Source organism: Pseudomonas sp. NPDC087358 (assembly GCF_044900785.1).
In the GTDB taxonomy this organism is placed as follows: Bacteria; Pseudomonadota; Gammaproteobacteria; order Pseudomonadales; family Pseudomonadaceae; genus Aquipseudomonas.
Window position 1 is genome coordinate 30016 of record NZ_JBJDOA010000004.1, and the last position, 217163, is coordinate 247178.

Annotated in this window: 261 protein-coding genes, 3 tRNA genes and 2 pseudogenes (1 of these 266 running past the window's edge); 148 read left to right on the forward strand and 118 right to left on the reverse strand. The window is 59.0% G+C overall.

The window, feature by feature from the left end:
- Both ACI2KS_RS09855 and ACI2KS_RS09860 read right to left on the reverse strand, forming a co-directional pair.
- On the reverse strand, window positions 1-631 hold a 631-nt coding region (locus ACI2KS_RS09855), incomplete at its 3' end, for an ATP-binding cassette domain-containing protein (protein ID WP_404619559.1).
- Between the two features lie 127 nt (window positions 632-758).
- Window positions 759-914 (reverse strand): hypothetical protein, encoded by a 156-nt coding sequence (locus tag ACI2KS_RS09860; protein ID WP_404619561.1) that lies wholly within the window; start codon window positions 912-914, stop codon window positions 759-761.
- A 289-nt stretch (window positions 915-1203) separates the two neighbouring features.
- Between ACI2KS_RS09860 and ACI2KS_RS09865 the strand changes: the two genes are divergently transcribed.
- Entirely contained in the window at window positions 1204-1332 is a 129-nt protein-coding gene (locus ACI2KS_RS09865; RefSeq protein WP_404619563.1) for a hypothetical protein, read from the forward strand.
- A 10-nt stretch (window positions 1333-1342) separates the two neighbouring features.
- Complete coding sequence (locus ACI2KS_RS09870) at window positions 1343-1672, forward strand: hypothetical protein (protein WP_404619565.1); 330 nt, start codon at window positions 1343-1345, stop codon at window positions 1670-1672.
- Here the strand turns inward: ACI2KS_RS09870 and ACI2KS_RS09875 are convergent.
- Window positions 1669-2037, reverse strand: coding sequence for an NUDIX hydrolase (locus tag ACI2KS_RS09875; RefSeq protein ID WP_404619567.1), 369 nt, complete (start codon window positions 2035-2037; stop codon window positions 1669-1671). The two genes, ACI2KS_RS09870 and ACI2KS_RS09875, sit on opposite strands and share 4 nt — an antisense overlap.
- A 906-nt stretch (window positions 2038-2943) precedes the next feature.
- Between ACI2KS_RS09875 and ACI2KS_RS09880 the strand changes: the two genes are divergently transcribed.
- From ACI2KS_RS09880 to ACI2KS_RS09915, 8 genes are all read left to right on the forward strand, one after another.
- Window positions 2944-3792, forward strand: a complete 849-nt coding sequence (locus ACI2KS_RS09880; protein WP_404619569.1) for a transporter substrate-binding domain-containing protein — start codon at window positions 2944-2946, stop codon at window positions 3790-3792.
- Between the two features lie 64 nt (window positions 3793-3856).
- Entirely contained in the window at window positions 3857-4519 is a 663-nt protein-coding gene (locus ACI2KS_RS09885) for an amino acid ABC transporter permease (RefSeq protein WP_404619571.1), read from the forward strand.
- A gap of 10 nt (window positions 4520-4529) precedes the next feature.
- Window positions 4530-5192 carry an amino acid ABC transporter permease gene (locus ACI2KS_RS09890; protein ID WP_404619573.1) on the forward strand — a complete coding sequence of 221 codons (663 nt, stop codon included), beginning with the start codon at window positions 4530-4532 and terminating at the stop codon, window positions 5190-5192.
- Complete coding sequence (locus ACI2KS_RS09895) at window positions 5189-5980, forward strand: amino acid ABC transporter ATP-binding protein (RefSeq protein WP_404619575.1); 792 nt, start codon at window positions 5189-5191, stop codon at window positions 5978-5980. Before ACI2KS_RS09890 ends, ACI2KS_RS09895 begins: the two co-directional genes overlap by 4 nt.
- Before the next feature lie 22 nt (window positions 5981-6002).
- A complete protein-coding gene (locus ACI2KS_RS09900; RefSeq protein WP_404619577.1) occupies window positions 6003-6389 on the forward strand; it encodes a RidA family protein in 387 nt (128 codons plus the stop codon).
- A 150-nt stretch (window positions 6390-6539) separates the two neighbouring features.
- Window positions 6540-7304, forward strand: a complete 765-nt coding sequence (locus tag ACI2KS_RS09905) for an IclR family transcriptional regulator (RefSeq protein ID WP_404619579.1) — start codon at window positions 6540-6542, stop codon at window positions 7302-7304.
- A 59-nt stretch (window positions 7305-7363) separates the two neighbouring features.
- Window positions 7364-8569 carry an amino acid deaminase gene (locus tag ACI2KS_RS09910; protein WP_404619581.1) on the forward strand — a complete coding sequence of 402 codons (1206 nt, stop codon included), beginning with the start codon at window positions 7364-7366 and terminating at the stop codon, window positions 8567-8569.
- A gap of 12 nt (window positions 8570-8581) precedes the next feature.
- Window positions 8582-9523 carry a sugar kinase gene (locus ACI2KS_RS09915; protein ID WP_404619583.1) on the forward strand — a complete coding sequence of 314 codons (942 nt, stop codon included), beginning with the start codon at window positions 8582-8584 and terminating at the stop codon, window positions 9521-9523.
- 116 nt (window positions 9524-9639) lie between these two features.
- Here ACI2KS_RS09915 and ACI2KS_RS09920 read toward each other — a convergent pair whose 3' ends face one another.
- A complete protein-coding gene (locus ACI2KS_RS09920; RefSeq protein WP_404619585.1) occupies window positions 9640-9915 on the reverse strand; it encodes a peptidylprolyl isomerase in 276 nt (91 codons plus the stop codon).
- Window positions 9916-10112: 197 nt separating this feature from the next.
- On the opposite strand from ACI2KS_RS09920, the gene ACI2KS_RS09925 reads away from it, so the two are divergent.
- Window positions 10113-11279 (forward strand): PilT/PilU family type 4a pilus ATPase, encoded by a 1167-nt coding sequence (locus ACI2KS_RS09925; protein ID WP_404619587.1) that lies wholly within the window; start codon window positions 10113-10115, stop codon window positions 11277-11279.
- 139 nt (window positions 11280-11418) lie between these two features.
- On the opposite strand, the gene ACI2KS_RS09930 is transcribed toward ACI2KS_RS09925, so the two are convergent.
- From ACI2KS_RS09930 to ACI2KS_RS09975, 10 genes are all read right to left on the reverse strand, one after another.
- On the reverse strand, window positions 11419-12189 hold the full coding sequence (locus tag ACI2KS_RS09930) for a 3-hydroxybutyrate dehydrogenase (protein WP_404619589.1): 771 nt from the start codon (window positions 12187-12189) through the stop codon (window positions 11419-11421).
- A 10-nt stretch (window positions 12190-12199) separates the two neighbouring features.
- Window positions 12200-13591, reverse strand: a complete 1392-nt coding sequence (locus ACI2KS_RS09935) for a GntP family permease (RefSeq protein WP_404619591.1) — start codon at window positions 13589-13591, stop codon at window positions 12200-12202.
- A 277-nt stretch (window positions 13592-13868) separates the two neighbouring features.
- A complete protein-coding gene (locus ACI2KS_RS09940; protein ID WP_404619593.1) occupies window positions 13869-15287 on the reverse strand; it encodes a sigma-54 interaction domain-containing protein in 1419 nt (472 codons plus the stop codon).
- 60 nt (window positions 15288-15347) lie between these two features.
- Entirely contained in the window at window positions 15348-16931 is a 1584-nt protein-coding gene (locus ACI2KS_RS09945; RefSeq protein ID WP_404619595.1) for an ABC transporter ATP-binding protein, read from the reverse strand.
- A gap of 1 nt (window position 16932) precedes the next feature.
- Window positions 16933-17955: an ABC transporter permease gene (locus ACI2KS_RS09950; protein ID WP_404619597.1), complete on the reverse strand. Its 1023-nt coding sequence runs from the start codon at window positions 17953-17955 to the stop codon at window positions 16933-16935.
- Window positions 17955-19019 (reverse strand): microcin C ABC transporter permease YejB, encoded by a 1065-nt coding sequence (locus tag ACI2KS_RS09955; RefSeq protein ID WP_404619598.1) that lies wholly within the window; start codon window positions 19017-19019, stop codon window positions 17955-17957. Before ACI2KS_RS09955 ends, ACI2KS_RS09950 begins: the two co-directional genes overlap by 1 nt.
- Window positions 19019-20887 (reverse strand): extracellular solute-binding protein, encoded by a 1869-nt coding sequence (locus ACI2KS_RS09960; protein ID WP_404619600.1) that lies wholly within the window; start codon window positions 20885-20887, stop codon window positions 19019-19021. The genes ACI2KS_RS09955 and ACI2KS_RS09960 overlap by 1 nt, the downstream gene beginning before the upstream one ends.
- A gap of 331 nt (window positions 20888-21218) precedes the next feature.
- Window positions 21219-21500: a peptidylprolyl isomerase gene (locus tag ACI2KS_RS09965; RefSeq protein WP_027898593.1), complete on the reverse strand. Its 282-nt coding sequence runs from the start codon at window positions 21498-21500 to the stop codon at window positions 21219-21221.
- Window positions 21501-21605: 105 nt separating this feature from the next.
- The gene (locus tag ACI2KS_RS09970; protein ID WP_404619603.1) at window positions 21606-22490 is read right to left on the reverse strand and encodes a triacylglycerol lipase; all 885 of its coding nucleotides are present in this window, start codon (window positions 22488-22490) and stop codon (window positions 21606-21608) included.
- Between the two features lie 301 nt (window positions 22491-22791).
- Window positions 22792-23877 carry a 3-deoxy-7-phosphoheptulonate synthase gene (locus tag ACI2KS_RS09975; RefSeq protein WP_404619605.1) on the reverse strand — a complete coding sequence of 362 codons (1086 nt, stop codon included), beginning with the start codon at window positions 23875-23877 and terminating at the stop codon, window positions 22792-22794.
- A 797-nt stretch (window positions 23878-24674) separates the two neighbouring features.
- On the opposite strand from ACI2KS_RS09975, the gene ACI2KS_RS09980 reads away from it, so the two are divergent.
- Complete coding sequence (locus ACI2KS_RS09980; RefSeq protein ID WP_404619607.1) at window positions 24675-25127, forward strand: GNAT family N-acetyltransferase; 453 nt, start codon at window positions 24675-24677, stop codon at window positions 25125-25127.
- A gap of 63 nt (window positions 25128-25190) precedes the next feature.
- On the opposite strand, the gene ACI2KS_RS09985 is transcribed toward ACI2KS_RS09980, so the two are convergent.
- Window positions 25191-25433, reverse strand: a complete 243-nt coding sequence (locus tag ACI2KS_RS09985; protein WP_404619609.1) for a DNA-binding protein — start codon at window positions 25431-25433, stop codon at window positions 25191-25193.
- 82 nt (window positions 25434-25515) lie between these two features.
- Between ACI2KS_RS09985 and ACI2KS_RS09990 the strand changes: the two genes are divergently transcribed.
- The 7 genes from ACI2KS_RS09990 to ACI2KS_RS10020 all read left to right on the forward strand — a co-directional run bounded on the left by ACI2KS_RS09990 (window position 25516) and on the right by ACI2KS_RS10020 (window position 30499).
- Window positions 25516-25881, forward strand: a complete 366-nt coding sequence (locus ACI2KS_RS09990; protein ID WP_404619611.1) for a helix-turn-helix domain-containing protein — start codon at window positions 25516-25518, stop codon at window positions 25879-25881.
- A 184-nt stretch (window positions 25882-26065) separates the two neighbouring features.
- On the forward strand, window positions 26066-26710 hold the full coding sequence (uvrY, locus tag ACI2KS_RS09995) for a UvrY/SirA/GacA family response regulator transcription factor (protein WP_274130916.1): 645 nt from the start codon (window positions 26066-26068) through the stop codon (window positions 26708-26710).
- Window position 26711: 1 nt separating this feature from the next.
- Window positions 26712-28535, forward strand: a complete 1824-nt coding sequence (uvrC, locus tag ACI2KS_RS10000; RefSeq protein WP_404620686.1) for an excinuclease ABC subunit UvrC — start codon at window positions 26712-26714, stop codon at window positions 28533-28535.
- Window positions 28536-28567: 32 nt separating this feature from the next.
- On the forward strand, window positions 28568-29128 hold the full coding sequence (gene pgsA, locus ACI2KS_RS10005; protein ID WP_404619614.1) for a CDP-diacylglycerol--glycerol-3-phosphate 3-phosphatidyltransferase: 561 nt from the start codon (window positions 28568-28570) through the stop codon (window positions 29126-29128).
- A gap of 61 nt (window positions 29129-29189) precedes the next feature.
- A tRNA-Gly gene (locus ACI2KS_RS10010) sits at window positions 29190-29265 on the forward strand.
- A gap of 45 nt (window positions 29266-29310) precedes the next feature.
- Window positions 29311-29384: transfer RNA gene (locus ACI2KS_RS10015), tRNA-Cys, on the forward strand.
- A 137-nt stretch (window positions 29385-29521) separates the two neighbouring features.
- Complete coding sequence (locus tag ACI2KS_RS10020; RefSeq protein ID WP_404619616.1) at window positions 29522-30499, forward strand: tyrosine-type recombinase/integrase; 978 nt, start codon at window positions 29522-29524, stop codon at window positions 30497-30499.
- Here ACI2KS_RS10020 and ACI2KS_RS10025 read toward each other — a convergent pair.
- The 8 genes from ACI2KS_RS10025 to ACI2KS_RS10060 all read right to left on the reverse strand — a co-directional run bounded on the left by ACI2KS_RS10025 (window position 30496) and on the right by ACI2KS_RS10060 (window position 33429).
- On the reverse strand, window positions 30496-30741 hold the full coding sequence (locus ACI2KS_RS10025) for a helix-turn-helix transcriptional regulator (protein ID WP_404619618.1): 246 nt from the start codon (window positions 30739-30741) through the stop codon (window positions 30496-30498). The genes ACI2KS_RS10020 and ACI2KS_RS10025 overlap by 4 nt on opposite strands.
- Window positions 30742-30763: 22 nt before the next feature.
- Window positions 30764-31480, reverse strand: a complete 717-nt coding sequence (locus ACI2KS_RS10030; RefSeq protein ID WP_404619619.1) for a metallophosphoesterase — start codon at window positions 31478-31480, stop codon at window positions 30764-30766.
- A gap of 53 nt (window positions 31481-31533) precedes the next feature.
- Entirely contained in the window at window positions 31534-31728 is a 195-nt protein-coding gene (locus ACI2KS_RS10035) for a hypothetical protein (protein WP_404619620.1), read from the reverse strand.
- The gene (locus ACI2KS_RS10040) at window positions 31725-31880 is read right to left on the reverse strand and encodes a hypothetical protein (RefSeq protein WP_404619621.1); all 156 of its coding nucleotides are present in this window, start codon (window positions 31878-31880) and stop codon (window positions 31725-31727) included. The genes ACI2KS_RS10035 and ACI2KS_RS10040 overlap by 4 nt, the downstream gene beginning before the upstream one ends.
- Window positions 31877-32269, reverse strand: a complete 393-nt coding sequence (locus ACI2KS_RS10045; protein ID WP_404619622.1) for a hypothetical protein — start codon at window positions 32267-32269, stop codon at window positions 31877-31879. The genes ACI2KS_RS10040 and ACI2KS_RS10045 overlap by 4 nt, the downstream gene beginning before the upstream one ends.
- 70 nt (window positions 32270-32339) lie before the next feature.
- Window positions 32340-32840, reverse strand: a complete 501-nt coding sequence (locus ACI2KS_RS10050; RefSeq protein WP_404619624.1) for a DUF3850 domain-containing protein — start codon at window positions 32838-32840, stop codon at window positions 32340-32342.
- Complete coding sequence (locus ACI2KS_RS10055) at window positions 32840-33244, reverse strand: hypothetical protein (protein WP_404619626.1); 405 nt, start codon at window positions 33242-33244, stop codon at window positions 32840-32842. The genes ACI2KS_RS10050 and ACI2KS_RS10055 overlap by 1 nt, the downstream gene beginning before the upstream one ends.
- Window positions 33235-33429, reverse strand: a complete 195-nt coding sequence (locus ACI2KS_RS10060; RefSeq protein ID WP_404619628.1) for a hypothetical protein — start codon at window positions 33427-33429, stop codon at window positions 33235-33237. The genes ACI2KS_RS10055 and ACI2KS_RS10060 overlap by 10 nt, the downstream gene beginning before the upstream one ends.
- Before the next feature lie 122 nt (window positions 33430-33551).
- On the opposite strand from ACI2KS_RS10060, the gene ACI2KS_RS10065 reads away from it, so the two are divergent.
- Window positions 33552-33752, forward strand: coding sequence for a hypothetical protein (locus ACI2KS_RS10065; RefSeq protein WP_404619630.1), 201 nt, complete (start codon window positions 33552-33554; stop codon window positions 33750-33752).
- Here the strand turns inward: ACI2KS_RS10065 and ACI2KS_RS10070 are convergent, their stop codons facing one another.
- The gene (locus ACI2KS_RS10070) at window positions 33753-34103 is read right to left on the reverse strand and encodes a hypothetical protein (protein ID WP_404619632.1); all 351 of its coding nucleotides are present in this window, start codon (window positions 34101-34103) and stop codon (window positions 33753-33755) included. It abuts the gene before it with no gap.
- 103 nt (window positions 34104-34206) lie between these two features.
- Between ACI2KS_RS10070 and ACI2KS_RS10075 the strand changes: the two genes are divergently transcribed.
- Window positions 34207-34500 (forward strand): hypothetical protein, encoded by a 294-nt coding sequence (locus ACI2KS_RS10075; RefSeq protein WP_404619634.1) that lies wholly within the window; start codon window positions 34207-34209, stop codon window positions 34498-34500.
- Here the strand turns inward: ACI2KS_RS10075 and ACI2KS_RS10080 are convergent.
- From ACI2KS_RS10080 to ACI2KS_RS10165, 18 genes are all read right to left on the reverse strand, one after another.
- Window positions 34497-34808, reverse strand: a complete 312-nt coding sequence (locus ACI2KS_RS10080; protein ID WP_404619636.1) for a hypothetical protein — start codon at window positions 34806-34808, stop codon at window positions 34497-34499. The genes ACI2KS_RS10075 and ACI2KS_RS10080 overlap by 4 nt on opposite strands.
- Window positions 34808-35095, reverse strand: a complete 288-nt coding sequence (locus tag ACI2KS_RS10085; RefSeq protein ID WP_404619638.1) for a hypothetical protein — start codon at window positions 35093-35095, stop codon at window positions 34808-34810. Before ACI2KS_RS10085 ends, ACI2KS_RS10080 begins: the two co-directional genes overlap by 1 nt.
- 72 nt (window positions 35096-35167) lie before the next feature.
- On the reverse strand, window positions 35168-35851 hold the full coding sequence (locus tag ACI2KS_RS10090) for a hypothetical protein (RefSeq protein ID WP_404619640.1): 684 nt from the start codon (window positions 35849-35851) through the stop codon (window positions 35168-35170).
- A gap of 501 nt (window positions 35852-36352) precedes the next feature.
- Window positions 36353-36832, reverse strand: coding sequence for a single-stranded DNA-binding protein (locus tag ACI2KS_RS10095; RefSeq protein WP_404619642.1), 480 nt, complete (start codon window positions 36830-36832; stop codon window positions 36353-36355).
- Window positions 36829-37461 (reverse strand): lambda exonuclease family protein, encoded by a 633-nt coding sequence (locus ACI2KS_RS10100; protein WP_404619644.1) that lies wholly within the window; start codon window positions 37459-37461, stop codon window positions 36829-36831. The genes ACI2KS_RS10095 and ACI2KS_RS10100 overlap by 4 nt, the downstream gene beginning before the upstream one ends.
- Window positions 37448-38392 carry a recombinase RecT gene (locus tag ACI2KS_RS10105; RefSeq protein WP_404619646.1) on the reverse strand — a complete coding sequence of 315 codons (945 nt, stop codon included), beginning with the start codon at window positions 38390-38392 and terminating at the stop codon, window positions 37448-37450. The genes ACI2KS_RS10100 and ACI2KS_RS10105 overlap by 14 nt, the downstream gene beginning before the upstream one ends.
- 7 nt (window positions 38393-38399) lie before the next feature.
- Window positions 38400-39557: a hypothetical protein gene (locus tag ACI2KS_RS10110; protein ID WP_404619648.1), complete on the reverse strand. Its 1158-nt coding sequence runs from the start codon at window positions 39555-39557 to the stop codon at window positions 38400-38402.
- Window positions 39558-39724: 167 nt separating this feature from the next.
- The gene (locus tag ACI2KS_RS10115; RefSeq protein WP_404619650.1) at window positions 39725-39967 is read right to left on the reverse strand and encodes a hypothetical protein; all 243 of its coding nucleotides are present in this window, start codon (window positions 39965-39967) and stop codon (window positions 39725-39727) included.
- On the reverse strand, window positions 39964-40182 hold the full coding sequence (locus ACI2KS_RS10120) for a hypothetical protein (protein ID WP_404619652.1): 219 nt from the start codon (window positions 40180-40182) through the stop codon (window positions 39964-39966). Before ACI2KS_RS10120 ends, ACI2KS_RS10115 begins: the two co-directional genes overlap by 4 nt.
- Window positions 40179-40715, reverse strand: a complete 537-nt coding sequence (locus ACI2KS_RS10125) for a hypothetical protein (RefSeq protein WP_404619654.1) — start codon at window positions 40713-40715, stop codon at window positions 40179-40181. Before ACI2KS_RS10125 ends, ACI2KS_RS10120 begins: the two co-directional genes overlap by 4 nt.
- A complete protein-coding gene (locus ACI2KS_RS10130; RefSeq protein ID WP_404619656.1) occupies window positions 40712-40903 on the reverse strand; it encodes a hypothetical protein in 192 nt (63 codons plus the stop codon). The genes ACI2KS_RS10125 and ACI2KS_RS10130 overlap by 4 nt, the downstream gene beginning before the upstream one ends.
- Window positions 40900-41331: a hypothetical protein gene (locus ACI2KS_RS10135; protein WP_404619658.1), complete on the reverse strand. Its 432-nt coding sequence runs from the start codon at window positions 41329-41331 to the stop codon at window positions 40900-40902. The genes ACI2KS_RS10130 and ACI2KS_RS10135 overlap by 4 nt, the downstream gene beginning before the upstream one ends.
- A 112-nt stretch (window positions 41332-41443) precedes the next feature.
- On the reverse strand, window positions 41444-41860 hold the full coding sequence (locus ACI2KS_RS10140; protein WP_404619660.1) for a hypothetical protein: 417 nt from the start codon (window positions 41858-41860) through the stop codon (window positions 41444-41446).
- Window positions 41861-41978: 118 nt separating this feature from the next.
- Complete coding sequence (locus tag ACI2KS_RS10145; RefSeq protein ID WP_404619662.1) at window positions 41979-42176, reverse strand: hypothetical protein; 198 nt, start codon at window positions 42174-42176, stop codon at window positions 41979-41981.
- Window positions 42177-42517: 341 nt separating this feature from the next.
- Entirely contained in the window at window positions 42518-42646 is a 129-nt protein-coding gene (locus ACI2KS_RS10150) for a hypothetical protein (protein WP_404619664.1), read from the reverse strand.
- Window positions 42647-42746: 100 nt separating this feature from the next.
- Window positions 42747-42917 carry a DUF3927 family protein gene (locus ACI2KS_RS10155; RefSeq protein WP_404619666.1) on the reverse strand — a complete coding sequence of 57 codons (171 nt, stop codon included), beginning with the start codon at window positions 42915-42917 and terminating at the stop codon, window positions 42747-42749.
- A complete protein-coding gene (locus ACI2KS_RS10160) occupies window positions 42918-43277 on the reverse strand; it encodes a tellurite resistance TerB family protein (protein ID WP_404619668.1) in 360 nt (119 codons plus the stop codon).
- An 814-nt stretch (window positions 43278-44091) separates the two neighbouring features.
- Window positions 44092-44907 carry a helix-turn-helix transcriptional regulator gene (locus tag ACI2KS_RS10165; RefSeq protein ID WP_404619670.1) on the reverse strand — a complete coding sequence of 272 codons (816 nt, stop codon included), beginning with the start codon at window positions 44905-44907 and terminating at the stop codon, window positions 44092-44094.
- Window positions 44908-44979: 72 nt separating this feature from the next.
- Here ACI2KS_RS10165 and ACI2KS_RS10170 point away from each other — a divergent pair, with 72 nt between their 5' ends.
- The 12 genes from ACI2KS_RS10170 (at window position 44980) to ACI2KS_RS10225 (ending at window position 51390) form a co-directional block, all read left to right on the forward strand.
- Window positions 44980-45222, forward strand: coding sequence for a hypothetical protein (locus ACI2KS_RS10170; protein WP_404619672.1), 243 nt, complete (start codon window positions 44980-44982; stop codon window positions 45220-45222).
- A 30-nt stretch (window positions 45223-45252) separates the two neighbouring features.
- Complete coding sequence (locus tag ACI2KS_RS10175; RefSeq protein WP_404619674.1) at window positions 45253-45480, forward strand: plasmid mobilization protein; 228 nt, start codon at window positions 45253-45255, stop codon at window positions 45478-45480.
- Between the two features lie 19 nt (window positions 45481-45499).
- Entirely contained in the window at window positions 45500-45721 is a 222-nt protein-coding gene (locus ACI2KS_RS10180) for a hypothetical protein (RefSeq protein ID WP_404619676.1), read from the forward strand.
- 72 nt (window positions 45722-45793) lie between these two features.
- Window positions 45794-46009 (forward strand): hypothetical protein, encoded by a 216-nt coding sequence (locus tag ACI2KS_RS10185; RefSeq protein ID WP_404619678.1) that lies wholly within the window; start codon window positions 45794-45796, stop codon window positions 46007-46009.
- Entirely contained in the window at window positions 46006-46998 is a 993-nt protein-coding gene (locus tag ACI2KS_RS10190; protein ID WP_404619680.1) for a replication protein, read from the forward strand. Before ACI2KS_RS10185 ends, ACI2KS_RS10190 begins: the two co-directional genes overlap by 4 nt.
- Complete coding sequence (gene dnaB / locus ACI2KS_RS10195) at window positions 46995-48335, forward strand: replicative DNA helicase (protein WP_404619682.1); 1341 nt, start codon at window positions 46995-46997, stop codon at window positions 48333-48335. The genes ACI2KS_RS10190 and dnaB overlap by 4 nt, the downstream gene beginning before the upstream one ends.
- A complete protein-coding gene (locus tag ACI2KS_RS10200; RefSeq protein WP_404619684.1) occupies window positions 48335-48988 on the forward strand; it encodes a hypothetical protein in 654 nt (217 codons plus the stop codon). The genes dnaB and ACI2KS_RS10200 overlap by 1 nt, the downstream gene beginning before the upstream one ends.
- A 10-nt stretch (window positions 48989-48998) precedes the next feature.
- A complete protein-coding gene (locus ACI2KS_RS10205; RefSeq protein ID WP_404619686.1) occupies window positions 48999-49349 on the forward strand; it encodes a hypothetical protein in 351 nt (116 codons plus the stop codon).
- A 106-nt stretch (window positions 49350-49455) separates the two neighbouring features.
- Entirely contained in the window at window positions 49456-49881 is a 426-nt protein-coding gene (locus ACI2KS_RS10210) for a hypothetical protein (protein WP_404619688.1), read from the forward strand.
- Window positions 49874-50314, forward strand: a complete 441-nt coding sequence (locus ACI2KS_RS10215) for a recombination protein NinB (RefSeq protein ID WP_404619690.1) — start codon at window positions 49874-49876, stop codon at window positions 50312-50314. The genes ACI2KS_RS10210 and ACI2KS_RS10215 overlap by 8 nt, the downstream gene beginning before the upstream one ends.
- A 91-nt stretch (window positions 50315-50405) precedes the next feature.
- Window positions 50406-51014 carry a recombination protein NinG gene (locus tag ACI2KS_RS10220; protein ID WP_404619692.1) on the forward strand — a complete coding sequence of 203 codons (609 nt, stop codon included), beginning with the start codon at window positions 50406-50408 and terminating at the stop codon, window positions 51012-51014.
- Window positions 51015-51027: 13 nt separating this feature from the next.
- The gene (locus ACI2KS_RS10225) at window positions 51028-51390 is read left to right on the forward strand and encodes a hypothetical protein (protein WP_404619694.1); all 363 of its coding nucleotides are present in this window, start codon (window positions 51028-51030) and stop codon (window positions 51388-51390) included.
- Here the strand turns inward: ACI2KS_RS10225 and ACI2KS_RS10230 are convergent.
- A complete protein-coding gene (locus tag ACI2KS_RS10230; protein WP_404619696.1) occupies window positions 51387-51653 on the reverse strand; it encodes a hypothetical protein in 267 nt (88 codons plus the stop codon). The two genes, ACI2KS_RS10225 and ACI2KS_RS10230, sit on opposite strands and share 4 nt — an antisense overlap.
- A 161-nt stretch (window positions 51654-51814) precedes the next feature.
- On the opposite strand from ACI2KS_RS10230, the gene ACI2KS_RS10235 reads away from it, so the two are divergent.
- From ACI2KS_RS10235 to ACI2KS_RS10420, 38 genes are all read left to right on the forward strand, one after another.
- Window positions 51815-52141 (forward strand): MFS transporter, encoded by a 327-nt coding sequence (locus tag ACI2KS_RS10235; protein WP_404619698.1) that lies wholly within the window; start codon window positions 51815-51817, stop codon window positions 52139-52141.
- Window positions 52138-52461 (forward strand): hypothetical protein, encoded by a 324-nt coding sequence (locus ACI2KS_RS10240; RefSeq protein ID WP_404619700.1) that lies wholly within the window; start codon window positions 52138-52140, stop codon window positions 52459-52461. The genes ACI2KS_RS10235 and ACI2KS_RS10240 overlap by 4 nt, the downstream gene beginning before the upstream one ends.
- Window positions 52462-52488: 27 nt before the next feature.
- The gene (locus tag ACI2KS_RS10245; protein WP_404619702.1) at window positions 52489-52788 is read left to right on the forward strand and encodes a hypothetical protein; all 300 of its coding nucleotides are present in this window, start codon (window positions 52489-52491) and stop codon (window positions 52786-52788) included.
- Window positions 52789-53229 (forward strand): proteasome subunit beta, encoded by a 441-nt coding sequence (locus ACI2KS_RS10250; protein ID WP_404619704.1) that lies wholly within the window; start codon window positions 52789-52791, stop codon window positions 53227-53229. It begins immediately after the preceding gene.
- Window positions 53226-53846, forward strand: coding sequence for a hypothetical protein (locus ACI2KS_RS10255; RefSeq protein ID WP_404619706.1), 621 nt, complete (start codon window positions 53226-53228; stop codon window positions 53844-53846). The genes ACI2KS_RS10250 and ACI2KS_RS10255 overlap by 4 nt, the downstream gene beginning before the upstream one ends.
- A complete protein-coding gene (locus tag ACI2KS_RS10260; RefSeq protein ID WP_404619708.1) occupies window positions 53846-54043 on the forward strand; it encodes a hypothetical protein in 198 nt (65 codons plus the stop codon). Before ACI2KS_RS10255 ends, ACI2KS_RS10260 begins: the two co-directional genes overlap by 1 nt.
- A gap of 174 nt (window positions 54044-54217) precedes the next feature.
- Window positions 54218-54613, forward strand: coding sequence for a DUF551 domain-containing protein (locus ACI2KS_RS10265; protein ID WP_404619710.1), 396 nt, complete (start codon window positions 54218-54220; stop codon window positions 54611-54613).
- Window positions 54610-54954 (forward strand): DUF551 domain-containing protein, encoded by a 345-nt coding sequence (locus ACI2KS_RS10270; RefSeq protein ID WP_404619712.1) that lies wholly within the window; start codon window positions 54610-54612, stop codon window positions 54952-54954. The genes ACI2KS_RS10265 and ACI2KS_RS10270 overlap by 4 nt, the downstream gene beginning before the upstream one ends.
- A 435-nt stretch (window positions 54955-55389) precedes the next feature.
- Window positions 55390-55770 (forward strand): hypothetical protein, encoded by a 381-nt coding sequence (locus ACI2KS_RS10275; protein ID WP_404619714.1) that lies wholly within the window; start codon window positions 55390-55392, stop codon window positions 55768-55770.
- A 114-nt stretch (window positions 55771-55884) separates the two neighbouring features.
- The gene (locus tag ACI2KS_RS10280; protein ID WP_404619716.1) at window positions 55885-56253 is read left to right on the forward strand and encodes a Gp49 family protein; all 369 of its coding nucleotides are present in this window, start codon (window positions 55885-55887) and stop codon (window positions 56251-56253) included.
- 3 nt (window positions 56254-56256) lie between these two features.
- The gene (locus ACI2KS_RS10285; RefSeq protein ID WP_404619718.1) at window positions 56257-57798 is read left to right on the forward strand and encodes a hypothetical protein; all 1542 of its coding nucleotides are present in this window, start codon (window positions 56257-56259) and stop codon (window positions 57796-57798) included.
- Between the two features lies 1 nt (window position 57799).
- Entirely contained in the window at window positions 57800-59980 is a 2181-nt protein-coding gene (locus ACI2KS_RS10290; RefSeq protein WP_404619720.1) for a genomic island protein, read from the forward strand.
- A complete protein-coding gene (locus ACI2KS_RS10295; RefSeq protein WP_404619722.1) occupies window positions 59977-60141 on the forward strand; it encodes a hypothetical protein in 165 nt (54 codons plus the stop codon). Before ACI2KS_RS10290 ends, ACI2KS_RS10295 begins: the two co-directional genes overlap by 4 nt.
- 23 nt (window positions 60142-60164) lie before the next feature.
- On the forward strand, window positions 60165-61121 hold the full coding sequence (locus tag ACI2KS_RS10300; RefSeq protein ID WP_404619724.1) for a hypothetical protein: 957 nt from the start codon (window positions 60165-60167) through the stop codon (window positions 61119-61121).
- A 240-nt stretch (window positions 61122-61361) separates the two neighbouring features.
- Window positions 61362-62480, forward strand: a complete 1119-nt coding sequence (locus tag ACI2KS_RS10305) for a N4-gp56 family major capsid protein (RefSeq protein ID WP_404619726.1) — start codon at window positions 61362-61364, stop codon at window positions 62478-62480.
- A gap of 9 nt (window positions 62481-62489) precedes the next feature.
- Window positions 62490-62882 carry a hypothetical protein gene (locus ACI2KS_RS10310; protein ID WP_404619728.1) on the forward strand — a complete coding sequence of 131 codons (393 nt, stop codon included), beginning with the start codon at window positions 62490-62492 and terminating at the stop codon, window positions 62880-62882.
- Between the two features lie 54 nt (window positions 62883-62936).
- A complete protein-coding gene (locus tag ACI2KS_RS10315) occupies window positions 62937-63332 on the forward strand; it encodes a hypothetical protein (RefSeq protein WP_404619730.1) in 396 nt (131 codons plus the stop codon).
- A 3-nt stretch (window positions 63333-63335) separates the two neighbouring features.
- Window positions 63336-63986, forward strand: a complete 651-nt coding sequence (locus ACI2KS_RS10320) for a hypothetical protein (protein ID WP_404619732.1) — start codon at window positions 63336-63338, stop codon at window positions 63984-63986.
- Window positions 63986-65182: a hypothetical protein gene (locus ACI2KS_RS10325; RefSeq protein WP_404619734.1), complete on the forward strand. Its 1197-nt coding sequence runs from the start codon at window positions 63986-63988 to the stop codon at window positions 65180-65182. The genes ACI2KS_RS10320 and ACI2KS_RS10325 overlap by 1 nt, the downstream gene beginning before the upstream one ends.
- Window positions 65179-65694 (forward strand): hypothetical protein, encoded by a 516-nt coding sequence (locus ACI2KS_RS10330; RefSeq protein ID WP_404619736.1) that lies wholly within the window; start codon window positions 65179-65181, stop codon window positions 65692-65694. Before ACI2KS_RS10325 ends, ACI2KS_RS10330 begins: the two co-directional genes overlap by 4 nt.
- Before the next feature lie 2 nt (window positions 65695-65696).
- A complete protein-coding gene (locus ACI2KS_RS10335) occupies window positions 65697-66056 on the forward strand; it encodes a hypothetical protein (RefSeq protein WP_404619738.1) in 360 nt (119 codons plus the stop codon).
- Complete coding sequence (locus ACI2KS_RS10340; protein WP_404619740.1) at window positions 66056-66496, forward strand: hypothetical protein; 441 nt, start codon at window positions 66056-66058, stop codon at window positions 66494-66496. Before ACI2KS_RS10335 ends, ACI2KS_RS10340 begins: the two co-directional genes overlap by 1 nt.
- Window positions 66497-66510: 14 nt before the next feature.
- A complete protein-coding gene (locus ACI2KS_RS10345; RefSeq protein ID WP_404619742.1) occupies window positions 66511-68241 on the forward strand; it encodes a hypothetical protein in 1731 nt (576 codons plus the stop codon).
- Window positions 68238-69188 (forward strand): hypothetical protein, encoded by a 951-nt coding sequence (locus ACI2KS_RS10350; protein WP_404619744.1) that lies wholly within the window; start codon window positions 68238-68240, stop codon window positions 69186-69188. The genes ACI2KS_RS10345 and ACI2KS_RS10350 overlap by 4 nt, the downstream gene beginning before the upstream one ends.
- A 56-nt stretch (window positions 69189-69244) precedes the next feature.
- Entirely contained in the window at window positions 69245-71398 is a 2154-nt protein-coding gene (locus ACI2KS_RS10355; RefSeq protein ID WP_404619746.1) for a hypothetical protein, read from the forward strand.
- A 1-nt stretch (window position 71399) separates the two neighbouring features.
- Window positions 71400-72407 (forward strand): hypothetical protein, encoded by a 1008-nt coding sequence (locus ACI2KS_RS10360; RefSeq protein WP_404619748.1) that lies wholly within the window; start codon window positions 71400-71402, stop codon window positions 72405-72407.
- Between the two features lie 758 nt (window positions 72408-73165).
- Window positions 73166-74203, forward strand: coding sequence for a hypothetical protein (locus ACI2KS_RS10365; protein WP_404619750.1), 1038 nt, complete (start codon window positions 73166-73168; stop codon window positions 74201-74203).
- Between the two features lie 2 nt (window positions 74204-74205).
- A complete protein-coding gene (locus ACI2KS_RS10370) occupies window positions 74206-77475 on the forward strand; it encodes a lytic transglycosylase (protein WP_404619752.1) in 3270 nt (1089 codons plus the stop codon).
- A gap of 48 nt (window positions 77476-77523) precedes the next feature.
- A complete protein-coding gene (locus ACI2KS_RS10375) occupies window positions 77524-77748 on the forward strand; it encodes a hypothetical protein (protein ID WP_404619754.1) in 225 nt (74 codons plus the stop codon).
- 102 nt (window positions 77749-77850) lie between these two features.
- The gene (locus tag ACI2KS_RS10380) at window positions 77851-78135 is read left to right on the forward strand and encodes a hypothetical protein (RefSeq protein ID WP_404619756.1); all 285 of its coding nucleotides are present in this window, start codon (window positions 77851-77853) and stop codon (window positions 78133-78135) included.
- Window positions 78136-78238: 103 nt separating this feature from the next.
- Entirely contained in the window at window positions 78239-78844 is a 606-nt protein-coding gene (locus tag ACI2KS_RS10385; RefSeq protein WP_404619758.1) for a hypothetical protein, read from the forward strand.
- Window positions 78841-79305, forward strand: a complete 465-nt coding sequence (locus ACI2KS_RS10390; protein ID WP_404619760.1) for a hypothetical protein — start codon at window positions 78841-78843, stop codon at window positions 79303-79305. Before ACI2KS_RS10385 ends, ACI2KS_RS10390 begins: the two co-directional genes overlap by 4 nt.
- Before the next feature lie 9 nt (window positions 79306-79314).
- Entirely contained in the window at window positions 79315-79830 is a 516-nt protein-coding gene (locus ACI2KS_RS10395; RefSeq protein WP_404619762.1) for a hypothetical protein, read from the forward strand.
- Window positions 79830-83027 (forward strand): hypothetical protein, encoded by a 3198-nt coding sequence (locus ACI2KS_RS10400; protein WP_404619764.1) that lies wholly within the window; start codon window positions 79830-79832, stop codon window positions 83025-83027. Before ACI2KS_RS10395 ends, ACI2KS_RS10400 begins: the two co-directional genes overlap by 1 nt.
- On the forward strand, window positions 83024-83692 hold the full coding sequence (locus tag ACI2KS_RS10405; protein ID WP_404619766.1) for a hypothetical protein: 669 nt from the start codon (window positions 83024-83026) through the stop codon (window positions 83690-83692). Before ACI2KS_RS10400 ends, ACI2KS_RS10405 begins: the two co-directional genes overlap by 4 nt.
- A 106-nt stretch (window positions 83693-83798) precedes the next feature.
- Window positions 83799-84266, forward strand: a complete 468-nt coding sequence (locus ACI2KS_RS10410; protein ID WP_404619767.1) for a hypothetical protein — start codon at window positions 83799-83801, stop codon at window positions 84264-84266.
- 69 nt (window positions 84267-84335) lie between these two features.
- Entirely contained in the window at window positions 84336-84776 is a 441-nt protein-coding gene (locus tag ACI2KS_RS10415) for a lysozyme (protein WP_404619769.1), read from the forward strand.
- Window positions 84773-85279, forward strand: a complete 507-nt coding sequence (locus ACI2KS_RS10420; protein WP_404619771.1) for a DUF2514 family protein — start codon at window positions 84773-84775, stop codon at window positions 85277-85279. Before ACI2KS_RS10415 ends, ACI2KS_RS10420 begins: the two co-directional genes overlap by 4 nt.
- On the opposite strand, the gene ACI2KS_RS10425 is transcribed toward ACI2KS_RS10420, so the two are convergent.
- On the reverse strand, window positions 85280-85996 hold the full coding sequence (locus ACI2KS_RS10425; protein WP_404619773.1) for an SOS response-associated peptidase: 717 nt from the start codon (window positions 85994-85996) through the stop codon (window positions 85280-85282).
- Window positions 85997-86090: 94 nt separating this feature from the next.
- Between ACI2KS_RS10425 and ACI2KS_RS10430 the strand changes: the two genes are divergently transcribed.
- Window positions 86091-86384, forward strand: coding sequence for a hypothetical protein (locus tag ACI2KS_RS10430; protein WP_404619775.1), 294 nt, complete (start codon window positions 86091-86093; stop codon window positions 86382-86384).
- Complete coding sequence (locus tag ACI2KS_RS10435; RefSeq protein WP_404619777.1) at window positions 86377-86655, forward strand: hypothetical protein; 279 nt, start codon at window positions 86377-86379, stop codon at window positions 86653-86655. The genes ACI2KS_RS10430 and ACI2KS_RS10435 overlap by 8 nt, the downstream gene beginning before the upstream one ends.
- A gap of 680 nt (window positions 86656-87335) precedes the next feature.
- Here the strand turns inward: ACI2KS_RS10435 and ACI2KS_RS10440 are convergent.
- Entirely contained in the window at window positions 87336-88313 is a 978-nt protein-coding gene (locus tag ACI2KS_RS10440; RefSeq protein ID WP_404619779.1) for a hypothetical protein, read from the reverse strand.
- A 1379-nt stretch (window positions 88314-89692) separates the two neighbouring features.
- On the opposite strand from ACI2KS_RS10440, the gene ACI2KS_RS10445 reads away from it, so the two are divergent.
- Both ACI2KS_RS10445 and ACI2KS_RS10450 read left to right on the forward strand, forming a co-directional pair.
- Window positions 89693-89779: transfer RNA gene (locus tag ACI2KS_RS10445), tRNA-Leu, on the forward strand.
- A 163-nt stretch (window positions 89780-89942) separates the two neighbouring features.
- Window positions 89943-91169: a tyrosine-type recombinase/integrase gene (locus tag ACI2KS_RS10450; protein WP_404619781.1), complete on the forward strand. Its 1227-nt coding sequence runs from the start codon at window positions 89943-89945 to the stop codon at window positions 91167-91169.
- Here ACI2KS_RS10450 and ACI2KS_RS10455 read toward each other — a convergent pair.
- Both ACI2KS_RS10455 and ACI2KS_RS10460 read right to left on the reverse strand, forming a co-directional pair.
- On the reverse strand, window positions 91166-91369 hold the full coding sequence (locus ACI2KS_RS10455) for a helix-turn-helix transcriptional regulator (RefSeq protein WP_404619783.1): 204 nt from the start codon (window positions 91367-91369) through the stop codon (window positions 91166-91168). The two genes, ACI2KS_RS10450 and ACI2KS_RS10455, sit on opposite strands and share 4 nt — an antisense overlap.
- 30 nt (window positions 91370-91399) lie before the next feature.
- Window positions 91400-91897, reverse strand: a complete 498-nt coding sequence (locus ACI2KS_RS10460) for a class I SAM-dependent methyltransferase (protein ID WP_404619785.1) — start codon at window positions 91895-91897, stop codon at window positions 91400-91402.
- Between ACI2KS_RS10460 and ACI2KS_RS10465 the strand changes: the two genes are divergently transcribed.
- Window positions 91896-92144, forward strand: a complete 249-nt coding sequence (locus ACI2KS_RS10465) for a hypothetical protein (protein WP_404619787.1) — start codon at window positions 91896-91898, stop codon at window positions 92142-92144. The two genes, ACI2KS_RS10460 and ACI2KS_RS10465, sit on opposite strands and share 2 nt — an antisense overlap.
- A 107-nt stretch (window positions 92145-92251) precedes the next feature.
- On the forward strand, window positions 92252-92554 hold the full coding sequence (locus ACI2KS_RS10470) for an excalibur calcium-binding domain-containing protein (protein WP_404619789.1): 303 nt from the start codon (window positions 92252-92254) through the stop codon (window positions 92552-92554).
- 171 nt (window positions 92555-92725) lie between these two features.
- On the opposite strand, the gene ACI2KS_RS10475 is transcribed toward ACI2KS_RS10470, so the two are convergent.
- The 3 genes from ACI2KS_RS10475 to ACI2KS_RS10485 all read right to left on the reverse strand — a co-directional run bounded on the left by ACI2KS_RS10475 (window position 92726) and on the right by ACI2KS_RS10485 (window position 95562).
- On the reverse strand, window positions 92726-92935 hold the full coding sequence (locus tag ACI2KS_RS10475; protein ID WP_404619791.1) for an Arc family DNA-binding protein: 210 nt from the start codon (window positions 92933-92935) through the stop codon (window positions 92726-92728).
- A 98-nt stretch (window positions 92936-93033) separates the two neighbouring features.
- On the reverse strand, window positions 93034-93396 hold the full coding sequence (locus ACI2KS_RS10480) for a hypothetical protein (protein ID WP_404619793.1): 363 nt from the start codon (window positions 93394-93396) through the stop codon (window positions 93034-93036).
- Between the two features lie 60 nt (window positions 93397-93456).
- Window positions 93457-95562, reverse strand: a complete 2106-nt coding sequence (locus ACI2KS_RS10485; protein ID WP_404619795.1) for a DNA cytosine methyltransferase — start codon at window positions 95560-95562, stop codon at window positions 93457-93459.
- Window positions 95563-95609: 47 nt separating this feature from the next.
- Here ACI2KS_RS10485 and ACI2KS_RS10490 point away from each other — a divergent pair, with 47 nt between their 5' ends.
- The 4 genes from ACI2KS_RS10490 (at window position 95610) to ACI2KS_RS10505 (ending at window position 99123) form a co-directional block, all read left to right on the forward strand.
- On the forward strand, window positions 95610-95966 hold the full coding sequence (locus ACI2KS_RS10490; RefSeq protein WP_404619797.1) for a hypothetical protein: 357 nt from the start codon (window positions 95610-95612) through the stop codon (window positions 95964-95966).
- Between the two features lie 830 nt (window positions 95967-96796).
- Window positions 96797-97087, forward strand: a complete 291-nt coding sequence (locus tag ACI2KS_RS10495; RefSeq protein ID WP_404619799.1) for a hypothetical protein — start codon at window positions 96797-96799, stop codon at window positions 97085-97087.
- Window positions 97088-97789: 702 nt separating this feature from the next.
- On the forward strand, window positions 97790-98602 hold the full coding sequence (locus tag ACI2KS_RS10500; protein WP_404619800.1) for a hypothetical protein: 813 nt from the start codon (window positions 97790-97792) through the stop codon (window positions 98600-98602).
- Window positions 98599-99123, forward strand: coding sequence for a hypothetical protein (locus ACI2KS_RS10505; RefSeq protein WP_404619802.1), 525 nt, complete (start codon window positions 98599-98601; stop codon window positions 99121-99123). Before ACI2KS_RS10500 ends, ACI2KS_RS10505 begins: the two co-directional genes overlap by 4 nt.
- 34 nt (window positions 99124-99157) lie before the next feature.
- On the opposite strand, the gene ACI2KS_RS10510 is transcribed toward ACI2KS_RS10505, so the two are convergent.
- From ACI2KS_RS10510 to csrA, 10 genes are all read right to left on the reverse strand, one after another.
- Window positions 99158-99973, reverse strand: coding sequence for a DUF2303 family protein (locus ACI2KS_RS10510; protein ID WP_404619804.1), 816 nt, complete (start codon window positions 99971-99973; stop codon window positions 99158-99160).
- Between the two features lie 49 nt (window positions 99974-100022).
- Complete coding sequence (locus ACI2KS_RS10515; RefSeq protein WP_404619806.1) at window positions 100023-100370, reverse strand: hypothetical protein; 348 nt, start codon at window positions 100368-100370, stop codon at window positions 100023-100025.
- 91 nt (window positions 100371-100461) lie between these two features.
- Window positions 100462-100923: a hypothetical protein gene (locus ACI2KS_RS10520; RefSeq protein WP_404619808.1), complete on the reverse strand. Its 462-nt coding sequence runs from the start codon at window positions 100921-100923 to the stop codon at window positions 100462-100464.
- Window positions 100920-101162, reverse strand: a complete 243-nt coding sequence (locus tag ACI2KS_RS10525) for a hypothetical protein (RefSeq protein ID WP_404619810.1) — start codon at window positions 101160-101162, stop codon at window positions 100920-100922. Before ACI2KS_RS10525 ends, ACI2KS_RS10520 begins: the two co-directional genes overlap by 4 nt.
- Entirely contained in the window at window positions 101159-102811 is a 1653-nt protein-coding gene (locus ACI2KS_RS10530; protein ID WP_404619812.1) for a YqaJ viral recombinase family protein, read from the reverse strand. Before ACI2KS_RS10530 ends, ACI2KS_RS10525 begins: the two co-directional genes overlap by 4 nt.
- The gene (gene recT / locus ACI2KS_RS10535; protein WP_404619814.1) at window positions 102808-103695 is read right to left on the reverse strand and encodes a recombinase RecT; all 888 of its coding nucleotides are present in this window, start codon (window positions 103693-103695) and stop codon (window positions 102808-102810) included. The genes ACI2KS_RS10530 and recT overlap by 4 nt, the downstream gene beginning before the upstream one ends.
- A gap of 157 nt (window positions 103696-103852) precedes the next feature.
- Complete coding sequence (locus ACI2KS_RS10540; RefSeq protein ID WP_404619816.1) at window positions 103853-104056, reverse strand: hypothetical protein; 204 nt, start codon at window positions 104054-104056, stop codon at window positions 103853-103855.
- 9 nt (window positions 104057-104065) lie between these two features.
- Window positions 104066-104281: a hypothetical protein gene (locus ACI2KS_RS10545; protein WP_404619818.1), complete on the reverse strand. Its 216-nt coding sequence runs from the start codon at window positions 104279-104281 to the stop codon at window positions 104066-104068.
- Window positions 104278-104496 carry a hypothetical protein gene (locus ACI2KS_RS10550; protein ID WP_404619820.1) on the reverse strand — a complete coding sequence of 73 codons (219 nt, stop codon included), beginning with the start codon at window positions 104494-104496 and terminating at the stop codon, window positions 104278-104280. Before ACI2KS_RS10550 ends, ACI2KS_RS10545 begins: the two co-directional genes overlap by 4 nt.
- Before the next feature lie 125 nt (window positions 104497-104621).
- A complete protein-coding gene (gene csrA / locus ACI2KS_RS10555) occupies window positions 104622-104816 on the reverse strand; it encodes a carbon storage regulator CsrA (protein WP_404619822.1) in 195 nt (64 codons plus the stop codon).
- On the opposite strand from csrA, the gene ACI2KS_RS10560 reads away from it, so the two are divergent.
- Window positions 104803-104982, forward strand: a complete 180-nt coding sequence (locus ACI2KS_RS10560) for a hypothetical protein (protein WP_404619824.1) — start codon at window positions 104803-104805, stop codon at window positions 104980-104982. The genes csrA and ACI2KS_RS10560 overlap by 14 nt on opposite strands.
- Before the next feature lie 406 nt (window positions 104983-105388).
- Here the strand turns inward: ACI2KS_RS10560 and ACI2KS_RS10565 are convergent, their stop codons facing one another.
- The 3 genes from ACI2KS_RS10565 to ACI2KS_RS10575 all read right to left on the reverse strand — a co-directional run bounded on the left by ACI2KS_RS10565 (window position 105389) and on the right by ACI2KS_RS10575 (window position 107521).
- Window positions 105389-105826, reverse strand: coding sequence for a hypothetical protein (locus tag ACI2KS_RS10565; protein WP_404619826.1), 438 nt, complete (start codon window positions 105824-105826; stop codon window positions 105389-105391).
- Between the two features lies 1 nt (window position 105827).
- A complete protein-coding gene (locus ACI2KS_RS10570) occupies window positions 105828-106079 on the reverse strand; it encodes a hypothetical protein (protein ID WP_404619828.1) in 252 nt (83 codons plus the stop codon).
- A 710-nt stretch (window positions 106080-106789) separates the two neighbouring features.
- Complete coding sequence (locus ACI2KS_RS10575; protein WP_404620688.1) at window positions 106790-107521, reverse strand: helix-turn-helix transcriptional regulator; 732 nt, start codon at window positions 107519-107521, stop codon at window positions 106790-106792.
- Between the two features lie 106 nt (window positions 107522-107627).
- On the opposite strand from ACI2KS_RS10575, the gene ACI2KS_RS10580 reads away from it, so the two are divergent.
- The 9 genes from ACI2KS_RS10580 (at window position 107628) to ACI2KS_RS10620 (ending at window position 113228) form a co-directional block, all read left to right on the forward strand.
- On the forward strand, window positions 107628-107837 hold the full coding sequence (locus tag ACI2KS_RS10580; protein ID WP_404619830.1) for a helix-turn-helix domain-containing protein: 210 nt from the start codon (window positions 107628-107630) through the stop codon (window positions 107835-107837).
- A 274-nt stretch (window positions 107838-108111) separates the two neighbouring features.
- Window positions 108112-108723 carry a hypothetical protein gene (locus ACI2KS_RS10585; RefSeq protein ID WP_404619832.1) on the forward strand — a complete coding sequence of 204 codons (612 nt, stop codon included), beginning with the start codon at window positions 108112-108114 and terminating at the stop codon, window positions 108721-108723.
- A gap of 64 nt (window positions 108724-108787) precedes the next feature.
- Complete coding sequence (locus tag ACI2KS_RS10590; RefSeq protein WP_404619834.1) at window positions 108788-109642, forward strand: replication protein; 855 nt, start codon at window positions 108788-108790, stop codon at window positions 109640-109642.
- Window positions 109623-110447, forward strand: a complete 825-nt coding sequence (locus tag ACI2KS_RS10595; protein WP_404619836.1) for an ATP-binding protein — start codon at window positions 109623-109625, stop codon at window positions 110445-110447. The genes ACI2KS_RS10590 and ACI2KS_RS10595 overlap by 20 nt, the downstream gene beginning before the upstream one ends.
- Window positions 110440-110859, forward strand: a complete 420-nt coding sequence (locus ACI2KS_RS10600) for a recombination protein NinB (protein ID WP_404619838.1) — start codon at window positions 110440-110442, stop codon at window positions 110857-110859. The genes ACI2KS_RS10595 and ACI2KS_RS10600 overlap by 8 nt, the downstream gene beginning before the upstream one ends.
- A gap of 93 nt (window positions 110860-110952) precedes the next feature.
- On the forward strand, window positions 110953-111588 hold the full coding sequence (locus tag ACI2KS_RS10605; RefSeq protein ID WP_404619840.1) for a recombination protein NinG: 636 nt from the start codon (window positions 110953-110955) through the stop codon (window positions 111586-111588).
- Window positions 111585-112130: a hypothetical protein gene (locus tag ACI2KS_RS10610; RefSeq protein WP_404619842.1), complete on the forward strand. Its 546-nt coding sequence runs from the start codon at window positions 111585-111587 to the stop codon at window positions 112128-112130. Before ACI2KS_RS10605 ends, ACI2KS_RS10610 begins: the two co-directional genes overlap by 4 nt.
- A gap of 412 nt (window positions 112131-112542) precedes the next feature.
- Window positions 112543-112872: an MFS transporter gene (locus ACI2KS_RS10615; RefSeq protein ID WP_404619843.1), complete on the forward strand. Its 330-nt coding sequence runs from the start codon at window positions 112543-112545 to the stop codon at window positions 112870-112872.
- A complete protein-coding gene (locus tag ACI2KS_RS10620; RefSeq protein ID WP_404619845.1) occupies window positions 112869-113228 on the forward strand; it encodes a hypothetical protein in 360 nt (119 codons plus the stop codon). The genes ACI2KS_RS10615 and ACI2KS_RS10620 overlap by 4 nt, the downstream gene beginning before the upstream one ends.
- Window positions 113229-113405: 177 nt before the next feature.
- On the opposite strand, the gene ACI2KS_RS10625 is transcribed toward ACI2KS_RS10620, so the two are convergent.
- Window positions 113406-113969, reverse strand: coding sequence for a hypothetical protein (locus ACI2KS_RS10625; protein WP_404619846.1), 564 nt, complete (start codon window positions 113967-113969; stop codon window positions 113406-113408).
- Window positions 113970-114087: 118 nt separating this feature from the next.
- Here ACI2KS_RS10625 and ACI2KS_RS10630 point away from each other — a divergent pair, with 118 nt between their 5' ends.
- Genes ACI2KS_RS10630 through ACI2KS_RS10650 form a run of 5 tightly spaced genes read left to right on the forward strand, consistent with a single transcriptional unit; the run spans window position 114088 to window position 118970 of the window.
- Entirely contained in the window at window positions 114088-114711 is a 624-nt protein-coding gene (locus ACI2KS_RS10630; protein ID WP_404619848.1) for a putative metallopeptidase, read from the forward strand.
- Window positions 114712-114742: 31 nt separating this feature from the next.
- Complete coding sequence (locus ACI2KS_RS10635; protein ID WP_404619850.1) at window positions 114743-115219, forward strand: DUF2280 domain-containing protein; 477 nt, start codon at window positions 114743-114745, stop codon at window positions 115217-115219.
- Window positions 115191-116492 (forward strand): terminase large subunit domain-containing protein, encoded by a 1302-nt coding sequence (locus tag ACI2KS_RS10640; RefSeq protein ID WP_404619852.1) that lies wholly within the window; start codon window positions 115191-115193, stop codon window positions 116490-116492. Before ACI2KS_RS10635 ends, ACI2KS_RS10640 begins: the two co-directional genes overlap by 29 nt.
- Window positions 116489-117877, forward strand: coding sequence for a DUF4055 domain-containing protein (locus ACI2KS_RS10645; RefSeq protein WP_404619854.1), 1389 nt, complete (start codon window positions 116489-116491; stop codon window positions 117875-117877). Before ACI2KS_RS10640 ends, ACI2KS_RS10645 begins: the two co-directional genes overlap by 4 nt.
- Window positions 117878-117881: 4 nt before the next feature.
- On the forward strand, window positions 117882-118970 hold the full coding sequence (locus tag ACI2KS_RS10650) for a minor capsid protein (protein ID WP_404619856.1): 1089 nt from the start codon (window positions 117882-117884) through the stop codon (window positions 118968-118970).
- A 15-nt stretch (window positions 118971-118985) separates the two neighbouring features.
- Here the strand turns inward: ACI2KS_RS10650 and ACI2KS_RS10655 are convergent, their stop codons facing one another.
- Window positions 118986-119561 (reverse strand): hypothetical protein, encoded by a 576-nt coding sequence (locus tag ACI2KS_RS10655; protein WP_404619858.1) that lies wholly within the window; start codon window positions 119559-119561, stop codon window positions 118986-118988.
- Window positions 119562-119728: 167 nt separating this feature from the next.
- On the opposite strand from ACI2KS_RS10655, the gene ACI2KS_RS10660 reads away from it, so the two are divergent.
- The 15 genes and pseudogenes from ACI2KS_RS10660 to ACI2KS_RS10730 all read left to right on the forward strand — a co-directional run bounded on the left by ACI2KS_RS10660 (window position 119729) and on the right by ACI2KS_RS10730 (window position 131059).
- Window positions 119729-120457, forward strand: coding sequence for a hypothetical protein (locus tag ACI2KS_RS10660; RefSeq protein ID WP_404619860.1), 729 nt, complete (start codon window positions 119729-119731; stop codon window positions 120455-120457).
- 12 nt (window positions 120458-120469) lie between these two features.
- Window positions 120470-121429, forward strand: a pseudogene (locus ACI2KS_RS10665) (major capsid protein); the annotation flags it as partial.
- A gap of 119 nt (window positions 121430-121548) precedes the next feature.
- On the forward strand, window positions 121549-121854 hold the full coding sequence (locus ACI2KS_RS10670) for a hypothetical protein (protein ID WP_404619862.1): 306 nt from the start codon (window positions 121549-121551) through the stop codon (window positions 121852-121854).
- Between the two features lie 16 nt (window positions 121855-121870).
- Entirely contained in the window at window positions 121871-122371 is a 501-nt protein-coding gene (locus tag ACI2KS_RS10675; protein WP_404619864.1) for a DnaT-like ssDNA-binding protein, read from the forward strand.
- Between the two features lie 3 nt (window positions 122372-122374).
- Window positions 122375-122746 (forward strand): hypothetical protein, encoded by a 372-nt coding sequence (locus ACI2KS_RS10680; protein ID WP_404619866.1) that lies wholly within the window; start codon window positions 122375-122377, stop codon window positions 122744-122746.
- Window positions 122743-123399 (forward strand): hypothetical protein, encoded by a 657-nt coding sequence (locus ACI2KS_RS10685; RefSeq protein ID WP_404619868.1) that lies wholly within the window; start codon window positions 122743-122745, stop codon window positions 123397-123399. Before ACI2KS_RS10680 ends, ACI2KS_RS10685 begins: the two co-directional genes overlap by 4 nt.
- Window positions 123396-123806, forward strand: coding sequence for a phage tail terminator-like protein (locus ACI2KS_RS10690; RefSeq protein ID WP_404619870.1), 411 nt, complete (start codon window positions 123396-123398; stop codon window positions 123804-123806). Before ACI2KS_RS10685 ends, ACI2KS_RS10690 begins: the two co-directional genes overlap by 4 nt.
- 67 nt (window positions 123807-123873) lie before the next feature.
- Window positions 123874-124524, forward strand: a complete 651-nt coding sequence (locus ACI2KS_RS10695; protein ID WP_404619872.1) for a phage tail protein — start codon at window positions 123874-123876, stop codon at window positions 124522-124524.
- Window positions 124525-124527: 3 nt separating this feature from the next.
- On the forward strand, window positions 124528-124920 hold the full coding sequence (locus ACI2KS_RS10700) for a phage tail assembly chaperone (protein ID WP_404619874.1): 393 nt from the start codon (window positions 124528-124530) through the stop codon (window positions 124918-124920).
- Between the two features lie 17 nt (window positions 124921-124937).
- Window positions 124938-125231, forward strand: a complete 294-nt coding sequence (locus ACI2KS_RS10705; RefSeq protein WP_404619876.1) for a DUF1799 domain-containing protein — start codon at window positions 124938-124940, stop codon at window positions 125229-125231.
- 10 nt (window positions 125232-125241) lie between these two features.
- On the forward strand, window positions 125242-128400 hold the full coding sequence (locus ACI2KS_RS10710; RefSeq protein WP_404619878.1) for a phage tail tape measure protein: 3159 nt from the start codon (window positions 125242-125244) through the stop codon (window positions 128398-128400).
- Window position 128401: 1 nt separating this feature from the next.
- A complete protein-coding gene (locus tag ACI2KS_RS10715) occupies window positions 128402-128740 on the forward strand; it encodes a phage tail protein (RefSeq protein ID WP_404619880.1) in 339 nt (112 codons plus the stop codon).
- 9 nt (window positions 128741-128749) lie between these two features.
- Complete coding sequence (locus ACI2KS_RS10720) at window positions 128750-129499, forward strand: phage minor tail protein L (RefSeq protein ID WP_404619882.1); 750 nt, start codon at window positions 128750-128752, stop codon at window positions 129497-129499.
- A 2-nt stretch (window positions 129500-129501) separates the two neighbouring features.
- Window positions 129502-130287 carry a C40 family peptidase gene (locus ACI2KS_RS10725; RefSeq protein WP_404619884.1) on the forward strand — a complete coding sequence of 262 codons (786 nt, stop codon included), beginning with the start codon at window positions 129502-129504 and terminating at the stop codon, window positions 130285-130287.
- 151 nt (window positions 130288-130438) lie between these two features.
- Entirely contained in the window at window positions 130439-131059 is a 621-nt protein-coding gene (locus tag ACI2KS_RS10730; protein WP_404619886.1) for a DUF6338 family protein, read from the forward strand.
- A gap of 451 nt (window positions 131060-131510) precedes the next feature.
- Here the strand turns inward: ACI2KS_RS10730 and ACI2KS_RS10735 are convergent, their stop codons facing one another.
- The gene (locus ACI2KS_RS10735; protein ID WP_404619888.1) at window positions 131511-131810 is read right to left on the reverse strand and encodes a HigA family addiction module antitoxin; all 300 of its coding nucleotides are present in this window, start codon (window positions 131808-131810) and stop codon (window positions 131511-131513) included.
- An 8-nt stretch (window positions 131811-131818) separates the two neighbouring features.
- Complete coding sequence (locus ACI2KS_RS10740) at window positions 131819-132097, reverse strand: type II toxin-antitoxin system RelE/ParE family toxin (protein ID WP_404619890.1); 279 nt, start codon at window positions 132095-132097, stop codon at window positions 131819-131821.
- 238 nt (window positions 132098-132335) lie between these two features.
- Between ACI2KS_RS10740 and ACI2KS_RS10745 the strand changes: the two genes are divergently transcribed.
- Window positions 132336-132758 carry a hypothetical protein gene (locus ACI2KS_RS10745; RefSeq protein ID WP_404619891.1) on the forward strand — a complete coding sequence of 141 codons (423 nt, stop codon included), beginning with the start codon at window positions 132336-132338 and terminating at the stop codon, window positions 132756-132758.
- A 115-nt stretch (window positions 132759-132873) separates the two neighbouring features.
- Complete coding sequence (locus ACI2KS_RS10750; RefSeq protein WP_404619893.1) at window positions 132874-133494, forward strand: tail assembly protein; 621 nt, start codon at window positions 132874-132876, stop codon at window positions 133492-133494.
- Window positions 133495-133504: 10 nt separating this feature from the next.
- Here ACI2KS_RS10750 and ACI2KS_RS10755 read toward each other — a convergent pair whose 3' ends face one another.
- Window positions 133505-133960, reverse strand: coding sequence for a hypothetical protein (locus ACI2KS_RS10755; protein ID WP_404619895.1), 456 nt, complete (start codon window positions 133958-133960; stop codon window positions 133505-133507).
- A 109-nt stretch (window positions 133961-134069) separates the two neighbouring features.
- On the opposite strand from ACI2KS_RS10755, the gene ACI2KS_RS10760 reads away from it, so the two are divergent.
- The 8 genes from ACI2KS_RS10760 to ACI2KS_RS10795 all read left to right on the forward strand — a co-directional run bounded on the left by ACI2KS_RS10760 (window position 134070) and on the right by ACI2KS_RS10795 (window position 141238).
- Entirely contained in the window at window positions 134070-137336 is a 3267-nt protein-coding gene (locus tag ACI2KS_RS10760; protein WP_404619897.1) for a host specificity protein J, read from the forward strand.
- A 63-nt stretch (window positions 137337-137399) separates the two neighbouring features.
- The gene (locus ACI2KS_RS10765) at window positions 137400-138047 is read left to right on the forward strand and encodes a hypothetical protein (protein WP_404619899.1); all 648 of its coding nucleotides are present in this window, start codon (window positions 137400-137402) and stop codon (window positions 138045-138047) included.
- Window positions 138048-138049: 2 nt separating this feature from the next.
- The gene (locus ACI2KS_RS10770; protein ID WP_404619901.1) at window positions 138050-138658 is read left to right on the forward strand and encodes a tail fiber assembly protein; all 609 of its coding nucleotides are present in this window, start codon (window positions 138050-138052) and stop codon (window positions 138656-138658) included.
- Window positions 138659-138709: 51 nt separating this feature from the next.
- Window positions 138710-138964 (forward strand): hypothetical protein, encoded by a 255-nt coding sequence (locus ACI2KS_RS10775; protein WP_404619903.1) that lies wholly within the window; start codon window positions 138710-138712, stop codon window positions 138962-138964.
- Window positions 138964-139830 (forward strand): hypothetical protein, encoded by an 867-nt coding sequence (locus ACI2KS_RS10780; protein WP_404619905.1) that lies wholly within the window; start codon window positions 138964-138966, stop codon window positions 139828-139830. Before ACI2KS_RS10775 ends, ACI2KS_RS10780 begins: the two co-directional genes overlap by 1 nt.
- A 54-nt stretch (window positions 139831-139884) precedes the next feature.
- Complete coding sequence (locus tag ACI2KS_RS10785) at window positions 139885-140523, forward strand: hypothetical protein (protein ID WP_404619907.1); 639 nt, start codon at window positions 139885-139887, stop codon at window positions 140521-140523.
- Window positions 140520-140873 (forward strand): hypothetical protein, encoded by a 354-nt coding sequence (locus ACI2KS_RS10790; RefSeq protein WP_404619909.1) that lies wholly within the window; start codon window positions 140520-140522, stop codon window positions 140871-140873. The genes ACI2KS_RS10785 and ACI2KS_RS10790 overlap by 4 nt, the downstream gene beginning before the upstream one ends.
- Window positions 140870-141238, forward strand: coding sequence for a phage tail protein (locus ACI2KS_RS10795; protein WP_404619911.1), 369 nt, complete (start codon window positions 140870-140872; stop codon window positions 141236-141238). Before ACI2KS_RS10790 ends, ACI2KS_RS10795 begins: the two co-directional genes overlap by 4 nt.
- 790 nt (window positions 141239-142028) lie before the next feature.
- Here the strand turns inward: ACI2KS_RS10795 and ACI2KS_RS10800 are convergent.
- Window positions 142029-142352 (reverse strand): YceK/YidQ family lipoprotein, encoded by a 324-nt coding sequence (locus ACI2KS_RS10800; protein ID WP_404619913.1) that lies wholly within the window; start codon window positions 142350-142352, stop codon window positions 142029-142031.
- A gap of 88 nt (window positions 142353-142440) precedes the next feature.
- On the opposite strand from ACI2KS_RS10800, the gene ACI2KS_RS10805 reads away from it, so the two are divergent.
- From ACI2KS_RS10805 to ACI2KS_RS10835, 7 genes are all read left to right on the forward strand, one after another.
- Window positions 142441-142935 (forward strand): lysozyme, encoded by a 495-nt coding sequence (locus tag ACI2KS_RS10805; RefSeq protein WP_404619915.1) that lies wholly within the window; start codon window positions 142441-142443, stop codon window positions 142933-142935.
- A complete protein-coding gene (locus tag ACI2KS_RS10810) occupies window positions 142932-143444 on the forward strand; it encodes a lysis protein (RefSeq protein WP_404619917.1) in 513 nt (170 codons plus the stop codon). Before ACI2KS_RS10805 ends, ACI2KS_RS10810 begins: the two co-directional genes overlap by 4 nt.
- A gap of 196 nt (window positions 143445-143640) precedes the next feature.
- Window positions 143641-144438, forward strand: coding sequence for a DNA adenine methylase (locus ACI2KS_RS10815; RefSeq protein WP_404619919.1), 798 nt, complete (start codon window positions 143641-143643; stop codon window positions 144436-144438).
- Between the two features lie 593 nt (window positions 144439-145031).
- Complete coding sequence (locus tag ACI2KS_RS10820; protein ID WP_404619921.1) at window positions 145032-146273, forward strand: hypothetical protein; 1242 nt, start codon at window positions 145032-145034, stop codon at window positions 146271-146273.
- 753 nt (window positions 146274-147026) lie between these two features.
- The gene (locus tag ACI2KS_RS10825) at window positions 147027-147515 is read left to right on the forward strand and encodes an Arm DNA-binding domain-containing protein (RefSeq protein ID WP_404620690.1); all 489 of its coding nucleotides are present in this window, start codon (window positions 147027-147029) and stop codon (window positions 147513-147515) included.
- 36 nt (window positions 147516-147551) lie between these two features.
- On the forward strand, window positions 147552-148223 hold the full coding sequence (locus tag ACI2KS_RS10830) for a hypothetical protein (protein ID WP_404619923.1): 672 nt from the start codon (window positions 147552-147554) through the stop codon (window positions 148221-148223).
- Entirely contained in the window at window positions 148216-148941 is a 726-nt protein-coding gene (locus ACI2KS_RS10835; RefSeq protein ID WP_404619925.1) for a hypothetical protein, read from the forward strand. Before ACI2KS_RS10830 ends, ACI2KS_RS10835 begins: the two co-directional genes overlap by 8 nt.
- On the opposite strand, the gene ACI2KS_RS10840 is transcribed toward ACI2KS_RS10835, so the two are convergent.
- The 3 genes from ACI2KS_RS10840 to ACI2KS_RS10850 form a co-directional block, all read right to left on the reverse strand.
- On the reverse strand, window positions 148938-149144 hold the full coding sequence (locus ACI2KS_RS10840; protein WP_404619927.1) for a helix-turn-helix transcriptional regulator: 207 nt from the start codon (window positions 149142-149144) through the stop codon (window positions 148938-148940). The genes ACI2KS_RS10835 and ACI2KS_RS10840 overlap by 4 nt on opposite strands.
- On the reverse strand, window positions 149141-150109 hold the full coding sequence (locus ACI2KS_RS10845; protein WP_404619929.1) for a phosphoadenosine phosphosulfate reductase family protein: 969 nt from the start codon (window positions 150107-150109) through the stop codon (window positions 149141-149143). Before ACI2KS_RS10845 ends, ACI2KS_RS10840 begins: the two co-directional genes overlap by 4 nt.
- Before the next feature lie 148 nt (window positions 150110-150257).
- Window positions 150258-150857: a hypothetical protein gene (locus tag ACI2KS_RS10850; RefSeq protein ID WP_404619931.1), complete on the reverse strand. Its 600-nt coding sequence runs from the start codon at window positions 150855-150857 to the stop codon at window positions 150258-150260.
- Here ACI2KS_RS10850 and ACI2KS_RS10855 point away from each other — a divergent pair.
- Together ACI2KS_RS10855 and ACI2KS_RS10860 are read left to right on the forward strand one after the other, a co-directional pair.
- Complete coding sequence (locus tag ACI2KS_RS10855) at window positions 150846-151079, forward strand: DUF2514 family protein (RefSeq protein ID WP_404619933.1); 234 nt, start codon at window positions 150846-150848, stop codon at window positions 151077-151079. The two genes, ACI2KS_RS10850 and ACI2KS_RS10855, sit on opposite strands and share 12 nt — an antisense overlap.
- A 52-nt stretch (window positions 151080-151131) precedes the next feature.
- Window positions 151132-151941: a hypothetical protein gene (locus tag ACI2KS_RS10860; RefSeq protein WP_404619935.1), complete on the forward strand. Its 810-nt coding sequence runs from the start codon at window positions 151132-151134 to the stop codon at window positions 151939-151941.
- Between the two features lie 317 nt (window positions 151942-152258).
- Here ACI2KS_RS10860 and ACI2KS_RS10865 read toward each other — a convergent pair whose 3' ends face one another.
- Window positions 152259-153017: a hypothetical protein gene (locus ACI2KS_RS10865; protein WP_404619937.1), complete on the reverse strand. Its 759-nt coding sequence runs from the start codon at window positions 153015-153017 to the stop codon at window positions 152259-152261.
- A 397-nt stretch (window positions 153018-153414) separates the two neighbouring features.
- A complete protein-coding gene (locus tag ACI2KS_RS10870; protein ID WP_404619939.1) occupies window positions 153415-153765 on the reverse strand; it encodes a hypothetical protein in 351 nt (116 codons plus the stop codon).
- Window positions 153766-154280: 515 nt separating this feature from the next.
- On the opposite strand from ACI2KS_RS10870, the gene ACI2KS_RS10875 reads away from it, so the two are divergent.
- Window positions 154281-155024 (forward strand): MauE/DoxX family redox-associated membrane protein, encoded by a 744-nt coding sequence (locus tag ACI2KS_RS10875; protein WP_404619941.1) that lies wholly within the window; start codon window positions 154281-154283, stop codon window positions 155022-155024.
- 258 nt (window positions 155025-155282) lie between these two features.
- Here the strand turns inward: ACI2KS_RS10875 and ACI2KS_RS10880 are convergent, their stop codons facing one another.
- Window positions 155283-156047 carry an AraC family transcriptional regulator gene (locus ACI2KS_RS10880; RefSeq protein WP_404619943.1) on the reverse strand — a complete coding sequence of 255 codons (765 nt, stop codon included), beginning with the start codon at window positions 156045-156047 and terminating at the stop codon, window positions 155283-155285.
- A 121-nt stretch (window positions 156048-156168) separates the two neighbouring features.
- Between ACI2KS_RS10880 and ACI2KS_RS10885 the strand changes: the two genes are divergently transcribed.
- Entirely contained in the window at window positions 156169-156975 is an 807-nt protein-coding gene (locus ACI2KS_RS10885; protein ID WP_404619945.1) for a sulfite exporter TauE/SafE family protein, read from the forward strand.
- 21 nt (window positions 156976-156996) lie between these two features.
- Here ACI2KS_RS10885 and ACI2KS_RS10890 read toward each other — a convergent pair whose 3' ends face one another.
- Window positions 156997-158037 carry an EamA family transporter gene (locus ACI2KS_RS10890; RefSeq protein ID WP_404619947.1) on the reverse strand — a complete coding sequence of 347 codons (1041 nt, stop codon included), beginning with the start codon at window positions 158035-158037 and terminating at the stop codon, window positions 156997-156999.
- A gap of 110 nt (window positions 158038-158147) precedes the next feature.
- Here ACI2KS_RS10890 and ACI2KS_RS10895 point away from each other — a divergent pair, with 110 nt between their 5' ends.
- Both ACI2KS_RS10895 and ACI2KS_RS10900 read left to right on the forward strand, forming a co-directional pair.
- Window positions 158148-158393: a hypothetical protein gene (locus ACI2KS_RS10895; protein WP_404620725.1), complete on the forward strand. Its 246-nt coding sequence runs from the start codon at window positions 158148-158150 to the stop codon at window positions 158391-158393.
- Window positions 158323-158508 (forward strand): HNH endonuclease, encoded by a 186-nt coding sequence (locus ACI2KS_RS10900; protein ID WP_404620692.1) that lies wholly within the window; start codon window positions 158323-158325, stop codon window positions 158506-158508. Before ACI2KS_RS10895 ends, ACI2KS_RS10900 begins: the two co-directional genes overlap by 71 nt.
- Here ACI2KS_RS10900 and ACI2KS_RS10905 read toward each other — a convergent pair.
- Window positions 158491-159009 carry a hypothetical protein gene (locus tag ACI2KS_RS10905; protein WP_404619949.1) on the reverse strand — a complete coding sequence of 173 codons (519 nt, stop codon included), beginning with the start codon at window positions 159007-159009 and terminating at the stop codon, window positions 158491-158493. The two genes, ACI2KS_RS10900 and ACI2KS_RS10905, sit on opposite strands and share 18 nt — an antisense overlap.
- A gap of 722 nt (window positions 159010-159731) precedes the next feature.
- Window positions 159732-159968 carry a hypothetical protein gene (locus tag ACI2KS_RS10910; RefSeq protein ID WP_404619951.1) on the reverse strand — a complete coding sequence of 79 codons (237 nt, stop codon included), beginning with the start codon at window positions 159966-159968 and terminating at the stop codon, window positions 159732-159734.
- Window positions 159969-160629: 661 nt separating this feature from the next.
- Between ACI2KS_RS10910 and ACI2KS_RS10915 the strand changes: the two genes are divergently transcribed.
- Window positions 160630-161586, forward strand: a complete 957-nt coding sequence (locus ACI2KS_RS10915; RefSeq protein ID WP_404619953.1) for a DUF4214 domain-containing protein — start codon at window positions 160630-160632, stop codon at window positions 161584-161586.
- A gap of 148 nt (window positions 161587-161734) precedes the next feature.
- Here ACI2KS_RS10915 and ACI2KS_RS10920 read toward each other — a convergent pair whose 3' ends face one another.
- The 3 genes from ACI2KS_RS10920 to ACI2KS_RS10930 form a co-directional block, all read right to left on the reverse strand.
- Complete coding sequence (locus ACI2KS_RS10920; protein WP_404619955.1) at window positions 161735-162055, reverse strand: YceK/YidQ family lipoprotein; 321 nt, start codon at window positions 162053-162055, stop codon at window positions 161735-161737.
- Window positions 162056-162355: 300 nt separating this feature from the next.
- Window positions 162356-162598 (reverse strand): hypothetical protein, encoded by a 243-nt coding sequence (locus ACI2KS_RS10925; protein WP_404619957.1) that lies wholly within the window; start codon window positions 162596-162598, stop codon window positions 162356-162358.
- Window positions 162599-162778: 180 nt separating this feature from the next.
- Window positions 162779-163474 carry an SOS response-associated peptidase family protein gene (locus ACI2KS_RS10930; protein ID WP_404620694.1) on the reverse strand — a complete coding sequence of 232 codons (696 nt, stop codon included), beginning with the start codon at window positions 163472-163474 and terminating at the stop codon, window positions 162779-162781.
- A 99-nt stretch (window positions 163475-163573) separates the two neighbouring features.
- On the opposite strand from ACI2KS_RS10930, the gene ACI2KS_RS10935 reads away from it, so the two are divergent.
- The 3 genes from ACI2KS_RS10935 to ACI2KS_RS10945 all read left to right on the forward strand — a co-directional run bounded on the left by ACI2KS_RS10935 (window position 163574) and on the right by ACI2KS_RS10945 (window position 165532).
- On the forward strand, window positions 163574-164005 hold the full coding sequence (locus ACI2KS_RS10935) for a LexA family protein (RefSeq protein WP_404619959.1): 432 nt from the start codon (window positions 163574-163576) through the stop codon (window positions 164003-164005).
- Window positions 163992-165272 (forward strand): translesion error-prone DNA polymerase V subunit UmuC, encoded by a 1281-nt coding sequence (gene umuC / locus ACI2KS_RS10940; RefSeq protein WP_404619961.1) that lies wholly within the window; start codon window positions 163992-163994, stop codon window positions 165270-165272. The genes ACI2KS_RS10935 and umuC overlap by 14 nt, the downstream gene beginning before the upstream one ends.
- Before the next feature lie 134 nt (window positions 165273-165406).
- Window positions 165407-165532: a hypothetical protein gene (locus ACI2KS_RS10945; protein ID WP_404619963.1), complete on the forward strand. Its 126-nt coding sequence runs from the start codon at window positions 165407-165409 to the stop codon at window positions 165530-165532.
- A gap of 51 nt (window positions 165533-165583) precedes the next feature.
- Here ACI2KS_RS10945 and ACI2KS_RS10950 read toward each other — a convergent pair whose 3' ends face one another.
- From ACI2KS_RS10950 to ACI2KS_RS10980, 7 genes are all read right to left on the reverse strand, one after another.
- Entirely contained in the window at window positions 165584-168268 is a 2685-nt protein-coding gene (locus ACI2KS_RS10950) for an excinuclease ABC subunit A (protein WP_404619965.1), read from the reverse strand.
- Window positions 168269-168305: 37 nt separating this feature from the next.
- The gene (locus ACI2KS_RS10955) at window positions 168306-168479 is read right to left on the reverse strand and encodes a hypothetical protein (RefSeq protein ID WP_404619967.1); all 174 of its coding nucleotides are present in this window, start codon (window positions 168477-168479) and stop codon (window positions 168306-168308) included.
- Window positions 168476-169534 (reverse strand): DNA topoisomerase IB, encoded by a 1059-nt coding sequence (locus ACI2KS_RS10960; RefSeq protein WP_404619969.1) that lies wholly within the window; start codon window positions 169532-169534, stop codon window positions 168476-168478. The genes ACI2KS_RS10955 and ACI2KS_RS10960 overlap by 4 nt, the downstream gene beginning before the upstream one ends.
- A gap of 85 nt (window positions 169535-169619) precedes the next feature.
- Window positions 169620-170708, reverse strand: a complete 1089-nt coding sequence (modC, locus tag ACI2KS_RS10965) for a molybdenum ABC transporter ATP-binding protein (RefSeq protein ID WP_404619970.1) — start codon at window positions 170706-170708, stop codon at window positions 169620-169622.
- A gap of 2 nt (window positions 170709-170710) precedes the next feature.
- Entirely contained in the window at window positions 170711-171391 is a 681-nt protein-coding gene (modB, locus tag ACI2KS_RS10970) for a molybdate ABC transporter permease subunit (RefSeq protein ID WP_404619972.1), read from the reverse strand.
- Entirely contained in the window at window positions 171392-172159 is a 768-nt protein-coding gene (modA, locus tag ACI2KS_RS10975) for a molybdate ABC transporter substrate-binding protein (RefSeq protein WP_404619974.1), read from the reverse strand.
- Between the two features lie 130 nt (window positions 172160-172289).
- Window positions 172290-173372: an NAD(P)H-dependent flavin oxidoreductase gene (locus tag ACI2KS_RS10980; protein WP_404619976.1), complete on the reverse strand. Its 1083-nt coding sequence runs from the start codon at window positions 173370-173372 to the stop codon at window positions 172290-172292.
- A gap of 140 nt (window positions 173373-173512) precedes the next feature.
- On the opposite strand from ACI2KS_RS10980, the gene ACI2KS_RS10985 reads away from it, so the two are divergent.
- Both ACI2KS_RS10985 and ACI2KS_RS10990 read left to right on the forward strand, forming a co-directional pair.
- Window positions 173513-174151, forward strand: a complete 639-nt coding sequence (locus tag ACI2KS_RS10985; protein ID WP_404619978.1) for a TetR/AcrR family transcriptional regulator — start codon at window positions 173513-173515, stop codon at window positions 174149-174151.
- Window positions 174152-174198: 47 nt separating this feature from the next.
- Complete coding sequence (locus ACI2KS_RS10990) at window positions 174199-175182, forward strand: MDR family oxidoreductase (protein WP_404619980.1); 984 nt, start codon at window positions 174199-174201, stop codon at window positions 175180-175182.
- Here the strand turns inward: ACI2KS_RS10990 and ACI2KS_RS10995 are convergent.
- The 8 genes from ACI2KS_RS10995 to ACI2KS_RS11030 all read right to left on the reverse strand — a co-directional run bounded on the left by ACI2KS_RS10995 (window position 175179) and on the right by ACI2KS_RS11030 (window position 180597).
- Window positions 175179-175646, reverse strand: a complete 468-nt coding sequence (locus tag ACI2KS_RS10995; RefSeq protein WP_404619982.1) for an RES family NAD+ phosphorylase — start codon at window positions 175644-175646, stop codon at window positions 175179-175181. The two genes, ACI2KS_RS10990 and ACI2KS_RS10995, sit on opposite strands and share 4 nt — an antisense overlap.
- Window positions 175646-176095: an antitoxin Xre/MbcA/ParS toxin-binding domain-containing protein gene (locus ACI2KS_RS11000; RefSeq protein ID WP_404619984.1), complete on the reverse strand. Its 450-nt coding sequence runs from the start codon at window positions 176093-176095 to the stop codon at window positions 175646-175648. The genes ACI2KS_RS10995 and ACI2KS_RS11000 overlap by 1 nt, the downstream gene beginning before the upstream one ends.
- Window positions 176096-176144: 49 nt before the next feature.
- On the reverse strand, window positions 176145-177266 hold the full coding sequence (gene ada / locus ACI2KS_RS11005) for a bifunctional DNA-binding transcriptional regulator/O6-methylguanine-DNA methyltransferase Ada (protein WP_404619986.1): 1122 nt from the start codon (window positions 177264-177266) through the stop codon (window positions 176145-176147).
- An 84-nt stretch (window positions 177267-177350) separates the two neighbouring features.
- On the reverse strand, window positions 177351-178223 hold the full coding sequence (gene copD, locus ACI2KS_RS11010) for a copper homeostasis membrane protein CopD (protein ID WP_404619988.1): 873 nt from the start codon (window positions 178221-178223) through the stop codon (window positions 177351-177353).
- A gap of 4 nt (window positions 178224-178227) precedes the next feature.
- Window positions 178228-178614, reverse strand: coding sequence for a copper homeostasis periplasmic binding protein CopC (copC, locus tag ACI2KS_RS11015; protein WP_404619990.1), 387 nt, complete (start codon window positions 178612-178614; stop codon window positions 178228-178230).
- 139 nt (window positions 178615-178753) lie between these two features.
- Complete coding sequence (locus tag ACI2KS_RS11020; RefSeq protein WP_404619992.1) at window positions 178754-179539, reverse strand: anti-sigma factor family protein; 786 nt, start codon at window positions 179537-179539, stop codon at window positions 178754-178756.
- Complete coding sequence (locus ACI2KS_RS11025) at window positions 179536-180033, reverse strand: RNA polymerase sigma factor (protein ID WP_404619994.1); 498 nt, start codon at window positions 180031-180033, stop codon at window positions 179536-179538. The genes ACI2KS_RS11020 and ACI2KS_RS11025 overlap by 4 nt, the downstream gene beginning before the upstream one ends.
- Window positions 180034-180105: 72 nt before the next feature.
- Window positions 180106-180597: a tetratricopeptide repeat protein gene (locus ACI2KS_RS11030; protein WP_404620696.1), complete on the reverse strand. Its 492-nt coding sequence runs from the start codon at window positions 180595-180597 to the stop codon at window positions 180106-180108.
- Window positions 180598-180976: 379 nt separating this feature from the next.
- Here ACI2KS_RS11030 and ACI2KS_RS11035 point away from each other — a divergent pair.
- Window positions 180977-182149: pseudogene (locus ACI2KS_RS11035) on the forward strand (pyridoxal phosphate-dependent aminotransferase); the annotation flags it as partial.
- 82 nt (window positions 182150-182231) lie between these two features.
- Here the strand turns inward: ACI2KS_RS11035 and ACI2KS_RS11040 are convergent.
- Window positions 182232-182855 (reverse strand): TetR family transcriptional regulator C-terminal domain-containing protein, encoded by a 624-nt coding sequence (locus ACI2KS_RS11040; protein WP_404619996.1) that lies wholly within the window; start codon window positions 182853-182855, stop codon window positions 182232-182234.
- A gap of 664 nt (window positions 182856-183519) precedes the next feature.
- Between ACI2KS_RS11040 and ACI2KS_RS11045 the strand changes: the two genes are divergently transcribed.
- Window positions 183520-184848 (forward strand): OprD family porin, encoded by a 1329-nt coding sequence (locus ACI2KS_RS11045; RefSeq protein WP_404619998.1) that lies wholly within the window; start codon window positions 183520-183522, stop codon window positions 184846-184848.
- A gap of 100 nt (window positions 184849-184948) precedes the next feature.
- Here ACI2KS_RS11045 and ACI2KS_RS11050 read toward each other — a convergent pair whose 3' ends face one another.
- The 3 genes from ACI2KS_RS11050 to gcl form a co-directional block, all read right to left on the reverse strand.
- Window positions 184949-185851 (reverse strand): 2-hydroxy-3-oxopropionate reductase, encoded by a 903-nt coding sequence (locus ACI2KS_RS11050; RefSeq protein ID WP_404620000.1) that lies wholly within the window; start codon window positions 185849-185851, stop codon window positions 184949-184951.
- 153 nt (window positions 185852-186004) lie between these two features.
- A complete protein-coding gene (gene hyi / locus ACI2KS_RS11055; protein WP_404620002.1) occupies window positions 186005-186787 on the reverse strand; it encodes a hydroxypyruvate isomerase in 783 nt (260 codons plus the stop codon).
- Window positions 186788-186813: 26 nt separating this feature from the next.
- Window positions 186814-188589, reverse strand: coding sequence for a glyoxylate carboligase (gene gcl, locus ACI2KS_RS11060; protein WP_404620004.1), 1776 nt, complete (start codon window positions 188587-188589; stop codon window positions 186814-186816).
- A 129-nt stretch (window positions 188590-188718) separates the two neighbouring features.
- On the opposite strand from gcl, the gene ACI2KS_RS11065 reads away from it, so the two are divergent.
- Window positions 188719-189627: a LysR family transcriptional regulator gene (locus tag ACI2KS_RS11065; protein ID WP_404620006.1), complete on the forward strand. Its 909-nt coding sequence runs from the start codon at window positions 188719-188721 to the stop codon at window positions 189625-189627.
- Between the two features lie 160 nt (window positions 189628-189787).
- Here ACI2KS_RS11065 and ACI2KS_RS11070 read toward each other — a convergent pair whose 3' ends face one another.
- The 3 genes from ACI2KS_RS11070 to ACI2KS_RS11080 form a co-directional block, all read right to left on the reverse strand.
- Window positions 189788-190555 carry a 2-keto-4-pentenoate hydratase gene (locus ACI2KS_RS11070; protein WP_404620008.1) on the reverse strand — a complete coding sequence of 256 codons (768 nt, stop codon included), beginning with the start codon at window positions 190553-190555 and terminating at the stop codon, window positions 189788-189790.
- Window positions 190556-190640: 85 nt separating this feature from the next.
- Entirely contained in the window at window positions 190641-191951 is a 1311-nt protein-coding gene (locus ACI2KS_RS11075; RefSeq protein WP_404620010.1) for an MFS transporter, read from the reverse strand.
- Between the two features lie 120 nt (window positions 191952-192071).
- Complete coding sequence (locus tag ACI2KS_RS11080; protein ID WP_404620012.1) at window positions 192072-193277, reverse strand: pyridoxal-phosphate-dependent aminotransferase family protein; 1206 nt, start codon at window positions 193275-193277, stop codon at window positions 192072-192074.
- Between the two features lie 157 nt (window positions 193278-193434).
- Between ACI2KS_RS11080 and ACI2KS_RS11085 the strand changes: the two genes are divergently transcribed.
- Window positions 193435-194160: a GntR family transcriptional regulator gene (locus ACI2KS_RS11085; RefSeq protein WP_404620014.1), complete on the forward strand. Its 726-nt coding sequence runs from the start codon at window positions 193435-193437 to the stop codon at window positions 194158-194160.
- Window positions 194161-194208: 48 nt separating this feature from the next.
- Here ACI2KS_RS11085 and ACI2KS_RS11090 read toward each other — a convergent pair whose 3' ends face one another.
- A complete protein-coding gene (locus ACI2KS_RS11090) occupies window positions 194209-194481 on the reverse strand; it encodes a DUF2790 domain-containing protein (protein WP_404620016.1) in 273 nt (90 codons plus the stop codon).
- Window positions 194482-194664: 183 nt separating this feature from the next.
- On the reverse strand, window positions 194665-195351 hold the full coding sequence (locus tag ACI2KS_RS11095) for a histidine phosphatase family protein (RefSeq protein ID WP_404620018.1): 687 nt from the start codon (window positions 195349-195351) through the stop codon (window positions 194665-194667).
- A 299-nt stretch (window positions 195352-195650) separates the two neighbouring features.
- Here ACI2KS_RS11095 and ACI2KS_RS11100 point away from each other — a divergent pair, with 299 nt between their 5' ends.
- Entirely contained in the window at window positions 195651-196868 is a 1218-nt protein-coding gene (locus ACI2KS_RS11100; RefSeq protein ID WP_404620020.1) for an MFS transporter, read from the forward strand.
- Between the two features lie 6 nt (window positions 196869-196874).
- Here the strand turns inward: ACI2KS_RS11100 and ACI2KS_RS11105 are convergent, their stop codons facing one another.
- The 4 genes from ACI2KS_RS11105 to ACI2KS_RS11120 form a co-directional block, all read right to left on the reverse strand.
- The gene (locus ACI2KS_RS11105; protein ID WP_404620022.1) at window positions 196875-197945 is read right to left on the reverse strand and encodes an ABC transporter ATP-binding protein; all 1071 of its coding nucleotides are present in this window, start codon (window positions 197943-197945) and stop codon (window positions 196875-196877) included.
- On the reverse strand, window positions 197942-199456 hold the full coding sequence (locus ACI2KS_RS11110) for an ABC transporter permease (RefSeq protein ID WP_404620698.1): 1515 nt from the start codon (window positions 199454-199456) through the stop codon (window positions 197942-197944). Before ACI2KS_RS11110 ends, ACI2KS_RS11105 begins: the two co-directional genes overlap by 4 nt.
- Before the next feature lie 98 nt (window positions 199457-199554).
- Window positions 199555-200562, reverse strand: coding sequence for an iron ABC transporter substrate-binding protein (locus ACI2KS_RS11115; RefSeq protein WP_404620024.1), 1008 nt, complete (start codon window positions 200560-200562; stop codon window positions 199555-199557).
- A 363-nt stretch (window positions 200563-200925) separates the two neighbouring features.
- Entirely contained in the window at window positions 200926-202848 is a 1923-nt protein-coding gene (locus ACI2KS_RS11120; RefSeq protein ID WP_404620026.1) for an LTA synthase family protein, read from the reverse strand.
- Between the two features lie 470 nt (window positions 202849-203318).
- Between ACI2KS_RS11120 and ACI2KS_RS11125 the strand changes: the two genes are divergently transcribed.
- Window positions 203319-204608, forward strand: coding sequence for a sensor histidine kinase (locus tag ACI2KS_RS11125; RefSeq protein ID WP_404620028.1), 1290 nt, complete (start codon window positions 203319-203321; stop codon window positions 204606-204608).
- Here the strand turns inward: ACI2KS_RS11125 and ACI2KS_RS11130 are convergent.
- Both ACI2KS_RS11130 and ACI2KS_RS11135 read right to left on the reverse strand, forming a co-directional pair.
- Window positions 204568-205398 carry a phosphatase PAP2 family protein gene (locus ACI2KS_RS11130; protein WP_404620030.1) on the reverse strand — a complete coding sequence of 277 codons (831 nt, stop codon included), beginning with the start codon at window positions 205396-205398 and terminating at the stop codon, window positions 204568-204570. The genes ACI2KS_RS11125 and ACI2KS_RS11130 overlap by 41 nt on opposite strands.
- A 47-nt stretch (window positions 205399-205445) precedes the next feature.
- The gene (locus ACI2KS_RS11135; protein WP_404620032.1) at window positions 205446-206129 is read right to left on the reverse strand and encodes a histidine phosphatase family protein; all 684 of its coding nucleotides are present in this window, start codon (window positions 206127-206129) and stop codon (window positions 205446-205448) included.
- Window positions 206130-206544: 415 nt separating this feature from the next.
- Between ACI2KS_RS11135 and ACI2KS_RS11140 the strand changes: the two genes are divergently transcribed.
- The gene (locus ACI2KS_RS11140; protein ID WP_404620034.1) at window positions 206545-208008 is read left to right on the forward strand and encodes an ArnT family glycosyltransferase; all 1464 of its coding nucleotides are present in this window, start codon (window positions 206545-206547) and stop codon (window positions 208006-208008) included.
- Between the two features lie 123 nt (window positions 208009-208131).
- Window positions 208132-209667 (forward strand): ArnT family glycosyltransferase, encoded by a 1536-nt coding sequence (locus ACI2KS_RS11145; protein ID WP_404620700.1) that lies wholly within the window; start codon window positions 208132-208134, stop codon window positions 209665-209667.
- A gap of 651 nt (window positions 209668-210318) precedes the next feature.
- Here ACI2KS_RS11145 and ACI2KS_RS11150 read toward each other — a convergent pair.
- The 7 genes in view from ACI2KS_RS11150 to arnC are tightly spaced (at most 26 nt apart) and all read right to left on the reverse strand, a layout consistent with a single transcriptional unit that may run on beyond the window.
- Window positions 210319-211707: a UDP-glucose dehydrogenase family protein gene (locus ACI2KS_RS11150; RefSeq protein ID WP_404620036.1), complete on the reverse strand. Its 1389-nt coding sequence runs from the start codon at window positions 211705-211707 to the stop codon at window positions 210319-210321.
- On the reverse strand, window positions 211685-212098 hold the full coding sequence (gene arnF / locus ACI2KS_RS11155) for a 4-amino-4-deoxy-L-arabinose-phosphoundecaprenol flippase subunit ArnF (protein WP_404620702.1): 414 nt from the start codon (window positions 212096-212098) through the stop codon (window positions 211685-211687). Before arnF ends, ACI2KS_RS11150 begins: the two co-directional genes overlap by 23 nt.
- A 26-nt stretch (window positions 212099-212124) precedes the next feature.
- Window positions 212125-212469, reverse strand: coding sequence for a 4-amino-4-deoxy-L-arabinose-phosphoundecaprenol flippase subunit ArnE (gene arnE / locus ACI2KS_RS11160; protein WP_404620038.1), 345 nt, complete (start codon window positions 212467-212469; stop codon window positions 212125-212127).
- Complete coding sequence (gene arnT / locus ACI2KS_RS11165) at window positions 212466-214112, reverse strand: lipid IV(A) 4-amino-4-deoxy-L-arabinosyltransferase (protein ID WP_404620040.1); 1647 nt, start codon at window positions 214110-214112, stop codon at window positions 212466-212468. Before arnT ends, arnE begins: the two co-directional genes overlap by 4 nt.
- A complete protein-coding gene (gene arnD / locus ACI2KS_RS11170; protein WP_404620042.1) occupies window positions 214109-214993 on the reverse strand; it encodes a 4-deoxy-4-formamido-L-arabinose-phosphoundecaprenol deformylase in 885 nt (294 codons plus the stop codon). Before arnD ends, arnT begins: the two co-directional genes overlap by 4 nt.
- Complete coding sequence (gene arnA / locus ACI2KS_RS11175; RefSeq protein WP_404620044.1) at window positions 214993-216984, reverse strand: bifunctional UDP-4-amino-4-deoxy-L-arabinose formyltransferase/UDP-glucuronic acid oxidase ArnA; 1992 nt, start codon at window positions 216982-216984, stop codon at window positions 214993-214995. Before arnA ends, arnD begins: the two co-directional genes overlap by 1 nt.
- Window positions 216981-217163 carry the 3' end of an undecaprenyl-phosphate 4-deoxy-4-formamido-L-arabinose transferase gene (gene arnC, locus ACI2KS_RS11180; protein ID WP_404620046.1) on the reverse strand. The gene runs 828 nt beyond the window's last position, so the window shows 183 of its 1011 coding nt (coding positions 829-1011); its start codon lies beyond the right edge, outside the window; its stop codon occupies window positions 216981-216983. The genes arnA and arnC overlap by 4 nt, the downstream gene beginning before the upstream one ends.

Consider the following 217163-nt stretch of genomic DNA (forward strand, 5'->3'; position numbering starts at 1 on the left):
CGTGAGAGATGATGATCATCAGGCTGTTGCGCTGGGTCAGGATGTTTTCCAGCCAGCGGATGGTGTTGATGTCCAGGTGGTTGGTCGGTTCGTCGAGCAACAGCACTTCCGGATCGGAAAACAGGGCCTGGGCCAGCAGCACGCGCAGTTTCCAGCCTGGCGATACCTCGCTCATCGGGCCGAAGTGCTGTTCCAGGGGGATGCCCAGACCCAGCAGCAGTTCACCGGCACGGGATTCGGCGGTGTAGCCGTCCATTTCGGCGAACTCGGTTTCCAGCTCGGCCACGGCCATGCCGTCTTCTTCGGTCATTTCCGGCAGCGAGTAGATGCGGTCGCGCTCGGCCTTGACCTTCCACAGCTCTTCGTGACCCATGATCACGGTGTCGATGACAGTGAATTCTTCGTAGGCGAACTGATCCTGGCGCAGCTTGCCCAGGCGCACGTTCGGCTCGAGCATGACCTGACCGCCAGAAGGCTCCAGGTCGCCGCCGAGGATCTTCATGAAGGTCGACTTGCCACAGCCGTTGGCGCCGATGAGGCCGTAGCGATTGCCGTTGTTGAATTTGACCGAAACGTTCTCGAACAGCGGTTTGGCGCCGAACTGCATGGTGATGTTTGCTGTGGAAATCAATTACTTATCCTGCTTGAATTACAAGGTTGTATGAGGTGGTCGCCTTCATCCTCGGGCCATTTCGGGCCGATTCAAACTCGAATCGACAGCTGCTCCGCCGCCTTCCGGTTGAGGCAGAGCTGGGGCATCAGGCATAGGTGAAAAGCAGTATCTCGACGCCATCTTCAGGCGGGTTGGCACTGAACGCCAGGTTCGTTCCAATCCACAGGTGCATGGTCGCGTAGGTGCAGTGCGTGTCGTGTTGGCGGCGCTGGCAGATCTCCAGTGCGCTCATTGCAGACATGAAAGGCGCGATTGTAACACTGGTCGGCTTGATCCACATCCCGACGTTGGTCTGCGCGAACACATCAATGCGATCAAGCCTTGCTGTGGACCCAATGGTTCGATGTAGGAAACGTCTGGAATTGACGTCCCGCCATTGCGAAGAGACAACAGCCGTTCCAGACTTCCTGGCAACTGATCGGCCCACTGAGGCCCTCGCTCATTCACCATGGACGGATCCGCCAATGCCAGTTCAACGCACACGTCACTCGACTTCGCGGCCACTCATTTCTCGCTTGATGGACGTTCGAATGATCGTCCTCACCGCCGGCTCTGCCTCATTCGCCAACATGGTCAGTCCGGGGCTGGGCAGCTCGGCGGTAGGCGCAGTACTGGGGGCCGCTTTCGCGCTGCATGCCCTGCGGTCGCGCGATACCTGAGGCCTGCAACATGAGCGCAGGCCAGTTTGAATACTCGTTTTTCACCAGCGTACTGCTGATCGCGCTTTATCTGGGCAGTGCCGCTTTTTACCGTCAAACGCCCGATCTGACCCACGCGATGATCATCGCCACTTCCTGCTCCAGCGCAGTGGCGGCGGTTCTCGTTGGTGTCATGACGTATACAGCGGCGGCAGAGCAACTGGGCGTGTTGCGCGAGCACAAGGCCGGAGTCGCAACAGGAACACTGGCGTTGATATGGGTGTCGGTCAGTGCCGCGTTCAAAAGCCTGATGCATCCACGTCGCTGTGCGCTGGCGCAGAACCGCTCGACAACCGGCTAGGGGATCGCATCGTTCAAAAACGCCTTCACGATCGATTTGGCCGCCGGATTTACCTTGAGTGCATTGAGTTCCTTGGCCGTGAACCACTTGCAGTCTGCGATTTCATTCTTCGCCACCGGCGTCACGATAAAGGTGACGGACACTTCAAAGACATGGTGAAGCACTTCGCCGCCTTCGAAGCGTGTGATGTAGGCCAGCTCTTCAAGAATCAGCCCGGTTTCTTCGCGAAGCTCGCGGGCGGCTGCTTGCGCCGGAGACTCGTTGGCCTCGACCTTGCCACCGGGCAACGTCCACCGCGCCTTGGGCTTGCGCACATACAAGATCTGATTTTCTCGCCGACAAATCACTGTGGCTCGTTCTTTCATTGGGTGTTCCTCCACCGTACAACTCGTGTGATGCGTTGTTTGGTCGCATCGTCACGCGATCGTCACAAAAGCTTCATAAAAGGCTTTGAAGCATTTACGGTGCCAATGTTCCCTGTTTCGGCCACCTCGGCCGACGTTCCTTCAAGCGTGGCAACCTCCGGCCTTGGTGAGCAAGCGCCAAGGTGCCCACCTGTCACTGTTTATTAGGGTCTGCCTTTTTCGGGGTGGGAGGCTGATGAGTGCTTTTGTGCTTCACGGGATGCTTGGCTGGCGGCTGAGCGTCCTTGGCTTTCTCGCTGCCAGGGGGCGCAGGGTTGACCGGTTTTTTGTCGTAGCCCTGAGCGTCACCCCCGTTCCCTCCTGCAGGCGAGGCGGGATTGATCCCCGGTGGCAAGGAGGAGCCGCCTGACTGATCGGCGGCGATGGATGCGGCGCAGCCAAACATCAGCATTGCGGCAAATAGGGGATTCACAAGCTTTGGTGTGCGCATGGCGGTCTCCGGGTGGGAAAGACGCTTTTGTCTGCATTTTGGGCATTGGCGTGGGTGCCAATGTGCCGTCAAGGTGACGAGCGGTCGTTAGTCACCAGCGTGCAGCCTCAGGCGATGGCCTCAGGTCTGAGGCTTTGCACCTGTGCGCCGCGTCTAAGGGCGGGTCTGCGCACTAATGGCGCGTTGCGCACAGCAGTGGGGCCTCTATACCCAGTGCTTGTGGCAAAGCGTAGCGGGTTCCCATGCCCAGCCAAACGCAACGCCGCCGCCATAAGATCTACCTAGCTGATATCCCGAGCTTTTTTGGCGCTTTTTTTCGCGATGCGTTGTGTGGCACACTTTCTGCTGTTCATTCCGTTGTTACATACTCGGTTCCGGTATAGCGGAATAAACTAATTCTTGGCGGAGTTCATCACATGCATCGCGGACCTTCATTTTTGAAAGCTTGTGCGTTTGTTCTGGCGGCAACAGCCACCTTGGCGACCTCGGTTCAAGCGGCCGACAGCAAGCTCGACAGCGTGCTGCAGCGCGGCCATCTGGTGGTCGGCACCGGCAGCACCAACGCCCCTTGGCACTTCCAGGGAGCCGACGGCAAATTGCAGGGTTTCGATATCGACATCGGACGCATCGTCGCCAAGGGCTTGTTCAATGACCCGACCAAGGTCGAATTCGTGGTGCAGTCGTCCGATGCGCGAATTCCCAATCTGCTCACCGACAAGGTGGACATGAGCTGCCAGTTCATCACTGTCACCGCCAGCCGCGCCCAGCAGGTCGCCTTCACCCTGCCGTATTACCGCGAAGGCGTGGCGCTGCTGCTACCGGCCAACAGCAAGTACAAGGAAATCGATGACCTGAAGGCCGCCGGTGACGGCGTTACCGTTGCCGTGCTGCAGAACGTCTACGCCGAGGAACTGGTGCATCAGGCGCTGCCCAAGGCCAAGGTCGACCAGTACGACAGCGTTGACCTGATGTATCAGGCCATCAACTCCGGGCGCGCTGACACGGCGGCCACCGACCAGTCCTCGGTCAAGTACCTGATGGTGCAGAACCCGGGTCGTTATCGCTCGCCAGCCTTTGCCTGGAGCCCGCAAACCTACGCTTGCGCCGTCAAGCGTGGCGATCAGGACTGGCTGAACTTCGTCAACACCGCGCTGCATGAAGCCATGACCGGTGTCGAATTCCCGGCGTACGCAGAATCGTTCAAAAAATGGTTCGGTGTGGATCTGCCTACTCCGGCCATTGGTTTCCCGATGGAATACAAATAACGCCAACCGCAATTGATGGGGCGGGGAAGGCCGTGGTGTCTTCCCGTCCCAGGTGCTGCTGACCATGAACTATCAGTTGAACTTTGCAGCGGTCTGGCGGGACTTCCCCAGCCTGCTGGCGGGATTGGGGCTGGGCCTTGAACTGGCGTTGATCTCCATTGCCATCGGTTGCGTGATCGGCCTGATGGCGGCGTTTGCAATGCTGTCCCGCTACCGCGCACTGCGTGTGGTGGCCTCGGTTTATGTCACGGTGGTGCGCAATACACCGATTCTGGTATTGATCCTGCTGATCTATTTCGCCTTGCCGAGCCTGGGCATTCGTCTGGACAAGATTCCCTCGTTTATCGTCACGCTGTCGCTGTATGCCGGGGCGTACCTGACCGAGGTGTTTCGCGCAGGTCTTTTGAGCATTCACAAGGGCCAGCGTGAAGCGGGGTTGGCGATCGGTCTGGGCGAGTGGCAGGTTCGCGCTTACATCGTGGTGCCGGTGATGCTGCGCAATGTGTTGCCGGCGTTGTCGAACAATTTCATTTCGCTGTTCAAGGATACCTCGCTGGCAGCGGCCATCGCGGTGCCGGAACTGACCTACTACGCGCGCAAGATCAACGTCGAAAGCTACCGGGTGATCGAAACCTGGCTGGTGACCACGGCGCTGTATGTCGCGGCCTGTTATCTCATCGCCATGCTGCTGCGCTATCTCGAGCAGCGTTTGGCGATTCGCCGCTAGGAGGCTGGACATGTACGAACAACCTACCTGGTTGCATGAATTGTGGATTGCCCGTGAAGCGCTCTGGTCAGGCTTCATGACCAGTGTGCAATGTGCCGGCCTTGCGATTGTGCTGGGCACCGTGATTGGCGTTTTTGCCGGGTTGAACCTGACCTACGGCAAGCTCTGGGCGCGCCTGCCGTTTCGCTGCTACGTCGACCTGATTCGCGGCACGCCGGTGTTCGTTCTGGTATTGGCCTGCTTTTACATGGCGCCGGCCATGGGCTGGCAGATCAGCGCGTTTCAAGCCGGTGCCCTGGGCCTGACGCTGTTCTGCGGCTCCCACGTCGCGGAGATCGTGCGGGGTGCATTGCAGGCCATCCCCCGGGGGCAACTGGAAGCCGGCAAGGCCATAGGCCTGACATTCAGTCAATCGCTGAGCTATGTGCTGCTGCCGCAGGCGTTGCGCCAGATCCTGCCCACCTGGGTCAACTCGTCCACCGAGATCGTCAAGGCATCGACCCTGCTTTCGGTGATTGGCGTTGCCGAATTGCTGCTCAGCACCCAGCAGGTGATCGCGCGCAACTTCATGACCCTGCAGTTTTACCTGTTCGCCGGATTTCTCTTCTTCGTCATCAACTACGCCATCGAGCTTCTTGGGCGGCAAATCGAAAAACGGGTGGCCTTGCCATGACACAGACTCAAACCGCGACCGCCGCTCCGGCGTTGCTGAGCATCGAAGGGCTGCACAAGTCCTACGGCCCTGTGGAAGTTCTCAAGGGTGTGGACCTGAAGATGAACAAGGGCAACGTGGTGACCCTGATCGGCTCCAGTGGCTCTGGCAAGACCACGCTGCTGCGGTGCGTCAACCTGCTCGAAGAGTTTCAGGGCGGGCATATCCGCCTTGAAGGCCAGGACATCGGCTACAGCGATGTCAGCGGCAAGCGCGTACGCCACCCGGAGAAGCTCATCGCCCAGCACCGGGCGATGACCGGCATGGCATTCCAGCAGTTCAACCTGTTTCCGCATCTGACGGCGTTGCAGAACGTGACCCTCGGTTTGCTCAAGGTTAAAAAGCTGCCCAAGGATCAGGCCGTCGCCCTGGCGGAAAAATGGCTTGAGCGTGTCGGTCTGCTTGAACGGCGCAACCATTACCCCGGTCAACTCTCCGGTGGGCAACAGCAACGGGTGGCGATTGCCCGTGCCATTGCCATGAACCCCAGCCTGATGCTGTTCGATGAGGTGACATCGGCACTGGACCCGGAACTGGTCGGTGAAGTGCTCAGCGTGATCAAGGGCCTGGCCGAGGAGGGCATGACCATGCTCCTGGTCACCCACGAAATGCGCTTCGCCTATGAGGTGTCCGATCAGATCGTCTTCATGAATCAGGGGCGCATCGAAGAGCAGGGCCCGCCCAAGGAGCTGTTCGAGCAACCCAAATCGGCGCGCCTGACAGAATTCCTCAAAAACATTCGTTTCTAACGCTCAATCAAAGGAGATTTTCATGAGCATTATTCGTTACGGCGCGGGTAGCACCGCAGGTGGCGGCCAGCCACGTCCTTTCGCACGCGCTGTAGAAGCTGACGGTTGGCTGCATGTTTCCGGTCAGGTGCCGGCGGAAAATGGCGAGATCATCAACGGCGGTATCGTCGAGCAGACCCACAAGACCATGCAGAATCTGGTCGCCATCCTCACCGAAGCCGGTTATGGCCTTGAAGATGTCGTCCGTGTCGGGGTCTGGCTGGAAGACCCACGGGATTTCTGGAGTTTCAACAAGGTCTTCGGCGAGTACTTCAAGCCCGAGCACGCCCCGGCCCGCGCCTGTGTGCAGGCGAACATGATGGTCGACTGCAAGGTCGAGATCGACTGCATCGCGTACAAGAAGAAGTGAAGCAGCGGCAAGTTTCAAGCGCCAGGCCGCAAGCTTGATCGCGTTGTCGCGGCACTTGCAGCGTGAAGCTTGCAGCTGGAAACTGGCGCCTGTTTTTTCAAGGCTAAAGGTGCGTTATGCACCCGCGCCGCTTAGCTTGGAACTGCTTCTATGACCGAAGACACCATCAAACGCCGGGCCCGTGGTCTGGACCGTGCGTTCGATATTCTCGATTTCCTCAAGGAAAAGGGCACGCCGCTGCGCCCGAATGAAATCGCCAGTGGCATCGGCAGCCCGAAATCGACGGTCTATGAGTTGGTCGGCTCTTTGCTGGAGCGGCGCATCCTCGAAACCGTGGGCAAGGACGGCCACGTCTATCTGGGCCGGCAGCTGTACTTTCTCGGGCAAGCGCATTTGCGTCATTTCGATTTCACCCGTGAGGCCGAAGTCAGTCTGTGCGAGATCGTCGAGCGGACCCGCGAGACGGCGCAGATGTGTCTGCTCAACGGCCGCAAGTACACCGTGGCGCTGATGAAGGAAGGCGCCCGGCATTTCCGGATTTCCTCGGACATCGGTGAAGATGCCCCCATCCCCTGGACCGCCTCCGGTCGCTTGCTGCTCGGGCACCTGAGTGATCAGGAAATCATCGATCTGATCGATCACGACGACTTCATCCTCCCCGATGGTCAGCGCTTGCCGCTTGAGACCTTCCTTGCCGAGATTCGCAAGGCCCACGATGAAGGCTTTTTCTCGTTCAACAGCATCGCCGATACGTTCACCCACTGCTTTGCCGCGCCGGTCAAGGACAGGCAAGGCATCTGCATCGCGACGTTGTGCATCGTCGCTCCGCGCGCCGACGCCATCACTCACTTCGACGACTACCGACGCGTGCTGATCGACAGCGCCAACGGCCTGGCCCGTCGGGTCAACGATTAACCGGGTAGCGATCCATCGCTTCGTTACCCCGACAAGAACAAGCAATCCGGAGAACAGACATGAGCATTGCCGCAGTAGAAAAGGGCGCCACCCAACCAGGCGACCAGCTGGTACTGGATGTCAGCCTGCCAGCGCTGGTGATCCATAACTCAGCGCTGGAGCACAACCTGCGCTGGATGCAGAAATTCGTCAGCGACAGCGGTGCGGAGCTTGCGCCCCACGGCAAGACCAGCATGGTCCCGGCATTGTTTCAGCGGCAGTTGCAGCACGGCGCCTGGGGCATGACCCTGGCCACCGCTGTACAGACCCGTGCCGCCTATGTGCACGGCGCTCGCAGGGTGTTGATGGCCAACCAGCTGGTGGGCACGCCGAACATGGCGATCATTGCCCAAATGCTCAGCGACTCGATGTTCGACTTCCACTGCATGGTCGACCACCCGGATAACGTCAAGGCGCTGGGTGAGTTCTTTGCCGGCGAAGGGCTGCACCTCAACGTCATGATCGAGTATGGCGTGGTCGGCGGCCGTTGCGGTTGCCGCAGCGAAGAGCAGGTCATGGCCTTGGCCGATGCGATTGCCGCGCAGCCGGCGCTGAAGCTGACTGGCATCGAAGGCTACGAAGGCGTGATTCATGGCGACCAGGCGGTAAGTGGCATTCGTCAGTTCGCCGCATCTCTGGTGCGTCTGGCGGTGACCTTGCAGGACAAGGGCGCGTTTGCGCTGGATCGTCCGATCGTGACTGCCTCTGGCTCCGCCTGGTATGACCTGATCGCTGAAGAGTTCGACAAGCAACAAGTGCGCGAGCGCTTTTTGAGCGTGCTGCGCCCCGGCAGCTATGTGGTTCATGACCATGGCATCTACAAGCAGGCGCAGTGCTGTGTGCTGGAGCGTCGCCATGACCTGACCGAAGGCCTGCAACCGGCGCTCGAGGTCTGGGCTCATGTGCAATCGATGCCCGAGCCTGGCTTTGCGGTGATCGCGCTGGGCAAGCGTGATGTGGCGTTCGATGCCGGTATGCCCAATCCGATCAAACGCTACAAGGCCGGTGTGTTGCCAGCCCTGGGCGAGGATGTGAGCGCCTGCAAGGTGACCGCGGTCATGGATCAGCACGCATTCATGACGGTGGCCCCGGGTTGCGAGCTGCAGGTGGGTGACATCGTTTCGTTCGGCACCTCACACCCTTGCCTGACGTTCGACAAATGGCGCACGGGGTGTCTGGTCAATGACGACCTGAGCGTCATCGAATCCTTCGACACCTGTTTCTGACGGGAGCCTGCGATGAGCGAGCTTGTGAGTCACAGCCATCCACGGGTTGCCCTGATCGGCGAATGCATGATCGAGTTGCAGCAGCACGCCAACGGTACGCTCAAGCAGAGCTTCGGCGGCGATACGCTGAACACCGCGGTGTACCTGTCGCGCCTGCTGGGTTCGGCGGCGCAGGTGGACTATGTCACGGCGCTGGGGGATGACAGTTTCAGCGATGCCATGTGCGCGCTGTGGTCGGAGGAAGGCATTGGCCTGAGCCGGGTGCAGCGGCTGCCCGGGCGTTTGCCGGGGCTGTACTGCATCCAGACCGATGCCAACGGTGAGCGTCGTTTCCTGTACTGGCGCAATGAGGCGGCCGTGCGTGAGTGCTTCACCACGCCCGCCGCTGAGCCGGTCCTGGCGGCGCTGCCTGAATACGACGTGCTGTATTTCAGCGGCATCACTTTGGCCGTCTTGGGTGAAGTGGGCCGCGCGCGGCTGTTGTCGACCCTCGGTGATGCTCGGGACCGGGGCGCGCGCGTGGTGTTCGACAACAACTATCGGCCGCGCCTGTGGCGCAGCGTGGATCAGGCACGCCAGGCGTATCGGACGATAATGCACGAAGTCGATGTTGCATTATTGACCGAGGAAGACGAGCAGGCGCTGTTCGGTTATGCCGACAGCGAGCAGATCATGACGGCCTACCGAGACCTTGGCCTGGCCGAGGTGGTGATCAAGCGCGGGGCGCAGAGTTGTCTGGTGCGCGCAGGGGATCAGTGCCACGAAGTTGCGGCCCATCCGGTGCACAAGGTCATCGATACCACGGCGGCGGGGGACTCGTTCAGTGCAGCGTATCTGGCCCAGCGCCTGCGTGGCGCAAGCTCGCAGCAAGCGGCTGATGCCGGGCACCGCCTGGCCAGTCTGGTGATCCAGCATCCGGGAGCGGTGATCCCGCGCAGTGCGATGCCAAGCTGAGGGGGCACTGATTTGTGGCAGTCCGGCTTGCCGGCGGCGGTGGAGCACTGACGGCCACTGCCGCCGGCAAGCCGGACTGCTACAGGATGTATGGGGCCCGTTCTGGGACAGGCAGGTCAATCCCGGTAAAACACCTGCACCAGGTGGTAGCCGAACTTGCTTTTGACCGGCCCGTGCACGGTCCGCAACGGCTTCTTGAAGATGATCTGGTCAATTGCGCCAACCATCTGGCCTGGCCGTACTTCGCCCAGATCGCCGCCGCGCTTGCCGGACGGACAGGTGGAGTATTTCTTTGCCAGCACGTCGAACGCCTCACCTTTGGCGATACGTTGCCTGAGCTGTTCGGCCTCATCCAGAGTCTTGACCAGAATGTGACGGGCTTGGGCTTTCATGAACACGGCACCTCGATAAAAAAGCCGCGCATTATGCCCTTGCGGCGTTAATTCAGGTAATTTCCTTCACCTTGATCGGACAAACGTCGAGCTGCTTGCCTTGTGGCGAACGTTGGTACGGGTCGATGGTCGCAGCTACAGGCTATATCAGTAGCGTCGATCTGCAGTCTTCTTAAACCTAATGTGCGGTGTGACTTATGGATTTTCCGGCGTTGTTGAAGGTTCTTGCCACCCAGGACGGATCGGATCTCTATCTCTCCACAGGCGCACCGCCCTGCGCCAAGTTCAACGGGGTGCTCAAGCCGTTGGGTACCGAAGCCTTCAAGCCCGGCGACGTGGCATTGATCGCCGACGGCATCATGGACACCGAACAGCGTCAGGATTTCGAGCGCGAGCTTGAGATGAACCTGGCTTTTTCCCTGTCGGGTATCGGCCGATTCCGGATCAACATCTTCAAGCAGCGCAACGAGGTGTCCATCGTTGCGCGCAACATCAAGCTCGACATCCCCAAGTTTGAAGACCTGCACCTGCCCAAGGTCCTGCTCGACGTGGTGATGGAAAAGCACGGTCTGGTGCTGTTCGTCGGCGCCACCGGCTCAGGCAAGTCGACCTCGCTGGCGGCGCTGATCGACCATCGAAATCGCCATGCCAGCGGGCACATCATCACCATCGAAGATCCGGTGGAGTTCATCCACAAACACAAGAAGTCGATCATCAACCAGCGTGAAGTCGGGGTCGACACCCGCAGTTTCCATGCTGCGCTCAAAAACACCCTGCGTCAGGCGCCGGACGTGATTCTGATCGGCGAGATCCGCGACCGGGAAACCATGGAGCATGCATTGGCATTCGCCGACACCGGGCACCTGGCGATCTCTACCCTGCATGCGAACAATGCCAACCAGGCGCTGGATCGCATCATTAACTTTTTTCCTGAGGAGCGGCGCGCGCAGTTGCTCCACGACCTGGGCAACAACCTCAAGGCGTTCGTCTCCCAGCGTCTGGTCAAGACCCGGGACGGCAAGCGTCGTGCGGCGGTTGAGGTGATGCTCGGCACGCCGACCATTCGCGATTTGATTCACCGCAACGAGCTGACCGAGCTCAAGGGCATCATGGAGAAGTCCACCAACCTGGGGATGCAGACCTTCGATAACGCCCTCTATGACCTGGCCGTCGAAGGTGCGATCACTGAAGACGAAGCGTTGAAAAACGCTGACTCGGCGAACAACGTGCGTCTGCGTCTGAAACTGCATTCCGAAAGCGGGGTGGCGGCAATCAGCACCGCACCCCAGGCGCCCCAGCCTGCCGCGCAGGTGGACGTGAAGGACTGGGGCCTGGTCGACGAGCGGGACGAGCCGGGGGCTTGAGGCCAGAAAAACCGCCCTGCCTTGCACATTGTGGGGGCCGGCTCGCTGCCGAATGCGTCGGATCAGGCACATCGATGGTGACCGATCCCCGGCATTCGCCAGCAAGCCGGCTCCGACAAGGATGGCGGCGCGCGTAGGGTTATCGCGCCAACCACCCACCATCGATATTCCACGCCGCACCACGGACCTGAGCGCCGGCTTCGCTGCACAGGAACAACGTCAACTCGCCCAGCTGCGATGGCGTGACGAACTCCAGTGAAGGCTGTTTTTCCGCCAGCAGATCATGCTTGGCCTGTTCGATATCTCCGGTTTGCGCGCCACGATCATCGATCTGCTTTTGCACCAGCGGGGTCAGCACCCAACCCGGGCAAATCGCGTTGCAGGTCACGTTGCTGGTGGCGGTTTCCAGCCCAACCACTTTGGTCAGGCCGATCACCCCATGCTTGGCTGCGACATAAGCCGCCTTGCCGGTCGAACCAACGAGGCCATGCACCGAGGCGATGTTGACGATCCGGCCCCAGCCCTTGGCGCGCATGCCCGGCAGGCACAGGCGGGTGCTGTGAAACACCGAAGACAGATTAATGGCAATGATCTTGTCCCAGCTTTCAACCGGGAAGTCCTCGACGGCGTCCACATGCTGAATCCCCGCGTTGTTGACCAGGATGTCGACCCCGCCGAATTCGCGCTCGGCGTAGGCGATCATCTCAGCGATCTGCGCCACATCGCTGACGTCCGCCGGATGATGCCCCACCTTGCCGCCGAACTGCTTGACCTGCTCGATCACAGCCGATGCGTCGCCAAAGCCATTAAGCACCAGGTTGGCACCGGCCTTGGCCAGGGTGAGCGCGATGCCCAGGCCGATACCACTGGTGGAGCCGGTGACCAATGCGGTTTTGCCTTGCAGACTCATGTTCGATTCCTCATACGATGCCGGTTGCATAGAAAGTGCTGATCACCACGAACACCGCCAGGGTCTTGATGATGGTGATACCGAAAATATCCTTGTAAGCCTCGCGGTGGGTCAGACCCGTGACCGCCAGCAGCGTAATCACGGCGCCGTTGTGCGGCAGGGTGTCCATGCCGCCGCTGGCCATGGCCGCCACCCGATGCAGCACCTCCAATGGAATATTGGCGGCGTGGGCGGCGGCGATGAAACTGTCGGACATCGCCGCCAGGGCGATGCTCATGCCGCCTGAGGCTGAGCCGGTGATGCCCGCGAGCAGGGTGACCGTGATCGCTTCGTTGACCAGTGGATTGGGGATGCTCTTGAGCCCGTCCGCCAGCACCAGAAAGCCTGGCAGCGAAGCGATCACAGCACCAAAGCCGTATTCCGAAGCCGTGTTCATGGCCGCCAGCAAGGCGCCGCTGACTGCACCTTTACTGCCTTCTGCCAGCTGTGACCTGACTGCGCTGAAGGCGAACACCAGCACGAAGACGATGCCTACCAGCAGCGCCGCCTCGACCGCCCAGATGGCGGTGATCTTGGAGATTTCGGTCTGCACCGGCGTGGCCATGCCCGGCAGCGCCAGCGTATGAGTCTTGCCATACCACTGTGGAATCCACTGGGTGAACAGCAGGTTCATCACCCCCACCAGCAACAACGGCGCCAGAGCGACCCAGGGATTGGGCAGTCGAATATCGGCCGGTGTTTGCGGTTCATTTCGCAACTCGGTGCCATAGCCCTCACCGGCGCGTTGCGCCTTGTTACGCTGGCGCTGCAAAAACAGCATGCCGGCGCAGAACACGAATGCCGTGCCGATCAACCCCAGCCATGGCGCCGCCCAGGCGGTGGTGTTGAAGAAAGTCGAGGGGATGATGTTCTGGATCTGCGGCGTGCCGGGCAGGGCGTCCATGGTGAACGAAAATGCACCCAACGCGATGGTGGCCGGGATCAGGCGTTTCGGGATATTGCTCTGGCGAAACATTTCGGCGGCAAACGGGTACACCGCGAACACCACCACAAACAGTGAGACGCCGCCGTAAGTGAGCAGGGCGCAGACCAGTACGATCACCAGCATCGCCTGGCGCGTGCCCAGCAAGCGGATCGCTGCGGCGACGATCGAACGGGAGAATCCGGACAGTTCGATAAGTTTGCCGAACACGGCGCCCAGCAGAAAAACCGGAAAGTAGAGTTTGACGAAGCCGACCATCTTGTCCATGAACACGCCGGTAAAGGCGGGAGCCACGGCGGACGGATCGGTCAGTAGCACCGCGCCCAAAGCGGCGATGGGCGCGAAGAGGATAACGCTATAACCGCGGTAGGCAGCGAGCATCAGCAGCGCGAGGGCGGCCAAGGCGATGATCACACTCATTGAGTGTCTCCTGTTTGTTTTTGTTATGGACGCGGTCGGGCCGCTTACAGGAGGTATAGCCAGTTTCGTGCCATTACGCTAACTGATTGATTTAAAACTATTTTTGTCTTGGTTTGATTGCTAGCCGGCTTTTTCCGTCTCTGTTTGCAGACAGAAAAGGCAGATTGGACAGAATTGCCCAGGCCGTCGGCAGTGATTCGAGTGGTCCCAGCCCGCTGCCTATGGGGTTTTCAACGAGTAAAACTGCTCTGTCCCTGTTTCGAGACGCAGAGTCTCTTTAATGAGACTCGACGATCCCCAGCGCCGCCATCTTCTTGTACAGCGTCGACCGACCCAACCCCAGCTGTCGCGCCGCAAGGATCACGTTGCCTTGGCATTGCGCCAGTTTGGTCTGGATCAGATCACGGTCAAACCTTAGTCGCGCTGCGCTGTAGGTCTCATCGGAGACGGACTCCATCAGCCGGTGGCTGCCAATGCCTTCAATCGGTACCAGGGTGCCGATCGCCGTGCGAATCTCACGAGCGCCCAGGTGCATCGTGTCGCTCAGCAATGCGGCGCGCTCCAGGACATTGCGCAACTCGCGAATATTGCCTGGCCAGGCATGCTGCCTGAGCATCATCATGGCGTCCGGTTCGAGCTCGTGCTGGCTGCGCAATTCCTCGAGAATCGCCTCACTCAGGGCTTCCAGATCGTCCAGGCGCTCACGCAACGGTGGAACTTCGATGGGCAGCACGCTCAACCGGTAATACAGGTCGGCACGAAAGTCCCCACGCTTGATCGCCGCCTCCAGATCGGTGGAAGTCGCGGCGATCAGGCGCACGTCGCTCTTGATCATCTCGTTGGAGCCGACCGGCTCGTACTCTTTTTCCTGCAACACCCTCAGCAGTTTGCTCTGCAGGGGCATAGGCATGTCGCCGATTTCATCGAGAAACAGGGTGCCGCCTTCGGCCAGGTACAGTTTGCCCTGTCGGCCTCGACGGTCGGCGCCGGTGAATGCACCTGGCGCGGTGCCGAAGAACTCCGCTTCAAGCAGGTTTTCAGGGATCGCCGCACTGTTGACGCTGACAAACGCTCTGTGCGCGCGGGGCGAGGTGTTGTGAATGGCATGGGCCAGCAACTCCTTGCCGGTACCGGTCTCGCCCAGCAGCAGCACCGGTGAATCGGTACTGGCGCTGCGTCGGGCGCGGCGTTTGACTTCAAGGCTCGCGGCACTGGTGCCGATGAAATGCGCAAAACTGTATTTGGCCTGTCGCGCGCGCAACAAGGAGCGGGTAGAGGCCAGCTCCTGCTGCATGCTCAGGTAGCGTTTGAGCAGAGGCGACAAGGCATGCAGCTCATCGAACAGGGCGAAGCCGATCGCGCCTATGACCCCGCCGCTGTCGTCATGAATCGGCAAGCGCATGACGACCAGCGGATCCTTGGCGGTGTCCATCATGTCCAGCAGGATGGGTTGGCCATTGCTCGCCACCTGCCGCAGCAGGCTGCCGGGAATCACTTTCTCACAGGGTTGGCCCACCGCCCGACTGGCATCCTCCAGACCGAAGCGCCTGGCGTAGCGCTCATTGATCCAGACGATTCGCGCTTCCTTGTCCACGATCACAGTACCTTCACTGGACTGCTCGATGATTTCGAACAACGAGCGAATCGCTAAGCGCCGCACGCGTCGGTAATCCTTGAGGCTGTCACTGTCTTTCATGCACTGTTCCGTAGTTCCCGTCCCCGGCACCTGGCCGCACAGACTGCTGGTGGTTGCTGTTCAGTTGAAACCCGGGTGTGCCGCAGCCAGCAGTTCCCTGGTGTAGGGATGCTGAGGTGCATCGAACACGTCGTGGCTGGCGCCTCGCTCGACAACCTTGCCGTCCTTGACCACGATCAGGTCGTGGGCGAGCGCCCGTACAACCGCCAGATCGTGACTGATGAAGAGATACGTCAGGCCATGCTTTTCCTGCAACTGACGCAACAGCGCGACGACCTGTTTCTGCACGGTGCGATCCAGTGCCGAAGTGGGTTCGTCGAGCAAAATCAGGGCAGGTTTGAGCACAAGGGCGCGTGCAATGGCGATACGCTGCCGTTGCCCGCCAGAAAACTCATGGGGATACCGATGTCGGCTCGACGGATCGATGCCGACTTCCTCCAATACACGAATCACTTCGGCCTCACAGCAGAGCTTGTCCAGATCGCTGTGTACTTCCAGGCCCTCGCTGATGATCTGCGCCACCGACATACGCGGGCTGAGGCTGCCATAAGGGTCCTGAAACACCACCTGCATCTGCTTGCGCCACGGACGCATCTGCTTCTGATTCAGGCTGTCCAGCGCGTGACCCTTGAAGCGAATACTGCCACGTGATTCCAGCAAGCGCAGAATTGCCTGACCAAGTGTCGATTTTCCCGAGCCCGACTCGCCGACGATGCCGAGCGTTTTGCCGCGCTCGATGCTCAGGCTGATGTCGTCGACGGCCTTGAGGTACTCGTGATGGCGGTTGAAAATGCCGCCGCCCAGAGAGAACCAGACCTGCAGGTTCTCCACTTCCAGCACTTTCTCCCGGGTGTCGCGCGGCAACGGCTCACCGGCAGGTTCGGCGTCCAGCAACAGCTGGCTGTAGGGATGCTGCGGGTTTTTGAACAGGGTCTGGCAGTTGGATTGCTCGACGATTTCCCCCGCACGCATCACGCAGACTTTCTGCGCGATGCTGTGCACCAGGTTCAAATCATGGCTGATCAGTAAAAGTGACATGTTAAGACGTTGTTGCAACTCCTTGAGCAGCAACAGGATTTTTCTCTGGACCGTGACATCCAGCGCGGTCGTGGGTTCGTCTGCGATCAGCAGTTCTGGCTCGCAGGCGAGCGCCATGGCGATCATCACCCGCTGCCGTTGGCCACCTGACAACTCATGAGGATAGGCCTTCAGGCGCTTTTTCGGATGCTGAATGCCCACCAGTTCCAGTAGTTCGACGATGCGCGCCTGTGCCGCCTTGCCGCTCAGGCCCTTGTGCAGCAGCAGGGTTTCGCCGATCTGCTTGGACACTGTGTGCAGGGGGTTGAGCGAGGTCATCGGCTCCTGGAAGATCATCGCGATCTGGTTGCCGCGAATCTCTCGCATGAGCCTGCCGTCCGCGCCGAGCAGTTCCTGCCCGCGATAGCGAATACTGCCGGTGCTGAGCGTGCCGGCTTGCGGCAGCAATTGCAGGATCGAATGCGCCGTCACCGACTTGCCAGAGCCCGACTCGCCCACCAGCGCCAGGCATTGCCCCGCAGGGATGTCCAGGCTCAGATGCCGGACGACAGTATTTCCATTAAAAGATACCGACAAGTCTCGGATTTCAATCAGATTTTCAGACATGTCAGGACCTCGGGTCGAAGGCATCGCGCAGCGCCTCGCCAATAAACACCAGCAACGACAATATCAGCGCCAGGGTGAAGAATGCGGTGAAGCCCAGCCACGGAGCCTGCAGGTTTTGTTTGCCCTGACCGATCAGCTCGCCCAGCGACGCGCTGCCGGCCGGCATGCCAAAGCCCAGGAAGTCCAGTGCGGTGAGTGTCGAAATGGCGCCGGTGAGGATGAACGGCAGGTAGCTCAAGGTCGCGTTCATGGCGTTGGGCAGGATGTGCCGCAGGATCACCTTTCGATCGTCCAGCCCCAATGCGCGGGCGGCCTTGACGTATTCCAGGTTGCGCCCGCGCAGGAACTCGGCGCGTACCACGTCCACCAGCGCGAGCCAGGAGAACAGCGCCATGATTCCCAGTAGCCACCAGAAATTGGGCTCAACGAAACCGGACAGAATTATCAGCAGATAGAGCACCGGCAGCCCCGACCAGACCTCCAGCAGCCTTTGTCCGATCAGGTCCACCCAGCCGCCGTAATAGCCTTGCAACGCGCCTGCGGCAATGCCGATCAAAGCGCTGATGACGGTCAGCGCCAGGGCAAACAGGATGGACACCCGGGAGCCAAAGATCACTCTGGCCAGGACGTCACGAGCCTGATCATCGGTGCCCAGCCAGTTGATCGCCGAGGGCGGGCTGGGGGCGGGTTTGTTCAGGTCATAATTAGGGGTGTCATCGCTGAAAGGGATGGGGGCAAACAGCATCCAACCCTCACCCTTGCTGATCAATTGACGCACGTAGTCGCTGCGGTAGTCGGGCTGGAACGGTAGTTGACCTCCGAATTCCTGCTCGGTGTAGCGCTTGAAGGCGGGAAAATACAGCTCGTGCTGGTAACTGAGCACCAGGGGTTTGTCGTTGGCGATCAGCTCGCCACACAGGCTGATGACGAACAGGCCGCAAAACAGCCACAGCGACCACCAGCCACGGCGATTGTTGCGAAAGCGCTCGAAGCGTCGGCGAGCTACCGGAGACAATCTGCGCATCAGGCATTCCTCGCGCTGAAGTCGATTCGGGGGTCGACCCAGGTGTAGCAGATGTCCCCGACCAGTTTTATCAGCAGCCCGAACAGCGTGAAGATGAACAGCGAGCCGAAAACCACGGGGTAATCACGGGACACAGCGGCCTCGTAACTCATGCGTCCCAGGCCGTCGAGGGAAAAAATCACCTCGATCATCAGCGATCCGGCGAAGAAAACGCTGATAAACGCCTGGGGAATACCGGCCACCACCAGCAACATCGCATTGCGGAACACGTGGCCGTAGAGCACCCGACGCTCGCTCAGGCCTTTGGCACGGGCGGTGACCACGTATTGGCGGGTCACTTCGTTGAGAAACGAGTTCTTGGTAAGAATGGTCAGCGTTGCGAAGCCGCCGATCACCAGCGATACGACCGGCAGTACCAAGTGCCAGAAGTAGTCGGCGATCTTGCCGAGCGTGCTCAACTGGTCGAAGTTTTCCGAGACCAGGCCACGCACCGGGAACCAGCTCAGCGAGGTGCCGCCGGCGAACAGCACCACCAGCAGCATGGCGAACAGGAACGCCGGCATGGCGTAGCCGATGATGATGGCCGTGCTGCTCCAGATATCGAAGTGGCTGCCGTGCTTGACCGCCTTGCGAATGCCCAGCGGGATCGACACCAGGTAGGTGATCAGCGTTGCCCATAGCCCCAGCGAAATGGACACCGGCATTTTCTGCAGGATCAGGTCAGTGACCTTGGCGCCGCGGAAGAAGCTGTTGCCGAAGTCAAGGCGGGCGTAGTTCTTGAGCATCAGCCACAGGCGTTCGTGCAGCGGTTTATCGAAGCCGTACTGGTGTTCGATCTCCTTGATCAGCTTGGGGTCAAGGCCGCGGCTGGCCCGCGACTGGCCAACGTTCATGGTTTCGGTATGACCGGCACCGATGCTGCCGCCCGCCACGCCTTGCAGCTTGGCAATGGCCTGTTCCACCGGGCCGCCTGGCGCGGCCTGCACGATGAAGAAGTTCACCAGCAGGATGCACAACAGGGTCGGGATGATCAGCAGCAGGCGTCTGAACAGATAGCCGAGCATTACTTGACCTCCGAAGGAATGGCCGAAGCGCCCCGTTGCTGGGCGAATTGTTCGTTGGTCAGGGCTTGTGGACTGATCTCCCACCAGGTGTCGATGGCTTCGCTGTTACTGGCCTGCACCTTGGGAATGCCGAAACGGTTCCACCAGACGGTCGAGGACCCTGGCGGGTAATAGTTGGGGATCCAGTAAAAGCCCCACTGCAGCACGCGATCAAGTGCGTGGGCATAGTCGATCATGGCGGGCTTGTTGTCGGCCTTGGCCAGCCCGTTGATCAACGTATCGATGGCCGGGTCGCGCAGCACCATATAGTTGCTGGAGCCCGGATCGGTCGCCACTGTGGAGCCGAAATTGTTGTAAAGCTCCATGCCGGGGGAGGTCGATACGCCATAGCCGGTCACAATCATGTCGTAATCGCGGGCCATGACCCGGTTCAGGTACTGGGCAGAGTCGATGCGGCGGATTTCAAAGTCGATGCCGATCTGTGCCAGGTTGCGCTTGTAGGGCAGCAGGATCTTTTCGAATCCGCTCTGGCCGTTGAGGAAGGTGAAGCTCAAAGGCTCCCCTGCAGCATTGACCAGCTTGTCCTCTTTAGGCATCCAGCCTGCTTCTTCCAGCAGCGCCAGGGCCTGCAACTGTTTATCACGAATGAATCCGCTGCCATCGGTCCTGGGCGTTTGAAACACCGTGGTGAACACCTCTGGCGGCACCTGGCCACGCAAGGGTTCAAGCAATTTGAGCTCGGACGCGGTGGGCAGCTGGGTGGCTGCCAGGTCGCTGTTGGAGAAATAGCTGTTCTGACGCACATAGACGTTGCGCATCATCTGTTTGTTGGTCCACTCGAAATCCCAGAGCATGGCCAGCGCCTGACGCACCCGGCGGTCCTGAAACTTCGGCCGGTCCAGATTGAAGACGAAACCCTGGGAGCTTTGCACCGAACCCTTGGCCAGGTGCGCGCGCTGCAGACGGCCTTCGCTCAAAGCCGGGCTGTCGTAGCCAATCGAGTAGCCGGTGGCCGAATACTCGCGGTTGTAGTCATAACCGCCACCGCGCAACACCTGCCGGGCAACATCGGTGTCGCCAAAATACTCGACGCTGAAGTGATCGAAGTTGTACATCCCGCGATTGACCGGCAGCTGGTTCGCCCACCAGTCGGGGTCGCGCTCGAAGGTCACGCTGCGGCCTGGATCAACCTTGCCGATGCGGTATGGGCCACTGCCGACCGGAATTTCGAAACCGCCGCCGTTGGCGAAGTCCCGGTCTTTCCACCAGTGTTCCGGGAACACCGGCAAGGTCGCCAGATCCAGAGGCAATGTACGGCTTTCATTGCTCTTGAAGTCAAAGCGTATCTGCGTCGGCGACTCGACCCGTACGTCCTTCACGTCGCCGAACTCGGTACGGTAGGACAGGCTGCCCTGAGTCATCAAAAGGTTGTAGGTGTAGCGCACATCGTCTGCGGTGATGGGCGTGCCATCGGAGAACCGTGCCTTGGGGTTGAGATAAAAACGCAGCGACATGCCGTCGGCGGCGCGCTCCATTTTCTCGGCAATCAGGCCATAGACGGTGTAGGGCTCATCCAGCGACTTGACCGCCAGCGGCGAATACAGCAGACCATTGACCTGAGAAACGCCCGTGCCTTTGTCCAGGTAGGGCATGATGTGGTCGAACTGACCGATTTCCTGCGCAGACCGCCGCATGCTGCCGCCTTTTGGGGCATCGGGGTTCACGTAGTCGAAATGCTGGAAATCTGCCGGGTAGCGGGGCGCTTCACCGTAAACGGTCAATGCGTGTTGAGGTGCGGCGGACAGGGACTGAAAACCAGAAACCAGGACCAGTGTTGCAACCATCAGCGATGAAAAAACAAAACGCATTACACGAATCCTGACTGACGTTGGAGCGCAACACCAGGGTTGAAGGTCTTGAACAGGCGATTGCCGCCTGTCGTGAGGGCTGTGTTCTTATTCGTTACCTCCGGTGGCAAGGTACCGCAATGAAGCGATCTTTGTAACCGCGTACTACCTGCGGTCGACGATTCACTACAGTGCTGGCCATGCTGCCCGTGACGCAAGCGTGGGGACGCCGGCTAATCTGACAAATCAAAGCAATTTCTTTGCCGAACTCAATACCGCGATGGTTTCCTGCGCACTAAATACAAACGGCCCGCTTATCAGGCGGGCCGTTCGTTGCAGTCGCTGGGCTGGATCAGTCCTGACGACTGGTCACTTCCAGCAAGTGATAGCCGAACTGGGTTTTCACCGGGCCCTGCACCACGTTGACCGGTGCGCTGAACACCACGGTGTCGAATTCCTTGACCATCTGGCCTGGACCAAAAGAACCCAGGTCGCCACCTTGACGGCTTGATGGGCAGCTGGAGTTGGACTTGGCTACTTCGGCAAAATCAGCGCCGCCCTCGATCTGAGCCTTGAGTTCGTTGCATTTCTCTTCGCTGGAAACAAGGATGTGGCGGGCAGTGGCTTTGGCCATTTTTGATACTCCTGTGAAAAAAAAGAAAAGAGCCTACCGGATTAGGGGGCGGTTTTCTCCAGAAAGTTCTGGCACATCGGGCCAGCGGGGTTGTGCTGCCGACAGCTACAGCCCTTTGCTGAACAACAAGGCCGCATGATCAACATAAAGTCTCACCGGATCGATGTTTTTGGGCGCGACTCCGGCGGTCTGATTGATTGCATCGACATGATCCATCGGGTAGTCGGAACGGATGACCCTGCCCAAGTGCGAGCTGTAGCGTCCTACGAGCCCATCGTTGAAGACAGTTTCTCTTTCGAACAATCGCGCAAAGCCGCGCAGCGCCAGGTGCAGTGGGTCCAGGGCGTTTCGTCCCTGGCTTGGCAGCGAGCCGCTGATGCAGCCGCTCCAGGAATAGTAGTGCACGCCTTCGACGCGTTCCGCCCCCTCGCCACCCCATTCATCCGGTAGACCTTGCGGGTAGTGGCGATTGAATTGCGCGACGCCAGCGGTGGTCAACGCATCCAGCGCCAGCATCGGGTTTTGAGGCAATGGTCGGTTGCCTGCCAACAGTGCAAGAAAATGGCCAAAGCTGGCCACGATTGCTGAAGCCAGCCGTTCCGGCAGGCTGCCCGGAGTGAACGCACGGCGCACCCTGTCAGCCATCTCCGAGCCGTGGTTCGGACCATTGACCGACGTCACCGACGCGACGCTGTCGGGGCGCACTGCTGCAGCATAACGGCAGGTCAGCGCGCCTTGGCTGTGGCCGATCAGATGGACTTTCAGGTAGCCGGTGCGTTTGAGGAAGCGGTCGATCTGCTCAAGGAGTTGCTCGCCGCGGGTTTCGTTGTCATGAACACCTGACAACGCAGGGACATGCACGCGACATCCGGCTTTTTCCAGGGGCGGTACGATGCCATGAAACATGTCGAATTGACCGATGCGATCAAAACCGAACAGGCCATGGACCAGCAGAATCGGGTATTTGGTAGTGACTTGCGGGTAGTTCATGATCGACATCGCTCGCTTGACAGAGGCAAGCGAGGTTAATGCCCAGACTCGGGCCGCAGGATAGGGGGCGGTGGCCCCCTGCGCAGCGGCCATACGCTGTGTCGATGACACGGGTAAAGCGCGAAGTCCTTGCCTGCAAGGCCCCGAGGGGTATGGCAGGACGCGCTGGCGACAGGTCCGAAGGATGCTAGCGGGATTTCCTACCGGCTGAATCCATGGTTCCAAATGCCGGCGCTGCCACTGGCGACAGGTGCATGGGAAGCAAGCTGCGAGTCGCTCACCAGCTTCCCATGTGCAAATGTTACCTGTAGCGCAGCTTGTTCACCGCCTCGCGCAGCAAGTGCTCGGTGCCATCCCAGCCCAGGCAGCCGTCGGTTATTGACACGCCGTACTGCAGCGAGTCGCTCAGCGGTTGACGGCCTTCGAACAGGTGGCTTTCGAGCATCATGCCGATCAGGGTGTGGTCCCCTGCCAGCCGCTGCTGTAGGACATCGTTGAACACCTGTGGCTGACGCAGCGGATCCTTGCCGCTGTTGGCGTGGCTGCAATCAACCATGATGCGAGCGGCGATGCGGTTTTTGTCCAGGCTGGCGTTGACCCGGTCCACGCTCTGGGCGTCGTGGTTGGGGCCGCTGTGACCGCCGCGCAACACTATGTGAGTATCCGGATTGCCCTGGGTTTCGATAATCGCAGGGTGGCCATGCCGGTCAATGCCGAAGTGTCGATGAGGGTGAGCGGCTGAGCGGATCGCATCGCAGGCCACGGAAATTCCGCCATCGGTAGCGTTCTTGAAGCCGACCGGCATCTGCAGCCCGCTGGCCATTTCGCGGTGAATCTGCGATTCGGTGGTGCGTGCGCCGATCGCCACCCAGCTCAATAAATCGTCGAAGTAACCTGCAGCCATCGGTTGCAGCAGTTCCGTGGCGATCGGCAAGCCAAGACCGATCATCTCGCGCATCAAGTGACGCGACAGTGTCAGGCCGGCAACCATGTCGTCGCTGCCATCCAGATGCGGGTCGTAAGCCAGCCCTTTCCAGCCCACGGTCGTACGGGGCTTCTCCACATAGGCGCGCATCACCAGCAGCATCTGATCGCTGACTTCAGTGGCCAGACTGGCCAGACGCTCGGCGTATTCAAGCGCGGATTGGGGGTCATGGATGGAGCAGGGGCCAACCACCACCAGCAGGCGCGAGTCCTCACCATTAAGAATGGCGCGCACCGATTGGCGATGGGCAGAAATTTGCGCGGTCAGGGCCGCGTCCAACGGCAGCTGATTCTTCAGCGCCAGGGTGCTGGGCAGGCGTTGTGGATCGGGAAGGCTGTCAATCAAGGTCACAGGGCTGGACGGCAGGGCAGACAGATTTCTTGCAGCTTGAGGCGAGTTCATGACAATGGCTTCCTGGTCGGCGGGCGTTTGTCCCGCGCGAACCTACTGGGGTGTTCGACAATTGGCCGTATCGGCCGGGTGTTTGCACTTGCCACCTGTCAGTGACCGATCGGAGGCGGCTGGCTGTCCCGAACGGAGGGTGCTAAATCGCCATGCGCAGTCGCTGTCGTTACGGTAATAAGTGCTGTAGTTCATGTCGTGATCCTCAATTCGAAGCGTCGGTTGAATTTTACAAAGGCCAAAAAAACGAAACCCCCGATCGGGAAGCCGACCGGGGGTAGAGTTATCTCTGGTTGGCGTCCCGTGAGTGGTGGGCGCCGTTTGGGTATCAGGCGCGCCAGTGGCTAAACCAATACCCATAAAAATAAGAAGCAGGTGAGCAGACCGCTGTTGCCTTCCAGGCAGCCAGATCCACTACCGGACGCAGGGCGTCGGCGGGGCGCTGAAGCTGTGAAAGAACGCAAGCGAGCATGGGTCTGTCTCCGTGGAATGACGGCGAGCTTACTTCAGGCCTGCGCCGTCTTTCAATTGGAAATTTCAATGAGGTCAATTGACGCTGGTAGCTAATGAATCGTCGGGCCGGCACGCGGGGCCCGCTGGCCAATATTTCGTATGTCAGTAGAATGTGGCGCCGACGATGCGGATGCGCTGTGGTGCACATGGCGCCAGCGCGAGGCTCAGAACGTCTGCCACGACGGTTGGCGTTGGTCGACGGCTCGAAGGTAGGGCGGACAGTCGCGATCAGTCGCCGTGCCCTGCGCAGACATTAACGTTCAGGGACCGAGGGGTACGCCAATATGAAGGGCACCGACAAAGCGCTTTGCCTGTGTCCGGCCACCGCTGAAGACCTGGCTTTTGCCCGCGAACTGACCCGCGTCAACATGCGCTGTTACTACACCCGCTATGGTTTGATCTGGCAGCCGGAGGCATTCGATGCGCAATGGCCGGTGCGTGAAAGTTATCTGGTGCGCAAAGGAGGCCTGAGCATCGGATTTCTCGGATTCACCGTTGAACAAAACTACCTTTACCTGCGCGATGTCCAGCTGGTGGAGGCTTATCGCGGTGAAGGGGTAGGGGGCTGGGTCATGGCCTACCTGAGTCAGATGGCCAGGGACAGAGGCTACAGCAGCATCCGCCTCAAGGTTTTCAAGAACAATCCGGCGACCGGGTTGTATCGCAAGCTTGGCTACCGGCAAGTGGGGGAAGATGCCGCGCTGACCTGGATGGAGTTGACGGTCCAGCCGTCATGAAACCTGCCTTCATTACCCAAGGGTAGAGCGCAGGCTTGAGCAGAGGTCCTGTAACAATGGCGCCTATTGAGCTGGCTCCGCCGCCCTGTCGTTTTCACCCGCAGGTTCATCCGGTATGACGCCAACCTTCATGCCAAGCAGCACGGCGACCTTGTGCGACTCGCCGCGGCGTCCCTTTTTCCGGCCGGAAAGCAGTTGGTAGGTTGTCGCCGGATCAACGCTGTTTTCCCGGGCAAACTCTTGAACAGATTTACCTTGTTGCTCCAGCCAGGCCCTGGCTTGTGCTGCGGTGCGGATTCCGGGCATAGTTCAAAACCGTTCAAGTCTGTACAAATTTATCTCGATTCTACCATTCGTAAGAATGGGGTCAACAAGGTTATGCATTCAAATGAGTGGAATTGGTGCCCGGCTTAGGGAAGAACGTGAGCGCTTGGGGCTTTCGCAGCGAGCGTTTGGAGAAATTGGTGGCGTGGAGCCCAATGCACAAGGCAAATACGAAAGCGGTGACCGTACACCCAAAGCGGACTATCTGGCAGCCGTCGCCGCTAAAGGTGTCGATGTCCTTTACGTACTGACCGGCGCCCGCACGCCGTCCCCGATTGAAAATCTCAGCCAGGTCGAAGAGTGGGTTTTGGGCAGTTATCGTTCGCTTGTAAAGGAAGATCAGGACGCCATTTTTCGGCTGACGACAACACTGGCTGAATACAAAGCGACCTACTCGGTCGAAAAAAAAGCGACGTCGAACCAGGACTGAGACCCTCCCCGCACTGCAAGCGTGTGTTTGAAGATTTTTGTAAGTATGGTGTTCGATGGTGATAGCGTGTCGGCACCGTTGGAACAAGGCACGGCCGCTGGAACGCTGTTTCGGGTTAGGTCCTGCTCTTTCTTTTTTGCTAAGGTGACGACTATCGTCATAAATTGTTTCGTGAGGTGTCTGCTTGATTAGGGTGCTGGTTGTCGATGACCATGATCTGGTTCGGACAGGTATCACGCGCATGCTCGCCGACATCGACGGTTTGCAGGTAGTGGGGCAGGCCGACTCCGGTGAAGAGTCGTTGAAGAAAGCCCGTGAGCTCAAGCCCGACGTGGTCTTGATGGATGTGAAGATGCCCGGCATCGGCGGTCTGGAAGCCACCCGCAAAATGCTGCGCAGCCATCCTGAGATAAAGGTCGTGGCAGTCACGGTCTGCGAGGAAGATCCATTTCCGACCCGGTTGCTGCAGGCCGGCGCCGCAGGCTACATGACCAAGGGTGCCGGGTTGACCGAAATGGTGCAGGCCATTCGCCTGGTGTTCGCCGGGCAGCGCTATATCAGCCCGCAGATCGCCCAACAACTCGCGCTCAAATCTTTTCAGCCGCAGACCAGCAATTCGCCATTCGACTTGCTGTCCGAGCGCGAGATCCAGATTGCCCTGATGATCGTCGGTTGTCAGAAGGTACAGACCATCTCCGACAAGCTGTGTCTGTCTCCCAAGACCGTAAACACTTACCGTTACCGTATCTTCGAGAAGCTTTCGATCGGCAGCGACGTCGAGCTTGCGCTGCTGGCCGTACGTCACGGCATGGTCGATGCCAGCGCCTGAAATGACCCAGCCGTTTGATCCCAGCGCATTTCTTGCTACCTGCAGTGGCCGCCCCGGCGTGTATCGCATGTTCGATATCGAGGGTCGGCTGCTCTACGTGGGCAAAGCCAAAAACCTGAAAAAGCGCCTCGCCAGCTATTTCCGCAAAACCGGCCATGCACCCAAGACCGGGGCATTGGTCGCGCGCATTTCGCAAGTCGAAACCACCATCACCGCCAACGAAACCGAAGCCCTGCTGCTGGAGCAGACGCTGATCAAGGAATCGCGGCCGCCGTACAACATTCTGCTTCGCGATGACAAATCCTACCCCTACGTGCACCTTTCGGACGGCGAATTTCCCCGCCTGAGCATTCACCGCGGCGCGAAAAAAGCCAAGGGGCGGTACTTCGGCCCTTATCCAAGCGCCGGGGCGATCCGTGAAAGCCTGAGCATCCTGCAAAAGACGTTTCACGTGCGCCAGTGTGAGGACAGCTTCTACAAAAACCGCACGCGGCCTTGCCTGCAATATCAGATCAAGCGTTGCAAGGCGCCTTGCGTCAGCTTTGTCGAGCCGCAGGTCTATGCCGATGACGTGCGTCACTCAGTGATGTTCCTTGAGGGGCGCAGCAATGCGCTGACCGATGAGTTGAACGCATTGATGGAAAAGGCCGCCATGGACCTGAACTTCGAGCACGCCGCTGAATTACGGGACCAGATCGGCCTGCTGCGCCGGGTACAAGATCAGCAGAGCATGGACGGCGGCACCGGTAACGTTGATGTGGTCGCAGCTTTCGTCAACCCGGGCGGCGCCTGCGTGCACTTGATCAGCGTGCGTGACGGTCGGGTACTGGGCAGCAAGAACTTCTTCCCTCAGGTGGGGATCGAGGAGGAGGTCGGTGAGGTGATGTCGGCGTTCCTCGCCCAGTACTTTTTGGGCGGTGGTGAGCGCGAGTTGCCCAGCGAAGTCATCGTCAACGTCGTCAATGAGGATTTCCCGGCACTGATTGACGCCATCGAGGCTTCCCGTGGCCGGGAAATCACTATCAGCCATCGAGTACGAGGTACGCGGGCGCGCTGGCAGCAACTGGCAGTGACCAACGCCGAGCAGGCCCTTGGCGCACGCCTGGCCAATCGGCAACACGTTGCAGCGCGTTTCGAGGCACTGGCCGAGGTGCTGAAAATGGACGAGCCGCCGCAGCGCCTGGAGTGCTACGACATCAGTCACTCCAGCGGTGAGGCCACCGTGGCGTCATGCGTGGTGTTCGGGCCAGAGGGGCCGATCAAATCAGACTACCGTCGCTACAACATCGAAGGCGTGACGGCGGGCGACGACTATGCGGCGATGCACCAGGCATTGACCCGACGCTTCAGCAAGATCAAAGACGGTGAGGGCAAGCTTCCGGATATTCTCCTGGTGGATGGTGGCAAAGGGCAGCTGAACATGGCGCGCGATGTCATGAATGAGCTCGCTGTACCGGATCTGATTCTGCTGGGCGTGGCCAAGGGCACCACCCGCAAGGCGGGCTTCGAGACCTTGTACCTCAATGACGCTGCGCATGAATTCACGCTGCGTGGCGACTCGCCGGCGCTGCATTTGATCCAGCAGATCCGCGACGAAGCGCACCGTTTTGCAATCACCGGGCACCGCGCGCGTCGAGGCAAGACGCGGCGAACATCGACCCTCGAAGGCGTGGCTGGCGTAGGCCCGACCCGGCGCCGGGACTTGCTCAAGCACTTCGGCGGTTTGCAGGAATTGTCCCGAGCCAGCATCGAAGAAATCGCCAAGGCACCTGGAATCAGTAAAAAGCTCGCAGAGTCGATTTATGCCAGCCTGCACAGCGAGTAGAATGCCCGTTCACCTCGTAGCCAGTTGTGCCGATGAATATCCCTAATCTGATCACCGTATTACGTGTCCTGCTGATTCCGATCTTCATTCTGTTGTTTTACCTGCCTTATTACTGGAGCTACATGGCGGCCAGTTCCGTCTTTGCACTGGCGGCTGCCACGGACTGGCTGGACGGCTACCTCGCTCGCCGGCTGGAGCAGAGCACGCCTTTCGGGGCGTTTCTCGATCCGGTGGCGGACAAGCTCATGGTGGCTGTTGCGCTGGTGCTGTTGGTCCAGGCCCACGCCAATTTCTGGCTGACGTTGCCGGCCGCGGTCATCATTGGTCGTGAAATCGTGATCTCGGCGCTGCGCGAATGGATGGCCGAACTGGGCGCTCGCGCGCAAGTTGCCGTGTCCAATCTGGGTAAATGGAAGACCGCAGCGCAGATGCTGGCGCTGGTGATCCTGCTCGCCAACCCGCCAGCCTTCACCTTCTGGGTGGTACTCGGTTACGTGTTGCTGATGATCGCCGCCGGGCTGACGCTTTGGTCGATGGTGCAATACCTGCGAGCCGCCTGGCCGCATCTGCGCACCACCACGGAAGAAAAATAAGTTTTTTTAAATCAAAGGGTTGACGGGGTCATTTGAATCTATAGAATGGCGCCCACACCAAGCGGGAATAGCTCAGTTGGTAGAGCACGACCTTGCCAAGGTCGGGGTCGCGAGTTCGAGTCTCGTTTCCCGCTCCAGTTTGTACGCGTTTAGTGCCAGTTGTCAGGGTGCTGGACGTTTGGGGCCGAGTAGCAAAATGGTTATGCCGCGGATTGCAAATCCGCTTACGCCGGTTCGATTCCGACCTCGGCCTCCACCTCTGAAAGCCCCGTAGACTCAGGTCTGCGGGTTTTTTTTTGTGTGCCGCGGATTTGTGTTTCCGGGACAATTGGGACAAATCTGGGACACTGAGTAAATTTGCGTGTCCCACGCCGTCCGTGCAAAATCCGCAGCATGGCCACTATCGAACAGCGCCCGAACGGGACATGGCGGACAAAGATCCGCAAAAAAGGTTACCCCTCACTTTCTGCCTCGTTCGACACGAAGGCCGAAGCACAGCGCTGGGCGTCAGAAATCGAAGGCGACATGTCGCGCAAGCGTTTCGTTGACACCCGAGAGGCGGATCGTACCACTGTTGCCGAGGCACTGAAGCGTTACGAGCGCGAGGTCTCCGTCAACAAGAAGGGCGCGGCCCAGGAGAAGACGAGGATCAAAACTTGGTCCGATAGCAAATACGGCTCGAAATCGATGGCCGAGCTGAAATCTTCCGACCTGGCCGAGTATCGAGACGCACGCCTAAAGGAAGGCATCTCGACCAACACCGTCCGCCTGGCCCTGGCGCTGATCAGTCATCTATATACAGTGGCCATCAAGGACTGGGGTATTGAAGGCCTGACCAACCCCGTGACCAAGCTCAGAATGCCGAAGGGCAGCCGTGAACGTGATCGACGCCCGACCAGTGCTGAGCTCAAGGGGATCATCAAAGCTGCCGCCGGAATCCATAATGAGATGCCGGCGATCATCGAGATTGCAGTCGAGACGGCGATGCGCCGCGGCGAACTGATCCAGCTGCGTAGGGAGCATATAAGAGGAAAGCACGCGCTGCTGGAGGACACAAAGAACGGTTCACGCCGGCTGGTGCCGCTATCCATTCGCGCGCGGGAGCTGCTTGAATCGCTTCCGGCCAGAATCGACGGCGCCGTATTCTCGCTGGCACCCCATTCGGTTACTCAGTATTTCGTGCGGTCTTGCAAAGAGGCCAAGGTGACCGACCTGCATTTCCACGATCTGCGACATGAAGGCACGTCGCGGTTGTTTGAAAAAGGGCTCTCAATGATGGAGGTTGCGAGTATTACCGGGCACAAGACGATGAGTATGCTCAAGCGATACACACATCTATGCCCGGACTCACTGGCTGATAAACTGGGCTAGCCAGTCCTTGCCAGGGTCGGCGGCGCTTGACGCTTCCGCCCTGGGCGCGCCGGCGCATGTCGGCCTTCCTCGCACTCCTGCAGAAACCTGCGCACCGTCGACAACCTCCAGCAGATCCGACTGCCCTGTTTGAAGTAGGGAGGCAGCCAGTACGCTCCAGCCTGCCGAGCGCTGCGAATTGATGATTCCGTCCGACCAAGCAGCTTGGCCAGTTCCGGGATATGAATGATTTCCGGTTCCATATTGGCTACCTCCGTCCGGGGTCTATGCGGGTTTGAGTGGTTGCAGGGTGGCGAGATCCAGCAGCGTGAAGTGGCCGCTGCCATCCCTGAGCCAGCCGCCGGTGTCGATGTGGTGAACGTTGCCCAGCGTGACCGGGCGCTCGATTGGCGTATGCCCCACGACGACGGCGCGCACATCGGGGATTGGCCGGCAGTCCTGCTGCTCGTATCGTGAGCGCGACCACATGCAGGTGTTCTGCGTCAGCTTCAGCCGTTTGTTGCTTCCCGGCGCTTCCAGCTCGGCCTTCATCTGGGCCCAGGTATCGAAGACGCAATCGGCATGGACGATGCCCACGATGCCGCCGGCTGTTTCAACCTCGATGGCGATCGGCAGGTCCTGGAACATCACCTGGTAGTTCTGCTGCTCCGTCAGCGGCAGGCCAACGAACCAGACTCCACCGTTTTGCATCCAGTTGCCGATGTCGCAGGTATCGAAGCGGGCCACGTAATCGTCATGGTTGCCGCGTACCGGATGGAACCACGGCTTGTTCAGCCACTCGATGACGTCTTCGCACTCTGGCCCGCGGTCGACCAGATCGCCAACGCTGAAAAGCCGGTCAGCTGCAGGGTCAAAGCCGATGGTATCCAGCGCCGCCTGAAGCCGGCTGAAGTGACCATGGATGTCGCCGACGGCAATATCGCGCCCGGCCGTGTTCGCGGAGAAACGCTTCACGCGCGTCACCTCTATTGTTTCGAGCATTATGGCTCCCGCCCGCCGTACACCGGCAGGCTGATGGATAGATGGGGAAGGGGTTACGGGTACTTGCGCTTGATCCGGTCGGCGATGCCTTCCAGCTTTTCGGCCATGTAGCCCATGTCGTTGTTGTCGAGCCGGGAGACGACGGCCGATCGCTGAACGTTGCGTCCGGCGATTATCCAGGCGGCCAGCAGGATCAGCGCTGCTTCAAGATGCCGCCGAATGAAGCCGGTGCGCCGCACGAACCTCATGCCGCCTCCTTGGCGCGCTGCCACCAACGCCATGCACTCGCCATCTTCAACAGCCGGTAGCTGCCATTGATCATGCGTTGATCGGCGCACCACTCTACGGTGTGGCCTTCGTCCTCGGCGTAGGCCTGTTCGAATTGGTCTCGGGAGCTCATGGCATCGATCTCCACTTAAAGCCCACTGGCTCAGGCGGGAAAAACAAGTGCCGCATGTTCGCGACGTTCACGATGTCAGCATCGGCCGGGTAGACCTCGAGCGCATCCTTGTCGCCACGGCCGCACTCGCGCTTCAACTGCATGAGCTCGTCCCACGTGACTTGGTCTGCCCAGCTGTCGCCGTTGTGAAGCGCCCGGCACACGCTCATGCGCTGGTACTCGCGGGGTTCGACGTAGATCTGAACGAGGAAACCGCGCGACCGCCACACCTCGATCAGATCCGGCGGGCCAAAGTTCGGCCATTGCTCCCGCGGTACATGGTGAAGGGTTGACGGCTGCTTGGCGTTTTCCCTGGCGAGGATTCGCCGCTGGTTGCGATCTGGCTTCATGGGCATAGCTCCGCCTCGCCGCATACGCAGCAGGCAATAGGGATAGGGTGGGGCCGAACGGGCGGCGGGGTTACTGCGCGGGGTTCAATAGTTCAGTTCGTCGCAGGCAAACGGTGGGGAATCCGTATTCACTGCAGGCGCAGTGCTCGCCGCATGGCGCAGTGTGACGCTCGCTTCGCAGGAGGCCGTGCTTTACCGCGATGTCCTGTATATCTCCGCCGTCGTATGAAACTCCATCGTAGGCAGCGGTGATAATTTCCTTGGCAAATTCCCGCAGGCCCGGTGGCTCCTCCACCACTGCGCGGACATCCTCGGCAGGGGCGTATGAAAGAATGCAGAGATGCTCTGGCAGGCCGTAATCCTTCTGGATGTGAGTGATGCGCTTGCGCAGCTCTCGGCCTGACCATGGGTTGCCGAAGCCAGCGCGCAGCTCTCGGAGCCAGACCAGATCACCTACAGAGAAATTGCGGTCATCACAGCGGCGAACTTCACAGGTTTTCACGCCCGAGAGCAAATCCTCGAACGGCTGACGATGAACTTTCAGTTCATGCGCGGTTTCGTATTGAGCCATCACTCACCACCCTTCGCGGTTGGCGCGGATTGGTACATGTCAGCTACTTCAGGCCAATCAACGCCCAGGTCTTTCAAGCACTCCCGCGCCTTGGTCAGCTCGGATTGCAGATCGTCAACCCGCTGATCCGCGACGTTAAGGCGCTGCTGGAGTGCGGCTTTCTCGGCCTGGATGCGGCTTACTGCGGCGTCGTGCACATCCGCCATAACCACCCAAGGGCCATGCGGCGTGTAATCGATCTTGTTGCCATCCTCGGACAGCATTTTCACGACTCGGTAGCGGTGCACCATTCGGGCAGGGCCAGCGGCCGGAATAGTTACGGCACGCTCTTCGCACGTCACGCAGATATCGCCCAGTGACAGGCAGATCACGCATTCCTTGTTCAATTCCTGTGTCATTTCCATTCCTCCCGCTCACCGTCCGCCCGCATGGCGTCGATGGCGTGTTGGTGAATTTCCCGCGCTATGCTCAGCGCAGCTTTAGGTGACAGATGAACCCGCGAGAATCGATGAAGGCTGATGCGATGACTGCCGTCAGTGCCAACGAAGACTGTCGCTTTGATGATGGGAGCCGGGTGCGATTCGGGCATGGCGATATCCCTGTAAGCCGAAGAGGTTACTTTCGAAGATGTAACCGGTAGAGGTTACTTTTGGGGTCGTGATTCAAATTGCGAAATGGCCTAAAATCTCCTGCTCACAAGGAGGAAGAGACATGGGCACGGAAAGGGAAATGGCGCTTGCGATAGCGCTCAAGGCCGTCATGGAAACGGCCAAACAACGAGGCGTTGATGTCGACGCACTGACTGAGGCAGCAGCAGAAAGCCTGATCGATAATCCGGCCTACGGAAGCTGGTACGTGTCGGAAGCGATCTTGGAGATTGAGAGGGCGGTTGATGCGCTGGTGGTGGAGTGATCAATCGTGAATGTGCTCGCGATGCCCGGTGTTCCTGTAGTGCAAGTCTTGGATGGCGAGTTGCTGGTCTACTGTAAACATCGGGTTGCACGTAGTGCAGTGGCCGGCGACCGTTATGGCCTGGAAAGACAGCGATATCGAGCTGTAATCTCTAGCGCACGACGGACACTTGATGGCATCGGCTCCGCAGCACAGATTTGCATTTTCTTCTTCGTCATGGACGGCCTTGCAGGCGGGGCATTCGTACAGTTCGCTTATCGCCGGCCGGCAGCAATTCTGCGCCTCGTCCTCATCGTCGTGGATCTCCCGGCATTCCATGCAGCGGTAAAGCGTTCTGACTTTCAGCATCATGATCTTCTCCGATGCGCGTGCCACCCTCCGAAAGTTCGGTGGCGAATAGGTTGGTGGTGGGCTATACGTGGTGACCGGCATAGGGCCGGGTCAAGGAGTAGTAATGGAGCGTCATCGCGGTTTCTTTCAGTTTTTTGAGCAGTATCCTGGTGCAGAGCGTAAGGATCACGCTCATAGCAACGGATACACGTCGACCATAGCTATCGGGCTGTTTTCCGGCCAGGTGGACGCTGCATTCATTGGTGTTTACAAACCTGACGATAGCCTTCGAAGCGAGGAAAACCTTCCGCTCGACATTCTTGAGGAGAGCTTCGGTCGGAACCTGAATTACGGTCTTTTGCTGTCCGAGCTCACTCAAATGGCGGTCGCTAAAGCTGGAGCGCCAATCAGGAGCTAGCCATCCTGGCCTATCCGTAAAGCTTCACGCTGATAAGCCAGCTCCAGTTTCCGCGCCACAACTGGCGACACTGTTATTTCGTGGCGCGGGACGGCGAGAAGCGGCAGGGCCCGATCAGGCCCTAACCCATGCAGATGGTGAATCATCAGGGTCAGCGCTTCACCCATCTCTTCAATTTCCGCCCAGGCCATCAGCTCAGTAAGTGCCTGTTTCGTGCCGGCGCGAACTCGGAACCGCAGCTCTTCCTCCCCGGCCTTGCGTCTCCTCTCCGTCATCCGCTCGTCGCGCTGCTGTTGAGTCATAGCCATCAACGCTTCCTCCGCCTCTTTGAAATGCCTCGGCCATGAGCTGTCCAGCCTGCGCCGCGTATCTCATTGCCCATCTCGGCGATCATTGCATCTACCTGCTCATTCACCAGCGGCACCAGGTCAAACATCAGTGCGCTTGGCACCGTCATGCTGCGGATGGTCTTTTCGCCGTCTGGCATCAGAAACCACAGGCTGACGTCCCAGCGCACAGGCTTTGATGGACGCGTGCCTTTTGGCAATGTGTGGCCGCCATTTGGGCCGATGGTGTGAATCACTGACATGGTCATCGCTGAGCCCGCTTGGTGGGAGGTGATGCTGCAGGTTGCGCTTGCGCTGCTGCGGGGCCTTGATGACCCGCCTCACCGGACGTGCTTCGGATAGGTTACGTCATAGGCTTTGATGATTCGCAGCAGCTTTTGCTGGCTCATCCCGATCCGCTTGGCGCAGGTGGAACGTGGGAGGCCGAGATCGCGAAACGCCTCAATGCGCGGAATCAGCTTGCGGTCCTCTTCCTCGTTGACTGCGCCAGGCAACTCGATGGTGTGATCGTTGGCTACCCGATGCAGGCGGTCAGCGCTGAAACCGAATTCACGCATGACGTCCTGCTGCGTGGCGCCCTCGGTGAATCGGCGCTTGATGTCCGGAACCAGCAAAGCCTCTGCGGCACGCTTCTGATTCAGCGGCGACACAGGCTTGATGGGTACGAAAACGATGCCGTACTCCTTGGCGATATGTCCCAGGCGCTTGACGCTGATCCCCATGCCCGCCGATGCGCGCTTCAGTCCGAGGCCTACATAGGCCCTCAACTGCTCCACTGTGCGCCGCTCAGCAATCAACACCTCCCGCACCTTGCGATCATTCTCGCTGGCGCTGGATTTGTAGCCGTAGGCGATCGTTTCATTGTTGAAGGGAAGGGCAACGCTGCGGGTGACGCTCAGTTCGTGAACGACCCCGCCGCGGCGTTCGTAATCCGCCATCAGGGCGGCCAGTTCGGCTGATTTGCTGCGGTTGTGCTGAATGCTGCTGAGCTCAAGGCTGATCATTGTCAGGCTCCTATGCCGAGGCGCTTTGTCGTGAGTCATGCTCACGATGCAACTGAGCGTGGCAGGCTGAACAAAGCCAGACCACGCATAGCGGCTCGTTGTAATGGGTGTGATGGCCCTGAATGTGCTCGGTGCTGAAGCATCCAGGCGAAGTGCAGCAAGGGGATTTCCAGATCTTCCGGCGCTTCACAGCGTTATCTACGATGATGTGCGCTTGCCGTTTATCAGCGTTACGCTCGATATAGGCCCGCTTCGCTATAGATGATCGAACCCGGCCGTTAGATGTGGATGCGTATACGTCGCGCGCCTCTATCCGATGGGGTAGTGATGCTCGTTTCCGATCATATGATCGGTAGTAATCGCGGTTGTTGCTGTAATTGGCGCGAACCCTTTCCGTAACGCAGGCCTTGCAGACTGCGCGTCTAGGATAGAAATCATCTTCGGGTTTATGAGCGCCACACTGCTTACAGTGCTTCATTGGCACCTCACTTCATCGTGGGGTCAGAATGGGATATCGGAGTCGAAGTCATCAGGCGGCGCGGCCTGCTGGTTCTGCTGAGGCGCTGATTGCGCCTGGCGTGGAGCGGGCTGTCTTGCAGCCGATGCCTGGGGGTGGCCTTGCCGCTGCTGTCCGTCCTGCGGCTTGCCGCCGAGCAACTGCATGGTGCCCTGCATGTCCACGACGATTTCCGTGGTGTACCGCTTGATGCCGTCCTTCTCCCACTCGCGGGTTTGCAGCTTGCCCTCGATGTAGACCTGCGAGCCTTTGCGAAGCCACTCGCCAGCGATCTCGGCGACCTTGCCGAACAGCGAGACGCGGTGCCATTCGGTCTTTTCAACCTTCTGGTTCGTCTGCTTATCCATCCATTGCTCGCTTGTGGCCAGGCTCAGGTTGGTGACCGCGTTACCGTTGGGCATGTAGCGGACTTCCGGGTCTTGGCCGCAGGTCCCGACCAGAATTACTTTGTTTACGCCTCTCATGCTGCCTTTACCTCCATCCGCTGACGCATTTCCTGCTCAAGCTCATCGAGCTCTTCAAGGAACGCTTTGATCTCTGTCTCCATCTCGCGAACGCGCTTGAAATCGCACTCGTAGCGGTGACAGATGTATTGAAGTGACTCGGGCAGCCGGTCGTCGTAGCTGACGAAATCTGCCCATTGGCGCCCGGTGCAGGCCATCTGGGCCAGCATTTGCCACTCGTACTGAGGGTCATGCTTGCCAGACTGCATGGTCGCAATGTGGGTCGCGGTGTTCGGACATTTGATTTCCAGCACGCCGTCATCGCCGACTAGACCGTCAGGGGATGCGCCGAAGCGGGGGATGACTGGGTGCATCACAAGGCCAGACTCGACGATCATCACGCCCTTGTCCGACTCGTAGGCCATGCCAGCGAATGGTTCCAGTTCAACACCGCGCTGTACGGCCGCATTGCGAGATAGGTCTGCGCCGCCTTGCTGGCCGGTCAGGCGCTCGCACAACAACTCCATCATGTAGTTCTTGCGGGTGGCTGATGGCGCGCCGCCGCGACCGCTGGACATCACATCTTTCACACGGCTGGCCGTCACACAGCCAAGCCTTGCGGCGAACCACTCTGCGCTACGCTGCTCCATCTAACACCTCCTCGGCCTCGCCTTCGATTGGCGCGGCTTCCGCTTTAAGGGTTTCGCTGCGCTTGGTCACTTCCGCCTTGAAGCGGGCATGACCTGCTGCGTCTTTGGCCTGCTTCATAGCTGCAGTGCCCTGGTGGTAAACCTCGGCGAGCGCATCCAGGCTACCGGCCTTCATCGCCATTTCGATCCAGCTGTTCACCAGCTCAGGATCAGTCGGCGCCGCACCAGGCATTCCAGCCAGACCTTCGCCGCCATCGGTGTTCAGGTGGTGAATGGCCTGTTCCAGTCGGTCCGTCTTTGGCCAGTATTTGTAGCCGCGCTTCACGACAGTCTTCTTTGCCATCTCGCCGGGGTCGGTGACCCAGGGGCAGGACTTCTGCTTGCTGATCCAGGCCTTCCAAGCGCTCGACCGGTCGCGAATGGCGTTTACGTCGTCGATGCTCATCGTCTCAGTGAGGTAGTCACCATCGGCCGTTTTGACGACAACGTAGACGCCGATGGCCTCGCCGCGATCCTTGGCGAACGGGTTGTATGAGTGGGATGGGGGCTTGTCGAAGCCGTTCAGCGTGAACGAGTCGGCCGCGTAGACCAGTTCAGCCTGAGCCCAGCGAATAGCGCCGGTTGCCATGGCCAGATCCATCAACCCGATGTAACTGATGTCCAGACAGATCTTGCCGTCCCGCGGGACGAGATAGGCCTGCTTCTTCGCCGGGTTCAAGCTGATGCCGATGGCGGCGATATTGGTAATCGCGTTGACTACCGACTGCCTGTTCTGCAGCGCGATCTTGGTGGCGTACTCGCCTGAGGTGATTACCTGGATGGCGAACTCGGCCTCGCGCTCGAAGTTGAGTGATCGATCAGTAAGGACATTGGCGAACTGATTGCGCGCGCCGTAAATGTCCTGAGTGATTGTGGTGACTGCTTGGTTCATGTCGACCTCAATATTCGATTTTGACGGCAGGAATGAAGTTGCTGGCGATCAGCTTCACGGCCAGGCGGGCGCAGTCCTCGGTCATCCCGTGCTGCATGAATGCCTCTTTCGCCGCTTTGTAGATCGCACCCTTGTGGGCTTTATCAGCTTCACGAGCTGCTGCCAGGCGCTGCTGCTCCCTCGCTGCAGCCTCGGCCCGCGCTACCTCTGCCAGCCGTGCCTGCTCAACTGCTGCGGCCTGGCGCTGTTCGGCGGCGATGCGGTCTTGCTCTGCACGCTGCTCAGCGGCGATCCGATTTGCTTCGGCCTGTTCAGCGGCGCGTGCTGCCTGTTCGGCCTGGAGCTTCAACTGCAGAGCCTGATTAGCGGCCGCTGCCTCGGCATCGCGGGCTTTCTGATCCGCCTCGCGCTGCGCCTGGGCCGCCTGATCAATCAGCGCCTGTTCGCGGCGGGCTGCTGCATCGCGCTCTGCCTGAGCTGCGGCGGCTGCTTCCTGCTGCGCTTTCTCTACAGCGGCGCGGGCAATGGCTGCTTCGTGATCAGCCTTGGCCCGGGCTGCTGATTCTTCGCGCAGGCGCTCCAGTTCGGCCTGTTCCGCTTCGCGCTTCTGATGCTCATCGAAGGAAATCTTGAGTTTTGCCAGGGATTGGGCCTTGGTGCGATGCGCTTCGGCCTCAAACTCCTCAAACTTCTCGTCGACGATGATCTTCTCTTCAAGCTCGCGGAAGAGCAGGGCGAACGGCTGAGGCTGTCCGCCGATCAGGCCGAGTCCACAATCTTCGATATGGCGAATCATCGAGTTGTGAAATTCGATCCGTGCATCTTCTTTGGCCTGCCATTCGTTCAGCGGCCTGCGCACCTCCTCCTGCCACGCATCCAGCGTGTCCCTGACCCGCTTGCGCTCGGCGTCGATCTTCTTCGGGATCTCCTTCAGGTCAGCTACCAGCTTCTTGCCGACGTCATCCAGAGCCGTCTTAGACCGGGCGACCTTGTAAGCCATAGAGGCGATTGCCTCACGGCCCTTGCGGGTGCTGATGTCCGGCGTGAAGCCGTCGATCTCGGTGCGGATCTTTTGCAGCCAAGGCTCAAGGCCCTTTTCGGTGCTGTATACCGTCATTGCCGTTTCGGCCGGCGGAATGGCTGCGAGTTGGGTTTCTGCGGACATGACTGTCTCCCGCGCCATCCGTGTGCCGGGGCGCTGCGATTGAATGGGGTGGGGTTATTGCGAGACGCGATCGGCCAGCGAAAGCGCGAGCATCATGATGGTGAACGCTGCGAGGACCGGGAACGACCCGCGCCAGAAGACGAGTCGGCGACGGCGTTGGGTGGCGGTCATGGCGAGCACATAGACAGGCTGCTGTAGCAGTAAAAGCGTCGCTCAGTGCCGTCGTCGTAATTGACCTCGCCAGTGGCACCGCAGCCGCATGTCGCGGTTTCCAATTCTTCTTCCTCAGCTTCTGCTTCCTGCTGGCAGTTGGTGCCGCCGCAGTGTGGGCATTCGGTGCCGGCCAGGTTGCCGAAAGGCCCGACCCAGCGAATCCCGAACTTATTGCAGTTGCCGCAAATCATGGTCATGTCCGCACCTCGTAACTCAGCGTCCACTCACCGCACAGGCAAGCCCGGCGGCTCCACGCTTCAGGGTTCGAGATATGAGCCCGCTCGGCCTCGCGCATGGCGTCCCACATGGTCAGCCCCTTGAACACCATCAGCACCCGGTCAGCGGGCACTGCCATATGCTCGGGTAGCTCGGCTATTTGTTCGTCGATCAGGGAGGGGTAAAGAGGGGTCATGGCTGCACCTCCTTACGGTAGCCGTTGTCATGCAAGTACTCGGCGAGCTTTTTATGCTTATCGCCGGTCTCGCGGTCTTGGTAGCCCGCCAATTCGTCGGCTAGACCCATGATTTGCGCGTTTCGCGCATCCGCCGCAACCTGCTCTGCGGTGCGGATTGGGCGGAAACATTCTGCTATTGCCTGATCTGCTTGGGGTGCAAATGAAGTGCTCATGAAAATCGCTACTGGACTTTTCAACCCCTCAGACCAGTTAGCAACAATTTCCACTTTCTGCCATTCAGGCTCTGGCATGCTCGGGAAACGGCAGAATGCACACACCGTCCCAACTGGCGGCAAGCCTTCACCGGTCCAGGTAGTTGCTGGATCTATATAGAAGGGGTGCTCAGTTAAAGGTCTCAAATCCCCCATCTTCCAATCAACATGGCGCCAGAACCCTTCGAAAAACCACCAGCACCCCTTTTCGTACTTGCGGAAGCCTTTTTCACCACACCCCGCTTCAATGAACTGGGTGCCTTCAGGAATCTTGCTCATGCCGCCTCCTTGCGCTGCTCACATATCCTGCGAAGGCGAGCGCTGTAGTAGTGAAAGTCTTCGATGTCGATCAGGCATGCACTCATAGCCCGGATGATCTGGTTTTCAACGATCTGCTCGTAGAAGAGCGGCACAGATGGCCGCTCAAGATCGTCGAGTGATGTGCCGAGCAGGGCGTGGATACTCAAAACCCGACCTCCTCTGATTGGCGCTGCCACTCGGCGTTAAGCTCGACGGCTCGTGCTGCGTGTGGCAGTAGAAGATTGACCGCGATGTCCTTGAGGGCCGATTTGGAACCCATCAGGTACTGGGCCTGGTCTCGACCATCGAAGCGGTGGCCCCAGACAAGATTGGCGATACAGAGGCGGGCGAACGCATCGCGATTGTCTTGCCCGTCGATCTGGCGCGATGTCAGATGCTCCTGAACCGCCGTCACGAACTCATCGACCGTGACCTGGCCCTTGTCCGACTTCTTGTAGCCCCAGGTGACCGTCTCGCCATCCATCAGGCGCTGGGCGTTCTGTTCGATCCACTCGGTGATGGCCGGGTTTTCGTCCAGATCCACCGGGAGGCGGTTGTCATACTCGAACTGTGCAAGCTGTAGTGCTGCGTTCATGATCGCCTCCTTAGGCGCTGAGGTTGACCGCATTGGTCGGGTGTCAGGCGCGGGTGACCAAACCCAACCAACGAGACTGGCCTGGCACCCGCCGATGCGGTCATGGGATGGGTTAGTCGGTGTAGGCGATGTATTTGAAGTGGCCGTCCTTGAATCGCTCGAAGCGACCGCCGAACGATCCTCGCACCTCTTTCTCTACCTCAGCCTGAGTCATATGGAGCGGGTACACGCCTTCCTTGATCATCGTGAAGTGGGTGTGCGGGACGTGGCGCCAGTCGACCTTGGTCGGGTCTAGGGGGCGAGGCTCAGGCATTTGCCAAGGCTTGCCTTCGTACTTGATCTGCTCGGGCGGCGGATCTTCAGATTCTTCCCATCCGCAAGCAGGGCAAAACCCGCGCGGAGAGGTGCAGGCACCGCATGGTGGGTTGATGTGACAGCTACAGTTCTCGACCTTGTGCGAGGTTAAAACGCCCTCGCAACCTTCGCGACCGCAGGTATCGCCATCGCAATATCCGGGCTCCGTGTTCATGCTCAATCTCCTTGCTGATTAACCAAACACACACGACTGCTTCATCGAGAACGCGTTAGCGCCGATGGGCAGCGGGGATGGAGCAGTTGGGTGTGTTCGGGAGGGTGTAAGAGGGGTGTTACGCGACGTCAGGTTCAGCCTTTTCGTAGGATTCGCCGCAAAACATGCAGAACTTCGCGAGCATGTTCACAGATTCTTTCTTCGGCTTGAGCACGCCAGCTTTGGTGGGTTTCTGGTAGCTAACCTCGGCGCGCATGAATTGCTGAGACTTTGCCGTGCCGCTGCCGCACATCAGCGCGTAACCATCCAGGCTCACACGCAGGTCCGTACAACCCTCATCCAGACCAGCCTGAACACTTTCCTTTATCGACGCTTCAAGCGTCTTTCGGCAATCGCACATCGCAATCTCCTATTGCTCGCTCACTGGGAAGGCAGTGGCTACCTGTTGAAGCTGCATTGGAATGTCGGTCCTGACCAAGATGCCTAACTACGTCCGCCCGTTCGCATACAAACAGTTGGCCTGGATCAGCTTTTTTCATGGGGCGCCGACATTCCGATATAGCCTCTTTCGAGGTGAAAGCCCGAGAACACCCGAGCTTTCCAATTCCTATCTCTCAAAGTCAGGGGTTTTGGGCGGGACATTGATCACCAGAATGATCATGCCCCGATGGATGTTCGCCAGCGTTCACGAATGAAGCGCTGTGGATCGGTGGGCAGGCCGCTTTCAGGAGGCGGTTCTGGCCGCGCATGGCTGAGCTCTGCGCCGATCAGGATGAGAAGGAGCATGTGTGTCTCCGGTTTGAATTAAGTGATGCAGGTGGGCGGTTATAGGCCGCAGTTTCGTCCGCATCCGTCAGCCAACTCATCGAATTGGCTGAGGCGATGCTTACTTTCTCTTGATGAGCGGCCAGATCAGCAACAGGATCAGCACCGCAAGAAACCCATCGGCACACATGCTGATGATTCGAGAAACCGAGTCGATCAGCGCGACGCCGATGAGTAGGGCCAGAATAAGAAACGCCCGGAGGCGATTTCCCATTGCCTTGATCCAGGCCATTTACAGGTGGTCTTTCAGGTTGAGGCCGAGCAGCTTCGCCGAGCGTTCCAGCGCCTTGAGTTCGCTGTCTTCGATTTCGCCATCTGCTTCGGCAACCGTCAGCATCACGTTCAGTACGGTGAGCGCTTCGGCTGGGCTGTGGGCCAGATCACCCAGTTCTTTCTCGGCGTTCTGACGCAGGATGCGGGCACCAGACTTGAAGTCCGTCTTGGCGCGGTCGATGGTATTGGACAGCTCAGCGCCGAAGCCCTGGAGCGCCGGGTTGTTGCTGAGGATGGTTTCGATCTTGCTTAGCTCGCTTTCTTCCAGCTCGCCGTCAGCAGCAGCTACGTAGATAGCGCCGTATACGACAGCTTCCATCAGATCGCGGTTTGCCAATTTGGCGACTGCAGCGCGAGCTTGGCCTGATTTCTTTCCGAACATTTTCCCGAACATGGTGTTGCCCCTTTGGTTGATTTCCCTGATACCCCTGTTTCCAAGGGCATCGAGGAAATCTGATGTTTCCGGGTTCCGTTACCTGCCACGGTTTCCTTGGCTGCCTTTCGGCTATCTCCACCACGCGCGTCGCCCGATTCATATCATTGGCCGCTGCCACTACTGGTGGCCCGACTGGCTTGCGTGGTTTCGCGTGTCCTCATGTGAGACACGGCAGGTTCCAGAGCCTGCATGGACGACGGTTTAGCTTGTCCTCACCCAGGTGATGGCCTGGGTACGTCGTGGAGTGCGTCAGATTGTGAAAGAGCGGCAGACCCGTTTGAGGCCCTCCCGATTCGCCGTGGCGTCTCGATGGGTGAAATTTAGCGCGCTGCTAAACGCGAGTCAACAGCTATTTGCTAAATAGTTTGCAGAAATTTAGCAGAGGGATAAAACTCAGGCATGGCTGGTCTCAGCCTGTAAGGAAAGAAATCTCGCGCTAAATAGAGAAAACGACCGGAGGCAGCGATGGCAGGCGTAAAAGTGAGGGGAGGGGTTGAGGCGAAATGGCCTGAGGACCAGGTCAAGGCGACCGTATCGAGCGCAGGAGAGCTTGCAGCCCTGGCTGTACGGTTATTAGTGGAGGAGGTTGGGACGGATGCTGCGAGGCAGCTGATACGCGATGAGCTTGGCGCTTATCGGTCGGATTACAAGGGCGCCGGAGTGGACCAGCGCACTGCATTGAAGTAGGTAGAGGAAGTTAAAGCGTTCTGCCGCGACCGCGCGTGTGCCTGATCGTGGACCACCAGAAGACAAAGCCTATGATCCGGATCGTATCCGCAGACTCATCTGCCGAATAGATTTCGTCCGGATGCTCCTCTGAATTCTCAGACCGCAACCGCAGTCCGCCACCGGGTTGTCGGTAGAGATATTTTACCCGGAGCATGCCGCTGTGCTCGATGGCATAAATCTCCCCGTCGATGATGTTGGTTGTGCCTTTATCAATCCCGACAGTAGCTCCGTCGAGGATCAAGCGAGACATGCTATTGCCCGTAACCGTGGCAGCCATTGCGTTTGCTGGCTCTACACCGGCATCGCGCAGGGTGGATCGCGAAAGTCGAATGCATCGCCCAGGGACCGCCTGGACAGATGTGGTTCCGCTTCCAGCAGAAATTTCGACCTCTTTGTACAAGGGCACTTCGACCTCCTCCCTTTCGAGTGGCGTCTCTCCATCCCACGGGGAAATTTCCCCGAGCAGCTGCAGATCGCTCTCCCGTGCTATCGGCAAACGCACGACATTATTTAGCGGGCCGTTATCCCCTTGTTCGTGCACCTGGTCAAGCCACCCGTGCGGAAGCAGTTCGGCAGACTCCACTCGTCGCGCCATCACGTCCCCGACGCTGCGGGTCGCGTTCTCAGAGAGCATCTGACTCAGATAGGAAGGCGATGTGCCCCAGAGCTCGGCGCACACAGCCTTCGACCGGCCCTTCAGCAGGGCAGTCATGTTTGTTCGGCGAATCGACTTTATATCCATGCCGCCAAGATTACAGCCCGGCGCTAACTTTGAAATATACAAGTAGCTAAACTCCTGCTTGCTATAACTTTAGCAGTGCGCTAACTTTCTCCCGTATTCACAGGAGAATTCCCTATGTCCACCCAAGTACGCGAGTGGCTGAACAGCCATACAGAAGAGGAGCGCGCTGCTCTGGCGGCTTCGGCTGGCACGTCTGTCGGTTACCTCTACCAGCTTTCCGGAGGCCACCGTAAGGCCTCCGTCGAACTGTCTGCCCGCCTGAACAAGGCCAGCAAAGGTGTGCTCACCCTCGAAGGTCTGCGCCCCGATTTGCACGAATTGCTTTCCCAATCCAAGCGCCGCAGCAAGGCCGCGTAAACCATTTCATCAGCCACGAAGGAGAAACACATGTACGAGTTCGATACCCACAAACGCAGCGAGGTAAGCAAGGTTCGCTACCGCCCAGATGAGATGTGCCAGCTACGCCGAGAAGCCGCGTTAGCCGGTATGCAGCTCGCCACCTACATCAGAAAGCTTTCCATGCTTGGCCGAGAGCTCGGCGCAGCAGATGTCATCCGCCAAATGAACGGCCTCGACGATCTCTCGCAGGAACAGGAACAGCATAAAACGGCCTGAAGGCCCTTTGGAGGGTCAAGTGCTCGAAAACTACTTCGACTGCCTAGATGTAAGGGCTCAAGAAGAGGTTAGGCAGCTTGCCGAAGATCTCGGATGGAGCCTTGAAAAGGCAGCAGTGGAATACCTGAAGACGTCGAAATCTCTCGCCGTCGTCAGCAGCGTTGAACGAATGAATCGAAAAGCTCCGGTCCTCGAAATGTTCCCCGGAGGTTCCCCTAAAAAGGGACTCGATAGTGGCTAAACCCGAATTTTAGACAAAAAAAAGCCGGGGTAGTGACCCGGCTCTCTTAACGACTTATATGCGGGAAGAATAATGAACGAATTAGCCCCACCAAGCAATAGCTCATCGAATGCAGCGCCACGAAACGTTAACTCGCAAATCGTGGCGCGTGAAGTCGCAGCGCACCAAGAAGCCGCAATGCTCGCCGCGCGAATGATCAAGTTCCAGTACTCCACCGAGGCGAAGAACCGTTTCCGTCGTGAGTGCGTGACCAACCTCAAAGCATCGTTGTCGAGGAAGCACGCATGAGCAATGTCATCCCACTGAAATCAACCGGGGGATTTACCCGGATGGACAACAAGCTCATCGAAGCCCTGATGGTCGTAGACCTGCCAGGCCGTGAGCTGAAGGTGGCCCTGTATGTTGCCAGGGCCACTGTAGGCTTCCATGTGCCCGAAGCTCGCATTCAGGCTACAGAGATATCAAAAGCCACCAATATTCACCCTGACGTTGCCTCCAAGGCCATCAGTCACCTGCTTAAGCGTCGAATCCTCTATCGGGTAGGCGGAGCACGTGGCGACATTGGTATTAGTGAGCCCGCCGAATGGATTTACTACGACACCAAAAAAGAATGTCCGAATCAGACCATATCGTCCGACTCGGACCGCACTGGCTGTGTCGTCAGCATTGCGAGACAGACCAAATCCGACGACTCCCTTCTTTATACAAAGAAAGAACCCCTATTAACTCTTCCTACGGAAGAGATTAATGCCCCCCGGGGGGCTGAGCACACCCCGATTGAAGCCTCACCGCTGGTTTCGTTCGATGGTGAAGATTTCAAAGTCGACACCACCCTGATTAACAAATGGTCAGTAGCCTATGCGCCGATCGATGTGGAATCCGAAATCAAACGTGCCGCCGCTTGGGCCAGTGCAAACCGACCTAAGAAAGACTGGCGCCGGTTCCTGGTGAAGTGGCTGGGCAACCAGCTCAAGCGCAATCCGCAAGGCACGTCCGAAGTAGGCGTTCCGGTTGACCAGATCATCGCTCTGTATCACCGGATATGCCCGAACCTCGCGCCGGTCACCGTGGCAAGCGACAGGGTTCTGCGCAGCATGATCGCTGAACGCTGGAACGAATCCACGGCGCACCAGAGCGGGCAAGGTTTCTGGCTTGGGTTCTTCCAAAAAGCAAATAACCGCAGCCAGGTGTTCTTCCGTGGCGCCAATGTCACCCCACGACTCGAAGCCCTCGTCAGTCGCGCTGTCTTCCGTGAAGTCTCGGAGGCGGCGCAATGATCGAACTTCAAAGCCTGGAAGCAGAGCACGGCCTGATCGGCGCGATGCTTCGCCAGCCTCACCTGATCGACGTGCTGTCCGATGACCTATCGCCTGATGCCTTCGCATGGGAGGACAACAGCGAGCTGTATCGGCTGATTCTCGAACTGCACGCTGACGGCACTCCTGTTGACGTGATTACCTTGGGAGATCGCCGCACAGAGCTTTCCACCGGAACACGGGTATTCACCTACGCCGCCGAGATTCAGGCCAATACACCTAGCGTTGCCAACGCTAAGCAATACGCTCAGATCATCCGCGACAGGGCGATCTGCCGCCTGATGTCGTCCGCCGCCGAGCGCATCAACGATCTGGCCTACGAGCAGTCGAGCATCGAGGACAAGATATCGCAGGCTCAGTCGATCGTTCTGGGCCTGGACGCCGCCGGCAGCGATGGCGAATGCCAGATGGTCGGCGACATCCTGGTCGGTCATGTGGAAATCCTGCAGGAGCGTCTGGATCGTTTCGAGAAGGGCATCGTGATGGATGGCCTAGCGAGTGGTTTGCCCGACCTGGACAAATACACGCAGGGCATGAAGCCTGGTCAGATGATTGTGATTGCCGGTAGGCCCGCAATGGGCAAGACCACGCTCGCCATGAATATCGCGGCGGACGTCGCAATCAACCAGAAAAAACCGGTTGTGGTCATCAGTCTGGAGATGAGCAAGACCCAGCTCATGGATCGCCTGATAGCCGCCGTCGGTGGTATCCCGCTGCCATCCCTGAAAACTGGTGAAGTCTCTGCCGACCACGGGCAGGCGTTGGCAGCCGCAACTTTCCGCCTGCGTGATGCACCGATCGCGGTGTCGGACGTCCCTGTGATGACCATGTCCCGCATCCGTTCCATCTCCCGCCGCCAATCGCATCGCATGGGTGGGCTTGGACTCGTGGTCATCGACTACCTGGGGCTGGTTGAGGGTGATGGAAAGGGGCGCACCGAAGACGTTACTGCCATGTCACGCCAGATCAAGCTGCTAGCCCGCGAACTGGATTGCCCAGTGATCATCCTGTCCCAGCTCAATCGCAGCTGCGAGGGCCGGCCAGACAAGCGCCCGGTACTCAGCGACCTGCGCGAATCCGGCGCCATTGAACAAGACGCCGACGTCGTGATGTTCGTCTATCGCGAAGAGGTGTACCACCCGAACACTCAGGACATGGGTATCGCAGAAATCCTCATTCGCAAGAACCGCGACGGGGAGATCGGCATGGTGCCAGCCGCTTTTCAGGGTAACCGGTCGCGCTTCATGCCGCTGGCCAACCACACCCGGGAAGATAACGTCGTGAAGGTGAACTTCTGATGAGAGAGCGCAGACAGGTTTACCACCACCAGGGCTACCGGCTCCGATCTTACACAGAGTTGCTTTGGGCGCGCGTGCTGGAGGCCGCTGACATTTTCTACCTATACGAGCCCGACCTTGTACGGGTCGATGACGGGTTTTATCTGCCCGATTTCTGGCTTCCCAACGTCGGAATTTACGTCGAAGTGAAGGGCAAGCGCCCCACGGAAGAAGAGATCCAGAAGGCCGACGCGGTGATGACTCGGACCGGACGCGAGGTGGTCTTCCTATACGGAAAGCCTGAAAGCGACAAGTCGGGCCTTTTCAACTGCGGTATGCAGGTGCGAGGAGCGGGTGGATGGACCGACTCTATTTCCCCCTTCGACTTGCACGACCTTGTCCGGCAAATGCTCGGCACCGCCGCTTGGGCCCGGATCCACGTTGCCGTTCAGCAAGACGACATGGATTGGGTGCGCCCCATCGGCCACATCCTGGAAGAGTTTTTCCTTACCACAGCAGATCGACCTGACATGGAGAAAGTGCTCCGCGAAACACACGCCGAAACCAATCGTGTGCGGCTTGCGGAGCATCGTGAAGTTTCAGTCTGCGAGCAAGGCCTGAAGTGGTACCTCGACCGCCATGAATTCCGCAAATCTCAGAGAGGTGCCGCATGAGCAAGCGCACATGGAAGGTAATAGTGCCCGGCCGGGCGACATTTCAGATGGTTTCCCTCGAGGACGGCCCACTCAATCGAGAACAGGCAAAGCGCGCAGCTCGCTTGATCTGGCCGACCGCGGAGGTGGCGTGATGAGTATTTTCGGCTGGTGGAAAAACCCTCAGACGCTAAATCAAAACATCGCTAAAGGCCTGGTCGCCGGGATCCTTATCGGTTCCGTGGTTTTCGTAGTTATCACCATCGCCTTCGACCGCCTCATCGAAAAAATCCCCTCTGAAGTTTGCCGAGAATCGAACGTTTTTGGCTCCTCGGCCTGGGTTGCATGTGTCGACAAGCTGATTCTGGAGCGCAAGCCATGACCAACACCATCTGGATAGCAATAGCTCTAGTCGTCCTTGTCTCCATGTCGGGTATGGGTGGGAAGGTGCATGTTAGTAAGCCGGCGGATATGGGGGTGATCTTCAAATGACTGACATTCAAAAATTGAAGTCGTTGGCTGAAGACTTTGGAGATGCAGAAAAGCATTGGGGGAGCCGCGATAAAGCGGAGCGTGAGCTTGCTCAGGCATGCACCCCTGCCACAGTGCTGGAGCTGATCGCGAAGATTGAGCGGATGATGGCTACTCAGAAAGCCCTGCTTGTAGAACGTGCGGCACACATCCGCCAGCGCGACCACCTCAAGGCCGAGAACGAATCACTCCGCCAGCAGCTGGCAATCCCCAGCGACGTACTGGCTGATGCCGAGGCGCTGCGTAGGGATGCTGAACGTCTGAGTAGGGCTACCTCTTTCGTGCAAGGACTGTGCGATGCCGCGGGCGAACAGCCAAGTGTGGCGACAGGGTATCTACACGACATCCTGTCAGTCATGAGCAAGGAGGCCAGCCATGACTGACCTCATGCTCCGCAATGAATCAGACCGCGGCCGTCTGCTCAGCTACATCGAGCACCTTGACCTGACCAAGCCCCGCAAGCTGACCATCGTCGAAGTCCGCAGCAAGCGCAGTGACGCCCAGAACAAGATGCTGTGGATGTGGAACGGCCTTATCCAGGCTCACCTCCGTGATTCGTTCGGCCAGATCGCCAGCTCGGAAGAGTGGCACGAGATCCTGGTGTCTCGGCTCTGGCCCGCCGAAGTGCATCCTGTCCAGTTGCCGGATGGCACTCGGTACCGGGTTGGCCGGGCCAAAACCCGCAGCTTCACCATCGCGCAGATGACGACCTATCTGGAGTTGCTGGACGCCTATTGCGCCGAGCACCTGCAGTTGTTGCTGCCACATCCAGACGATCTGATGAACGCCATATACGGCGAGAGGAGGGCAGCATGAAGACCATTCGGGCCCTCATCAGCGCCTTGGCGACCATGCTCGAGCACGGCTACCACTCCGAGCCCCTTTCGGTGCAGTTCGGAGGTGGGCTGTGATCGGGCAGGCAGTGAAGAAGTCGCCGCCGGCGCGCAAACAAAAGCGCTGCAGCAATTCGGCGTGCGGGGCGCAGTTTGTCCCGCAGCGCCTGGGCCAGAAGGTATGCGGCTACCAGTGCGGCCTTGCCATCGCTCCAGCCAATCAGGAGAAGGTGCGCAAGGCGCTGGATCAGATCGAGCGGAAGGAGATCAAGGTTCGCAAGGAGAAGCTGAAGAGCCGCGGCGATCATCTCCGGGAAGCCCAGCAGGCGTTCAACGAGTTCGTCCGGTGGCGCGATCATCTGGCGGGCCAGCGATGCATCTCCAGCGGCAAACCGCTGGACTGGTCCGGCAACGCGGTAGATGCAGGTCATTACCGCAGCGTCGGCTCGGCACCCCATCTCAGATTCGACGAGCGCAACTGCCACGCGCAGAGCAAGCAGGACAACCGGTTTCTGTCGGGCAATGCCGTGGATTATCGGATCGGCCTGATCGCGCGCATCGGCCAGGCTGCCGTCGATGAGCTGGAGGCGGACCAGTCGGTGAAGAAATACACCGTGGATGATTTGAAAGAGATAAAAGCGCACTACCGGGCCAAAACCCGCGAGCTGAAGCAGTCCGCCTAAGGGAGTATCAGCCATGCCAGAACAGCTGTCGTTCGAGTTGCCATCACAGCCGGTTCGTCCTCGTCTTCGGCTTGTGCCGAAGCTGCAGGCCGAATTAGGCCCTCAGCCTCTGCAGCTGTGTATCGACTTCACGGCACCTGTTCTGGCACTGGTTACCCGTATCCCGCGCAAGCCGATACGCAGCACGACGTGTGCAGGCGCAACGGTCATCACAAGGGATGGCATCAGTCTTCCGGCCGCTGAATGGGCTGCACGATTGGGATTGAAGTGGCAGACAGTGAAAATGCGAAGGATGAGAGGGGCTAATTGGACCGAGGCGCTGGCTCCAGAGCTGAAGCGCAGCACCTTCATGTCAGGTTGGAAGATGCACGGTTAACGGAAGACTCGAAGAACGGTATCGCCGTCACCTTTCTCGGCGGCGCGCCACTTCAGTTCGTCCAACAACGCCTGGATGCGGGTGATTTTCTCAGAGTCCAGGTCACCGCCCAGCACCGCAGTTTCGGAATTGCCGGACAGGCCGATAACCAGAAGCGCGTCGAAATCCCCATTGTCCTGGGCATCGGCAGTCAGGCCCATCACCTCAGTGATTGCCATGTAAGTGGAGTCTGGAGTCGAGCCGATGAATTGTTTCGCAGTCATGTGAAGTGCCCCGGTTGAATGAGCATTCAGTCCATGTGACTGACGGTATGCGCGCAAGTCTTGCCCAAGAAATCCAGTCACATACGCTGATGGCAAGACGCAATCAGCCTAAGGGCCGGACATGACCAATGAAATCAGCAGTAAGACGGCGGAGGTGAGGAATGGAGTACCTGTCCCGCGTCATTGACAAGGTAGACGTCCTTATCGCCGGGCTCATAGGTTCCATTATCGCAAGTTGGTGGCACAAGGGTGATTTGGAGAACTGGAAGGGTTGGGCTGTGTTCCTTTTGAGCGGCGTAGCATGCGCATTTTATTTGACCGGCATGGTTTGCAATCACTTGGATATTGCCGATCCCGGAAATGTGGCAGGCGTCGGATTTCTCCTTGGTGCGTTCGGCGGATCTCTGATGATCGCTGTCTACAGAGCCATCAAGGCGGCCGACATCTGGGCGCTGATTCGCTCCAAGTTCGGAGGAGGCAATCCGTGACCACGCAGAATTTCAGCACATTGTTCATCTCAGCAATCGTCGTTTGGGCGATCTGGTCTGTGTTCAGTCGAAGGGTGAGGGATGGAGTGGTAGGGAAGGTGATCTACGCAGCCATCGCCCTGTCTGGTTACGCCATTGTCACCCGCGCAGAAACGCTCTACATCACCCCTACCGTTGCAGGAGTTACGTTCCATGCATCACTGGCATTCGCAGGTATGAGGCACATATTCATGGTCACCTGGTGGCCGCAGGTAAAGCGCTGGATGTGCAAGAAACTCAACTGCGAGCACTGCATCCAGTCGACCGATAGACACAACTGATAAACATCAAGCACGGGAGCAGTGCGCATGACCTTTATCATCAAAAGACCGCCAGTTCAGCCAACCTTCAGTGCACATCAGTTCGACGGGGTGAGCGCAGAAGCCTTTGTCCGCTCCTTGCATGCAGGGGCTTCTTGTACCATCAGGAACACTGGTTACGGCCTGCTTAAGCATGAGGTCAGCATAGAACTGGACGGCCAGTCTGTTCGGGTCGAGCAAGGTCAGTGGGTCGTTTACGGCGAGGGCCGGGAGCCGCGGTTGCTGAATGACGAGGAATTCCGGGCAGAGTTCGTTCCAGCCAATGCTTCAGTTGCAGCGGGTGAGTGAATGACCACCATCGCCTACAAAGACGGCGTGATCGCCTATGACTCCCGCCAGACACGGAACGGATCGATCGTTTCGGACGCCTGCTCTAAATGCGAGGTCGTGGATGGCGCCATGTTCTTCCTGTCGGGCGCTGTCTGCGATGAAAAGGCGTTGATCGCTGCCTACTTCGGCACGCCCTCCAAAGATCCAGTGGAATCCTCAGGCTTCGTGGTACACAACGGCAAGTTGATGCTGGTCGGTCACGATGACAAGACCGGTGTATGGCGGATGGATCTGGACCGCTCAAACCCTGACGCCATTAGCAGCGGCGCACCATATGCACTGGCCGCGATGGATATGGGGGCAAGCGCAGAGGAGGTCGTAAGAGCTGCCATGAAGCGTGACATCTACACGGGCGGCGAGGTTCATGTGCTGATGCTTGGTGAAGGTGTACCGCAATGACCGACAAGGCCGCTCCAGACTGGGAGCTGATCGAGAGTCTGTACCGTGCCGGTGTTCTCTCTGTACGCGAGATCGCCTCCTCACAGGGAATCACTCATGGGGCTATCAACAAGCGCGCAAAGCGTGACGGATGGGTCCGCGACCTAAAGGCCAAGATCAAAGCAAAGGCCGATGCGCTGGTATCCAAAGCAACGGTATCCACCCTGGTATCCACAGAAAGACTGGCTACCGAAAAAGGCGTGGTTGACGGAAATGCTCAGGTCGTTGCCGATATCCGCATGGCCCACCGCAAGGACATTGGGCGCAATCGAACTCTCGCGCTGAAGATGCTCGAAGAGTTGGAGGCCATGACCGATAACCGCGAACTGTTCGCCCAGCTTCGCGATATCATCGACAGCGTGGATGGCGACGAGGACGGTAAGTCGGATGCGTACGAGAAGATGCAGCAGGCATTCCGTGGCGCGCTGTCGCTGCCCGGCCGCGTGAAGATGAGCAAGGAGTTGAGCGAGACGTTGCGAGTGCTGATCGCGCTCGAGCGCCAGGCCTATGGTATCGACGAAGGCTCAAGCGAAGAATCCTACGAAGACCGCCTGGCGCGGCTGATGGAGGGGAAGTGATGAATGTCTTCCTGCAGCTTCTCGGAATTAACAGTGTAATCATCGGCGCGCTCATGCTGGTCGTAGGATTGCTGTCGACTCTCGACGGCTACGGCGATATGACCGCAACCGGTTATTGGCTACTGGTGGCCGGGATGGGCGAAGCGACTGCATTGGGTCTCGCCATGTATTCATCTGCCAAGGTACCGCAGGTTTGAACCCGCGCCACGAAGCGTCTACTCAGCCAATCGTGGTGCGCAAAAAGAGTTGGACCGTCACGACGCCACGTCACGCACCGTTTCCAATGATCATGCCGGTTGATGTGGATAGTGACGCGGCGCTGGCGTTTGCGCGTACAATTTGGCCATTGGCGACAGTTGAGTGAGGTCTGTATGAAAACCACATGTACGCATGGTCTTGCACAGCAAATTCATGACCGTCTCAATACTCCTGACGGGCAGCGCGAAGAGATCGGGCCCAGAGAAATCGGGATGTTTCTCAAGCAGTGCAGTTACGAGCAGATCGTTGAATACGTAGAGGATGACGACAGGCTCCAGGTTGCGTTGTCCCGCCTGTTTGACTTCGGTGATCGCGAGTTATGGAAGGATGCGAGGTTCGGCCCGCCAAAGCCGCACACCGATGTCCTCGTATATTGCAATGGCGAGCAGAGCATATCCTCCCAAAACGGCGATGGCCTGTTCTACAGTGATGAAGGCGAGATACTGATGGTGACGCACTGGCAGCCGCTGCCGAAACCGCCACAAAGCATTGATGGTGAGCAATCATGAATCGCGACAATCAAGACTTTATGCGCAACAAGACAGATGCTGCCCGCAAGCTATGGGAGTCGCTTGAGCTGCACAAGTACGAAGGTGCGGATTTTCCGGGGAGAGCCATGGTGCCAAATAGCAAATGGATAGAATGCGAGAGCATCATGCCCTCTGAAGGTGAGACGGTACTCATTGTCATATCGGACCGTGCTGGGCGCCGCACATCTGCCGCCAGGCTCATAGCGATTGGAGGTCAGAATGCGTGCACCTATTTCAGGGAGATCGATGACGACACCCAGGTTTACGGAGAAGTGACGCATTGGCAACCATTGCCAGACCCTCCGGAGGCGCGCACATGATGTGCCAGCGATCGACGGTATTAGGCGGACAGCTTGGAGAGACAGGCGCTACACTTTAGAACCGTTCCGTCTTTATCGAAAAGACCATCTGGCAGATAGTCGGCGTGCACGCCATCTGGATGCGACGAAAGCAGATCCGGGCTGACAAAGGGCAGATTCCGCTTGCTGGTGGTCTTTTCGATGCAGATGAATCTCGTAGATGGACCCGAGGCCGACTGATGTGCGTGCGGTACAGGCGACAACCTTATGGTGTCTCGCGCAGATAGCGAGGCGGACATGGCCTACTACACCGCCAAACAGGCTGATCACCTGCAAGGCGCCGGATCAGGGTAACCGGCAGCCCGCCTTAAGCCAGCGGGCTTTTTATTGGTTGCAGATCATGCCCAGTCACAGACTCTGGTCACGTCATTCGACAATCACATCAGGGGGCATGACATGAGCAAATACGAGATCACAGACGAGCAAGGTGGTATCTACAGTAGCGACGAACCATTACCGCCGCTGGAAACGCTGGAGGCATGGTCAGCCGCCTACCATGAGCGAGAGCCTGGCCGTAAGCAGTTACCTGACTCGTTGTTAGATGGCACTGACACAAGTGAGCCAGCAAAGATTTTCGGGGACGAGTATCAGCGCATCGGATCTTCCTCATACAAAAATCATCCATTCGTCAACTATATGCGCGACGACGGCAAGCAACTTCACGATGGCGAGATGATTGACTGCATGACGGCATCGTTTGTGCGCGACCCGCAATTCGATGATCAGTTAAGTGAGGACCTTTACGAAGCAGCAAGGAAGCTTGGTCTGGTCAAATAAGCCAATCGGCAAGCAAAGCCCGCCACGCTGCGGGCTTTTTCACGCCTGTTGCACAACAAATCCAGTCACATAGCGTAGCCCCTGTCATTTCGATAATCGAGATAGGGGCAGGGCATGAGCGATTCGGCGATTGAGAAAGAGATTCAGGAAAAGGGGCTGACCGCACCTCGCGTCACTCCTACCGATCTGCAAGCGAACATCTCGACGGTTTACTACTTCACCGCCGGTGATGGCGTGCACGGCGTGGCGGTTTCTGAAGGCCAAAGCCAGTCCAACTACAGCTCAGGTCTCGACCTGCTGACGTTCTGCGTGATCGTGCTCAGAAACGGTTTCACCGTAACGGGCGAATCTGCCTGTGCCAGTCCGGAGAACTTCAACGCCGAATTGGGACAAAAGATCGCTCGCCAGAACGCCGAGCAGAAAATCTGGCCTCTGATGGGTTATGCACTGAAGCAGCAACTCGCTGATCAGGCAGCCCAGTAGCCCATGTCAGCCGACGCCATGCTCTCTCAGCTCATCACCGACGATGAGCTGTACTGTGCGCGCAATCTGAAGATTCGCACGAAAGCCGGGGAAATCCTGCCCTTCGTGTGGAACGACGCGCAGCGGGTATTGCATGCACGCATCGAGGAGCAGCGGGCGGAACATGGCTGGGTCCGCGTGATCGTGCTCAAGGGTCGGCAGCAGGGCATTAGCACCTATGTCGCGGCACGCTTCTATAAGCGCACGTGCATGGGCTTCGGTAAGCGCACGATGATCCTTACGCACCTGGACGCTGCCACGCAGAACCTTTTCGGCATGGCCAAGACGTTCTTCGAGCTGAGCGACGACACGCTGCGCCCAGCGATCAAGGCCAACTCAGGCACCGAACTGTCATTCGCCAAGCTGCGCAGCGGCTACAAGGTGGCAACAGCGGGGAGTCCGGGCGCCGGTCGGTCCGACACAATTCAATACCTGCACGCCTCTGAAATGGCGTTCTGGTCCAACGCCAAGAAGATCATGGCGGGACTGGGCCAAACTGTGCCGCTGATCGAGGGCAGCGAAGCGATTATCGAGTCCACCGCAGACGGCATGGGCAACCTGTACCACGAATTCTGGACGCTGGCAGTCGCCGGCAAGTCCGACTACATGCCCGTCTTCATCCCGTGGTTCGTAGAGCGCGGATATCGCCGCACGCCGCCGAAAGGCTTTGAGTTGAGCGATGACGACTACGAATACATGGAGGCGTACGGTCTCGACGAAGAGCAAATGGCCTGGCGCCGCGCGAAGATCGATACCGACTTTGCCGGCGATGAGGATTGGTTCAACCAGGAATACCCCGCCACCCCTGATCTGGCCTTCCAGAAGGTTGGCCACAAGCCCCTGATTAAGACCGTGAAGGTCTCCCTGGCGCGGAAGCAGCAGATCAAGCACATGCAGCGCATTGGCGCTCACGTTGTTGGCCTGGACCCGGCGCGGGGCGGGGACACCTCGACGTTCATCCACCGTCAAGGCCGCGTTGCCTGGGGTATCGAGCGCAATAACGTCGCTGACACCATGGTTGTAGCAGGCCAAGCCGCGCGCATGCTGATGGACGACAAGACTATCCGCATGATGTTCATCGACATCGGCGGGCTTGGCGCAGGTATCTACGACCGGCTGGTTGAGCTTGGTTACGGCGACCGTGTCACCTCGGTTTATTTCGGCGGCGACGCTTCTGACAAGCGCAAGTATTCAAACAAGCGCTGTGAGATGTGGGGCGAAATGGCGGAATGGATTCACGACAACATTACGCCAAGTATTCCCGACGACGACCAGCTCCACGGCGATCTGACATCCGTCGCCAAGGACAAGTACACCAGCAATGGGCAGCTCAAGCTCATGCCGAAGGAGGACGCCAAGAAGCTGATTGGCCGCTCCCCCGACGATGGCGACGCACTGGCTCTGACATTCGCCGAGCCTGTTTCCGCTGACGACCAATTCACCGAAGACTGGAAGGCGAAGCTGCTGAGCCGGAATTCCCGACAAAAATCTGCGATGAGTTCCTGACATGGCCGAAGCCTCCGAAAACCAGAAAGCGACCGACAACTGGTCCCGTTACGAGTACGGCCTGAATCGTGGGCACCGCGACTACGTAGAGAAGGCTCGCGAATGCGAGAACTACTACCTGGGCGGCGGATGCCAGTGGAAAGCGATCGATGTGCAGATTCTTACCGAGGCGGGCCGCCCGGCACTGGAATTCAACCAGATCAAGAACAAGATCAACGCTGCAGTGGGATACCAGATCGGGAACCGCATGGATATTGGGTTCAGGCCACGTGCCGGCGCTGCCGATGCCGAGACAGCCAGTACGTTATCCAAACTCGCAATGCAGATCGCTGACAACAACCAGCTGCACTACAAGGAGACGCAGGTATTCAGCGACGGCGTCATCCAGCAGCGCGGCTATTTCGATATCCGCATGAGCTACATCGACACAATTCTGGGCGAGGTCAAAATCGATCTGCTGGACCCGATGGACGTGATCCCGGACCCGGACGCCAACAGCTACGACCCGGATGACTGGGCAGACGTGACCGTCACGCGCATGCTGACTCAGGTCGAGATCGAGATGCTGCTTGGCTCCAAGGCTGTGAAGTCGCTGGATGACACGGATTACTCGGGCGACACTTTCATGCCGGTTGCCGATGACATAGAGCGCTCCAAGTTCGGTGACGACGATGCCTATTTCCCTGAATTCTCGGGAGAAGACGAGGACGACAAGTCCACAAAGCGCTACCGCATCATTGATCGCCAGTTCTGGCAGATGGACCTGGCGGACGTGGTTATCAGCGCTACCGGCGACATCCGGCTGGTTGAGGATATCAACCCCAATGCCGTAGACGACATGGTGGCGGCTGGCGGAATCCGTCAGAAGCGCAAGGTGCGTCGCGTGCGCTGGTTGATCACCACCAAGGACAAGGTGCTGCACGACGATTGGTCTCCCTTCAACCACTTCACCGTCGTTCCGTTCTTCCCAACATTCCGCCGCGGTAAAACTCGCGGCCTGGTGGATGACGCGATCGGCCCGCAGCAATTGCTCAACAAGTCGATGAGCCAGATGCTGCACATAATCAACACCACAGCCAACAGCGGATGGATTACCACTGCTGGATCGTTGGTCAACATGACCGATGGCGAGCTGGCAGACCGGGGCGCCGAGACAGGCCTGCACCTGGTCGTAAAGAAAGAAACCGCTGTCGCTGATCGCCCGCAGAAGATCCAGCCGAACCAAGTGCCAACCGGTATGGACCGGATCATTGATCGAGCATCTGCGCTGCTTGAGTCTGCCACCGGCGTGAATCAGGCGATGTCCGGCAACCAGGGCAATGAGGTTTCAGGCATTGCCATCCAGACGCGCCAGTTCGCAGCACAGCAACAGCTGGCTGTTCCACTGGACAACCTGGCACGAACCCGCTCGATGCTCGCCCAGCGCATTCTTGAGCTGATCCAGATGTATTACGACCAGCCGCGGATCCTGCGCATCACCGAGGCCGACCCATCCGGCAAGGAGTCCACCACAGAGATCCCACTGAACTGGCCTCAGGCTGATGCACGCATCCTGAATGACTTGACCATCGGCGAGTACGACGTTGTTGTCACTGAAGCTCCGGCGCAGATCACATTTGAGAACAGCCAGTTCCTGCAGGCGATCGAGCTGAACGAGAAGGGCGCCGGTATTCCGTGGTCTTACATCGTTGGCTACTCAAACTTGTCTAACAAGCAGGAGGTCGTCAAAGCGATGCAGGATCAGCAGCCTGCGGCACCGGTTGATCCGACCCTTCAGGCGAAGGCCGATCTGCTTGCTGCCCAGGCGCAGAAGACCCAGGCAGAGACCACTCGCTCCCAGGCCGATGCAGCCAAGTCGGCGGCGAGCCTGGATCTTCTCAAGGCGCAGGCGGACGACACTCGGGCCGATACCGTGGCGAAGTCTGTAACGGCCCAGTTCAGCGCCATCCAGACCGCCGCAACCATTGCGCAGACCCCGGCAACTGCCAGCCTCGCCGACGCCTTGCTGCTGTCCGCTGGCTATGTCGATCACAACGCCGCGCCGATCGTGCCCGAGTACAACGGCACGGCCCTGGCTGCGCTCGACCTTCCCAAGAACACCAACCCGCTCACACCGGTGAGCCCAGCATTAGGCATGGACACCGGTATCGAAACCCAGCGCATTGAAGGAGTACCCGCATGAGCAAGTCCGACATGGCCGCAGAAGACATGAAATGGAAGGTTGAGCAGGACCTTCGTTCGCTGGCCGAGGCCGCCGAGATTCAGAAAGACCCGAAACGACTGAAAGCCGCGCAGGCATTGGCCAAAGAGAAGATGGCCGAACTGCAGAAGATCGCCAAGTAATCACGAATACCTAGGGGCAAACCATGAGCAAAGCTGAAGCAGTGAAAGAATCGCAGGAAGACATCGACGCACGCCTGGCCGAAGAGGCTGCGCTGAGCGGTGAGGACTACACGCCGCCTGAAGACGGGAAGGCAGACGCACCTGCTGCGCCTGCGCTGGCCGATGCGGGCGCGGATATCGACGCAGATCCCACCAATGGTAAGCCGGAATACGATGCAGATACCCTGGCCGCGATCGCCGGCGACGACAAGCCGAAGATGATCCCTCACGCCCGGTTCAACGAGGTCAACGAAGAGGCCAAGCTTCATCGCGCCCGCGTCCTCGAACTGGAAGAGCTGCTGGCCCGTGCCAAGGGTTCAGCCCCGGCCGCCGAATCGAAGAAGGAAGAGGCGCCACCGCAATACGACTTTGACGATGCCGAGGATCGCTATCAAGCCGCATTCCTGGACGGTGACAGCACGAAGGCCAAGCAGATCCGGGCCGAAATCCGGACAGAAGAGCGAAAGTCGGCCATTGCCGAGGCCGAGCAGGTCGCTGACCGCCGCTATCAGGCGAACAAGGAGACTGATGACGCGCATCGCTCGAAGTTGGAGTTTGAGATCGCGCTGAACAAGGCATACGCCGCGTTCCCATTCCTCAGTGGCGACAGCGATGACATGAACCAAGACGCGATCGACGAGACGCTGGTCTGGCATCAGCACTTTGTAGCCAAGGGCAAGACCCCTGCTCAAGCGCTGGAGTTGGCGGCGGCGAAGATCGGACCTCGCTATGCCCCAGCCAAGACCGAGCCAGCTGCAAAGGTGCCTGACGCAGTAAAACCAGACCTGCAGAAAGGCTTGGACCGTGCCGCCAGGGTTCCAGGCAAACCGGCGGGTGTCGGCGCGCGCGCGTCAAGCCTGGACGTTTCGAAGATGACCGCCAAGGAGCTGAAGAACCTATCCGCCGAGGATGAGGCCGCGCTTGCTGGCGATATCGTGTAGTTGACGGACCGATCCAGTCACATAAGTTGGTAACTGCATAGCCATTGCGACAAGGACGTCACCCAGCCTTCTGAGTGGGTGACTCCAGTCCGGCAAAGCTCGCTCACCGAGTCACGGTGTCTCTCGCCAGCAGGGCGTAAAGCTGACCCGTTTCAAGCGCATCAGGAGCGTTCAAACCTGTCCTCGCGAGGGTGGCGACATACCCAGAACCAAAAAGCCACCTTCATAGGAAATGCCCTCATGGCAACTACCAATTTCGCGGCCCTTCAGCCGCAGCAAAAAGTCTACTGGTCCAAAAAGACCTGGGAAGCCGCTCGGGACGACATGTTCCTGAACAAATTCCTGGGCGACGGCGAATCCGCAATCATCCAGCACATCACCGAGCTGACCAAAACCGAAAAGGGCACCCAGGTCATCATGAACCTGGTTGCTGACCTTGTCGGTGATGGCGTCACCGGCGACAACATGCGTGAAGGCTTCGAAGAAGAAATGCAGGCGTACTTCCAGGAGATCCAGATTGATCTGATCTCCAACGCAGTACGCAGCAAAGGCAAGCTGGCCGAGCAGAAGTCCGTTATCGACTTCCGCCGCATGGCCCGCGGCCGCCTCTCTAACTGGCTGGCCCAGCGTGTTGATGAATTGGCAATCCTGACTCTGTCCGGCATCGCCTACAACTTCAACACTGACGGCTCCGCTCGTGTCGGTTCCGCCTTCCCGGGTCTGGCTTTTGCCGCTGACGTGAGTGCCCCCTCATCGAAACGGTATCTGGCCTGGGACGGCTCTAATCTGATCGCCGGCAGCACTGCCGCGATCGCTGCTACTGGCATCCCGAAATACAAGATGATCGTGGACCTCATCGCTTACGCGAAGTCGCACCACATCCGTCCTGTGGTCTCCGGCGGCAAAGAGTATTACGTACTGCTGGTTCAGCCTGGCACCTTGGCGGCCCTGAAAATGGACCCGCTGTGGCAGAACGGCCTCACCAACGCCGGCGTGCGCGGCGACAACAACCCATGGTTCACCGGCGCGACTGTGACCGTCGACGGCGCAATCATCCAGGAATCGAACAAGGTCTACACCACCTTGGGCGCACCTGCGGGTAGCAAGTGGGGCGCAGGCGGCAACATCAACGGGACCCGCACTCTGCTGCTGGGTTCCCAGGCGCTGGGCTTCGCTGACATCGATCAGGGCGGCGCCGGCTGGGTTGAGAAGTTGTTCAACTACGACACCCAAATGGGCGTGTCGCTGGACCGCTTCATCGGCTTCAAAAAACCGCAGTTCTACAGCATCTACGACAAGTCGGTTCAAGACTTCGGCGTGATCGCTGTCGATCACTATCTGCCGAACTCGGGCGTTTAAGGAGGCCTTATGAACTACTACCACTACGACCATCAGTGGCCCGTGATTGGCTACAACGAAATGCTTTCCACTGACTTCGCCACTGTCGCGACGCAGAGCGTGGTCGTGCTTCCTGAGGGCTCGATGGTCATCCGCGCGTTTGTCGTGGTGACCACCGCGTACAACTCGGCGACCACTGCGACCCTGAACGTTGGTGACGCTGCCACCCCAGCCCGTTACGGCACCGGTATCGACCTGAAAACCACCGGCATCAAGCAACTGACGCCGACTGGTTACATCACTCCGGGCCAGGGTCCGGTGACCGTGACCTTTGCCCAGACCGGCGCAGCAGCAACCGCCGGCGCGGCTCGGGTGTACATCGAGTATGTCGTCGACCGTAAAGGCGATGAAATCTCCGAGTAATACCAAAACGCCCCGGTTCTCCGGGGCATCTCAACATGTGAAGGGGCAATAACCATGGCTGAAGTACTGCGCATCCTCCCGCCGAAGGGCGAAGAATCCTATCCAGTTTTCCTGCCGTCCGGGCACAGCATCCGCGTCTACCAGACCGACCCTGCTGACGGGCAACAGGGAAGCGTGATCCCGAGCAAGTTTCACAAGCATGCCCTGAAGGCCGGCTGCATCTACCGGGGCACCGAGTACGAAGAAGACGGAAACGACGATCAGTCGGGCTCCGAAAACGGCGCACTGATCATCAAGGCCATCGAGGCAATCATCGAGCGTGATGAGGCAGACGACCTGGACAACACAGGCAAGCCAACCCTGAAGGCCCTCAAGGCTCAAGCTGGCTTCAACGTGACCCGTGCTCAGGCTAACGACGCCTGGGATCACTTCCAAGACTCGCTGGCATAACCCATGGCCTACGATACCGTCGAAGCCCTCATCAAAGCCTTCCGTGAAGACGAGAAGGACACAAAGCAGCCGTATTTCTGGTCGGATGATCAGTTGGTTCGCTGGACCAATGAGGCTTTGACGGAGTTCGCCGAGCAGTCGCAAAGCATCTACGACGACGAAAGCGATGTAACGCTGATCCCTTACGGCATTGGCGAACATCGCTTTCAGCTCGACCCGTGCATTCTTGACGTGGTCAATGCGTGGATTGAGGGAAGCCCCTCATGCCGGCTGCAGCGGTGCACCTCCGATTATCGCCCTCATTACTACATGGCGTTCGGCGGCTGCGGCTCCCACTTTCGGTTCAACCCGGCCGGGATCTTGGTCCTGTACCCGACGCCCACGGCAGTAGGCGAGATTCGCCTGCAAGTCATTCGTCGCCCAGTCAAAGAACTGAGCAAGTGCGACCGAATCCCGGACATCCTGCCATCGGATCGCCGTCATCTGCTGTTGTACCTGGCCTATCGGGCCTACAACGTCAGCGATGCTGAGACGTTCGATAAGTCAAAATCAAACAACCGTTACGCCGAGTTCCTGAGCAAGTGCCTGGACATGCGTGAGGCGGCCATCCTTCGCCGTGGCGACTGCTCCCGACCCATCAGGAGCAACTGGTAATGGCGAGCAATAGCGCTTGGTCAGGCGGCATCAACAACCGTGCGAATTTCCGCGACGTACCTGACGGCTTCGTGCGCGACCTGGTCAACCTTGACCCTCTGGTAGGCGGCACGCTCGGGCTTCGTACTGGCTACGACCGGCGATTCGCAGCATCCAATGCCCGCGGCGCCCTGAGTATCGGATCGAGTGTCGTGTTTGCCGACGGCGCATCGCTGCTGAGTTACGACACGCTCACCGGCTCAATCCATACCCTGGCGCAGATCGCATCAAGCGGTCGCCTCGTGGGGTCGGTACTTAATAGTGAACTCTTCCTGTGCACGGCTACCGAGACCCTGAGGTTCGACGGCTCGACACTGCGTCGCTGGGGCGTTCCGACCGTCACTGACCAGCCGGCGCCCGCCCTTACCGCTGGATCATTGCTGGCTGGCACCTATCAGGCGGCGATTACCCTCGTAAACGCGGCAGGCGAAGAGGGCGGCACGGTCAACCCCATTCAAATCACGGTGAGTGACGGTGGAGGTCTACTGTTCAATCCGCCGACTCTGCCTGCAGGTCATATCCTGCGGCTGTACGTGGGCCCTGCCAGCGCCGAAACCCTGTATCTGCAATACGAAGGCTCGGCCAGCTACATCGTGGCGAACCTGCGTGATGACACGTCCAGGCTTGAAACGCTGAATCTTCGTGCTCCAGTAGGCGGCGATCAAATGGCGTCCCTCAGCTCGATCCTGATGATCGCCGACGGCGACACGCTCTGGCACACCGTCGCCATGAGCCCGCACCTGATCGACATGTCCCAGAACTTCTTTCAATACCCGTCAGCCATCAGCGTCGTGCTGCAGGTTGATGGCGGGGTGTTTGTCTGTGCTGACAAGACCTATTTCCTCCAGGCGCCAGAGACCGGCGATGTCGTGCAGAGCAAAAAGCTCGAATACGGCGCAGTCCCGGGTACCGGATCAATTCTCCCTGACGGTCGTGCTTGCTGGATGACCCAGTACGGCCTGGCCGTAGGTGCGCTCGACGGCAGCGTGACCCTGCTCAGCCAGAACAACTTCGTGCCCGAGATGGCGCAATACGGCGCATCCGGCGTCATCGATCACAACGGCAACCAGATGGTTGTCACCACCATGCGCGGACAGAAAGGCCCGAACCCGTTGGCCGCCAGCGATTATTACGAAGCGGAGATCGTCACCCCATGACCAGCATTCCAGAAAGCCTGGCAAAGTTCGGCTTTGTCTTCAAAGGAGAGGTCGTGTCGCCTACTGGCGAGGTGATCAGCTCCGGCAGTTACACGAACATCATTCCGCAGGCTGGCATTGACCACATTGTCGGCCTGCTGCGCGGTACCGGAACTCTCAACTCAAGCTGGTACGTTGGAGTTGGCGCTTCGAACTATGTGCCGAGCAGCGCAACGACTGCGACCGATCTGCCGGCGGCAGTGGGAGAAGCCACCGGTTATAGCCAGGCGACGCGGCCAATCTGGTCGAACACCTATGACGGCGTGTCCAGCGTGGACAACCTGAGCACTAAGGCCGAGTTCACCTTCACCGCAGCGACTCGCCTTTACAGTGGCTTCCTCTGCTCGAACTCAGGCAAGGGGAGCAACAGCGGGATCCTGCTGTCGATCTCGCGCTTCGCCTCGCCATACGACGTCCCGGCCGGCTCCACCTTCCGCCTGGGCATTTCCATCTCCCTGCTTTCGGCGGCCTGATCATGAGCCTGACGCTATCCGCACGTAACTCCGTGCTGCCGACCCTGTTCGCTGGGACGGTCTATATCGCCCTGCACAGCGGCAACCCTGGCGATTCGGCCACGGCAAACGAACTGTCTGGGGGCGGGTATGCCCGGCAGCCGGCCACGTTCAATGTCGATTCCGGTTCCGGGACTGCGATTCTTGGCGCTGGCTTGAGCTTTGCGGTCGGATCAACCGTCACCCTGACGCATATCTCGATGTGGTCAGCGGCTACTGGCGGCGCTGCATTCAACCGCCAGCCGCTCACCGCACCGGTTGAGGTGTCGAGCGGAACATTCACGATCGCCGCCGGCGACATCACCACTGGGGGTAACGTCTGATGAAGCGCAGTACAGGCCTTCGCAACAGCATGCTGTCCACTAGTTCGTTCAAATCGGCCATGACGGGATCAATCATCAAAGTCTGGTCCGGCACGGCGCCAGCTTCGGCAGACGCGGCCATCCCTGGCGATGCGGTCTTGCTGCTCACCTATTCCCTGAATGGTGCCGGCGGCGGGGTCAGCTTTGACACCGCTGCGGCTGACGGGACCCTGCAAAAGAACCCTGCCGAAGTGTGGCAAGGCCAGATTGCGGCTTCCGGAACGCCGTCATTCTTCCGCATGCAGGCGACAGGCGACACCGGCGCAGCGACCACCAGTCAAATCCGGTTGCAGGGTACGGTAGGGCTGCAAGACGCGGACATGGTGGTCAGCGCGCTGACCTGGACCGCTGGCGACGAGCGCAAGCTGAACTACTTCACTGCCACTATCGCCGCTGGTTAATCGGGAAGACCGCTATGGCCAACCGTCTGACAAAGCGGTCGAGAACCACCTATAACGCTGGCGTTCCTGCTCAGGCCGGCACTCCGGCACGATGCGTCACCGGCCCTGGCTACAATGTCGTCTACATCGACGGCAAGCAGCTCATCAACAAGGGTGTCGATACGCCTCCGGGCTATCCCACTATCGTCAAATACCATCTGGACGCGACCGGCAGAAAGGTAGTGGATCAGATCCTTATTCCTACGATGGTGCCGAGCGACAGCGTGACCACCTGCTACCCAGCGGTCCCATACTCGCCCGGCGTAGAGGCGACATCCACGACAGATCAGCAAGCCGGCTGGAACTCGGGGGCGCGTAGCCTTGCTGCGCCTGTCGGAGACTTTGAGCTGACATTCGCATTCCCGCCGGTGCCAAGCGGTGCCGTCATCTGTGGCATTTCCGGCACAAACTCCACCGTTGGAAGCTTCGCCGCCATAGAGCACGGCCTGTACACCTCCGGTGTCTCGATTCAGTTCTACGAGTCCGGAGCGGTCAAGCACACTTTTTCGGTATCTCCGGCAGTGCTCCCGTCGCTAAGCATCCAGCGGATCGCCGGAGTCGTTACGGCGGTCGTGAATGGAGAGGCATTCCGCAGCGGCACTCGATCGACCGGCAGCAAGTCCATCACCGCAGCGCTATACGCCGCAGGCGACTATGTGGACAGCCCAGTTATTGGCAGTGTCGCGTCGGGATCGTCATTCGCCCCGTTGAGCCTGGGCAACAGTCCTGGCTCGGCGCCGGAAATCACATCGCACGAGACCACGCTGCTGCTGGGCTCGGCTTCCGGTAAAGACTCGGCAACCGCCGTGGTTCCAGTCATCAGCCTTGATGGCGTGGTTACCGTGTTCGACATGGCCATGTCAGCTGTTGATCATGGCATTGCCAACGACGCCGGAGTTCAAGGCGCCGACGTCTCGCCTGGAGTGAACAGTTCAGAGGATTACTACACGGCTATGCGTCTGGTCTTCGATGACCCTCAGGTCGTGGGTTATGACACAGATCAGCTGCTTGAGGCGGCGATCGTCGAAGGCATAATTCCAGACTCGCTTACCGACTTCACGCCATCGCTCTTTGCGACCATCTCTGAATCGCTGACGCTCGGCACGATCATCAACGTCATGATCGCAATCGACGCGAAACTGGTTGAAATCCTGGCCCTGCCAAGCAATGCCAGTGCAAACCTGATTCTCGAGACGGTACTGCGCAGCGGCCTGGCCATCAGCGATTACTCGTCCCAATCCAGAAACGAGGCGCTTCAGTACGCAACCAACGTCGCCACCGGTGCAGTTACCCGTTACAGCGGGTTTGGCTTCAACAGCTTCTGCCGCGTCGGAACAGATCTTTGGGCCACACGCCCGGACGGCCTGTACAAGATTGGCGGTGATACGGACAACGGCGACCTTCTCTCCTACCTGATCGACTTCGCCGCCGATGACCAGGGCACGCCTCGAACCAAGCGCCTGGAGAACATTTTCTTCGGCATCCAAACCGACGGACGTACATACGCGCGCCTGACGGACGACTTTGGCCGCGAGCAGACCTATCGCCTCATCCAGCGCGACAGCTCAGAGGCGCGAATCGAGACTGCCAAAGGCGCATCGTCCAGGTTCTGGCAGCTGCGGCTGGAAGGCGAGGAAGCGACCTACGCCGAGATCGACAACATTGAATGGGTCGCCGCGACAGGCTCCCGGAGAACGAAGCGATGAGCATCGACAGCACCAACAGCCAGCTTTTCGCACTTGCCCAGCAGGCGATCGGGTATGCGTCGGGTAGTGCCGGCCGGATCAACATCGTCTCTAAGCCGACACTGAAGGAAACCCCGTTTTCTTACTCGGTCGGCAGTATCAACCTGCAGGAACCGCCCAAGTTCAGCGACTTGTTCGGAGGGACCGACAACGCCGCGTCAAACATCGCCAGCGTAAACGGCGAGGTTGAGCAGTGGCTTGCGACCTATTTCCCTTCGATCAACAGCGGATTCAAGAACGTCCCCGAGGATTATCTCGTTGGCGTGATCAGTGGGGTGACGCCGTTCGGCATGGCCAGCACCGTGTTCGAAGCCGTGTGGCAGCAATCCCGAGATCGAGCCGGGCGAACTGTCAGGTCGGAGCGGGCCACGCTGTCATCCTCATTTTCTGCCCGCGGCTTTTCCTTGCCACCAGGCGCGCTCATTGATCAGCTTGCTCAATCCGAGCGCCGGGCTACCGACGCTGTGCTGGACGTGAACCGTGAGCAGGCCATTAAAGATGCCGACATCAAGCTTCAGATCCTGCAGCAGGCCGTGCAGCTTTCGACCCAACTAAAGCTGGGCATCCTGAACACTGCTGCTGACCTGTTCCGGGCCTACACCAGCCTCTACCAGCTTGACTCTCAGTCCGCGCAGATCAAGGCTTCGGCGTATCAGTCCTTCTACAACGCACTGTCGAGCTATTACAACGTCGAGGTGAACATGGAGCAGCTGAAGCTTCGTGCTGCTGAAACGAAGGCTGGCATCGACGGCGAAATCGACGGGCATCGCATCCAGAACTATGCGGCGGATTCCACTGGTTCAGCTCACGCCGGCGCCGCCGGTGCATTTGGCCAAATCGCAGCCCAGGCAGCTAACGCGGTGGGCACCCTGGACGCTCAGATTGTTTCCAGTTCCGGTAACGTCTGATGGGCGTCGTTCGGCGCTCAGTGTCCACGTCAGGCATCTGGCTGCTTCGGAGGGTCATGAAGCTTGCGCAGTCCATGGCTCGCGGCGGTGTTACTGGCGGCAGCAAGAAGCAGATCATCGAAGGCTATCTGCTGATTGCCAAGAAATCCGGCCAGTCGATGAGTGCGGTCGTCATCGATCTGCCGGCATGGCTCTGCGTGATCGGTCGATACATCTCCAATGGCGTGGCGCCGTACGCGCGATATTACGTGCAGACGCTCAACTCTGGCAGAGACAGCTACCTGCCAGGCTTCATGGATGGCGTTCAAGCCCCCCAGACATCACCGACTCTGACGGCGGGGGCATTCGGCTCGCTGTCCCTGGGGGTTTCCGGCGACCCCGGCCAATTCGTGCCCACTCGTTATTGGGGGCTTGCACAACCATTCTCTGGCCTAGGCGCAGTGCACTCTATTTCTACAGTGGGCACCGCGGCGCAGCGCTGGCCCATGTCCTACGCAGGTCCGAAAGATCCGTTCGCTTGGCGAATCATCGTGACCGCGCCGTTCTATGTGCGCTTCGAAAACGGCGTGGTGACTCCCGCCAGTCCAACGGCCGCCCAGGCCAGCTGGACCTTGAATATTGGCGAAAGCGTGTTGAACGCAGTAGGGGCGAAGGCGATTACCCGTCTGCAGGATTCCGCAGTGGACAACTTCGAGATCAACTGGGAGGCCGCGCAGTATCCGTGGATGTCGACTGGCAAGCCGAAGGGGTTCTTCGACGATGACGGAAATCCAGGGTATCGCATCACCGTTGCGGCACAGGTCGTCTACGAAGAGGCGGGGCCTTACTACTGGTATGGCACAGAGGATCGGCCGCCAGATGACTCGAACGGCTTCCCAGTTTGGACAGAAGTCGCCAAGGGCTTCAATGTCAATGGAGGCACGCCGTCCGGAGCCCGCGGGTTGTGGGCGGCTGACATCGAGGTGATTGGGACAACAGCCCGAATCGTGAACTCCTACAAGGTGTTCGCTGGCGATACCGAACGCACGCCGGTACTGCGCGACCGGACCCGCTTCGAGGGTGTCGTCGGCACCTGGTACCTGAATAACATCGTCTACCGCGCTCCAATGGCGACGATTGAAGACGAAGATGGTGCCCGAACTTCAATCATGATCACCTCGACGTTCGTAGCCAGAACCAAAGACGACCTCGACGACCCAGATGGTGCGGCCCAAGAATTTGAGGGTTCGCTGTTTCTTGATGTGACCTGGATCGAGAACGGATCGAGTAGACGGCAAAACCTAATCACCAGAGAACTAAAGCGTGGCGTGTTCTACCCGGGTCGCGCAGCGCCTCCTTACAACGGCGCAAGCTCGGCCTGGGATATCGGCCAGGCTGATGAGGGGCGATTCACCATCGGCTGCGACACGAACGGTAAAGAGGTCGTATTCCCGGTGTTTTCCTCTTTTCAGCCGGGGTCAATGCCGCAACTGAGCGTATTCGTTGCGGACAAGGATGGCGTGCGCACCGGATATTCGGGAACGCCCGGATTTGCTATGTGCTTGGCGTGTGGCACGGGGGAGCAGGCAAATTTCAACTATGGCACCGTCGATTTCCCGGATCCCGGCGAGCCAAGTTACGGGGAATGGATCACGCTTCCTGCCGGCTTCGACCAAGTCACATACATCGGAAACAGCCGGTACGCCTTCTATGTATCGAGTCAGGTCTCCGACCGGCCGGAGGATAACTACTTCTGGGCGCCGTCCGGGAACATAGCACTGGCCACCTACAACGCGTTCACCAACGCTGTCCGGGTAGAGGGCGTTATCGATCCTGCGCTGGTCAGCAACGGGTTCGGTCCCGACTCGCTTAGCGCCGCACAGCAAGCCTATTTTTACATCTCTGAGACAGGTGCCTATACGGTTCCGACCTTCGCCAATCCGCCAAAGCTTGGCAGGATCGAGGTCGTCCGGCCAGAGAGCGATGGCTACGACCCTGAGGACCCAGCAGCAGGAGGTCATCCCGCCACGCTGATCGCATCCAAGGGCTTCGGTCAGCCCGGGCTCAATTTTCCTGAATACGACGGCCAAGACATCACCGGTGGTGCGACCTGGATTAGTTACGACTCCGGCGCGACCTGGGCCCAGATCCTCGAATACGGCTCACCAGCCGGAACATTCCACTGCGGGAACATAGCCCAGGCACGCACAGAGCCTGTAGTGAGGGTTTGAAATGAGTAAATTCTTTGTTTGTCCCGCCGCGTCCGGCACCGAACTCAATCTGTTCGATGGTGCTACTGGCGAGATTGTTTCGACAAAAACAATGCCTTTCAGCGCATCCAGCGGCGCTCTGTTCGACATGAGCTATGACGGCACGATCGCTGCGGTAACCTTCTATCTTCAGGGCTACGTCTGGTTCTGGAATCAGGCGACCGGGCAGACCTCGCAGATCCAGGCTGGCACGTATGTGGGGGCGGGACACGGCTTCGACGGGGAAGGCACGTTCTACCTTGGCGCCTCTGAACAATATCTGAAGGTCGTAGCGCCTTACACCGCTGGCAGTTTCGTAGCGGCGCCTGGCGTTGGGGCTATCTATCCCGGGCAGCTCCCGGAAAGAGCGCTTTGCCTGTCTGGCGGCGGCCTGGCCCGAATGGACCTGACCACCGGCGCTGTGGGCACTGTCATCGGAGAGGGTGAGGAAATCGGTCCGGCCGTTGCTGACACGTCGGGTTCCTATGCGATTTCCTGCATTGATTACCGATACGGCGCCAAGATTCGCAACTACGACACAGGGGTTACCGTTGCGCAGATTGGGCCAACCAGCGGCGCCAGTGCAGCCGACATTAGGGGCATGCCATATTTCACCAGCGACGGCTCTGGTTACGTCTTAAAAATCAGCGAGGGCGCGCTGGGGCTTGGGTTGCTCGGCGCCACCTCCGTCCGACCGATCCCGCTTGACGCGGTGATCGACTACGCGGCCGATCTTGCCTACGTGTATCTGGAAGGCTTGCTGGACGACAACACTGTGCTGCTCAGCTCTGTCGCGATCAGAAACATGCTCGTAGCATTTGATCTCACTACCCAGCAAATCGTGTGGCAGAACTCCAATGGCCGAAATGTCTCGCAGAGTGGTAGCGATGCAAAAGGTTGCGGCGTGCAGCCAACGTTCGGGCCTGGCGGCAACCCGCCTGAACCTGCAGGATTTTGGAAGGAGTTGCTGCTCGCTTACGAGGCCGCCTGATTGACCCTTGAATACAGTCACATACCGTAGGAACCATCGAAAATCCTGCGGGAGTGACAAGCATGGCAGTCGGCGATCTCATTGGAGACCTGGCCACGGCGTATCTGACGCCAGCTCAACGAGCGGCTAAAAACGGGGTTCAGTCCCTCACCGGCGGCCCAATTGCCCGAGCAAGCGATCAGCTGCCCAAGGTAGCTGGCCTGGCAGCCGTAGCACCTGCAGTCGCGGGTCAACCCCCAGCAGACCCAACTCAACCGCAAAGCCTGGCGAGTGCATTCGTCAATCCAGCTCAGTTTGGCGCACCCGCACCGGTTTCCGCACCCCAGAGCCTCACATCCCTTTCACCAACGGCGCCAGCTCAGCTAGGCGCGCAACCAGCGCCCACACAGCAGACAGCAAGCCTTGCAGATGCGCTTCCCCAGGCATCGACTCAGGCGCAGCCAGACCCGCAAGCACAACAACCGGTCGGCCTGGATGCGGCATACAGACCCACGGGGGTTGGGGCGGGCACCAACGCTATTGTCGGCCGAGCTGGTGCGAATGGCGTAGCTCAATTCAGCAATCAGCCGGCCGACCTCGCCACTGCTGCCAACTCGGCACCGGTGAGCGCTGGTCCGCAGATGCCTACCTCGCTTTCTGATCTGTCACCGGGAGGCGTCAGCGCGAACCCGAATGCGCCACTTGCCTCCCTCGGCTCAGCATCGAACCTGGGCGATGGGGTGGGTGCGTTTAGCCAGGGCCAGGCCGGGGACGCGCAATTGGCCATGACTCGCTTTCAGCGCGCCAACGACCTGCGCAACGCCTATCAAGCCCAAGACAGTGCAAACCTTGCAGCGACCCGGGCCCAGCAAGGCGCGCAGCTTGGCATCGTCCGCGATAGTAGCCAGCCGCTGACCAGATCTGACCTGGCTGCCGCCCAGCTTGACCAGCAGGCTCAGGCAGGATTGGTGCAAAACGCCTCGCGGGCCCAGCAGTCCCTTGAGGACTTGCGAACTGGACAGACCGCTAACAACCAAGCACGACAGGCCCAGCGACTGGATGATGCATTCACCGCCGCTACTGCACCTAACGCCACACCCGAGCAGAAGCAGCGCTACCAGACGCTCATCGACCCGACTGGCGCAAACACTTTAAAAACACAGCAGGCACAGACCCAGCTGGCGAATGCGCAGGTGGAGGGCCAGTTGAAGCAACAGCAGCTAGCCCAGAACGACCAGGCACAGCTGCAGGCCGCTCAGGACAGAACTCGGGGCCAAGCAGGCCAAGTGGCAACGATCGATCAGGCGCTGTCTTCCGTTGATTCGCTGCTGGGTACCAAGGTCGATCCCAAAAACCCGGCTGGGCCGAGGATTGATGAAGATCCTGGTCTAGCATCTGCTGTCGGACTTTCCTCGATTCTGCCTACTCGTCCAGGATCTGCAGCAGCAGACTTCGAGGCGCGACTCGACACGCTGAAAGCCCAAAGCTTTTTGCCTCAAGTCGCGCTGCTAAAAGGGGCGGGCGCGCTTTCTGATGCTGAAGGCAAAAAGCTCTCAGACTCCATCGGAGCTCTGTCACCCAAGATGAGCGAGGGCGCCTTCCGTAAGTCGCTTGCGGACATTCGCAGCACATTTTCAGCCTCCCGGGATCGGCTCGGCTCCAGCGCAAGCGCGGCCCAGGCACCAGGATCAGCGGCCGGCGTTGCATCTACCCAGGCCGCACCAGCCATCCCCACCATTACGTCAAAGGCGCAGGCTGACGCGCTGCCCGCCGGCAGCGTCTTCATCGGCCCAGACGGCAAGCAGTACAGGAAATAATTATGGCTGACCAAGACTGGCTGAAGGAATACACGCCTGTTGGCGCAGATAGCGCACAGCAGCCTCCGGCGGCCGTTGCTGCCACGCCGGCAACCGCCGCGACAACCGACAGCAATCATTCGTGGCTCAGCTCGTTCACTCCGGTCGATCAAGCTACCCCAGCTCCTGCGGCATTTACCAAGCCGGCCGCACCAGAGGTTGGCGCTGGGGAGGCGTTTGTTCGAGGGGTTGGCGATGGCACAACCTTCGGCCTGCAAGACGAAATTCTCGCCGGCCTTGATGCCGCCGTGCAGCCGCTGATTTCGATCCCAGAGAACGGCTCGGCGGCATCAACATTTGGTGAGCGCTACGACGAAAACGTCGCGAACCAGCGCGCTTTGTTGAAGGCTGGTCAAGAGCAGAACCCGATCGCGTCTGCCGCAGGCAATCTAGCTGGCGGGGTTATCCCGGCGCTTGCCACTGGCGGCGGATCTGCATCGGCCAGTCTTGCCGGGACGATAGGCAAGGGCGCCGCAGTTGGTGCTGGATATGGAGGGCTTTATGGGTTCGGGTCAGCGGAAGGAGATGCTATTGAGCGGCTACCAGAAGCAGCCACAGGCGCCGCTATTGGCGGGCTGTTGGGCGGTGCTGTGCCGGCGCTGTTTGCGGGCGGTTCCGCGCTTGTCAGGAAAGCTGCGGACTCCGGCGCTGCGCGCCTGGGCTTGGACGTGACAGAAGGAGCAAATTCATCCATAGCCAGTACCCCACCAGCAACCTCTGGCGGGTCTCTTGCGTCTATCGAGGCTGGGCCGGCTATCGTAGCGGCTGCCCAGGCTACAGGAAAAAGAGGCGAGACGGCCGTTAATGATCTGTCAGCGTTGGCAAGTCCTGATCCGCGCGTCCTTCAGGCCGCAGAAGATCTGGGCCTTGATCGCAATCTCGCTCCGGCCCAGTTTGCACAGAATCAATCGTTTCTAGAAAAGGCTCAAGGGCTGGCATCTGTCCCTGGCAGTCCTGCGGCAGCAGAGCAACAGTTGACGCACCAGGCGCTCGCACGTAGGGCCGACAAGCTGATCAACGACTATGGAGGGGCGACTGACAAGAGTCGCTTTTCGGACGATTTCAGAAATGAAAGCGTCGACACTATCAAGCAGCTAGAAAAAGGAAGCTCTGACCTTTACGGCCAGGTGAAAGAGGTAATACCTGCCGAAGCCAGAACAACTGCTGATAATTCGCTGGGCTACCTGCAATCCAAGCTGCAAGAGGTCAATGGAGATACTTCCTTGCTTTCGGCCGCCGAACAACGCGCTTATCGAGTCCTGACGGCAGATCCTGACGCTGACAAGCCATTGGCGGCGATTGCGGGCCTGCGAGTGCCTGAGCGCCACGCAGCAGCAGCGCAGGCGGCAGCGAAAGAGGCCGACGATATCGTTTCCCTGTACGGCGGCTCGCTGGACAAAAGCGCCTTTTCCGACCGATTCAAAGCGGAGAGCCAGCGCACAATCGATGCGCTCAGCCGTCAAGCAGAAGGCCTGTATGGCCAAGTTGGCGAGTCAATTGGAAATCGAGCTCAAGCTCCTGCAAACGCCACTATCGATTTCATTCAAGGCCGAGCTGCCGACTTAGGTGGAAAGCCATTACTGTCGGCTGACGAAAGGAACGCTCTGAGCATCCTGTCTCCCAAGGTCCGGACAGAGCCTAACCCGCTCATTCCTGGAACCATCCAGACCATTACTGAGCATCCAACATACTCAGCGCTCGATTCCGTGCGCAAGTCAGTGGGTGATGGGTACAAGGGTCGTGGCCCGTTCGCTACCTCAAGCTCGCGAACGCTCGATGCGCTGTATGCCAACCTGAGCAAAGACCAGCAGGCCGTGGCAAATGCTGCGGGCGTCGGCGACGCCTTCACCTCGGCGAAGGCGTTGGTCGCCCAGCGCAAGGGTATCGAGGAAGGCCTGGTGAAGACGATCGGCAAAGACCTGACCGGCTCGGTCTCAAATGTCCTAAGTGGCGCCGTGAAACGACTCGCCGACGGCGACTATCAGGCGTTTGACCGCACCATTGCCAACATCCCCGAAAATCTTCGTCCACAGGCAGTGATGACCGCGGTGGGCGACGCCTTCAGCGGCGGCAAGGCTGGGGGGCTGAACATTCCAGCGTTCAATAGCTGGTACGGAGCCCTCACACAAAACGCTGAGGCGAAGGCCAGACTCAGTGGGCTGATAGGCCAAGAGGCTACTCAGCGCCTGGATAACCTGTCGGCATACACACAGCGCTTGCAGGGCATCGTTTCCGGTGCTGTACCCGATGGAGCAACAAGGCAGCCTTCTTATGAGGCGCTCGACAACCTGCGCAGGCAAGTTGAGGGGCGGATCAAAAAGACCAATTTCGCCGACGCCGAAAACGAAAGCTTGCAGCGCCTCCATTCCTCAATCCTGGCCGATCAGCAGCGCCTCGCTGATGCCCATGGTGTCGGGGATGCGTTTCAAAATGCCAGGTTCCTCGAGTCTCAGCATCGCGAGGCCAGTCAGAACCTGACCGACCTAATTGGGAGCGACCTCAAAGGGGCGATTTCATCGAAACTCGGAACCGCTGTCGCCCAGTTGAAGAACGGCGATTACAAGAACTTCGACACGGTGCTGAGCAAGATCCCGGAGAATCTACGGGAGCGCGCAGTACTGACTGTTCTAAACGACGTTTTTAGTTCCGGAAGCCGCAACGATGCTTCACTGACGGCCACAGGGCTTAATTCCTTCTGGACATCGTTAAGTCGTAATCAAGCAGCCAAAGAACGCTTCCTCAGCTATCTGCCAAAACAGGCGGCTACTGACGTGGAGAACATCGCGACCGTAGCGGGTGGGATGGCTCGCGCTTCTGGAGCCAGGTTGCCGAACGGTAGGATTGCCGCGACCCTGGAAGAGTTCGCCGGGCCTGACGGTGTGGTCTCAAGGCTTATGGGTAGCGCTGGGAAGATCGCGGCGGCCGAAGGCATCACCTCGTCGCTGGGACTGCCTGGTGCCGGTGCCGCCGGCGTAATCTACGGGATCGCTAAAGAGAAACGGGCGCCACTCGTCGAAGCTGCCGGGAAGGTTCTTTCGTCTCAGCAGTTCTACGACGCCATGGTCGCGTATGCCAAGGCCGGTGGCCTTCCCAAAGCGAATGTGATTGCGAGAGAAAAGCAGCTAATGCGCACGCAGGCATATAGGAAATGGGAGAAAAACCTGAGCGATGCCTCGCGCGCGAGCGTCCGTGCGTCTGGACCGCTGGCATACCTAACGGCCGGTGCTGACTAAATTCGCTTGCGGCTTTATCATGGTGCCTCAGATGCGGAGGGGGGCGCCATGCAAGACGTAGAAGTGAAGTTTGCATACAAAGCTGGATTCCGGCGCCTATGGCTTGCGCTTTCTTTGCTCTGGCTGATCGGCGCTGTGCTGGTCGTGTCTGAGTATCGAGAGGGAGCTCTTCAGGCATTCCTCCTGTTCGGATTTCTGCCCGTAATCGCCATCTATGTTATTGGTGTGGCACTCGTCTGGATCATCGAAGGATTCGCACGCGCCGATCGATAAGCCCAGACTGAGCGCTCAAGATCCAAGTCCCCTTGCCGATATTTGTGATAACCGGCGCCTCCAGAGTGGCCGCCTCATCAAATCTCGACAAGGAAATTAGTCGTGAAGTACATCATTCTCTTCTGTCTAGCACTGGCATCCGCCACGGCTAACGCCGGCACCCTCACCATCATTCCTGACAGCACAAGCTCAATGGGCATCGAGAAGCAGCGGCGAGAGGCTGCTGAAAAGGCCCGCGCTGAGCGACAGGCGCGAATCGCTGCAGGCATTGAACAGCCGCCGCCGGTGATCATCATCCGCCAAGCGCCGCAGTACCAGCCGCCACCAAAAACCCACTTCGACTGCCAAAGCTACGGCTACAACAACAGCCGCATGTCTTGCGACTGACTCAACACGTTAGGTTCTACGGCCCGCCAAGCGCGGGCTTTCTTTTGCCCCTTGTCCGAAAAATCCAGTCACATACGCTCACCGGAAATCGCAGGAGATTTCCATGGGCGCCCCAGTCGTCGACATCAACATCGTCAAGGGCAAGACTTTCGAGTTCATGTATCGGTACGCCGATCAGGAGCTGGCCTATCTGCCCATCTCTGGCATGCCCAGCACTGCGCCTGTTCGTCTCACTGTCGTCAACCACGGCATTCCTGACGGCTGGCCGATCAGCATTGAGGGTGTCAAACAGCCTGAAGAGCTGAACACTGGCGACGGTGACGTCTATATCGCGTCAGTGGTCACCTCCAGCGTCATCGAACTGAATTCGGTCCGCTCTGACAACTGGCGCGCCTACATCCCAAGCGGCTCGGTCATCTTCAATCGCCCGTTCGACCTGACCGGCTGCTCTGCTCGCATGCAGATCCGCGATCGCGTCGACGGGAAAATCCTGCTGACCCTGAATTCTGATTCCTCGACCGAACCTGACGGCATCATCGAGATTGACACATCTCTGGCCGCCCTGGTTGTTCGCCTGACGCCAGCGGTTACGACAGCCATCACCTGGCGCCAGGGCGTGTACGACCTCGAACTGATCACGCCCAGCGGTGATGTTTATCCGGTCACGGCGATTTCGAAGGTCAGGATCGGCGACGAGGTGACCCGATGAACTCCGCCTTCGTCGTGCGCGGATCGTCGAACTGCTGCCAGCGAACTGACGGCGCATTCACCATCATGGTAGGTCAGCGCGGCGCCCAAGGCCGCCCAGGCACTGACTCTGGCGGCGGAGTCCAGACCATCATCTGCACGGCCGGCGAAACCATCAGCGCACTTCGGGTCATCTACGAAAGTCAGCAGCTTGCCCGCCCGGTCAATCCTGCTACCGAATCGGTCTATCAGGCGCTGGGCCTGGCCATCACATCAGGCTCTATCGGCACCGACATCAACATCCAGACCCAAGGCTTCGTCGATGACTCCTCATGGTCGTGGACGGAAGGTCATGTCTGGTGCGGCGCAAACGGCGTACTCACGCAAACCCCGCCGACAACCGGCTGGGATTTCATCATCGGCTTCGCCACCAGCGCGACACGCCTTTATATCGACCTCAACGAGCCGGTTTTACTGGCGTAGGAGCATATCGTGGTAGACAAAGTTCTTCGCCGGGTAAACGGCCAAAACCAGCAGTACACGCCGATCACCAGTTCAGCGGGCGCTGCTGATGCAGGAAAGATTCCCGCATTGGGCGCTGATGGCAAGCTTGACCCCACCCTGTACAACGCAGGAAGCGGCCCGGCCAGCCGCTCTATCCCAGCGAGCGAGGCCATTGCCGCCGGTAAGCTGGTCAACATGTACGCGAACGCCGGCGTGGTGAATGTGCGCCTGGCTGATAACTCGAACGGCCGTCCAGCACACGGCTACGTTCTGGCGGCCGTCGCCAGCTCTGCATCGGCAACTGTTTACGACCTCGACGGCGTGAATAGCCAGCTCACCGGCCTGACTCCAGGTTCGACCTATTACCTTGGCACTGCTGGGGGCGTTGTCACTCCAGCCCTCGATGCAACCTCAGCAACAGCGGGCTCGATTGACCAGAAGATCGGCGTAGCCCTGAGCGCTACCGAGTTGGATACCGACGACTACGACTACGTGGTGCTCTGATGACTGATCGTCTCCCAGTCGTTCGGAAGGGCGGCCAGAACGTCCAGATCCCGGCGGGGGACGCGTTGCTGCTGCGTAGCGCGCTCAACGAGGCTACGCCACAGACGTTCTCCGGCAGCACGCTGATCCCGAAGTCCGTGCTGGATCTGGCCAACACCATCCACTTCGGCGAAAGCGACCTGACCCAGATCGGTGACTTAGCGGTCAGTTACGGGGCTATCCGCCGTTTTGTCTTCACCGGCGTCACCGTGCTGCACAACAGCTCGACGATGATCCTCTTCACTTCGGCCGACATCACCACGGCTGCCGGCGACGTGGCGCTGTTCGAGTCGCTGGGCGGAGCTAACTGGCGCATGATCGACTTTGCCAGATTCAGCGGCGCTCCTTTGTTATCAGCTGGCGCATCAGACCCAACCAAGCTGCCACTGGTTGGCGGCAAAATGACTGGCGCGATAAACGAGGCCAACCCGGTCTCGCTGGTCATCGGTGCAACGGTCAGCAACACGGTCGACCTGGGATCGTCGGCGTCGAACACCGTGCTGGTCAGCGGTTCAGGACCGTTGCAGTTCCTCGGTAACGCCAGTCGCGGAACGACACGACGTATCCAGTTCAACACTGCCGTAACTATCTCTAACACTTCCAGGATCATCCTCCCAAGTGGCGCGGACATTGTTACGGCGGTGGGCGATACCGCCGAGTTCATAAACGTCGACGACACCAACATTTGGAAGTGCTTGTGGTATCAGCGCGCCAGCGGTACGTCATTGGTTGGCGCCCCGGACAGCACAAAGCTACCGCTCGACGGCAGCAAGGCCATGACCGGCCCCTTCAACCAAGCCGCGCAAGCCAGCCTCAACGCTGCTTCCGTAGTCAACATCGGCGGCGCCTCGTCGGACTCGATCTACATCAGCGGCGCGGCAACGATCAACTCGTTCAGCGGTGGCGTGGATGGGATGCGACGTCAGCTCCAGTTTGCTGCTGGCATAACCCTCGCTGCCGGACTGGTACCGGGCGGGGTGCGAACCACGCTGTCCGGCGACAACGCAGAGTTTCAGGCGGCATCGGCAACTGCCTGGCGCTGCCTGTCGTACACCAAGGCCGATGGCACGCCACTCGTATCTTCAGGCTCAGGCCCAGCCAACACGGACCAGCTGACCGAAGGCACGACAAATCTCTACTTCACAACCGCGCGCGCTCAGGCGTCACTGCTAACCGGTTTCACATCGTCGACCGGTACAGTGACTGCTGCTGATTCAATTCTGGTTGCACTCGGCAAGCTGCAAGGCACAAAGGTCGACGCCGTTGCGGGCAAGGGGCTATCCACCAACGACTACACGACTGCCGAGCAGTCAAAGCTGGCAGGCATCGCAGCTGGCGCGACGGTTAACTCTACCGACGCCGCCCTTCGAGATCGTTCGACTCATACCGGGACGCAGGCGATTAGCACTGTCACCGGGCTGCAGACTGCTTTGGACGCAAAAGCCCCTCTCGCATCCCCGGCTCTTACTGGGACGCCAACAGCTCCTACAGCGACGTCGGGCACCAATACTACCCAGCTGGCAACAACCGCGTTTGTAGCTGCCGCCGTCTCATCAGGTGGCGCTGCTACAAACCTGGGCGCAACCCAGGCCGCCTCAACGGTCACGGTTACTTCCTCCACCGGTACTAGTGCGGTACTTCCAGCAGCAACAGCAACTCTCGCAGGCGTTCTCATTGCGGCCGACAAGTCGAAGCTGGACGGAATTGCCTCTGGCGCCCAAGTTAACGCCGTCACGTCCGTGTCCGGCAGAACGGGCGCAGTGGTACTGACGAAGTCTGATGTTGGGCTATCCAGCGTAGACAACACTGCTGACACCGCGAAGCCCGTCAGCACAGCCCAGCAATCCGCATTGGACCTAAAGGCTCCTCTGGCTTCTCCAGCCCTCACGGGCACTCCAACAGCACCAACCGCAGCGGCGGCTACAAACACCACGCAACTCGCCACCACTGCATTTGTTACTGCGGCCGTTGCTGCGGCACCTGGCGGCGCAACCAATCTTGGCGTTACCACCGCCGCTTCTACGCTGACCGTCACCTCGTCGAGCGGAACAAGCGCCGTGTTGCCCGCAGCTACCGTATCTCTTGCGGGCGTGCAGACTGCGGGAGACAAGTCGAAGCTCGATGGCATCACTGCTGGCGCTCAACCGAATGTCGCCACCAACCTCGGCGTCACAACGTCCACCACGACAGTTACGGTGACGAGCAGCACCGGCACAAGCGCCGTCATTCCTACGGCCACAGCATCTATCGGCGGCACGATTTCCGCCTCTGACAAGACAAAGCTCGACGGAGTCGCCGCCGGCGCACAGGTCAACACTGTTACGTCAGTCGCGGGGCGGACTGGGGTCGTAGTGCTTGCGAAGGCCGACGTCGGTCTGGGAAGCGTTGATAACACCGCAGATACCGCCAAACCGGTGAGCACTGCCCAGCAAGCAGCGCTCGACCTTAAAGCCCCGCTGGCGTCACCGGCCTTGACGGGAACTCCAACAACTCCAACTGCGACAGCAGGTACAAACACAACGCAGGTGGCGAGCACAGCATTCGTCACGGCAGCCGCAGCCACGAAAGAGCCGACCGTCACTGCCGGCACCTCTGCCCAGTACTGGAGCGGGGTGAAGGCGTTTGTTGACTTCGCCACTTCGGTTCGCGCCGCAGTGCTGACAGGGCTCGATCTGACCGTTTCAACCGCTGTAGTGGCTGGTGACACGCTGCTGGTTGCGATTGGCAAGTTACAAAGTCAAATCACCGCACTGACAACCACTGTAGCGGCCAAGCTTTCACTTACAGGCGGCACCTTGACGGGCAAGCTCAGCGGCACCGTCCTCAGCATGGCCGACTATTTGGACAAGGTGACCGTCAACGCAGCAGCAACCGGTACTGCCACCCTGGACCTGTCTGTGTCCAGCGTCTTCGATCTGACCCTGACCGGCAACACCGCTCTGGCGTTCAGCAACATTCCGGCCCTGACGAATGAGATCTACACCGTGGTCGTCACTGTTCGTCAGGGCACCACAGCCTTCACCCTTACTCAGCCGAGTGGTGTGACCGTGATCAAGTCGGCAGCCATCGATACCCCCGGCGCCAGCAAGCAGAAAGACTACATCTACTCGACCAAGAACGGTACGGCGTGGGAGCTGCGCGAAGGGGCTTCGACATGAGGTTTGGGCAAGTGCTTTTGCAGATTCAGCGAAAAGTCCCGATACCCGACGACCCGGCTATCGGCGACGCGTATGGTGGGGGCTATTACTTCGGAAAAATAAACATAGATGGATTGCTGTATTGGCTTGTAGTGGCAGAAAAATCGACCGAAAGCAGGATGACGGTGCGCAGCTTGGCTACAGGTACTACAGGTACTGACAGCACCTATAACGGAATGGCAAACACTCAGGCTATGACGCCAGACTCTGCGTATGCAGCAGCTGCGTACTGCCGTACTTATGTAGACCCAGCCGGCAACCAAGATTACTACCTGGCCTCAGGCTATGAGATGGAAATCCTGTACAGGGCCTTAAAGCCAACCACGGGAAACAACACTACAACTCAAAATAGCTTCAATCCGAATCCATACGGCTCGCCCTCAGGACCAACGTATACCGCAACAAATCCAGCGCAGACCGCCGTTTCTCTCTTTGTCGGAACTGGCCTTACCAAACAGACGCTATTCAATGATGGGACCGCTAGGTTTTGGACGTCTACCCAATCCCCGGCGGACGCCACAAGAAACTTTACCTGGCGCACCGATGACGGAAGTACTACTGCCGGCTCTAAAACCGCATCTAACTACGTTAGGCCCATCCGAAGAATTTTGATTCCGGGACAATAAAATGAACATCCTCATAACCGAAACAAGAACCCCTATTACCCCAGCCGGACTGCGCTCCCTGTACCCAGATGTGTCCTTTCCGCCAGACGCAGACTGGACCAACGCCATGCTCGCCGACTACGGCGCGGCGGTGCTGATAGACGATCCGCAGCCTACCCTCGGCACCCTCGAAAGCCTGCAATACGGCGCGATCCGCGAGGAAGACGGTAACTGGTATCGCGCGTGGGTAGTCGTGCCGGGCACTACTGAGCAATGGACCGATTACTCAACCGCCGAACTCCAATCCCGCCAGCGCCAAGCGAATGCCCAGGTAACTGCTCTCTCGGGCCGAGTCGCCACTCTGGACTACCTGATCAATCAGCAGGACCCTGACGACGAGGACTACATCGAGCCGTCTGCGGCCGAGATCGCTGAACTGCCGGTGCGCAAGACCCAACTCAAGTCGTGGAACAGCTACAACGTGAAGCTGGGCCGGGTAATTTCGGCAGCGGGCTGGCCACAAACGCCAGCATGGCCGGTGATGCCTGAGCCGTATACGAACGAGACATCGGCGTTGGCAGTTTCCACCGCATAAAACTGGACATCCCCGGCCAGTCACAGAGCCTGCTTACGAGCGGGCTTTTCTATGTCTGGAGGGTGACAAATGCACATATCACAGAAGGGTATCGACCTGATCAAGTCGTCCGAAGGGCTGAGCTTGACCGCGTACCCAGATCCAGCCACCGGCGCCGAACCATGGACGATCGGATATGGCACAACGCGCGGCGTGAAGCCTGGGATGAAGATCACCGCTGAACAAGCCGAGCAATACCTCAAGGCCGACGTTGCGCGCTTCGAGCCTGAGCTTGCCGCGCTGGTGAAGGTGCCACTGACTCAAAACCAGTGGGACGCGCTGATGAGCTTCGTCTACAACCTCGGCACGCCCAATCTGGCGTCATCGACTCTGCTCAAGCTGCTGAATGCTGGCGATTACGTGCGGGCTGCTGATCAATTCGGCCGGTGGAACAAGGCCGCCGGCAAGGAATTGCCCGGGCTGACCAAGCGCCGGGCAGCCGAGCAGGCCCTGTTCCTGAGCAAGGCATGATCGCCGCCCTAAAGCTGGTTCCGGTCTGGGCCTGGGGCGTGGCCGCGCTGATCATTGCCCTGGCGCTGGGCCTGGGCTATCAAACCCTCGCACTTGGCTCAGTGCGCACCGAATACGCCGACTACAAATCAGGGATTGCCACCGCAGCGGCCACAGCCAGCGAAAAGGCCCGCGAAACCGAACAGCAACGCCAACGTGACATTGACCAGGTGCGCAATGATGCAGCCGACCAGAAACAGAAGGATGATGCTCTTGCTGCTCAGCAGCTTGCTGACAATGACAGCCTGCGCGACCAAACCGCAAAGCTGCTTGCCGACCGCGCCGCTCTCAATTCCCGACTTGCCCAGCGAGGGAAGACAATCAACGACCTTGCCGATCTGCTCGCCCAGCTGCGATCAGAAGCTGATGGATACGCGGGCCAACTGGCGGCAGCGCTTACAGCAAGTCGTCGGGCCGGATTCGCCTGTGAGCGGTCTTACGACGCCCTGAGCGAAAAGCCGTAATCAGTCATCCTCATCTGAGGGCAGGGACAATGGCTCGATCAGATGCGGCCCCTGGTTCCTCACATTGCCGACGTCTCTTGGCACCGGATACCAATGGAATTCCTCGGTCGGCCTGCAGCATTCCTTGGCGATCTCGGCGGCGCGCTCCGGCGTCGTCTCAGGATCAATCCACTCTCGGGCGTGCTCAGGGCTCAGGACAACCGGCCGGCGGTCGTGAATGTCCACCATGCCCTGGTCAGAGTCAGCGGTGATGATCACGAAGCCGTCCTGCGGGTCCGGCTCCAGCCCATGGTGTACTTCGGCCAGCGCGGCGAAGAACATCGGGCCTTCCTCCTTCAGCCTGATGAAGTACGGCTGCTTCTTCTTCGGATCGTCCGGATCCTTCACCCACTCAAACCAGCCGTTCGCCGGCGCCAGTGCGCGCCCGTTCGGCCATAGCTGTTTGAAGTACTTCCCTGTCAGCACCGTTTCGACCCTAGCATTGATCGGCGCGGGGCGCTTCCCTTCACCCTTCGCCCAAAACGGCGACCATCCCCACTTCACCTTATCGACGCTCAAGCCTTCCGCCGTCGGCCGGATGATCTCGACTCGGGTGCTCGGCGCAACGTTGTACCGCTCGACCGGCCAAAGGTCGTATCCGTTGATCACCAGTTGCTGGGGCGCAAGCTCCCTCAGGTAGTGATCCATCGGCTCGTAGATCGAGTAGCGTCCGCACATGCTGTCACCTGTCGAAAATCGGCTTATACAGTGTTGACCACGATAGCTCAGCTTAGTTAACTGTACGCATATACAGTTATCTGAGGCGTTCACCATGTATTTCCTCATCACACCCCGGCGGCGCCTTGGCGTGGCCATCGACAAAAAGGAGATGGCGAAGATCCCGCCGATCCGAGGAGACGTGCAGATCATCGAGTCGCACGAGACCTTTCTGGGCCGGACGACGACAACGGCTTGGATCTTCAGCTCGGCGCCCGGCGAGAACATCCTGCCCAGGCTCATCGATGTGCGGATCACTGGCATGGCCACCGGAGGAATGAATCTGACCGGGGTCGAGCTGATCGACGATGCGCTGTACGCACAGTCATGGTGGTGCCGCTTTGAGTGATGACCCGCTCAGAGACTGGAAGGTGGCGATTCAGGGTCGTGACGATTTGATCACCAACCCCGACGGCGCGCTGCGAAAGCTTGATGATCTGGCGATGCTTGCGCGCCGCCGGCGACAGGTGAGCGCCGAGGAATTGAACGAGATGCTGGAGATGTCCGACGCGGCCAGGCTCTGGGCGCTGACCGAATTGGAAGAGGCGGGTGCGCTTGGGATGTTTGACGGGGCAGGATTGGCGGATGAAGGTCGGCAGGTGATAAAGGGGTTTGGGTAAAGGTCGGCAGGACGCCGGGGAGGGGACAGTAGATGCGTGGGACAATTCTGGGACACTGAATGTCCCAAATGGCCATTAATCCAGATGTAGCGATATTCAGTGGAGCCCGCGTAATCAAAGGGGTGTAGGGGTTTGGCCCAATGAAATAGGCAAATAAAACCGGATTGCAAATCCGCTTACGCCGGTTCGATTCCGACCTCGGCCTCCACATATAAAACCCGTAAGATTAACGTCTTACGGGTTTTTTTGTGCCTTTAGGAATGCAAAGGTGTCCGCAACTTCAGGGATCGTTACCGCAACTCGTCCCTCGCCGCTCCAATTCCCCTTCAGTTCCCCTACATCACAACTTTCTTTCTAGCTCGAAGCTTTAGGTCGGGCAGGGCGTTGTCCTCCCTTAAGAAGCGAGCGCCGCGTAGCTGATCAGCGGTAGATAGGCGACACGGTGTAACTTCACAGACACGGCGTGCGCCCGACTCTATGCCATTAACCGTTTTTAGGCGGATGGATGCCAGCTGAGGACGCTGGAAGGGGATCGACTCTCGGATTGCCGGTTGACTTGATGGGCGGCGTATCACTGTTCGTAGTTTTGTCTTTCGAGTTTCTCAATAATCGGCTCGCAGGGCTGATATCCTTGATCTTAAACGCCGCTTCAGGCTGATATTGCAACTTTAAACCGCGGCTCACCTCAGGAATGGTTTCTCCTGGCTCTCTAGCGCTTCTGTAGTTGTTATATGTACTCTGGTGTCAAACTTATAGTCCTGGGTCAGTCGCGCCATTGATGTCCGGATTTCGCTCGGTCTTATACGCATCTGTTTCATTACGATTACACAGTGTAGTGTGAGTTTTTCGACACCTTTCAGCGTCAAATTCAAATAGTAAGCATTGCTCAGCGCGTTGTTGAAGCGGTTCGGATCGAACGCATGAGTGAACAGTTTGATTTCGACTATATCAATTTTCCCAGGTGTGTGCGCGGCCGCGTCAAATATATATCTTTCTGTGGAGTTTTCTGGAGTGAAGGCTACATCTGGCTTGAATTCTAAATTAATTATCTTTCCGAGTTTTTGAATGGCGAGTTTCTCTGCGATTGCCACGCTCTCCATTAGCGCGCGATGTTGAGACTTATAGGGTTCCATCAACCTTACGGTATTCGGGCTAAGCGCAGAGAATGAAGCGGTTTTGAAAAGTCGATTCTGGACGGCGACCTGCGGCTCATCAACGGTAACGGTGGGGGGTAGCGACGGACCCGGGGCAGGCTGGCTCTCGATCCCTGACCTGCGAGGGTGTTCTGGTGCTTCCTTTATGCTGTTCTCGGAGCTTGCCCGTGGCGTTTGAGAGATATTATTATTTTGCCTGACTTCCAGCGCTTCGGCTTTAAGCTTTGATACGACCTCAGCATCAGTAGCGGTCCCGAAAGGATTTACGAAGTTTTTCTCATCTCTGTAGTCTGATGGGGCATAGAGTGTCTTGTAGTTGAAGTTAAGCGTTATGAAAAATAGCGTAACGGTGAAGGTCGGGAAAAATATTAGGAACCAGATATAGAGGTACTGATTTTCTGGTGTGCTGATAAGAGGTAGAACTGCGACGCCACTGACTTCAGCGACGCCAGCAAAAATCGAAATGAGACTAAGTGGATTTTTAATATGTTTTATATTATCCATGTCTCTTTCCTGTCGGAATATGTCATAAATGTAAATTTACTGGACTGTAATTCCTGACGTGGCTCTGTGTATATGCCCAGTGGATATCCGTTAATGCCTAGTCATGATGGTAAGGCATGCCAGATGGTCAACGTATGAATTTAGCACTTTCTTACTTTCATGATCCAGCCGTTCACTAATTCCTTTGGTCGGATTTATTACTCAAAAGCAATCGTTGGAAGGGCTTTCTCCCAACAGGTAGGCCACCTCGCTTCGCGTGCCCTTGGCTTCAAGGCTACGGCGCAAGGGCTGATCGAAATCCTGCCCACGTTTTATTCTGGTCGGTCATCCAGGATTTTCGGAGTGGCGGCAGGCCAGCGATCAATGTTTGCCTTCAGCGGCAATCCGCGCAATCTACCCCACCAGCATCCCGTGCCGGCTTTACGCTAACTCTGGGCTCGGCTTTCCGGTTCGGACACTGCCATGCTATGAATGATGCGCGACGTTAGATTGAGTCATTTCTGGAAGTTTCCGCAGCTTGGAGGCCGCACCGCCCTCCCGGTATGATCTGGACTTTCTTTGAAGGGATGCCGATATGTCTGCCCAAGGCACCGAGCCAAATACCGGTCGGAAAGAGCGGTTTGCTTTGTTGCGCGCCGATGTCGCGGCATTCTCCGAGGAAATGCATCTGCATTCTACGCGGCCTTCGGACTCGCGTAGGGCGTGGCTGTCGTTCAGTCTGGGTGCAACTGCAGCGCTGGCGGTGTTTGCCGTTGCGTCTTGGTGCAACGTATGATTTTGCCCCGCATCTCCACATCCCTGGGCAAGACCCCCGATGGCGCCAATTACGTACTACCCGCCGCGGAGCGGGATAGACCCGGAGTAGTTTAAAGCACCTCTCAAGCCGACCAAGGCTGATGCCTAGCCCGCGAAGCGCGTATGACTGTGGCCTTTTAGCCGAAGAAACGTGGGGCAGAAGGGGCGATCTCTACCCACTCGAACTATCTACGCATCTTCACGGGTAGTCATCCTAATTGCTTTGACACAGATACAAGGAAAAGGAGTCTGAGTCAGTTCCGCAATCGAAGCATGGCTGGCAGGGCAGGAGGAAATTTTCGCATGCAGACGAATTAGTACTGTAAGCTATTGAAATTGCTGATATTAGCAGTCGAATTGCAGGCGTCGCTTACGCCGGTTCGATTCCGACCTCGGCCTCCACTATAAAACAGCTCTGTAGATCATTGATTTACGGAGCTTTTTTATTTGAGCGCAGAAACCATTTCTGTCTCTATATGCGGCGCATTAAGCTTGCTTCGCTGGAAAGGGATGTATATATTCCCAGCTCTTGTCAGTAACGCCGGTGGCTTGAATAGCCCCTGAGCAGGCTGACGCGTACTACCGCCCTGATGGTGAAATTGGTAGACACACCGGACTTAAAATCCGTCGTCCGAAAGGATGTGCCGGTTCGACTCCGGCTCGGGGCACCAATTCAACGTTTCAAGCACTATCATGCATTCTCAGAAAGCCCCGTAGAGCCAGCATCTACGGGGCTTTTCTTTGTCACCGATTATTGCCGGTTACGATCCCTGCTCAAAATTTTTAGTACATTTCTCAGCACACTCTGAATTCGACAGATCTGGTGATGTACTAATGCCCCTTACCGACACTGCCGTCAGGCAGGCCAGGCCGCGCGACAAGGACTACAGCATCACCGATGCTGGCGGCCTGTCGCTGTTTGTGGCCACAAAAGGTTCGAAGTCCTGGCACTTTCGCTTTTCCTGGCACGGCCGACAACCGCGCATATCCCTCGGCACCTATCCGGAGATCAGCCTGAAGGAAGCCCGTGTTCGCAGGGATCAGGCGCGCACGCTCGTGGCAAAGGGAGTAGATCCGCGTTCGCAGCGCCGAGAAGAGAAACTGACAGCCAGCACCGGCGCCGTGAAAACCTTTGAACTGGTAGCCAATGAGTGGCACGCCTTCAAGTCGCCACGCATGGTTGCGGCGAGAAAGGGCGGAGCCACTCAGTCGCGGATGTACTTGGACAAGGACCTGATCCCGTCACTGGGCAAGTTGCCAATCTCTGATATCCGCCGCAGCGATGTACTGTCGACAATGCGCAGTGTCGAGGCACGCGGAGCCCTGAACGTTGCGCGTAAGTGCCGATCCTGGCTGAACGAAATTTTCCGCTTTGCCATTGCCTCCGGTTACATAGAAAACAATCCTGCTTCGGACCTGGACATCGTTGCGGTGAAGGAGCCGCCAGAGAAACACAACCCAATGCTTCGCCAGCCGGAACTGCCTGAGTTTCTGAAGGCACTGAGATCATTCAAAGGCGCTGAGTACACGCAAAGTGCTGTGCGCATCCTGTTGCTGACAGGGGTGCGTACCGGGGAACTGCGGTATGCCACGCGAGATCAGTTCGACCTCGATGGCGCGCTATGGACAATACAACCTGAAGGCGTGAAGCAACTGCAAAAGCTTATACGGGGGAAGGATGGGGCAAAGGTTCCACCTTACCTGGTGCCGCTTTCGCGCCAGGCGGTGGAAGAGATACGCAAGGTCATGGAGCTGACCGGCGCTTACAGGCTTCTGATCCCGGGGCGGAGTGACCCAGGGAAGCCCATCAGCGACGGCACAGTGAACATGGCGTTAAAACGCATGGGGTATGAAGGCAGAATGACCGGGCACGGTATCCGCGCAACGATTTCAACTGCCTTGAATGAGATGGGTTACAACGAGGACTGGATCGAGGCTCAGCTTTCACATGCGGGCTCCAGCAAGATCAGGAAGACCTACAACCATGCCGAGTATGTGGAGCAAAGGAGGGTGATGATGCAAGAGTGGGCTGACTACCTGGACCAAGTAGAGAAGCGTTAGGAGATCTTCTTGCGCGCAGCTGCCTTGCTGGCTGCCCACTGGTCGACCTCGGCGCGAATCCAGGCGACGGCTTGCTCACCCACCTTCACTTGCCTAGGGAATCGGCCACCGACCGCCATGCGGTAGATGGTGGCCGTGCTGAGGCCGGTGATGCGCAGCACCTCAGGCAGGCGGATATATTCGATGGGTTCAGCTTTCATTTGGGTGTCCATGTTGGCTATCTCCGAGGTCTATGCGGGGTTGTGTGGTTGAGAGCTGTGTTTCATGAAAGTGATCCAGTGAGTCTTCTCCCGTTTGCCGGATTTGTGGCCGAATAGCGGTCTCTGATCGGTTAGGGCGAGCAGTTCGCTGACCTTGATTTGGTCTTCGGCCCACTTGAAGATTAAAACCCCTTCGTTGGCCAGCACCCGGAAGCATTCGGCGAATCCTTTGCGGATGTCATCGCGCCAATCATTCGTGAGCACCCCATACTTGGCTCGAAGCCAGCTATCCACGCCAGCATGTTTCAGATGTGGCGGATCAAACACGACCAGCTTGAAGGACTCGTCGTCGAATGGCAGTGAGCGGAAGTCCATGATCACGTTCGGTTCGACCTTAAGCACTCGACCGTCACACAAGACTTGTTCTTCGTTGCGGATATCCCCGAAGAGGGCACGCGGGTCTTGTTTGTGGAACCAGAACATCCGACTACCGCAGCAGGGATCAAGAATCGGTACAGCATTGCTCATGACAAAGCTCCGCCCGCCGTACATCGGCAGGCTGATAGATGGATGGGAAAGGTTTGGGGTACTGCCCTTTGATGCGGCCTGCGATGTCTTCGAGCTTTTCGGCCAGGTATCCAATGCCTATGTTGTCGCACCGGGAGAAGACGCCAGCGCGCTGGACATTACGCGGGGCGATGATCCAGGCCGCCAGCAGAAGGAGAGCGGTTTGGAGGCGGCGCCGCTGCAAGCTAATAGCGGTAGGGGCGCATAACCGCTCCAATGCTCGAAAGGTGGCAAGCAGCGTATAAAAGGGATTTGTCTTACCCAGCGCACAGCGGAGAGAATGCGCGCTGTCGTGTAGTCCTCAGGAAGCATTCAATGAAACGGATTTTTTGGGCAGTGCTGATAGCCGGCGTTGTTTTTGTCCTTGTAACCTCGCCGGTCATACAGCGCTGGGCAGGAATTTACATTACCCAGCTCCGCGGCAGTTCCACAGTCACGGTCGCTTCAGCTGACAGCGCCAAGCTGGCAAGCACACCCATCCGCTGCGATGGGCGCAAGTACTGCTCTCAGATGACATCCTGCGCTGAAGCCACAGCCTTTCTGCAGCAGTGTCCGGGGATGGAGATGGACGGCGACGGTGATGGCATTCCTTGCGAGTCGCAGTGGTGCAAGCGATAAATCATCCCCGGGCGTACCTGCTCAGTTCGTTAAGCCGGCCTTAGGCGATCAAGGTCATCGCCGAAGAAGCAGCGATCGTCGATGCTCACGCACGGTCCGTCCGTATACCTCGCGACTGTCACCGTACGCGCCACGAAGAAGACGGTACCGCGTGGCATCATCTTCGCGAGCCTAGGTCTTCGCCTTCACAGCGAACGCCAGTGCGTCCAGCAATAGCTTTTGCCGCTGCTGATTGTCCAGCCTCTCGCGTATCGACTGGATGAATATTGTGTTCATGCTGGTATCCAACGCGTGAGCAGCCGCGGCGATTTCGTCGCGCATTCCTTCCGGCAGGCGGACGACGAATTTGTCAGCTTCACGGGAGTTTTTTCCGAAGTTCATGATTTCACCTTTCGTTGATGTGCCGACTCGCCCGCCTGGTTGAAAGCGCGGGTAAGTGGCTGGATTGGGGTTTCGGGGCGATTGGCTTGCAACAAGTTTCAGCCGTCTGCGGTTTCAATGGCCTCAATCACCGTCCAGATTCCAAGGGCCTGACTGGCTGGCTTGCCTGCGGCCACGCGTTTGAGCCTCTGGATGATCTCCAGCCGACCGCCGGGGCTTGTTAGAAGAGCGGTCATCGATCTTGCGGTGTCGAGCGCATAGTTTTTGCCTTCAATGAAACCAAAGCGGTCGAGCTTGGCTGGCAAATCGGGCTTGATTGGCAGGTCGAGTTCGCCTGCGATAACGGGCTCCGGCGCAGGCACGCATCGCGTTTTTGTCGCAGCTTTGCGGGCAGTCAGGGGAGCAGCGCGCACAGGTAGATGCAGCGCTCGGTTCAAAGCGCGCTGGGCAATTGGATTCATTGGTACTCCATGCGGTTTTACGAGGTCGTTTTACGGCGGGGGCAGTGGGGTTGCAGTGGCTCAGGCAGCAGTCGCTTGGCGTTCGACGGCGCGCCAAGGGTCGTTTGCTCGGGCGAGGGCGGCCATCGGTGGAGGGCTTACGCTGTTGCCGCACATGTGGACTTGCTCCGTTTTGGAGAAGCGTTTTCCATCGGTGCCGTGAGTGATGATGTAATCCGGCGGAAAGCCCTGCGCCCGGTACAGCTCAGCGGGCTGCAGCATTCGCAGCCGGATATCGACGATCACATACGGTGTGCCCCTGACTATCACGGTGACCAGGCCCAGACGGTCCTTGGTGGTGATCGTAGGCGCGGGCTGGTCGCAGCGGCTCGTGTTTTCGGTACCGTAGTAGCTGATCAAAAAAGCAGCCACGCGCAGCGCACCTGCTTCGTGTTCGGGCGAAAGGGCAAAGCTGACGACTGCGCTTTTTCCACCGCCTCCCGCGGTGATCGTGGGTGCCGGCTCAGCCAGGTCTTGGCCAACGCTGGCGCCGAACTGGCGTTCCATAAAGGCCGTCATCAGGCCGTGATGCGTACCACCGGCACTGACCGTGTGCAACGGATCATCAGCCGCCCGGGCGTCACAGTTCCCGCGCAGGTGAAGCAGGCTGGCAGTGACCAACTGCTGCTGGCTGCCGGTGTTCGTCACGGTGCTCATCGGGGCGCTGAGGCTTTTCGCAGGCGTGGCGTTGAAGCCGCCATTCATCTGCGCCATGAACGCGGTGGCGATGCCCATGGCGTGTGCGGCACCGGCCGGGCGCTGGTAGTTTCCGCCACTGGTGATGGTTGGAAGCGGTTCGTCCAGAGCCTTGCCGTCGTCATTGAATCGAAATTTGACCAGGTGCGCCGACGCGATCGAATGTCCGCCGCTGGCAGTCACCGTGCCCAACGGGTCTGCGGAGCTTCTGCTGCCGTCACCCCAACGCTGGACACCGCCTGGCTTTTTTTCACCGTGAGCGGCCGTGACCATAACCGGGCTGATCAGCGTCAGTTCGCCGCGGTTGGCGCAGGTCACTGTCGGCAACGGCACCTTCGGATCGTTTACCCGGTCGCTGCCCTGGTGTGTTGCTGGCGCAATAACCGGGCTCACCACCGAAAACGATCCGCCTTTCGGGTAGGACGTTACGGTGCGCAGCGGCTCGTCCGTCGACTGGACTGTCTCGGTCGACCAGTTCGCGATCGGCACAATGAACGGCGCCGGGTTGTCGATCACGAACTTCTTCATGCCCTTGGCGATTCGTCGCTTGGTGGCGTCGGCCAGTTCATCCTTCCGGCCAAAGATGCTTTTGCCCAAGTCGCTGAAGTCGATGCATTCGGCGGCAGTGCGGTACTTTTGCTGGCCTTTGCCCGGCGTCTTGGCGTGAGTCGGCTCCGGCCACACGATTGGCTGGCCGTCACAGCGGGCGATCATGAAAAGGCGCTCACGGCTGGTCGGTGCCCCGAAGTCGCAGGCCTTGATGACTCGCCACTCAACCGTGTAGCCCATGCCTTCCAGTAGATGCACGAACCGCCGCCACGTGGTGCCGCGCCGCTTCGGATCAGGCACCAGAAACTGCTGGTTAACCGGCACGATCTCGCCAGGCCCGGCCACGACCTTCTCGATGATTTCCTTGCCTTTGGCATTGACGAGCCTGACCAGCTTGATGATGCGCCCGGTGGCCTTGTCGCGCTTGGCGATCAGCGGGCCCCACTGCAGGATCTGCTTCACGTTCTCCAGGCTGATGACGCGGGGCTTTTTCTTGCCCGCCCACTTCAAGCCGATCCAGGAGAGGTTGCGGATCTCACGTTTGCGCGGTTGTCCGCCCGCTGCCTGACTGTGGTGGGTGCAGTCTGGCGACATGTGGAACCAGCCAACCGCTCTGCCGCCGCACTCCGTCTCCGGATCGCCGTCGAAAACGTCCGTGGTGAAGTGCCTGGCGCCTGGATGGTTGACGGTGTGCATGCTGATCGCCTTGGCGCTGTGGTTCTTCGCCACGCTGACCTTGCGGCCCAAGCCCATTTCGAGCCCGGTACCGGCCCCGCCACCGCCGCAGAAGAAGTCCACGACGATCTCATCGTCCTGCGGGTCGAAGCCAAGGCCATACTGCGTTTTGAAATCGAAGGGGTGTTTCTTCTGGAGTGCGGACATAGAGGATCCTCACCGGTATATTCGGTGCTCAATCAAAGGGGATAGTTATGAGTGTTTTCACAACTGCGCAGGAGCGTCTAAATCCGATCTACGGGGCGATGCAGACCTGGGATAGCGGCAACGGGGTGCGATGCATTAATGAATCAAAAGGACGAGTGACGCTCTACTCGAAAAACTTAGCTTCGGGAAACCTCGCCGAACTGGCATTCGAAATCTCAACAATGGCCGCCCGGGCCGGTGAAACTCAAGATAGTGCGAAGGCGCTTGTGGATGAGATGCGGAAAAGTACCGGCCAAGATGTGAATATCGATCCGGTCTGGAGATGGCCTAGAGTTGGGTTTTCGAAGAAAGAGCACGTTGATCTGGTCGTCGACAAACTCTCCGCATATTTCAAGCTCTCTTAGTCGCCGCTAAAGCGCCATCTCGGCTTGGGCTTCGCGTTGCCAAATTGGTGAACTGCTGTGAGCCTCGATGCGTTCGGCGTTCGGCGTTCGGCGGTCACGCAGGCGCCCTGTCCGGCCTGTGGGAGGGGCATACCCGCCGAAGCGGCTGATGCTGCCGCCATTCATTGCCGCGTTCGTTGAGTCTGCGGAAGCAAATGGCAGGTGCTGAAAGATCGCGTGATCAAGCATTCGCAAGCCGTGAATGCGACACGCCGCGCGGCCTTAATCATCAAATATGGCATCCATCGCCGCGCCCATCCACTTCCACCAGGCTGCAGTGCCCCGGAGACACCCATTGCACGGAGCCTCCGAATGCAACTGTCCTCCACTTGGCGGCCAGCCGCTGTAGGCGATCGGTTTGTTCATGCGGGTGCCAGACTGGAATCCCACGAATATGCACTGGCCAGTCACCGAGTAGGGCGTCTTTCGCTGCCTCGTCCCCGGCGATCACGTCCGGGATTCGCGCCCAGTCAAAGCCCGGGTGCCCCCATTGATCAACCCACCGAATATATCCATCGACGTCCAACTTGCCGCCTTTGTACTAGGTTGGGAAGGCGCTGTTATCCAACACGAACCACTGGCAGACTTCGGCAACAATGCCATGTCGTCCTGCTCGACTCGGATCATGCCTGGCAGCCGGATTTTGAGCCGGAAGGCGATCATTCCTCCACCGGCCGGGCAGATGGTCGTAAAGGTCTGCTGGCCAAAGTTGATGCGGGATCCTCGCCAGCGGCGTGACAATTTATTTAGATTCGAGCATGCTCGGGGCTAATCAGGAATGAGGGCGGCTTATGCTAACCAAGGAAGAGTTTGTTAAACGTGCCTTTGCCGTTGCGGCAGAGATGAGTAGGCAGGAGCAGTGGGCGTATCACATACCTAGCGTGGACAATCAGTACATCCGGTTTAAGAGCGGCAAGAACGTCGACGCGCAATGCCTTGAGCGAATGTACCCCGCGATTCTTCAGAGCGAGCCGGATGCCGGCACTGCAAATCCGGTTATCATGGCTGCTACAAAACGGCAGGGCTGCGTAAACGTACCTATGCGGGAAATAGCTCGGCGGCTGCGTTCTAGGATGAGCTGAGCGCCTAAAAGAGTATCAGTGGTTTTTAGTGGCAGACGCAGGAGAATCACGCCCGTGAGTGATTACGAATTGCTAGATGTTGAAATTTTCTTTGACATTCGACGAGGCGAGAATAGAGCGAGACCGTTGCCCGGTCAGAAATACCCTCCCGCGCTCATAGTCGAATGTGCGAAAAACTTCCGCGAATCCAGCCCTGTCGGCTCCAAATTCCGTCTTCACGTTAAAGAGAAGGAGAAAAAATCAGACGATTGTAGGGTGCATCTGTATTCCTATTACAGATGGCAAGTCCAGTCGCTGGATTGAGTATCAGGTTGGGGTGAGCTCCGGTCCACGAGCAGGCAGGATCATGGTTTCAAACAACAAATGGCGCTGCAGATCCCGCTCAAGGTTGCCCTGGCGACCGGCAAAGCAAGGCTTCGACGTGGTACGCTGTCAGAAGTAGCATGTGAAGGCCTGATTGCAGATCCGGCTTAGAGCAACTGGTACCCGTCGGATCGATCTTGGGGGTGGAGAGTTCAGTAGATGCGCTCTAGGTAGTTCCTTAATCCAGCCTGCGGTAATCCTAGCGCAAGGGTGCGCAGTTCTGGGTCAAGGCAAGCTTCCTCGTCAAAGGCCATCACGTGCATAGTGGCAATTTGGTCCGACTTGGTGTTTGATATGCGTCTAATGATGGACGGCCACTCAAAGGACTAGTGTTCCCAAATGGATAAAATACTTTTGACAGCTTTTCTCACTGCTTTAGCTGGTTTTGTAACGGCAGCGTTGAGCATTGTTAAGCTTGTTAATGAAAAAGAAACGAAAACCACAGAGTTTCGTCAGGCATGGACGGACTCCGCGCGCAAGGCACTTGCAGAGCTGATTGCGAAAATCAACTCCCAGGCAAGCGTGACGACTGATACCCGTCGTCGGTTCATGAGCATGGAAAAACTGGCAAACTCTAAGATAGGTGCCGCGGAAGAAGGCGCGCTGAAGGCTGAAACGGCGACATTCATGCGAACTGTTTGGAAAGAAAGCCTTGACGAGTCCAGAAACTTAACGAAAGAGATTTATCAGTCCTACGCTGCTGTGCGACTTCACTTTAAGCCATATGATAAAGAGTTTGCGATTGTTGAAAATAAGGTCGAGCAGTGCATTGCTAAATTAACAGAAATGCGCGGTGACAATGAACTTGATAGGGTTCTGATCTTAAGAGAGCAAGTTTATGCGGCAGCGGACGAGATTACAGGCGCGGCCCGCCAACTACTTAAAAATGAGTGGGAAACAGTCAAGCTTGGTGAGCCTGCTTATCGGAACACCCAGAAATGGTCTGTTCGAGTCTGTGTTGTAATGCTTTTCGTGCTACTGATTATCGGTGTCCACTCCGTTATTTCTTATATCAAGAATGATCAAGCACAACCTATTCAGGAAAGTCGCGAAGGGTCCCAAGTACAACGCACGAATCCGCTCCATAGCATCCTACGGCGTGAGCAGCCCGGTGTGGGCTATATTCGTGGCCGGGTCAAGGAGGAAGCATGATTCCGCAATCAGCGTTCGAAATATTTAGCCGTTTTCAGATGGAGTTTGAGACCGAGTCTGATCGAGGATGTGCTGTACTAACTCTCTGTGTGCTAGAAGAGCAACTTGTGCGAAGCATGAAGAGGAGGCTCCCTGACATTCCTAAAAAGGAAGCTGCACAGCTTTATAATTTCGCACCCAAAGGCGCGCTGTCCAAAAGTACGGTGAACGCGTACCTGCTGGGAATATTGACGGCTGAAGAGCTTAAAAACTTTTCATTGCTTATAAATATCAGGAATGAGTTTGCTCATAAAGCACTTACAAATCTGCGATTTACAAATGATCTAATAAAAAACTTCACGCGCAATATAAAAGTTGGCTCAACGTTTCCAAAGGATTCCAACGATGGTCGTGCTAAGTTCTTAATTGCTGCAGCAGATTTATACTTCAACATGGAGTCCTTAGGGGCCTCTAAGCTTGAATACAAAAAAGATTCTGCTTGGGAGACCGTAATGATACCGGTACCTTTAGAAAAGCAGTAATTGTGGGAACCCCGGTGAGCCGGGGCTTCCATCTTTATTTAGAGTCGAATGTGCCCAAGGCGAGTTTGGCCGCCTTACCGATCTGAGCATCAAGCACCTGCTTGAACTCCTGAGCAATTTCTTCGCGCTGAACTTCCTCACCCACCCATCGCAGTTTCAGCACCGGCACCGCACCGCTGGTGATCACCGAAATACGAAGGGTGATCTGTTGTTCCTTCAGCCCTTCGAAGGGGATCACGTTGAACAGCAGCGCCGCGGGCAAGGTTTCCTTGCTGCGCGCCTCGATCTGATCCATCGCGCTGCGGCTGGCGCTGGTGTCGCCAACGGTTGTTTCCGATTCGCTCGTGGCTTTGACCGTGATGGTGCGTACAGCGGCGATGGCCTTGGCCACTGGAATCGCGGCGCCTGCTTCGTCCACCGGCGTCAGATACTGATGCCAGTCCTCAATCCAGTCGCTCAGGTCTTTCTGAGCCAGGCGGCCACCCGCGATGGATTGTGCGGCCGTGTAACCCGCTGTCGGCTTGAGCTTCAGCACCGCGCGATCGTCTGCATGGCCGGGGGCGATGGTGTCGCCGAGGTTGAACAACAGAACGCAGCTCATCTCGTCCTGATTGATAAACCCGCGCGCGCCCGCTTCGGCGCGGTCGACCACGTAGGCGCTGAAGTCGGCCAGGGAATGTGTTGAGTAAGTGCCACGGAAGCGGCTGCGCAGAGCCTGAAATTTTTCCAGATCGACGATCTTCGCGCCGTCCGGCAACACCGCTGTGGGCGTCAGAGTGGGTAGTGATTTGCCGGTGGCTTCAAGCGCGGTATCCGTGATGAGTTGAATCGCTTCTTTGGTCATTGCCATGGGTCAGTCTCTTTGGTTGAGGGGTGTTCTAAAGGGAGGGGGTGGTGGATCAGGTGCGCGGGCTGATTGGCGCCTCATCGCGTGTGAACATCTGCAGGTTTTTCTCCTGGAACAGCGTGATCTTGCCGCCGGTACCGACATGCATTGGCGTGTCCAGACTGGTGTTTTCGCTCCGGGCGCCCCGTTTGGTCGGCACCTTGTAATCAAGCTTGTGCTTGATCTTCACCTGGTGCGATTCGCCGATTTGGCTGAAGTCGAGCGTGATGACCAGCTTTCCCGCTTTGCCGTGATCAACGACGCCCGCGGCGACCTCGGAAAGGGCGTGGCCTACCTGGCTCGCGAAAGCGCCGCCGTTCAGCTCTTCGAGGAACTCGGCTGTATTCGTTGGGGTTGGCATGGTGGTTTCTCCAAGATGGGCAGGAGCCCGCTAGGTGGAAGGTGATGCTGTGGGTTACGTTTGCGTTGCTGCGGGGATTTGAAAACGCGCTTCATGCGGCAATCACGGCCTGGTCCCATGCGCCCAGCGCGGCGAACAGCGCGGCCAGTTGTGCTTCGGGGATGGACACGATGCCCGGGATCGCGAGCCATCCCATACCCACGCGATGGTTCGGGTTGCAGTCTTCTTTCACCTCCTCGTAGAAGTGGTCGACGACATCTGCGAGCTTTTCGACGAGATGGATACCGTCTGGCCTGATCTCGATCGCCTTGATGTACTGGGCGCCATCCTGGCGAACGCAAATCCCGGCGATGTAGATCGTCCACCGATGAGGGATGTCGCACAGGGCGTTGGCCACGATCAGTGACAGGATCTGCCTGGCGTTTTTCCAATTGATCATGAGCTGCCGGCCGCTGGGGTCGATATGGATGACGGCGGCATGGTGGGTGCTCAGCAGCGAGCGCAAGCTGCGTTGAACCTGGACCGTACGATTGCAGGGTTTGCGCTTGCTCATATCCCTGCAGCCATCGCTTTGAGCCGCTTGCGCTCAGTCTGCGAAAGTGGCCGCCGCTTACGGTGGAGGACTGTTGCCGGATCGATCCAGTCCCGGCGCGCAGGTCTGGGCTTTGACTGAAAGGATTCGATTACCTGGAAGGAGCCGCCGGGCCGTGTCCAGAAATCATTCAACGCAGCAGCCAGCCGTTCTGACTCGACCTCTTTTTCCTTCACGGTGCTGAGGTTCAGGCTGATCATGCCGCCACCTGCTGCAGGACGACTCCGTCCATGCTGAATGCCGCGCCGTGGATGTGAACGAGGTCATCGAGCGCGCCCCAGTTCACAGTGAGGACAGAGATGGGCGCGCGGCCTTCGTAAACAGCCTTCACCAGCGCTTCCAGATCGGTCACCTGAGCCTCAAGCTTCATAGGCTTCGGCGGCACCTTGGTGGACGGTGCAGCGGAGGTGACGCGCTGCGTCGGTGGCTCGGGCTGCTTGGGTGCTGGGGTATGCGCCGATACCGAGGCTTTGGCTTGCAGTTCAGCTGCCGCACGCTCGTCCGCTTCACGCTGAAGCCGACGGGCCTCTTCCTGGCGGACCTGTTCACGCTGTGCTGCGAGCCGAGCTTCTTCGGCTTTCTGGTGCTCGCTGATGCGGACCTTGATCAGCGGCACCAGATCTTCATTCTCTTTCATGACGATCTGCTGCACGTCGTTGAACAGGAAGACGTAGTCGGCTGCTAACTCGTCCAGACTGTTCAGGTTGGCGCGCATCTTGTCGCCAATTTGGCTCGCGTGAATCTTCGCCCGGGCGAGTTCACTGTCAGCCCCATCGCGGAGGCTGGCGATCGTCTTCTTGCCCTTGATGGCGCCGGCGAAGTCGGCCTCGACTCTCGGCATGCGCGCTTTGCCGCTGAGCGTGTTGTTGATCTGGTCGATGTGAGTCTGCAGTGACTTCGCTGCGGTCATCACGATGTCTTCGCGGATGGCCACCTTTCGTGCCTTGACCAGCTTGTCGAGTTCCAGCCGCTTGGCCCGCGCCTCGCTGCTGATTTCGTCGATCGCGCGAAAGAGCGCGTCGATGCTTTCGGTCTGGCTCAGCGCGTGCTGCTTGGCTGCGGCCAGGCGATCTTCGACCTCGCCGCACCATTTCACGGTCTTTTCGGCGTCGGCGAAATGCTGGTCGGTCTGCAGGTCAGTGTTGATGGACGCGAACACGGCCAGCGAATGGGCCTTGAACTGCTCCAGGTTGCTGGCGGTCACCATGCCGGTGACCTCGATGCGCAAGGCCGGCAGTGCGTCCGGTGTTTTCCCGACCGCCTCGGCAACCGCTTCGACCGGCTCGTAGGCGTCCAGGTCTGCTTCAAACTGCTTCCAGCCAGCGACAAGCTTTGCGGCTCGGCCGGGCACGGGGAAGTACTCCATCGACACGAAATTCTGCTCCGTACCGTCCGAGCATACGAAGATGACTTTTTCGGCGCCGGACACGAGCAGTTGTTGCTCGAGCTGCCAGTAATAATGTGCGTCCAACTCACCGGCGCGAATGTCGGCGGCGAGTTGCTCGTTCCACATTTTGTGCTCGAAGACGATCTCGCCGAGCATGGTGCAGCCATCCAGGGAGGCGAGCAGGTCGCCCTCGGTACCGACCACTGGGAACAGGTCTTCGTCGAGGCGGACCTCGAGGATCGGCCGCGCCAGCGCTTCGGCTTCGTGGCCCTTGTCGAACAGGTATTTCTGAACCCACCAAGAGATATCTCGATCAAGACCGGTCTTCTTGGCGTGCAGCAGCTCGGTGCGCTTCATTTGTTTGGAAGCCCCCATCATCGCCGGCGCTTCCGAGGCCGTGTGATAGTTCGCGCGCAGGGCGTGCCACTCGGGAGAACCCTGGGCGACGTTGTGGATTTTCATGCGGATTCTCCTTCGATGGGCGCAAGGTGGTTGATCTGCTCGATCTGCTGCTCGCTCAGGGTGTATTTGCTGCTGATGGTGGCGATCAGGTGTTCTGGCGAGGACTTGCCCGCGTCGACAGACTTCTGCCACTTGGGCAGGTTCTCGGCGAGCTTGTCATCGGGGTAGGGCGGCAGACCTGCAGGTTCTGCTTCGCGGGGCGGGGAAACGTCACGAACGCGCGGCGCGCGTTCTTCCAGCTCGTCGGGGCTGTAAACGCCGAGGATGACGTCCGGGCAATACAGACGAGACCATCGCTTGGTGGCCAGGTAGGCAAGCTGCTGGCGCGGATCATCCGCCCAAAGGGTGCTGTTACGTGTCCTGGCCTGAGCAAGCAACAGCTCGAGAATTCGCGGCTCGTCTTCGCCGCGGAAGGTCGCCCAGACCTTAACCCCAAGGCCTTCTTCGTCGACCATCCTCCAGCCAGGAACACGGTATTCGCCCTTGTCGCTTTTCTTGATGTCGAACTTGCCGATGACCTTGTCCCAGGCCCCGAACCATTCGTAATGCAGCCGATCCACCACCGGCGCACAGGTGGTGATGACCGCGTTCACCAGCTGGGCTTCGTAACCGAGGACGCCATTCACCAGGTGTGTTTTCTGCGCGACGGCGAAGGGGTTCATCTTCCATTGCATCGACTGCATGACGACGGCCAGGCAGTCGGCGGAATTTCCGTTGAAGTGCTTGGGCAGTGTCGCCCGACCCTGCGCCATGACGTCAGCAAGACGCATCATCTTGTCGAGGCTGTCGCCGTCCAGGACCAGCGCGCTGGTGCTCGTGGCGGCATGCGGCAGAGCATGTAAATGTTGGGGATGCGCCACCGGCGCTACGTTTTGTGCAGACATGACGACTCCTCACGCTCCATACGGGCGCTGCGATTGAACAAGGAGGTTTATTGGGTGATGTGGTCAGCCAAAGCGCTGAGCAGCATCAGAAGGGAGAGGAAAAGGACGGTGCCGACGCTGCCTCTGAGGACGTAAAGCCGGCGCAGCTGTTGGCGCGTCATGTTCGCACCTCATACGCAACGGTCCACTCGCCACATAGGCAAGTCCGCTGGCTCCAGGCATGCACGTTTTCGATCCCGGCGTCATAGGCCAGTGACAGCGCGCCGGTCCATGTGGGGTGAGTAAAAGCGAGGGTGATGCGATTGGGCGGTAGTTCTTGCAGCTGGTCATCGGCCAGCAATTTGACGATCGGTGTGCTCATCAGTCCTCCTTATGCTGAGCAGATCAATTCCATTTGAGCCATTGCGAGACGGAGTCGGTCGGGCAGCGACGCGAGCCGTTTTGCTTCTGCAGCCTTGCAGCGTTCGGTGAATTCATCAGGCCCATCGGCGAACCAGTCGTCTGCCGCGCCTGACGTAGAAGCGGCCGCGGTCATGCGGTTCTCCACCTCCCTGGCTTGCGGGCTGTCCGCGTAAACGCTGGTCATGCACGAAGCCTTCGCTCCGGTGCCGTATGCCGCGCAACCATTCGCCGCCGGCGTTCGCTGTAGCCAGAGTGCTCGTCGCAGCTGATATCGCCTTGGGCGTAGGAAAGCTCGACCGCCATCTGCACGGCAGCAGCGGTCATGTCGGGGCAGGGGGCTGTTGCGTATTCGCCCAGCGCGCGTTCAATGAAGCGCACGGCAGTGGCATGGCGTGACATAAATCCTCCTGGAAAAAATGCTGCGCAGTCCAGCGCTGGAGCGCGGCTGGCTCCAGTGTGAACGGACAGGGTTATGAGCGATGCGATTGGAAAAGGGAGTTACCGGCCGGTTGCCGATACCGACCTCACCCAGCTCGAAGTGGCGTGACCACCGAGCGCTGTTTCTGGATGCGGTTGTAAATTTCCTCCCGATGCACCGATACATCTTGTGGCGCGCTGATCCCTATCCAGACCTGCTGACCTTGAATTTTGGTCACGGTGATCTGGATGTCGTCGTTGATGCGGATGGTTTCGCCAGGACGGCGGGTGAGTACGAGCATCTTGAAGTTCCTTCTGGTGGTGTTTTCCCAATGCAGCCTGTTGCCAAGCTGCATCAGTGAAATCTTTGGCATCACTCACTGCGACAAGCGCGGAGAGGGCGACACTCTCTATCTTGAAACTCAGGTGGTTCGCGACGGCTCCCATGGTGGCGGCCGCCGAAAGTGACTTCTTCGGCCGAGCCCCGCTACTGGCGTCGGCTTGGCCGTTAATCTCATTGTTCTTCCAGCCGCGGGCCTTTCGGGTTGTTCTCCCGCTGGATAACTGTTCTTGGCGCTTTACGCTGCGCACCCGGGGCAGTTGCCACCCCTCTGAATCGTCAAGGCCGATTCATCGCTGCCTTTGAAGCTGGGCCGGTGGTAATCCGGCAAGTGGTGTCGCTAAAGAGCTGCAGGCCTTCTCAAGCCCTCCTGATTCACAGTGGCGTCTCGATGGATTAAGAATATGCATCGACGCATTTATTGTCAATGCACGAATGCAAAATATAATGCATGGATATGCTGGGCAGCATAATGACTTTCCGTAAGGCAAAAAAAACCCGCTCAGTGGCGGGTCTTATTGGCGCTCGGAGGATCTACCTGATATCCATCTCTGCCTGAAGCCGATTGGCAGCTTGCTCGAATGCGGCCTCCTCGCGACTGTCCGTCGCCCAGTCATGGGGAGTGCTCAGCCAATCCATGTAACTCATCCATTTAGCGTAAGCGTCGAGCGTGACATCTCGAAGATCCGGATGATCTTCAATTTCCGCTTTAATAAGCGGCTTCATTTTCGGCTTTTCGTCATCCACGCAGGCCTTGGCTTCAGCGTATGCCTGCTGTAGAGCTGCCTGATATTTCTTGCTACTGGTTCCGTGGTCTCGGCCCACCAGGAAAGCCGATGTTGCCCCGCTTGACCCCGTAATCGCACACTTCGCAGCCGACCCGCGCAGATTCACGAGAAAGCTTTTTGCCGAATCATCAGCGCAAGCAGGAAAAATAATCAGTCCTAGCAAAACGATTATGATTGCCCTCATTTCAGGCGTTCCCCACCACAGCCTTGCAGTGCTTACAGGCAGTGGCCTGTTTCTTTATGCGTTCGGCGCAAGCTGGGCGTTTTTTGACAGAAGCTCGCCACACGAACACCCCTATGATCGCCAGCGGCAGCCCGATGATCATGAGCAATCCAGATTCAATCGCCTTGTGCGAGCCGCTCAAAGCCGTTTGTGCCTCAAAGAAGCCAAGCGCAAAGCTGGAAGCACCAAGCGCCATCAAAATTTTCCCGAGCATTTCTAACCTCCTTGTGATTGACGCAAAATTTTACCATGCAGGCTGGCTGCCTTCAGGCGCAAAAAAGCCCGCTCATTGGCGGGCTTCTCATGGGTTTGCCAGATCACATAGGCCAGCCCCTGACATTGGCGGCCAAAGCGAATATCTCAGTCATGGTTGGGATGCATGCATCAGTCCGGAAGAGTTGCGTCCGATCGCTACTGAGCAATACAGACTGCCCGTTGCTGTGCGTCAGCCTGAAAAGAATGCGCTTCGGGCCGAACACTTCATGTTCCACGGTAAATGGAAGCTCGCTTACAGCCCTTGAAACAAGAGACTGGATTACTGGTTCCTGGCTCATATCAGTTGCTCGTCTTGGTTTGGAGGCAATGAGGCTATGTGACTGGAAGTCCCTGGCAACACCAAAACGCGAAATAATCGAATAAATATCGCAGGAGCGAGGCGCGCTGATTTCAGCTAGGAAGGGCTGTGTAGACGGCCTTAAGAAGCATTGACTGTAGGAGCGGAAAGGGCAGATACGAAAAGCCCGGCGCTGGGCCGGGCTATCGGATATGGTAGAAAACCTTACCCCTGATCAGCAGATCGTCAACCTGTGCATCAGGAAGGATGGTGTCGATCACGTTTCGTCCCTGAATGAATTATTGCATTAAGCACGACCCACCAAGCCAGCACCGACCTCGTCCACCTAGCGTCTACTATCTTGCCAGCGATCAGACGAGGACGGAGTACCAGAACACCTTGCCAAGTATGACGAGCTCGTCCTGGAGCATTTCCTGCTCGGTATATTCCTCGTCTGGGTGCTCTTCGCGGTTATAGCTGCGCAATCTAATGCCACCCTTGGGCATCCGATACAGCATCTTCACGCGAAGCTGCCCGCCATGGTTAAGGGCGTACATCTTGCCGTCAACGATGGCAGTTGCGCCTTGATCAACCCCCACGGTGCTGCCGTTCGGCAATACCGGCTCCATGCTATTTCCGCTTACTGTGACGCCCACGGCCTCACTAGGCTGAACGTTCTGACGCCGGAGCGTCATCTTTCCGAAACGAAGTTTTTGCTTATGGGACTGCTGGACAACGGTTCGCCCGCTTCCTGGTGACAGCTCCACTTCCTTGAGGAAAGGCACATACACCTCATCATCATCCAAAAGCGTGACGTCATCCCTGACATCAAACGGCCCAGGGATTTCTGCATTTGATTCGCTTCTTTGATCTGCCTTTGAGGGCGCATCCAAATCTACTCGGCCGCGCAGCTGATCCGTACTGACACGGAAATATTCAGCGATCTTGGAGATGTGCTTGTCCGCAGGGTCCGCGATTTTCTCGCTGAGGATCCTGGAGATAGTTGATTGGGGCACCCCTGTCCGTCGGTGAAGCTCGGTTGGCGAGATTCCCTGACGATCCAAGAGCTCTTTTAAGACTTTAGGAACAGTGCGTTTGTGCATAGGCGAGATAATGAATCGCGCTGCCGCATATCGCAAATGCTGTTCCGCAATTGCGCCAATGCATTTATGCATATATTATTGCTCCATCAACAGAGGAAATCCTTCCATGACAAAAGTTAGCCACCAGCAAAAAGTGGAAGCGATCCGGGCTTCCGGGCTTTCCTACGCCGAAATCGCAGAACGCTGCAGCGTCGACACCTCGACGATCTTCCGCATTCGCCAGGGCACGATTGCTGACCCTCGTTACTCCGTAGGTCTCGCGATCGACGATTTGTATTGCTCGACTCAGCGGAAGAAGGCCCGCCAAGCGGCGTAATCATCAGCCGCGCTTTCGTGCTGAGCGAAATTGTTGTCAGCTCAAAGCCGCGAAGAGCCTCACGACTCAACTGATCACATAACTGACTGGCCTTCTGCTCGAACGCAGGCCAGAGCCTCATGTGAGACGACACGGGAAGGGTGGATGCCAAGGCACCCATAAAGCCACGAAGGGCGGTTGTCTCGCCTTGCAATTCGGAAGAGTCGGTCATGGATGCGTCCTTGATCGGTCACAGCGAATTTGCGAGAACCCAGAATACGACTGAGAGAGCCCCATGGAAACGTCCAGTCCAAGACAAGCAGTTCAGACCAGAGACCAGGTGCTGATTGCTCACGCGCAGAATCAAATCGCCCGGACCAGCATGAGCCAAGACGATTTTGCCCAAGCGCTCTGCCGCCAGTTGCATTCGTCCTGCGCGGGGAAGGCGATCGCCAAAGACGTACCCGATCTCGACGCCCTGAATCAAACCAATGACGTAAGCGCCTTTTTGAAAGCGACGGGGCGTTGGCTTAAGCGTGTGCAGCGCTGGCTCGCTGCTGAGAGCGACCTTCCTACGTGGCTAGAGGAGGCTTGGGTGGATGCACTTGATCCGGAGTACCGCGACCACTGCATCAATGAGCTTGCCAGCCGTCACGGGCTCATTGGTGCTCGCCATCTGGGGAACGACGTATGCGCAAACAGGAGCTTCGGCGCGCTTATTCGGGCGCTGGGCGATGTTATCGACACCGGTAGCGAAGTGTTCGATGACCAAGTGATGTGTGAGCAGGACCTTCCGCACCTGCCGGCGTTTGCCGAGCAGTGCCGTCAGGTCGAGGCGCGTGCGGGTGAGCTGGGACGTAAGGCCGAGCAGCTGATGAGTTCCAGCCGATTGAGAGCGGTTTCCTGAAATCCAGACATAAAAAAACCACCGGCCAGGGTGGTTTCTTCAATTCGCTACAACGGGGGAAATGATGACCAACGTTTTCGCATTTGACAAGTCCCGAGGGTTCACCCGAATGGACAACGAGCTGATGGATGCCCTGATGGCGATCGACCTGGCCGGTCGCGAACTGAAGGTCGCGCTGTTCATCGCCAAAGCCACCATCAACTTCCAGGCGGGTGCGCTGCGCATCAAAGCGGTAGAGGTCGCCAAGGCCACAAACTTGCACCCTGATGTCGCCTCCAGGGCGATCAGCCGTTTGCTCAAGCGCCGGGTTATTTACCGTGAGGGCGGATCGCGCGGCGATATCGGTATTTGCGACCCGAAAGAGTGGGTTTTTGTCGAACGTCCGAGTCGGACCATCCGGTCTGACTCGGATCAAACGGGCCGAGTCGTACCTTTCGCGAGTCAGACCAAAACCGACGACTCCCATCTCTATTCCAAGAAACAAACCCCCAAAGTAACTCTTCCTTCGGAAGAGGTTACTTACCCCCCACGGCAGCCAGCCGCAGCAAAACCCGAGCGCAAGAAACCCTTCGGCAAGCGCGACATGCTCGCCAACAATCCGCTCCAGATCCCCGAACCGTTGCTGGACGACTACCTGGCGTTGCGCAAGGCGAAGAGGGCGCCGATCACTGCTCGGATCTGGTCGACCCTGACCGCGAAGCTTGAGCGCTGCAAGGCGTTTGGGATTTCCGCGGAGCAGGCGCTGAGCATCGCCGTCGACAGCGGCTGGCAAGGTTTTGAAGTGGAATGGATCACCCGCCGCTTCGCCAGCCACGCGAGCCAAGCCAACCACACGCCGTCGCGCCATACCGGCCTGGCTCACATCGATCACACCGCCAACCTTGGGGAGATGAACGCCGATGGCTCGTATCGCATCTGAGGTCGTGAGCCTGGTCGGGACGCTGGGTCAGGTGCTCAAGTCCGAGCGACGAACCTGTCCCGTGCACGGCGATTACACCGATCACCTGACCGGCCTGGGAAGATCCCGGGCGGCATCCTGGAAGGGCTGCAGTCACTGCAGCGAGGACAAGCGCGCTGAAGACACGCGGATCGAGCAGCAGGCGATGTTGCGCGACAACGTGCGCCGGTCAATCGAAGGGCGGGTCGGCCGCGCGTGCATCCCGCGTCGCTTCGCTGACCGCTCATTGGAGGGATATCGCACCGGTGGGGAAGGGCAAGCCCGCGCACTGAACATCTGCTCAGACTATGCCGTGAATTTCCCGGCACACGCCCGAATGGGGCGGAGCCTGATGCTGCTCGGGACTGTCGGTACCGGCAAGACCCATCTGGCGGCAGCCATTGGCAATTACATCATGCGTCAGTTCGGCCTGGCGGCCTTGTACGTCACCGCCAGCTCAGTTGTTCGACACGTGAAGGCAACCTTCAGCAATGACAGCTCGCACACCGAAGTGCAGGCCTACAAGCTGTTCGAGGCCCCGGATCTGCTGATTCTCGACGAAGTCGGTGTGCAAAACGTGACCGAGTTCGAGCGGACCGTGATGTTCGAAGTGATCAACTCCCGTTACGAGGCGATGAAGCCCACGATCGTGGTTTCTAACCGCAGCAAAGAAGAGCTGCCCACGTTCATGGGGGACCGGGTCGTAGACCGTCTGCGTGAGAACGGCGGGAAGCTTGTGTTGTTCACTTGGGAATCTGCGCGAGGGACGGAGGGCGGCCATGACTGAAATCGTCATGCGAGGTCTTGACGATACCTGCCGGCTGATGGGCGTCCTCCACGGAACGGATTTCTCGAAGCCGAAGAAGATTGTCATCGAGGATCTGGATCGCAGTTCTGACCAGAACCGCGCGTTGCACGCGATGCTCACCGACATTGCCCGGCAGGTCGACCACGCGGGCAGGAAGTGGGACGTCCTGATCTGGAAGCGCCTGCTGACAGCCGCCTGGCTTCGGGAGTCAGGTGAGCAGCCGCAGATGATTCCCGCAGTCGATGGTAATGGTTTTGACGTGATCTACGAGCGCACCAGCAAGCTAGGCGTCAAGCAGTGCGCCGAGCTGATCGAGTGGGTTGCTGCGTTCGGCGCCGAGCACCAGGTGCGGTGGACGCAGAAGGACCGTTGGGGCGGGCGCTATGACTGAGCTCACAAAGGCCCTCGCCAGAACCTCGGGCACCACGCTCGAGCACGGTTATCACTCCCAGCCACTTGTGATGCAGCTCGGGCGTTGGCTGTGATGGGTGAGGCAGTGACAAATTCGCCTCCGGCACGCCGCCAGAAACGCTGCATCAATCCGGCGTGCGCGGTTCAATTCGTCCCCCAACGTCTTGGCCAGAAAGTCTGCAGCTACCAGTGCGGCCTGGCCATCGCCCCAGCCAATCAGGAGAAGGTGCGCAAGGCGCTGGATCAGATCGAGCGCCAGGAGATCAAGGTTCGCAAGGATAAGCTGAAGTCGGTTTGCGAGTTCACGAAAGAGGCTCAGATCGAATTTAACCGGTTCATCCGCGAGCGGGACAAGGAGCTGCCGTGCATTTGCTGCGGCAGCTACGGCACCGATGACGCCTGGCTTACCGGCGGCAAGTGGGATGCAGGGCACTTCCTCAGTCGCGGCGCCTATCCCGAGCTCCGGTTCGATGAGGACAACTGCCACAAGCAGCTGAAGACCTGCAACGGCGGGTCAGGCAAATACGCTGCCAAGGGCAGGACGGTCGCGCAGGGCTACCGAGAACGCTTGATTGTGAAAATTGGTCAGGCGCGTGTCGATCGGCTGGAAGGCCCGAATGAGCCCAAGCGCTACACCATCGAAGATTTGAAGGCGATCAAGGCCCTGTACCGGGCCAAGACCAGACAGCTGAAGGGCAGAGCAGCATGACCTATCGCAACGTAGTATCAGCAGTGGTGCGGGCTCTCGCAGCCGAGACAATCAATAGTGCCGGGGGCTGTGACTTCGAGCCAAAGATTCAAGGCGCACGGCAAAGCGGTGAGGTCGTGGGCAAGGAGGCTGCCTTTCTCGTCGACTGCATGGTGTTCAGCCGGCTGCATAAGAACCTGGCCCCGGCGCACTGGCGAATACTCGTTGCGAAATATTCGACTCACACCGATCGCAAGCATGCGGCGATTGCTGAGATCACCCGGTCATATCAATCTTCGGCGCCTGACCGGTTCCGTCACTGCGCGATCGTTACGTGGGCAATGCCCAAACTTGCAGGCGTGGAGGGCAAGCGCAGTACAAACGTCTTGCCGGCGGCATGGTACGAGATGGACAACTGGACTGATGATCCCCATCCGATCAAGACCCAGGAGCGCTGGCGGCGGGATATCCGCAGGGCGCTAGAGACTTGTGTGGACCATGCATTGACCGAGGCGCAGCACATTCTGGAGGGTGAGGACCTGTTGGTGCCAGATGTCGCTTGACCGTGAATGAGCCAATGAGCCAATATATATCCATCCTGTCATTCCTGCGTGTGTAGGAGTGCGTCGTAAGCCTCGCCAGAGAAATCTGCCGGGGCTTCGTCATATCTGGCTATTGGAGGCTGATATGTCGAGAGCTCAACGACGACACGATACGCGCCGCATCAAATCGAAATTCCACGAAGTCATGAAGACGAAGACGTGGGATGCCACCGCAAGGTCCGCTGGCATATTCGCCAACCATGGCAAGGTTTGCTCCTGCTGGATGTGCGGAAATCCGCGCAGGCAAGGGGAGCTGACGCTCCAGGAGCAGAGAGCGGCATCCGTGGATGAGGTGTGACTACCCTGTCACGGTTCATCAGCTCTTTGGTTATTGGACTGGGTCATCTATTAGTGCCCGTCATCGGAGTCGCACATGGAGTTCTTTCACCGCCTGCTCGATAAGCTTGATTGGCTGATCGCGGGGCTGGTTGGGGCCATCGTTGCGAGCTGGTGGCACAAGGATGACCTCAAAGACATCTGGTCGTGGGTGATCTTTCTCGTTACCGGTATCGCGTGCGCGTTCTATCTGACCGGCATTGTGTGTGACCGTCTGGACGTTGCCGATCCGAGCGATGTGGCTGGGGTCGGCTTTCTACTCGGCGCCTTCGGCGGATCGCTCATGGCGGCTATAAACCGCACCATCAGGGCTGCCGATCTCTGGGCGCTGATTCGCCAGCGGTTCGGGGGAGGTAATCCACCATGAGCGTTCAGCTGATCAACTCCATCGCCTGTGGTCTGATCGCGTTTTGGGCTACCTGGTGCGTGCTGAGCGGAAGGGTTCGAGACGGGATTGTTGGCAAGTTGATCTATTCGGCCATCGCCGTCAGCGCCTTTGCCGTGATGAGCTGCAGCCAGGGCATTCATCTTGGATTGAACAATGCTGGGCTTACGCTGCATGTGTCCCTGGGGCTGGCAGGGGTCAGGCACATGTTCGTGGTCGCATACTGGCCCAAGGTGAAGCGCTGGATCTGCTTGAAGTTGAAGTGCGAGCAGTGCCTTCGCGATCCGCGCCTTGGCACAGAGCTTGGGGAAGTGGATCGAGTGCGTCGATCCGGCTGATCGGTTTCACCATTTGGGTGGGCACTATCTATGTAAACGCGTGGTATCCGAGATCGCCAATCGCGAGGCCTCATGGCCGGATATCTGATTATGCGCCAATTTTCAATGAGCCGTGGAAGGTCCCCAACGAGCGTTGTAGGCGTGTTGGGGCATAGGAGAAAGGATCAGCCTGGCGTGCTAGAAGGCCACACCAGATAACAGAGCGTATTTGAAACCGGTTTTGCCGATTCTGTTATGGGTCATCAAGCCCCAATGAATAGGCAAACCGTGTTCCTCGAGTTTGGTTTCGATGATGCCTCTAATGTCGTCTTGAGCATCAGCCTGGAATATTCCCAGCGCCCAATATGACCGTAAGTCGACTTCCGACTTCCTGATCCTCCGTACCTTGGCCAAGTCTATAATCATGTTGGACATGCAGCTACCAAGTTGACTGTGCTGTTTAATCTCAAGAGCCATGTACCTATCCACGGCTGCTCCTTTTTTTCTTATGAGAAAATCGGGCTTCAAATACCAGCTGTTTTTTTCCCTGCGGTAATCGAACTCAAAGCGGACTTCTCTTTTCCACTCCGGCTCGTCGGGATGCTCTGCAAGGAATCGAGCAAACTCCACTTGCAGCCATATTTCCCAGCCTGTTATTTCATTCGCTCGGATCACGCTCAGCGCAGATCTTATCGTCCGCCTTCCAAGAAACTGCTCAATCAGCGACCTGATGTGCTGAAAGTCGTCGTAGGGTCGTTCCATCCTGGTTCCTTGCTCATTTACTGCCTCGGCGCGCGGCTTAAGGGGCGAGATATTCATTCAAGCGAGAGTTGTCGGCAAGCTTTCCGACTGCTGGCTTCGAATCTGAAGGTTCGATCAGATGATACGACCCAAATCACCTGATTTTTTAGTCGAATTTGATGCGTCGCCTCTTCACTGCCTCCGAGTTGAGCCGGCTCCTGCCGTATGGGATTGGATACAAACGGCCATCGTCAGTGAAGTAGGCAACATCCACAACCCAGACTACGCCCACCTGATCGACGCCGACATCGCAGTAATGTGGGCTTCATCCAGCTTCGAGAAGGCCGGTCGCCAGGTCTTGGGGCAGGCCGAGCAGGTGGCCTTTCGCGCAGGCGGTTGGCAGAAGGCACGGATGGAGCAGCAGATGCTCGATTGGTTTGGGCGTGTACCAACCTTCATCATCACCCTGGCTGCCGACTATTGCTCGAACTGCAGCGATGTCGAATTCTGCGCGCTCGTCGAGCACGAGCTGTATCACCTGGCTCACGGCACGGACAAATACGGTCAGCCTGCCTTCACGAAGGAAGGCACTCCGAAGCTCAAGCTGCAAAGCCACGATGTCGAAGAGTTCGTCGGCGTCGTCCGCCGCTATGGGGCGAGCGCCGAAGTTCAGGCCATGGTGGACGCTGCAAATAAACCCGCTGAGGTGGGGACATTGAACATTTCGAGGGCGTGCGGAACCTGTCTACTCAAGTCTGCCTGACCCCTGACAGACCCAAGACGGAATCCAGCCCATGGCAGCCCTGAGCAATGAGGTGAAAGCCTTTATCGTTCAGGCCCTGGCCTGCTTCGATACGCCCTCGCAGGTGTCGGCCGCCGTCCGAGAGGAATTCGGCGTTGAGGTGACGCGGCAGAAGTGCGAATCCTATGACCCTACCAAACGCGCCGGGCGCGATCTGGCGAAGCGTTGGGTGACGCTGTTCGAAGACACCCGCAAGCGATTCCGCGAGGAGACCGCCGACATACCGATCGCCAACCGAGCGTTTCGCTTGCGGGCGCTGGGCAGAATCGTCGAGAAGGCTGAGAACATGCGCAACCTGCCACTGGCGCTGCAGGTGCTCGAGCAGGCGGCGAAAGAGGCGGGCGACATGTTCGTCAACCGGCAGAAGAAAGCCGATGCTGACGAACAGACCGTGGTCCCGACTTCGGTGGCGGTTCATGTGATTGACGCGAGGAAGCAGGATGCCGAGCCTGAATGTCCCCCAGGCTGAATTTCTCCAGCTGCAGAACAAGTTCAGGGGGTTTGTTGCAGGCTTTGGTTCTGGCAAGACGTGGGTGGGCTGTGCAGCCCTCTGCAAGCACGTCTGGGAATGGCCCGGCATCAACTCGGGGTACTTCGCGCCCACCTATCCGCAGATCCGCGACATTTTCTTCCCCACGATCGAGGAAGTCGCCTACGACTGGGGCCTGCGGGTCCGGACGAAAGAAAGCGACAAAGAGGTCGATTTCTACAGCGGCCGGCAGTACCGCAGCACGACGATCTGCCGGTCGATGGAGAAACCGCAAACCATCGTCGGCTTCAAGATCGGTCATGCGTTGGTCGACGAGCTGGACGTGCTGCCATCGCTCAAAGCACAGCATGCCTGGCGCAAGATCATCGCGCGGATGCGTTACAAGGTCGCCGGCCTGAAGAACGGCGTCGACGTGACGACGACTCCCGAGGGGTTCAAGTTCGTCTTTCAGCAGTTCGTGAAGCAGCTCCGCGAGAAGCCAGCGCTGGCCGCCATGTATGGGCTGGTGCAGGCCAGCACGTTCGACAATGAGTTGAACCTGCCGGACGACTACATCCCCTCGCTGATGGAGTCATACCCCGAGCAGTTGATCCGCGCTTATCTGAATGGCCAGTTCGTCAACCTGACGTCGGGATCGATCTACCACGCGTATGACCGCAAGCTGAACCAGTGCTTTGACACTGTCCAGCCAGGCGAGCCGTTGTTTATCGGGATGGATTTCAACGTCGGGAAGATGGCTGCCATCACCCATGTGAAGCGTGATCAAGGATTGCCCAGGGCAGTCGACGAGCTGATCGATGGCTACGACACGCCGGACATGGTCCGCCGCATCAAGGAGCGCTACTGGCGACACAACGGAACGAACTTCGAAAAGAGCTGCGAAATCCGCATCTATCCGGACGCGTCCGGCGACTCTCGTAAGTCGGTGAACGCCAGCATGACCGACATCGCCATGCTCAAGCAGGCAGGCTTCGTGGTCATCGCCCCGGCGGCTAACCCGCCGGTCAAGGACCGGATCAACGCCATGAACGCCATGTTCTGCAACGCGCAGGGCGAGCGTCGGTACCTGGTCAACCCGTTCAGGTGCCCGACATACGCTGATGGCCTGGAGCAACAGATCTGGGCGCCCAATGGTGAGCCGGACAAGACTCAGGGCAACGACCACGCCAACGACGGCGGCGGTTATTTCATCCATCGCGAGTACCCGATCATCAAGCCGGTCACCGCAATCAAAATGGGATACGCCCGATGAGCAACGACGTCTCCTTCAAGCGGCCCGAGTACGTGGCAGTGCTGGACCGCTGGGCGACTGTCCGCGAAGTCTGCGCCGGTCAGCACAGGGTTGTGTCCCGGCTGCCGTACATCAATGCGCATGACAAATCGCCGGAGAACCAAGATCGGAACAAGGCGTATCGCGAGCGGGCAGTGTTCAAGAACGCCACCGGTCATACCCGCAATGGTTTGCTCGGCTTGGCGTTTCACAAAGACCCAACGCTGACGGTGCCCAAAAAGCTCGAGTACTTGCAGGACAACGCCAACGGCTCCGGTGTGAGCATTTACCAGCACTCGCAGGGCACGCTGGAGAAAGTGCTCGAGGCGGGGCGACACGGGCTGTACGTCGACTACCACCAGGACGATGGCATCAGTGGTCACTCGGTGATCCTGTCCTACTGCGCCGAAGACATCATCAACTGGCGCACCGGCATGGTGAATGGCCACAGCGTGCTGACCATGGTGGTTCTGCGCGAAGCGCCCGAGGTCGCTGACGGATTCGGCTGCAAGACCATTGAGCAGTACCGTGAGCTGGCGCTGGAGGAGGACGGCTTTGTTTGTCGTGTGTGGCGCCGGTCAGGGCCCAAGGGCGGTGGGCCGTTGGCAATCGTTCAGCAGTTCAAGCCTGAGGGCGTGACGGGTCGGCTACGGGAGATCCCGTTCACCTTTGTTGGCGCCCAGAACAACGACCCGAGCGTCGATGAGTCACCGCTCTACGACATCGCGATGATCAACCTTGGCCATTACCGGAACAGCGCCGATTACGAAGACAGCGTGTTCTGGTGTGGCCAGGCCCAGCCATGGATCGCCGGGCTGGATGAGCAATGGCGCGACTGGATGGAAAAGAACGGCATTTATGTCGGTTCCCGAGCGCCGATGATGCTGCCTGCGGGCGGTGAGTTCGGTTATGCGCAGCCGCTGCCAAACACGTTGGTCAAGGAGGCCATGGCCGACAAAAACCAGATGATGATCGAGCTCGGTGCGCGGATGGTCGTGGCATCCCTGGCTGCAAAAACAGCGACCGAAGCACGCGGCGATCATTCTGCGTCGACGTCCGTCCTGGCCGGGTGCGTGGCGAACGTCAGCGAGGCTTATACCCAGGCCTTGACGTGGTGCCGCGCCTACATGGGCGTCTCTGAGCGGCAGGTCGCCTATCAGATCAACCAGGAATTCGTGGAGCTCACAGCCGAGCCACAGATGATCGCCGCGCTGGTCAACCTCTGGCAGAGCGGAGGAATCGCGAAAGCTGACCTTCGAACCTACCTGCGCAAACTCGGGCTGATAGCACCTGAGCGCACGGATCTGCAGATTGACAGTGAGTTGCAAGAGCAGGGTGACGGCTTGGCACTTGATGACGAGGACTGAGCCGATGACGGTAGAACAGGCGATCTATGACGCCACTATTCGGCACGCAGTCTTTCTCGAAAAGCTCAAAGCTGGGGAGGTGGGCAAGTTCGTCCCATTCCTCAAGGAAATCGATCGGTCCATCCGTGACCGGCTCGCCCGGTCGGACCTGACCGAGTACAACGCAAAGCGACTGGAGGCGCTGCTTGAAGAGGTCGACAGCTTGCTGTTGGGCATCTTCGATCGCTACGGCGCCCAGTTGAACCTCGACCTGGTCGACATCGCCCTCTACGAGGCACAGTTTGAAGTCGTCAGCCTGAACCGAGCGGTTCCCGTCGGCGTTTCGATCGAAGTAGGGATGCCGACAGCTGCCAGCATCCGGGCAGCAGTGCTGACCAGTCCGTTAAGCGTGCGCGGGACAGCCGGCGGCAAGCTGCTGACGTCGTTCATCAAAGGCTGGACCCGTGCGGAGCGCGAGCGCGTCACCGGTGCCATTCGGCAGGGGTTCTTCGAAGGTCAGACAAACTTCCAGATCATCCGCAACATTCGCGGCACAGCCGGAGCCGGGTACAAAGACGGCATTCTGGCGACGACCCAACGCAACGCCAGCACCATCGTGCACACGGCGATTCAGCATGTGTCATCGCAGGCACGCATGGAGGTGGCCAAGGCTAATACCGACGTGGTGACCGAGGTTCAAATGGTCGCCACGCTGGACAGCAAAACCAGCCAGCTATGCCGGTCGATGGATAAGCGTCGATTTGCAGTCAACGCCGGGCCGCGACCACCGTTTCATCCGAATTGCAGGACGACGTTCATTTTGCTGACCACACTCAGTGAGATGTTCGCGAGCGGGGCCACGCGAGCATCGGTGGGGGCCGCCGGACCTGGACAGGCCAGTGCCGGTCTCGACTACTACCACTGGCTCCAGCTGCAGCCAGCGGCGTTCCAGGACGTTGCGATTGGCCCTGTCCGGGCGAAGCTGTTCCGGGACGGTGGGTTGAGTGTGAAGCGGTTTGCTGAGCTGCAGCTGGATCGAAACTTTCAACCACTGACCTTGAAGCAAATGAAGGCTTTAGAGCCATTGGCGTTTGAACAAGCGGGCATCAGCTAATCCGTCCCCGTGACCTCAAGGATGTCGAGTGCTTACTACTAAGAATGGATTTCCAGCAGGATCTTTGCCTTGGAGCACGATCCGTTGCTGCTCTTGCGAGATGATTTTCAACTCATCAGAGCTGCCAGGTAGGTAGTGGGTGTTCAAGTCTGGAAGGGAAATCCCGGTAAGCTTTTCCAGCAAGGGAATCGGCATGTCGAATTCGCCGCTCTTGTACCTTCCGGGCTCTGTACGTAAACCAGTCAATGTGAAGGTCAGGAATTCTTCGCTAGCTGTCCAGGTACCTACGCCGCGTGCAAGCACTATTGCAGAAAAGGGTTTGCCAGCTGCATCGCCAGAGAATTCAAATGTTCCGTTTACGTTGTAGTTACCATTTCGAAAATATTCAGTGACACCATCGAAAGTGAACGTCCCACCTGGGACCGGATATTGATAGTTGCTCTCCCAACGCCCCAGGAACGCTGGATTCCGTTCAGGACCTGAGGGATGAATGACTCCGTAGATTGTTGCGATGCTTGCGATAAGAGCGATGAGACCGGCTGCTTTGACATAACCCTTACGAGCGTAGCGTTTGATCGTTTCCAGCTTCATTTGTGAGAACTACTCCATTAGTTGTGTTGGCAGATTGACTTCATTCTACCCAGATCAATACACACCAGCAGCCAGCAGGGTGAATACTCATTTCCTCCAAGCCTCGCTTTCGCGGGGTTTTTTAATGCCCGCGAAGCGGGCAATCCAGACCCAAGGGGTGCACAAACGTGGCGGAAGAAAACGAAATCGACCTGGAAGACCCGGCAATCAAGGCCGCAATCGCGACTGCTGTTGAAGCTTCAGTTTCTGGACTGAAAAGCAAAAACACGGAGCTGCTGGGCAAACTTAAGGACAGCACTACCAAGCTGACTCACTTCGAAACCCAATTCGAAGGCATCGACATCGATGCTGTGAAGGGGTTGCTCGCCAAGGCTGGCGAAGACGAGGAGACCAAGCTGCTGACAGAAGGGAAAATCGATGAAGTCTTCGACAAGCGCACCGAGCGCCTGCGTGGATCGTTCGAGAAGCAGCTGGCCGAAGAAAGGACGCGGGCTGAAAAGTCCGAGGCGTTCGCCAACAAGTTCCGGGACAAGGTCCTAGGTGACTCCATTCGCGCCGCTGCAATCAAGGCGGGCGCATTGCCCGAAGCTACGGACGATCTGATTCTGCGGGCCAGAGGGCAGTTCACTTTGAATGAAGACGGAGAAGCGGTTGCCGTCGACCAGGATGGCCAGGCCATTCTCGGCAAGGACGGCAAGACACCTTTGACTCCTCTCGAATGGGCGGAGTCCTTGCGCGAAAGCGCACCTCATCTGTGGCCCAGGGCCTCAGGCACATATGCCCCGGGCGGGGGTAGCGGCAAGGCTGCATTCAAGCGCTCCGAAATGACCGCTGAGCAAAAGCGCGACTACCAGCGCAAGCACGGCCAAACCGCATACCTGCAATTGCCCAAGTGAGGGGATTGACCCATGGCTACAACCGTTAACAGCGACCTGATCATCTACAACGATGAGGCGCAGACCGCTTACCTGGAACGGGTCCAGGACAACCTGGACGTGTTCAACGCATCGTCCAACGGCGCGATGGTGCTGGACAACGAACTCGTGGAAGGCGATTTCCGCAAACGCGCGCTCTACAAGCTCAACGGCTCCCTTGAGCATCGCGACGTCAACTCCGATGGCAAGGTGGCCGCTAAGAAGATTACTGCCAGCGAAGCGGTGGGCGTGAAGGCGCCATGGAAATACGGCCCGTACCAGACCACGGAAGAGGCGTTCAAACGCCGTGGTCGGCCGGTGGAAGAGTTCTCGCAGATTGTCGGCGCCGATGTAGCCGACGCCACCCTTGAAGGGTTCATTCACTACGCGACCGCCGCGTTGCGTGCGGCCATTGGCTCCAACGCTGCCATGGTCGTAGAAGCCAACATCGAGACGGATGGCAAGAAGACCCTCACCCGCGGCATGCGCAAATTTGGTGACAAGTTCGGGCGTATCGCACTGTGGGTCATGCACTCGAGCGCCTATTTCGACATCGTCGATGAGGCCATCACCAGCAAGATCTACGAAGAGGCCGGTGTGGTGATCTATGGCGGCTTGCCGGGCACCTTGGGCAAACCTGTTCTGGTGACGGATACCGCGCCGGCGGACGTGATCTTCGGTCTGCTGCCCAACGCCGTGTCGATCACTGAATCCCAGGCGCCGGGCTTTCGCTCTTACGAGGTCAACGACGAGGAAAACCTGAGCATCGGCTACCGCGCAGAAGGCACGGTGAACATCGATGTACTGGGCTACAGCTGGAAGGCCGACACCGGCGGCGCCAACCCGACGCTGGCCGCCGTCGGTTCTGCTGCGAACTGGACCAAGCATGCCGGCAGCAACAAGGTGACGGCGGGCGTGATGATCAAGCTGGTGGCGCCTCCACCGGTAGAAGGGGGCGGTGGCGGCGAGGGCGAGGGTGGTGCAGGCGCTGGCGCAGGCGGTGGTGAAGAGTCTGACGGCGAATAACGCTTGGGATCATGGCGCGGCGCGAAGTGAGCGCCTTGGAGAGCAACATGGAACTGATTTACACCAACCAGCTCGATGGATTCGACTCGGGCAAGCGCTATCGCAACCCTGATCTGTTTCGCTCGGTTGAGCGTGGCGTGAGCAAAGTCGTGATCATTGGCGATTACCCGGAAATTGAAGTGGCCTATGCGGCTGCCGACGTTGAGGTGGAAGTACAGAGCCGCAAGGTTCCGGTCACATCCGCTCCAGGTAAACGAAAGACAAGGGGCAAGCGCACCGGGACCAAGGAAAGGACGACCACAGCGCCCGCGCAAGGGGATGCCAATGACCCCAAGCCGAAGCTCAGCGTCTGAACCAGAGGGATTAACCATGCTCATCATCGAGAACGGTAGCGCAAAGCCAGAGGCTGAAAGCTACGCCAGCGCCGACGACTTCGCCGAGTACGCAGTGAAATTTGGCGTGACGGTTCCAGCTGACGTAGGCGCTCAGGAAGCTTTGCTGCGCCGCGCGGCGCTGGCGATGGATGGGATGCAATGGAAGGGCCGCAAGACTTCACCCGACCAGGCACTTGCCTGGCCCCGGCATGGCGTGGCGCTCGCCGGGGAGACCAGGCCCGACCATTACCTCCCCGCGCGGATTCGCTATGGCCAGATGGCATTGGCAGCCGAAATTCATACCGATGACGTTGACCCGATCGAGCAGCGCAAAGGAGCAGTGACTCGCGAGCGCGTGGAAGGCGTTGTCGACCTCGAATACGCCGTCATTCCCGGCACGAGTAAACGGCACCTGCCTGCAGCGCCAGACAGGCCCAGCGCGACGCAATTCGCCGATTACCTCTGCCGGCGCGCGCTCTTTGCGGTGAGGGCATGACCCATGAACGAGCTCTACGACCGCGCGGCTGCCGCCACGCTGAGATTGCTCGCGCAGTTCGGTCAACCGGTCTTGCTGCGTGAAGTGCAGAAGGGGGCCTACGATCCATCCACCGGCAAGACGGGCCCGGACACAGTGACGGAGCAGGTAGCGCAGGGGGTTTTGCTTGATTTCACCGGCCTGGAGTTCCAGGCCAACAGCCTGATCCGGGTAGGTGACAAAAAACTGAAGATCGCGGCGAGTGGGCTGGTGAGCGCCCCAACGTTGCTCAGTACAGTGATCGTGCAGGGCAAGTCCTGGTCCATCGTTCCACCACTCAAAGAGGTCAATCCGGCCGGTACCCCACTGCTGTACGAGTTGCAGGTGCGATCGTGAGTCGCGCGGGGGCCGGGCAGTCCGGCAGCTTCGCCTTGAGCCTTGCCCAGTTCGGGGAGGGGGCGAAGGAGGCTATCAACGCCAGCATGCGCGAGATCATCATCGAGCTTGGCAGCAGCGTTATTCGGATGTCGCCGGTGGGTAATCCTGAGATTTGGGCAGCGAACATCAAGCATCGAGAGGCCAACGTTCGCGCGGCCGATGACTACGACTTCAAAGTCGCCGTGCGCAATACCTTGATCAATCTGGATGACAGCAACTTCACCAGGTCCGGCAAATTGCGCAGGGGCGTGAAGTACGCCAAGCCGCTGACCAAGGCCGAGCGCGTCCAGAACTTCAACGTGAACGGCCTGGTGGCCGGGCAGGGCTACATCGGGGGCCGGTTCCGCGGCAACTGGATGTTCAGCATCGGCAGCCCCGATACCAGCACCACGGAAGAGGTCGACCCGAGCGGCAGCAAGTCCACCGCGCGCATCGTCGGCGGCGCGATCGAGTTCAAGGCAGGCGACACGGCATTTATCACCAACTCACTGCCCTACGCCATCCCTTTGGAATTTGGACATTCTCAGCAATCGCCATCCGGGATGGTGAGGGTGACGATTGCAAGATTTCAGCAAATCGTCCTGGACGCCATCAGGAAGCATCAACTATGAGCCACAAGATCATTCGCCAGCTGTTCGAGACGCGCCTGGCAAGCTGGGCGGGCGAGCGCAATCTGCGCATCGCTTACGAAGGCGTCGGATTCGAATCCGTTGCGGACGAGACGTACCTGCGAATATTCACCCTCCCGGCCGGCACCAACACCCAAACACTGAAAGGAGAGGATCGGGTTTATACCGGGGTCATCCAGATCAGCATCGTCAGCCCATCAGGCAACGGTACCGGCGACGCCGAAGGGCTCGTCGACGAACTTGAGGAGTTGTTTCCGGCCTTTCTGCGGCTCAGGGAAGGCGACTTTGAGGTGCTGGTACTGACGCCAGTCGAGCCCGGTCCGCCGATCACCGACAACACTACGCTCACGGTGTCTGCGTCCTTCCAATATCGCGCTGACCACGCATAAGTCCACCGGTCAACGCCTGAACCCCGCCAAGCGCGGGGTTTGTCATTTCTGCGATGAGGTAACCCCAATGGCTTTTACACTACCCAACGGCGCGGTCATGTCGATTGCGGCGAATTTTGGCCCTGTCACACCGGTGACCGCTGTCAGCAACGCCAACCCGGCGGTGGCCACCGCCGAGGCCCATGACCTGGTCATAGGTAACGTCGTAGTGGTCACATCTGGCTGGACCCGCCTGAACGATAAAGTGGCGCGCATTGCAAAGGCCGATGAGGGCACGTTCGAGCTGTTGGGCATCGATACCTCTAGAGAGGCCGTCTATACACCAGGCGCGGGTGCGGGCTCGGTACGTGCGGTCAGCGCATGGGCTCAACTCAGTCAGATTACCGAGGTGGCAACGAGCGGCGGCGATCAGCAATTCACGACCTTCGGCTTTCTTGAGGAGGATGATGATCGGCAGATGCCGACCACCAAGTCGCCGATCAGCATGACCATCACGGTCGCTGATGATCCTGCCCAGGCCTATGTTCCCGTCTGTGAGGCCGCTGACGAGGCCAAGGAGACGCGGGTGGTGCGTCTGATCCTGCCAAACGGGTCGGTGATCTATTACAACGCTTACATATCGATTTCCGCCACGCCAACGCTCTCGCGCAACAACGTCATGACCCGCGCCATCACCCTGTCGCTGGCTTCACGTCCGACGCGCTATCAGGTGGTGTGACCCATGGCGACCAGATTCAAGATTGCCCAGAACCCCACGTTCAAAGCAGACGTGGACATTCCCCGGGTCGGCGGCAGCACGATCAAGGTGCCGTTCGAGTTCAAGTACCGAGACCGAAAGGAACTGGCGAAGCTGTTCGCCGGCTGGCAGCAGGCGGCCAAGGAGGATGAGGATCGCTTTCGGAAGAACGGACACGACATCACTTTCATCGACATCACGGATGCCTCCATCGAACGGCAGATTGAGCAGGTGAGTGCGTTGGTAGTGGGCTGGGGCTTCGAAGACAAGTTCACTCCTGACGCCATTCATGCCCTGGTGGAGACCTCTGCAGGCGCCGCCGACGCCATCATCGCTGCGTACCAGAAAGCCTTCTCGGTCACTCGATTGGGAAACTGACAGCGGTCGCCCGATTGATGTACGAGCCAGGCCCTTCGGATGAGCATCTGGCGGCATTCGGCATGACCCGGGCCGATATCCCCGACGAAACGTTCGAGGTGTTGCCTGACGTCTGGCCGGCGTTTCTGACCTTCAACGCCATGTCTACCCAGTGGCGCGTTGGCATGGGCGGTGCGGTAGGCCTGGACTACGGCGCTATCAGCGCGGTGACCGCTTTTCTCGGACTCAGTAAAAAACAGACTGCACGGCTATTCCCGGACCTTCGAGTGCTGGAGGCCGAAGCGTTGCTCGTCATGAGCGAATCGAAATAGCGGAGTAATCATGTCGGGGACCATCGCACAGTTGGGTCTTGAGGTGGACTCAAGCCAGGCCGCTCAGGCCGCAACTGATCTGGACAGGCTCACCCAGGCCGGCGCGAAGGCCGAAAAAGCTGCCGATGGCGTGTCTGAAGGATTCATGCAGACCGCTGATTCAGCTGACAAGCTGACGGCAGCCCAGGCCAAGGCCGCACAGGCAACGGCGGATGCAAAGGCGCGCCTCCTGGAAGTCGCCAAGGCTTCGCTGCAGAACAGCGAGTATTACCAGCAGCTGACCACCCGCGTCGGCGAGACTAGTGTTGCCATGGAGGCTGGTCGTTCTTCGACCGCGAGCTTGGCTGCACTGCAAAGGCGTCTGCAAGAGGCATCTGATGCGCTCGTAGGGACCAATCAGCAGGGTGCAAAAGCTGCCAAGGGCGCCGCGGCAGCCGTCGGCGCGCAGAGCGAAGGCTTGCAGGCATTGTTGGGCAAAATCAATCCCGCGTTGGCAGCGCTGCAAAAGCTGGACGATCAGCAGGAAAAACTGAGTCAACATCGGAAGTTGGGGAATATCGGAGACGATGAGTTTCGGACCTACTCAGCCGATATCGACGCCGCACGCCAGAAAATTAAAGGGCTGGGCGCGGAAACGTCTAGGTTCAGCCTTGCTACTAAAAGCGCTCGTGAAAACGTTCTCGAGTTGGGGAATGCTCTCGCCGAGGGCAATTTCCGTGACGCCGCTCACAATCTGCTGGAAATCGGCACAAGTGCAGGCACATCGGCGCTGCGAGTTGCCGCGGTGCTTGCGCCATTGGCTGCTGTGGCGGCGGTCGTCGGCGTTCTTGGGGTTGGTTGGTACAGAGGCAGTCAGGAGGCCGACAACTACGAAAAAGCCCTGATCAGCACCGGCAGTGCTGCGGGCGTGACCTCGGCTCAACTCGGCGCGCTGGCACGCCAGGTCAGCGCAACGGTTGGCACGACTGGTGCTGCCGCCGAAGTGCTCGCCAAGTTGGCTGCCAACGGCAAGACTGCGGGCGAAAGTCTCGAGGGGATAACTCAGGCCGCGGTCAGTATGCAGGAGGCCGTCGGCGTGTCCATCGACGCGACCATCGGTGAGTTCGTGAAGATCGCCGACGAACCGGCGAGGGCTTCTGCGGTGCTGAACGAGCAGTACCACTATCTAACTGCATCGGTTTATTCGCAGATCGCCGCGCTGGAAGAACAGGGCGATCATGCCGGCGCCGTCAAACTTGCGACGGAGCAATATGCTGACGCGATTAATGAGCGCACGCCGAAGATTCTCGAAAATCTGAGTTTTTGGGAGCGCGGCTACAATTTCGTCGCCAACGCCGCAGACCGGCTCAGAGAGATTGGTCGTCCGGATATCGATTTCGATATTACCAAAGCTGAGCAGGACCTGGCGGGCGCGCGGGCCGGAGACATCGGCCTGTTCCAGAACAAGCAGGAGATGATCGAGTACTACACCGATCGGCTTATCTTCCTGAAGGACACCAAGGCTGCGGCTGCCGATATCGCCAAATATGATGACGATCAAGCAAAGGCGCAGCAAGACGCGATCACTGCCATGGGCAAGATCGACGTGCTCACAAAATCCTCATGGACCAACGAACAGAAGCGCGCTGAGGCCGTAAAGGAATACAAGACGTGGCTCGACGACGTCCGGAAGACCGATCCGAATGATTCACGACTGAGCCAGGCGATCGTCGACAAGAACATCGCCAAAATCAACGACAAGTTCAAGGGTCCCGAAGCCCCAGCCCATCGGATGAACCTGACTGGGTTCAATGACGCTCAGAAAAACCTCAAGTCGATTACCGATTACTACCAAAACCTCGAAAAGGAGCTTGGTTCGGCGCAAAAGGCTGGCCTGGTCTCCGCCCAGTCCTACAGCAGCCAGCGCGCGGCGATCATTGAACAGGAAAGGGGCGATGTCACCGCGGCCTATGACGCGCAGATCGCTGCATTGGAGGCGACCCGCGACAAAGCTTCCACAACCGCGCAGCAGCGCATCCAGTTGGACCAGAAAATTGCTGATGCCCGAACCCATAGGGTCAAGGCGCAGAAAGACGCTGATAGCCAGCTGGCGGTGCTGGCCACAAACGAGGAAGGCAGGTTAACGAAGCTCAAGCTCGCCAACGACGCTTATGTGCAGGCATTGAGTCAGCAACATAAAGCTCTCGAGTTGGCGGGAAGGCGGGCTGTACTGGGCGTCGGGCGCGGTGATCGGCAGAATGCACTCAACGCGGAACTGAATGCCCAGCAGGACCGGTATGCGCAGCAGTCCCTGGCCCTGACCAATCAAAAAGCCGATCTATCACGCAACATGTCGGATGAGGAATTCGCCAGCAAGTCGCAGGCCTTGGCTGACGCCAACAAGAAAGCTACCGAGCAGATCCGCCAGAACTATGCCGATGTGCAAGCGGCTCAAGGTGACTGGACCAGCGGCGCCTCGGCCGCGTGGGAAAACTATCTCGACAGCGCACGCGACGTTGCCGGTCAGAGCAAAAGCCTGTTCACCAGCGCCTTCAGCTCCATGGAAGACGCCGTGGTCAATTTCGCGCTGACGGGCAAATTGTCCTTTGCCGATTTCACCAAATCGATTCTCGCGGACATGGCACGCATTGCCACCCGCCAGGCGTCCTCTGCGCTGCTCAGTTCACTGTTCAGTGCCGGGGTGAGCTACTTCAGCGGGGCGGGCGGGTCGACCGCAGGCTCTACCCAAGCCGACTACACCGGCACCGACTTCTCAAACTGGGCGGCGGCACAGGCCAAAGGCGGCGCCTGGTCCGACGGCGTGCAAATGTTCGCCAAGGGGGGCGCGTTCGCCAACAGCGTGGTGAGTGCTCCAACCGCATTCGGTATGAGCGGCGGCCAGGTTGGCGTGATGGGGGAAGCAGGCCCGGAGGCGATCATGCCTCTTACCCGAACCAGCACCGGCGCTTTGGGTGTTCGCGCCGTGGGCGCCGGCGGTGGATCTTCGATTCAGATCAGCGCGCCGGTTAGCGTAGTTACTGAAGACAGAAGCTCGGAAGGTATGCAGCTGGACCATCAGGCCCTGCAGCAGAACATGCAGAAGCAGATGCAGGCGGCCGCGGAGAAGGCAGTCGCCGATTCATGGCGCGCCGGCGGCGTCAGCTATCGAAACACCAACAGGAGGGGCTGAGGTGGCCATCGAAACCTTTACCTGGCCGACACAAAGCGGTGACGCGCCCGATATTACCTACCGGGTGCGCTCCTCTCAGTTTGGAGATGGCTACAAGCAAATAGTCGGCGATGGGCTGAACAACAAGCGGGCGTCATACCCCATCACCTTCACCGGGCCGCGGCCCAGCGTACTTTTGCTGATGGCCTTCCTCGATCGCCATGCAGGTTCCAAGGCTTTTCTCTGGACCACGCCGCTGGGCGAACTTGGCTTGTTCACGTGCGACAAGCCGGTACCGATGCCCATCGGCGGTGGCATGTTCAAGGTCACTGCCACGTTCAACCAGGCTTTTCACCCCTGAGGGTTTTTCATGGCGTTAATCAGCGATCTGCAGGTGCTCGAGCCTGGCAGTGAAATGCTGCTGTTCGAGCTGGATGGTTCTGACTACGGAGCCGATGTTCTGAGGTTTCACGGTCACGCAATCCCGCACACCTCGGAAGAGCTGCTGGCCGCCGGTGTCAGCGCTGACCAGTTGCCCGCCAAATCAATCTGGTGGCAGGGCAACGAGTACGGCGCCTGGCCGATGCAACTCGACGGTATCCAGGCGAATGCCGACGGCACCACTGTCCGGCCGACGCTGGCCGTTGGCAACGTCAACGGGCGCATCACCGCTCTGTGCCTTGCCTTCGAGGACCTGCTCGAATTCAAGCTGACCATGCGCCATACCCTGGGCCGGTATCTGGATGCCGAGAACTTCAGCGATGGCAATTCAGATGCCGACCCCACCCAGGAGTCCATCGAAGTCTGGTACCTGGATCAGAAAACCAGCGAGGACGGCGAGACTGTGTCTTGGGAGCTGGCCAGCCCGGGTGACGTGGGCAATGAGTCGGTAGGGCGGCAGATGACCACCTTGTGTCACTGGTGCCTGACCGGCCGCTATCGAGGGCCGGATTGCGGCTACACCGGGCCCTACGTGGATAAGGACGGAAATCCCACCGATGACCCGGAACTGGATGAGTGCGACGCAACCCTCGGCCGCGGCTGCTATCCGCGGTTCGGCGAGAACAACCCCCTGCCGTTCGGCGGGTTTCCCGCTGTTTCTCTAATCGCCCGGAGTTGATCATGCGCAACCACATCCTCAAAGCTGTGCAGACGCATGCTGCCGCCGAATATCCTAAGGAGTGTTGCGGCTTGGTCATCAGCAACGGCCGCAAACAGCATTACCTCCCGTGCAAAAACACCGCGACCGATCCGAACGAAGAGTTCCGCATCGAGGCGCAGGAGTACGCCGCAGCGGAAGACCAGGGCGAGGTGATCGGCATCGTCCATTCGCACCCTGACGCGACCAGCCGACCGTCACCACGCGACCTGGCCATGTGTGAAGCGACCGATCTCCCTTGGCACATCCTCAGCTGGCCGGAGGGCGATCTGCGGACCATCGTCCCCACCGGTAATACGCTGCTGCTTGGCCGTCCGTTTGTGCACGGTGCCTGGGACTGCTGGCAGGTCTGCGCGGATTGGTACAAGCGCGAATGGGGAATTGAGTTTCAAACCTTCCAGCGCGCTGACGGTTGGTGGGAGCGGGCCGAAGGGCCAAGCCTGTATGAACAGGCCTACGCGGCGGCGGGCTTCGAGCGGGTGAGCAGCCCGCAGCGTGGCGACATGATCGTTATGGAAGTAGGGCGGACCAAGCATCCGAACCATGCGGGGATCTATCTTGGCGCCGATCCAGCGCTCCCCGGCGAAGCGGCGGGTGTGCATGGCGCCGGGCCGTTTTTGCTTCACCACCTGTATGGCAGGCTGTCAGAGATCATTGTTTTTGGTGGGCCTTGGGATGAGCGGGTGCGCTTGGTGCTGAGGTGTAGAGACCCAACACCGTCCACCTTGATGCCGCGGGCGAGAGCCTAGTTCTGGAACACTTCCCCGCGCGTCAATGTCTCATACGTGGTGACCAACGCCACTGTGGCTGCATTAAACCCAGATCGTCGGCTATTGGCATGGGGCAAGTTAGTGACAAAGGACTACGCTCTCACCACTCGAGCAAGCCAGGTAATCGGTAATGGAAGACGCCACCAGCCAGCTTCTACCAATATTGCAGGCATTGCTACCTGGCTTTGTCACGATGATTATTTTTCACTGGCTATCAACGGTGCCAAAGCCTGGCCAATTTGAGCAGGTCATTCAGGCCCTGATTTGCGCCGCTGCCGTTAAGGCTTGTCTGTTTGGAGCGAAGGTCTCCGCGTTATGGGCCGGTCAATGGCTCGTTCTTGGAAGCTGGGTCGAGGATGAGTGGCACGATGCTGCTAGGATGACGCTCTGTGCCGCAATGCTAGGGTTCGCGATAGCTTATTTTGCCAATAATAATACGCTTAACGATATAGCCAACCTGCTTGGAGTTGGAAAACGAGGCAAGGTTTCGATACCTGAGTGGGACGTGTTCGTGCTTAGCTTTCGAAACGATCCGGAGCTCAGGATCGTGCTTAATTTGCTGGATGGGCGCAGACTGAGGGGGTATCCGAGGTTGTGGCCTGCCAATCCCACCGGACATTTTCTAATAGAGTTGCCGAGCTGGGCGGGGGATGAAAAAACTCTCTCCGGCGCGGGAGTAGAATTTATAATGATCGCTAATGTAGATGTCCTATGGGTTGAAATCCTCGAAAAACCGGAGGTCACCAGATGAACAACGACCGTGACAGGACGCAAGGCATATTCGAAAAGAAGTCCGACAGAAATGGAATGAACATAGGCCCGCCACCTGCGAAGCATCGGCCAGACTGGGAAGGGGATGAGCATCGACAGCATCCCGGTGATCAGGTCCCTGAGCGTTCGCATTCAGATTAGAAAGAGTGCAGCTTCGGGCCATTGGTCAAAGGCCCAGCCCTGTGCTGGGCTTTCTGCGTCAGTGGCAAGTTAACGTGCAATACAGGCAGGCTCGATCGGTTTGATCAGGCACTCGACTGATATCTCAAACGTTCTGTGTAGCTTCCAGAAATCGCGACAACCAGCCGGTAGATTTCCCTTCAATGTTGAACACCCCACGGCGACTCTTGAGGCTACCCGCGCTGCTGTACAGCGCCTTGATATCGCTGGGGCTGGTCCTCAGAGGAGCCTGGGCTCTTGAGTCCTTAGCGTCATGCAACCAGTCGTTGCACTGCTACAGCGATTTCTTCCCCGTGCTCTTGCTCGGCCTTACGGAGTTCGTAAGCGGTCTGCAGGTTTAGCCAAAACTCCGGCGTAGTGTCCAGGCAAGCAGCAAGCCGCAAAGCCATGTCCGCCGATACGCCAGCGCGCTCGAGGAGAATGTTGTTAACGGTTGGCGCCGCAACGTTAAGTGCGCGGGCCAGGCCTGCAGCGCTGAACCCCAGTTCTTTCTGGTAATCCTCGCGAAGCACTTCCCCGGGATGAACGGGACGCATGCCATTCTTGAACATGATGCACCTCAATGGTAATCGACAATTTCAACGTTTTCGGGGCCGTTCTCGGTCCACACAAAGCACACACGCCACTGATCATTGATGCTGATGCTGTGTTGGCCGTCGCGGTCTCTTTCGAGTGCGTGTAGGCGATTGCCAGGTGGTGAGCGAAGGTCCCTCAACTCATTGGCGGCATCCAGTGCTGCCAGCTTTCGTTCTGCTACCGACTTGATGTCGGACCAGCGCCGGGTTTTTCCTGTGGTAAACAGCGCTTCGGTGTCGGCGCAGGCAAAACTTCGAATCATGAGCTTGAACGCTTAACGTTATTCGTTAAGGTGGAAGTATACATTGATCGCTGCGCCCTTCAACTGTTCGTTGGATGGTTGATGGGGCTGCCTCCGCGGCATGCTGGATGAATTGCAGCTGTAGGAATTAGTCGTAGAACACGGTTTTTGTGGCTTTACGCGAAGTGCTGGCTCTTTGTCTCTCTACAGTGAGCGCGTAAAATTCGAGCTCGGAATCAGAAAGCAACGGAGCTGCAGAATGCGTTTAGTCCCGCTCAAAGCCTCAGTGCTGGCGTGCGTCACGCTAGCCACAACTGGGTGCGCAAGCATCATCAGTGAGTCGAAATACCCTGTCGCCATCCACTCCAGCCCGCCTGGAGCGTCGTATAACATCATGAATCAAAGTGGCGCCCAAATTCACTCCGGGCAGACGCCTGACCAAATCACACTCGAGTCGGGAGCAGGCTATTTTGAAGGCGAAGCCTACACCGTTACCTATCGCAAAGATGGCTACTTACCGAGCACGCAGACACTGAATTCAGGGATCGACGGTTGGTACTGGGGCAATATCGTTTTGGGGGGCTTGATCGGGATGCTGATTGTCGACCCAGCGACCGGCGCCATGTTCTCGCTACCAGAGCGGATCAGTACGGAGCTGACTCCGGCGCCGGTTGAGTCATAATCCATGAAATCACGAACGTTTACCGAGTAATCGCGAGATCGGAAGCGACTCTTTTGGCTCGCAACCTTTCCCGTTTTCAACCGCCTCCGGGCGGTTTTTTTTGCCTGGAGAAATCATGCGCACTGCACTGACTCAAGATTCACTAATGACTACCATTTTTCTTTCCGGATCACTGGCGAGGAAATTCGGGCGAGTTCATCAGCTGCTCATCGAATCAGGCCAGGTTTGGGAAGCCTTCAGAGCGTTGAAGGCCACGCTGCAGGGGTTCGACGCCGAAATCAAACGGCTGGACAGGCTCGGCATGCGTTTCGCCATTTTCAGGAACAGGGCTAACCAAGCGCCCGACGTTTTCGGAATGGTGGGGACACGAGAGCTTCGGATCGTACCGGTAGTCGAAGGCAGCAAGAGGGCTGGGGCGCTGCAGACAATCATGGGTGTGGTGCTCATCGTTGTCGGACTTGTCATCACTGGTGGCACCTTCGGCGCGGGCGCTCCATTTGGTTCGGCGCTGATTACGTTGGGCGCTTCACTCGTGGCAGGCGGCGTCATTCAAATGCTAAGCCCCCAGTCTTCTGGACTGAAACAAAGCGCCTCGCCGGAAAACCTACCGTCTTACGCCTTCGGCAGCGCCCGAAACACGACTGCCAGCGGCAACCCAGTCCCGATCTGTGTCGGCCGCCGGCGCTGGGGTGGGGCGATTATCTCGGCCTCGATTTATGCAGAAGATAAGGCCTGAACAGACTTGATCATTGGCATTGCTGTATTGCATCTTCGCCTTGTTTATAGGCGTCGGATAAGTCGCTCCGTGTCCCTCCTCCATACAGATATTTTATTTTTGCGCAGTTTAGGATTCGCCATGCATTTGTATAAGAGCTGGCTTTTTCTTGTGCACGGAGAAAAGTTACAGCACCAGTAGCTATCGCACTTAAAATCCCAATTGTCTCTCGGTAATCACTGAAGTAGCTGGAGTAGATGCCGCCTGCTTTGGGCTCCGCAGCGAGAACCAGTGCAAGAGTCATTGCGAGCAGTCCTAGGAAATAATGAAAGACGTACCACCGTTTAAAATATGAAAGCCAAACTCTGAGCATCACATTTATTTCTTCTGGGACGACTCTTTCTAAGTTCGCTGGATTCGTACCGGTCGATTCAGTAACGCTATATCCGTGAACGTCAGGCAGATTCTGGGTGGAGTCAGTATCCATGGTTGCAAAGTCCTCGCTTAGGTTTATGTCCGACGACGCACAACCGGAAGTCTCGTGTCAAATAAAGACGACTTTTCTCAGAATATCCATTCAATGCATTTGGTGAATCATGGGCGCAGTCAAAAAACTCGATATCCACGGCGCCAAAGGCGGCAGTACCACCCCAAAATCACCCACCGAAGCCACCGACAGCCTGCGCTCAACCAACCTGGCCAAAATCCTGATCGCGGTCGGCGAGGGTGAGTTCGACGGCTCGCCGACGGCTGCGGATATCTACCTGGACAACACGCCGATCAACGATGCCAGTGGGAATGTGAATTTCCCGAGTGTGAAATGGGAGTGGCGCACCGGCGCGGTCGATCAGCCGCATATCCCAGGTATCCCGGCGGTGGAGAATGAGACCAGCGTCAACGTCGAGTTGCGAAGTGACACGCCCTGGGTTCGTTCGTTGAATAACACCCAGCTGTCCGCGCTGCGCGTGCGTTTCGCTTGGCCGGCGCTGCAGCAGCAGGATGAGCAGGGGAACGTCGGTGGTCATCGCATCGAGTACGCGATCGACCTGTCTACCGATGGCGGTCCGTACCGGCAGGTGCTGATCGAGGCGGTAGACGGCAAAACGACTACGCGTTACGAGCGTTCGCGGCGTATTGATTTGCCGAGCGCTGAGTCTGGCTGGCAGATCCGCGTGCGGCGCATTACACCCAACCAGAACACCAACAAGATCGCCGACGCGATGCTCATTGCCGGCTACACCGAAGTCATCGATGCGAAGCTGCGCTACCCGAACACGGCGCTGCTATACGTGGAGTTCGATGCCGAACAGTTCACCAACATCCCTGCGGTAACCGTCGAATGCAACGGCCGAAAATGGCAGGTGCCCAGCAACTACGATCCGGTTAATCGAACATACCTTGGCATCTGGGATGGCACCTTCAAGCTCGCCTGGACCAATAATCCTGCGTGGATCACTTACGGGATCTGCACGGTCGACCGCTTCGGACTGGGCAAGCGCATCAAGCCATTCATGGTGGACAAATGGGAACTCTACCGGATCGCCCAGTATTGCGATCAGGGAGTACCGGACGGTATGGGCGGCGAGGAACCTCGGTTTCTGTGCGACATGAACCTGCAGGCCAAGTCAGATGCCTGGACTTTGCTGCGCGACATCTCGGCGATCTATCGCGGGATGACCTACTGGGCCCAAGGCCAGCTGGTGATGCAGGCCGACATGCCGCGCGCGCAGGATTTCGATTACGTCTTCACCCGGGCCAACGTCATCGATGGCAAGTTCTCGTATGGCAGCGCCTCCGCGACCACTCGCTACACCCGGGCGGTCGTCAGCTATGACAACCCGGCGAACAACTACGACACCGACGTCACCACCTTCGCTGATATTCCTCTGCAGCGGCGGTTTGGTGACCGGCCGGTGGAGATAAGCGCGATCGGCTGCACCCGCGCGTCGGAGGCGCAGCGGCGTGGCAAATGGGCGGTGATGAGCAACAACCAGGACCGAACGGTTTCCTTTAAAACGGGGATGGAGGGCGTCATCCCGCTGCCTGGGTACATCATCCCAGTGGCCGATTCGCTGTTGGCCGGGCGCGAGATGGGAGGGCGCATTTCAACCTGCGCCGGTCGCGTCGTGACATTGGACCGCAACACCGACGCCAAGGCCGGAGACCGGCTGATCATCAACTTGCCCAGTGGCAAAGCGGAGGCTCGCACTGTGCGCTCAGTGGCTGGACGTGCGATCACAGTCACCGCCCCGTACAGCGAGCCTCCGGCTCCGCAACTGCAGTGGGCGCTCGATGCCGATGATCTCGCCGTGCCGCTCTACCGAGTGTTGAGCACCAAGCGCACTGTCGAAGGCGACTATGAAATCTCGGCGTTGCAGTATGAGCCGCACAAGTTTGCCTACATCGATACCGGGGCGCGGCTGGAAGAGCGGCCGATCAGCGTCATTCCTATTACCGTGGTCGCGGCGCCAGCGAGCGTCGCCTTGTCGTCCAGTACGGCAATCGCTCAAGGCTTGGCAGTGACCACGCTGACGATCACCTGGCCCGCCGTCAGCGGCGCTGTTGCGTATGACGTGGAGTGGCGCAAAGACAACGGCAACTGGATCAAGGTGCAACGCACCGGCGCGACCAGCGTCGACATTGTTGGCATCTATGCGGGTGCGTACCTGGCTCGGGTGCGTGCAATCAGCGCGTTCGATATCTCATCGATCTGGCGCACCTCGCCGCTGACTCGACTCAGCGGAAAGGAAGGCCTGCCACCAGCGGTGACATCGCTGACGGCTACGTCATTGGTCTATGGCATCTCGCTGGCGTGGACGTTTCCGGCCGGTGCCGAAGACACCCAGCGCACGGAAATATGGTCCAGCAAAACGCCAGCTTTTGACGACGCTACCAAGTTTGGCGATTTTGCTTATCCGCAGGCCAGGACCGAACTGCACAACATCCTGGCGGGTGCCACGTTCTACTTCTGGGCGCGGCTGGTGGATCGTACCGGGAACATAGGTCCCTGGTATCCCGAAGGCATGGGACTGCGGGGCCAGGCCAGCGCCGATCAGTCGGAGTACGAGGAGTATTTCGCGGGGCAGATTGGCGAGTCTGCGCTGGGTCAGCACCTCAATGACCGCATCGATCTCATTGATGGTCCGGCCGATCTCCCAGGGTCGGTGAACGGCCGCATCGAGCATGTCACCGGCGAGGTTGAGGCCATCGCAGAGCGGGTGGACGGCGTCTTCGCTGAGCTCAAACCGCCGCTCGCGGGCGATGAAGGCGGCAATGCAGGCGATGCCACCCGCTTCGTCGGGGTCTGGTCTGAGCAATCCGCCCGGATCGAGGACGGCATCGCCATTGGTAAACGCGTCGACAATGTGCAGGTGAAGGTCGACGATACCAGCGCGGCGGTACAGCAGGTCAGCCAAGCCGTGGTTGACCTGGAAGGCAAGGCGTCCGCGATGTGGTCCGTGAAGTTGCAATTGAATCAGCAGGGACAGTACGTCGCCGCCGGCATCGGCTTGAGCATCGAGAATACTGACGCCGGGCTGCAGAGCCAGTTTCTGGTCAGCGCTGATCGCTTCGCTGTGGTTAACAGCCTGGATGGAGGATCGCTCATGGCGCCATTCGTGGTGCAGAACGGCCAGACCTTCATCAGCCAGGCGTTGATTGGGAACGGCTGGATCACCAACGCGATGATCGGCAATTACATTCAGTCCCACGATTACACAGCGGGTCTGCGAGGTTGGCGGCTGGACAAGGCGGGGGTGCTGGAGCTCAACGGCAGCAACGGGAATGGGCGCATGCAATTGACCAATACTGCGATCCGGTTCTATCACCCCAACGGAGTTCTGGGCGTCGACCTGAGCCTTTGAGCCACCTTGAAAACTCAACCCTCAATTGGCCCGCTTTTGCGGGTTTTTGCATTGGAGATACCCATGGCAAGGCAAGTCATCAACCTGGGCGAGACACCCAGCGGCACCGGCGGCGATACCAACCGAAGCGCCAATGTGAAGTGCAATGAGAACTTCAGCGAGCTGTACGAAAAGATGGCGCAGAAGGGCGATAACACCGACATAACGTCACTGTCTGGATTGACCACTGCGTTGAGCGTCGAGCAGGGTGGAACAGGTGCAAGTGACTCTGCGAGCGCGCGAGCCGCTCTGGCTATGGCGCAGAGCGGGGTGAACACTGACATCATCGAGCTACAGGGGTTGAAGGTGGCGCTATCGGTCAGCCAGGGTGGAACCGGTAGCACTAACCCCATTGACGCCTGCAAGGCAATAAACGCCTTGGCTTTGGGACAGGCCAACCACTCCTACGGTACCGAACTTCAGAACTCCGGGATGCCTTCGATATCGGCGATTGATGGCCAACCCTGTTCCTTGACGTTGCACAACGGGAATAACCAATACGCCTCGGCGGTGATGACTTTTCTGCGAGGCGGCCAGTTTGCCTGCCACTTTGGTTTGGACACCGATAACCAGCTAAAGGTGGGCGGGTGGTCGTTCGGCAATGCGGCGCATCGTATCTATCACGAGGGTAATACCACCCGTGCTGCTGACGGCACTCTGAAGGCGGTATAGAAATGGCGAATGCATCCATAAATGTTCTCAGCGATGGATCGCTCGGCAACGTCACCACCATCAGTGGGAAAACGGAAACGCTAGAGGTCGCCCGCACTCAGGTCGGGCGTTACGAAGTGCACGGTACGCTTGGCATGGTCCCACCCCCCTATGGCTGGGGTATTGTGGTCAACCCGGTCGACCGGATCACTGCCAGGGTTTCATATCTGGAAGACGTCCTGCTGCTTGAGACGAAAGACACGCACGGTGAACCCGCCGATATACAGAGCATGGTCACGCTGCATATCGTCCTGGAGGACCGCGTGCAGCCGACTGTACCTCCGCCCTCGGAAAAGGATCTGCTGCAGCTTGCGCGGGCGGAATATGCGCGGCTTCGCCTGATCGCGGACGAAGCGATCCAGCATCTGCAGGATCTTATTGATATAGGCGAAGGGACGGGCGACACCGTCACGCTGCTGCTCGATCACAAGCGGTACCGAGTGGCGTTGAACAAAGTGGTCGAGCAGCCAGCTTACCCGTTGGTCATCGACTGGCCACTGGTGCCGGTCACAGCCACGCCGTTGAGGTTTACGACGGCGCAGGGCGCAGATGGCGAGCCAGCGGAGGTGTAGGTAATGGCGGGATTGGTCATCCGTAATCCAGCGGGGAACGAGATCCTCAACATGACCATGAGGATCAGCCAGCACATGGGCAGCTTCGATACGGGCGGCGTGGATGGTGCTGCTGCCATCCCCAGGCCGCCGGCGGGCAAGGTGGCCTATTTCATCGTTGTTCCGCTGGTGGACCTGCAGCGTGAAAAAGGCAAACGACCCGGGGTCATGCTGTCCGGAACGACGCTGTCCTGGACGTATTCGTATTCCACCAACGGTTGGGGTTATTTCTCGGCGAACTGCCGAATCTACTACGGGTATTACTGATGGCGTCCCTCATCGTCACCAAGGCCAGCGGTGAACTTCTCTTCGACACTGCGCGGATTTGCCATGGGTTGGTCAAGAGCGGGCACATGACTTACATCGAAACCTGGCCCCGGCAGTACCTGCGTTCAGCGAACCTAGACCCAAACCACGGCGGCAACTGGAATCCGTCCTTTCGGGAAGGCGATGCGATGTACGGTTTCACCCTGGACGCCGCGGTCTCACCGATCGTGTTCATCGTCGGCAAGGGATGCCTCAACGGGACGCGGCGCTCAGGAAGCAGCATCACTTTCCTGTACACCGGCGGCGATGCCGGCACGCGGTATTACTGCTTCGATCTGATGGCTGACAACATCCCCGGCGGTCCCTACCTGAAGACCTATACCGACACCGGAGTGATCACGTTCAACTCGCTGCAGCCACCGTTGAACATCGTCGCCGCAGTACGAGCGCCACCTGCGCCCGACAACGATCGCTATGGACGCAAGGTCGTGACCTATCTCGGCGGCCGGCACGAAAAGATCCGCTACCAGACCGCGACCGTGGATACGCAGTTGCACTGCGTGGTCGATATCGGGCTGGGCAATGGGAACTTCGCAGCCTGTCTGCCCTGGGCGCGGACCGCCAGCCTGATCGAGACCGCGACGGTGGGGGCCGGAGGGCTGGTATCCCAGTACAGCGTTTCGGAAGGCGTGTACGGCCGTGCTGGCGGCATCAGTTTTATGTTTGCACCGGCCGGCGCGAGCCCTGAAGCGTTTCCCGGCGGCACGGCTTACAGCATACCGGCGTCCTATCAGAATTTGCCTGCCGATCGGCTGCCCGAAGCTTTGGTCATCTCAACCAGTCACCTGCCATTTCCCTACCGCTAAACCCTCAAACACCAACCGACCCGCTTATGGCGGGTTTTTGCATTGGAGATACCCATGGCAAGGCAAGTCATCAACCTGGGCGAGATACCCAGCGGCACCGGAGGCGATACCAACCGAAGCGCCAATGTGAAGTGCAATGAGAACTTCACCGAACTCTACGAAAAGATGGCCGAGAAGGGCGCCAACAACGACATCACCTCGCTGTCTGGATTGACTACGGCTCTCAGCGTAGCGCAGGGGGGCACCGGCGTTTCGTCGATGGCGAACCTGCTCGCGGCGCTGAATGCCGTCGGGAACTACTCACGAGCGAATATCGTGGGCACCGTTTCGGACGTTGGCGGAATTCCAAACGGCGCAATCCTTGAGAGTGGCATCCTCAACGGTTGTTATTACGAGAAGCGCGCCGACGGGTCGCTCACCCAAAGAAAGCAAGTCACGATCGGCGGCGGCACCGCTGCGAGCGGGAACATATTCAAAAGCTTGAACCAGGACATGGGCGCATTCGCCTATCAGTTCGTAGGCGACTACGAAATGTTCGGCTACGGCATTTCCGAGTCGGCCGGGGGCGGTTGGGCAGGGCAGCAGTTGTTCGGCAGCGCGCTGGCCTGGGGTACATGGGCGTGTTACCACCAGCTGGCGGCGGGCGGCAATATGATAATCGCGCTTGTCGCGCACGGAAGGTGGAAGGCATGAACATCACGGTTTACGGGCAGCGGCATGACGATCAGCAGTTCGAGATTACGAAAGATGGCGAAACGCTGATCATCAATGACGAGCGCTTCGACCTTTCTCCGCTACTCGAAGGGGCTTCGATTGTGGGAAGTGCAGTTCAATCGAAGTGGTTTTCACTGGGCAAGATCATCAGGAAGAAGGGGGTGATCTCGCTGTCTCTGCTCTATCCGGTTCCGGCAAATTTCAGTCCAGAGCAGGCGACTCCCAAGTTGCTCGAAAACATTCCGGACGGGCCGGTCGAACTTCCAAAACCATTGCCTGATCCAGCGCCCGTCAATGAGTCAGCGCTGCAACAGGAGGCGCCAGAATGACCAACATCGACTGGTCGAAAATGATCACCAGGGAGATGAAGGATGCCGCCGCGGCTGCGCTCGTATTGCTGGCTGCAAAATCTGACCTGGTGAAGCGCAACGCTGCAGCCGCTGTGCAAATCGCCCGCATTCAGGACCGCATCGACACCCTGGGCTACGGCGTGGATGCTGGCGAGACCACCGCAGAGGATGAGACCGAACTCGCTGCCCTGACCATCAGCATCAAAGCGTGGAAGGCTTACAAGTTCGCGCTGGGCAAGGTCGCTACGCAGGCGAGTTGGCCAGCAGCGCCGGGCTGGCCGACCACCCCGGCAATCCCAGACATTGCCGCGGACCCCTCCGTGCCTGCGCCTGAACTTGCCTGAGGTTAAATCGTTGCGAGACCGGTAGCGCTCAGAAAATTCGAATTTCGGAGATGCCAGATGCGCGTGAGGTTAAACGCTTTAGGGCCCTGGAGACACGGACGCACTCATTGTCGCCCCGGGTAGCCACTGGGTGATTGATGGGTTGGTGTCACCCGCAGCAACCCAGCTGGCAGGAGTGTCCGGGGCGCGTAGGTATAGCAGTGGAATACCTGGAGCTGCTGTCGGTGCCAATTTGGAGGCTTGGCCAGTCACTTTTATTGTCAGCTGCAGTCATCGAGAGTAGTAATATTAGCCTTTGGCCGCCTTGGCCCTCGCAGGGATACATGACAATGAAGCTTATTACTTCGATAGGGATCGTCGTTGCGATTGCTTCGTTGACCGGGTGTACATCCGCGCAGATGGTGTCGTCGCCCAATTCAGGCTCGGCGTACGCTCCAGTCAATGAGTCTTCGCGTCCCGGTATCGTCAAATATCTGAATGATGGCGCTGACTTTGTCCGAAAGCAGCGTCGCGACGATGCTTACAAGCAGATGCACGATGCATGCACTGGCCCTTACAGGATCAACGCTGAGGGCTCCTCAGCCGAAGGCGGGGCGGTAATAAACTCTGGCCAGAACTCCTATTTTGCACAATCAAATTACTGGTACATCGAGTTTACTTGCGTCCACTAACACATAAGGCAACGTTCAGCTGTATCTACGGCTTAGGCAGTCTTTGTTCATGGGGAGGAAGGCTTGTCCCGACCGGAGTGCGCGTTAGCAGCACCTTAGCCCTTTTAACTTATGCAAACTCAATCAGATTGTTTTCTACGGACCTGAATATTGCCAAGCTGGTACTGCTGGTAACCGGTGTAGGGAATGACAAGGGTGTCGGCGATGCCGGAAAGCACCAGGTCGAAGGCGGCTGCTGATGCGGCAGACTCGTCGGCATGCCTCTCAGGGCCGTTCAGGGTGCAGAACTCATAGGCTAGGCCACTGTAGACGCGGGGAATGGTCTGGCAATTCGAATGCCAGCTGGCGAGTTCGTTGGCGGCACCTTTCTCATTGGACAGCGTTACGATGGTGCCACAGCCTGAAATTGCTGAAACGAGACAGCCCGCAATCCATATCTTCATTTCTAACTCCCTGTAGTGATGCCCCAATCATAACCTGCTGATCAACCAGCCCGCCAAGTGCGGGCTTTTATATGCCTGGAGAAAAGTCATGGCTCGAATTTCTGAGCAAGCCGCCGGCGGGCGAAATGTTCTGGCATTCCTCGACATGCTGGCGTTCAGTGAAGGCACCGAGACCAGTCGCTACACACGAGACGTTGGCTACGACATCATCGTTGGCGGCATCGACAGCCCGAACGTATTCACCAGTTACGCGGATCACCCTGGTGTGCTGGTGACCGTCAACCACAGAGGGCTGAAGTCGACGGCGGCGGGGCGCTATCAGCTGCTGCAGCGCTGGTGGACGGCGTATCGGAATTTGCTCGCGCTGAAGGATTTCTCCCCGGTCAGCCAAGACATAGTTGCCATTCAGCAAATCCGCGAGCGTGGTGCATTGCCGAACATTGTGGGCGGCCACATCACCGACGCGATCGACAAGGTATCCAATATCTGGGCGAGTCTACCCGGTGCCGGGTATGGCCAACGAGAGCACAAGCTTGAAGATCTCATCGCGTGGTACATCGCCGCAGGCGGAAAGGTCGCGTGACGGCCGTGCGCTTGAAGCTGCTGGCCAACGGACTGGCGGCGGTTTCCCTGATGGGGATCGGGTTTGCTGCAGCGTGGTGCTGGCAGGCCAACGCCTACGGCACTGTCATTGCTACGAATGAAGCGAACCGCCATGCGGACCTGACCATGATCGCAAATGCCGCCGCGACACAGGCACGCCAGGCCTTGGCCAAACAGCAAGAGGCTGAATCACGAGCAGCTGCAAGCGATGCCAGGTACACGAGGGAGAAAGCCGATGATATGGCGACAAACGAATATCTACGCCGCGCTGTTGCTGACGGTAATCGCCGGCTGCGCATCGCGGGAAGTTGTAGTCCCGGTGGCGGGAACGTGTCTGGTACCACCAGCGCCGCCGGCCTGGGTGATGCGGGCTCCGTCGAACTCGCTGCAGCTGTTGGACGCAACATTTTCGATATCCGAGCCGGAATCATCGCCGACCAAGCAGCGCTGAAGGCCGCCCAGTCGTATATCAGGGATGTCTGTAGATGACTGCATTACTTGTCTCTGAGTGATGCGTCTCCCTGCGTCCTCCAGAAATCCCGCCAGTGCAACCTGAGACAGAAAGCAATCTGTTGATCTCCACGAAGCCGGCCCGCAACAAGCCCCAGGGCAGGGCTTGCGCTTCATGCAAAAAGCAAAGTGAATCCAGCGTCTTTTCACCTCTCTGCATAAGGCTGCTCACACTATGAACCATTCTCCCATCATTCCCTGGATGGGCGGCAAACGCCGCCTTGCTGATCGCCTGATCCCGCTGTTCCCGCCACACGAATGCTACGTGGAGCTCTTCGCCGGAGGTGCGGCGCTATTTTTCATGCGACCACAGCCGGCGAAAGTCGAGGTTCTGAATGACATCAACGGCGAGCTGGTGAACCTGTACCGCGTGGTGCAAAACCATCTCGAAGAATTCATCCGCCAGTTCAAATGGGCGCTCAGCTCGAGGCAGATTTTCGAATGGCAGAAAATGACACGGCCGGAGACACTGACCGACATCCAGCGCGCATCGCGCTTTTTCTATCTTCAGCTTCACGCCTTCGGTGGCAAGGTTTCGGGGCAAACCTTCGGCACGGCCACAACCACCCCGGCGATCAACCTGCTGCGGATCGAGGAAAACCTCTCGGCGGCGTGGCAGCGCCTCTCTGGCACCTACGTGGAAAACCTGCCCTGGCTGGAATGTGCCGAGCGCTACGACCGTGCTCACACATTCCACTACATGGATCCGCCCTACTGGAACACCGCAGGGTATGGCGTCGATTTTGGGTTTGATAACTACGACCGCATCGCCGATTTCATGCGGGGGTGCAAGGGCAGGGTGATGGTCAGCATCAATGATCATCCAGATATACGCAGAGTGTTCCGGGGTTTCCATCAGAAGGAAATAAAGATTCGGTACAGCACCGCGAATCGCCGGCAAGGGGCATCCGACGAATCGAGTGAACTGGTGATAACGAATTGGGAGGAGGGAGCATTGGGAGGGCTGTTTTGATAGCTAGGCGGCCCAAATTTCACGACTCGCTTTTTTCACCTCTGGCCTTGAACACCTGCGTTTGATCGTGGGCCCGGAAGATTTGTTTGGGTATTTACAGAGCCCGTTGCTCGATACCGATGGTTCACGGCATAGGAGTTAATGTCCAGAGCGGACACGCACCAAGCCACGGGCCGGGATTTGAACTTGGTTGTGGGCAAGAAGCACAACGCAGCCGTAGGTGGCGTTATGGAAGAACGGATCGCTGGGCTACGAAAGAGCGCGGCTGAGCCAGTCAGCGTCTCCAGCGCCGAAAACTTGTCTGGTAACGGAAAGCGTCAACGTTCTACGAGTCTTTAGTGATCAGATTGATTGGTTCAGGACATGCACATGCACATGCACATGCAGATTGCGGCGCATGTGCATGGATCAAGCCTACCACCGACGACTGCAGCGCCGTTTGCTGCAGATGCGACAAAAGCGGTGGGGCTATCGACTGAATTATTCATCGTTAGTTTATGATATGTTTACGGTAGAGAAAGGATGATTTGATTACGTCATTTTTTCTTTAGGCTAAACCAACAGCTATCAAATCTAATTCCGGGAGCGATTTAATGCATGCATTGGCGGTTAAGAGTAACTGCGGAAAAATTCGAAGTATTGCTGAACGTTCTGCAGATACCGGCGACAATATTGTGGAGTCCCATTTTGGAACTAGCGGTTCCATTTCGCTTGATCGCGGCTTAAAGGCGGAATTTGATGATTTGGTAAAGAAATTTATCAAAGATGCGCATTGCGAAAATACCTACTCTTATAGGGCGGTGCGAAAAGAATTATTGGTCATTGCTTCATCGATAACTCAGTTGGACGATCAGGCCGCAGAAATCAAGCTGGCGGAGTTTGCTTCGCTTGCTTCAGAATATAACACCCTGCAGCATGTTTATCAGGTTGTGCAGGGTGTAAAACTAAGGAATTCAAACTTGCACGCCCACGGTGTAAACGTTTTCCATTGCGGTGAGAGCGCATTTGCTGAAATTTTGGTGAAAGGGAATATTGATATTCAGCCTGATAAAGTGGGTCAGTACGAGAATTATGTTGCTGAAAGAAAATCTGAGCTGTTGCATAAAGTGGTAATGTCCTACGAAGTACGCGCAGAACCCATAAGAGCTCGAGAGCTGGCTTTCGAAGCATTCAGCAAGATCGTGGATGTCCTCAGATATGCGGGACAGTCAATCGAAAGTGGGCGAAAGCTTGATATCCGACTTTCGTCGGCGACAGATCGACAGGATATTCTGGTAGTCAGTGATGGCAATATAACTCAGTACATGGAAGGCGCAGAGAGCTTTATTATAGATGGCGAAGCGGTTAGGCTCATGAACGAGTTAGAGTGTCCTAAAATCTATTCTCTGCAGGAGAAACCGGCAGGGAAGCTTTCTGACCTTGAAGAAAGAGTGCTACGGGCCATAAAGTGGTTCTCTTCAGCGGTTGCGCAGCAGCATGATCACGTAGCGTACCTGCACTTGGTTCTTGCATTGGAATCTCTGTTTACATCTGACGACAAAGCGCAGCCTATATCTGCAACTATATCCGATGCGGTAGCTTTTTTGCTGTCAGATAGGGCAGCGTCCAGACTGGATCTTAAGGCTAAAGTGACCAGTATTTATGGCAAGAGAAGCAGTATTGCTCATGGATCTTCTCATGCCGTTGATTCTGAGGAGTTGAATTACCTAGCCGGGTTAGTCCAAGTGGTCGTTCGCAGTGTTATCGGCAAGCTTAGTGAAGTCTCTACTAGAGACCAACTATCTGCGAAGATAGCTGAGCTAAAATTCTTTGGTTTAGGCGATATGGGACAATAGCTTAAATATTCATTAAAGATTAAACGCTCTATCGGAGCGTTTTCAAAAGCTCGTCATCCATCCGGCTCCGGGAGTTGGTCAATGCCCAAGACATATAGAGCAACCGCCTGAGCATTCATATGGTCGTAGCGTGGTAAAACGGCTACCAGTGTCAATCCCTCGCCTATCAGTCGATTGACCTCACTGACGTTCCTGACCTCTCTCTGTAGTACCGCTTCGGTGATCTGCATGGGCTTACCTAATTAGCTGTTTTCGCAGCATAGCTGACCTTTTTCGTGATGGGCAATGGAGCGCAGCCACGGGCTTCGATGTTTGCTAGGGATTTTAGGCGTTGGCCTGTATCGCCAAAAATAAGCCGGTGAAACAAAATTCTCATGAAAAATAGCTTTCCTCGCATAGGGTCGATGACACAGGGGCGGTCGCTGATCGGCGTTCAACTTGCGGCCTATCTCGCAAAGCCCTCTATCAGGTTTAAGTGCTCTGCGCAGACGTCGAGCACTGAAGCTACCAGCAAACTGTCACCACCACGGTAGGGAATCATTCTGGGAAGGCTGGAAGTCTTGACAATACTGGACAGAGTGGAGGGAATCGAACCCTCGTTATCAGCTTGGGAAGCTGATTAGCATGAAATATCACGGTATCCAATGTCATATCCATCAGTGCTAAAATCCTTTGTAAATCATGGCGTTAAAACCGCATTTCTAGTCTCACTCTGTATCAGGTAATCTGCTGTTAATTCCGGCTAACAAACAGATCCGATCATTGAAACCTGGTGCGGCCGACTATACCCGTTCCGATCAGCGTGGGGCACGTGGGGCGGGGGTGTTGGTCGTCAAGGTCAAGACCACCGGGGTGAAAGAGCTCTATTACGTCCGTTACGTTCAGAAGAAGATCCGGCGCAAGAAACTTGGCAACTGGCCAGATATGTCCCTGTCTGACGCACGAACAGATTGCGCGAAACTGGGGGAGGTCGATGCGTCAGGCGGCTCACTGTCCCTGCTGCTGGATTCGTACGTGTCCAAACTCAAAGAGGAGGATGCCGCGACCGAGGCGGATGTGGAGTGGTCGTTCAAAAAGTACGTGACGGACCCGCACCCGGACATTGCGAAGCTGCCTGCAAGTTTGATTGAGCCTGGTCACATCAAAGATATCCTGTCGAAGATGATTCAGAGCGGAGTCACCACCTTTACCAATCGCGTACGGGCTCGGCTTCATGCTGCGTTTCAGCACGGCTTGAACTAGGAGAACAACCCTCGGGACTATCTGAAGGATGGGGTTATGTTCGGCCTGAAACATAACCCCGTCGCCGGCGTGCCAGTGCAGAAGGATTGGGAGAAACCAGGGGAACGAGCGCTGTCTGTCGAAGAGCTGGCCACGCTCTGGAATTTGTTGCCAGAGGAACTCAGTATTGTGACGTCGGAGCTAATCAAGTTCCTGATCGCGACCGGTGGCCAACGACCGACGCAGCTACTGACCTCAAACCGAAGTATGTACCACGAGGACCATCTGTTAATTCGTGATGGGAAAGGAAACGAGGGGGAGCGCACGGTACATGCTGTCCCGCTCAATGGGCTGGCTCTGACCTGTCTGGAGCGACTAGCAATGGTTACGTCCGAGGAGCTTTACCCGTTTGCGGGAAAGTACGAGAATGACTCGATACACGTCAACTCACTTTCGCGTGCGGTAACCAGCCTCTACAGTCGCCATAAGGATGAGTTCAACGGCCCGTTCGTGTTGAGAGATATTCGGCGGACGTGCAAAACATTAATGGGTGTCGCTGGACTTAGCAAAGACATCCGGGATCGAATCCAAGGGCACGCGTTTTCCGATGTGTCGTCGAAACATTACGATAGATATGACTATTTCAAAGAGAAACAAGCAGCTTTAAACTTATGGCCAGCTTGGCTAGTTGACGTGGCGAAAGTTAGGAGTTCCGCAATAAATGGATAATGTACCTAGACGTAGATATATAGATGGGTTGGTCGAGAATTTTAAGGAGCTCCAGGCTGTTCACCTTGAGCTGTGCAACGATGTGGCGAACGTTGTTCCCGATCTTGTCATGGCAGACGCCGACGATTTGCCAAGCAAGACAGCTAGGCTTACCAGCTTCGAGCGCCGAAGCGTTTTGCGTGCGATTTTTTCGTGCATAGAAGCTTCTAGCTTTCACATGCGCAAACATCTGGTTCTTCACAACGGGGATCTGCTTTCGCCTGAGCTTGCCCTTGCGTTGAAGGAATTGCAGGTGGATGTGAGCGGTTCTGGCGTGGTTACAACGAAACCATTAAAGGTTAGCGCTCTTTCTCTACTACGACTTACGGTTAAGGTCTTCGGAGAATGCTATGAGCCACTGGATGAATACAATCTAAAGCCTACTAAATGCGAAGGTGTTGATTTCGAGAAGATGATTCCTTCATTCAAAGTCAGGGATAGGATCACGCATCCTAAAAGGATTTCAGATCTAACCATAACGGATGAAGAGTTGCTGAATGCAGTGACTGCATTTAGATGGTTCAATCGATTCGTTATTGACTCTATTGGTTTGATTGCGGGGCATACTTTGTCAGATGCAAAGAACTTTGAAGAGCGAATAAAAGTACTGAATAAACAGATTGCGCAGTATGATGAGGAGAAAGCGCAACTTGAGTCACGCTTTAAGATTAGTCATTAGGCAGCGTTCTGTAGCGTCCACGCAGGAGGGTTGAGTTGCCATTGTATAATTTCTGAAGCACGCCAACCGACCCGACCTGGTGAAATCCGGACCTGCGCTGGAAAGCGCTTTGCCTTTACTTCCCGCCATAGCGTGGCATGCGACAGGGAAGTCACAGCTAGTACCTCGGCCTCCTTCAAATAGCGATCAAGTTGCACGCTCATGCTGCCTCCATCGTGTCGCAAAGTCCGTAAGCAGAGCTGCAGGCTGTCGCATCGGTGGCGATCAGCAGGTCATACTGGATGCCTCCCCGGGCAGTTTTCGACCATTCCACCGGCTGGCGAATGCTTGCGGTTTCCATGATTTGAACCGACGTCAAATGTGCTGTTGACCCAGCAGGATGCTTAGCCTTGGAGCTGGCAAAGAATGTCGCGGCGCCTCGCTTACTTGCTAGCAGTACGGTTCGCTCCCATCGGTCGATTCGATCGATGACTTCTGGAAAGCGCAACGCAATTTCGCTTAGTTCGTCTTTGCGGCAGTTGATGCAAGGCATGCAGCCGACGCGGCCCATGCCCTGGGAATAAAGCGGATTGGGATTGATGCCCATGTACCGATGGGCTTCAAACACAGCGGGGATATCCCACTTTAGGATCGGCCGGTAGTTGAATAATCCTCCGCCCACCTCGTCGCACTCAGGCAGATATTTGCGGTTGAGCGATTCGTCTGACCGCACTCCCTGCCAGCTCACAATCATGTTGTCGGGACCCATCAGGGGCATGACGACTTGCTCCAGCATGGGATCGCGCTTCAGTTCCATGGTGCAGAATTGAGCCATGCGACTTGGAAATCGGCCCTTCCAGATACAGAGGTCAAGAAACGGATTGCCTGTCGGCTGCAGCACTTCAAGTGCAGCCAAGACTATCGATTCCGCAATGCCCTGCTCGCGCCATTTGGACTCGATGAAGCGGCGCTTACCTTCGATGCGCTGGGTGAAATCAGCGCGCACGCGAGCGATGTCTACGCCGGTTTCTTGCTCCAGGTAATCGAGGTATCGGTAGGTTTGCTCGTGCTCGTTGCCGGTGTCAGCGAACACTGCTGTTAAGTTGGGCGTGTCCAAGGCAAGGGCGACCAGCAACGTTGCCGTACTGTCCTTGCCGCCGCTCACGCTTACGACGTTGTGAGTGGTCATTGGCTTACCTCGCCACATTTGCACGGCAGACGGCCTCGCTTGCAAGCGCACGCAGTTGAACTTGTGGTCAGCGATCGGAGGCGCGGACCTACATAAAGCGCAACAACGCATCCCAGCAGCGCCCAACCGGCTAGAAAGGTGAGTAGGTTCATGCCGCACCGCCTTGCCTTAGCGTGGCAACGTAGTCGCGGTGGTCGCTCAGGCGGATGACCTGTGTACCTTCTTCGATCTCGGAGGTTGCGACGACCTCAATAGCAATCAGGTCCTCCGTCAGCACCATTAGTCGGCCAATCACCTCCGGCTCATTTCCTTTCTCGTTGAGGTGCGTATACCCCTGAGCAAGCTGCGCGGGCGGGCAATACCCAGCGTTTAGCGTTGCCTCAGTGGTCGCTGCCCGGCGCAGCTTTTCGTGGGGTATACGTGCGTCATCGGCGGCACGAACAAGAGCAGTAATGCCTGCTGCTTCGCAGCAGAGACTCTTTGTTTCTTGCGCGTCGACCTTTGGAATGTGTGGAAGCAAAGCGGCATCAGGTCGAGCGATCGAGCGCTGGACGTTCGCTGCCGCTTTCTTCCGGTGCTCGATGCTGAGTTGGTCCATCAAGCGCCGGAAGTAGGTGTCTCGCGCTTCCTGAATGCTCCAAGGTCGAATCGCTTTCGGCATCGCTTCAACGCCGCGTAACCAGCTTGATGACTGAATTGCTGCCTGAGTCCGGTAGCTGATGCAGCTGGTGAACGGGTGCGCGGTCAAGCCCGCGACCTTGCCTCCGGATCAAGCTGCACCAGCGGCAATTCCGGATCTGCCGAACGAAGCGCGACAGCCACCCGCGCCGCCATGGTGCTCTCCGACCTGTTCCAAAGGGCTGACAAGCGAGCGGGGGAGTTGGCAAGAGCTTATGACGCAGCCCGAATAGCCGGAAAAGCGTGCGAGCTCGCTTACTCATCGCTGGGTTCTTCGTCCCCCAAGCCCTAGATCTTGCTGCGCTCTAACGGACTTTTGTTTCTTAGTTAAAATCTGTGGCAGTATGAGTCCGTTGGTTTCTAAACCTGAAATTGAGAAGGGACTCGTTATGCCAGTCATTGGTTTTAGTTCTCCGGATTTAGTTAAGTTTTGCCCTGCGCAGTACAATATAAGAAAAGGATGTAACACTGTCCGGATTGGGACGCTTTTCGACTTTCGAACAATTGATAATGAGAAGTTGAGAGACGTGGATGAAGGGCGGTTTAGCTATCAAATAAAATTCCCTTCCCTTACAAAAGTGTCAAAGGCCTGGATATCTGCGTTTGAGATTGAGTGTGAAGGGGATTTCCAATGCGACTCGCTAGTAGTTGAGAACGGTCAAGTGTTCACCACGGGCATGACAATCGACAGTTCAAGCCACAATTGCTGGGTTTACTGCATCTCGAAAAGCTCACATAGCGCTGGCGAAATTTCGGTCACGCATGAAGATCAATGGGCTATAAGCGCTGACAAGGTTGGCGAGTTCGCAACGTATCTGGCCAACCTGCTATGGAGCGAGGTGAAGATTGGTGATATCCCGGACGATATAGTTTCCAGATATAGTCTGCAAGATATCAAGAATAGGCTGAATCTATACATGGATATCAAGGAAATTTCCTATGTAGACAGGATAAGAACTATAAATAGCGAGGCAGAGTTTAGCGTCAAGGATATCGAAAGTTTGAAAGCGAACCTCGCTTTCATGAAGCCAAAATTCTTTGAACCCGAAAATGAAGTTCGATTTGCCTTCTGGCTCACATTTGATGGCAAAAAAATATCTATTAAAAATAACCCTAAGTTTCTTTCGCTCCGGCCAGTTGATCAGTTTTTCTAGTCCGCTCAATCAAAGGGCCGATCCAGTCGTGGCAAAAAGCCCCTGCCAGTCAAGCTGGTTCGGGTTTTCGTCGGTGTCAGGTATCGAACGCAACAGTTCACGGAGATTAAGCCAGGGGTACTGTGATCTACGTGTGGCCATCTGGCATCCATCGCGATGTCTGAAGGGCAGCTTTGCACAACTGGGGGGCTGTTTTCCTTCGCAGCCCCGACAGCCAGCATACCCGGACGCGGTGACCGTCCAAGACTTGGACCATTGCTCCAACGTCATGTCTACCCATCCCACTACCGGAATGCTGATCTGCTCAGAGTCGTCTGTCATGCTTGCTTTCTCCTGTCGGATAAATCGTAGCTGGGGAGGCGATCCGGTCTATGCGGATCCTCGATAAAGCCTTGGCCAGCACAAGTAGAGCAATCCTCCCGGGTATCGAATCGGTCGCAGCAGCGAGAGCACTGCCGAAAAATTGAAAAGTTTTCTTTTTCCCAAAGCATGACGTACGTCAACATATCCCCTTCCTCCAGCGCGATCAGCGCCGCTTCCACCACTGCACGATAGATGTCCGGATCGTCCAGCCTCGTTTTTTCCAAGCCAAAATTTCGTCCTGTTTCAACCAGAGTCAGTCGTTGTCCCGTGCCTGTATAAATGTGCCGCTCGGTCAGTTCCCCGTATACGGCGTAGCTACGGGTAATGACATGCAGTTTTCCGTTTGTCTGTTGAATCTGGGCGAAGAAATCCATCGGACCCGGCTTCACAACCGAGCCATGCAAAAAGTAACGGTTGCCCAGGATGCTTCCTACCTGTTCGCCTGTGTCGTTGTGGACGTCATAGTTCGAGGCAGGGTGCCGCCAGTCCACCGGCGTCTCTTCAGTGAAATGGCAGAAGGCAGACGCGGCCAGCTCGGCCAAGTCGAATCGTTCCAGCGGATCCAGCTGCTGCAATCCCGTCAGCCGACCCAATACCTGAACCAAGTATCGATACTGGGCCGGTGGATTCCGCCATTTAGTGGGGTCGTTCAATCGCTCATGCCAGTCGGCAAGGACGACTGCTGTTTCCGGAGCGTCCATCAGTTGGTCCATGATAATACTGTTTGGATATACAGTAATCGAATCTAGCACGCAGCGCGAGCGTAGACGGACGAACCGTTGATGTGGTGTTGAGGAGGGATGCGAGTGTGTGTATGGAGGTGTCGGTAATTCTGGAAACAGACACCTTAACAGACACCAAGGTTACGCGGGGTAGGCTGGAAGCCCTGAATTCATTGGAGCGGGTGAAGGGAATCGAACCCTCGTTATCAGCTTGGGAAGCTCAAAGCTCGCACGATCCAGCCCTAGGGCCAAACGCGATGTGCATCTCACCCTCCCGCTGTATTGCCTCTCGACTGGTCGCGTTGTCCAGCGCACGCACCAAATCATTGAGTTCGCTGCTCAGCGACTTGGGTAACCCGAGCCCGTCGATTCGATCCTGTAGCAGGGTTCAGTCCTGTTTCGTTGATAGAGCGGCGGCGGGCCCCTCGCGCTGCGCTTTGTGAATTGCTGCAAGCTGATCCCGGCAGCCTTCAAGGCCGCCGATCCGGTTGCTGAGCGAGGAGTTTTCCCGGAGACAGTCAGACAGCCGCGCTTGCGTTTTTGTGAGTTCCACTCGGAGCCTGTCGCGCTCGACCGTCACATCGCCGTGCATGTCGATCAGCTTCGCCAGGTTCTTGCGGTAGCGGCTCAGCTCCTTCTGCAGCATGTGGCATTCCATAGTGAGCAGGTGCGACTGTTGCTCGAGCATTTGTTCTCGGGTGAAGTCGTCCTGCCAGTCGGCGTCGGGTGAGGCGTCCATTTCTTAAAAACTCGGATACTGTTCGGATATACAGTAATCGAGGTGTGAGGGAAAAGGCTAACCGGGGTGACGAGCAGCAGTTTGAGGTGTGAAACACTCGGCAGAACGCCGGAAGAAGGGGCAGCCACTACGAAAAAGTACAGGAACTAGTACATCATCTTCATCTGTCGTCTGTGTAAGCCCGCGAAATATGGCATTTACCGCACAGATTCGACTCCGGCTCGGGGCACCAATAAAATCAGGCGCTTATGGATCATTCCTCAGCGCCTGAGTCGTTTCAGGATTGCCGCAATCATGAAATGTTGCCGCAATTCACTGTGTTGACGTGGTCTTCTTGCCTCGCTGTCTTCCGATATAGCCTCGTAAGCCTCGCCAGAGAAATCTGCCGGGGCTTCGTCATATTTGGCCAGTGGAGGCGTTGCGCGCCCGCGCACGCGCAGCCCTGTACGGTCTTTGAATTTCTCCTCGCAGGGGCAGTCACTAGGGTTAGACAAGCCCGCATGGAGAAACCAGAGATGACCGCCCCCCACAAGCACGCCGTGCTCTACCGCATGGTGATGCCGGAACACCTGTGCCCCTTCGGCCTGAAGTCTCGTGACCTGCTCAAGCGTGAGGGGTATAGCGTCGACGATCAGTGGCTGCGCACGCGCGAACAAACCGATGAGTTCAAGCGTCGGGAAGGGGTGGACACTACTCCGCAGACCTACATCGACGGCCAGCGCATCGGTGGCTACGACGACGTTCGGCGCTTCTTCGGCAAGCGGGTCGCCGATCCTGAGGCCACGCAATACCGCCCGGTGTTGGTGGTGTTTGCCGTGGCGCTGCTGATGGCCCTGGCCAGTGCTTATGCGGCCTTCGGCACGCTGTTCAGTGGGCGAGTCATCGAATGGTTCCTGGCCATGAGCATGACGCTGCTAGGTATGCTCAAGTTGCGCGATGTGGAAGGCTTTTCCAACATGTTCCTGGGCTACGACCTGCTGGCGCAGCGGGTGGTGCCCTATGCCTACGTCTACCCGTACGGCGAGACGCTTGCCGGCCTGCTGATGGTCGCCGGCGCTCTGATCTGGCTGGCGGCGCCGCTGGCGCTGGTGATCGGCACGGTGGGCGCAGTGTCGGTGTTCAAAGCGGTTTACATCGATAAACGCGAACTCAAATGCGCCTGTGTGGGCGGCGACAGCAATGTGCCGCTGGGTTTCGTTTCGCTGACTGAAAACCTGGTAATGGTGGGGATGGGGGTCTGGATGTTGCTCAAGCCTTGAAGTGTAAGGGGGTGGTCGGCGTCTGCCCAACTTGCGCGCCGCTGGCCTGCATCCACTGAGTCCAGTGATGTTGATCGCAGCGCTGGGTTAGCTCACGAATACATCGAGAACAGCCATCAGCGTCTGAGGATGGCCAGTTCAGGGCAGGGTATTGCTGTCCGCCTACCTTCTGTAAAGGCATCGGCGATGTCTCCAGGCAATGAAAAGCCCGGCGTTGTGGTCGGGCTCTCCAAAGGTCGCGTTACTGCAACAAGCGGCTCAATTGACTAGGTACACCGAAGGTGCCTGGCCCAATACCCGGCGAAACATGGTCGCGAACGCTGCGGGGCTCTCATACCCCATGTCCAGCGCGACGGTGGTCACACTGTGGCCGTCGGCCAGGCGTGAAAGCGCCAGAACGACGCATGCTCGTTGTCGCCACTGCCCAAAGCTAAGACCGGTTTGCTCGCGAAAAAGGCGAGAGAATGTCCGTTCACTCATGAATGACGAATCAGCCAACTGCCGGGGAGACAGGTTGATATCCGGCGTCATCAGGAAGGTTTTACAGCTTGCCAGCAACCGCTCATGGGAGGGCATGGGGATGTGCAACGGGAGTTCGTTCGCACGGTGTATTTCGTGCAGCAGAAGACTGATCAGCACGCCGTCTCGGCCATCCTCTTGGTACTTCAAAGGCAAGGCCACGGCCTCGTGAAGCAGATGGCGCATCAAGGTGTTCACCTCGATGACCTGGCATTGCTCTTGAGTGATCGGCGATTGGTCGGGCTCGATGTACAAACTATGAGTCCTTACGCCGAGAAACAGCACCTCATGGGGCACCTGCGGCGGTATCCACACAGCGCGTTGTGGAGGCACCACCCATGTGCCAAGGTTCGTGGTTACCTGCATGATGCCTTTCGATCCATAGAGCAATTGAGCGCGTCGATGGCTGTGCATCGGTAGCCAATGCCCATGCTCATAGTCCGTGCCGATAGCCACAACGTCACGCGGTGTGGAGTCCAGAATGGCGATGGAAGCATTGTGCATCGTGATGATCCGTGAGGCTTTGGCCGAAACGAAAACACGCTTGGCTCGTTCGCTAAGGTCGTCCAGGCGTCGCATCACTAAGATGCCCGCTCAATAAACATTGAGCAATGGAAGATACCGGATGAGCCTTTTGATCCTTGCAGTCTTTGGCTGCCTGACGGGAATGACCACTGTGCTGTTCGGCTTCGGCGGCGGCTTTGTGGTCGTGCCGCTGGTGTATCACGTATTGATTTCAGGCCACATTCCGGGGGAGCCCGGTCATGATTTTGCGATGCAAATCGCGGTGGCCACTTCCACGGCCGTCATGGTGATCAGCTCATCCATGGCAACGTTCAAACAGCATCGGGCTGCAAAACTGGTTCGCGGCTACATCTGGCCGCTGGCAGGTTATATCTCGCTTGGTTCGGTGGCAGGTGCGGTGCTGGGCAGTGCAATGAGCAGTGACGGCGTCCGGGTAGCATTTATGGTTTACCTGGGGCTGACCATCGCCGATTGCCTGTTTCGCAAGGGGTTTCTACAAGGCACGGGTCACACCACAAGGATGCTGCGTGCGATGCCGATCAAAGGTGTCACCATCGGAACGGTTGCTACGCTGCTGGGCGTAGGGGGCAGCGTTATGAGCGTGCCGCTGATGCGCAGAGCCGGGTTGAGCATGGCTCAGTCGTCGGCCCTCGCGAATCCCTTGAGCATGCCGGTGGCGCTGATAGGGTCGCTGATGTACGCCGTTACCGGGCAACTCGCAACGGCGGGAATAAACAACGGTTTTCTGGGTTACATTTATCTCCCTGCATTTGTTTTATTGACCCTCGGTTCATTGATCGGCATTCGCCTGACACTTCCTCTTGCAGGGAGGATCCCGGACAGGCTGCATGCGCGCATCTACATTGCACTGCTCATACTTGTCTTGCTGGCGCTTGTTATCAATTAGATGCAGGGCTGCGGCGGTTTTTCAGTGCGTATGCCTGTGGTGCACATCCGGAAAATGCGGATGGCTGTGTTTGAGTGGCGTGTGGTTATGGGAGTGGCTATGTGGCTCCGTTCCATCCCAATCAAACGAATGTTCGTGTTGGTGGTGCTCATCGTGAATGTGTCGATGGCCATGTGTCAGCGCCAGGTGTCGATGTTCATGCGCATGGCTCTCTGTGAGATGAAGCCAGACCCCGATGCCCATCAGCACTGCCGCGGCCCAGAACGAGAGCGACACGGGCTCGCCCATAGCCATGATGGCGATGGCTGCTCCCAGAAACGGGGCAGTAGAAAAATACGCCCCCGTCCGCGCTGAACCCAGACCGCGCAAGGCAAGGACAAACAGTACCAGGCTCACGCCATAGCCGAGAAAGCCTAGCGCCAGCGTCGGCGCGAGCACTGAGAGATCAGGAAACCTGGCGCCCAGGAGCAACGCCAGTGAACAGTTGACCAGCCCTGCGACCATGCCTTTGAATCCAGCCACAAAGAGCGCGTCCGAGGCGGATACCTTGCGCGTAAGATTGTTATCGATAGCCCAGCACAAACAGGCCAATGAAACCGCCGCTGGCCCAAGCCAGTCATGGGCTTGAGTTGCTCCCTCCGGCCAAGCCAAAACTACTCCTCCGGCAACGATCGCGAGCATCGCGCCCACGATGCGACGGTCGGCATTTTCCTTGAACACTACCCAAGCCAAAAGCGCAGTCAGTACTGCTTCCAGATTAAGCATCAGCGAAGCAGTCGCGCCGGCCGTCCTCGCTAATCCAAACATCAGAGCAACCGGCCCAAGGACACCCCCGAATGCTACGGCGCCGATAAGCCAAGGCCATTCCGACGACGCGAGCCCCGACCTTTTCCAACCCCGGTCACGCGCAAATCGGACCATGCTCAGCCCTACGCCGCTGCCTAGGTACAGGAGCCCTGCAAGCAACACAGGTGAGACATCAACGCCAAGCAGTTTTGCAAACGGCGTGCTTGCACCAAATAAGGCCGCGGCGGCCAGCGCATACACGATGCTGAGATTCATCGACACTTGCACCTCTTTCGATGGGTTGCACGTAAACTGCAAACCCCGCCGACTACGGGGTTTTGCATGTGTAAAGTCCCTACGCAGTGCTTGTGTCAGGACTGGTAACTATGGAGCTTCCAGCAAAAAGCCGGGCGGTTACTCGCGCCAGTGTAAGCCAAGCCTGGCAGGGCAACTTGCAGTGGGTTGAAGAGTACGGTTTCTCTGAATACATCCTTGAAGCCGTCGCCGACGATCACGAAGATCAGAATCTGCTGGTGCTGTGGCAGGACGGGCTATCAGGAAGTGGCGCCTATCATCCCGCATTCCCTGGGCGGTACTCACTTACCGCGCAATTGCTTTGTGCTTTGCGCTGAATGCCATCTGACCTCTCCGGATTGTGCCAGGGCTAAATACTTCGTTGCGTTCATCAATCGAAGCTCTAGCCAAGAGCATTGCCTGGGCACAGAGCAGCTATTCGACGATGCGTAGGGTGGGCGGGATATCGCCTCGATGCTGTAGAGACTTCAACTCATTGACGCGTTCGGTTTTGTCTTTGCGATCCAGCTTTCCCAGATAGGAATACACGCGTCCATGCGTTGCTGAGTCTTTTGCAGTTGCAATTCGAAAAGAGCGGTCCGAAAAATCCAGATGCAGCACCGAGCCCCATGGCAGTTGCCTCCATGAACGCTTGGTATCAAAACCTTCGACATAGCTGACTAACATCCCATCTTTGAAAATAAGAACGCTTTCAGCCCTGTAATTCATCACCGTCCCGAAGCACGCAGCAATTGCAAATATCCCCACGCCGATTCCCCATCCCCAGTGTCCAGCCTGGACAAGCGTCCAAACGAAACATCCGGCAAAGACGAGGATCCAGAACGCGTGCTTCACCACTTTGGCTTCATAATCCATCTGCATCAGAGGTCTATGATTATCGTAGGAGGCGTACTCAGACGGTTCACCGTCGTAGGTGCTGCTCATCTCATCCATCGCATGCTTCTCCTGATCTAAATGGAAAAAGAGGATTCAGTGGAGCGAAGAACATCTGAACCGGCAAAGCGTGGACGGCGGCTCGACAGCTAAGCGGACCTCCCTACAACTCGAGCTCCCGCTATCCTGCAGAGTAGCAGTGGGTCGAGAGTCTCGATCTCAGAATGGTAAACATGGGCCTGCCGCTGTTGCGTAATTGCTATTGCGCGATTGGGTCACGCCAGCGAACTCGCTACAGCAGTTGGACGCATCGTTTTTCGATATCCCTGCCGGGCTCATCGTCGACCAGGCGGCGCTGCAGGCCGCCCAGTCGTATATCAGCGATGTCTGAAGGTGACAGTGTCACCTTCCCCTGGGTGACGCGTTTCCTCTGCCTCCGCCGGATGACCTGCCGGTTTTGCTTGGAAGGTTTGCAATAGGTGCCGACGGCTTGATGCCAGCACCGTTGCCTGCGGCTCCTGCGCCGCCAGCCTTGCCTTTACCGCCCGATGGCTTGCTCATCTCCTTTCTCCGAGATAGGGGTGAAGCAAGAAGCATAGTTCAGCATTCTGCATATCGGCATCGCCGCTCATGATTGGCGCAGGACTACGTACTGCTGTCGCTAGCCACAGGTGGCCACCGGGCATCCTCCGATGTGCAGCCATCAGGTGCAGTCCTGCCACAGTCGTTGAGCTATGAAATGACTGGGCCTGCGGGGCAACACTTCAGGCAATGATACAAGCTCACTTTCTCAGCCATTTTGCGCCGAGATGACGTACGCCCCAATATCGCTTGCCGTCTTTGCCCATAGACCAAGGATTGAAGAATTCGCGCAGATGAGGGAAGTCTTGATGGGGATTGGTGGCCAATCTCTGACGCACGGCTTTGCGGTACGCCTGATGCCAGATCTGTTTATCGAAGTGTTCACTGGCGGCAGTGGTGATACCGCAGATTGGAGTCTTGCGTCGGCTTCTGCTCATGATCGGCTCAGGGCGGATTGAGCACGCTTGATGCGTGCTCGCCCTGGATTCAGAGCCGATCAGGTTATCAGGGGAGGGCATGACGGAACAGCCCCGGCCTTACGCGCAGCTCATTACACGCAGGTCCCACCCTTGTGGTGAGATCCGCTGCCGCCCGTGGGATGCGTGCCTTTGGGGCAGGCCGAGGCGAGCAAAGGGCTCGCTGACACAATTACGACGAGACACATCAACGCTATTTTTTTCATGACGCCTCCATGCGCTGCTCATTGCAGCAAAAATGCTATCGACTGGGTATGAAAAGTCTTGAAAAGAAAGCCCCAGGCTGCGCCGGGCAGTTGGACAAGAATCAGTCGTTGCCAGTCCTCTCAACCGCTGCGGTCCACCGATCTGCCAGGGCCTGGTCAACTGCGCGCGTTGCTTTGCTGCCCGTGGTCCATCCAGCAGAACCTGCAGCGCTCGCCACCTACAGGCAAGGCTTGATTTTCGTCCAGGCAACCACTATTGGCCCGCGATGGCTCTAGACCGGCTCTCTTGGCGGTTCGGACATTTCCATATTTGCCTTTTTGAGCGCGATGGCTATGTGCTATAAAGCGTAGCTTTTTTGATACATGGAAAAGGCTTGTGAATACAAGCACTTGTAGTTTCTTACGGAGAAATAGTGATGAGTCGCGTACAAACTGAGGCAAGCGTGCAGGAGCTTTACATCGGCATTTTGGGACGGGCCGCCGATTATGCGGGACTTAAGTATTGGACAGACGCCATCGAAAATGGCACGCAGAGCCTGGAAAACACTCGGGCTTCGTTTGCAACGCCCAACCAGGCAGAGTACTGGACCATCTATGGCGGGTTATCGAGCAGTTCGCTGGTAGACAAGGTTTATCAGAACTTCCTTGAGCGTACAGCGGATGTTGCTGGCAAAGCGTATTGGGTTTCGGAGCTGGACTCTGGAAAAATCGGCGCCGATTTTTTCGTGAACGCTGTTACGAATGCGGCCAAGGACCCCTCGGCCACCGATCCTCAGACGCTCCTGGACGCAAAAGTGCTTGCTAACAAAGTTCAAGCCGCCCAGTACTTCACCAGCAAGGCTCAGACAGCCAGCGCGAGCGATAGTAGCTTCATCACGCAAGCAAAGGCTGCGGTCGACAACGTGAATTCCGATGCCGCATCGGTGACGGCTGCAAACTCTGCTTCGGATTCGTATGCTGCAAAACTGCCCGCTCCTGCGCTCGTTTCCTACGACGACCATGTCAATGACGCGGGCGGTTTTTTCAAAACGGCAACGCCTATCTCGCTGACCACCGAGGTCAGTGGCGTGCTCGGCCTGCGTTACAGCGCCACCGAGAAAGATACCTACGATTACTACACCTTCACCGCTGCAAAAGACGGCAACCTGGTATTGGATTACAGCGGGAACGACTACATCTCCTTCACTGTTTCCACCAAAACCTCGGCGTTGATGAATAACGTCGTGGAACAAGCCGTCAATCAGAAGCCTGTGCTGGATTACCATGCGACGGCGCAAGTATTTGCCGGTGAGCAAGTGACCATCCAGCTCGCCGGGGCTTCTCTGTCTGGAACCGAAACCCAAGAGTACAACTTCCATTTCTCAATGGCCTGATGCCCTGGTCAGCCAAACGTCGCGGCTGATACAAAAGCTGTGAATACGCTTGGAGATTCAACGCTGGTCTGGTGTTGCGATAGCCCGCTTAGTGCGGGCTATTTTGTTGGCGTTACGCACCCGGCCAGCGCTGCACGTAATCGCCGATTCAATACTCCCTGCGGCGAGCCTGGATATTGCCCAGTTGATACTGCTGATAACCGGTGTAGGGAATAACAACGGTGTCTGCGATTGCTGAGGCAACCAGATCGATGGCAATCACCAGCGGTGTCCAGTGGAACGTTGTACGGGTGGGGCCGTTCAAGTTGCAGAACTGGTACGCCACACCGCTGTAGGCGCGGGGGATGGAGTGGCAATAAGACGGCCAGGTGACGAGATCGTCGGCAGCGCCTTTTTCGTCGACCAGTGTTTTTACCGTTCCGCAGCCTGAAAGCGCTGCAATCAAACAACCTGCAATCCATGGCTTCACGCTTATCTCCTTATGCTTTGAGTACGCGACCCGCTATCACTGGGCTCCGATTCCAAACTTGAATCTATCGAAAAAGCTCCACGACCGGGACGGTGGTGGTGAGTAGCAACCCGGCTGGTTAGGGGGTGAGGCGTCACACCGGACGGTGTAACCCTTGCTGCCGACTTCTCGACCGCCTTCACCCGTGCCGTGGTTGCTGTAGGAGGCGCATCCGCCTATCAGGCAGACAGCCACTACCGCGAGGGGAAACTTCATAGGTCCTTCCAGGAGCGTGTGGCTCGATGGCCAAGCGGATCAGGATTATGCCGGAAGCTGTGCAAGTCTTTCCTGCACGGCATCGTCAAAAATCATGTACAGCGCTTCGATATCTGCGGGCCGCAGGCGCTTTGCTGTCTCCAGACCCAGGATAAAACTGATCTGCATTGCGCCCTCGCGCTCAACGTCGGCACGAGTACTGGCAGCATTCAACGCCCTCACCAGATCGTTGACCGGATCGCGAATGGATTTCGGCAGTTTGAGGAGGTCGATTTTCTGCTGCGGCATGAGGTCTTCCGGGCGGGTTCGGGGGGCAAGAGGTTACCATCTTGTTCGCTAGCCCTCGGAATAAACCTGCCAGGGCGTGATTCACAGGGTTTGCAATTTTTCTTATAAAGAAGCCGGGCGGGACTGCCTGGGCCAGTGGCTCAAGCTCAGGTCAGCGGCCGTCACTACGGCTGAGCGCGCTCAAGGGTCTTCGAGTGGCTTGATCAAGTGGAGTCCTTGATTTCGCACGTTGCCGACCTCCTTGCTCACCTTCAACACAGTAAAATCCTCGGTCGGCCTGCAGCTCTGGGCGGCAATTTCGGCAGCACGCCGGGGTGATGTCCGAGGGTCAAGCCACTCGCGAGCGTGCTCAGGGGTGAGCACGACCGGACGTCGGTCGTGGATATCCACCATGCCTTCATCCGAGTCCGCGGTGATGATGACAAAGCCGTCGCGATCATCGGGCTCCAGACCCTCACGCACTTGGGCCAACGCGGCGAAAAACATCGCCCCTTTATCCTTCAGACTGATGAAGTACGGCTGCTTTTTCTTCGGGTCGGCAGGATCCTTCACCCATTCAAACCAGCCATTGGCCGGTGCCAGTGCGCGGCCATCGGGCCACAAGTCCTTGAAAAATTTTCCGCTCATCACCGTTTCGACTCGCGCGTTGATCGGGTCGGGGCGCTTGCCCTTTGCCCAGAACGGTGACCAGCCCCAGCGCACTTTGTCGATGCTCAGCCCGTCCTCGACCGGCCTGATGATCTCCACGCGGGTAGTCGGCGCGACGTTGTAGCGCTCGATTGGCCACAGGTCATAGCCGTTGATCACCAACTGCTTGGGCGCAAGCTCCTTGAGGTAGTGATCCATCGATTCATAGATCGAGTAGCGTCCGCACATGCTGTCACCCGTCGAAATGTCCTGCATGGGAGATTGACCGCAAGCGGCCGAGAACGTTAACTGTATATACATACAGCTTACTAAAACAAGGCATGCATCATGAGTGTCACTTTCCTCGGCCCATTGTCGACCGGCGGTCTAAGGCTGCCTCTTTATTCCTCCCATGCAGCAGCCGGGTTTCCGTCTCCTGCGGCCGATCACATCGAAAGGCACATCTCGCTGGATGAACTGTTCGATATTCGCGCCCCGCACGTGTACCTGGTGAAGATCGAGGGCGACAGCATGCAAGGGGTGGGCATTTATAGCGGCGACCTGGTCATCGTCGATCGCAGCCAGGATGCGGTGCACGGCGACATCGTGATTGCAGCCATCAATTCGGAGCCTGTGTGCAAGCGTCTGCATCGACGCGCGAATGTCGTGATCCTGATGTCGGAAAACCGGAAATACCCGCCGCGCTACGTGATGGAGGGCGACGAGTTGGTGATCTGGGGCGTGGTCAGGTATAGCGTCCGCGATCATGACAAAGCCTGAGCCGGTCTTCGCGCTGATTGACTGCAACTGCTTTTACGCCAGCTGTGAGCGAGTATTTCGCCCCGACCTCGCGCGCACGCCCATTGTGGTGCTGTCGAACAACGACGGCTGCGTCATCGCTCGCAGTTACGACGCCAAACCTTTTGTGAAGATGGGCGCGCCGTACTTCCAGATCAGGGATCATCTGCATCGCAACGGGGTGGTCGCTTTCAGCAGCAACTACGCCTTGTACGGCGACATGAGCGAGCGGGTGATGACCATCATCGAGTCGATGGTGCCGGCGCTGGAGGTCTACAGCATCGACGAGGCGTTTGCCGACCTGACCGGCATCGGCGGCGATCTGACGGCGTTCGGCCGACAGATCCGCTCGACGCTGTACCAATGCACCGGCATTCCCGTAGGCGTAGGCATTGCGCGCACCAAAACCCTGGCCAAGCTTGCGAACCACACCGCCAAGCGGCTGCTGGACCAGACCGGCGGGGTGGTCGATATGTGCGACCCGTTCAAGCGCGACTGGACATTGCGCAACACTGATGTGGGCGAGGTGTGGGGCGTGGGCAAGCGGATGAAAGCGCACCTGGCCTGCATGGGCATCAAATCTGCGATGGACCTGGCCCTGGCAGACCCCTGGACGCTGCGCCAGAAGTTCAGCGTAGTGATCGAGAAGACCGCTCGGGAACTCGCCGGCACGCCATGCCTGGAGCTGGGTGAGGCCGATCCGCCCAGGCAGGAGATTTGCTGCAGCCGAATGTTCGGCGACCGGCTGACCGCCATCGAGCCGATCAAAGAGGCCGTCGCCACCTATACCCAGCGCGCCGCCGAGAAGCTTCGGGCGCAGCAGTCGTTGTGCAAGAAGATTCGGGTCAGCATCCGCACCGGCATGTTCAACCCGCAGGAGGCTAAGTACGCCAACGGCGCGCTGGTGGAGTTGCCGTACCCCACCAACGATGTGCGGCTGATGACCAAGGCGGCGACCGAGGCGGTCAATCGCCTGTTCAGGCCGGGGTTCAAATACAGCAAGGCCGAGGTGCTGCTGATGGATCTGCGCCAGCCCGGGGAGTACACCGACGACCTGTTTGCGCATTCGCAACCGGTGCGCGCGGATAAAGTGATGCAGGTGCTGGATCAGATCAACGAAAAGTGGGGGCGTGGGATGCTGCGTGCCGCCAGCGTGCCGACAGATCCGGGCTGGGCCATGCGACAGGATCTGATGAGCCAGAGTTTCACTACTCGAATCGATCAGCTGTGGACGGTGAAGTGCAACTGATGCAGGTTTGCAGCAGCGCTCGATAGGGAAAAAACAGGTTGCCGTGGCAGCGCTGCGGGGGACGCTCACGCGCGTCCCCCGCAGGTGGTAAGCTGCGTCTCCAGAGTCGGGGAGTAGCGTCATTGAGAGCGTTCATGTTTCTTCGCGACCCGATGTTCCTGATCGGTGTGCCGGTGCTGGCGCTGGGATTGTTTTACGACTATCCGCAGCTCATGGGGCTGGGCATGTCACTGGTCGCATGTGCCTTGATCACCCAGTGACCGCCGCGGACAGCGATCAGATGCTGCAGCGGGCCGGTCTGGCCCGGGCGCTTAGCGTTCCAGTCCGCCTGCCAGCACACTTCGCAAGAACGGAGCCGTCCGGCTGGCCTTGGCCTTTGCCACCTTTTCCGGCGCACCGCTGGCCACAATACTCCCGCCTTGATCGCCCGCGCCGGGGCCGATATCGATGACCCAGTCACTCTGCGCCACGACGCGCATTTCGTGCTCGACCACAATCACCGTATGACCGCTGTCGACCAGCGTGTTGAGTTGCTTGAGCAGACGATCGACGTCGCTCGGATGCAGGCCGGTGGTGGGCTCGTCGAGGACATAAAGCGTGGCGCCACGCTGGCTGCGCTGCAGTTCGGTGGCCAGTTTGATGCGTTGCGCTTCACCACCCGATAGTTCGGTAGCCGGTTGGCCGAGGCGCAGATAGCCCAGTCCGATGTCGCGCAGCACCGTCAACGAACGGTACACCGCGGGCTGTTCGGCAAACACCTCGACGGCTTGTTCAACAGTCAATTGCAGCACCTGGGCGATGTTCAGGTCCTGCCACTTGATGGCCAGGGTATCAGGGTTGTAGCGGGCGCCATGGCAGGTCGGGCAGGGCGCATAGACGCTGGGCATGAATAGCAATTCGACGCTGACGAACCCTTCGCCTTCACACACGGGGCAGCGACCCTTGGCGACGTTGAAGGAAAACTGCCCGGCGTCGTAACCGGCCGCGCGCGCCTGGTCGGTGGCGGCGAACAATTTGCGCACACTGTCGAACAGTCCGGTGTAGGTCGCAAGGTTGGAGCGCGGCGTTCGGCCGATGGGTTTCTGGTCCACCTGCACCAGACGCTTGATGGTCTCCAGGCCACCGCTGATGCGTCCGCCGGTGATTTGCGGCGCGTCGTCCTCCAGAGTCGGCTCATCCTGGTCGGTCGCCGGAGCCGGTCGGCCCAGCTGAGCGCCAACCAGTTCCAGCAACGCCTGACTGACCAGGCTGGATTTACCTGAACCCGAAATACCCGTCACTGAGGTAAAGCAGCCCAGTGGAAATTGGGCAGCGAGGTTGTCGAGGTTGTTGCGGGTGACGCCTTCCAGTCGTAACCACTCAGTGGCGGCGCGCCGTGCGGTGCGCAGCTCGCTGTGGTCGGCAAACAGGTGCAGGCGCGTCTGGGATTCGTCGATCTGCGCCAATCCGGCTGGCGGGCCGCTGTACAGCACGCGGCCGCCATGTTCGCCGGCGGCAGGACCGACGTCGATCAACCAGTCCGCACGGCGCATGGTTTCCAGATCGTGCTCGACCACAAACAGCGAGTTGCCGGACGCCTTGAGCTGTTCGAGGGCGCTGAACAGCGCTTCGCTGTCGGCCGGATGCAGGCCCGCGGACGGTTCGTCCAGCACATAGATCACGCCGAATAGCTGCGAGCCAAGCTGTGTGGCCAGCCGCAGGCGCTGCAATTCGCCAGACGATAACGTCGGGGTGCTGCGCTCCAGCGCCAGGTAGCCCAGGCCCAGTTCGGTCAGCGTGCTGACCCGAGCCAGCAGATCCTGGGCAATGCGCTGGGCGGCCAGGCGTTTTTCAATCGACAGGTTGGGCGTGGCGCGAATGTCGGGAGCCGCGTCGTGCGCTGAACCACCGGCCTTGAGCCGCTGCTTGCGTGCATGTTCGATCTGCTGGCGGTCAAGGACGCTGTCGTCCTCGGGTGCCTCGAACGACCCGGCCGCTACCGGCCGCAGCACCTCAGCCAGGCGCAGCAGTGGCATCTGCGACAGCTCGCCGATATCCAGCCCGGCGAAGGTCACCGACAAGGCTTCGCGCTTCAGACGCTTGCCGTCGCACAGCGGGCAGGGGCTGCCGCGCATGAACTGCGACACGCGTTTTTTCATCAGCGCGCTCTGCGAGTGAGTGAAGGTGCGCAACACATAGCGGCGCGCGCCAGTGAAGGTGCCCTGGTAGCTGGGCTCGAGATTGCGCTTGAGGGCGACACGGGTTTGTTCGGGGGTCAGGCCCGCGTACACCGGGGCGGTGGGCTGCTCCTCGGTGAACAGAATCCAGTCGCGCTGTTTCTTGGGCAGGTCGCGCCACGGGATGTCGACGTCATAACCCAGGGTGACCAGGATGTCGCGCTGGTTCTGTCCCTGCCAGGCCAGGGGCCAGGACGCCACGGCGCGTTGGCGGATGGTCAGCGAGTCGTCGGGCACCATCAGCTCCTCCGGCACTTCATAAACACGGCCCAGCCCATGACATTCCGGGCAGGCACCTTGCGGCAGGTTGGGCGAGAAGTCTTCGGCGTACAGCATCGGCTGACCGGCGGGGTAGTGACCGGCGCGCGAGTAAAGCATGCGGATCAGGCTGGACAGCGTGGTCACGCTGCCAACCGAGGAGCGGGTGCTGGGTGTCCCGCGCTGTTGCTGCAGCGCCACCGCCGGCGGCAAACCGTCGATTGAGTCGACGTCAGGCACGCCGACCTGATCGATCAACCGCCGCGCATAGGGCGCCACCGATTCGAAGTAGCGGCGTTGCGCTTCGGCATACAACGTAGAAAACGCCAGCGACGACTTGCCCGACCCCGACACGCCGGTGAACACCACCAGCGCATCGCGAGGGATGTCGATATCGACGTCCTTGAGGTTGTGCTCGCGTGCGCCGCGCACCCGGACGAACCCGGGGCGGTCGGGCGCGACGATGAAGGAGACGGGAGAGCGGCTGTCGGCGTCGTCAGGCAGGTGTGGCGCAGTGGTCATGAAAAAGCCCTGAGTCAGAAATGGCGGTGGGGAGCGCTTACCGCGCTTTGGGCACTTGAGGCGTATGCCCGGCGTCGTCGTGCTCGCCCCCCGTCAAGGGTTGCTCCTGGCGGCTCTCCCTGTTGCGGTCGCGATCATCGGCGACGTCGGCAGGCTTTGCGTCCGGGTCGTTGAGTTCTTCTCCGCGAATCGGTGGATGCTGCTGTTTCATGATTTGTCTCCTGAGGATTGGCTTAAAACCTGGGCGGCTTGCAGGCCCTGGAGGAATCCCGCCAGCGCGACTTCTTCAAGACGCAGTCCCTTGCGTTGTCGTGAACGCGGCAGCTTGGCCAGTTCGCCCATGGCGAAGGCTTCCAGCACGGCCGGATGGATGTAGCACTTGCGGCACACGGCGGGTGTGTTGCCGAGCAGTCGTGCCACTTCCTTGACCATGGCGACGACGTGTTTCTTGGCGTCGGCTTCCGGTTCCCAGTCCAGCTTGCGCAGGGTGGCCAGGGCCATCGCACTGCCGGCCCAGGTGCGATAGTCCTTGGCGGTGAAGTCGGCGCCAGTCAGCTCGTGCAGATAATGATTGATGTCCGAAGAGCTGACAGTGTGCCGATGACCTTCCTCGTCAAGGTACTGGAACAGGTTCTGGCCGGGCAGCTCCATGCAGCGCTTGATGATATTGGCCAGGCGCCGGTCGGTGATACTGAGCTGGTGCTCCACGCCGCTCTTGCCGCGGAACTGGAAGAAGATTTTGCTGCCGTGCACACCCACGTGTTTGTTGCGCAGGGTGGTCAGGCCGTAGGAGCGATTGTCGCGGGCGTACTGGCTGTTGCCGATGCGAATCAGCGTCTGGTCGAGCAACGACACCACCGCCGCCATGACCTTTTCGCGGCCCATGCCGGGGGCGGCCAGCTGTGCTTCCAGCTGCTTGCGCACCTTGGGCAATACCAGGCCGAAGGCGATCATGCGCGAATACTTGTTCTCATCGCGAATCTCCCGCCAGCGCGGGTGATAGCGATACTGCTTGCGGCCGCGAGCGTCTCGCCCGGTCGCCTGCAGATGGCCGCGCGGGTCGGCGCAAATCCACACATCGGTGTAGGCCGGTGGAATGACCAGCGCGTTGATGCGCTTTATCTGAGCCTCGTCGCGAATGCGTTCGCCGTCGGTGTCGAAATAGGCGAATTTGCCGCGCAGGATCTTGCGCGTCAAGCCCGGCTGGCTGTCATCGACGTAATGCAGATCCTTGGGCAGGTCTTCGCTGAAGGTGGCGTCCGGCATGAGCGGCAATCCTGAGAGCTGGTCTTTGCATTGACCGTTGCGCCGCGCAGTCGTGCCGATTAATTATCTGCCGTGACGTCGCGACTCAGGCAAGCAGCGCCACTGACTTGATCTGCGCCCAGAGTTTTTGCCCGGGGTGCAGGTGCAACTGGTCACGCGAGTAGCGCGTGATACGGGCCAGCAGCGCGGTGCCGGCGGCATCCAGGCGCACCAGCACATGAGCGGCGTTGTCCGCAGGCACTTCGCTGATGACGGTGACCGGCAAGCGGTTGAGGATGCTGCTCTGGGCGTCCGGTTGCAGATTGAGGCTGACGTCTCGGGCCTGCACTTTGAACCGCAGCGCCTTGCCCGCAGCCAACTTGGTATGAGCCACGCGGATCGACAGCTCGCTGTGGGGCAGGCGGACGGTGAGCAGATGGTAGGCAGCGTCGTAGGCGCTCACCAGCCCCTCTATCACCACACCGGCGTCATCGCCCATCGCCAACGGCAGGTCCAGTCGCGCCAGGGTTTCGCCGATCGGTCCGCTGGCCAGGGCCTTGCCCTCGCTGAGCAGCACCAGATGGTCCGCCAGCCGGGCAACTTCATCCTGCGAGTGGCTGACATAGAGCATCGGAATGTCGAGCTCGTCGTGCAGGCGCTCCAGATACGGCAGGATCTCACCCTTGCGCTGAGCGTCCAGCGCGGCCAGCGGCTCGTCGAGCAGCAACAGATGAGGGCTGGTCAGCAGTGCCCGTGCGATACCCACGCGCTGGCGTTCACCGCCGGAAAGTTTGTCCGGCTGGCGGCCGAGCAAATGGTCAATGCCCAGCAAGGTGGTCGCCTGCTCCAGCTTGACCCGCTGATCACGCGCCGCGATGCGCTTGAGGCCAAACTCCAGGTTGCCCCTGACGGTGAGGTGCGCAAACAGACTCGCCTCCTGAAACACATAGCCCAGCGACCGCTTGTGCGGGGCGACGAACACACCGTTGGCGCTGTCCTGCCAGACCTGGCCGTTGACGCTGATCAATCCCTTGGCGGCTCGTTCAAGCCCGGCGATGCAACGCAGGCAGGTGGTCTTGCCGGAGCCGGAGTGCCCGTACAATGCCGTGACCCCGCGCCCTGGCAAGGACAGGTCGAGGTCCACGGCAAACTCGGGGAAGTCCAGGTTCAGGTGGACTTCGATGGTCGAGGTCATGGTCAGCTCCAGGTCGCTTTGGTCTTGCCGCTGGAGTAGAGCGCCAACAGAACCAGAAATGAGAACACCAGCATGGCAGCGGCCAGCCAGTGGGCTTGCGCGTATTCCATCGACTCGACGTGGTTGTAGATCTGCGTCGACACCACGCGGGTCTTCTGGGGAATGTTGCCGCCAATCATCAGCACCACGCCGAACTCGCCGACCGTATGCGCGAAGCCGAGGATGGCGCCGGTGATGAAGCCCGGACGGGCCAGCGGCAGCACTACCGAAAAGAATGTATCCCAAGGACTGGCACGCAGCGTCGCGGCCACCTCAAGCGGACGAGGACCAATGGCCACGAACGCGTTTTGCAGCGGCTGCACCACGAACGGCATGGAGTACAGCACCGAGCCGATGACCAGGCCGGTGAAGCTGAAGGTCAGGGTGCCCAGCCCGATGCTTTGGGTGAACTGCCCCAAGGCACCATTGGGGCCGAGCAGCAGCAGCAGATAGAAACCGATCACCGTCGGTGGCAGCACCAACGGCAAGGCCACCACAGCGCCCACCGGACCCTTGAGCCAGGACCGGGTGTGTGCCAGCCATAAGGCGATGGGCGTGCCGACGATTAGCAGGATCACGGTGGTCAACGACGCCAGCTTGAGCGTCAGCCAGATAGCCGCGAGGTCGGCACTGCCCAGCGGCATTTACAGCTGATACCCGTAGGACTTGATCAGCGCAGCGGCTTTGGGACCCTTGAGGTATTCCATCAGCGCCTTGGCGGCAGCATTGTCCTTGCCTTTGTTGAGGATCACCGCGTCCTGCTTGATCGGCTCATGCAGGTTGGCCGGAACGATCCAGGCAGAGCCTGCGGTCAGCTTACCGTCCTTGTACACCTGCGACAGCGCGACGAAACCCAGCTCGGCGTTGCCGGTCTGCACGAACTGATAGGCCTGGGCGATGCTCTGGCCTTCGACGATTTTGGGCTGGGTGACGGCGGTCAGACCGAGTTTGTCCAACACCTGAGTAGCGGCCAGACCATAAGGAGCGGCTTTGGGGTTGGCGATGGACAGGTGCTCGAATTTGCCGTCCTTGAGCACTTGGCCCTTGTCGTCGACGTAGCCTTCCTTGGCCGACCACAGCGCCAGGGTGCCGACCGCATAGGTGAAGCGCGAGCCCTTGACGATGTCGCCTTCACTCTCGAGCCTGGCCGGGGTGGTGTCATCAGCGGCAAGGAACACTTCGAACGGCGCGCCGTTCTTGATCTGTGTATAGAACTGGCCGGTGGCGCCGAAGGAGGCGACCAGCTTGTGGCCGGTGTCTTTCTCGAAATCCTTGGCAATGGCCTGAATCGGCGCGGTGAAGTTGGCAGCCACGGCAACCTGGACTTCATCGGCGAATGCGCTGCTGACCGAGAAGGCCGCAGCGACGAGTGCCAGGGATTTAAGCGTGACGCGAAGGGACGTTGCGCGCATGAAACAGCTCCATGTTGTTTTTCGAGGTGAGGCGCTCAACCGGGTACCGGCCAAGCGCTATGCAGCGGAATATATAGCGACTCATCACCTCAAGGAAGCTGTTGTTTTTGTCTAAAGCCCACGCAGTCGGTCAGTTTCTCAGGCCGGCCAGCTTTTCCAGGGTCTGGATTGCCAGCTGGCGGGTGAATTCCTCGGCGCCCAAGGCGTGCTTGATGCCCACCGCCTGACCGGCCCAGAGGTTCATGAAGCCGTCGTCGCCCAAGGGCTCGGCCTTGCCGCGCAAAGGCATCAGTGCACCGCCGGCACCCGGAAACGCCGGCGCCGCGGCGTTTATCGGGCCTATCTCAAGCATGATGCGATTGACGATGCCCCGGGCCGGCCGACCGGTAAACAGATTGGTCAGCGCCGTCTGGCTGTCCTTGGCGTTACGCAGTGCTGCCTGATGCAGCGCAGACGTCTTGGCTTGCGGGCAGAACAAATAAGCGGTGCCCAGTTGTACCGCAGAGGCGCCAAGCATGAACGCCGCCGCCACCCCTCGGCTGTCAGCGATACCGCCGGCCGCGATCACCGGCACACTGACCGCATCGGCAATCTGAGGCACCAGCGCCATCGTGCCGATCTGGGTGTGCAACTGATCGCTGAGAAACATACCGCGATGGCCACCGGCCTCCAAACCCATGGCGATGATTGCGTCGCAGCCGTGCTGTTGCAGCCAGACGGCTTCATCCACCGTGGTCGCCGAGGAAATCACCTTGGCGCCGGTGGCCTTGACCCGCTGCACGAACTCGGCAGGCGGTAGGCCGAAGTGAAAGCTCACCACTTCAGGCCTCAACTCCTCGACCAGCGCGCAACTTGCCTCATCGAACGGTGCGCGGTTGGAGGTCGGGGTGGGGGCGTCGAAGTCTGCGCCCAATTGCGCATAGTAAGGCCGTAGCAGCTCCTTCCAGGCCTTGTCGGCCTCAGGATTGGCTGCGGGCATCTGGTGGCTGAAGAAATTCAGATTCAATGGCGCGCGGGTGCCGGCGCGTATCAGTGCGACTTCTGCACGTATCTGCTCGTGGCTGAGCATGGCGCAGGGCAGGGAGGGAAGACCGCCTGCCTGGCCCACCGCTATGGCCAGGGCGGAACCGGCAGCACCGGCCATGGGCGAGAGTAGAAGCGGCACCTCGATGCCAAACAGTTTGAGGAGGCGAGTGTCGGGCCAGGCGATCATGGGCAGATTCTCCGGAACGGGTGAACGGGTGAGGTCGCTGATCAGTGAATCCTGAAACTGACAAGGTACAGCAGTGGTTTTGCGGCGCCGTTGAAAATGGCCGGTTGATTTAATAGACGGTCGGTCTAATATGCAACCCCATGAATGACATGATCGCAAAACCCAGGCGCCCGGGGCGTCCGCCGAAAGTTGCCCGCGCCGATGACTTCGATACGCGCCAGGCGCTGATTCGCTGCGGCGTGGAAATCCTCACCGAGCAGGGTTTCATGGCCACCGGCATTGACAGCATCGTCAAACGTGTCGGCGTGCCGAAGGGCTCGTTCTATCACTACTTCGCCAGCAAAGAAGCGTTCGGTCTTGAAGTGCTGGCCAGTTACGCCGGGTATTTCGCCAGGCGCCTGGACCGCTGGCTACTGGACGAGTCGCTGTCGCCACTGGAGCGTCTGGCCGGGTTTGTCCAATATTCAAAAGTCAGCATGGCGCGGCACCAGTACCGCCGAGGTTGTCTGGTGGGCAACATGGGCCAGGAGGTCAGTGTCCTGCCGTCAGGATTCCGCGCAGCGCTGGAGAAGGTGTTCCTCGACTGGCAAGAGCGCCTTCGCGCATGTTTTGACGCCGCCCGCCAGGCAGGGGAGTTGCCGCTAGAGACCGACTGCAGCGAATTGGCGGCGTATTTCTGGATCGGCTGGGAAGGCGCGGTGTTGCGTGCGCGACTGGTGCAAAGCGATGCCCCGCTCAATACATTCATCGCCGGATTTCTCCGTGGCTTGCCGCGCTGACTGTCCGGCTCTTTTTATAGACGATCGGTCTATACCGGAGGCAATGCATGTTCAATGGCATTTTGATCGACAAAGACGACAGCGGTTATCACACGCGGCTGACCTCGCTGGACGAGGCGCAGCTTCCCGCCGGTGATGTCACGGTGCGCGTGGCCTACAGCACCCTGAACTACAAGGACGCCCTGGCGATCACCGGCCGAGGGCCAATCGTGCGCAGCTTTCCCATGGTGCCAGGCGTGGATCTGGCCGGCACGGTAGAGCACAGCAGCAACCCGGACTTCCAGGCCGGTGATCAGGTATTGCTCAATGGCTGGGGCGTTGGCGAAGGGCATTGGGGAGGCCTGGCGCAGCGAGCACGCGTCGAGGGTAAATGGCTGATCCCTCTGCCACCGGCGTTCAGCGCGGCACAGGCCATGGCGATCGGCACGGCGGGGTACACCGCGATGCTGGCGGTCATGGCGCTGGAAAAGAATGGCGTGACGCCGGACAAGGGCGATGTGTTGGTGACCGGCGCCAATGGCGGGGTGGGCAGCTTCTCCATCGCGATTCTGGCAAGGCTTGGTTATCGCGTTGTCGCCTCGACCGGACGCGTGGATCAAAGCGAATACCTCAAGCAGCTGGGTGCGGCAGAGATCATCGACCGCGCGACACTCTCCGAGCCTGGCCGGCCGCTGGCCAAGGAACGTTGGGCGGGGGCCATCGACTCGGTGGGTAGCCACACCCTGGCCAACGTCTGCGCCAGTACCCGCTACTGGGGCACCGTGGCTGCCTGTGGGCTGGCACAGGGCATGGATTTTCCGGCGTCGGTTGCGCCGTTCATTCTGCGCGGAGTGACCCTGGCCGGGATCGACAGCGTCATGCGTCCACGGCAAGACCGCATCGATGCCTGGGCGCGCCTGACTACCGATCTGGATCCGGCGCTGCTGGCGTTGATCACTCATGAAATTGGCTTGAGTGAGGTCATCGACACGGCAGCGCGGCTGATGGACGGGCAAGTGCGCGGCCGGGTGGTGGTCGATACCCAGCGTTAACCGGATGAGCGAACAGCGGCTTTTCCGTAGCAGAAGTCGGCAATCTGCAGCACGTCGATTTGCCGTGCCGCAGGGTGTCTGGGGTTGATCAGCAGACAGCGGGTTTGGCCTTCGGTTACCGAAGGCAGGATCAGCCCCAGTTGTGTCCCGCTCTGCAACCAGTGGCTGCCGAAGTCCATGCTGGGTTTGTCGGCAGGCAGTGCCGCCCAGCCTGCAGGCAGGTGCGCAGGCGTGGGCTGCAGGTACAGCTGAGGATCGTCGGGCAATTGCAGATGCATGAGCTTGAACGGCAGTTGCGGGATATGCCCGGCAAGGATCAGGGTATCCAGTGCGCAACCGGACAGGTCAAGGCTCAAATACAGTGCGGGGACGTCCGGATGGTTCCAGCGGCCGCCGAAGCGGGCCGCTCCGGCCCCGGACAGATCATCGATATCAGCGGCCCTGCCGATTCTCCAGGCACGCATCAGACCACGCCGCCGTGCTGCAACGCGCAGAGCGTGCGGTGCACCTGACGCGCGCCGATTTCGGTTTCGCACAGCGCGATAGGCGTCTGGTCGTCGAGGGCGCGGTTGGGCGTGATCATCCAGCGTCGGGCGGTGTCCTGGTCTTCGAACAACTCGGCGGCGCGCACCGCCAGGGTGGCGACGCGGTCGAGCCGTTCCGAGCCCACCAGATCAAGCGGTCGCTGTTGCCGCTGACGGCGCTCAAGGGTGGAAACCGAGGTGCTGAGCAATGTTTCCAGCTGCCCGTTGCTCAGCTGGAACGCGTTGCGCACGGCCTTGACCCATCCAGGCGGGAAACCGCTGCGGATGTACGCCAGACGCTCGGTTTCGTTGCGGGTATTGAGTTGGTTGGCAATCAGCCAGAAGGCAGGGGTGGCCTGCTGGAACGAGGCTTGAGAAATGACCGGCACGTCCATGCTCCTTGATCAGGTATCCAGGGCTCAGGACGTTACGCCCCTGTCACCGTTTCTCAAGCGCCAAGCTGTAACAGGCATTTGCCTGGCCCTCGCGGTCGAGCAACTGACGTTTGCGCTCGGCGCCCCATCGGTAACCCGACAAGCCGCCGTCGCTGCGGACCACGCGATGGCAGGGGATGGCCACTGCCAGGCTGTTGGCGCCGCAGGCCTGGGCCACCGCCCGGAAAGATGTCGGGGCGCCGATACGCTGGGCGATCTGCGCGTAGCTGGCGGTGCTGCCCGGCGGGATCTGCGCCAGCGCCTGCCAGACGCGCTGTTGAAACGCCGTGCCCTGCAAGTCCAGCGGCAGGGCCAGACCCAGCCCCGGCGCTTCGATAAAACCGATGACCTGAGCGATCAGTTGCTCGAACTGCGCATCGCCACCGATCAGTGTGGCGTTATGGAATTTATCCTGCAGATCCTCGACCAGTTGGTTAGGGTCATCGCCGAGCAGGATCGCGCAGACGCCACGCAAGCTCTGTGCGACCAGGATCGAGCCCAGAAAGCATTCGCCCACGGCAAAGTGGATGGCCGTGTTGGCGCCGCCCTTGCGATAGTCCGAAGGTTTCATGCCCAGCAACCGTTGGCTGCTCTCATAGAAGCGGCTATTGGAATTGAACCCCGCCTCGTACATCGCCTCGGTGATGGTGCCGGCTGCAGCCTCAGGCTCTGCCAGTCGGCTGCGTATCCTGTCGCCCCGGTGAGCGCTGGCCCAGGCTTTGGGCGTCAGCCCGGTGACCGCTTTGAACACGCGATGAAAGTGCCACGGACTCATGCCCGAGTGTTGCGCCAGTTGTTTCAGGCCCGGTGGCTGCTCGGCCTGGGTGATCTGTCGGCAGGCGCGCTCGACCAGCGCGGCATGCTGCCCGGCGAGGTGGGCCTGGTCGGCCGCTGCGCGTTTGCTCGGTCGATAACCCGCCGCTTCGGCTTGCGCGGCCGTGTCGAAAAACACCACGTTCTCCGGGCGTGGCAGGCGCGACACGCTGCCTGGTCTGCAATAGATACCGGTGGTGAGCACGGCATAGACGAATGGCCGCTCACCGCCCGGATCGCGGGCCACGACCGCCGCCCAGCGTGGGTCGTGCTCGATGCTTGGCGCTGTCACGCCGACTTTATTGCGGCCCATGGCCCGATCACCTCTGAAAATCCCTGTCGTGCCACAGGTTAGCGCCTGTGCCGCGCGGCGAAACTCCGAGTCTTGCGTTCAAATTCAGTTGAGCATCGGCGGCAGGGTGCCGAGCAGCGACACCGCCGCCAGCGCAGCGCCGCCGAACCCGCACTCCAACAGCACGCAGGCTCGCAACAGCGGCATATGCAGCGTCGCAGCACGGGCAAGGCTGCGATTGACCGCCGCCAGCGCCAGCATGCACAGCACCATCGCCACCTTGACGCTGAGCACCAGGCCAAAACCGCTGAGCGCCGGTTCAGGCCAGACGCCGCCGCTCAACGCGCGCACGTTGATCATGCCGGTGACTATGATCAACGCGACCAGGCCGTAGCCGATGCCGCTGAAGCGCGTGAGGACGCCGCGAACGTCCACGGCATGCGCGCCAGTGAGCACCACCGCGAGCATGACCAGGCCGCCGAGCCAGGTGCCAACGGCCAGCAAGTGGAGCATCTGGTTGAGGATCAGTAGCTGGCCCCGAATCCCGTCATACATGGCGCCGTGGCCTACGGGAGCCAGGGTCAGTAGCAGCAATGCACAGAGCAGCAGCATCAGCCGCGGCACGGTCCGCAGGCCCCGCGGTAACAGCAACAATGCCAGCAGGTTGAGGGCCAGATGGATGATCCAGACATGGCCGAAAAACGTGTGGGCCAGCACCGTGCCAATCGTCTGTGCGTCCATCGCGTCGCGCCACTGGCCGGCCATGTTCGCCGCAGTCAGCAGCAGCCAGCCGGTCGCGCTGAGCAACGCCACGCCGGCCAGCCACACCGACCCACGATCGAGCCGCGCGCCGGTGGTGCTGGCGTCAAGGGCCTGCAGCGACGAGCGGAACAGAACGTGACGAATCAGGCCGATACCCAACAGCAGCAAGACGGCGCCGAAATGCACGAACCGGCACGCAATCAATCCCTCCTGCATGGTGTTACGGCGTCACCTTGAAGTGGTAAACGCCTTCGCTCTTATGGGTGTCCACCGACACTGCGTGCCATTGGACCTTGTACTTGCCCGGCACCAGCGGCACAGCCGGGATGACGATCAACACCTTTTTATCGGAGGGGTCGGTCGCCACGCTCTGGGTCTGGATGACTTCCGTGCTATCGCCGGGGCCATCGAGGCTGATCGCGACCTTGGTGAATTTCTCCTCCACGCCTTCGGAGAAGTTCAGGCGCAGCTCCTTGGGCGTCGCGACTTCGCTGTCAGCGGCAGGCAGCTGGGTTTCCAGGTGGGCATGAGCAAACACCGCAGTGGTGGTCAGGCAGGCCAGCAGAGACAGGCAGGAGAGGGCAAGCTTTACGCGGTGGGCAGACATCAAAGGTACCTCTGGTTTTGCGGCAGCGTTTTGCAGCAACGTTCATGGTCGAAATCGGCACTGGCCGATTCCCGGCAAATGCGAGCGCTACTAGACCAGAAAGTATCCTCGGACTCCAGTTAATAACCGCATCGGTGTCTCAGGCCGGCAGGGCTTTTTGCGCGCTGCGGGCCATGATTTGCAGGTCTTCGAAGGGGTTATGACCGATCAACATGAAGGCATGGGCCAAGTTGGACCAGTACACCACGTTCAGGCCCATGCGCTGCTCGCTGGCCAGCGCCGCGGCGCCGCTGCTCTGGGCTGTGATGCACAGGGCCAAGGGGCCGTGGCGCGCATCCAGATACGTGAGTTGGCCGATCAGCACGCCTTCGTAATCGAGAATCTGCGCCCGGCGAAATTCGGCGCCAGGCAGGCTCACGGCGCCCGGCGACAGCGGCAGGCCAAGCTGTGCGCCGACCAGGCTCAACTGCGCGGCGTGGGACTGGGCATCGGGGCTCAGGTTTTCCAGGGTCTGCGGTGTGTAGAGCGCCATGTACTGGGCGACCGATGCACGCCAGCCCTGCGGCGATTGCGCGCTGTGCCAGCGGATGAACAGCCGGTCTGCGGCAATGCCGGCAACCACCAGGCTGGCCGCCGAGGCCAGCAATCTACGGCGGCTCAGGGTCGACCGTTGCGGCAGCACTGCCGGTGGCAGTGCGTCGAGCATGGCTTGCAGGCGCTCGGTGGGTGCATCGTCCAACACCGAGTCGAAAGCCTTGCGAAATGGCAGATCCTCGCCCTTCAGTTGATTCAGGCGCGCGGCCACCGCTACCTCGGTGCGCAGCAGTTGATCGACCCAGCGGCGCTGTTCGCGATCAAGCTCGCCGTCCAGATAGGCCACCAGCAGTTCGTCCGACGGTGCTGAGGGTGCATTGTTTTGAGTCATCGCCGTCCTCCTGTGGTTTTATCCGACATGGCGCGGGGGGCAGCCGTTTGCGCCAGCTTCAGGCGAGCCGCAGCCAGACGGCTCATCACTGTCCCGACCGGGATATGCAGGATTTCGGCGGTTTCTTTGTACGAAAGCCCCTCGACGTAGGTCAGAAACACCGTTTCACGCTGCGCTTCGGGGAGGGCATTGACGCGTTTGATGACCTGCGCCGCCAATACCTGGTCCTGGGCCAGGCTCTCGCCGTCAAACGACAGTGCCTGTTCGGCATCGACAAACCCCTGGCCCTGGCGCACCCGCTGCGCGCGAATTTCGTTCAGCCAGATGGAGTGCATGATCGCCATCAGCCAGCGGTCCAGCCGGGTGCCCGGCGTGAACTGCTGGGCACGCTCAAGTGCGCGTACGCAGGTCGCCTGCACCAGATCGTCAGCCAGGTGTGTTTGTCGGGACAGCACCAGGCCGTAGCGCCACAAACGCGGCAACAGCTGACCCAACTCGCTGCGAAACTCAGCGTCTCTGACGATAGCGGCCTCCGGATTTCGCGTTCATCGCCTGTGAACTCGCACTCAGGTCTGCGGCGCTGCGGCAATGGCGTCCGCCAGATCTTCGTACTCTTCGCAGGTGGTGCTGCACAGTGCTTTGATCTTCACCAGTTGCTCCTGGGCCAGATCCACACGCCCTTTGATGACGTACGCCTCGCCCAGGTATTCGCGCACCTGGGCGTAGTTGGGGTCCAGTGCCACGGACTTGAGGTAATAACCGATGCCTTCATCGGTGCGGCCGAGTTTGCGCGTCGCATAGCCACGATAGTTCAAGGCCTTGGCGGTGTCCGGATTGTTCAAGGTGTCCAGCAATGACAGCGCCTCCTGGTAACGGCCATCCTTTGCCAGGCGATAGGCGTAGTCGGTGCGATCGGTGTCCGACGTCGCCTTGCTGGTCTGCATTGCGCATTTGCCGGTCTTGCTGTCCCAGACCTGGCCCTTGGGGCAATTGGGCTTGGCTGGCGCGGATTCGTCACCCGATGCGCGGGCCTGGCCTGCCATCAACGCGAGGGCCATGCAGGCGCCGTGGAACAAGGTGGTTCGGTAACCAGCAGCAGAGCGACGGTTGTTCATGGTTGGAAGGTTCCATGGTGATCGGATGGGGCACCGCATTGCGGCGGTGGATAGGCACGGGCGTCGATACATTCGTGAGCGTCTGAGTAATGAACACCTGAGCCGCAGCGTTTATTCGACAGGCAGCAGAGGATTTTTCCCAGCGACCAATGACGCGTTGCCTGACATTGTGGCGCGCAGCCATTGCTCACGCAGGAGAAGCGTTAAAGACCGATCTGCGCGCTATTGAACGAGTGTTCAGTTTGAACTATGTTGACCCTCCACCGGATGTCGCAGGTCTGTCTGTGACGCTCCGTCATTTCCGTTTTGCAGAGGCCAAGGCATGCGTTTTTCACCGTTCGTCGAGCGAATTTCCGGCCACGGCGTGGCTGCCTGGGATATCCATCATGCGGCCTTCGAAGCCCAGCGAGATGGCCAGGACGTGATCATTCTGAGCATCGGCGATCCGGATTTCGCCACGCCCGATTTCATTACCGACGCCGCGATCCGCGCACTGCGCGCCGGCGACACGCATTACGCAGACATTCCTGGACGACCCAGGCTGCGCCAGGCCATCGCCGAGCGTTATCGGGCAAAACTCGGTCGCGCGGTCACGGCGGACAACGTCATTGCTGTCGCCGGAGCGCAGAACGCCTTGTTCGTGGCGTCCCTGTGTCTACTGCAGGCAGGGGACGAAGTGGTTGTCCTCGATCCGATGTATGTCACCTATGAAGCGACGCTCAGGGCATCCGGCGCCACGCTGGTGCGAGCGACCTGTGACGCCGATTCGGGTTTTCGTCTGAGCCCGCACGCGCTCACCAGCGTCATCACCGACCGTACCCGGGCGATTTTTCTCTCCAACCCCAACAACCCGACAGGGGTGGTGCTCGATCGCGAGGAGTTGCAGATCATTGCCGATCTGGCCGTCGCCCATGACCTCTGGGTGGTGGTCGATGAGGTCTACGAAAGCCTTTGCTACGAGCGCGAGCATGAAAGCCTGGCCAGTCTGCCGGGCATGGAGACGCGTTGCGTGGTCATCGGCAGCCTGTCCAAGTCGCATGCCATGACCGGTTGGCGGATGGGCTGGATGGTCGCCGACGCCGAGTTGATTGGCCATGCCGAAAACCTGGCACTGAGCATGTTGTATGGCTTGCCCGGCTTCGTCATGGAGGGGGCGCTGGCTGCGGTTCTGGCGCACGATCAGGTGACCGGCGGGATGCGCGACCTCTATCGGCGGCGCCGCGACCTGGTGGTTGCGCGGTTGAGCGATTGCCCGGGCCTTGCAGTGCTCAAGCCTGATGCCGGCATGTTTGTGCTGGTGGATGTACGCGGCACCGGCCTTGGTTCGCTGGAATTTGCCTGGCGGTTGTTTCGCGAGGCGGGCGTGTCGGTGCTCGATGCCGCAGCCTTTGGCGAGCCGGCCCAGGGCTTCGTGCGGCTGTCGTTCACCCTGGGGGAAGACCAACTGGCTCAGGCCTGCGAGCGGATCGTGGGGTTTGTGAAGGGGCTCGATGGGCCGACGCTCAAGTGTAATGCGCTGTAGATCGCCGCTCTTTCGCGGCACGGTTGGCTGCCGGCAGCGTCAGTCAGTCAGTCAGTCAGTCGCTGAATGCGCCACGACGTAATCCATTGACCCAGCGGCGGCAGATCAGCAGGCCGTTGTCGGCGCTGAAGGTGGCCGGGTTCAGGCACCATTCCAGCCACAGTCCATCAAGCATGGCCGACAGGCCGATCGCCGCCAACGGGGCGTCATCCAGGGCAAAGCCTTCCTCTGCGGCGAGCGCGACGAGCAATCGTTCGACCAGGCTGCGATAGGCACCGTAGCCTTTTTCGTGCGCATCGTTCACGCAGGGGGAATGACGGATCAGGCTCCAGAACACCACCCACACACTCAGCAGGGCCGGGTCCAGCACGCGGGAGGAGAACGAACCTACGAGGAACGCGTCCAGCCGATCGGCGGCCGATTGCGCCTTGTCCACTTCCAGCTGCAGCGAGTGTGTGAGGTCCAGCGAAAGCTTCTGATACGCCTCGGCGACCAGCGCATCGATGCCGCCGAAATGATGGTTGAGCAAACCGACCGACACTCCGGCCTGCCTGGCGATACGGCGCACCGAGATACCCGCATGGCCAGCATCGGCCAGGCACTTGAGTGCCGCAGCGACGAGCAGGTCACGACGTTCGTCAGGTTCAGCGCGACGAAATTTGCGGCCATCGGATTCCACGCAAGCTCCAGCAGACAATGAGACAGGCGTGCAGATTAATTGAACGATCGTTCAGTGGCTACCGATGTTCGGTAATACGAGGTCTGCATGACCGGCATAATTGCCTGATTCTGCCATTGGCAAAATGAGCAACTAAGGGATTATTGCGCAGTGCTGGCTGGATTAACCGGATAGTGCAAGCAACATGAAGAAAGTTTTAATAAAAAAAGCCACCGCACTGACGTGGGGTGGCTAAAAAGTCTTACCAAAGGAATGATGAAGTGGAGCAGGATTCGATGACCTGATGCTGCGGATTCATCAGGCCCTTGAGTCGTGTTCTTCATCGCCGACAACGGTAACACTGCTTGGATGAATTGAACTATTACGATAATCGATAGTGACTATCACGTCCCATTCATGAACCGCTGGGCGGAAAAATGCTAAAAGTTTTTTCGGTCAGGGGAGCACACCCTGCGGAAACTGAAGCGTCATGCGCTTGAATACAGAATAAAGAAATGGGCCCAAAGCCTGTCGTCTTACCGTGAGTTTCAATGACGGTGTTGATCTATTTAGCTCATCTGCCACAGCGCGTATTCCACCGTTTCGAACTTTGCCTGAATCAGGAAGATGCCCTGTATTTCGGCGCGTGCGAAACGTTGGGCCTTAATTGAGACAGGGGAAAACAATGACGTTTGTGAAATGGAACCTCGTGACGCTCGCGGTTTCGCTGGGCGTGAGTCAACTGGCAACGGCAGGGGTGGTCGGCGACCAATCAGAAGCCAAGGGTTTTGTCGAAGACAGCAGCCTCACGGTTCATCTCAAAAACTATTACTTCAATCGCGATGGCAAGAATGGCGGCGGTGACCGCAAGGACTGGACCCAGGGCGTGCTGGGTAATTTCAGCTCCGGTTTCACTCAAGGCACGGTCGGATTTGGGGTCGACGCCTACGGGTACTGGGGCATCAAGCTCGACGGCGGCGCCGGCACCGCAGGCACTGGCAACTTGCCGGTTGACCGCCATGGCGATCCACAAGACCAATACGGCACCGCAGGCGGTGCGATCAAAATGCGCATCTCCAAGACTGAACTGCGCTATGGCGACCTGATGCCGACCGCGCCGGTGTTCGGCGCAGGCGGTTCACGACTGTTCCCGCAAACGGCAACCGGGTTTAACCTGCTGAGCAGCGACATTGCCGGGCTGGAACTCGATGGCGGTCACTTCACCGGCGGTAACGGTCCGGTCACCACCGATCACGACCATGACATCTATGCCTCTTATGCCGGTGTAACGGCATCGAGTATCGATTACGCAGGTGGCAAGTACGCGTTCAATGACAATCTGACGGCGAGCCTGTACGGCTCCAACCTCAAGGATGTCTGGGACCAGTACTACGGCAATATCAACTTCACCCAGGCCATCACCGGTGATCAGTCGGTCAACTTCGACTTCAACATCTATCGCACCAATGACGCAGGCTCCGCCAAAGCCGGTGATATCAGTAACACCACCTGGTCGCTGGCAGCCGCTTACTCATTCCTCACCGCTCACACGATCACCCTGGCTTATCAGAAAGTTCATGGCGATACACCGTTCGACTACGTGGCCTTCGGGATTAACGGCCCAGGCGATACCGCGGACTCGATCTTCCTCGCCAACTCCGTTCAATATTCGGACTTCAACGGGCCGGGCGAAAAATCCTGGCAGGCGCGTTATGACTTGAACATGGCCAGCTATGGCGTGCCTGGCCTTAGTTTCATGGCGCGCTATATCACCGGTGACGACATCGACGGTTCGCACATGCCTTCCAACAGCACTTACGTCAACTATGGCTATGGTGAGGACGGCAAGCACCACGAAACCGATCTGGAAGCCAAGTACGTGGTTCAGTCCGGTCCGGTGAAAAACCTGGCGCTGCGCATGCGCCAGTCGTTCCACCGCGCCAACGCCGATCAGGCCGAAGGGGATAACAACGAACTGCGTCTGATCGCCGATTACCCGATCAACGTGTTCTGATCCCGGGCTGTGGCTCCACGCTGAAAACAGACACGGCTTGCCGGCGGTGAGGTCTTCAAGATCGCCACCGCCGGCAAGCCGTGCTGCTACAGACGTCAGATCAATCCGGTTGGTGATCACCGCGGATCGAGAAGTTGGACATGTGCTCCAGCCCCTTGATCAGCCCCGAGTGGTCCCAGCCGCTGCCACCCAGTGCCGCGCAGGTGCTGAACACCTGTTGCGCGTTCGCCGTATTGGGCAGGTTAAGGCCCAATTCGCGTGCGCCTTCGAGCGCCAGATTCAAATCCTTCTGATGCAGGGAAATGCGGAAGCCAGGGTTGAATGTGCCCTTGATCATGCGTTCGCCATGGACTTCAAGAATCTTCGACGAGGCAAAGCCGCCCATCAAGGCTTCACGCACCTTGGCCGGGTCTGCGCCGTTTTTCGAAGCGAACAGCAGCGCCTCGGCCACCGCCTGAATATTCAGGGCGACGATGATCTGGTTGGCTACCTTGGCGGTCTGGCCATCACCGTTGCCGCCCACCAGCGTGATGTTCTTGCCCATGGTCTGGAACAGCGGCAGGGCGCGATCAAACGTACCCTGATTACCGCCGACCATGATGCTCAGGGTGGCCGCCTTGGCACCGACCTCACCACCGGAGACAGGAGCATCGAGGTATTGCGCGCCGGTGGCGCTGATCTTTTCGGCGAAGGCTTTGGTGGCTGACGGCGAGATCGAGCTCATGTCGATCACCACCTTGCCAGCGCCCGTGCCTTCACTGAGGCCATTGTCGCCAAACAGCACCTCGTTGACCTGCGGGGTGTCGGGCAGCATGACGATGATGAACTCGGCTTCCTGGGCCACTTCACGCGGGTTGCCCAGCACCGTGGCACCGCCCTCGACCAGTGAAGCGGGAGGCGCGGTGAAGTGCCTGGAGAGAATCAGTTGATGACCTGCTTTTTGCAGGTTTTCTGCCATGGGCAGGCCCATGATGCCGGTGCCGATGAATCCGATGTTAGCCATGAGAGGTTCCTTTTTTGTTAGAGAGGCGAACGCGGTGTAGGTGTTCGCTGAATTCTGTCGTTGCTGCAATCCTGCTTTGATTCTGCCCGGAGGCCGTGGGAGCCGCCGGGGGGTTGCCAGGGCCTCCGGGCAGAAGCAGATTTGCATAGGCTCTTAGATCAGGTTATGGGTCTTCAACCAGCCCAGGCCTGCTTCGGTGGTGGTCAGCGGCTTGTATTCACAGCCGATCCAGCCCCGATAGCCCAACTTGTCCAGGTGCCCGAACAGAAAGCCGTAGTTGATTTCACCGGTGCCCGGTTCGTGCCGCCCAGGGTTGTCAGCCAGTTGCACATGACGGATCACCGGCAGGTTTTTTTCGAGGGTGCGGGCCAGGTCGCCCTCCATGATCTGCATGTGGTAGATGTCGTACTGCAGCGACAGGTTGCGGCTGCCGACCTTGTCCCGGATGGCCAGGGCCTGGGCCGTGGTGTTCAGGTAGAAGCCCGGGATGTCCAGGGTGTTGATCATCTCCATCACCAGATCGATACCCTGGGCCTGCAGCCGGTCGGCGGCGTACTTGAGGTTGTCGACGAAGGTCTTCTCGATCAGCGCATCATCGAAACCCTGCGGCTTGATGCCGGCCAGGCAGTTGATCTGGGTATTGCCCAGCACCTTGGCGTAGGCAATCGCCAGGTCGACCCCGGCGTAGAACTCCTCGACCCGGTCCGGGTGGCAGGCGATGCCGCGCTCGCCCTTGGCCCAGTCCCCGGCCGGCAGGTTGAACAGCACCTGGGTCAGGCCGTTGGCGTCCAGTTCGGACTTGATCTGTGCCGAACTGAAGTCGTACGGGAACAGGTACTCGACGCCGCTGAAACCGGCGTTGGCGGCCGCTCCGAAGCGTTGCAGAAAGTCCACCTCGGTGAACAGCATGGACAGGTTGGCGCATAAACGTGGCATGGCAGACTCCTGGTTGTGGTCGGCGATCAATCCAGCAGACTGATGGCGGTAGGGGCGTCGGCACGGTTTTCGGCCAGCGATTCGAATTCGTTGATCGCGTTGATCTCAGTGCCCATGGCGATGTTGGTTACCCGCTCCAGGATGATCTCGACCACCACCGGCACGCGGTGCTGCTGCATCAGGCTGGTGGCCTCGGCGAACGCTGCCTGGATATGCGCCGGATCGGTGACCCGGATCGCCTTGCAGCCCAGACCTTCGGCCACTGCCACGTGGTCCACGCCATAGCCTTCGAGCTCCGGCGCGTTGATGTTGTCGAACGCCAGCTGCACGCAGTAGTCGATGTCGAAATTGCGCTGCGCCTGACGGATCAGGCCCAGGTAAGAGTTGTTCACCACCACGTGGATGTACGGCAGCTTGAACTGCGCGCCGACCGCCAGTTCTTCGATCATGAACTGGAAGTCGTAGTCGCCGGACAGCGCGACGACCTGGCGCGCCGGGTCGGCCTTGGCCACGCCCAGCGCTGCCGGAATGGTCCACCCCAGGGGGCCTGCCTGGCCACAGTTGATCCAGTGGCGCGGCTTGTAGACGTGGAGGAACTGTGCCCCGGCGATCTGCGACAGGCCGATGGTGCTGATGTAGCAGGTGTCCTTGCCAAAGTACTGGTTCATTTCCTCGTAGACGCGTTGCGGCTTGACCGGGATGTCTTCGTAGTGGGTCTTGCGCTGCATCGTGCGCTTGCGTTCCTGGCAGCTGGCAAGCCAGGTGCTGCGGTTCTTGAGCTTGCCTGCGGTGTGCCATTCACGCGCCACTTCAAGGAACATCGCAAGGGCAGCACCGGCGTCGGAGACGATGCCCAGATCCGGGGTCAGCACGCGGCCGATCTGCGTCGGCTCGATGTCGACGTGAATGAACTTGCGGCCCTCGCTGTACACCGACACCGTGCCGGTATGACGGTTGGCCCAGCGGTTGCCGATGCCCAGCACCATGTCGGACTCGAGCATCGTCGCGTTGCCGTAACGATGGGAGGTCTGCAAGCCGACCATGCCGGCCATTTGCGGGTGATCGTCGGGGATCGTGCCCCAGCCCATCAACGTCGGGATGACCGGGATGCCGGTCAGCTCGGCGAACTCCACCAGTGCCTCAGAGGCGTCGGCATTGATGATGCCGCCACCGGCGACGATCAACGGCCGTTCCGAAGCGTTGAGCATCGCCAGGGCCTTTTCCACCTGGTTGCGGCTGGCTTGCGGCTTGATCACCGGCAGCGGTTCGTAGGCGTCGATATCGAATTCGATCTCGGCCATCTGCACATCGAATGGCAGGTCGATCAGCACCGGGCCCGGACGGCCGCTGCGCATCAGCTGGAAGGCTTTCTGGAACACGTAAGGCACCTGGCCCGGTTCCATGACGGTAGTCGCCCATTTGGCGACGGGGGCTGCGATGCTGGCGATGTCGACCGCCTGGAAATCTTCCTTGTGCATACGCGCACGTGGCGCTTGCCCGGTGATGCACAGGATCGGGATCGAGTCGGCAGAGGCCGAATACAGACCGGTGATCATGTCGGTGCCGGCCGGGCCGGACGTACCGATGCAGACACCGATGTTGCCGGCGATGGCGCGGGTGTAACCCTCGGCCATGTGTGAGGCGCCTTCGACGTGGCGCGCCAGCACGTGGTCGATGCCGCCCAGTTTCTTGAATGCGGCGTACAGCGGGTTGATGGCAGCGCCGGGGATACCGAAAGCGGTATCGACCCCTTCGCGACGCATCACCAGAACGGCGGCTTCGATGGCTCTCATGATGGTCATTTGTTAGTCTCCTCGACTCGATAGTTTTTGTACGTAGCTTTATTGTTTTTCTACGTAAGCAGCCTGATTTGATTCGCATGTTTTGTGAATGGCTGTTTTTATCCGTTCTATCGGTATCAGGAGTATCGAATGGACCGTTATACGGAATTGCGCAGCTATGTCCTGGTGGCCAGCCGCGGCAGTTTTGCCGCCGCAGCGCTGGTGGAGGGCGTGACGCCGGTGATCATGGGACGGCGCCTCAGCGCGCTGGAGGAGCGCCTGGGGGTGAAGCTGATCCACCGGTCCACCCGTGGCCTGACCCTGACCGATGCCGGCGAGTCGTATCTGGAAAACGCCAAGCTGGTCCTGCAATCGTTCGACGAGCTGGACGCCAGCATCAGCGAAAACGAAAGCAGCGTACGCGGGCATCTGGTGGTCTCGGCGCCTGCCGGGTTCGGGCGCCAGCATGTGGCGCCTCATGCGCCTGAGTTTCAGGCGCGCTTCCCGGACCTGCAGCTGTCGTTCAACCTGACCGACAACGTGGTCGATCTGGTGCGCGAGGGTTACGACATGAGCATCCGCATTGGTGAAGTGCTCGACCCCAACTATGTGGCCATCAGGCTGTACGCCAACAAGCGCGTGGTCTGCGGCTCGCCGCACTATTTCGCCGAACACGGCCTGCCGCAGACTTTGGAAGATCTTGCCGAGCACAACTGCCTGACCTTCAACCTGCAGGGTGGCCAGCACCGCGGCTGGACCTTCCAGCGCGACGGCAAGCCGGTGGCGATCAAAGTCGCGGGCAATCTTTACTGCAACGACGGCGAGCTGCTGTATGACTGGGCGATTCGCGGCCTGGGCCTGTGCTGGCGATCGACCTGGGAGATCCAGAACGAGATCGAATGCGGCGCGCTAGTGACCGTGCTGGACGATTTCGCGCTGCCCAGCTACGACATTCAGGGGGTGTACCCGCAGCAGCATTACCTGCCGGCCAAGGTGCGGTTTTTCATCGCATTTCTCAAGGAGGTGTACAACCGCCCGGGGTACTGGAAGCAGGGCTGAGCTGGACGCCGGTTTGCCCTCGAGCCCCTGTGGGAGTGAGCTTGCTCGCGACAAGCGTGCAGACGATGCGCTTGGCTGGTCGAACGCCATCGCGAGCGAGCTCACTGCTACAGGATCGTACCCGCCCGGCAACCGGCGCAGCGCCGCGAACCGTTCAGGCTCAGATCAGCTCCATTTCGATCGGCGGCAGGCCACGTATTTCGCCCTGCGCCAGTCCCGGCCCCTTGGTCAGGTACATGCCGGTGTAGGAACCTGTAGTAATCACCAGGTCGGGCGTCACGCTCTGACCGTTCTGCGTGTGGTGATTGACCACCCACGCCAGCAAACGACGCGGGTCGCCGGCTGGATTAGCGCCGTCGCCGGGCACGATGTCTTCGCCGGCATAGGTGAAGCTCAGCGCCGGTTCGATGAACGGGAAGTTTTCGTCGTACGGCACAAACTCGCCGACGATCAACGCACCATGGTTGAGCAGATCGCCCAGTGCCAACAGTGGCTCGATCTTTGGCCAGGCGGCAAAGCGGCTGGAAACCACCTCGATGGTGGTGCCCATGTGGCCGATGCTGGCGCGCACTTCTTCATCGGAGTACGGCTCATCCCGTGGGGTGAACGCGCGATTGAGGCGAAAGGCGATTTCCAGTTCGAGTATCGGCGAGGGGTAATCGGCGTATTCCACCTGGCTGCCGCTGGCAAACAAGCCGTCTTCAGGCAGCAGTGCGCCATTGATCGGACCGCCGCTGGTGGATTTGGAACCCACCTTCCAGCCGCCGACCGTGGTATCGCGCAGGCGCAGGATTTCCCGTTGCAGGGCATAGGCACTGGCGGCATCGGCAGGCACGTATTCGGGAACGATTTCGGTGAGTTTTTGACCGGCGGCCATGGCGTCGACGATCAACTGGGCAACGTTCGCTGGGTGAGACGGATGATTCACGCGGGACTTCCTTCATGCAATTGAATGGAAAGCGCTGCGCAGCCGATAACTGTCGAGCCGCGCAGCCAGCACCTCTACTCTAACCTCATTTGCTCACGACAACGGAGGGCGATGGCTGTCTGGCGTCGTTCGCCGCCACGGCGCTGGCCTCTGCCGGGCTTTCGAACTTGTGTTCAGGCTTCATGCGCAACGCCAGCACCACGCCGATCGCCATCAGCAGCATGCTGCCGGCAAAGGGCAGGTCCCAGCTGCCGTAGCGGTCAATCAGATAGCCTGAAACCACGGGCGAGAGAATCGCTGCTGCCGCCGAACCGGTGCTCATGATGCCGCTGGCGGTGCCGCTGAACTCCGGCGCGATGTCCATCGGGATCGCCCACATCGGGCCGATGGTCATTTCGGCGAAGAAGAACCCACCCGCCAGGCAAACCATCGACAGATAGGCGTTGTGGCCGAACATCACCGGCACCAGACATGCCAGGGTCAGGAACATGCAGATCGATACCATCCAGCTGCGCGAGCGCTCCAGGCATTTAGTCTTGATCAGCAGACGGTCGGTGATCAGCCCGCCAAGGGTGTCGCCGATCACGCCGGCGAGGAACACCGCCGAGGCGAAAATCGCCGATTTCTTCAGGTCCATGTTGTAGCTGTGCAGAAAGTATTGAGGGATCCACGACAGAAACAGCCACAAGGTCCAGCCATAGCAGAAGTAGACGATGGTCACCGGGAACATGCGTTTGAACAGGGCTTTCCACGGCACTTTCGGCGCCTTGCCCTTGGGTGGCGGCAGCAGCGCCAGTTCGGCCTGGGTGATGTGCGGGTGATCCTTGGGATGCTCGGTGAAGACGAAAGCCCAGAGCACCACCCAGACCAGGCTGATCGCACCGCAGACGAAGAACGCCGCGCGCCAGCTGTAGGCGGCCATGATCGCCACCACGGCCGCGGGTGCGACGGCGTTGCCGATGCGTGCCGCCGAGTGGGTGATGCCTTGGGCGAAGCCGCGTTTTTCCTTGGCCACCCAGCGCGACATCGCAGCGGTGGCGGCGGGGAAGGTGGCGCCTTCTCCAAGGCCCAGCAGCAGGCGCGCGGCGAGCAGTGAAAACAGCCCGCCGGCAAAACCTGTGAGCACCGTCGCCACGCCCCACAGGGCACCGCAGACAATCAAGGTGCGACGCGCGCCGTATTTGTCGCTGATCCAGCCGCCGATGACCTGAAACACCAGGTACGGATAGGCGAAGGCAGAGAACACCAGGCCGATTTGGGTGTTGGACAGGCCGAATTCGGCGCCGAATCCGGAGGCTGCGGTGCTGACGTTGACGCGATCAAGGTAGGTGATGAAATACATGACGCAGAGCATGAGTAACACCATGCTCGTCGGACGCAGACGAAACAGTTTCATGACGCTATCTCCAGTTTCTTATTGTTCGCACCAGCCGGTGCGTGAGTCGGGATAGGACAGGAGCAGGTACAAGCTTCGTGCTTCAGGCGGCAGGCAGGTGCCGCCCGAAAGGTGGCAGGGTCATCGCTGAAATGGCACTTTCTGCGAACCGATGAAGTCCATGGCGGCTGCGACCCCGCTGCCATTGAGTTTGACCCCGGCCAGCTGCAGGCCCATCTCGCAGCCGGCCAGTGTCGCCATCAGCGTCAGGTCGTTGCAGTCGCCCAGGTGGCCGATGCGGAACATGCGACCTTTCATCTTGCCAAGGCCGGTGCCCAGCGACATGTCGAAGCGCTCGTAAATGACCTTGCGCACCTGGTCGGCATCAATGCCTTCGGGGGTCATGACGCCGGTCAGCACCGGGCTGTAGACCGCAGGATCAGCGCACTGGATCGGCAGGCCCCAGGCATTGACGGCGGCGCGGCAGGCCTGGGCCAGGCGGTGATGGCGAGCGAAGACGTTGTCCAGGCCTTCGCCCAGGATCATGTCCAGCGCTTCGGACAATCCGTACAGCAGATTGGTGTTGGGGGTGTACGGCCAGTAGCCGGTCTTGTTCATCTCGATGATGTCGTCCCACGCCCAGAAACTGCGCGGCAAACGTGCTGATTTGCTGGCGGCGACAGCCTTGGGCGAGACCGCGTTGAAGCTGATCCCCGGGGGCAGCATCAGGCCTTTCTGCGAGCCGGACACCGTCACGTCCACGCCCCATTCGTCATGCCGATAGTCTGCCGAGGCGAGCCCGGAAATGGTGTCGACCAGCAGCAGAGCAGGGTGGCCGGCCGCATCGATGGCCTTGCGCACCGAAGCGATGTCGGAGGTGACGCCGGTGCTGGTTTCGTTGTGCACCACGCACACTGCCTTGATGCTGTGGCCGGGATCGTTGCGCAGCCGCTCCTCGATCTTGCTGGCATCCACGCCGTAGCGCCAACCTTCGATCCCGGGCAGGCCCAGGAATTCGGGCTCGATCCCCAGGCTCTCGGCCATTTTCTTCCACAGCGTGGCGAAATGGCCGGTCTCGAACATCAGCACCTTGTCACCCGCGCTCAGGGTGTTGCACAGCGCGGCCTCCCAGGCACCGGTCCCGGACGCGGGATAGATGATCACCGGTTGGGTGGTCTTGAAAATCTGCTGGATCCCGGCCAGCACCTTGAGCCCCAGCTCGGCGAACTCCGGGCCGCGGTGGTCGATGGTGGGGTAACTCATGGCGCGCAGGATGCGATCCGGGACCGGGCTAGGCCCGGGGATTTGCAGGAAATGACGGCCGGCAGGGTGGAAATCGAGTTTCATGATGGTGCGCCTCTGTTTTTGTATTTTGAATGCAAAATACATTAGCAGCGCATTTGGCTTCGTCAAATCATTGCTGAAAATAAACCCAGGCACCGATTTTCCGGCGCAGAGCCTGGATTTTTGTCTTAGTATCCAGGCATTACAGTGAGGACTTTGTATGCAAGATTCAGAACTCTCGATGACCAGCGAAGGTGTGAAGCAGTTGCCCAGGCTTGCGCGTCAGCGCCTGCACGACACCGTGATAGAGCATCTGCGCAGCTTTATCATCGAGGGCACGCTGGGGGCGGGTACCAAGCTCAACGAGCGAGAGCTGTGTGAAACCCTGGGCATTTCCCGCACGCCATTGCGCGAAGCATTGAAGGTGCTGGCGGCCGAGGGGCTGATCGAAATCTCGCCCAATCGTGGGGCCAGCGTGGCTCGTATGTCCGAGCTGGAGATTCGCGAAGCGTTCGAGCTGATGAGCGGTCTTGAAGCCTTCGCTGGAGAGTTGGCCTGCGAGCGCATCACCGCTGACGAGCTGGATGAAATCAAGGCGCTGCATTACGCCATGGTGGTGTGCAAGAACCAGAATGACCTGCCCGGTTATTACCAGCGCAACCGGGCGATTCACGACATGATCAATCTGGCGGCGCGCAATTCGGCACTGCGTCAGACCTATATGGCCTTGAACTGGCGAATCCAGGCCCTGCGTTTTCGCTCCAACCTGCAGACACCGAAGTGGGACCGCGCAGTACATGATCACGAGCAGATGATCCAGGCGCTGGAGGCGCGTGACGGCAAGCGCTTGAGCGCAATCCTGCGCCAGCATCTGCTGGCCAAGCGCGATGCGCTGATGCTGATGGTCGGCCAGGACGACGAGCACCCAGGGTCGGTCAGACGCTGAGAGCAGTCAGGTCAAGCGAAACGCGATTGTTGCGGCGACGTCTGCCTTTCAACCACTCTGGCAGCCGTCACCCAGGCGGGTGTATTGAAGCTTGTGGCTGACACCTTTGCTGTCCACGTATTCCATGTGTGCCGTGACCGGGCCGCATGGGTTGGCTGCATTGTTGGCGTTGGTGATGCGGACCACTTTAGCGATGTCCAGGTCCTGGGAGTAATCGTAGGGGGCCTCGCTGGCTGTCTCGGTCGGGGAGACAACCGGGTTGTCCTGGGCCGATGCAAACAGACTGATCATCGATAATGCGGCAAACACTGCAGTTTTCATGGCGCGCTCCAACGTATCCCAAGTGCAAGCGACAGGGCGACGGGCTTGCTGATAGCGCCATTCTAGGTTCTACGTCTGTCTGCCTTGAAATCCCCTCTGTCGATAGGCGTCATCATTGCCCATGATGCGTGGCGCACGCGGCCAGTTGCGACACACGCAGGTGCCGGTGTGCTGGGGAATGCGTCAGTTCTGACGACCGGATGTCGACTGCCTGGCCAGCTTTGGCCAGTCCTCCATGTTGGCGATGCCTACGACCTTCAGCACGCCATTGGCGGTGATCCAGACAAACAGTGAGCTGTTGTACTCGCTGGCCCCGGCATGTTTATAGCCAGACTGTTTTTCAAAGTCGCTGATACATCCGCTGTGGGTCACCAGAATCAGATTGCGCTGGGCGTGTTTGTGCGCCACGACCTCGTGGCGCATCGTTGGCCCGCAGTCGGCCAGCCACTGCTCGGTCACAGTCTCCTTGTCGAACAGGTATTGCGCCGTCTGTGCAGTCCGTGTGATCGGGCTGCTGAGCACGTCGGTGTTGCCAAGACCCAGGCCCAGGTACTGCAGACCGAGTTGGTGCGATTCACTGCTGCCCAGCCGGGTGATTCCGTCCGCCGGGCCCAGGCATGGATTGCTGGAGCGATCACAGCGTTCGGCGTGGCGGATCAGCACCACCAGTTCACCTTGCTGCCAATGCTCCATCAGGCTGAGGGCGTCCTTCGATTGCGGATTGGCCAGCTCCAGCTTCGCCGGGGTAGCAGGCCAGAGGATGAAACCCATGGTCATGATAATCATCGCCGCCGCACCCGACTTGAGCAGGCGGGACGGATATTTACCCTGATTCTTGAACAGCGCGCGCCACAGACTCGAACCCAACATGAAGATCACCTGAAACAGACCGCACCGGGAACACAGGCGGACAGCGCATTGCGTCCGCTGCTCAAATGTCATGAGCGGTAAGGTAATGGTGAGCAAGTAGCGGGCGGGTGAACGGGCTGTGAAAAAAATGCGCGAATGGATTTACCCGTGCCTTTGCCTGGCAATGTCCGAAGGCGACTGGCCAGCGAGCAACATGAACGGGTATTCCTCTTTGGAATCCTGGGCATAAAAAACATGAATTTTATTTATCGGAAAAGTCGTTCTACCGTGTGCCAATCATCAACAGACACGGAGTTCAAATGAACGCAACAGCGCCGGCTGCCATCGTCGACGAGCACTGGAAGCGCAACCTTGCGGTTTGTGTGCTGGGATCGTTCACCACCATTATCGCCATGACCTTGCTGCTGCCGTTCCTGCCGCTGTACGTCGAGCATCTGGGGGTCAGCGACCCCGCGGCAATCGTGCAATGGTCTGGCGTGGCGTTCGGCGCGACCTTTCTATCGGCCGCGTTTACCGCGCCTTTGTGGGGGCGGCTGGGCGATCGTTATGGGCGCAAATTGATGCTGATTCGCGCAAGCCTGGGCATGGCCATCGCCATGTCGCTGATCGGTCTGGCGGAAAACATCTATCAGCTGGTCGGCCTGCGTCTGCTCGCGGGTCTGCTGGGCGGATACGCATCGGGAGCGACGATCCTGGTCGCCACCCAGACACCCAGGGAGCGCTCGGGCTGGGCGCTGGGCATGTTGTCATCGGGGATCATGGCCGGCAATCTCGCCGGGCCCTTGATTGGCGGTCTGTTACCGCCGCTGATCGGCATCCGCAACACCTTCTTTCTGGCGGGTGGGGTGATCTTCCTGACCTTCCTGGCCACGCTGTTGCTGATGAAAGAGGCCCCGCGCCCCAAGCGCGCCGCCGGGGCTGCGAAACCGGCAACGGTGCGAGCCTGGGCGGTGATCCCCGACAAGAAGCCGGTGATCATCATGTTCGTGGTGGCCAGTCTGGTGATGTTCTCGATCATGTCCATCGAGCCGATCATCACCGTTTACCTGCAGCAGCTGCACACCCGGAACGTGACGCTGATGGCCGGCGTGGTGATGTCGGCCACGGCCCTGGCCAGCGTGCTGTCGGCGTCGCGGATCGGCAAACTGGCCGACCGCATCGGGCACTGGAAGGTGGTGACTGGCTGCCTCGGCGTCGCCGCCGTGCTGTTGATCCCGCAGGCGTTCGTCAGCAACGAGTGGCAGCTGGTGGGGCTGCGGTTTCTGATGGGCATTGCCCTGGGAGGCCTGTTGCCGTGCATCGCCGCGATCATTCGCCATTCTGTGCCGGACATCGTCGCCGGGCGCATGCTCGGTTATTCCACCTCCAGCCAGTACGTCGGCCAGGTGTTGGGGCCCTTGACCGGCGGGTTTCTGGGCGGGCACTTCGGCATGCCCATCGTGTTCATCGTCACCTGCGTGTTAATGGCCGGCTGTGCGCTGGCGATGCTGCTGATGCGACCGCTGAGCACCGGCTGAAGACGCTTACAGGACGTGGGCCTCGCCTGCGGTGGACAGCCTGACCATGCTGCCCAGGGCCGGGATGTTGATGCCGGGGTTGCGCACGTTCAGGGTGCGGTGGGCAATAAGTTCACCGCTGGCGGTGGTCCTGGCGGCCAGCTCCAGGGTCAGAATGCACGAGCCCCCGGCAAAATCGATGTCCGTGACCCGCCCGACACTGCTGTGTGCAGGGTCGTGCAGCTGGTCTAGGGCGCTGACGGTCAGTTGTTCGGGCCGCAACAGAATCTGCGCGGCACCTTGTCGGCGCGGTTCGACCACGGGCACCTCGCCCAGCTCGCACGTGGCGATATCACCTTCGACCCAGGCGGGCAGGACGATGGCATCGCCCAGAAACACGGCGGTCTGTTCATCCACCGGGTGGCGATACAACTGCATCGGTGATCCGGCCTGGATCAACCTGCCCTGACGCATCACCGCCAATTGATCGGCAAACGACAGCGCTTCGGCCTGGTCATGGGTGACCAGAATCGTGGTGATGCCAGCATCCGACAAGAGTTTGCTCACCGCCTTGCGCATGCTGCTACGCAGCCCCGTGTCCAGTGCCGAGAAAGGCTCGTCCAGCAGCATGATGGCCGGGTTTTGTGCCAGTGCCCGGGCCAGCGCCACGCGTTGCTGCTGGCCGCCCGACAACTCATGGGGCCAGCGTTGGCCCATGGAGGCATCCAGAGCGACCATGTCCATCAGCTCGGCGATGCGCTGGCGTTTGGCTGTGCGATCCCCCGCCAGGCCAAAACCGATGTTGGCCGCCACCGACAAGTGCGGGAACAGTGCGCCGTCCTGCGGCACGTAGCCGATATTGCGTTGGTGCGCGGCCACCTCACGGGCGTCATCCACCAGCCACTGGCCGTGCATGGCGATGCGCCCGCTGTCGGGGAACTCGAAGCCTGCGATCATCCGCAACAGCGTGGTCTTGCCAGAGCCCGACGGCCCGACGATGGCCGTGCGGCTGCCCGCCGGGATCGACAGGCTGACGTTGTCCAGGGCAATCACATTGCCAAAGGATTTGTGAAGGGCATGCAACTCTAGAGCGTTCATCGGCCCGCCGTGCGTTTGGATTGGTGGTAGAGAAGGGCAGTCAGCGGTAGCGACAGCAGTACCATGATCAAGGCATAGGGCGCGGCAGCGGCGTAGTCGATCTCGCTGGTCATGGCCCAGAAACCGGTGGCCAGGGTACGCGTGCCGCTCGGGGCAAGGAGCAAAGTGGCCGTCAGCTCATTGGTGATCGCCAGAAACACCAGCGCCGCGCCTGCCGCTGCGCTTGGGGCGGCCAGTCGCAGGGTGATCAGCCACAGCGCCTGCAGCGGCGAGCGGCCCAGGCTGCGGGCGATGTTCTCAAGCTCCACCGGCGCCTGGGCGATACCGGCGCGCAGGCTGACCAGCGCGCGCGGCAGGAACATCAGCAGATACGCCAGCAGTACCGTGATCGCGGTCTGATAGATCGGTCGTGCGACCTTGATGGTGACGGTCACCAGCGCCAGCGCGACGACAATCCCCGGCAGCGAACTGCTGATGTAGTTGCAACTTTCCAGCAACCGGTTGAAGCGCCCGGGCGAGCGGATCGACAACCAGGCGATGGGAAACGCCGCGGCGGTGATCAGCACGGCCCCGACCGATGCCAGCAGCAGGGTCTGCTGCAGGGCATCGAGCAAACCGTCCTGCTCCCACACCTCCCGGCCGCCGGCAACCAGCCAGCGTGCCAGGGTTATCAAGGGCACGCCCAAGGCCAGCAGGCTCGCCGACAGCGGCAGCAGCAGGCACAGCAGTGTGGCAACCCGGGACAGGCGCCGCAGCTGCGGTTGGCGGGCGCTGCCCGAACCCACCCGGGCATACCGCGCGTTGCCTCGGGCCGCGGACTCCAGGGTCAGCAGTGAAAGACACAGCAGCGCCAGCACCCCGGCCAGCATGTTCGCCGCCGGGCCGTTAAAGGACGATTGAAACTGATCGAAGATGGCTGTGGTAAAGGTATCGAAACGGATCATCGCAAACAGTCCGTACTCGGCCAGCAAGTGCAGACCGATCAGCAATGAGCCGCCACACAGGGCCAGGCGCAACTGCGGCAGGACCACCCGAAAGAACACCGCCAGCGGTTTGAGCCCCAGCGATTGACCCACGTCTTCGATGGCCGGATCCAGCCGCCTCAGGGTGGCCGCGACCGGCAAATACAGGAACGGAAAATAGGCCAGCACCGACACCAGCACCGCTGCCGGCAGGCCATGCAGCGCAGGCACCAGGCTGACCCAGGCGTAACTGTGAACGAACGCCGGTACGGCAATGGGCGCGGTCGCCAGCAACGACCACAGGCGACGTCCCGGCAGATCGCTGCGTTCGGTCAGCCAGGCCAGCGCTACCGACAGCGCAATGCACAACGGCAGGGTGATCAGCACCAGCATCAGGGTGTTGAGCAACAGCTCCGCAACCCGGGGCCGAAACACCAGCTGCACGATGCTGCCCCAACCGCTCTGCACCGCGATAAAGATCACAAACCCCAGCGGCAGCAGAGACAACAGCGAAATCACCAGCGAGCTGCCACTGATCCACAGCGCCAGTCGCCGGCCACGGTTGCGCCGGCGTGATGCTGCCGGGGCGGACGAACCGACCCCGGCAGCCTTTGCAGCGGATGTAGAGAAAGGCTCCAGTTGCACGATTACAGCAGCCCGGCCTGAGTCATCAACTCCACGACCTTCTTGCTGTCGAGCTTCGAGGCGTCAACCGCCGGGGCGTCGAGTTCGACCAGCGGCACCAGTTTGGCATTGGACTCGGCGCCTTGACCGACCGCGTACTCGAACGACTTGCCGTTCTTGAGTTCGGCCTGGCCTTGCTTGCCGGTGATCCACTTGATCAGCGCCTGGGCCTGCTCCGGATGCTTGCTGGAGGCCAGTACGCCGCCACCGGAGATACTGACGAAGGCGCCGGGGTCCTTGTGCTTGAAGTAATGCAGGGCGGTGTCCTTGCTATTTTCGCCGGTCTTGGCCTGATCGACGAAGCTGTAGTAGTGGAAAATCACCCCGCTTTCGATCTGCCCGGCGTTGACCGCCTTGAGCACCGCGCTGTTGCCGCGATAAGCCGTGAAGTTGGCTTTCATGCCCTTGAGCCAGGCAAGCGTTGCGGCCTCGCCTTTGAGCGCCAGCATGCCACCGACAATCGCCTGGAAGTCAGCACCGGCCGGCGACGCCGCCCAACGGCCTTTCCAGCCTGGATCGGCCAGCTCGAGGATCGACTTGGGCAGTGTGTCCTGACTCAGTTTGTCCTTGTTGTAGACGAACACCGTCGAGCGCGCGGCGATGCCGACCCAGTTGCCATGCGCCGGACGATAGGCCGAGGCCACCTGGGACAACGTGGTCGGAGCAATCGGGGCGAACAGACCGGCGTTGTCCACCAGCACCATCGAAGGGGAGTTCTCGGTCAGAAACACATCGGCCGGCGATGCCTTGCCTTCCTGGACGATCTGGTTGGCCATTTCACTGTCATCGCCATTGCGCAACGTGACCTTGATCCCGGTGTCCTTGCTGAAACCCTCGACCCAGGCTTTGGTCAGGCCTTCATGTTGAGCGTTGTACACCACAATGCCGTCGTCGGCGTAGGCGCCAGCACTGGCGCAGGCCATGGCGGCAAACAGAGCGGCTTTCACGAAGGTGGGTCGGTGCAGGGGCATGTTGTTATTTCCCGAAAGAGAGGGGGGCGAGACGTCGGCGCAAAGATGCCTGACGCCCAAGCAAAGAGCAGTGAATGTAGGTCCGCTTCATCAATGCGAATCATTAGCGCATGAGAGGGAATGGCAAATTAGAAGCACTCACGAGAAAAATTCGTTAAAACGGCGTGCACGTCTCGTTAAACCGAGCCTCGAATCACACCCGTGGCGCTGGAGTGGTCAGGGCGCCAGCGGGACCGCCAGCCTCTGGGCATCCGCGGATCCGGTCTGGCGTCCGGTTCGCGGGATCTGGCACGCTCCGCCCGCCGGCCGGGCCATCGGCCATGCCAAGGCCGGTTCCCGGCCGTCGAGGTCAATGCCGGTGCTTCAATCTTCGGGTTTCCAGCCCAGCAATTGCTGTTTGAAGCCATAGCTGGCGGCCTGGTAATACGCGATGGCGCGCATCACCAGCGGGTGGTCGATGCCCGCGTGGCGTTCCAGGCTCTGGCCCAGGGCTTCGTCATGGCGCCGCATGCCATTTCGCGGGCTGAGGATGGCCAGATCCTCGCCATCGAACAGCCCCAGGTGCTGGTAGTTGCCGACCAGCACGCGTGGCGGCAGGTGGTGATCCCGAAACAGATCGCGCCCGTAGAAACTCGAGGTGTAATCGAGGTTGAGCAGGCCCAGCAGGGTAGGCGCCAGATCGATCTGGCTGGCCAGGGTCGCAATCTCGCCAGCGCCTGCCAGCTTCGGCGCATAGATGAACAGCGGGATGTGGTAGTTGGCGATTGGCAGGTCTTCCTTGCCTGCGCTGCCGGCGGTGTGGTCGGCGACGAATACGAAAATGGTGTCATCGAACCAGGGTTTGACCCGGGCCTGAGCGAGGAACTCGCCGATGGCGTAGTCGGTGTACTTGACCGCGCCGTCTCGTCCGTTGCCCGAAGCGATGTCGATCCGGCCCTCAGGGTAGGTGTAGGGACGGTGGTTGGAGGTCGTCAGCAGTTGCAGGAAAAACGGCCGTTTTTTTGCAAAGTCCTCGTCGGCCAGATTCAGCGCCTGACGATACAGGTCCTCATCGGCCATGCCCCAGGCGTTCTTGAAGGAAATCTGTGATTCCTCGACGCTGCTCTGGTCGACGACTCGATAACCGTTACCCGAGAAGAAAGCATTCATGTTGTCGAAATAGCCGCGCCCGCCGTAGACGAAAACGCTGTCGTAACCGGTCGCGGACAGTTGCCGACCCAAGCTGGCGAAGCCGCTTTCGCGACCGGCGCGCTTGACGATCGAGCGCCCAGGTGTGGGCGGGATTGACAGCGTGATCGCCTCCAGGCCCCGGTCGGTGCGGGTGCCCGTGGCGTAGAAATTGTTGAAATAGAGGCTGTGCTTGCGCAGGTCATCGAGATTGGGCGTCAGGTTGCGGGTGTCGCCATTGCTACCCATGTATTTGGCGCTGAAGCTTTCCAGGGTGACCAGCACAATGTTGGGTGTGCGCAGGGTCCCGGCGTTATTGACGGTTCGACGATTGTCCAGCGGATCCTTGCCGATGAAGGAAACGTTCGGTGCCTGCAGTTCGCTGCGCAACCGGGCGCTGGCTTCGGGAATCGCAAGGGTGGGGTAGAACTGCGGGTAATCCAGTTCATTGTTGCGAAACGCGGCGAAAAACTGATAAGGGCCATTGCTGGCGAGTTCACGCTGATAGGCATTGCCGCCCTGGCCGCGTGGCACGTCCTGATCGACCAGCAGCGCGCACAGGGCAGCCAGCGCCAGGCTGCCGGCTCCCAGCACCATCCGCTGGCCAAGGGTCGGCAGCGGTGCCATGTGGCTCATGCGAACGTAGCGCGACAGCCCGACGCTCAGGCCGACCGCGACGAGGGCCAGCACGCAGAGCAGGGTACCGATCGGGTACGACTCCAGAATGTTGTTCAACACTTCGTCGGAGTACACCAGGTAGTCCACGGCGATGAAGTTGAACCGGACCCCGAACTCATCCCAGAACAGCCATTCGGCGACCCCAGTGAACAGCATGACAAACAGGCTGAGCGACAGGAGGCCTTGCAGCAGCCAGAGGTGTGTCCGCGAGCGCCAGACCCTCGGCGGACAGACCAGCAGATACAGCGCCAGCGGCACGGTTGCGAAGGCCAGGAATGCCAGGTCATAGAGCAGCCCGACGCCAAAGGTGGCCAGTGCTGCACCTCCCGCCTCGTCGCGGTGGGTCAGCCAGAGCAGGGCCCGGGTGATCAGGAAAATTCCCAGCCAGGTGCTTGATAGCAGCGCGAGAAAGCGTACCGGGGCACAACGGAAAAAGGCCATGAGACAGTCCTTGTTTTTTGGCGGTCGCGGGAGACGGCGGGAAAACGCAATGAAACATTTGAACCAGTGCGGTCGACCCATCGAGATCGAAGACTGCGCGTTGCGCCTGGACAAGCCCCGCTGAATAAAGGATTAGCGCGGTTGGGAGAGCGGCGCATAGTGCCATTGATGAGCAATGGTTAGAACGGCTTGAAATATCTGGTATTAGTTGCTCGATTCCCTCTATTTGAGGGGCCGCATTCAAGCCACTCTTCAAGTGCGGATGTGCGCATTTAGATGTGAAAAATAAGTTATTTAATCGTGAAGCGATTGTTTATTGATGCGCTTTTATCGGTACGTGCCGTGCTCGATTATGCTGCTCATCTGTGGTTCGCCAGCAGCGCTAATTGACGAAACCATGACATGCCCGCACGGATAATGGCCGCCGCCAAGTATTGGCACGCTATTGGCCTGGGTATGTGTGAACACTGATGGATATCAAACACAGCTTGAAACAACGGATTGTGAATGTCTTTGCCCTGATGAGTGCATTGGTGGCAGGGGTTTTCGCAATCGGCATCATCGCCACGGTGCACATTGTGGAAACCCGACTGACCACCATCAGCCTGGGCGGCAACCTGCACCGCCTGCTGACTCAGGACCGCATCGAGGACTGGCATCACCGGCCGGAAAAGGACGAATTGTTCTACGCCGATGACGGCATCGGTGATGTGGCAATGAGCGACGACCTCAAGGAACTCAAGCCTGGCTTCCAGGAATTCTTTCGTGGCAAGAAAGCCTACTACGCGATGGTCGAGGCGGTTGGCGAACGGCGCTATGTGTTGCTGCGCGATCAGCGCAAGTTCGAAAAGCGCGAACGCATTCTGTTCGGCATCGTGCTGATCGGATTTGTGCTCAGCGTGTTGCTGGCAATCCTGCTCGGTCGTTTGCTGGCATCACGGGTCATCACACCGGTCTCGCGCCTGGCAGGCCAGGTCCGTCATCGCGATCAGCTGCTGGAGCTGGCGCCGACGCTGGCCGATGACTATGCAACTGATGAAGTCGGCGCCTTGGCCCGGTCTTTCGACGAGACCCTGGGGCGTCTGCGGGCCGCGTTGGGTCGCGAAAAACTGTTCACCAGTGACGTCAGCCATGAACTGCGCACGCCGTTGATGGTGCTGGCGACCTCCTGTGAACTGCTGCTGGAGTACCCACGGCTCGATGAGCGCTCGCGGATCCAGGTGCAGCGCATCAGCAAAGCGACCGCAGGCATGAACCAACTGGTTGAAACCTTTTTGCTGCTGGCGCGCACCGAAGGCAAGCACACGCCCCAGGGCCAACGCATGAGTCTGTCGCAGATGGCCGAAGAGCTGGTCGAAGTGTGGCGCGGGCCGATCGAAGACAAGGGCCTGCGCTTGATCTATGAACCGGCCGCCGACGCCCAGGGCCTGTACAACGCGCCGCTGCTGCGCTCGGTCATGGGCAACCTGCTGCGCAACGCCTGGCATTACACCGATCACGGCGCCATCCGCCTGACCTTGAACGATCATGGCTTCAGTGTCCGGGACAGTGGAATCGGTATCCCGCCGGAAAAACAGCAAGCCATGTTCCAGCCCTTTGTGCGCGGTGACGAACAGCGCGGGGAAGGGTTGGGGTTGGGCCTGTCGCTGGTCCAGCGGATTTGCGCCAATCAGCGCTGGAGCGTGACCCTGACCAGCCTTGAGCCGGCTGGCTGCTGTTTTACGGTTGTACTGGAGGCGCCGCCGCAACCGTCGCTCTGAACCCTTCGGGCTGGACGTCGGAGTCCAGCCGCGCCCGGCCATAAAACACCATCGCGGTGAGGAAGGTCGAGAACCAGACGATGATGCCTGCCCAGAAGGTGTGCGACATGAAGTGCCAGCCCTGGAATACCCGAGTGGTGCCGTAAATCATGCCCAATGCCAGAGAGAACCCCAGAACGGCGCGGGCATGACGCCAGCGATAACGTCGCGCGACGAAAAACAGCGCCATCATGGTGAAGCCACCGGATGCATGGCCGCCTGGCCAGCAGCGGCCCTTGCCTGCATCGTGCAACAGGTTGAAGTTCTCGAACCATTCCTTCTTCTGCTCGGTGCCACCGTAAAGCGTGGTTTCAACGGGGCAGTAGATGCTGGTGTGACTCTTGAAGTAGTGGATCGAGCCGGTGGTGATGGAAAAGGCAAACACCACGAACAGCAGGTCGCGCCGATGCCGGGTGAGAAATCGCAAGAATGGCGCCACCCGGATCTTCTCAAGCCAGGCCATCATCCGCGCGTGTTTCTCTGCCCTGAACCGCGGCCAGAGAAAGGACAGCATGGCGCCGATGATGGCCGCTTCGCCGGTCCAGTTGGGAATGATCCGCGCCCACTTGTGGGTGATGGTTTCAAAGACCTTGTTGTGTTGCAGCGGGAAGGCCTGGGTGCTGGTGTTGTACATCCAGTCACTGAGGATCACGTCCAGGCCGGTCAGGTCGAAACTGACGAACAGGATAAGTGCCAGGAGGAGCGGGGTGCCGACATGGTGGAAGTAAAAGCGGTTTCTGGCGTTATGCACGGTCAGGTATTCCGAGGGCTGTTGGAAAAAGGGCCGGGGCCCGGCTGTCAGGGGCGCTTGGCGAGGACCTTGCCCCAGTCCTGCGCGTCGATGTAGCCCAGTACTTTAGCGCTGTGGTCGTCGGGGTTGATCGAAATGATCAGCGAGGAGCCGTAATCCAGGGATGACGCCCCGCTCACCTTGAGCGATTGTTCCAGTGCAGCGATGCATTCGCTGTGGGTCACCAGAATCATATTGTGCTGATCGAGCTTGTGCTTGAGCACATCGTCGAGCATTGATTTTCGGCAGTTGATCAACCATTCCTGGCCGGTGGTGGTGCGGTTGAATGCGTAGCTTGCGGTCTGCTCGGTACGGCGCAACGGGCTGTTGTAGATGTTCGTCTGGTTCAACCCCAGGTTCTGAAACGCCTGACCTACCTGAACCGCAACGTGTTGACCCTTGACGGTAATGCCATCGGCCTGTTCAAGGCAGGGGTTGGTGGAGTGATCGCAACGTTCGACGTGGCGCATCAGCACCACCAGTTCGCCCTTGTTCCACAGCGGATAGAAGTCGGCTTTGCGCAGATGGCTGCCTTCAGCGAGGTCGGTCAGCGGCGCCGGCCGCAACGTCAAAGCGCTGATCGCCAGCAACAGCAAACCAGCGAATATCAAGAGAATCAGCCGTGCGGACTTTCCCAGTGCGCGATAGCGCGTGTTCAATCCATCCAGGGCGTGAGTTAAGTTCGAGTTCATGGATTGGCTCAGCGGCAGCAAGGGTTGAAGTTGGAAGTCTTTGGGCCAAGTAAGTAAGCCATGAATAATAGCCATCCAAGGCCTGGCGCCGAGGCATACCGGGTATGCGAGCAAGAATAGGTCGACAGGAGTCAATAACGAGTGAAGCCTATGTGAAAAGCCTTTTCACATTTGTCTGCCGTCGATATGTCAGGGTTTGCAAGGCCGGCAAGATTCCACGGGTTGGCAGGGTCCTTGAATGCCCGATAACCGACTGCATAACAGTATTGCCGGGCAATCAAACCAAACGCCGATGCAACTTTCACGAAACTTTCACCTGGCTCTCAGGCGCGATACAGGTGTTGAACTGCCGAACATAACTTTAACAATCGATCCTTATGATGCGAGGCCTGGAGCTTGTTCCTTGGGGCGGATAATGATCGTTAAGCGTCGTCATGCGTATTGGGTCGGTCTACTGTGCGGGTTGTTGCTGTTTTTTGCCTTGGGCAATCATCAACTGCAGAATTCCACGGAGCCCCGGGTAGCCGGTATCGCGATGGAAATGCACCTGAGTGACAACTGGATCACGCCGACTCTCAACGGCGCGCCCTTCCTTGAAAAACCGCCTTTGAGCCTGTGGCTCGATGCCGCTGCGATCCGTGTCTTCGGACCCACGCCGCTGGCCGTGCGCCTGGCGTCGGCGATCGCGGGTTACCTGAGCCTGATTGTGCTGTACCGCCTGCTGCGTCGATTCGGCCGCCCTCGCGCCATCGCATTGGCCGCTGTCTTGCTGCTGGTCACGACCGCGACGTTCTGGAGCAATGCGCGACAGGTGGGGGAAGACGCCCTGCTGTCACTGGGTGTCACGATGGCGCTGCTGGGTTTTTTTCATGCCAGCGGCAACCGGTCACTGCACAGCGCCCCACGGGGTGCCTGGTTGCTGTTCAGTATGGGGATCGTGGTTTCTACCTTGAGCAAGGGCGTGCTGGGATTGGCTTTGCCGGGGGTGGTGATCTTTGCCTATTTGAGTGTTGAAAGCCTGCTTGAGCGTCGGCTGGTATTGAGCCACTGGTGGCGTGCGCTGCTGTTCACGTTCCTGGGACTGCTGCCGCTGGTGATCTGGTTGTGTCTGTTGTATCGGCAGGGTGGGGGCGATGCCATCAAGGCGGTGCTGTGGACCAACAGCATCGGCCGCTTCGACGGCTCATTCGAGGACGCCGGGCATTACGAACCTTTCTATTACTACCTGGCCAAGCTGCCGCAGGCTTTTCTGCCGTGGAATCTGCTGGTGTATCTGGGGCTGTGGCACTTGCGCAAAGAGCTGCGCAGCAACCGTTATGTGCTGTTCTTCAGCCTGTGGCTGCTGGCCCAGCTTCTGCTGCTTACCCTCGCCTCGAGCAAGCGAATGGTTTACCTGATGTCCTTGACGCCGGCCGCCGCAGTGATTGCCACCGAGTACCTGGCGGTGTTGCTGGCGCGCCTGCGTCAGCATGCGCAAACCTCTGCCAGTGCCCGCCGCTGGTTGCAACGCAGCCCGGCGCTGGCCGCGGCCTTGTTGGGCCTGGTCGTGCTCGGATATTTGCTCGCGGCACAGTGGCTGGCGCCACGGGCGGACCTGAAACTGTCGTTTCTACCGCTGACCGAACGGGTGCAGGCACTGCAGGCCCAAGGCAAACACGTGGTGCTGTTCCAGCCGAGCGAGCGATTGGCGGGGGCGAGTGTGTTCTACAGTCAAAGTCTGCTCGACAGCGTCCCTGATGAGCGCCAGCTCGCGGCGCTGCTCGGCAGGTCAGCCAATACCCTCGCGATCATGGAAAGCAACGAGGAGCCCGCCGCGCCTCTGAAGGTCGTGGAGCGAATCATGGTCGGTGATCGGGTCTACTATTTCGTCAGTCTTTGAACCAACAGCGCGAAAGACAAAAAGGAGTGTGTGTTGACATCGATCGCTACCGAGTTTTTATCGGGTGTCACCCCGGCGCGCGCCAGACGCCAGGCATGGATCGCCGGTGGCCTGGCTTTGCTGATGTTCGTGGCCGCCAGCGGACATCTGACGATCATCGGATTCGACTCACGTTTCGTGTTGTTCGCCCAGGAAATGCTGCGCCATGGACCGGGGCTGTTCCCGACCACCTACGGTGAACCGTACCCCGACTATTCGGCGTTCTCGACCTGGTTGATTTACCTGGCCTCCTTACCGTTCGGCCAGGTCACCAGTTTCAGCGCCTGGTTGCCGACCTGCGTGGCCTCGGCGGTGATGGTCGGCCTGATGTACCGGCTGCTCGCGCCTTACTCGCGGCGTTGGGCGTGGCTGAGCATCGCACTGCTGATGCTGAGCAATACCTTCATTACCGAAACCCGTGCCGTGTCCCTGGATCAGATGCTCGCAACGGTGTCCTTTGCCGTGTTTTACCTGGTCTATGCGCCCGATCACTTTGCGTCAGCGCGTCGCATGTGGCTGATATTCGGTTTGCTGGTGCTGGGCTTTGCGATTCGCGGGCCGATGGGTCTGGTGGTGCCCGCCGCAGTGGTGTGCAGCTATCACCTGCTGTCGCGTCAATGGCCAAGACTGTGGCGGTTCTTGCTGGCAGCATTGGCCGTTTTAATCGCATGCAGCCTGGGTCTGCTATTGCTGGCGCGGCTCAGTGGTGGCCCGGCATTGCTCGCCGAAGTGGTGCGTATGCAGGTGACGTCGCGCATGGACGGCAGCGAGGGCAGCAGTCCGCTGTTGTGGTATTTCAGCAGTTCGCTGGGCAATTACGCCTTGGCATACCCGCTGGCGCTGGTGGTGCTGGGGACGGTCGCCGTGACGGCCAGACGCCAGTCCACCGAGGCCCTGCGTTTGCTGTACTTGTGTGCCTTTGCGGCGCTGACGGTCATGCTGGGGTTGTCGATTCCCGAAGCCAAGAAGGCGCGCTACGTGTTGGCGATGCTGCCGATGGCGGCAATCATCGCCGCCTATCCGTTTCATGCCCGGGTCGGGCGCTGTTTCTGGTGGCTGCGAGGGGCGACGCTGACCTTGTGCTGCTTCATCCCCGGGGCCTTGATGGCCGGTCTGCTGGCGGCGCGACCGCGCTTTCCCGAGGCCCTGAACGATGTCGGGCCGGTGTTGATCGTGTTGGGACTGTTGCAACTGGTCGCGGTGCCGCTGCTCATGCGCCCCCGTCTGCGGCTGTACGGCCTGCCGTTATGCGCGGTGCTGGCGGTATGGATCAGCTACATCGGCGTGTTCGAAAAGGTCGAACGCATCCTGTACGACACTCGCCGGTTCACCCAGGCCGTACGCGAGGTGACCCAGGCCGACAAGGCGCCGCTGGTATTGCATTCCATGGGCAAGGACGCCAGGGCCATCAAGTTCATGGTCAACGTCGACCAGGACCTGCAACCGCTGTTCACCGATACCCCGCAGCAGTTGGAGGCCCTGCACGGGCCCGCCAACGTGGTGATGAGCAACAATGACCTGCAGAAACTCCAGGGCACGCCGCTCGCGCATTTGCCGGTCTTGCTCAACGGCCGCTTCGACAAAGAGGATTACATCCTGCTGCGCCTGCCCGCGCAGTAAGCAAAGCGTGTCCTCAGGGGGCGTCAGCGGGTTGTACCTCACGGCCTCAGGATCGCTCCTGCAGGTCTGCGAACAGTAATCCGAGTCTGCGGTATGCCTCAGATTGCTTCTGCCCGGAGGGCGTGGGAGTCCGGCTTGCCGACGATCTGGCGCGAAGCGCCAGCAAAGCCTGCCAACGCGGTGTGCCTGATACGGCCGGGGCGTCTGGTTTTACTGCCGGTGCCCGGCAGATCGCTGGCAAGCCTAGCTCCCACGGCCTCTGGCCAGAATCAAAAGCAGGCGGCGCAATAGCCCAACGCTGCTTGAGGAGTTTGTTTGAAACCATAGAATCTCCTACAGGGTGAACCGACCTCGAAAGTTGGACATCAACCTTGACTTTATTAGGGTCGGTTCAGCGCTGCGAACAGCAATCCAAGTCTGCGGTATGCCTCAGATTGCTTCTGCCCGGAGGGCGTGGGAGAGAAATCCAAGTCCAGAGCATGCCTCAGACTGCTTCTGCCCGGAGGGCGTGTAAGTCAGAAATCTAAGTCCAGAGCATGACTCAGATTGCTTCTGCCCGAAGGGCGTGGGAGTACGGCTTGCCGACGATCTGGCGCGAAGCGCCAGCAAAGCCGGCCAATCCGGTGGAACAGTCAACGTTGCCGTCGGCGGTCAGTGATGGTTGGCCAGCAACTCGTAAGGTGCCCACTGCTGCAGCGGCATCGGCAGGTTGCAGGAGTCCCCGCGGCCGATCGGGAAATACTGGAAGCCATGCTTGGCCAGGCGCTCGGTGTCATACAGGTTGCGCCCGTCGAAGATCACCGGGGCTTTGAGCCGTTGTTCGATCAGGTCGAAATCCGGGGCCTTGAATTGCTGCCATTCGGTGCACACGATCAATGCGTCCGCCCCCAGCAAGACCGACTCCGGAGTGCCCATCAGGATCAGCTTCGGTTGCTCGGCATACAGGCGCTGGGTCTGCTGCATGGCTTCGGGGTCAAAGGCGCGCACGGTGGCGCCGGCTGCCCACAATGCCTCCATCAGCACGCGGCTGGGTGCGTCACGCATGTCGTCGGTGTTGGGCTTGAAGGCCAGGCCCCAGAGCGCGAAGGTCTTGCCCTTGAGATCACCCTGGTAGAACGCATTGATCCGGTCGAACAGCTTGTTCTTCTGCCGCTCGTTGATGTTTTCCACCACGTTGAGCAGATCGTTGGAGCAACCGGCTTCCCGCGCGCTGTGAATCAAGGCACGAATATCCTTGCCAAAACACGAACCACCGTAGCCACAGCCCGGATAAATGAAGTCGTACCCGATACGCGAATCGGCACCGATGCCCAGGCGTACGGACTCGACATCGGCGCCCAGGTGCTCGGCCAGTTCGGCGATCTGGTTGATGAAACTGATCTTGGTCGCCAGCATGCAGTTGGCGGCGTATTTGGTCAGTTCGGCGCTGCGCAGGTCCATGAACATGATGCGGTCGTGATTGCGGTTGAACGGCGCATACAGTTCGCGCATGACCGGAAACACCTCCGGGTTGCCGCAACCGATGACAATCCGGTCAGGCCGTCGGCAGTCCTTGACCGCAGAGCCCTCCTTGAGAAATTCGGGGTTGGAGACGATGTCGAATTTCAGCAAGCGCGCCGCCTGGCGCAGGGCTTGCTCGATATGGCTGCGCAGGGCATCGCCACTGCCGACCGGAACGGTGGATTTCTCGACGATGATCAGCGGTTCCACACGATGGCGGGCAATCGCGTCGGCGACCGCGAAAAAACCGCGCAGGTCTGCCGAACCGTCCTCTTTCGAAGGCGTGCCGACGGCGATGAACAACACTTCGCCGTGCTCCACGCCGTATTTTTCGTCGGTGGTGAAGTGCAGCCGTCCGGCTTCCAGATTCTCCCGCACCAGGCTCTCCAGCCCCGGCTCGTAGAGGGTCACATGGCCCTTGTTCAGTAGCTCCACCTTGATCGGATCGATGTCCATGCACGCCACATCATGGCCAACCTCAGCCAGTACCGTTGCCTGCACCAGGCCCACATAACCGCTACCGAAGACGCTGATTTTCATCGGGGAAACTCCTTGCCGCTGTTGTCGCGGTGGTCGCGGCACGCCGCAGATTGATCGTCGCCACGCCGAGCACGATCAGGGTCACGCCCACGGTCCGGGGGACGGTGAGCGTTTCATGGAAAAACGGCAGCATGGCGGCCAGCAGGTAAACCAGCACATAACTGATACTGAGCAGCGAATACGCCCGGCTCAGCGGCAGGTCGCGCAGGGCGCCGAGCCAGCAGAGCATCGACAGGCCATAGGCGGCGATGGCGGCCGTTACCGCGCCGAGCGCTTCGACCTCGACGTTGCCCGCCTGCAGCGCCGCCAGCCACTGGCCGGGTTGTGGCAATCGGAGCATGCTCCAGCGCATGCCCAGCTGGGCGGCGCTGACCAGCAATACGCTGCCCATGGCCAGGGTCAGGCCGCGCTTGACGCTCACGCCTGACGCCCCAGCAGGATCACGCCAATCAGAATCATCGCCACCCCCAGCCAGTGCTGACGGTCCACCGACTCGCTGAACAGGTAGCGACCGGTCAGGGTTATCAGCACAAAGTTCAGCGCGAGCATCGGATAGGCGATGCCGACGTCCAGGCGTTGCAACACCAGCAACCAGAGCAGCATGCCGGCACCGAGGCAGGCCAGCGCCGCCCACAGCCAGCCGCTGCGCAGCGCGGTCATGGCCCCAGGAAAGTGCCCCTGCCAGCCTTCGATGGTCAGCTTTTGCGCGATCTGGCCCATGCAGGTCAGCAGGCAGGCGCACGCCAGCAAGGCGAAAGTCATGACGGCGTCCTGTCGAAGATCAGGATGGTCAGGTTGCCTTCTTCATAGCGTCTGGCGTCCTGGGGCAGCAGGCTGAATTCGTAGGCATCGTCGACGACATTGCCGCGCATCACCACGGCCACCGCGCCTTCGCGCCGGGCCTGGGTCATCCACGCCTGGACCTGATGCCAGTCGACCTCGCGAGGGATGGTTTGCGGATAACCCAGGCCATACTCCAGCTCGCCCCGGGTGTCATAGAACACCACGTCGTTGCGCTTCAGACGCCATGACAAGGCTGCGGCCGCGCCCAGGTCGTTGCTCAGCAGGTGAGTGGCAGCGCCCAGTTCGCCGAGGTGTCGCAACACGAACTGGTCTGGGGTCTTGTCGAAAACAATGCTGTTGGGTAACGCCGCCGGGACCAGCGCAATCGCCAGCCAACTGCCCAGCGCCGGCATCAGCCAGAAACGCAGCGGCTTGAGGCCCTGCAAGGCGTTGAATGCCACCCAGCCGAGCAGCACGATAACGGCCAGCGTCAGGTGTTGCGGCTCCTGGTGGTACACCGACTTTTTGACCTGCATGAACAGCAGTGCCGCCAGCGCCGCCAGGCCCAGGCCCGCGTTGAGCAACCCGTTGACCCGCAGCAGGGTGGTCTTGCCCGCGCTCAGCCGGTCGACCAGCGCATGGCCCATGAGCAAGGCCAGCGGCATCAGGCACGGCAGCAGGTAGGTGGGCAGCTTGCCTTTGCTCAGGCTCAGGAATGCCAGCGGCAGGATCAGCCACATCAACAGGAAGCCTGTGTGGCTCAGTCGGCGCTCCGTCCAGGCCTGTTTGAGGGTGGCCGGCAGCAACAGCGCCCAGGGCACGCAGGCGACCACCAGCAGCGGCAGGTAATACCACCAGGGTTCCGAGTGCTGAGCGTCGCTGCCGGCGAACCGGCGAATGTGCTCGTGCCAGAAGAAAAACCGCCAGTAGTCCGACTCGCGACCATGCACTGCCACCACCCAAGGCAGGCAGACCAGCACTGCGACGAGGATCGCCAACGGGCCAAATGTCAGCAGTTCGCGCAGGCGACGTCGCCAGATCATATAGGGCAGGGCAACCAGCACCGGCAGGGCCCAGGCCAGAAAGCCCTTGGTCATGAAGCCCATGGCGCAGGCGAGCCCCAGCAGCGCCCAGCACAGCAGGCGCTGACGGCCGCCGCTGTGCACCGCGAACCAGAACGCCACCAGCGTCAGGTTGAGCCACAGGGTAAATTGCGGGTCCAGGTTGGCGTAACCCGATTGTCCTGCGACCAGGAAAAAGCTCATGTACAGCAGGGCGCAGGCGAAACTCTTGCGCGGGTCGGCCCACATCCGTCGGGCGATGAGCCAGGTCAGCATGACGCTCAGACCCGTCGTCAGCGCCGAGGCGAAACGCACGCCGAACAGGTTTTCGCCGAACACTGCTTGCGCTGCGGCGATCAGCCAGTAGCCGGCCGCCGGCTTTTCGAAATAACGCAGCCCCATGAAATGCGGCGCGGCCCAATTGCCGCTGTGGAGCATTTCCTGGCTGATCTGCGCGTAACGGGTTTCGTCGGGAATCCACAAGCCGTGGAAACCCAAGGGCAGCAGATAGGCGAGGAAAAAGGCTGCGACCAGCAACAGGACGTGGTGCTGGCGGGTCATGGCTGTTGCACTCCCAGCCAGCCTTCGCGCCCCGGCAATGCGCCACGGACCAGATGACCTTGAGGCAGCCCCCTGAGATTCTCAGGCAACAGCTGGCCCAGAGGCTGGAACTGTACACCAGCGGTTTTGGCCTGACTGAGCAGATGCCGGAAAGCGTCGGCCATGACGATGCCTTCGACTTCGGCATGCACGGTATAGACGTTCAACCGTGAGGGGCTGAACTGGCGCAGCAAATAATCGTTGAAGTCACCAGCCTCCAGCTGCGGGCCGACCACCTCATCGAAGGTGGGCAGGTCGACCGGAATCTGCGGCGTGCCCGGTTGCCCGTTGCTGAGCATGGGCCGAAACAGGCTGTGCCCCCGGCAATCGCTGTTATAGCGAAAGCCGAAGCTCTGCTTGGCTTGCACCACCTGCTCGTCGGCACGCCAGCCGGCGACCGCCGAGCATGTCACCGCGTTGCCGAGGATATCGTTCAGGCAATCGACGCCACGGGCGATCTGCGCTGTCAGCTGCGTCTGCGTCCAGTGTCCGGCATTGGCCTGCCAGCCGTGGTGATCCCAGGCGTGCAGACCGACCTCGTGCCCGGCCTGCTGCGCACGGCGCATCAATGGCCCCAGATCGCGTCCGATGGGCTTGCCCGGCCAGGCGGTACCGGCCAGCAGAATGTCCCAGCCATACAGGCTGGCGGCTTTGGAGCGCAGCATTTTCCAGAAGAACTGCGGCCGGGCCAGACGCCAGAGATGGCGCCCCATGTTGTCCGGCCCGACACTGAAGAAAAACGTCGCTTTGATCTGCGCCTCGTCAAGCATGTCCAGCAACCGCGGCACGCCATCGCGGGTGCCGCGATAGGTGTCGACGTCAATGCGCAATCCGCCTCGCATCACTTGGCTTGCGCCTTCTCGGCCATGGCTTCGCGCAGGAAGAAATCCAGGGTCTTGCCGATGGTTTCATCCAGCTCGATGCCAGGTTGCCAGTCGATCAGGCGTCTGGCGTTGTCGATGCTCGGTTTGCGATGGCTGACGTCCTGATAACCCTTGCCGTAGAACGACTGGCTTTCAACCTCGCGGAAGCCGGCGAACGGCGGAAAGTTGGAACGCAGCGGATGAGCTTCGAACTGTCGCAGCAGTTCTTCGCCCAATTGGCGAATGCTGGCCTCGTTGTCCGGGTTGCCGATGTTGATGATCTGTCCGTTGCATCGCCCATCCTGGTTTTCGATGATCCGCGCCAGCGCTTCGATACCATCGGCAACATCGGTGAAGCAGCGTTTCTGCGCGCCGCCATCGACCAGGCGGATCGGCGTGCCTTCGACCAGGTGCAGGATCAGCTGAGTGATCGCTCGCGAACTGCCGATGCGTGCCGAGTCCAGCCGATCCAGGCGCGGGCCCATCCAGTTGAACGGACGGAACAAGGTGAACTGCAGGCCTTTCTGGCCGTACGCCCAGATCACCCGGTCGAGCAGCTGCTTGGACACCGAGTAGATCCAGCGCTGCTTGTTGATCGGCCCGACGATCAGGTTGGAGGTGTCTTCATCGAAGCTCGGGTCCTGGCACATGCCATAGACTTCCGAGGTCGAAGGGAAGATCACGCGCTTGTTGTACTTGACGCAATAACGCACGATTTTCAGGTTTTCTTCGAAGTCCAGCTCGAACACCCGCAGCGGGTTGCGGGTGTATTCGATCGGCGTGGCGATGGCCACCAACGGCAGGACCACGTCGCACTTCTTGATGTGGTACTCGATCCACTCGGTGTGGATGCTGATATCGCCTTCGATGAAATTGAAATTCGGATGGCTGCGCAGGCGCTCGATGGCGTCGCACCCGATGTCCATGCCATAGATTTCGTAGCGATCGTCCTGCAGCAGGCGCTCGGACAGGTGATTGCCGATGAAACCGTTGACCCCCAGGATCAGCACCCGTGTGCGGCGCTGTTGACGGCGATTCTCGCCGCCGAGCAGGCGCGAGCTTTCGACCAGGCCAAACTCACGGGCCAGTTGCGGGCCGCTCAGGTACAGGCCTTCATCACCGCGTTGCCCGGCGCTGATCAGCAGCGAGTCCTGGCCGCAGGCGATGCGCAAAGGATCGCAGCTGATGACCGTGCCCGGCGCCTGACCGTCGTTGCCCGCCTGAACCCTGGCGCTCCAGACGATCAGCTTGTGTTCGCCCACCGGGCAGAAGGCCCCGGGGTAGGGCTGAGTGACGGCGCGCACCAGGTTGTACAGGCGTGACGCCGGTTGCTGCCAGTCGATCAGGCCGTCGGCCGCCGTACGTCGGCCAAAGCAAGTGGCGCTGGCTTCATCCTGCTCGATGCCCGGCAGTTGCCCCTTGCCCAGCATCGGCAAGGTTTCGGACAGCAGATCGGCAGCGGCGGCGCGCAGCTTGCCGTGCAGGGTCAGAGCGGTGTCGGTGGCGCTGATGCTGATGCGTTGCTGGGCAACGATGGCCCCGGCGTCGGCGCGTTTGACCATGCGGTGCAAGGTGACGCCGGTTTCGCTTTCGCCGTTGACCAGCACCCAATTGGCCGGCGCCCGGCCGCGATAGCGCGGCAGCAACGAGCCATGAAGGTTGAATCCGCCGTTTTTTGCACAGCCCAGCAGGCTTTCGCTGAGCAGCTGGCGGTAGTAGAACGAAAAGATGAAGTCCGGGGCCAGCTTGGCGATGCGCTCGATCCACAGCGGGTGATTGGCATCTTCCGGCGCATGCACCGGGATGTCGTGGTGGGCGCACAGTTGGGCCACCGAGCCGAAGAAGGTTTTCTCCTTGGGATCATCGGCGTGGGTGAAGACCGCAGCGATCTGGTAGCCAGCATCCAGCAGGGCTTCGATACCGACGCAACCGATATCGTGATAGGCAAAAACAACGGCTTTGAGGCTCATGGTGCGACCTTGTTCATAAGGGGTGCGGGAGAATCGGTTTTGCTGGCTGTGGGCGCCGGGCTGCTGCGCACGATCTTTTCAATGAAAAACCGCGGCCGGGCGCGAACGTCGCTGTACATGCGGCCCAGGTACTCGCCCAGCAGGCCCATGCCGATGAACTGCCCGCCGGTGAACACGAA

Coding starts and splice junctions, on each gene's coding strand:
- ACI2KS_RS09860 (WP_404619561.1), bottom strand. CDS start 914: ATGTCTGCAATGAGCGCACTGGAGATCTGCCAGCGCCGCCAACACGAC.
- ACI2KS_RS09865 (WP_404619563.1), top strand. CDS start 1,204: ATGATCGTCCTCACCGCCGGCTCTGCCTCATTCGCCAACATGGTCAGT.
- ACI2KS_RS09870 (WP_404619565.1), top strand. CDS start 1,343: ATGAGCGCAGGCCAGTTTGAATACTCGTTTTTCACCAGCGTACTGCTG.
- ACI2KS_RS09875 (WP_404619567.1), bottom strand. CDS start 2,037: ATGAAAGAACGAGCCACAGTGATTTGTCGGCGAGAAAATCAGATCTTG.
- ACI2KS_RS09880 (WP_404619569.1), top strand. CDS start 2,944: ATGCATCGCGGACCTTCATTTTTGAAAGCTTGTGCGTTTGTTCTGGCG.
- ACI2KS_RS09885 (WP_404619571.1), top strand. CDS start 3,857: ATGAACTATCAGTTGAACTTTGCAGCGGTCTGGCGGGACTTCCCCAGC.
- ACI2KS_RS09890 (WP_404619573.1), top strand. CDS start 4,530: ATGTACGAACAACCTACCTGGTTGCATGAATTGTGGATTGCCCGTGAA.
- ACI2KS_RS09895 (WP_404619575.1), top strand. CDS start 5,189: ATGACACAGACTCAAACCGCGACCGCCGCTCCGGCGTTGCTGAGCATC.
- ACI2KS_RS09900 (WP_404619577.1), top strand. CDS start 6,003: ATGAGCATTATTCGTTACGGCGCGGGTAGCACCGCAGGTGGCGGCCAG.
- ACI2KS_RS09905 (WP_404619579.1), top strand. CDS start 6,540: ATGACCGAAGACACCATCAAACGCCGGGCCCGTGGTCTGGACCGTGCG.
- ACI2KS_RS09910 (WP_404619581.1), top strand. CDS start 7,364: ATGAGCATTGCCGCAGTAGAAAAGGGCGCCACCCAACCAGGCGACCAG.
- ACI2KS_RS09915 (WP_404619583.1), top strand. CDS start 8,582: ATGAGCGAGCTTGTGAGTCACAGCCATCCACGGGTTGCCCTGATCGGC.
- ACI2KS_RS09920 (WP_404619585.1), bottom strand. CDS start 9,915: ATGAAAGCCCAAGCCCGTCACATTCTGGTCAAGACTCTGGATGAGGCC.
- ACI2KS_RS09925 (WP_404619587.1), top strand. CDS start 10,113: ATGGATTTTCCGGCGTTGTTGAAGGTTCTTGCCACCCAGGACGGATCG.
- ACI2KS_RS09930 (WP_404619589.1), bottom strand. CDS start 12,189: ATGAGTCTGCAAGGCAAAACCGCATTGGTCACCGGCTCCACCAGTGGT.
- ACI2KS_RS09935 (WP_404619591.1), bottom strand. CDS start 13,591: ATGAGTGTGATCATCGCCTTGGCCGCCCTCGCGCTGCTGATGCTCGCT.
- ACI2KS_RS09940 (WP_404619593.1), bottom strand. CDS start 15,287: ATGAAAGACAGTGACAGCCTCAAGGATTACCGACGCGTGCGGCGCTTA.
- ACI2KS_RS09945 (WP_404619595.1), bottom strand. CDS start 16,931: ATGTCTGAAAATCTGATTGAAATCCGAGACTTGTCGGTATCTTTTAAT.
- ACI2KS_RS09950 (WP_404619597.1), bottom strand. CDS start 17,955: ATGCGCAGATTGTCTCCGGTAGCTCGCCGACGCTTCGAGCGCTTTCGC.
- ACI2KS_RS09955 (WP_404619598.1), bottom strand. CDS start 19,019: ATGCTCGGCTATCTGTTCAGACGCCTGCTGCTGATCATCCCGACCCTG.
- ACI2KS_RS09960 (WP_404619600.1), bottom strand. CDS start 20,887: ATGCGTTTTGTTTTTTCATCGCTGATGGTTGCAACACTGGTCCTGGTT.
- ACI2KS_RS09965 (WP_027898593.1), bottom strand. CDS start 21,500: ATGGCCAAAGCCACTGCCCGCCACATCCTTGTTTCCAGCGAAGAGAAA.
- ACI2KS_RS09970 (WP_404619603.1), bottom strand. CDS start 22,490: ATGAACTACCCGCAAGTCACTACCAAATACCCGATTCTGCTGGTCCAT.
- ACI2KS_RS09975 (WP_404619605.1), bottom strand. CDS start 23,877: ATGAACTCGCCTCAAGCTGCAAGAAATCTGTCTGCCCTGCCGTCCAGC.
- ACI2KS_RS09980 (WP_404619607.1), top strand. CDS start 24,675: ATGAAGGGCACCGACAAAGCGCTTTGCCTGTGTCCGGCCACCGCTGAA.
- ACI2KS_RS09985 (WP_404619609.1), bottom strand. CDS start 25,433: ATGCCCGGAATCCGCACCGCAGCACAAGCCAGGGCCTGGCTGGAGCAA.
- ACI2KS_RS09990 (WP_404619611.1), top strand. CDS start 25,516: ATGAGTGGAATTGGTGCCCGGCTTAGGGAAGAACGTGAGCGCTTGGGG.
- uvrC (WP_404620686.1), top strand. CDS start 26,712: ATGACCCAGCCGTTTGATCCCAGCGCATTTCTTGCTACCTGCAGTGGC.
- pgsA (WP_404619614.1), top strand. CDS start 28,568: ATGAATATCCCTAATCTGATCACCGTATTACGTGTCCTGCTGATTCCG.
- ACI2KS_RS10020 (WP_404619616.1), top strand. CDS start 29,522: ATGGCCACTATCGAACAGCGCCCGAACGGGACATGGCGGACAAAGATC.
- ACI2KS_RS10025 (WP_404619618.1), bottom strand. CDS start 30,741: ATGGAACCGGAAATCATTCATATCCCGGAACTGGCCAAGCTGCTTGGT.
- ACI2KS_RS10030 (WP_404619619.1), bottom strand. CDS start 31,480: ATGCTCGAAACAATAGAGGTGACGCGCGTGAAGCGTTTCTCCGCGAAC.
- ACI2KS_RS10035 (WP_404619620.1), bottom strand. CDS start 31,728: ATGAGGTTCGTGCGGCGCACCGGCTTCATTCGGCGGCATCTTGAAGCA.
- ACI2KS_RS10040 (WP_404619621.1), bottom strand. CDS start 31,880: ATGAGCTCCCGAGACCAATTCGAACAGGCCTACGCCGAGGACGAAGGC.
- ACI2KS_RS10045 (WP_404619622.1), bottom strand. CDS start 32,269: ATGAAGCCAGATCGCAACCAGCGGCGAATCCTCGCCAGGGAAAACGCC.
- ACI2KS_RS10050 (WP_404619624.1), bottom strand. CDS start 32,840: ATGGCTCAATACGAAACCGCGCATGAACTGAAAGTTCATCGTCAGCCG.
- ACI2KS_RS10055 (WP_404619626.1), bottom strand. CDS start 33,244: ATGGAAATGACACAGGAATTGAACAAGGAATGCGTGATCTGCCTGTCA.
- ACI2KS_RS10060 (WP_404619628.1), bottom strand. CDS start 33,429: ATGCCCGAATCGCACCCGGCTCCCATCATCAAAGCGACAGTCTTCGTT.
- ACI2KS_RS10065 (WP_404619630.1), top strand. CDS start 33,552: ATGGGCACGGAAAGGGAAATGGCGCTTGCGATAGCGCTCAAGGCCGTC.
- ACI2KS_RS10070 (WP_404619632.1), bottom strand. CDS start 34,103: ATGATGCTGAAAGTCAGAACGCTTTACCGCTGCATGGAATGCCGGGAG.
- ACI2KS_RS10075 (WP_404619634.1), top strand. CDS start 34,207: ATGGAGCGTCATCGCGGTTTCTTTCAGTTTTTTGAGCAGTATCCTGGT.
- ACI2KS_RS10080 (WP_404619636.1), bottom strand. CDS start 34,808: ATGGCTATGACTCAACAGCAGCGCGACGAGCGGATGACGGAGAGGAGA.
- ACI2KS_RS10085 (WP_404619638.1), bottom strand. CDS start 35,095: ATGACCATGTCAGTGATTCACACCATCGGCCCAAATGGCGGCCACACA.
- ACI2KS_RS10090 (WP_404619640.1), bottom strand. CDS start 35,851: ATGATCAGCCTTGAGCTCAGCAGCATTCAGCACAACCGCAGCAAATCA.
- ACI2KS_RS10095 (WP_404619642.1), bottom strand. CDS start 36,832: ATGAGAGGCGTAAACAAAGTAATTCTGGTCGGGACCTGCGGCCAAGAC.
- ACI2KS_RS10100 (WP_404619644.1), bottom strand. CDS start 37,461: ATGGAGCAGCGTAGCGCAGAGTGGTTCGCCGCAAGGCTTGGCTGTGTG.
- ACI2KS_RS10105 (WP_404619646.1), bottom strand. CDS start 38,392: ATGAACCAAGCAGTCACCACAATCACTCAGGACATTTACGGCGCGCGC.
- ACI2KS_RS10110 (WP_404619648.1), bottom strand. CDS start 39,557: ATGTCCGCAGAAACCCAACTCGCAGCCATTCCGCCGGCCGAAACGGCA.
- ACI2KS_RS10115 (WP_404619650.1), bottom strand. CDS start 39,967: ATGACCATGATTTGCGGCAACTGCAATAAGTTCGGGATTCGCTGGGTC.
- ACI2KS_RS10120 (WP_404619652.1), bottom strand. CDS start 40,182: ATGACCCCTCTTTACCCCTCCCTGATCGACGAACAAATAGCCGAGCTA.
- ACI2KS_RS10125 (WP_404619654.1), bottom strand. CDS start 40,715: ATGAGCAAGATTCCTGAAGGCACCCAGTTCATTGAAGCGGGGTGTGGT.
- ACI2KS_RS10135 (WP_404619658.1), bottom strand. CDS start 41,331: ATGAACGCAGCACTACAGCTTGCACAGTTCGAGTATGACAACCGCCTC.
- ACI2KS_RS10140 (WP_404619660.1), bottom strand. CDS start 41,860: ATGAACACGGAGCCCGGATATTGCGATGGCGATACCTGCGGTCGCGAA.
- ACI2KS_RS10150 (WP_404619664.1), bottom strand. CDS start 42,646: ATGCTCCTTCTCATCCTGATCGGCGCAGAGCTCAGCCATGCGCGGCCA.
- ACI2KS_RS10155 (WP_404619666.1), bottom strand. CDS start 42,917: ATGGCCTGGATCAAGGCAATGGGAAATCGCCTCCGGGCGTTTCTTATT.
- ACI2KS_RS10160 (WP_404619668.1), bottom strand. CDS start 43,277: ATGGAAGCTGTCGTATACGGCGCTATCTACGTAGCTGCTGCTGACGGC.
- ACI2KS_RS10170 (WP_404619672.1), top strand. CDS start 44,980: ATGTCCACCCAAGTACGCGAGTGGCTGAACAGCCATACAGAAGAGGAG.
- ACI2KS_RS10175 (WP_404619674.1), top strand. CDS start 45,253: ATGTACGAGTTCGATACCCACAAACGCAGCGAGGTAAGCAAGGTTCGC.
- ACI2KS_RS10185 (WP_404619678.1), top strand. CDS start 45,794: ATGAACGAATTAGCCCCACCAAGCAATAGCTCATCGAATGCAGCGCCA.
- ACI2KS_RS10190 (WP_404619680.1), top strand. CDS start 46,006: ATGAGCAATGTCATCCCACTGAAATCAACCGGGGGATTTACCCGGATG.
- dnaB (WP_404619682.1), top strand. CDS start 46,995: ATGATCGAACTTCAAAGCCTGGAAGCAGAGCACGGCCTGATCGGCGCG.
- ACI2KS_RS10200 (WP_404619684.1), top strand. CDS start 48,335: ATGAGAGAGCGCAGACAGGTTTACCACCACCAGGGCTACCGGCTCCGA.
- ACI2KS_RS10205 (WP_404619686.1), top strand. CDS start 48,999: ATGGAAGGTAATAGTGCCCGGCCGGGCGACATTTCAGATGGTTTCCCT.
- ACI2KS_RS10210 (WP_404619688.1), top strand. CDS start 49,456: ATGACTGACATTCAAAAATTGAAGTCGTTGGCTGAAGACTTTGGAGAT.
- ACI2KS_RS10215 (WP_404619690.1), top strand. CDS start 49,874: ATGACTGACCTCATGCTCCGCAATGAATCAGACCGCGGCCGTCTGCTC.
- ACI2KS_RS10225 (WP_404619694.1), top strand. CDS start 51,028: ATGCCAGAACAGCTGTCGTTCGAGTTGCCATCACAGCCGGTTCGTCCT.
- ACI2KS_RS10230 (WP_404619696.1), bottom strand. CDS start 51,653: ATGACTGCGAAACAATTCATCGGCTCGACTCCAGACTCCACTTACATG.
- ACI2KS_RS10235 (WP_404619698.1), top strand. CDS start 51,815: ATGGAGTACCTGTCCCGCGTCATTGACAAGGTAGACGTCCTTATCGCC.
- ACI2KS_RS10245 (WP_404619702.1), top strand. CDS start 52,489: ATGACCTTTATCATCAAAAGACCGCCAGTTCAGCCAACCTTCAGTGCA.
- ACI2KS_RS10250 (WP_404619704.1), top strand. CDS start 52,789: ATGACCACCATCGCCTACAAAGACGGCGTGATCGCCTATGACTCCCGC.
- ACI2KS_RS10255 (WP_404619706.1), top strand. CDS start 53,226: ATGACCGACAAGGCCGCTCCAGACTGGGAGCTGATCGAGAGTCTGTAC.
- ACI2KS_RS10260 (WP_404619708.1), top strand. CDS start 53,846: ATGAATGTCTTCCTGCAGCTTCTCGGAATTAACAGTGTAATCATCGGC.
- ACI2KS_RS10265 (WP_404619710.1), top strand. CDS start 54,218: ATGAAAACCACATGTACGCATGGTCTTGCACAGCAAATTCATGACCGT.
- ACI2KS_RS10270 (WP_404619712.1), top strand. CDS start 54,610: ATGAATCGCGACAATCAAGACTTTATGCGCAACAAGACAGATGCTGCC.
- ACI2KS_RS10275 (WP_404619714.1), top strand. CDS start 55,390: ATGAGCAAATACGAGATCACAGACGAGCAAGGTGGTATCTACAGTAGC.
- ACI2KS_RS10280 (WP_404619716.1), top strand. CDS start 55,885: ATGAGCGATTCGGCGATTGAGAAAGAGATTCAGGAAAAGGGGCTGACC.
- ACI2KS_RS10285 (WP_404619718.1), top strand. CDS start 56,257: ATGTCAGCCGACGCCATGCTCTCTCAGCTCATCACCGACGATGAGCTG.
- ACI2KS_RS10290 (WP_404619720.1), top strand. CDS start 57,800: ATGGCCGAAGCCTCCGAAAACCAGAAAGCGACCGACAACTGGTCCCGT.
- ACI2KS_RS10295 (WP_404619722.1), top strand. CDS start 59,977: ATGAGCAAGTCCGACATGGCCGCAGAAGACATGAAATGGAAGGTTGAG.
- ACI2KS_RS10300 (WP_404619724.1), top strand. CDS start 60,165: ATGAGCAAAGCTGAAGCAGTGAAAGAATCGCAGGAAGACATCGACGCA.
- ACI2KS_RS10305 (WP_404619726.1), top strand. CDS start 61,362: ATGGCAACTACCAATTTCGCGGCCCTTCAGCCGCAGCAAAAAGTCTAC.
- ACI2KS_RS10310 (WP_404619728.1), top strand. CDS start 62,490: ATGAACTACTACCACTACGACCATCAGTGGCCCGTGATTGGCTACAAC.
- ACI2KS_RS10315 (WP_404619730.1), top strand. CDS start 62,937: ATGGCTGAAGTACTGCGCATCCTCCCGCCGAAGGGCGAAGAATCCTAT.
- ACI2KS_RS10320 (WP_404619732.1), top strand. CDS start 63,336: ATGGCCTACGATACCGTCGAAGCCCTCATCAAAGCCTTCCGTGAAGAC.
- ACI2KS_RS10325 (WP_404619734.1), top strand. CDS start 63,986: ATGGCGAGCAATAGCGCTTGGTCAGGCGGCATCAACAACCGTGCGAAT.
- ACI2KS_RS10330 (WP_404619736.1), top strand. CDS start 65,179: ATGACCAGCATTCCAGAAAGCCTGGCAAAGTTCGGCTTTGTCTTCAAA.
- ACI2KS_RS10335 (WP_404619738.1), top strand. CDS start 65,697: ATGAGCCTGACGCTATCCGCACGTAACTCCGTGCTGCCGACCCTGTTC.
- ACI2KS_RS10340 (WP_404619740.1), top strand. CDS start 66,056: ATGAAGCGCAGTACAGGCCTTCGCAACAGCATGCTGTCCACTAGTTCG.
- ACI2KS_RS10345 (WP_404619742.1), top strand. CDS start 66,511: ATGGCCAACCGTCTGACAAAGCGGTCGAGAACCACCTATAACGCTGGC.
- ACI2KS_RS10350 (WP_404619744.1), top strand. CDS start 68,238: ATGAGCATCGACAGCACCAACAGCCAGCTTTTCGCACTTGCCCAGCAG.
- ACI2KS_RS10355 (WP_404619746.1), top strand. CDS start 69,245: ATGAAGCTTGCGCAGTCCATGGCTCGCGGCGGTGTTACTGGCGGCAGC.
- ACI2KS_RS10360 (WP_404619748.1), top strand. CDS start 71,400: ATGAGTAAATTCTTTGTTTGTCCCGCCGCGTCCGGCACCGAACTCAAT.
- ACI2KS_RS10370 (WP_404619752.1), top strand. CDS start 74,206: ATGGCTGACCAAGACTGGCTGAAGGAATACACGCCTGTTGGCGCAGAT.
- ACI2KS_RS10375 (WP_404619754.1), top strand. CDS start 77,524: ATGCAAGACGTAGAAGTGAAGTTTGCATACAAAGCTGGATTCCGGCGC.
- ACI2KS_RS10385 (WP_404619758.1), top strand. CDS start 78,239: ATGGGCGCCCCAGTCGTCGACATCAACATCGTCAAGGGCAAGACTTTC.
- ACI2KS_RS10390 (WP_404619760.1), top strand. CDS start 78,841: ATGAACTCCGCCTTCGTCGTGCGCGGATCGTCGAACTGCTGCCAGCGA.
- ACI2KS_RS10400 (WP_404619764.1), top strand. CDS start 79,830: ATGACTGATCGTCTCCCAGTCGTTCGGAAGGGCGGCCAGAACGTCCAG.
- ACI2KS_RS10405 (WP_404619766.1), top strand. CDS start 83,024: ATGAGGTTTGGGCAAGTGCTTTTGCAGATTCAGCGAAAAGTCCCGATA.
- ACI2KS_RS10410 (WP_404619767.1), top strand. CDS start 83,799: ATGCTCGCCGACTACGGCGCGGCGGTGCTGATAGACGATCCGCAGCCT.
- ACI2KS_RS10415 (WP_404619769.1), top strand. CDS start 84,336: ATGCACATATCACAGAAGGGTATCGACCTGATCAAGTCGTCCGAAGGG.
- ACI2KS_RS10420 (WP_404619771.1), top strand. CDS start 84,773: ATGATCGCCGCCCTAAAGCTGGTTCCGGTCTGGGCCTGGGGCGTGGCC.
- ACI2KS_RS10425 (WP_404619773.1), bottom strand. CDS start 85,996: ATGTGCGGACGCTACTCGATCTACGAGCCGATGGATCACTACCTGAGG.
- ACI2KS_RS10430 (WP_404619775.1), top strand. CDS start 86,091: ATGTATTTCCTCATCACACCCCGGCGGCGCCTTGGCGTGGCCATCGAC.
- ACI2KS_RS10440 (WP_404619779.1), bottom strand. CDS start 88,313: ATGGATAATATAAAACATATTAAAAATCCACTTAGTCTCATTTCGATT.
- ACI2KS_RS10450 (WP_404619781.1), top strand. CDS start 89,943: ATGCCCCTTACCGACACTGCCGTCAGGCAGGCCAGGCCGCGCGACAAG.
- ACI2KS_RS10455 (WP_404619783.1), bottom strand. CDS start 91,369: ATGAAAGCTGAACCCATCGAATATATCCGCCTGCCTGAGGTGCTGCGC.
- ACI2KS_RS10465 (WP_404619787.1), top strand. CDS start 91,896: ATGACAAAGCTCCGCCCGCCGTACATCGGCAGGCTGATAGATGGATGG.
- ACI2KS_RS10460 (WP_404619785.1), bottom strand. CDS start 91,897: ATGAGCAATGCTGTACCGATTCTTGATCCCTGCTGCGGTAGTCGGATG.
- ACI2KS_RS10470 (WP_404619789.1), top strand. CDS start 92,252: ATGAAACGGATTTTTTGGGCAGTGCTGATAGCCGGCGTTGTTTTTGTC.
- ACI2KS_RS10475 (WP_404619791.1), bottom strand. CDS start 92,935: ATGAACTTCGGAAAAAACTCCCGTGAAGCTGACAAATTCGTCGTCCGC.
- ACI2KS_RS10480 (WP_404619793.1), bottom strand. CDS start 93,396: ATGAATCCAATTGCCCAGCGCGCTTTGAACCGAGCGCTGCATCTACCT.
- ACI2KS_RS10485 (WP_404619795.1), bottom strand. CDS start 95,562: ATGTCCGCACTCCAGAAGAAACACCCCTTCGATTTCAAAACGCAGTAT.
- ACI2KS_RS10490 (WP_404619797.1), top strand. CDS start 95,610: ATGAGTGTTTTCACAACTGCGCAGGAGCGTCTAAATCCGATCTACGGG.
- ACI2KS_RS10495 (WP_404619799.1), top strand. CDS start 96,797: ATGCTAACCAAGGAAGAGTTTGTTAAACGTGCCTTTGCCGTTGCGGCA.
- ACI2KS_RS10500 (WP_404619800.1), top strand. CDS start 97,790: ATGGATAAAATACTTTTGACAGCTTTTCTCACTGCTTTAGCTGGTTTT.
- ACI2KS_RS10505 (WP_404619802.1), top strand. CDS start 98,599: ATGATTCCGCAATCAGCGTTCGAAATATTTAGCCGTTTTCAGATGGAG.
- ACI2KS_RS10510 (WP_404619804.1), bottom strand. CDS start 99,973: ATGGCAATGACCAAAGAAGCGATTCAACTCATCACGGATACCGCGCTT.
- ACI2KS_RS10515 (WP_404619806.1), bottom strand. CDS start 100,370: ATGCCAACCCCAACGAATACAGCCGAGTTCCTCGAAGAGCTGAACGGC.
- ACI2KS_RS10520 (WP_404619808.1), bottom strand. CDS start 100,923: ATGAGCAAGCGCAAACCCTGCAATCGTACGGTCCAGGTTCAACGCAGC.
- ACI2KS_RS10525 (WP_404619810.1), bottom strand. CDS start 101,162: ATGATCAGCCTGAACCTCAGCACCGTGAAGGAAAAAGAGGTCGAGTCA.
- ACI2KS_RS10530 (WP_404619812.1), bottom strand. CDS start 102,811: ATGAAAATCCACAACGTCGCCCAGGGTTCTCCCGAGTGGCACGCCCTG.
- recT (WP_404619814.1), bottom strand. CDS start 103,695: ATGTCTGCACAAAACGTAGCGCCGGTGGCGCATCCCCAACATTTACAT.
- ACI2KS_RS10540 (WP_404619816.1), bottom strand. CDS start 104,056: ATGAGCACACCGATCGTCAAATTGCTGGCCGATGACCAGCTGCAAGAA.
- ACI2KS_RS10545 (WP_404619818.1), bottom strand. CDS start 104,281: ATGACCAGCGTTTACGCGGACAGCCCGCAAGCCAGGGAGGTGGAGAAC.
- ACI2KS_RS10550 (WP_404619820.1), bottom strand. CDS start 104,496: ATGTCACGCCATGCCACTGCCGTGCGCTTCATTGAACGCGCGCTGGGC.
- csrA (WP_404619822.1), bottom strand. CDS start 104,816: ATGCTCGTACTCACCCGCCGTCCTGGCGAAACCATCCGCATCAACGAC.
- ACI2KS_RS10565 (WP_404619826.1), bottom strand. CDS start 105,826: ATGAGGGCAATCATAATCGTTTTGCTAGGACTGATTATTTTTCCTGCT.
- ACI2KS_RS10570 (WP_404619828.1), bottom strand. CDS start 106,079: ATGCTCGGGAAAATTTTGATGGCGCTTGGTGCTTCCAGCTTTGCGCTT.
- ACI2KS_RS10575 (WP_404620688.1), bottom strand. CDS start 107,521: ATGCACAAACGCACTGTTCCTAAAGTCTTAAAAGAGCTCTTGGATCGT.
- ACI2KS_RS10580 (WP_404619830.1), top strand. CDS start 107,628: ATGACAAAAGTTAGCCACCAGCAAAAAGTGGAAGCGATCCGGGCTTCC.
- ACI2KS_RS10585 (WP_404619832.1), top strand. CDS start 108,112: ATGGAAACGTCCAGTCCAAGACAAGCAGTTCAGACCAGAGACCAGGTG.
- ACI2KS_RS10590 (WP_404619834.1), top strand. CDS start 108,788: ATGACCAACGTTTTCGCATTTGACAAGTCCCGAGGGTTCACCCGAATG.
- ACI2KS_RS10595 (WP_404619836.1), top strand. CDS start 109,623: ATGGCTCGTATCGCATCTGAGGTCGTGAGCCTGGTCGGGACGCTGGGT.
- ACI2KS_RS10600 (WP_404619838.1), top strand. CDS start 110,440: ATGACTGAAATCGTCATGCGAGGTCTTGACGATACCTGCCGGCTGATG.
- ACI2KS_RS10605 (WP_404619840.1), top strand. CDS start 110,953: ATGGGTGAGGCAGTGACAAATTCGCCTCCGGCACGCCGCCAGAAACGC.
- ACI2KS_RS10610 (WP_404619842.1), top strand. CDS start 111,585: ATGACCTATCGCAACGTAGTATCAGCAGTGGTGCGGGCTCTCGCAGCC.
- ACI2KS_RS10615 (WP_404619843.1), top strand. CDS start 112,543: ATGGAGTTCTTTCACCGCCTGCTCGATAAGCTTGATTGGCTGATCGCG.
- ACI2KS_RS10620 (WP_404619845.1), top strand. CDS start 112,869: ATGAGCGTTCAGCTGATCAACTCCATCGCCTGTGGTCTGATCGCGTTT.
- ACI2KS_RS10625 (WP_404619846.1), bottom strand. CDS start 113,969: ATGGAACGACCCTACGACGACTTTCAGCACATCAGGTCGCTGATTGAG.
- ACI2KS_RS10630 (WP_404619848.1), top strand. CDS start 114,088: ATGATACGACCCAAATCACCTGATTTTTTAGTCGAATTTGATGCGTCG.
- ACI2KS_RS10635 (WP_404619850.1), top strand. CDS start 114,743: ATGGCAGCCCTGAGCAATGAGGTGAAAGCCTTTATCGTTCAGGCCCTG.
- ACI2KS_RS10640 (WP_404619852.1), top strand. CDS start 115,191: ATGCCGAGCCTGAATGTCCCCCAGGCTGAATTTCTCCAGCTGCAGAAC.
- ACI2KS_RS10645 (WP_404619854.1), top strand. CDS start 116,489: ATGAGCAACGACGTCTCCTTCAAGCGGCCCGAGTACGTGGCAGTGCTG.
- ACI2KS_RS10650 (WP_404619856.1), top strand. CDS start 117,882: ATGACGGTAGAACAGGCGATCTATGACGCCACTATTCGGCACGCAGTC.
- ACI2KS_RS10655 (WP_404619858.1), bottom strand. CDS start 119,561: ATGAAGCTGGAAACGATCAAACGCTACGCTCGTAAGGGTTATGTCAAA.
- ACI2KS_RS10670 (WP_404619862.1), top strand. CDS start 121,549: ATGGAACTGATTTACACCAACCAGCTCGATGGATTCGACTCGGGCAAG.
- ACI2KS_RS10675 (WP_404619864.1), top strand. CDS start 121,871: ATGCTCATCATCGAGAACGGTAGCGCAAAGCCAGAGGCTGAAAGCTAC.
- ACI2KS_RS10680 (WP_404619866.1), top strand. CDS start 122,375: ATGAACGAGCTCTACGACCGCGCGGCTGCCGCCACGCTGAGATTGCTC.
- ACI2KS_RS10690 (WP_404619870.1), top strand. CDS start 123,396: ATGAGCCACAAGATCATTCGCCAGCTGTTCGAGACGCGCCTGGCAAGC.
- ACI2KS_RS10695 (WP_404619872.1), top strand. CDS start 123,874: ATGGCTTTTACACTACCCAACGGCGCGGTCATGTCGATTGCGGCGAAT.
- ACI2KS_RS10700 (WP_404619874.1), top strand. CDS start 124,528: ATGGCGACCAGATTCAAGATTGCCCAGAACCCCACGTTCAAAGCAGAC.
- ACI2KS_RS10705 (WP_404619876.1), top strand. CDS start 124,938: ATGTACGAGCCAGGCCCTTCGGATGAGCATCTGGCGGCATTCGGCATG.
- ACI2KS_RS10710 (WP_404619878.1), top strand. CDS start 125,242: ATGTCGGGGACCATCGCACAGTTGGGTCTTGAGGTGGACTCAAGCCAG.
- ACI2KS_RS10720 (WP_404619882.1), top strand. CDS start 128,750: ATGGCGTTAATCAGCGATCTGCAGGTGCTCGAGCCTGGCAGTGAAATG.
- ACI2KS_RS10725 (WP_404619884.1), top strand. CDS start 129,502: ATGCGCAACCACATCCTCAAAGCTGTGCAGACGCATGCTGCCGCCGAA.
- ACI2KS_RS10730 (WP_404619886.1), top strand. CDS start 130,439: ATGGAAGACGCCACCAGCCAGCTTCTACCAATATTGCAGGCATTGCTA.
- ACI2KS_RS10735 (WP_404619888.1), bottom strand. CDS start 131,810: ATGTTCAAGAATGGCATGCGTCCCGTTCATCCCGGGGAAGTGCTTCGC.
- ACI2KS_RS10740 (WP_404619890.1), bottom strand. CDS start 132,097: ATGATTCGAAGTTTTGCCTGCGCCGACACCGAAGCGCTGTTTACCACA.
- ACI2KS_RS10745 (WP_404619891.1), top strand. CDS start 132,336: ATGCGTTTAGTCCCGCTCAAAGCCTCAGTGCTGGCGTGCGTCACGCTA.
- ACI2KS_RS10750 (WP_404619893.1), top strand. CDS start 132,874: ATGCGCACTGCACTGACTCAAGATTCACTAATGACTACCATTTTTCTT.
- ACI2KS_RS10755 (WP_404619895.1), bottom strand. CDS start 133,960: ATGGATACTGACTCCACCCAGAATCTGCCTGACGTTCACGGATATAGC.
- ACI2KS_RS10760 (WP_404619897.1), top strand. CDS start 134,070: ATGGGCGCAGTCAAAAAACTCGATATCCACGGCGCCAAAGGCGGCAGT.
- ACI2KS_RS10765 (WP_404619899.1), top strand. CDS start 137,400: ATGGCAAGGCAAGTCATCAACCTGGGCGAGACACCCAGCGGCACCGGC.
- ACI2KS_RS10770 (WP_404619901.1), top strand. CDS start 138,050: ATGGCGAATGCATCCATAAATGTTCTCAGCGATGGATCGCTCGGCAAC.
- ACI2KS_RS10775 (WP_404619903.1), top strand. CDS start 138,710: ATGACCATGAGGATCAGCCAGCACATGGGCAGCTTCGATACGGGCGGC.
- ACI2KS_RS10780 (WP_404619905.1), top strand. CDS start 138,964: ATGGCGTCCCTCATCGTCACCAAGGCCAGCGGTGAACTTCTCTTCGAC.
- ACI2KS_RS10785 (WP_404619907.1), top strand. CDS start 139,885: ATGGCAAGGCAAGTCATCAACCTGGGCGAGATACCCAGCGGCACCGGA.
- ACI2KS_RS10790 (WP_404619909.1), top strand. CDS start 140,520: ATGAACATCACGGTTTACGGGCAGCGGCATGACGATCAGCAGTTCGAG.
- ACI2KS_RS10795 (WP_404619911.1), top strand. CDS start 140,870: ATGACCAACATCGACTGGTCGAAAATGATCACCAGGGAGATGAAGGAT.
- ACI2KS_RS10800 (WP_404619913.1), bottom strand. CDS start 142,352: ATGAAGATATGGATTGCGGGCTGTCTCGTTTCAGCAATTTCAGGCTGT.
- ACI2KS_RS10805 (WP_404619915.1), top strand. CDS start 142,441: ATGGCTCGAATTTCTGAGCAAGCCGCCGGCGGGCGAAATGTTCTGGCA.
- ACI2KS_RS10815 (WP_404619919.1), top strand. CDS start 143,641: ATGAACCATTCTCCCATCATTCCCTGGATGGGCGGCAAACGCCGCCTT.
- ACI2KS_RS10820 (WP_404619921.1), top strand. CDS start 145,032: ATGCATGCATTGGCGGTTAAGAGTAACTGCGGAAAAATTCGAAGTATT.
- ACI2KS_RS10830 (WP_404619923.1), top strand. CDS start 147,552: ATGTTCGGCCTGAAACATAACCCCGTCGCCGGCGTGCCAGTGCAGAAG.
- ACI2KS_RS10835 (WP_404619925.1), top strand. CDS start 148,216: ATGGATAATGTACCTAGACGTAGATATATAGATGGGTTGGTCGAGAAT.
- ACI2KS_RS10840 (WP_404619927.1), bottom strand. CDS start 149,144: ATGAGCGTGCAACTTGATCGCTATTTGAAGGAGGCCGAGGTACTAGCT.
- ACI2KS_RS10845 (WP_404619929.1), bottom strand. CDS start 150,109: ATGACCACTCACAACGTCGTAAGCGTGAGCGGCGGCAAGGACAGTACG.
- ACI2KS_RS10860 (WP_404619935.1), top strand. CDS start 151,132: ATGAGTCCGTTGGTTTCTAAACCTGAAATTGAGAAGGGACTCGTTATG.
- ACI2KS_RS10865 (WP_404619937.1), bottom strand. CDS start 153,017: ATGGACCAACTGATGGACGCTCCGGAAACAGCAGTCGTCCTTGCCGAC.
- ACI2KS_RS10870 (WP_404619939.1), bottom strand. CDS start 153,765: ATGGACGCCTCACCCGACGCCGACTGGCAGGACGACTTCACCCGAGAA.
- ACI2KS_RS10875 (WP_404619941.1), top strand. CDS start 154,281: ATGACCGCCCCCCACAAGCACGCCGTGCTCTACCGCATGGTGATGCCG.
- ACI2KS_RS10880 (WP_404619943.1), bottom strand. CDS start 156,047: ATGCACAATGCTTCCATCGCCATTCTGGACTCCACACCGCGTGACGTT.
- ACI2KS_RS10885 (WP_404619945.1), top strand. CDS start 156,169: ATGAGCCTTTTGATCCTTGCAGTCTTTGGCTGCCTGACGGGAATGACC.
- ACI2KS_RS10890 (WP_404619947.1), bottom strand. CDS start 158,037: ATGAATCTCAGCATCGTGTATGCGCTGGCCGCCGCGGCCTTATTTGGT.
- ACI2KS_RS10895 (WP_404620725.1), top strand. CDS start 158,148: ATGGAGCTTCCAGCAAAAAGCCGGGCGGTTACTCGCGCCAGTGTAAGC.
- ACI2KS_RS10905 (WP_404619949.1), bottom strand. CDS start 159,009: ATGGATGAGATGAGCAGCACCTACGACGGTGAACCGTCTGAGTACGCC.
- ACI2KS_RS10910 (WP_404619951.1), bottom strand. CDS start 159,968: ATGAGCAGAAGCCGACGCAAGACTCCAATCTGCGGTATCACCACTGCC.
- ACI2KS_RS10915 (WP_404619953.1), top strand. CDS start 160,630: ATGAGTCGCGTACAAACTGAGGCAAGCGTGCAGGAGCTTTACATCGGC.
- ACI2KS_RS10925 (WP_404619957.1), bottom strand. CDS start 162,598: ATGCCGCAGCAGAAAATCGACCTCCTCAAACTGCCGAAATCCATTCGC.
- ACI2KS_RS10930 (WP_404620694.1), bottom strand. CDS start 163,474: ATGTGCGGACGCTACTCGATCTATGAATCGATGGATCACTACCTCAAG.
- ACI2KS_RS10935 (WP_404619959.1), top strand. CDS start 163,574: ATGAGTGTCACTTTCCTCGGCCCATTGTCGACCGGCGGTCTAAGGCTG.
- umuC (WP_404619961.1), top strand. CDS start 163,992: ATGACAAAGCCTGAGCCGGTCTTCGCGCTGATTGACTGCAACTGCTTT.
- ACI2KS_RS10945 (WP_404619963.1), top strand. CDS start 165,407: ATGTTTCTTCGCGACCCGATGTTCCTGATCGGTGTGCCGGTGCTGGCG.
- ACI2KS_RS10950 (WP_404619965.1), bottom strand. CDS start 168,268: ATGACCACTGCGCCACACCTGCCTGACGACGCCGACAGCCGCTCTCCC.
- ACI2KS_RS10955 (WP_404619967.1), bottom strand. CDS start 168,479: ATGAAACAGCAGCATCCACCGATTCGCGGAGAAGAACTCAACGACCCG.
- ACI2KS_RS10960 (WP_404619969.1), bottom strand. CDS start 169,534: ATGCCGGACGCCACCTTCAGCGAAGACCTGCCCAAGGATCTGCATTAC.
- modC (WP_404619970.1), bottom strand. CDS start 170,708: ATGACCTCGACCATCGAAGTCCACCTGAACCTGGACTTCCCCGAGTTT.
- modB (WP_404619972.1), bottom strand. CDS start 171,391: ATGCCGCTGGGCAGTGCCGACCTCGCGGCTATCTGGCTGACGCTCAAG.
- modA (WP_404619974.1), bottom strand. CDS start 172,159: ATGCGCGCAACGTCCCTTCGCGTCACGCTTAAATCCCTGGCACTCGTC.
- ACI2KS_RS10980 (WP_404619976.1), bottom strand. CDS start 173,372: ATGATCGCCTGGCCCGACACTCGCCTCCTCAAACTGTTTGGCATCGAG.
- ACI2KS_RS10985 (WP_404619978.1), top strand. CDS start 173,513: ATGAATGACATGATCGCAAAACCCAGGCGCCCGGGGCGTCCGCCGAAA.
- ACI2KS_RS10990 (WP_404619980.1), top strand. CDS start 174,199: ATGTTCAATGGCATTTTGATCGACAAAGACGACAGCGGTTATCACACG.
- ACI2KS_RS10995 (WP_404619982.1), bottom strand. CDS start 175,646: ATGCGTGCCTGGAGAATCGGCAGGGCCGCTGATATCGATGATCTGTCC.
- ada (WP_404619986.1), bottom strand. CDS start 177,266: ATGGGCCGCAATAAAGTCGGCGTGACAGCGCCAAGCATCGAGCACGAC.
- copD (WP_404619988.1), bottom strand. CDS start 178,223: ATGCAGGAGGGATTGATTGCGTGCCGGTTCGTGCATTTCGGCGCCGTC.
- copC (WP_404619990.1), bottom strand. CDS start 178,614: ATGTCTGCCCACCGCGTAAAGCTTGCCCTCTCCTGCCTGTCTCTGCTG.
- ACI2KS_RS11020 (WP_404619992.1), bottom strand. CDS start 179,539: ATGACTCAAAACAATGCACCCTCAGCACCGTCGGACGAACTGCTGGTG.
- ACI2KS_RS11030 (WP_404620696.1), bottom strand. CDS start 180,597: ATGGCCCTCGCGTTGATGGCAGGCCAGGCCCGCGCATCGGGTGACGAA.
- ACI2KS_RS11045 (WP_404619998.1), top strand. CDS start 183,520: ATGACGTTTGTGAAATGGAACCTCGTGACGCTCGCGGTTTCGCTGGGC.
- ACI2KS_RS11050 (WP_404620000.1), bottom strand. CDS start 185,851: ATGGCTAACATCGGATTCATCGGCACCGGCATCATGGGCCTGCCCATG.
- hyi (WP_404620002.1), bottom strand. CDS start 186,787: ATGCCACGTTTATGCGCCAACCTGTCCATGCTGTTCACCGAGGTGGAC.
- gcl (WP_404620004.1), bottom strand. CDS start 188,589: ATGACCATCATGAGAGCCATCGAAGCCGCCGTTCTGGTGATGCGTCGC.
- ACI2KS_RS11065 (WP_404620006.1), top strand. CDS start 188,719: ATGGACCGTTATACGGAATTGCGCAGCTATGTCCTGGTGGCCAGCCGC.
- ACI2KS_RS11075 (WP_404620010.1), bottom strand. CDS start 191,951: ATGAAACTGTTTCGTCTGCGTCCGACGAGCATGGTGTTACTCATGCTC.
- ACI2KS_RS11080 (WP_404620012.1), bottom strand. CDS start 193,277: ATGAAACTCGATTTCCACCCTGCCGGCCGTCATTTCCTGCAAATCCCC.
- ACI2KS_RS11085 (WP_404620014.1), top strand. CDS start 193,435: ATGCAAGATTCAGAACTCTCGATGACCAGCGAAGGTGTGAAGCAGTTG.
- ACI2KS_RS11090 (WP_404620016.1), bottom strand. CDS start 194,481: ATGAAAACTGCAGTGTTTGCCGCATTATCGATGATCAGTCTGTTTGCA.
- ACI2KS_RS11095 (WP_404620018.1), bottom strand. CDS start 195,351: ATGTTGGGTTCGAGTCTGTGGCGCGCGCTGTTCAAGAATCAGGGTAAA.
- ACI2KS_RS11100 (WP_404620020.1), top strand. CDS start 195,651: ATGAACGCAACAGCGCCGGCTGCCATCGTCGACGAGCACTGGAAGCGC.
- ACI2KS_RS11105 (WP_404620022.1), bottom strand. CDS start 197,945: ATGAACGCTCTAGAGTTGCATGCCCTTCACAAATCCTTTGGCAATGTG.
- ACI2KS_RS11115 (WP_404620024.1), bottom strand. CDS start 200,562: ATGCCCCTGCACCGACCCACCTTCGTGAAAGCCGCTCTGTTTGCCGCC.
- ACI2KS_RS11120 (WP_404620026.1), bottom strand. CDS start 202,848: ATGGCCTTTTTCCGTTGTGCCCCGGTACGCTTTCTCGCGCTGCTATCA.
- ACI2KS_RS11125 (WP_404620028.1), top strand. CDS start 203,319: ATGGATATCAAACACAGCTTGAAACAACGGATTGTGAATGTCTTTGCC.
- ACI2KS_RS11135 (WP_404620032.1), bottom strand. CDS start 206,129: ATGAACTCGAACTTAACTCACGCCCTGGATGGATTGAACACGCGCTAT.
- ACI2KS_RS11140 (WP_404620034.1), top strand. CDS start 206,545: ATGATCGTTAAGCGTCGTCATGCGTATTGGGTCGGTCTACTGTGCGGG.
- ACI2KS_RS11145 (WP_404620700.1), top strand. CDS start 208,132: ATGTTCGTGGCCGCCAGCGGACATCTGACGATCATCGGATTCGACTCA.
- ACI2KS_RS11150 (WP_404620036.1), bottom strand. CDS start 211,707: ATGAAAATCAGCGTCTTCGGTAGCGGTTATGTGGGCCTGGTGCAGGCA.
- arnF (WP_404620702.1), bottom strand. CDS start 212,098: ATGGGCAGCGTATTGCTGGTCAGCGCCGCCCAGCTGGGCATGCGCTGG.
- arnE (WP_404620038.1), bottom strand. CDS start 212,469: ATGACTTTCGCCTTGCTGGCGTGCGCCTGCCTGCTGACCTGCATGGGC.
- arnT (WP_404620040.1), bottom strand. CDS start 214,112: ATGACCCGCCAGCACCACGTCCTGTTGCTGGTCGCAGCCTTTTTCCTC.
- arnD (WP_404620042.1), bottom strand. CDS start 214,993: ATGCGAGGCGGATTGCGCATTGACGTCGACACCTATCGCGGCACCCGC.
- arnA (WP_404620044.1), bottom strand. CDS start 216,984: ATGAGCCTCAAAGCCGTTGTTTTTGCCTATCACGATATCGGTTGCGTC.